We start from the raw sequence: 230,686 nt of genomic DNA, 5'->3' as shown, positions 1-230,686 counted from the left end.
TGGGGTCAGTATCGACATCACCTCAAAACAGGGGATGGAGAGATAAGCAGGTCCTGGGCTCGAGCGGCAGAGCCGACAGTGCTTCCCACGCGCAGCACGCTGCCTGCGAAAATCCTGAATTTCATTGTGTTCACCTCTGTGTTTTGCGATCGGACCGGCGTTTTCGCTTCTTGTCCTTGGGTCGTCTGTTTTAGTGGATCATGCTTGACTGGCCTTGATGAGATCTGCGGCTTTCTCGGCGATCATGATGACGGCGGCATTGATGTTGCCGCAGGGCAGATCGGGCATCACCGAGGCGTCGACAACGCGAAGGCCGGTGATGCCGCGAACCTTGAGTTCGGGGTCGACGACGGACGCCTCGTCCGCGCCCATGCGGCAGGTGCCGGCCGGGTGGTGCACGGTGATCGAGGTCTTGCGGATATGCTCATCGATCTCCTCGTCGCTCTGGCATTTGGCGCCGGGGAAAAACTCGGTTTCGATATAGTTGGCCATCGCCGGCTGGGCGGCGAGCGTGCGCCCGACGTGGAAGCCTGCGCGCAGCGATTTCCAGTCGTTCTCGGCGGCAAGAAAGTTCTGGTGAATGAGCGGTGCCGCGAAGGGATCGGTGGATGCGAGCTTGACCTCGCCCCGGCTTTCGGGCTGCACGGCGACGATGCGGGTGGCAAAGCCATCGCGAAACGGCTGTTTGAACGGTTTGAACCATGGCCATGCCGCCAGCGGCGCGGCGGTGAACAGAAGCTGGATGTCGGGAAGCGGGCGGCTTTCATCGCTCTTGAGGAAGGCCACAACGCCGCCGGGCACGTCGCCGGAAAATCCCTTTCCCGTCAGATAGGTCCTGGCGAAATCGAGCGTGATCCTGTCGGCGCGCATCTTGTGCAGGAAGGGGCCGGGCGTCTTGCGGTGATGCATGATCAGCACCGAGACATGATCCTGAAGGTTCTTGCCGACGGCGGGAAGGTTGACCCTGGTTTCGATCCCCCGCGCCTGAAGCTCGTCGCCCGCGCCAAGGCCCGAGAGCATCATGAGTTGCGGCGTGTTGATGACGCCGCCAGAAAGCAGCACCTCGCGCTTCGCAGCGACGCGGCGCTCGCTGCCCTTGTGGTCGAAGACGAGACCGGTGGCCCGGCTGCCATCGAAGGTAATGTTTTTGGCCATGGCATGGGTTAGAACAGTGAGGTTCTTCCGAGCCATCGCGGGACGCAGATAGGCATTGGCGGTGGACGCGCGCCGGCCATTTCCGATGGTCATTTGCAGACGGCTGAAACCTTCCTGGGTTTCGCCATTGTAATCCTCGGTCTGGGAATAGCCCGCCTCGCGGCTGGCTTCGGCCACCGCATCCGTCAGCGGGTCCTGGTAACGGCAGCGCTGGGTCGAGACCGGGCCGGAGCCGCCGCGAAACGCCGTTTCACCGCCTTCCCAGCTTTCCGTTTTCTTGAAATAGGGCAGGGTTTTTTCATAGGACCATCCGGTAAGCCCGCTTGCCGCCCAGCGATCGTAATCGCCGCGATTGCCGCGGACATAGGCCATGGCATTGGTGGAGGATGATCCGCCGATCACCTTGCCGCGGGCGCATTCCACGGCGCGGCCACCGACATTGTCCTCCGGCTCGCAGAAATACATCCAGTCATGGCGCCGTTCGGTGAGGATCTTGCCCCAGCCCAGCGGAATATGGATCATCGGATCGCGATCCCAGCCGCCGGCCTCCAGCAGCAGCACGGTAACCGAGGGGTCCTCGGTCAGTCGATTGGCCAGCACGCAGCCTGCGGAACCGGCTCCGACGATGACGTAGTCATAGGTTTCAGCGTGCGACATGGCGTTCTTCCTTCAATCGGGGCGATCGGCCCGATCCGTCTTGCGTATGTTGAGGAGCAGGAGGCGCAGGAGCGTCATGCTCTTGATTGCGCCTTCCGCCAGAGTGTCTCAGGCGAGGTCTTCGGCCAGACCGAGGTGGCGGACAGCAGCGGACCAGTGGTCCCAGCCGCGATTGATCTGTGCGCCGACGAGGTTGCCTGCAGCCTCAAGCTCGCCCTCCGTCATGTACTTGATATTCCCGACCTGAAGACCGAGCGTATAGGCCTTGGCTTCCTGTTCCATATAGAAGGCGCGGAAGGTCGTTTGCCGGATCGAGTTGCCGACGTTGACGACGCCATGGCGGGCCATGATAACGGCCGCCGACTGACCGAGACTTTCGGCGATTTCGGCGCAGACTTCGGGACTACCGCCGAACAGGTCGGTGGAATCGCCCTGCTTCTCGCGGATCTCATAGACCGGTACGGATTCTCCGAGGAAGGCGCCCATATGGGTGACCGGCCGCAGCGGCGTGTCGATGAAGCAGAACGGCAGAACGGCGGGCGAATGCGTGTGAAGGACGCACATCACATCCGGCCGGGCCTTGTAGACCTCGCTGTGAATATAGCGCTCCAGATAGGAGGGACGGTTGTCCGTTGTCTCGCCATCGAGCGTCAGGGTCTGGATGTCGGACGGCGTGATCATATTGGGCGCCAGCTTCTGCGGCAGAAGGAACTGGTTTGGGTTTTCCGGGTCGCGGGCGCTGATATGGCCAAAGACATCCATGATGCCCTCGTTCACCAGAATGCGGGTGGCCATCACCAGTTCCTGGATCGCGGTTTCACGCGCTGTTGCTGTATCAGACATTGTTCAGGTCTCCTCTGGATGAGCGGTCTCGGCGTGACCCCGAAAGGAATCACGCCGGGAAAAACATCGGTTAGTTGGAGTAGAGACCGACGATCCGGTTCTGCTCAATGATATTGTCAGCATAGGTGTCGAGAAACTGCTCGCGCGTCGGCGTGCCCTCGACGTTCGTGTCCAGCGCGTAGACCCAGAAGTAATAATGATGGTCGCCATGGCCGGCAGGCGGCTGCGGTCCATAATACTGCATATCCCCGGCGCCGTTGGGGCCAACGCGGAATTTCTCCTGCGCATCCGAAAGATCGGTGGTCTTGGGGTCGATGGCATAGACCGTCCAGTGCGTGAAACCATGCGCCAGGGGGGCGTCCGGATCATGGCAGATCACGGCCAGTTCCTTCGTGCCTTCCGGCACGCCGCTGACCGTCAGTTTCGGCAGGACATTGCCCTTGTCGCCTGCGTGTTTGTCGGCGAGGCGCGTCAGCGGGGCGAAATCGGAAGAGGTGATCTTCAGGTCTTTGATGTTCAGAGGCATTTGATTTCCTTGAATATTCGTTTGCTTCAGACTGTGGCCTTGAAGTCGGCGACGGTTTTTCCGCCCACGCGCTGATGCACGCGACCGCCTGTCGCCACTGCAACACATATCAGGATTTCGTCAGGACGCGGGCCGTCCGGCGCGACGAAGGTGAAGGCGTCATAATGGGAACGGATATAGAGTTCGTCCTTGTGAGCCAGCGGAATATCGATGGCAGTGCCTGCCGAGGCCACCTTGCTGGCGGAAGATATCCATGCGTCTCCGCCGCCGATGGCTTCGCGCAGCGGGTCGCCAAACGTGGTGGTGACACAGGCCACGACATGTTCCTGCTCGCCGGCGACGCCTGCGATGCCACCCTTGCCATAGCTCTCGACCGGGCGGCCGCCCAGCAGGGCAACCGCGCGTTCGCCAAGCGCATAGCCGATGGCGGCCGATGGAGCGGTCAACGCCGAAAGATCTGCCACGAACTTGCCCGCATAGGGGTTTTTGATGATGACGGCTGCTGCGGCCTTGATCAGAGGGGCCGTTGCGCCGCCGCCATCATGCAGCACTTCCTGGGTCGCACCGTACCAGCCGCGGACCTCGTAGTCCTTTTCGACCTGGCTAGAGTAATTCATGAATGTCTCCTGTAGAGATGATGGGATATTGCTTATTGCGGCCACGAATAGACGCGGTTGATCGGGTCGAATCGGGCGGCGGTCAGGGCTTCAGGGGTGAAACCGTTGCCATAGGACATGGTGCGGTTGGCGGCATGATCCCCGGACAGCTTCTGTGTGAGATCGGTAATCGGACGTACCGATTTTTCCCAATCCGCGAGCGCATCGTCGAGCATGTCGTTTTTCTCGACGTCCTGGGCCAGGGTGAATGCGTTCACCATGCCGCAGCCTGCCCCCTGCGCCAGCGCCGGGCACATTGCGTGGGCAGAATCGCCGACGAGGGCGACCTTGCCGCGCGACCAGTTGTTGAGCTTCGTGGTCTGATAGGTGTCGTAACGCGCGTCCTCGATCTTGGCGGCATCGACGAGGCAGGGTTCGAGGAAGGGGAACATTTCCATCCAGACCTCAAGGTCGAGCGGCACGCGCGAGCCGCGCGGATCGGCGGAAGGCGCCATCAGGCCGAGATAGAGTTCCCTGTCGTTGCAGGGAGAGTAGAGAATGCGCTGCACCCGCGGCCAGTGGTTCCACATGTCGATGGTGTTGTCCCATTCGCCATGGCCGAGCTTGTCTTTGTGACGCGGAACGATGAGGCGGATGATGCCGTCGGTCGCGCCCCAGCGCTCCTGCTCGAAGCCGAGAGAATCGCGGACCTTGGAGCCGACCCCGTCAGCGCCGACGATCAGATCGCCTTCAACAACCTCGCCGGAGGCCAGTTTCAGCGTGCCGGAAGCCTCCGCGCCGACCGCCTCGGAATTGGTGCGGATTTCAACGCCGACTTCACGGGCGCGATTGGCCAGAGCATTGTGCAGATGCGCCCGGGTCATGATGCGCCACGGCAGACCGTTGAAAGTCTCTTTGGACACGGTCTTGTTGTGCATCCAGGTTTCGTAAGCCGGGGGCGTAAATGAATCCTCGAGCACTTCATTCAGGCAGCCGAGACCTTCAAGCACGCGCAGGCCATTGTGCCAGAGATAGATGCCCGCGCCGAAGGCGCGCAGTTCAGGACTCTTTTCGTGCAGGACGACGTCCCAGCCATTCTGGCGCAGCGCGATAGCGGCCGTGAGGCCGGAAAAGCCGCCGCCCGCAACCTGCGCAACCCGTGTCTTGTCCGTGGTTTTGTTGATGCTGACCATTTCTCTGTTCCTGTTGGTTTTTTATTGGGGACGCCGGCAGTTCAGCCGTCGATGAAATTGCGGATCGCGCCGATCGTGACGTCGGGATTGGTCTCGTTGACGTAGTGGTCGGCGCCAGTGCACGACGACGATGGGCAGGTCCGGACGCAGATCGTGGGTCTTTTCAAGCGCCGCAGCGGAGACCAGCTTGCTTTCGGCACCGCGCATGATCAGAACCGGGCGGGTCACCTCGCGGTAGGCGGGAGCCAGATCGGCGCGCAGTCCTTCGGCCGTCTGGGCCATGGCGGACGCCGAGGCGAGGGGGCGCAGGCCTTCGTCGGCTGGCCCGTAGCCGCTTTCCGCTCGAATGCGGATCGCCGGCGCCGGAATGTTAGGATAGCGATTGGCGAGATAGGTGACGATGGCATCGGTATCGGCAAAGGCCTGATCGCCCGCATTCACTCTGGCGGAGAGCGAGGCGAAGACCTCGTCCTCGATATAGGGCGTGAAGTCGATGGCGACGACCGAGCGGACAAGTTCGGGATGGCGCGCGGCGGCGGTGACCGAATTCCGCGATCCCAGCGAGTGTCCGACCAGGATCGCAGGGCCCATATCGAGCGTCTTGATGAGCGCGGCAATGTCACCGGCATAGTCGGCTGCATCGTAACCGGTTTCCGGCTTGTCCGAAAGTCCGTGGCCGCGCTGGTCCACGGCCACCGTTGTGAACCGGTCGGAAAAGGCGTCCATGAGCGGGCCGAAAACGGCGGAATTCGCGGTGATCCCGTGGTAGAACAGCATGAGCGGGCCGCTGCCCCCGATGCGCACGTTCAATGTAATGCGGCCGGTATCGATCCGACGTGCTTGATACCGGCTTTGGGTGGGGCTGGCCGCCATTTCGTTGTTCCCTTGACGTTTCTGTCTGCTTTTTATGTTGGCAGGGAACCACGCCCGTTATTAGCTGTCAATAAGATTGTAAGACATTCTTGCGTTAATTATTGCAGACAGCGGAGGGCCTCATGCTATCCTCTGCGCGGCCGTTCGTGTAGAAAAGCCAGGAAAATATAATTTGAAGAGCCTTGAGGAAACGCCATGAATTCTGGTCTGGATCTCCGGATCACGCCGAGAACCGTGCAGCAGCAGACGATCGAGAAGCTGAGACTGGCCATCATTGCCGGCGTGTTCCCGCCGGGCAGCCGGTTGGTTGAAAGCCAGCTTTGCGCCCAGCTCGGGGTCAGTCGCCCGTCCTTGCGCGAGGCGCTGCGTAGCCTGCAGGCGGAGCGGCTGATCGAGATCATCCCCAACCGAGGCCCCTTCGTTCCCAAGCTTTCCTGGGAGGAGGCGACCGAGATCTACGACGTGCGCGAGCTTCTGGAGGTGGCTGCGGTGGGACGTTGCGCCGCGCTGATTGCACCTGAACAGGTCAAGGAGCTTGAAAGGGCGCTGAAGGCTTTCGAACGCGCCCAGAAAAGCGAAGAAAGCCTCGACATGGTGACCACTGCGGCTGAATTCTACGCGATTATTCTGGCTAATTGCGGCAACGCCATTCTCGAGGAAGTCCATCGCGGACTTGTGGCGCGGATCAGTTTTTTCCGCGGCCGATCCATGTCGCTTGAGGGGCGCGCGCAGGACAGTCTTCAGGAGATGCGCGACATCTACGATGCGATTGCTGCGGGCGATGAAGAGCGCGCGCGCGCGGCGGCAAAACGCCACCTGGACAAGGCCAAGGCTGCGGCCAAGCGTGCGATAGAAAATGATGAGATCTGATTTCTGCCTGATGAAGCAGACAGTTGCGCGAAACCGAGTGCTTTGACCGGTTTGAAGGCATATGCCGCTCGGTTTCATATCCTGAAACTGGTTTCGTCCCAATAGAGCGGTGCCGGCCTTCCGCCGCTTGGGTATTCTTGCGTGATGCGTGGAAGGGGGCGACCCCGCTTGGGATCGCCACCGGCGCGGCAGGGGACGCGGCTCACTGATCCTCAAGAACTTTGCGCGCCGCGCGGAAGCACTCGAGCGCCTGAGGCACGCCGCAATAGATCGCGATGACATGGATGATGGCGCGGATTTCTTCCTTCGATACGCCGTTGTTGATTGCCCCCCGGCAGTGCAGTTCCCATTCATGCATCTTGCCAAGAGCCCCGATCATGGCGAGGTTCATCATCGAGCGTGTCTTTGGCGGGATCACATCGTCCCCCCAGCCAAATCCCCAGCACCACGCCGTCATCGCCTCCTGGAATGGCCGCGTGAATTCGTCGGCAGCCGCAAGGTTTTTCTCGACATAGTCCGCGCCAAGTGTGGCTTTGCGCTGTTCGAGGCCCTTTAGGAACAGATCTTCGTCAAAAATGCTCATTTCATGTCCTTTCCTCTGTCAATCGCCAGAGGTTATCGTGCGGGCAAAGGTTTCGGCAATTGCCAGAACAGCGGCGTGAATTGGTCCCGCAGTCAGGCTGGGTATGACGGAAGCGTCCACCACATGAAGATTGTCGAGTGATTTGAGCCGCAGATCCGGATCGACAACGGCATCGTCGTCCTTGCCCATTCTGCAGGTGCCGCAGGGGTGGTGATGGGTGATGACGGCCTTTGCGATGAATTCGTCGATTTCGGCCTTGCTGGCGAGAGGGCCGGGGGCGAGCTCGCGATCGCGCCATTCGGCAAGCCCGTCCGCATGTCCGATCGCGCGCGCGGCCTCCAGCGCCTTGCGGAACATGGCGCGGTCATGCTCGGTTCGCAGATAGGCCGGGTCGATGATCAGCCGGTCGTTAAGGTCCGGCCCGCTGATGCACAGGCTGCCACGGCTTGTTGGGTGGGTGATGCCGAACAGGAACGAGTAGGCTGTGCCGGCGTCGGGCGCCTGAAAGCGCTCGGATACGATTGGCGCCACGCCGCAGCCGACCACGATCTCGGGTTGTCCGGTGGCGGTGAAGTCGCCGGCGCGCATATAGGCCATCGACTCGGAGTGCTGCAGGCGTGATGCCGGCAGGTGCTTGCGGGTCGCATAGAGATTGCCGGCGCCCAGCAGATGGTCTTGCAGATTGCGGCCGATCCCCGGCATGTCGATCAGGCAGTCGACGGATGCAGCCGCAAGCGCGTCCTTTGGACCGATGCCGGAGCGCATCAACAGGGCAGGGCTTTCCAGCGCGCCAGCGGAAAGAACGACCTGATCGGCAGAGATGCTGACCGGACCTTGCGTACCGACGCCGTCGATCCTGTGTACCCGATTGCCATCCGTGACCAGCTGGTGCGCCCGGATTCCGGTGAGAATCCTGAGATTCTTGCGCGCGCGAACCTCCGGCGTCAGCCAGGCCTCGGCGACCGTGACGCGGCGTCCGGCGCGGATGTTGAGGGCATTGGGCGTGACACCGACCATCCGGCCGTCATTGTGGTCGGGAAGGCGCGGCAGGCCGAGCGAGACGCCGGTCTCGATGAATGCGCGGGTGAGAGGGCTCACCTCTTCGTCGGGCATGTAGATGGGCATCGGGCCGCCGCTCTTGCCGTCCGGACGGTCTTCGATCGCGTCGAAAACCGGCAGGAGTGCTTCCCAGCTCCAGCGGGAATCGCCGGTCGCATCGACCCAGGCCTGATAGTCTTCGGGATGTCCGCGCATGTAGCCCATGGCATGCAGGCAACTCGATCCGCCGATCAGCTTGCCGCGCGCCCAATGATGTTCTCTTCCATCGGTTCCCGCCTGCGGTACCGTCAGATAGTCCCAGTCATAGGCGCGACCCTGAAGGGCCGGCCAGGCCGAGGGCGTCCAGATATCGGGGTCGGAAGGCTCCTCGCCGGCCTCGATCAGCAGAACGCGGCGCGCCGGATCCGCGCTCAGCCGGGCGGCCAGCAAACTGCCAGCCGAACCACCACCGATAATGACCACGTCTGCGGTTATCTGTTCCGCCGGATGAGCGCCGGTCATTGCCATGTCTCCATGGCGGGCGAGGGCGTGAGGTTACGGCTCGCGCGCTGTCTGATCTGAAATGTCATGATGATCCCCTTCTTTTTGGGCCGGAGCGATGGCCCTGAGGGCCGGAATAATGCCGGCGGAAACCGGATCATGCTCCTGCTGCCTGTTGTTCCGCGCGTCCGGGCGGAAACCGGTGTCCATTTTTCTTCGATGCGCTTCAGCTCCCGCTGTCCATGGACCTCTTCGTCGCCGCCATCGCCTCCAGGATGTGCTTTCCGGCAGCTTTCCGGGCCGCTTTCTCATCGCCTGCGGCAATGGCGTCGTAAATTTCCTTCATCTCTGCAAGACTGCTGACAGCGCGCCCTTCCAGCGACATCGACCGCGAGCGGAAAAGGCTGATCCTGGCGACCAGACCCCGGTGGATTTCCTCCAGAATCGGATTTCCGCAGTTTGCGAGAATGACGGAATAAAAGTCCGCGGCAGTGGTCACCCGCGCCAGACTGTCCTTGCTTGAGGCGGCCTTTTCGAATGCATGAAGCGCGGTCTCGAGCGCCCGCAATTGCTCCTCGGCAATCCTCTGTGAACAGCGCCCGGCTGCCTCTACTTCCAGCAATTCGCGAACCTCGTAGATGGCGGTGACCTCTTCCCATGTGAGGGTGGGTACCGAAGGGCCACGGTTCGGCACGAGGTCGATGAGACGTTCGGCCGCCAGACTGCGCAATGCTTCGCGCAAAGACGGGCGACTGATGCCGAGCTGCACGCATAGCTGACTTTCGATCAGACGGGTTCCCGGTTCGAAAACCCCGGAAAAGATTGCAAGCCGCAGCTTCTCGACCGTCTCCTGCTGCACCGTGCGCGGCAGTACTCGTAAGTTCAGGTCTGGCGGCATTGTTTGAAACCTCGTGAATTCTGGGGCTGACCAGAAGCGATATGGGGAATTGCAAGCAAATTTGATCGCTTGAATGCCTTCTTGTCAACTCATAAGAATGAAAGAATGACAGACAATCTGCTTGACGTGTGTCTGGTTTATGTCATCCTTCCCTCCAAACAAAGACACCAAGGCAGAGGGCTTGGGAAATGGCGACAATCGTCTCTATCGCAAATATGGATATGCGCCGTGCCGAAGCGGCGCGCATGGTTCCGGGCCTTGGCAAGGCCGCCGTTGGCGCGCTTCAGGGCGCGCGCGGCCTGGGTGAGGCGTTCGGCATTGCCCAGGCCGCCGGCGAAGCTCGCGCCCGGATCATGCCGGAGCGCGAAGCGCTTACTCGGAAAAAATCGAGCCTAGCCGTCCGTGGTAATGCAGCTCAGCCCGGAATCCTCTTCGGTCTTGCAGGAAAAGTGCAGCGCGGCAGCCGTCTCGCCCGTCTTCATCGGCAGGTCGAGGCGCGCGCGGGCGGTATCGCTGGCGCACCAGATGGCCTCGACGGGCATGCGGTCGTCGGTGGCGTTCATCAGGTTGAGAACCCCCGTCTCGCCATCGTGCCACAGCGTCAGCGTCAGCCGGTTACCAGGCTCGATGCGACCCAGTTCATCGGAATACCAGTGGGCAAGAGCCGCGCGGCAATCAAGGGAGAAACCGGTTTCATTGGTCACTGAGACTTCCACGGGCTCGGCGCCATCGGTGCCGTGAACAATGCCCGAATAAGGCACATAAGCTCCGCTTTCGGCCCGGGCCGGAGATGAGGAAACCCCAGCAGACAGGGCAAGAACAACAACAAGTCTGCCAATCGCTTCCGTCTTGTGACGGGAAACTGACAACCAATTAGGGAACAGCATGATGAAAAACCTACTTGCTTCTGTTGCGCTTAGCGTGGTGCTGGGGACTCCGGCGGCATTCGCTGCGGAGGTTGATACCATAGCCATCCTCACTCCGGAACAGGGGAGTGACTATGGCTGGAATCAGCAGGGCGTCGACGCGGCCAAGGCCGCTGCCGAGGCAACCGGCGTCGAAATCATTGTCGCCGAAGGCCTGGGTTATGGCGATGTTCGTGCGCCGATGCGCGAACTGGCGGCCGACGGCGCCGACCTCATGATCGCGCATGCCAGCGGCTACAATACCGCCGGTCCGGAGATCGCCGAGGAAACCGGCGTGCCGGTCGCTATCGTCGATAGCCCCGACGCTCTGGTGAAGGGGCTTGTTGCCGACTACACGCTTTCCGGCCATGAAGGCGCCTATCTTGCCGGCCGTCTGGCCGCCAAGATGACGACCACGGGCACCGTCGGCATCGTCGTTTCGGGTGAACCGCCCTCATGGAACTCGCAGTCTGCTGGTTTCGCCGAAGGCGTTCATGCCGAGAGCCCGGATGTGAAGATCCTCTATTCGGTGATCGGCCCGGCAGCCTATTCCGATGCTGCAGGCGGTAATCGCGTGACGACTTCGGTCATCGCGGCAGGCGCCGACATCATCTTCGGCCAGGGTAATGGTTCAAGCTTCGGCATGATCCAGGCCGTTGAATCCAACAAGGCGGTCGACGGTTCGGATGTGCTCTTCATCGACGTGATCGGCGACAAATCCGAACTGGACAAAGGTCATCTGCTGACCTCGGTTCTGTGGGACATGACCCCGGTCTACACCGCGATGATCGAGGACCTGAGAGCAGACAAGTTTGGCACCCATGGCTACGCGATCAGCCTGGCGGACGATTCCGTCAAGCTCGTCAAGACGCCGCAGGTCGATGAAACAGCCTGGACCGAGGTGATGGCACTGCGCGATCAGATCATCGCCGGCGACATCACGGTCGAGCCGAAGTTCGATGCGGAAGATGTTCGCACTCTGGTCACCGTAACTGAGTGAGCATATCCGTGGCAAATGCACTGGCAACCCCTACAAACCTGCCCCCGGAAACGGGGGCAGGCGTCATTGGCGTACATGGCGTCACCAAGCGCTTTCCCGGCGTGATTGCGGTCAACAACGTTTCGCTCACATTTCATCCCGGCGAGGTCCATGTCCTTCTGGGCGAGAACGGTGCCGGAAAATCGACATTGGTAGGCATTCTTTCCGGTCTTCAGCCGCCGGACGAGGGCTACCTGTCGCTCAATGGCGAGAAAACCCGGCTGGCCAGCCCCTCGGCCAGTCTCGATGCCGGTATCAGCACAGTCTTCCAGCATTCCATGCTTGTGCCGACCCTGACGGTTCTGGAAAACCTGACGCTGGGCGCGCCCTGGTACGAGCGTCCGCCCCGTGCCCGGATCGCCGCGCGAATGGAGGAATTGAAGCGGCAATTCGCGCTTTCCCTCCCGCTTGACGCCATTACCGGCGAGCTTTCGCTCGGCCAGCAGCAGCAGATCGAGATCGCCCGTGCGCTTTTGCGCGACAGCAAGGTGCTGATCCTCGATGAAGCGACATCCATGCTCACGCCCCAGGGTGCGCAGGAGCTTGGCGAGCGGATGCAGCAGCTCGTCAAGAGCGGGCTGGCGGTGATCTTCATCACCCACAAACTCGCCGAGGCCTATCGCTACGGCAACCGCATTTCCGTGCTCAAGCAGGGCGCGCTTGCCGGTGAAATGGGCCCGGAACAGCTCAAATCCATGTCCGAGGACGAGGCGGTGGACGAGATCGTTCGTCTGATGTTCGGTCGCGAGGCCGGCGCCACGTCCACCGAGCACAGGAAAAGCACAGCACGAGATAACGTCGCTCTCAAGGTCGAGGCCCTGTCGACAGAAGGCGATGCCGATGTCATGGGCCTTGAAGACATTTCGCTGAGCCTGCGTGCAGGCGAGATCGTCGGCGTGGCAGGGATCGATGGCAATGGACAGAAGCAGCTGGCCGAGGCCATGGCGGGCCAGCGGCCCCTCAAGTCCGGACGTGTTGAACTGGACGGCGAGGATATTACCCGCGCCTCCATCGCACAGCGCCGCCGGAAGGGGCTGCGTTACCTGACGGATGACCGTTTGTCCGAAGGGTCGGTTGCCGCCTTTCCGGTTTCAGAGAATGCAGTGCTCAAGGATATCGGCCAGCCGCCTTTCTGGGTGAACGGTCTGGAGCGTCCGCACCGCATCGCGGAGCATGCGCGCGATCTCATCGCACGGTTTTCGGTGAGTACGCCCAGCGAGACCACCCCGATCGGGCGGCTTTCGGGCGGCAATATCCAGAAGCTCCTGCTGGGGCGCGAACTCTCCGGTGAGGCGCGCGTCGTGGTGTTCAACAAGCCGACCTACGGGCTGGACCTCCAGAACATCGATACGTCACGCCAGCGGATCGGGCAAATCGCCGAACGTGGCCTTGGGGTGCTGCTCATCTCCACCGACCTCGATGAGTTGATGGCGTTGTCGGACCGCATCGTGGTGATGGAAGGCGGCCGTATCCGCGGGATCGTCGAAAATGACGGCAGCGGCGAGGCCCTGCGCCTTCGCATTGGCCGGATGATGGCCGGCGAGGAAGAAAACAGACAGGCGATGGCATGACCATGCAAGACGAAATCAACGCCGTATCGGCGGATACGCAAACCGACGCCGCCGCGAGCGCGCGACCGGTGAACGAGCGCAGTGCGTTCCAGCGCATCCTGACACTGACCGTTGGGCCGATCATCGCGGCCTTCCTGCTGTCGGCGATCATCCTGATGCTGGTGGGCGTCAATCCGCTGACCTATTACGGCTACATCCTCGAACGCTCGCTGCTTTCTGGATTGGGCCTGCAGCAGACGGCAACCCGCATGGCGCCGCTTCTGTTTCTCTGCGCTGGCCTGATCGTTGCGTTCCGCGCTGGGATCTGGAATCTGGGAACGGACGGGCAGTTTCTGCTCGGCGCTGTCGCCGCCGCGGCGACCGCGCCCCTCCTGGTCGGCATTCTGCCGGGCTGGGCTGTGCTTCTGGCCGGCTTCCTGCTGGCCGCGATCGTCGGCGCTCTGTGGTCGGTCATACCGGCGCTGCTGAAAGCCTATCAGGGCGTCAACGAAATCATCACGACGCTGATGATGTCATTTCTGGGCGTTCTGCTCGCCTCGACGCTGGTCAAGCTGATCTTCAGGGATCCGGCGACCACAGTGCCGCAGACGCGCACTCTCCCGGTAGACGACCGTTTGCCACGGCTGTTCGATACCTCGATTTCCAGCGGGTTGATCTGGGGGCTGATCGCTGTTCTGGCCGTTCATTTGATGATGACCCGAACGTCCTTCGGATTACGGTTGCGGATGGTGGGCGCAAACCCAGTCGCCGCGACCCATGCGGGTCTTTCGGTGCCACTGCTGACCATGGCGACGTTTGCGCTGTCGGCTGGCCTTGCCGGGCTTGCGGGTGCTTCCGAGATCCTCGGTGTTACCGGCAATGTGCCCGCCAATTGGAATCCCGCCTACGGGCTGATGGTCATACCGCTGGTCTTTCTTGCCCGCTTCAACGGCATCGGCGCGATTGTGCTCGTCTTCTTCTACTCGGCGCTGATGATCGGCAGCGAGAGCGCCGCGCGCCGTCTCGGCGTGCCGCAGAACTTCACCCTCGTGCTGGTCGCCAGCCTGCTGATCTGCCTTGGACTCGGCGAATATATCGATCAGCACAAACGCAAGAAGGAGCGTTGAGATGAGCGGATTGCTAACCGAGGCGTTCCTGTCGTCTCTTCTCACAGGCGCGATCATTGCCGCTATCCCGATGCTTCTGGCCGGTCTTGGCGAGCAGATGTCGGAAAAGGCGGGCGTGCTCAATATCGGCATCGAAGGCATGATGCTGATGGGGGCCTATATGGGCTTTCTCGTTGCCTTCAAGACCGAATCCCTGTGGCTGGGTTTTCTCGGCGGCATGCTTGGCGGGGTATTGGTTGCCATCGTCATGGCCGTGCTTTGCGTGCGTCTGGGGCTGAACCAGATCGTGATCGGCATCGGTCTGACGCTCGGGGTGGAGGGGCTGACCGCGCTGCTTCACCATTTCCAGTTCTCGCGAACCTATCCGCGCCTGCCGGCACCCGAGCGGCTGAACATTCCGGGACTGACCGACCTGCCGGTGATCGGGCCGTCGCTGTTCGGGCGTCATCTGATCGTCTATCTGGCGCTTCTGGCGGTCGCGGTGCTGGCGTTTCTCTATCGGCGCACCAATCTCGGCATGACCCTCAGCGCCGCCGGTGAGAGTCCGGCAGCACTCGACGTGGCCGGCGGCAACGTGCTCGGCATCCGCGTTTTCGCGGTTTTGTTCACCGGCGCCATGGCAGGGCTCGGCGGTGCCTATCTCGCCAATATCGGGGCAGGGCTGTTCCTTCCCTTCATGACGGGCGGCGCGGGTTTCATCGGCATTGTGCTGGCCATGCTGGCGCGGGGCCGGCCGCTTTGGGTGCTGATCGGCTCGCTCATATTCGGCGCGGCGCTGTCGCTGACCACGGCCCTGCAGGTGGCTGGATCGAACATTCCCACGGATGTCATCCAGATGCTGCCCTTCGCTGCGGTGATGCTGGTCCTCGTGCTTTTCGGACGCCGAGCGAAGCTGCCTGCGGCACTGGGTGCTGCTTACGAACGCGGCGCCCGCTGAGGGCGTCATCATCACAAAAATCTGGCCCGGGAAGGGCCTGCAAACACATAGGAGACGTGACATGGCAGATACCAAAGTATTCCTCCTCGACGGCGGCTCGCTGGTGCTCGACGGTTTCCATATCTGGTGGAACAAGGGTCCGGGCGGCGAGGTTCGCTTTCCTGTCTATTCCGTGCTTGTCGATCATCCCAAGGGAAAGTTCCTGATCGATACCGGCTATGATTTCGACCACGTGCAGAAGGCATTGCCTTTCGAAAAGCCGCAGCAGAGCGAACAACAGACCATTCCCGGCGCGCTGAAGCTTTTGGGGCTGGAGCCCAAGGACATCGATGTCCTGTTCAACTCGCATTTCCACTTCGACCATGTTGGCGGCAACAAGTTCTTCCCCGACGCGAAGAAAATCTGCCACAAAGATGAACTGCCGCAGGCGGCCAAGTGCCAGCCGTTCGAGGTGTTGGGCTATTCCGACCTTGCCTTCTCCACGGATGTGGCGGAAGCGCGCGGCATGAGCGATCAGCTCGGCGCCGGGCAGACGGCCGGCAATACCAAGTTCGAGCTGATCGAGGGCGATGTCGAACTCGCCCCGGGTGTGACGCTGCTCTACACGCCGGGCCATACCGTTGGGCATTATTCGCTGCTGGTGGAATTCGACACGCGCCGTCCGCTTCTGCTCACGCTTGACGCCGCCTATACCCGCAAGAACTACGACAATGACATCAATGCGGGTTTCCACATCGATCCCGTGGCCGGCGTGAATTCCATGCGCCGCCTGAAGGAGATCGAGAAGGAGAAGAATGCCGAGGTTCTGTTCAGCCACGATCCGGAGAGCTTCAAGGACTACAAAACCGGCGTCAATTTCTACGGTTGAGGAGGAACAGATGAAATATCCTGAAACGAAACCCCCGGTCTTCACCCTGACGGCCGGTCCTGTGGATGCCTACCCGGAAGTGCTGCGCGCGCTCGGCACCACGGTGCTTTACGATTACGATCCGGCCTTCCAGGCATTCTTCGAGGATCTCACCCTCAAGGCGCAGGAAGCGCTTGGCTGCGATCTGCCGCCGCTGATCCTTCAGGGGGAGCCGGTACTCGCACTTGAGGGCGCCGCCGCCTCGCTCATCGCCAGAGACGACGTGGTCCTCAACCTCGCTTCCGGCGTTTATGGCAAGGGCTTCGGCTACTGGGCCGCACGCTATGCCAAAAAAGTCGAGGAAATCGAGGTGCCCTATGACACCGCGATTGATCCCGAGCAGGTCCGCGCCTTCCTCGAAGAACACCCCGAGGTCAAGGTCGTCTGCGTCTGCAATCACGACACGCCGTCGGGCACGCTCAACGATATCGACGCGATCGGCGCGGTTGTCGCCGAAGCCGGCGCGCTTCTGCTGGTCGACGCGGTCTCCTCCTGGGCTGGCATGCCCACAAGCCCAACGTCCAGTCAGGCGGCGGTTTACGTCACCGGCCCGAACAAGTGCCTCGGCTGCCCGCCATCGCTCTCGCTTGTGGCCGTATCCGAAGCCGCTTGGGCCAAGATCGAGGCCAATCCGGATGCGCCGTTTGCCTCCATGCTGAGCTTTACCGACTGGAAGAACGCCTGGAAACGGACCGAACCGTTCCCCTTCACCCCTTCGGTGGCCGAGCTCAACGGTCTGAACGCCGCGCTTGACCGTTATCTCGAAGAGGGACCGGAAGCGGTCTGGAAGCGTCATGCTTTGACTGCCAGGGTTTGCCGGGAAGGCATCAAGGCCATGGGTGTTGAACTTTGGCCGGTTTCCGAAGACATCGCTTCGCCGACTGCGACTGCGGTGAAGATGCCCGATGGCATCGATGCCGGTCCCGTCCTGGTGGAGACCCGTGCCCGTTACGGCATTTCCATGTCGGCAGGTCGGGCAGAAACACGCGGCAAGCTGATCCGCATCGGCCATATGGGCCCGACGGCGCAGCCGGCCTACGCGCTTCTGGCTGTCTCCGCGATGGGCGGGGCACTGAAGGCATTGGGCGCCAAGGTGGATGTAGCGGCCGGACTTGCCGCAGCCCAGGCCGCCTGGGACGCGGCAATCGACGAATAGCCGGGAACGGCGACAAACGAAAGGAATGAGGGAATGAGTACCAGTCTTGAAGGCCGCAAGGCCGTTGTAACCGGTGCCGCACAGGGCATCGGCAAGGCCATCGCCAGGGCTCTGGCCGAAGCGGGCGCACAGGTCGTGATCTCCGATATCAACGGCGAGGGCGCAAAGGCCGCCGCCGCGGAGATCGGTCACGGCGCGGTGGGCGTGACCTGCGATTCCACCAATGTGGAACAGGTCGGAAAGATGCTGGAAGATGCCGCCGAGAACGGCGCCATCGATATTCTCGTCAACAATGCTTCCATCGTTCCCTATATCGCGTGGGACGATGTGGATCTGGCGCACTGGCAGAAGATCATCGACACCAATCTGACGAGCGTGTTCATTGCTTGCCGCAAGGCGACCGACATGATGCGCGCCGCCGATCGCAAGGGAACGGTGCTCAACATCGCCTCGAACGCGTTCTATGCCGGTACACCGAACATGTCAGCCTATGTGGCGGCAAAGGGCGGCGTGGTCGGTTTCACCCGTGCGCTGGCGACGGAAGTGGGCAAATACGGTATTCGCGTCAACGCAGTTACGCCGGGCCTGATCGAATCCGACGGCGTGAAGGGCAGCCCGCACGCCGAGAGCTTCGGCTTCGTCGAGATGCTGCAGGCGATGCCCGGCAAGGGCCAGCCCGAGGATATCGCCAAGGTGGTGGCATTCCTCGTCTCCGACGATGCGGGCTGGATGACCGGCCAGTGCGTCAATGTCGATGCCGGTATGATCCGCCTTTAAGGCTTATTCCGCAAAGGCCGGAACGTTCTGACGGGTCATTCAATACCGGCGGCCGGGCTGCGCGATAAAGCGCGGGTCCCGGCCGATAGCAGGGTGGCGGCGGCCAGAAGCTGAGCACCGGTGGCAATCGCCGACAGAGCCTTGTCTGGCCTCACCGAGCATGGTGTAAAGCCGCGTCGGCACTTCCGCTGGAAACACCACACGCGTGCCATCGCCCGGGTAATCCTGCCTGAGGCGATATGCATTCACGATCTTGGCCGGCTTGACCATAACGGCGAGCCGTCACGGCTGCAGCCGCGCTCATTCTGGCGCGCGTGTTCGGCGATAGTTCTGACGGCACTGTATACTTATCGACCTCGGGTCAAAGGATGGCATGCCGCCAGATCCCGCATCTCGCGAATAATGTGACGGTGTCCGAGGCGCCATGACGCTACAGCGCGCGCTTGCCGGTCAGATGCAGCCGCGCATTTTCGAACGGGTATCCGTCATCATCGATGGAACGACGAGACAGCTCCCGGAAGCCCAGTGCGGCATAGAAAGCCACGGCCTGTCGATTGTCGGTGTAGACCTCAAGCGTCAACTCGCCCTTGAGGCTCAAGCCGTGCGCGATAAGTCGGCGTCCAATACCGGACCCCTGCCGCTCAGGCGAGACGAAAATGCCTCCGACGAACGTGTCGAGCAGGCTGATGAACCCGCAGTGCTTTTCTCCCGCGCATGCCACCCAAGTCTCCGCTCTCGGCAGATATTGGGTTTCGATCAGCGCTTTCTGTTCATTCAAACGCTGCGCGCCGATAAACGGATGGGCCAGCAGCGAGGCTTACTGACCCCAGCAGGGAGAGCGGCTCCAGTGGACGACTTCTTGTCGGTGGCGTTTGCCTCGAGTTCCCTTTAAGCATCGCTGATGCCGAGTTGGCGAAGCTGATGCGCGTCGCGGGGCAGTTCTCATGATCTTTCCGTCGAGTACCTTCAAGATCTATCTCGCCACCGATCCCGTCGACTTCCGCAGCCGCCAAAGCCATTCACCGGATGACATAAACGCAAACAAAGAAAACCCGAAAAGCACAGGCCGGTGAAGCGAACACTTCACCGGTCTTTTTCTCGGCCCGGACCCCAGGCGGCCTGCAGCCCGCCAAGGCTGCAGACGACGGGTCAGTCGCCAAACTTGGTCCCGTCCGGTAAGCTATGAAGCCCTGATGAACGCGGCCTTCTCAAAGAAGAAACCACCTCTAAGAGCTTCGCCGAGGCAGCACATGATTGCTGCCTCGGCGAGACAAGGTCGTTGCTGCGGGAGCGCCCTTCACCGCAACAATCCGGCTGCAGTACTGCAGAAACGTTTCGTGTTCATGAGAGTCTGATCAGAAGACCGGGACGACCGCACCGCCATAGGTGTTTTCTATGAAGCTGCGAATCTCATCGGACTGATAGATTTCGACGAACTGCTTGACCCAGTCGGCGTCCGCATCCTCCGTGCGCGCGACGATCACGTTGGCGTAGGGGCTGTCGGGGCTTTCGATGGCGATCGAGTCCTCGATCGGGTTAAAGCCGGCATCAAGCGCATAATTGGTGTTGATCGCGGCGACCGAAACATCATTGAGAACGCGCGGCAGCTGTGCCGCGTCCAGCTCAAGAATGTCGATGTTCTTGGGGTTTTCAACGATATCCAGCGGCGTAGCCTTCAGCCCGGCGCCATCGGCAAGCTTGATGACGCCCTTGGCCTGCAGCAGGAGAAGCGCACGGCCGCCATTGGTCGGGTCGTTCGGGATCGCGACTCGGCTGTTTTCCGGAATATCATCGACGCTTTCGACCTTTTCAGAGTAAATACCCATCGGCGTGATGATCGTCTTGCCGACGGCCTTCAGGTCGTAGCCGCGATCGGCGACCTGGTTGTCGAGATACGGCCCGTGCTGGAAGCTGTTGAGATCGAGGTCACCGTCATTCAGCGCCTGGTTGGGCACGACGTAATCGCTGAAGGTTGCGATCTCGACATCAAGGCCCTGTTCCTTGGCGAGCTTCTGAACCTCTTCGAGGATTTCCTCATGCGCGCCGGGCGTGACGCCGACGGTGATCTTGTCCTTGGCAAGGGCTGTTCCAGCGGCAAGGCTGGATGCAATGGCAAGTAGGGCAAATGGGGTTGCGAGCTTCATTTCTATTGTCCTTGACGCAGGCGCATCGGTTTCGCCGGTGCGCTGTGTTTCCTGATAATTTATTGATTTATCGAGCAGCCGGATGGTTCTGAAGAAATCCGGTTTCCAAAATTGAGCCGTCGGCGCAATTTCTTGCCAACGCGTAGGTCGAGGAATGCACATCATACGCCACTCCGACGGAAGTCTTACTGGCTCCGATTCTTCTTGTCGAAGCTGCGCGCCAGACGGTCGCCGGCACTCTGGATCGCCTGCACCAGCACGATCAGCACGACGACGACGGCCAGCATGACGCCGGGCATGAAGCGCTGATAGCCATAGCGGATGCCGAGATCGCCAAGACCACCGCCACCGACGGCGCCGACCATGGCGGAATAGCCGATCAGGCTGACGATGGTGAGAGTGAAGGCGAGCGTGATGGCAGGCTTCGATTCCGCCAGCAATACTTTGATGACGATCTGCATCGGCGTCGCGCCCATGGCGCGCGCGGCCTCGATCAGTCCCTTGTCGACCTCTCGGATCGCGCTTTCCACCAGACGCGCGAAGAAGGGGATGGTGGCAACCGTTAGTGGCACGATCGCTGCCTGGGTGCCTATCGACGTGCCGGCTACCAGCCGCGTGAACGGAATGATCGCGACCACCAGGATGATGAAGGGTGTTGAGCGTGTCGCGTTGACGATCAGGCCGACAATGCGGTTGAGCATCGGCGCCTGCAGAAGCTCGCCCTTGCCACTGGTCGCAAGGAAAATGCCGATTGGCAGGCCAAGCGCCGTTCCGATCAGGCCGGAAACGATGACCATCTGCAACGTTTGAAGCGTACCCTTGGTCAGAAGAGAGATGAGCATATCAGGAGACATAGCCGACGACCTCCGCGTTCAGTCCGGTTTGGGCATAGAATTGATCCGCCTTCTGCATTATCGCGGGATCTGCGGAATAGGCGACATAGAGCGTGCCGTAGGGTTCGCCTGCTATCTCGTCTACCGTGCCGGCGATGATATTGACCGGGCTGTCGAGTACCGCCATCAGGCGCGAGACCAATGGCTGGTCAGCAGTCTCGCCAAAGAAGCGCAGGCGGAGAAGCGCATTGCAGCCGGGCTTGGGGTCGGCGATCACCTGGCGGCCGATCCAGTCCGGAAGACTGCCGCCCGGCAGTGCCGCCAGCATCGAACGGGTGGTCTCGTGCTGCGGCGCGGTGAAGACATCGAAGGTCCGTCCGCTTTCGACGATCTGGCCCTTGTCCATCACCGCGACGCGCGAGGTGACAGCTTTGACCACTTCCATTTCATGCGTGATCAGCAGCACGGTCAGGCCGAGATCGCGGTTGATCGTCTTCAGGAGGCCTAGAATCTGTTGCGTTGTTTCCGGGTCAAGCGCCGAAGTCGCCTCATCCGAGAGCAACAGCTTGGGCTCCGAGGCCAGCGCGCGGGCAATACCAACACGCTGCTTCTGGCCGCCTGAAAGCTGGGCCGGGTAGTGGTGCTTGCGCTCCGACAGACCGACGAGATCGATTAGCGGTTCGATCCGCCTTTTAATATCCAGCTTCGCCATGCCAGCAATTTCCAGCGGCATGGCAACATTGTCATAGACCGTGCGCGAGGAAAGAAGGTTGAAGTGCTGGAAGATCATGCCGATGGAGCGGCGCTGGGACCGCAGCGCCACCTCATCAAGCGCCGCGACATCCGTACCATCGACGATCACGCGTCCTTCGCTCGGACGCTCAAGACCGTTGACCAGTCGCACAAGCGTGGACTTGCCTGCACCCGAGCGCCCGATAATGCCGGTGATTGCGCCGCGCGGAACACTATAGCTAATATTGTCGAGTGCCCGGAACGCCTTCCTGCCGGTTTCCCGGCTTTTGAAGGACTTGATCACATTTTCAAAGCCGACCATCGGCGCGCCAGTTTCAGCAACCGGTCGCTCGGCCAAGCCGGAGACATGTTCTGCCATCGGATTCTCTTCTGCTGTGCTGGAAACCGGCGAGAAAACCTGCAGGAAACCGCGTGGAAAAGGTTGGCAATCCGTTAGCACTCCGAACCGGATGTTTTCAAATCTAAAATGCCATATGGCCGACAAAGCGAAGGGTCGAGAGGCGATTTCGGGTCCTTCCAGTTCCCGCGTTTTCATAAAAAGGTGAAACGGATCGCCTGCACAAGGTCGTTGTCGCGCCAACCCGCAATCCGCGCAAGCTGCCCGATGTGCTGAGCGTGGAGGACGCCGCGCGGTTGGTCGAGGCGGCACTCGGCGTCGCCTATGGCGCGGGCTTGCGCGTTTGTGAGGTCGCGCATCTCAAGGCCGATGACATCGACTCGACGCGCATGCTGATCCGCGTTGAACAGGACAAAGGGCGCAAGGACCGCAATGCCCTGCTTTCTCCGCAACTCCTGGAACTGCTGCGACAGTGGTGGCGAGAAGGAAGGCGGCGCGGGGTGATGCTGCCCCAAAACACCTAGGCTCAGGACCTATTAAATCACTTGCGACGTTCTCTTCGTTTTGATTCATTGGACCCGAATGGAGAACCGCAATGAGTGATTTGCCGCTGCTGTCGCAGGCGCAGATGCGCCGGATTGAGCCCTATTTTCCACTGTCTCACGGTGTGCCTCGTGTTGATGACCGGCTGATCGTGAGCGGCATTGTCTTTGTCTTGCGCAACGGTTTGCGATGGCGCGATGCGCCGAAGGAATATGGACCGCACAAGACGATCTATAATCGCTTCATCCGCTGGAGCAGGCTTGGTGTGTTCAACAGGATTTTTGCTGAATTGGCGGCCGAATGCGGAGAGCCGGAACAGTTGATGATCGACGCCACGCATTTGAAAGCACATCGCACCGCAGCCAGTCTGCTAAAAAAGGGGATGTTCCCAGACGTATCGGGCGCACCAAAGGCGGCTTGAACTCCAAGCTGCATGCGGTTTGCGATGGCCATGGCCGGCCACTGATCATGCTGTTGAGCGAAGGGCAGACGAGCGACGACAAAGGTGCTGCCCGAATGATAGAGGCCTTTCCCAAAGCAAAGACGTTACTGGCCGACAAAGGCTACGATGCCGACTGGTTTCGAGAGGCCTTGGCGCAGCGCAAAATCAAGGCCTGCATTCCATCAAGGGCGAACAGAAAGGTCCCAATAGCGCATGACCGCAAGCTCTACCAAAAACGCCATAAAATCGAGAACATGTTTTGCAGGCTCAAGGACTGGCGCCGAATTCACACCCGATACGACCGTTGTGTGCACACTTTCTTCTCAAGCATATGCATCGCTGCTGCCGTTATCTTCTGGTTATGATTTTAACGAGTCCTGAGCCTAACCAGCTCCAGTCATCAATACCAACAACACAAACTTGGCCGTCTTTCGCCGATGTTGGAATTTTACGCTTCAATTGGCGCAGGATCGTATCACCGCTGATCGGCATCCCGAGCCGATGCATCAAGTTTTCCGCCGGGCGTCCACCCATTTTGTGGCCAATCAAATCCACGATCTCTGGCATTCGCGGTGTCTATATTGCCACCGGCTCAAAGCGAGTTCAACTTTCACCACTTGGCTCTGAACAGGCAAGTCCCGGAGAAAGCGGATGCGACAATCATGCCTATGCCGACTTCGCATACCGCAATCCGGGCATATTCCGACAGGTTTTGCCTCAGCGGAAACAATTCAATTTTCTTCACCCTGAAGCGTGACGCCCAGAACTTTACCCCCTGGGCCGGGTGACCATTTCGACTTTGCTTGCCTCCCAAACGATAGCGACTGCCACTCTAACGCTTTGTTAACCACAGACTTTGAGGAAGAGCCCATCAGAATGCCGATTGACAGTCTGGATCAGATATCAGCTGATCTTCTGCGCCGGCGGGATGACCCACGAGCCGTCAATGATAGAGGGGTTAGCCTCTTTCGGCCAGTAAAGCCGCAGCATCAGGATGAACTTGCCCTTGGGCGCCGGCAGCCAGTTGGATTCCTTCTCGGCACCCGGGTTTTCGTTTTGAATGTAAATATCCACAGATCCATCGGCATTGGCCTTGAGGTCTTGCCGCGGGCTGATCGAATAGCGGTTCAACGGATTTTCTACAAAAAAGTACTGATCATCATACATTGTCAGTGACCAGAAGCCGTTGACGGGCGGCAGCTGACCTTTTGCAAAGGTCATCACGTATTTTTCGGAGCCCTTATAGGTGCGTGAAACCAGGCCCGAGCCCGACTTGGTGCTGGTCGGATAGACCGCGTCCTGCGGACGGTTTGCGCCAAGACCGATCGCGGTGATCAAAGCGCGCTGAATATAGTCGGTTCCATAAAGCCCGGTTTTGGTCGTGTAGGCCCACCCGTTGATATCCTCGATATCCCCATCGCTTTTCTTGAAATGCAGCATGATCCTGGCGAATGCGATCTTTGGAATGTGGCTGTGAAGGGCGACATCCAGCTTGCTTGGATCGAAATCCTGGCCCGGAACAATGCCGATTTTCGCCAGCCGCTCAAGAATGGGAGCATCTGCTGGCGCCGGGGGGTTATCTTTCATCAACTCACAGAAAAGTGTGAAAAATGAAACGGCATCCAGAGCATTGACCTGGTCGCGCACTGGCGTCTTCATGTCGATCGACGGGTCTATCTTGCCTGCGGGTGGCGTGTAGCTCTTTCCGTAGGCGCTGAGCGGCACGACGGAAATCTCGTCCTGTATCTTGTGAACTGCGGCATAGTCTTCCGGCGTACCCGTGCAATAAATCCGGCCCAGCAGCCAGAACAGGTTCGTCGGGCATTTGTATTCGGTCATTCCGTCGGGAAGCGTTCCCTTCCAGCCCGGTCCGGTCACGACATAGGTCTGGGCACCGGTTCCCGTTGTCCGTTTGCCCGGAACGGCAAAGACGTTGGTCCAGCCATCCAGCATCGGAAACAGGGCATATCGACCGTTCATGTCGGGAAGCGAGAAGACATAGGGCTCCTTTCCAACATCGAAAAAGCCGTATGTATAAAGTGTATCGGCATTGGGCGCCGTTACATCCCGGAACGAGGCATTCGGGTATTCCCGCAAACGGCCGATCTGGCCCATCGGCGCCTTCGTGCCGACTGGCTTGACGACGTTTGTAAGTGCTCTTCGCGTATATTCCATCGTCACGAGAGGGTATGCGTAGATGTAGGCGTCCAAAGCGGTCCAGAAATCGCTACGCTCCAGAATACCATCGCTGAGCGCTCCCTCCTCGGCAAAGACGGCTTTCGGCATCGAAGCGGCGACAGACAGGCTCAGGGTTCCCGCACCAAATGCTCTGCGTGAAATTCTCATAGCAACACCCTTCCGATCACGGAACTATTTGAAATTCCGTGTAAACATTGACCCAATGATTGTTTAATTACTCCCGGATAGGACTATATTGTATAAGTCTTTTCAGAACTTCGGTTTTGGGGACAAATGATGGAGTTTTCTGTTGCAGAGGCCTGTTACACAAAGAGCCGGTATTTTTTCCGAGCTGCCGGCTCTGCTTGACGAATATGGTTTTGATCCATCGCCTATCTTTTCCGGCAGCGGAATTGATCCGGACACTCTGGATGCCCACGCGCGCATCCCTTTTGCACGGGCATTGGAGGTTCTTGATCGCGCGAGCACACAAACGGGGATCGCGCATATCGGTCTGCTTGTCGGCCTGCGGTTCGACCTCTCCAAGCACCACGGACCTATAGGCCGGCTGATGATGACCGCTTCGACTTTGAGACAGGCACTGCTTGATTACGTTGCCTGGCAACCGGGCTATTCAAGCGGCGCAATTGTCTATCTTCAGGAGTTCGGCGATGAGTGCGCTTTTGGATACGATACCTTTGCCGCTGCAGCACCTGGAAGCCGCATCCTACATGATCTTGTGATTGGCGTCGGCATGCGCATGCTTCAGCTTCTGACTGGTGGACAGGTGAGACCTGTCGAGATTCACTTTTCCAACCGACAGCCGGAAGATCTCACCAGCTACAGGATGCTTTTGCCGTTTGAGAAGAAATTCAGCCAAAACCGAACCTGCTTTTTTTGGGTAACGAGCAACTGTCCCTGCCTCTCAAGGGAGGCAACGAGCAGGAGCAGCGTGAACTTCTTGAAAAAATAGAAAGCGCCATCTGGCCGAGTCCGCCGACACTGACGCAAAGGGTCAACCATTCGCTCAGGCATGTTCTCCACTACAATAAACCGACAATGCCGTTCGTAGCCGCAGAACTCGGCATTCATCCCCGCACGCTCAGAAGGCGTCTCGCAGCTGAAAATACAACCTTCGAGGTACTACGGAAAGAGATGCGGTTCGCATTGACCTGTGAGTTGCTGGAAATGACCGAGCTTTCGGTTGGTGAAATTGCGGAGTTCCTCGCATTCGCATCACCGGGCGTCTTTTCCGAAAGTTTCCGGCGCTGGAGTGGCTCGTCGCCTTCTTCTTGGAGAAAACAATGCCAACAGCGCAGAAGTTGAAGCGATCGCTGTCGTGGTGCCGGCGTTATGCATCCGGCCATGATGCAGGCCTTCTTGCGAAAGAAAATGCCATACCGCCGAAGTGGCATTGCCAAGTTGCTGAAGGGAGATTTTGAAAGTGCGCGAGGGCGATGATTACGGTCTCATTTCGGCAGCATAGTCAGCCCAGAGACAGAATGCATCTGCCCTGGCATGACGATATGATGTGGCGGAGAGGCGGTAACGGCGAGGACGGAAGATATTGTTGATCTGGTCATTTGCAGTGAGGAAGCGCTGCGCTTGCTGTGGCAACTTGAACCGCCCCATCATGATCTTCTCTCGTCGTCGCATTGGCTTGTGGCTGCCCTCGATGCGATTGTTGAGCCCTTTGTGAGCACCGTGATCGACGTCGGTGCTTGATGCAAGATCGGCTTAATGTTGCTGCGCAGTTTGTCTGTGATTGCGAGCCGGGGGTGGCCAAGTTGAGCGCTTTGCGGCCTTGGCATTGCGGCGCCCCTGGACAAGGATGTCGAGCACGTCGCCGTTGGAACCCACAGCGCGCCAGAGCCAATGCTTTACGCCGTTGATCGGTATCACAACCTGATCAAGATGCCACTTGTCATTGGGCTGCGGCCGGTCACGTCGGATGCAGGCGGTAAAATGCGCACCGAAACGATTGACCCAGAGCCGAATTGTTTCCCGGCTGATGATCACGCCACGTTCGGCAAGCAGATCCTCGACATCAGCCGTGCTCAGCGCGAACCTATGGGGAAACCCAGACCGCGTAGGCGATGATCTCACGAGGGTGACGATAGCCCTTCAGGCGCGGCAATGTGGATGGTATCTTCATGCACCGCCTTGTAGCCAAGTCTTTATGGATGAACCACTTGGCGATGCCATTTAGACAATTACCCCTAAACAGGGGATTCAGTTTTTCGGCCAATTGTTTGAGAAGTGTCAGGTTAGCTGACGCGAACTGGTTCGAAACAATCTGTCTGGTCTTATAGCTGCCGAAGAAAGCGCTGCTTGAAGTGGCTCGGTTTGTTTGAACAGGCAGATGGTCGTTCTTAAGTGGTTTTCGGCCTTGTTTATATTGCCTCTGATATCGCGGGCAGCGCGTTGAAGTAAGCCTGATCGGGTGTCTTCCGGTCAAGCGATGAATGCGGACGGCGGCTGTTGTAAAAGGTCAGATATCGTCCGATCCCGGCTCGGGCTTCTGCGACCGTCTTGTAGGCGTGAAGATAAACCTCTTCATATTTGATAGACCGCCAAAGCCGCTCGACGAAGACGTTGTCGCGCCATGCGTCCTTGCCATCCATCGATATCTTGATCTCGGCGTCTTTCAGAACGCCGGTAAAATCAATAGATGTGAACTGCGATCCCTGATCGCTGCTGAATATCTCGGGCTTGCCATATCGGGCGAGCGCTTCCTCGACGGCTTCAATGCAGAACGCGGCTTCCAGCGTGATCGAAAGCTTCCACGACAACACCCGGCGGCTGAACCAGTCGATGACGGCACAGAGATAGACAAAGCCTCGCGCCATCGGCACATACGTGATGTCGAGTGCCCAGGCCTGATTGGGGCGGGTGACCGCAACATTCTTCAGGAGATACGGATAAATCTTGTGGCCCGGCGCCGGTTTCGAGGTGTTCGCACGGCGGTATATGGCCTCAATACCCATCTTCCTCATCAGCGTTCTGACGTGCAGCCGCCCGACGTGATGGCCTTCCGCTGTCAAAAGCCCCTGCAGCATCCGGCTTCCGGCGAAGGGGTAGTCCAGATGCAGCTCGTCAATCCGGCGCATCAGCGCCAGATCTGCCGCCGATGTCGCCCGAGGCAGATAGTAGACACTGCCACGGCTGATGCCGAGAGCCCGGGCCTGACGGGAAATGGGAAGGGTATGGTTCCGGTCGATCATCGTTTTCCGCTCAGCAATCCGGCCTTGCCGAGCGCGCCGGTTATCGCAGCCGAGACCTGTGGCTCGGCGGAGCATCGTTCTCCAACGTCAGTTCGCCGATCTTCGCATGAAGGTTATTGACGTCAACGACAGGCGCGGCGTCTTCCTTGCGCCCATCATCGAAGACGTTCATCGCGCCTTCGAGCAATTGATCTTTCCATTGCTTGATCTGGTTGGCGTGGATGCCGAACTGCTGCGAAAGCTCCACCATCGTCTTTTCGCCCTGGATCGCGGCAAGCGCGACTTTCGCTTGGAAAGCGGGGCTGTGATTGCAGCGGGGCCTTCTTGTCATAAGGGCTCCTGCTGACGGCATGATGCCGGATCGAAGAGCCGAAAACCACTTATACCGCCTGTGCAGATTTCCCGAGCCACTTCAGCTATAGCAAATGCCAGAATGAACGGCTTAGTTCAGGTCAGTCTTAAAATTCAAACTGTCAATTTGATGAGGGGCACCTGATGACTTCGCAAGGCACATTTTTACGATCCCCATGTGTTCGAAAATCAGCTTGTTATTTTCTGTCTGCCTTGCTGGCCTCATCTGCTCTGGCGGTTCCGGCATTGGCTGGTGATGCTCTGCCCACGGGTGGATCTGTCGCTGCAGGCCAGGTTGGCATTTCGAGTGCCAATGGTGCGATGACCGTCAATCAGGGGTCTGATCGTGCCGTGGTCAACTGGCAGGGCTTTAATGTCGGTGAAGGCAACAGCGTCAACTTCGTGCAGCCGGACGTGCATTCCGCAATCCTCAATCGTGTGACCGGGTCCACCGGTTCGACCATTGCCGGATCGCTTTCAGGCAACGGACAGGTGTTTCTCGTCAATCCCAATGGTATCGCTATCACCAAAACCGGCACGGTCAAGGTCGGTGGCGGCTTTGCTGCTTCCACGCTGGATATTGCCGATGATGATTTCCTCAAGGGTAAGTTAAACTTTCACGGTAACGGGTCTTCGGCAACCGTCAGCAATGAGGGTGTCATCTCCATCGGGCGCGGTGGCTATGTGGCGCTGATGGGCGGCAAGGTGAAGAATGATGGCCTCGTGGCTGTGCCTTATGGCAAGGCAGGCTTTGGTGCCGGTGAGGCGATCGCGCTGGATCTGTCCGGCGATGGCTTTATGCAGGTCGCGGTTGCGTCCTCCGGTGAGGATGATGGCGCGGCACTGATTGACAATTCCGGCACGGTGACCGCCGAGGGCGGCGTGATCGTGATGAAGGCGGCAACCGCGCGCAATGCGGCCCGCAATGCCATCAATATGTCTGGCGTGGCAGAAGCCCGCAGTGTGTCTGGCCGCAATGGCAAGATCACGTTTGGCGGTGGTGCCGGTGGCAAGGTCACGGTTTCCGGCAAGGTGTCCACACGGGCGAAAAAGACGGCAGCTGCGCCTGCTCATCAATCGGCCAATATCAAAGGCGGCGTGATTGAAGTGACCGGCCTTCAGGTGGCCCTCAACCATGCCAATATTGATGCATCCGGCTTTGCAGGTGGCGGCACCATCCGCATTGGTGGCGATTATCAGGGTACGGGCACGTTGCAGCGGGCTGAAACGCTGACGGTGAGTGCGGATACCAGGATCTCGGCCGATGCGATCACCACCGGCAATGGCGGTTCGGTGGTTTTGTGGTCTGACAAGCGGACAGATTTTGCCGGAACCATCAGCGCCAGGGGCGCGACCGGTAAAGGTGGCGATGCGGAAGTCTCGGGCAAGGCGGTCTTGGCTTATACCGGCTTTGCCGATCTCACTGGCGCGCAAGGTTTTGGCACGCTGCTGCTCGATCCTTACAATGTCACCGTTTCCGATGGTGCGGATAAAACCTCGAGCGGCTTCACCGCAAGCGACAATGACAGTGTGATCAATGTTACAACACTGACAAATGCGCTTGCCGGTGCCAATGTCACGATCTCAACGGGATCGGGTGGAGCGCAGGACGGGAATATCACGATTGCCAATGCTGTGAACTGGTCGTCCAATTCGGTGCTGACGCTGGACGCCGCCAACGACATTTTCGTTGCTGCCAATGTAACGGCAACCGGTGACAGCGGTGGGCTGGCGTTGACATTTGGTGGCGATTATTGGCTTGCCAATGGCGCTGCTATCACGCTTTCAGGCACCAATGCCACGTTTCAAGTGAATGACACCAACTATACGCTGATCCATTCACTCAGTGATCTGGAAAGCGTTAACAACAGCCTTGGTGGCAACTACGCACTGGCGGTTGATGTTGATGCCTCTGGCAAGAAATATACCACTTCGGTGATTGGCAAAGAATATTCCAGCATTTTCACCGGCACATTTGCAGGTCTTGGCCATGTGATCAGCGACCTGACGATCGAGGCCCCGATGGATTATGTTGGCCTGTTTGGTCATGTGATGGTTGCCTATTCGGGAGGTGGTGGTGTTATCCGCGATATTGGCCTTGAAGACGGCAGCGTAACGGGTTTCTTGACAGTCGGCGGGCTGGTTGGGCATCTGAACTACGGCACGATCATGCAATCCTATGTAACGGGCACTGTCACGGGTAAGGAAAGTGTCGGCGGGCTGGTGGGATGGCAGAGTGGCGGCACGATCTCCGCCTCCTATGCGACGGGCCAATTCGGGGGCCTGCGCTCTTATGTCGGCGGGCTGGTGGGGCGGATGTACGAAGATGGCACGGTCGAGCAATCCTATGCGACGGGTAGGGTCTTAGCCGGGGGTGAGGAGGTCGGCGGGCTGGTGGGATATATGAACCTCGGCACGATCACGCAATCCTATGCGACGGCTACAGTCGCGGGCAAAGGTAAGATCGGCGGGCTGGTGGGGTGGCAGTCCGGCGGCACGATCGAGCAATCCTATGCGACAGGCAAACTCAAGGGCAAAAACAATGTCGGCGGGCTGGTGGGGTTTCATGACGGTGGCAGGATCGAGCAATCCTATTTCGACACATATACGACCGGAAAGAGCAAGAGTACCGGGAATAGATACTACTTCGAAGGGAAAGGCCTGACCACCGCTCAGGCGCACTCCGCCAGCTCATATGCCGGTTGGGATTTTGAAACCGTCTGGGTGCCGCCAGGTGACGGTCATTACCCCGAACTTTACGCATTGTCCGATGTGGTTTTCGTCAAGACAAATGATGCGAACATGATCTATGGCAGTGCACTGCTTGAGACTGGCTCTGCCGGTGATCTGGGCGAACAGGAACAGGGTGTTTTCGGCCAACTCTCGATGCCGGGAAGCAGTGGTACACAGTCGGAATTACCTGCCAGGGATGCTGACATTGTAATCGTTGATGACCTAAAGCTGCGCCGCCATCTCTGCGGTGCAGGCGGGAATGGTGTCTATTCATGCGGCAATTGATTTTGCAGGAACGACAGATGATGGGTATTTTCTCCAAGGCAAACGTCGTTTTTGTTGCCGCAACGGCGCTGTCTACTTCCATGGTGCTGATGGCGTCGAACTCGGCCTATGCCCAGTCTGCCGGGCAGATCGTGCAGCCAACCTATGCGCCACCGGTTGTGCGCTAGCCCGACGGTGGGCTTTCGCTTCCGGCGTCTACCGGCCTGGAAGCACCCGCAGGTGCCGATCAGCTGTTTGTGACGCCATCCGGGCTTGATGTGAGCGGTGGATTGCCCGCCCTTGCCGACGAAACCGCCGCCATCGAAGCGCGTTTCAAGAACAAAAAGGTCAGCGCTGCCGATCTGTTTGCCGCTGCCAATGCGCTGGAGGCGGCCTATGTGCAGGCGGGCTATCCGCTGGTCCGTGTGTCGCTGCCACCGCAGACGATTGAAGATGGTGAGGCACTGGCGCTGGTTGTGACCGACGGCTATGTCGAAAGCGTCAATGCTGACGCGCTGCCGGACAATGTTCAAAAGCGTGTCGATGCGGTGATGGCGCCGCTGGTTGGCCAGGAAAACCCGACAACGACCGAGATCGAACGCCGTCTGCTGCTGGCCGGTGATACGCCCGGCCTTGCCATGAACTCAACACTGGCAGCGGGCTCCAGACCCGGCGCAACGCTGGTGAACATTTCCGGGCGCTATGATCCGGTCACCGGTTATATAGGGGTCGATAACAACCTGTCTGAAGAGCTTGGCACCTATTCGCTGAGCCTTGGCGTCAACTTCAACGATCTGCTGGGGCTGGGCGAAGTCGGCTATCTGCGCCTTGGTGGCTGGCCGGGCTTTGCCGATGACAATGTGTTTGCCGAAGATCCGCGCAACCGCCAGATTGTTGCCGGTTTTACGCTGCCGATGGGTACAGACGGGATGTGGCTGAATGCTGAAGGTGTCGACAGCCGCACACAATCCGATACCAGTCTGCCTTATGATATTCCCGATCACTATCAACGGCTTTCGACCAATTTCGGCTATGACTGGCTGCGTAGCCGTTCGGCCAATGCCTCAACCATTATCAGCTTTGATATCGTTGATGAGAAGCAGACATTTACATCAAACGCACTGGCCACGCCGTTTACGCTGGATCGTCTGCGTGTGCTGCGCCTCACCCAGACGGGCGATGTTTATCTTCCGTCGCAGGCGCGGCTTTCGGGCAGCGCGACTGTGTCATTCGGGCTTGATGCGTTCGGGGCGTATAACCCGACACCGTCATTGCCGATGTCACAGGACGGTGCGACGCCCGACTTCCAGAAGTTTGAAGCCGATGGTGCCTATATTCAGCCGCTTGGTGATCTGTTTGACCTTTCGATCGCTGCAAAGGCACAGACATCTTTCGGTGCGCCACTGCCATCATCAGAACAGATGGGCATTGGCGGTGGTGACTGGGTTTCGGCCTACACAATGAGCGATATCGAAGCCGATACGGGTGCGGCCTTGCGGGCTGAACTTGGCTATCCGATCCGTTTTCAGCCGTTTGAGAGCAATGGCGGCTTTGCTATGGTCGCTTCACCCTATGTGTTTGCCGCAGGCGGTATTGCGCAGCTGGAGCAGCCGAGTGTGTTTGAAAATGCGATCACGCGGGCCGGTGCGTTTGGTGTCGGTGTCCGGCTTGCTGCGGCGGAAAACAACAGTCCTTATTCCGGCAACCTGACACTGGAATATGCGCATGGCGCTCAAAACAACGGCAGCGACGCCGACCGCTTCAACCTGACGTTTCTGACGCAGTTTTAAGCAGGGATTCAAAAGCCATTAATGCGGCAGACGACAGCCACTTCATGAGCCGTCGGGTTTTGTCGCAAACTTTTGGCAGGGCCACAGAAGCAGCTATCCTAGGGGACAGTTATGTGGCGAGTGCCGCGAACTGTTGAAATGCCGATTGGCCGCTGGTGGAAAACTGCTGTTTGCTGATCATATGTGCGGCTTCGATGCCGTCCAGTGTCGCTGATGCGGACTGAAAGGATTTGAAGCTGTTCACGGGCCGGGTCAGCTTCTTGATGAAGTGGTGATCTTGCTCAATCATGTTGTTGAGATGTTTGACTTGCAGAACATCGATCAGCCAGAACCAACCATGGAGCAGCAACAGGATATTCATGTTTTGCAGCCCTGCCAAGTTCGCCCCGTTCTTGTCGACGACAACCTTTTCGGGCCAACCATTATTCTCGATTGTGCGGGCGAAGAAATCGGTGGCGGCGACCTCGTCGCGCTGCACAGACAGCATGAAATCAAGGGTTTTGCCGTAGTTGTCAGCGGCGCGGTAAAAGTACATCCACTGACCTTTGATCTTGATGTAAGTTTCATCCATTTGCCAGGAGCCGCTCGGTTTGGATTTCCGGCGCTTCGCTTGAAGTGCAATCAGCGGCGAGCACTTAACCACCCATCTATTCAGCGTCGCACGGTCGAGATTGACCCCACGTTCGGCCATAATCTCTTCCAGATCGCGGTAGGAAACCGCATATCGGGCATAGAAAAACACGGCGTATAAAATCACTTCTTTCGGGTAGTGACTGCCTTTGAAATCGACCATGACCGCTTAACTCTGCCTGCCAGCTTTTCTTCAGGCCACATCTATCGCATGATTATCAAGCTGGCACACCATCCTGAAATTTTGCGACAAAACCTCGATACATTACCCGGGTAGCGGTATAGGGGGCGGAGGAAAAGTGCCAGCTCTCAGTGACACTCAACAACAGCCCCGAGGTTCGGAAAGGACCCCCGGGGATATTTGCTTCGAAGGGTCACCGCGTCACGATTTCCGGGCCCATCAGCCAGTAGGGCAGGGCGGTAGAAATCGACGGCACGTAGGTGACCAGGATGAGGAACACGAACAGCACCGCCACAAAGGGCGCGGCGGCCTTGACGACCTTGACCAGACTCATTCCCGTTATTCCCGATGTGACGAACAGGTTGAGGCCGATCGGAGGGGTGATCATGCCGATCTCCATGTTCACAACCATGATGATGCCGAGATGGATCGGATCGACGCCGAGCTCCATGGCAATCGGGAACACAACCGGTGCGACGATCAGCAACAGCCCCGAAGGCTCCATGAACTGGCCGCCGATCAGCAGGATGACGTTGACCGCAATCAGGAAGGTGAACCAGTTGAAGCCCGCATCGATCATGACCGACGTGATGGCCTGCGGAATGCGTTCCGCCGTCAGCACATGGGCAAAGAGCAGCGCATTGACGATGATGAACATCAGCATCACCGTGGTCTTTGCTGCACCCACGGTCGTGTGGCGGGTATCCTCATGCGAGAGGCAGAACGGCGTCTTGAGGATATTGGCCTTCAGGTTTCGATACCAGATTGGCACACCGGAAATGAGATAGCCCGGTATCTGGCTCGCCTTCGCATTTTCTCCACGCCAAAGCGTATAGGCAATGACGACTCCGATGGAGAGGACGATACCGGCGATGACCCGTGACGTCAGGCTGGCCCAGGCGGCTTCGATACCATCGGTGGCAAAGAAGGCGAGGATCAGGAACACAAGCAGAAAGGAAACGCCGTAAACCGAGGCGAGAAAGCCCGTCTTCGCGTGCCGGCTGTCGGTATCCTCGACCCAGCGCATGCCCTTGAGCGGCCCCATATCGCGGTAGATGTAGATCGACACCAGAAAGGCGTAGACGGCGGCGACGGCAGCGGCCTCCGTCGGCGTGAAGACGCCGCCGTAAATACCACCGAGGATAATGACGATCAGAAAAAGCCCCCAGCCAGCGTCCTTGCCGGCCTCGACGATTTCAAGAAACCCTTTCCACGGTTCTGCGGGCAGTTTCTTGATCCGTGCCATCGCATAAATGGCCAACATCAACATGAAGCCTGCAATCAAACCCGGGATAATACCGGCCAGAAACATGCGCCCGACGGAAACATCGGTCGCCGCTGCATAAACCACCATAACGATCGATGGCGGGATGAGAATGCCAAGCGTCCCCGCATTGGCGATAATGCCGGCGGCAAACTCCTTGGAGTAACCGACCTGCCGCATGCCGGCGATGGCGATCGTGCCGATGGCGACAACGGTTGCCGGCGACGAGCCGGAAAGGGCCGCAAACAGCATACATGACATGACGGATGCCATGGCAAGGCCGCCGCGAAAATGCCCGACAGAAGCAATGGCAAACCGCACCAGCCTGTGTGCCACCCCCTGTCGACATAAAGGCAGACGCCAGCACGAAGAAGGGAATGGCAAGCAGTGTATAATTCTGTGAGGCGGTGAAAAGCTGCAGCGCCACCGACGACATGGAATCGCGCGAGAAAAACGCGATGAACAGAACCGATGACAGGCCCAACGAGATAGAAACCGGTGCGCCGGCAAACAAAAGGCCGAAGACCAGCAGAAACAGAATGGCGATTTCCATGGGCTTAATCCTTCAGCACGTCTTTGTTTTCAGCCACCAACTCTTCAGCTTCATGGCCGGCGATGACGAGTTCGCGTTGGCCGGCCCAGATCTGGATAAAGGCTTCGGCTGAACGATAGGCGAGAAGGGCAAGCCCCACGGGCAGGATGATATAGGCAACCCAGCGCTGAACGCGCTCCTGCAGGCCGAACCAGTCCTGCACGAAAACTGGATAGCGCAGATCATCGAGGCCGATGCCGGCCTTGAAAAAGCGCTGCCAGTAGAAGACCGCCCCGCCCTTGGAATTGGCGCCGAACAGCTGCAGCCAGTCGGACGACAAAAGAATGACCGCGTAGAGAAGTGCGGTGAGCGCCCCAAACAGCGCAAAAACACGGAAGGCCCGGTGCGGCAGTGTGCGGATCAGCGCATCCACGCCCAGATGCAGGCCCGTTTTCAATCCATAGCTCATGCCGAGCAGGATCATCCAGGCAAACAGGATGCGCGTCAGCTCCAGCGCGCCGCCCCAACCGCTGTTGAAACCGTAACGCATGACGACCTGTGCAAACGAGATCACTGTGATCGCCGCCAGCAGCGTCGCCAGCACGTTTTCCTCCAGCCGGGTCACAAAGGCACGGTGGCGCCGTTCAACCAGATAAAGCAGCACAAGGATCAAAATCAGAGCAAAGTAAGGCCAGTAGGCGGCCATGGCAGGTCCCCTCTCGATATGTCCGTCAGGCAGTCATGGGCGGCACGGTCGATACCATGCCGCCCGCGCACCGCCGCTTAGTTGTTGGATTCAACAGCCGCCTGAATGAGGTCGGCGCCGATGTCATCTTCGAACTCGGCCCAGACCGGCTTCATCACATCGACCCAGGCCTGACGCTGTTCAGGTGTCAGCACCCGCACTTCGCTGCCCGCATCAATGATGTTGGCGCGGTTGGCCTCTTCCTTGGCCGCCACAGATGCGTTTGCTTCTGCTGTCACCTCCTCGACAATCGTGAGGAAACGGTCCCGGAAATCCGGGTCAAGGCCATCGAGCCAATCTGTGGAAGTCACAAGCAGATAGGCCAGAAGCTGATGGTTGGTCTGGGTGATGCCATCCTGAACCTCGAAGAACTTCTGGGTGTAGATGTTCGACCAGGTATTTTCCTGGCCGTCGACAACACCGGTCTGCAGCGCGCCGTAGACTTCCTTGAAGGCGAGCTTCTGGGCGGAACCGCCAAGCGCGTTGATCATCGCCACGGCGACATCCGAGGTCTGGACCCGGAATTTGAGCCCTTCCGCATCTGTCGGCAGGATCAAGGGCTTGTTGGCCGAAAACTGCTTCAGGCCGGAAGACCAGTAGCCGAGGCCCATATAGCCCTTGTCTTCCATCGCCGACAGCATGCCCTTGCCGGCATCACTGGTGGTGAAGCTTTCCACAGCATCAAGGCTGGAGAACAGGAAGGGCAGGTCATAAAGCCGGTATTTCAGCGTATAGGCCTCGAATTTGGCAAGCGACGGGGCCGCAAGCTGGACGTCGCCGAGCAGCAGCGCCTCGAGCACCTTGTCATCATCGAAAAGCGTCGAGTTCGGGAAAACCTCCATGCAGGCCTCGCCGTCGAGCTCCTTGTTGACGCGATCGGCCAGCATCCGGGCGGCGTCGCCCTTGGGGTGGCCCTGATCGGCAACCACATGGCTGAACTTGATGACCATCTCGTCGTCACTGCAGGCCGGATCGGCGGCGGAGACGGCGGAAGCCGCGGCGAAAAGCGCAGCAGTGGAAACGGCGGCAGTCAGAAATGTCTTCATGGTTTACGTCCTCCCGTTAAACCCAAATCGTGTCAGATGGGGCTTTCGCCCGACAAGCCGCTGTCGAATGGCCGACCGCGACATGCTCCTGGTTTCACGGCAGCGGCAATCTCAAGCGCCGGATAGGGTTGATCTGAAAATCCTCCCGCGACGTCACCTCTTCGCCGCTGCCGATATTTTAGTAGCAAGCAGCGTGCCAGTTTTTGAGAAACGTCAATAATTAATTTAAAACAGAGGCTTAACGATTTTCAATTTTGAGAGAAAAGCGCATTGCGGCGGAAATGTGTCATCGGTGACACATTGCCTTAGGCTCAAACGGGTAGGAAACGACACATTGTGATGATCACTCGGCATCATCAATGTAGTCGATCCTAAGCCGTTTCATCTTGTCATAAAGCCCCTTTCGGGAGATTTGCAGAGCCTCGTAGGTGGGCTTGAGAGCCCCGTCATGGCGGGCAAGTTCGCTGGCGATCACCTGCCGCTCGAAAGCCTGCATCTGGTCGGCAAGCGGCAGACCTGCCGCCGGTGCCATGGCGGCTTCGCCCCGGCCTTGATTGTCGAAACCGCGCCAGAGGCCCAGCACGAAACGGTCGGCATAGTTTCTCAGTTCGCGGACATTGCCGGGCCAGTCATGCGCCATCAGATCGGCCTGCAGCAACGGCGATATTTCAGGGATTTCGCGGCGAAACCGCGCTCGCGCATCGCGCGCCAGAAAGAAAAACAGAAGCGGTATATCGTCCCTGCGTTCCCTGAGCGAGGGGATGTCGAGGGTGACGACATTCAGCCGGTAATAAAGATCCGCCCTGAAACGCCCGGCATCGCTTTCCAGCTTGAGGTCCGACTTCGACGCCGCGACGATGCGGATGTTGAGCGCAATCTGCTTGTTCGAGCCGAGCCTTTCGACCGTCCGCGTTTCAATGGCGCGCAGGATCTTGGCCTGAAGGTCGAGCGGCATGGATTCGATTTCGTCCAGAAACACCGTGCCGCCATCGGCATGTTCCAGCTTGCCGATCCGTTGTTTGCTCGCACCGGTGAAAGCGCCCGCCTCATGGCCAAAAAGTTCGGCCTCGATCATATCAGCCGGCACGGCCGCGCAATTGATGGCAACGAAATTGCCTTTCGCTCTTCCGCCGGTATCGTGCAGTGCGCGGGCGACGACTTCCTTGCCGGCGCCGGTTTCGCCGCGCACCAGCACGTCGACATCGGTGTCGGCGAGCATGGCAATCTGCTCGCGAAGCCTGACAATGCCTTCCGTGCGCCCCACCAGCCGGAGCGACAGTGCATCATGACCGTCCAGTTCCGAGCGCAGCGTCCGGTTTTCCAGAACAAGACGCCGTTTTTCAAGCGCGCGGTCGATGACGGTGTAGAGGCGCGAGGCCTGAAACGGCTTTTCGATGAAGTCATAGGCGCCCGCACGCATCGCATCGACCGCCATCTGCACATCGCCATGCCCGGTAATCAGGATCACCGGAAAGGTCGGATCGATCGCCAGCGCCGATTTCAAAAGCGCCATGCCATCCATGCCCGGCATACGGATATCGGTGACGAGCACGGCATAGGCTTCATGGGTAATGCGCTCAAGCGCGGGTGCGGCACTTTCGTGCACAGCGACATTGACGCCCTCAAGCTCCAGCCCCTGCGCCAGCGCGTGGCGAAGATCATCGTCATCATCGACCAGATGAACCAGCGGTGTTGCCGTTTGCATTTCCATGATCTGCCAAGATCTCCCTATTCCGCTTTCGCCGCCTTCAGCCACAATTCGAAGACCGCGCCCCCCTCAGCCTGTAAAAGCGTAATGCTACCACCGAAATCCTGCATGATGTTATAGACGATAGATAGTCCCAGACCGCTTCCCTGTCCGTTGCGGGTGGTGAAAAAGGGCTCGAACACCTCAGCCGCTAGCTCCGGCGCGATCCCCGGCCCATTGTCGCGGACATACAGACAAACTGCGTCGCCCCCGCTTTTCAGTTCCACTGTAATCCGCCCGTCATCCCGCCCTGCAAGTGCATCAATCGCATTGCTGAAGAGATTGACGAAAACCTGTGACAACCGAATGCGACCTGCCTCCACCATCACGCCATCGAGCGCCGGATCGACATCGAACAACACGCCTTCGCGATCCGCCTTTGCCCGGATCAGGATGAGCGCTTCGTCCAAGGCCGCCTTTATCCGCACGGCTTCTGTTCTTGTCCCCGGCTTTCTTGAAAACGCCAGCAAGGTCCCGGAAAGCTCGGAAATACGGGCAACCATGGCGGTGATGCGATTGAGATTGCTGTCCGCGATCTCTTGCCTGCCAAGTGCGAGCGCCCTTTGGGTATTGGCCGCATAGGTTTCGATTGCAGCCAGCGGCTGATTGATCTCATGGGCAAGCGTTGCCGCCATTTGCCCGACACCGGCCAGCTTCGCCGTCTGGATCAGTTCGCGCTGAACGCGCTTCAGTTCCTGTTCGGCCTCGATTCTCTTCTTCGATTTCGTGCGACAGGCTGCGGTTTGCAAGGCTGAGTTCTTTCGTCCGGTCGCGCACGGCCCGTTCAAGACGCAACGCCTGCGCACGCTCCCGCCGCCTGAGCATGAAACTGCTTTCGATACGACCGATCTGATAAAAAGCGATCACACCGACAAGCAGAAAGATCAGTAGTGAAAAGCCGATTGCCGCCGATTGCGCGGAGACGATGCGGCTGCGGTCGCCAAGGACATGAAGCTGCCAGCCCATCAGCGGAAGGTCACGCTTGACATCGATATGCGTGGTTTGACCACCCGGGCCGAACCGGGCGTCGATCTCCGACACAGGCTGCAACAGCCAGTCTTCTCGATTGGAGAGGAACACGATGCCATCACTGTCCGTCACGAAAATCGGATCGGCAGAAAGCGCCCATGTACGCTCCACGGCATCGAAACCGACATAGACGGCGACCACGCCCCGCAACTGCCCGTTCCGGTGGACACCCGCCCCGAAGGCGTAAACGCGGCTTTTCCCCTTGATGAGGGCAATGGTGCGGCCGAGCCGGTTTTCGTTCGCTGCCCTTAAGAGCTCCGCGCGGCCAGCCGGCTCGTCCCCGAAGATATCGCGCGCCGCGGCGATCAGCTTGCCGTCAGCAGCAAAGAACGCCACATCCCGCGCACCGGAAAGGCCAGCGATTTCTTCCGCCAGCGAACGCGCCCTTTTCTGAATGGAGATATCAGAGGCGAGGCTTGCGAACAGCAGCGCGACTTCATCCTGCCGGGCAAGAAGGGGCGGAATGAGCCGGTATTTTTCCAGGACACCATTCAGTACCTCGGCCTGAACCGCGAGCGTTTCAGTGGCCTGGCTCTGAACATAGTCGCGGGTGCGGTCGTTCACCACTTTCCAGGCTGCGAAGGTGCCGGCCGATGTCAGTATCAACAGAACGATGGCTGCTGCAAAGCGCAACCTGTAGAAGCGCCGTCTGACCATTTTCCCTGTGAGCCAGCTATCCATCCCCCTCCCTGAAGCGAAACGTCATGCCGGACCACAATGACAGACATCACTCGCGACCATCATAACCGTATTGGGCTTCGCTATCCAACTGAATTGACAGATCAAAAGCAGTGAAAATGCATCGCCAAGTTGTTAAGCCATACTGACTTGGCTACAAGGCGGTGCATGAAGATACTGTCGCCCGTGCGCTGATTGTCCGTCCGAAACTGATCATCTGCGATGAGCCGGTCTCCGCGCTTGATGTCTCCATTCAGGCGCAGGTCATCAATCTGCTGATGGAGTTGCAGCGCGAGCTCGGTCTTGCGCTGCTGTTCATTGTCCATGAACTTTCGGTTGTGAAGCATATCTCGACCCGCATCATGCTGCTTTATCTGGGGCGGGTGATGGAAGTGGCGCCAAGCGAAGAGCTCTATGCCTTGCCGCAACACCCCTATACCCAGGCACTGCTTTCAGCGGTCCCTATCCCTGATCCGGAAATCGAGCGCAGCAAGAAGGCGCTGCCGCTGGACGGTGATCTGCCGAGCCCGCTCGATCCCCCGTCGGGCTGCGTTTTCCGGACCCTTTGTCCGCGGGCAACTGCCGTCTGTGCCGAAGAGGTGCCGCCGATTCGCCACGATCCGAACATGGGATCGCAACACAGATTCGCCTGCCATCATCCAGGCCCGGCGGAAGAGGCCGTGAACGTATAATTGGGTTGATTGGTTGAAGTGGCTCTGCTTTTTCGGACAGGTTTGCCTGGCTACGATCGGCCGGAACGGCAATTGTGCTGGAAGCCATCGGGATGGCACCGGAAACCTGTCTGCAACTATAGGCAATTCCCCACAAAAACAGATCGCGCCAAAGTGCCTACAGAATTTACAAAATACCATAAAAAGTCTGATGCAAGGCCAGTAATCAAGTGACTATCCAACAATGAGATAGTCTATAAAATAAGCGATATTCTGGCATTCCGCCTGGATTTGCATAATGGCTGGAGGGAACGATGGGTAATTTCGAGGCGAATAGGCGGAAATCGGCTGGACGCATGAAAGCGCGTTCGCGGGTTAAGACGGTCGCCTCTTCCATCCTGTTCCAGTCCACGGCCCTTGCCGGAACGCTCGCTGGGGTGCCCATTCCGTTTTATTCACGTGGTTATACCCGCGTTTATGCGGCCGTGACCTGCAATTCGCCGGTGAAGACGGAGACGGCATCGAATATCGACACAAGTCAGTTTCAGCAAAGAAACGAGGATGTCTCCTCTCAAACGATCAGTTGCACCATCGGTTCAGGAACGCTGACGACCCCGCAATATGCCTATGGCGGCCCCTATATGGCGCTGTACAATGTGGGCGAGGGCGGCGGCAGCGACACCTATCGTGGCCACACCTATGGCATTCATTCCAACTGGGCTTGGTCCGGCTTCGGCGTCAAGGTCACCAACGATGCCACGATCACGGTAACAGAAGCGTCGGACACACAATTGCTGTTTTCGCCGGGGGGAGCATCACGCTCGGCGGCCTGCGCACCTCCGACAAGCAATATAACGCCCTCGGTGTCGTCTCGCTCGGTGCACTGAACTGGAGCGGTACCGACGACAACATGAAAACCGGCGCCGGCAGCGGCGGCGCGGTGACGATCATAAGCTCCGGCGATGTGTCGAGCACGGTCAAAGGCGGCATCTTCGCCCTTTCCCAGGGCGGCACAAACAAGCATGCCGACGACATCGGAAAACAATATTCCGGACAAGGCTCGCCCGTCACCGTCAAATCCTACGGAAAGGTTTCGGGCAATAGTTTCGGGATTGCCGCGCTCAGCATCGGCGGGCCTTCGACTTATAGCAGCGACAGTGATTTTTCCGGTCCGGGCACCGGCGATTACGTCTCGGTCTATGCCGGAGGGTCGGTTTACGCCACCAAGAGCGGACCCGCGATCCTCGCTGCGTCTTATGGCGGCAACACGCCTTACAACGTCAACAGTTTCGGCGATGACGTACAGGGCGGCAATGGCGGCAACAGCTACACCTCGGAGACGGTCGACTGGCAGAAGCGGCCCTATTATAACGCCGTCAAAGTTCAGGTCGGCACCACCGCCAAGCCCATGGCGGGAACGATCAGCACCCAGTCGGCGGGCGCCGTCAATCTCTGGCTCAACAACCACAATGTCCAGTTGACGCGCGAGACCGGCGCCGCGATTGCCGCAATCTCGCGCGGCGGAAACGGTCTTGCCGAAGGCGACAAGCAGGCCATGATGGGCGGTTCCGTCGGTCAGGTTGGCGTCTATCTGTACGGCTCGTCCACGACGACAATCCAGACAAGTGGGACGAACTCGCCCGGCATTCTGGCGATCAGCCAGGGCGGCACATCCTATCAGTCCGACAAGGATGACAATGAAAGGCTTGGCGGGCGGGCCCAGTCGGTGACGGTAACCGTCAACGGCGGCGGGACGATCGCAACGAAGGAAGACAATTCGAGCGGCATCATCGCGCAGTCTCTGGGCGGTGGCGGCACATCAACCTTCAAGCAGACCAAGGGTATTGGCGGCTTCGCTGGCGCAATTACCGTCTCGAACGATTTTTCGATTACCACGACCGGCGATCATGCCCACGGCATCGTCGCGCAATCAGCGTCTGCCGCCGATGGCGACGGGATCTACACCAATACCGGCAATGGCGCGCTGACCTGGGGCGACACGAGCGCAAGCGGTTCGACCAGCGGCGATGTGACGATAACCAATTCCGGCAATATCACGGTATACGGTATCGATCTCGCACGGTATCGTCGCCCAGTCCATAGGTGGTGGCGGCGGCCTTTTGCAGTCCACCGGGGCGATATCGACCACGAACTACAGCACCGGCTCGGCGGTTTCCGACCCGAGCCTCGGCCAGACCATCGGCGGACAGACGTCCGGCTCTTCTCCGGCCACGGTAACAGTTACCAACAAGGGCAATATTTCGACCTATGGCGGCTATGCCGGCGCAAAAACCGCGGCCAGCAGTACCGATCAGACGGAACTTGGCGGCGGTATCGCCATTCTCGCCCAGTCGATCGGCGGCGGCGGCGGCACCAACAGCGGCACGGGCTCGACGGGCGCGATCGGAGCGGGCACAGGCTCGAGTTCGGCAGCCAAGAGCAGCAGTGACAGTGCCACACCCGGCAGCAATGGCGGCACGGTTGATGTCCACAATTATGGCAATCTGAGCACGGCAGGCTCCGAAGCGCACGGCATCGTCGCACAATCGATCGGCGGCGGCGGCGGTCAGGGGCGCAACAAGAAGGGTCTGTTTCACTCGGTCGGCGGCAGCGGCGGGCCGGGCGGCGATGGCGGAAGCGCTCTTGTCATAACCGAGAGCGGCACTTCGATCTCTGTCGCCGGCGACTATGCCATGGGGATGATCGCTCAATCCGTTGGCGGTGGCGGTGGCGCCGGTGGTCAGGCAACAGCCTGGGGTATCGGGTTTTCAAGCGCCACCGGCGGCAGTGGCGGGGCGGGCGGTTATGGCGGCACAGCGCAGGTCACGCAATCCGGCTCGGGAACGAAGGGTGCCAGCGACTACAGCGTTCTTTCGACCAAGGGCGATCACGGAACCGGTATTCTGGTGCAGTCGATCGCTGGCGGTGGCGGCGTTGGCGGCAATGGCAAATCAACCAGCGCCAGCATCGGCATCGGCATCTCGATCGCCCATGGCGGCTCAGGCGCTACCGGCGGCAATGGAGGCGAGGCCAAGGTCTACACCAACGGCGTGGTGTCGACATCCGGAACGGATGCCCAGGGGATCGTCGTCCAATCGATCGGCGGCGGCGGTGGCTCGGGTGGTCAGGCCTCTTCAAAGGCGATCACCGCGGGTGTTCCCTTCGATGAAGAGGGCAACACGGTTTCGCTTTCTGTATCCATAGCGCACGGCGGCAATGGTGGTGCCGGAGGCAGTGGCGGCACGGTAAATGCGCATATCTACAAGACATCCAGAATTATCACCACAGGTGACGGCGCGGCCGGGCTCGTCGTTCAGTCGATCGGCGGCGGCGGCGGCAATGGCGGCGATGCGACCGCCAGTTCTGTCGCCAAATCAATCACGTCATGGCTGGCCGAAGACGAAGAAAAGGTCGATGCGGGCACGGATTTCGCCGTTTCGGTGAATTCCTATGTTGGTGGTCACGGCGCCGGCGCCGGCCTCGGCGGCACGGTCAGCGTTAGCCATTATGGCGCGATCAGCACCAAGGGCGGCTATGCGGACGGCATTCTGGCGCATTCTATCGGCGGCGGTGGCGGCAATGCCGGAACCGGCTCCGGCTCAACCAAGGCATCGAATGGCATCAAGACGGCGGCGCTGAATATCGGGCTGGGAGCCAAGGGAGGAGTCGGCAATTTTGGCGGCAACGTTGATGTTCATATGGACGACAGCGCGGCCTCGATCTACACCGGCGGCCATGTGTCGCGCGGAATATTCGCCCAGTCGATCGGCGGTGGCGGCGGATCGTCGTCCGGTGGCGGCGGCAGCGGCGATGCCGACTGGGCCATCACCATTGGTCTCGGCGCCGAGGGTTCGGGCGGCGGCAGCGGCGGCAACGTGACCATCTCGAGCGAAGGCACGATTGTGACCAAGGGTGACTGGTCAGATGCCATTCTCGCCCAGTCGATCGGCGGCGGCGGCGGTGCAGCCGGCTCCGGCAAGAGTTCTCTTTCGATCAAGGAGGACGAGGATGACGACGACGATGACGGTGGCGACAACGATGGTGATGACGCCGCCGAATCGACGCAACTGTCCATGGCCACGGTTGCGTCGTCGGATGACGATGGCGGCGATGACGACGACAGCGACAGCGACGACAAGTCTCTTACATTCGGCGTAACCGTCGGTTCGACCGGTGGTGCGGGCGGACACGGCGATACCGTGACCATCGGCAAGGACACTTCCGGCACGGTGGTCGGGACCGGAACGATCCACACCTATGGCACGATGTCGTCCGGCATTGTCGCGCAGTCGATCGGCGGCGGTGGCGGTGCGGTGGCGATCTCGTCCGGCAGCGACGATTCCGACGACAGCAGTTCTTCCAGCACGTCGAGCAGTTCCGACAGCAGCAGTTGCGATACCTCGAGCAGCGCCACCAGTTCCGGCGGCGACGATTCCAGCTCGGACGACAAGGATAGCTGCGCCACGCTCACCATCGGCTCGGACGGGGGCAGTGGCGGCGACAGCGGCGATGTCTCGGTTTACGCCAGCAACATCTATACCGGCGGCTTCGCCTCGCACGGTGTCGTTGCCCAGTCGATTGCAGGCGGCGGCGGGATCGGCTTTTCCTCGGGACTTGCCATTTCCAAGGTCAACATCGGCCTCGGCGGCAAGGCGGATGGCAACGCCGGGACGGCGGGCACGGTCACCGTCAAAACCCTCGCCGATACCCAGATCGTAACCAAGGGCGATGGCTCGCAGGGCATCATCGCCCAATCGATCGGCGGCGGCGGCGGTCTTGTCGGCGTGGCGCTCGGCACAGCCAATGCGGTCAATGACGATACCATCTCCAATGTGCTGAGCGTGACCATGGGGTCCGGCAGCAATTCCGGTTCGGCCCATGGCGGCAAGGTTGAGATCACCCATGCCGGCAAGATCACCACCTACGGCACCCGCTCGGCGGGCATCGTCGCCCAGTCGATCAGCGGCGGCGGCGGCTTCCTGACGGCGGCTGCGAACAGTTTCGACAAGGCCGGTTCTCGTCCAGAGTCAGGCGCCGAATAGTGCTCACCCCGTCGATATCTCATTGGAAGACAAGGCCACCATCGTCACCTCGGGCGATGGCGCTTTCGGCATACTGGCGCAGAGCGTTTCCGGCGGCGGCGGCGTTTCGGCCGATCTGGCGCAGAAGCTCAATGCGACCTACGGTTATTACGGCGGCACGTCGAGCGGTTCGAATTACTACTATTCCGACAGCGGCAACGCGGATAGCGCCGGCATCGTCAACGTTACGGTCGACGCCGGCGCATCGGTCAAGACCACCGGCAAATACGCCCACGGCATCGTGGCCCAGGCCATTGGCGGGTCGGGCGGCATCTTCACCCAGAACGGCAAGACCTATGCCGGCACACTCGGTCGTTTCAACAACACGCAAGGTTCTGATGCGGATGGCAATACGTCATCCGGTTCACTCTCCGTGACGATCGGTGGCTCTGTTACGGTCAACGACCCGACGGCGTGGGGCGTCTGGGCCCAGACCACCGGCGATACGATGACGCTGACGCTGGACGAGGGCGGGACGCTGACGGGGTCCAAAGCGGCCGCCGTGGACGGAGAGTTTCAGGGCGGCGCGCTCTATGTTTCGGCGGCCAAGAAGACCAGCGTCACGCCCAGCAATTCCGGCACATTCACCGGCAATATCGTGCAGCACGACTTCGCGACGTCATCGTCTTCCGCGGCGAACGGAATGGTCCAGACGGCGGCTTTGGCCGGTACAACCCTGTTCCTGAACCAGGGGATGGGCACCTTCGTGACCGGTGCGATCGCCGATGTCGACAGTGTTCTCAACGCCGGCAATATCAATCCCGGCGGTGCATGGAACACCAAAGAGACGCAGTTTACCGGCGATTTGTTGGGTGTCGGGACAAAATCCGGTGGCAGTGCCTATAATGTTGCCGATCTCGGCCTTTCGACCACGTTCTCGCCGTTCAGCTATTTCAAGCGCAGCGACAGGATCGACTGGCGGACGGAGACGTCCAGCAAGGGTGGGCTGTTCACCAATGTCGATGTCGACATGGAAAACGGCACAGCCGACAAACTTCTGATCGCGGGGGATTTCGCCGGTACCTGGGGTGTGGATGTCAACGCCAATGCGCTGCTTCCAGATACGCGCACCGATTTTCTGATGGCCGAGGGCACCGATACGTCGACGATCACGGCGCTGTCCTCTCTGGTTTTCGACTTTACCGATGTGACAAAATCCGCCGAGGGCTGGCACGGGTTTTCCGTGGATGATGCCCACTTCAGCGGGAACGGTGTTTCACTGGGCAGGAATGCCGGCGGGGTCTCGAAGGCGATGCAGCAGGCCTGGGACAGGATCGCCGATGGCAGTGCGACTGAGGTGAAGTTCGGCGAAGACGAAATATCCCTTGGCGCGGCTTTCGGTGCATTCCATCAGGCCGAACCGGAGACCTTCTCCGACATGCTGCTGGAGCTGGCCTCACAAACGGCAGCGGCCCCGCTGGCTGATTCGCCGTCTGCCGCCATTGCCGCAGCCAACAGCGTTCTGTCATGTCCCGCCTTTGAAACGACGGGCGTGCTGATGGACGAGGGCTCGTGTGTCTGGAGCCGCGTGCTTGGCGGCGAGACGACGCAAGGCGCGCACGGCGATTCCTCCGGCTATACGCAGTCCGTCGGTGGTTTGCAGTTTGGCGGGCAAACAGAACTTTCCGACGGCTGGTTCCTTGGCTCGGGGCTGACCTACGAGAACAGCTGGTTCCGCAATGACAGCGGCTCGGAGAAGATGGAGCAGCAATCCTTCACCGGTGCCGTTGCGCTGAAGAAGGAAATGGGCCCCTGGCTCTTCGGCCTCGTCGGCGGTGGTGGCTACAACTGGGGCGATTCCAAGCGCTATATCAATCTCGATACGCTTTCAGCGACGGCACGCGGCGAGCCGGATTCGGCGATGTTCTTTGCCCGTGCCCGTGCGTCGTACGAATTTGCCTTCGGCGATGAATACTACATGCGCCCGAAGGTCGATTTCGATATCATCAACATGCACCAGTACGGCTATACCGAAACGGGCGCCGGTGCGATGAACCTGATGGTTGACGGCAATTCCGATACCGCTTTCGGGGTCACGCCAGGCATCGAGTTCGGGGCACGGATCCCGTTCATGGAGGATTGGCCGGCGCGGCTTTACGGCGATCTCGGCGTATCGTTTCTCTCAAGTGACAATTGGGAGACCACCGCGCGCTTTGCCGGGCTTTCATCGATGGACAGTTTTTCGACGTTCACACCGATTGCCGATACGGTGGGCCATGTCACCTTCGGCCTGGATCTGGCAAAGCGGAAGGGCATGGAGCTCAAATTCCAGTATGATGGTGCGTTTGCCAATGACTATCAGGCCCACACCGGTTCGATCCGGTTCGGATACCGGTTTTGAGAGCATGCGCCGGAAGAAACGATATCGCCAAGCGCCGCCGGTGCATCGCCAAGTGGTTCATCCATAAAGACTTGGCTACAAGGCGGTGCATGAAGATACCATCCACATTGCCGCGCCTGAAGGGCTATCGTCACCCTCGTGAGATCATCGCCTACGCGGTCTGGGTTTCCCCATAGGTTCGCGCTGAGCACGGCTGATGTCGAGGATCTGCTTGCCGAACGTGACGTGATCATCAGCCGGGAAACAATTCGGCTCTGGGTCAATCGTTTCGGTGCGCATTTTGCCGCCTGCATCCGACGTGACCGGCCGCAGCCCAATGACAAGTGGCATCTTGATCAGGTTGTGATCCCGATCAACGGCGTAAAGCATTGGCTCTGGCGCGCTGTGGATTCCAACGGCGACGTGCTCGACATCCTTGTCCAGGGGCGCCGCAATGCCAAGGCCGCAAAGCGCTCAACTTGGCCACCCCCGGCTAGCAATCACAGACAAACTGCGCAGCAACATTAAGCCGATCTTGCATCAAGCACCGACGTTGATCACGGTGCTCACAAAGGGCTCAACAATCGCGTCGAGGGCAGCCACAAGCCAATGCGACGACGAGAGAAGATCATGATGGGGCGGTTCAAGTTGCCACAGCAAGCGCAGCGCTTCCTCACTGCACATGACCAGATCAACAATATCTTCCGTCCTCGCCGTTACCGCCTCTCCGCCACATCATATCGTCATGCCAGGGCAGATGCATTCTGTCTCTGGGCTGACTATGCTGCCGAAATGAGACCGTAATCATCGCCCTCGCGCACTTTCAAAATCTCGCTTCAGCAACTTGGCAATGCCCGAACACTCTATATCTCCCCGACTGAAAAGGGGGCAGGGCAATGTGTGTTCAGGGGGCGGTTCTCAGTGAAAATTTGCGAGGCTTCCGGTGCACTCTCGGCCGAAATCAATACCAAGGCTGTGTTTCCGTGTGAGACGAAAACAGCAAGGCTCTGAGAAAGAAGAAGTGGCTCCCCGGGTCGGATTCGAACCGACGACCTATCGATTAACAGTCGAGTGCTCTACCGCTGAGCTACCAGGGAATATCGGCGCCGCTTGGGCGCTGCGGTGTGAGCGGGTTAATACAAACGGTGAGGCGATTTGCCAAGCCCTTTTTGCAAAAAAATATCATCGGCTTGCTGTTTTAGCGCAAAGCCTGGATTACCGCTTTGTTTGTTCCGGTCCAGGGCGGCTGTCCCGAGCGCCAAAAGGAGCGATATATGATCAGGTGCGCAGCGCGGTTCAGTGCCGCTGCCGAACACCATTGTTGGATTCGCGATCGACGCCGCGTTCTGAGCTATGAAGCATGCGCATCTCGTTTTCGATGCGTTTGCGGGCGCTGCGGGAGCGGATCTGATTGGCGGAATAGGTGCGGGGCGAGAGCAGGAGTTCGCCATCCGTGCGGATGATGTCGAAACAGCGTTCGGCGGCGACCGGCCGGTCTTCCGAGGTATAGGTCGCAATGACGGTCAGTTTGACGTCCTCGATATGTTCGAAATCGTCAAAGCCTTTCGGCGACATTTTGCCGATCAGCATCCTGAACGTTCCGAGATCGATGTGTTCGCCCGAATCAAGCGGCCCCTGAAACCAACGTTTGCGGGGATCGCTTGTGTCGTCGTCGTCAAAGTTGAGGTTACTCAGGGAATAACGCAAATCCCGATGCTGTTCATCATCCCGCAAGGTGAAATCGAGCAGCACAGCATCGATATAAATCGGTTTCGCGCTCATATTCGCAACCAGGCAATGACCGTCAAGCGACGGGCCTGCACCGCGGTTGATGAGAATCTTGGCGCGCCGTCCTTCGCGAAAACCGCTGAAAATCAGTTGAAGATAGATCGCCCAGATGGCGATGGTGAAAAGGCTTGCTATTGCGCTTAGCGCACCCGAATTCGCGTTGATCCAGTTCCAGGCCATAACGGCTCCCGTCTGACCCGCCGGGTCCCGGAAGGCAGTCAGTGCTCAGGCATTATCGACAGGATAGGCCTTTTCGTCGGGACCCTTCTGCGGCTCATCCTCACTGTTCCCACCCTCAACGATGTCGACGGTCTTCGGTTCCGGTAATTGATCGCGAGAGAGGTAAACGGTGGAGGACGGGAAGGCGAAACCCGCCCCATTGCCTTCCACGGCTTCACGTATGGACATCAGAAGTTCTTCCTGTACCTCCAGGAAGGCGTTGATATCGGTTGCCGAAATATTGGCATAGATGTCGAACAGGATGGCAAAATCGCCATATTCCACAAGGCGCACGCGCAGAGGGCTTTCCAGAACGCTGTCATGGGCCTCCATGGCGGCGTGAATGGAATCGCGTACCTTATGCAGGGTCGCGGCGTCGGTCTCGTATCTGACGCCCACCTTGTGACGGAACAGGAAGACATCGCGCTGGCTGAAATTGGTGATCCTGTGTTTCACCAGGTCGGCATTGGCGACGATGATCAATGTGCGATCGAGTGCGCGGATGCGGGTCGAGCGAATGCCGATTTCCTCGACCGTTCCAGCGGTATCGGAGAACTGGAAAAAGTCACCGACACGCACAATCCTGTCCGCATAGAGGATCAGACCGCTGATGAAGTTTTCCAGTGTCGGCTGGGCAGCCAGCGCGATGGCCAGACCACCGACACCAAGACCGGCGACAACGCCGTAGATCGGTATGCCGATCCGCGTTGCGCCATAACCGAGAACGACGATGGAGACCATCAAGGAGACAACTCTGAAGCCGGTGCGCAGCAAGCTTGCATCAAGGCTGACATTGTTGACTGTCGGGTTGCGAATGGTCCACAGATAGATGGTCTGCAGTCCCTGATATGTCAGCCAGGCCGAAGTGGTCCAGATGACGACGCTCACAACGGTTGTCAGCAATTGCAACAGTTCGCCGGTGATGTTGATCTGGTCCTTGGAAAGATAGTGGAGCAGGTTTGCGGCGAGGATGATCAGAAGCGGCGGCAGCAGTTTGCGCGACTGGCGCAATGCCGGGTCGAGCGGAACCGCGCGGCGGTTGTTCCAGCGGTTGTAAATTGTCAGGGCAAGGAACAGAAAGATGATCGTGAGCGCAAGCGCGAGCCATTGCCAGTAGGCCTGGCCGCCGGTCGTATTCTTGAGCCAGTCAGGGCCATGCAGAACGAATTCATACCATTGGGGGGCGACAAGGTTCCCGGGTGTGTAGATGTAATATCGATAGAGATCTTCGCCGCTTTCTGTGTTCAGCGGCAATGCTCTGAGCGCTTCATAGTCGTCCGGGATTTCGGCCACTGTGGCAGCGGTGAACAGATATTGACCGGAACGCGGACCGTCCTGCTGGCGTCCGATTGTCAGGCTTGTCCCTGGAATGATCCACCGTTCGGGCAGGGGGTGCCAAGTTGATCGGAGTTTGCGTTTGATCCGGCGGGCAGGCCCGGAATATTGTCGACCGGCGGCAGATAGATGCGGTCGAAAATCTCCTGAAGCTGAAGAACCGTTTCAATACTGGTCCGGTCACGCGAGGCAACGGGAACACCGGAAAGGTCGAGCGTTTGGGCGGCCTTTTCGAGGAGTTCTTCGACCAGCACCAGATCATTCTTTTCTTCCCGCGTCATGAAGAAGTTATCATTGTTGAAAAAGCCGTCACGAACGCCAAGCCACAATTCGTTCGCGGCCTCCATGATAACCAGAAAGCTCTCCAGCGTTGCGCGCGGGCTGCGGGTGTCCGGAGGTGAAATCGGATTGGTCACCAGGCGACGGTAACGCGACTGCAGCCCCTCATTGTCAGCGGCGTCGTTGATGATTCCGTCAACAAGCTCTTCGGCGGTGGCTTGTTGGTCATCATATTTCGGCTGCTGGGCGAATGCCGTATTGACGCCGCCCGTCTGGGAAATGATGGCAAGCAAAGCAAACAGAAAGGCCAGGGCCATCATTGTGGATCGGTTGAACGTCATTCGTTTGCGCCGATTCCAATTTTGGCAGAAATTTCCTGAGTGCATTGCTCTCTCCGCGACAGCCGATAAACATTGGTTTCTGGCTGATCTTTGCAGATTCTGTCCAGATCGCAACCCTCGCCCGATTTTAGACGATTCGTGCCCGATCTTTGTGAAATTATTGTTTCGGATCGGGAAACACATGGCACGCCTCAGGTGCTGGGCCATGGTTCGGGAGCAATTGGTTCGGCGATTTCAGCCGATGCTCAATACGGCTGCTGCCAGCACGAGATAGCGGCAGGTCTTTGCGACCGTCACAAGCACAAGGAATATTGTGAAAGGTTCGCGTAGGGCACCTGCCACAACGGTCAGTGGATCGCCGATAACGGGCGCCCAGCTTAGAAGCAGGGACCATTTTCCGTACTTGCGATACCAGCGCTCGGCCCGCGAAAAGCTCTGCGGACCGACAGGAAACCACCGGCGGTGCCGAAAACGGGCGACGCCACGCCCAAGAAACCAGTTGACGATCGAACCGAGCACATTGCCAATGCTGGCAACCAGGATCAGAAGCCATGCGGGGTAGGTTCCGGCAAGCAACAGGCCGCCGAGTACTGATTCCGACTGCAAGGGCAGGATCGTTGCCGCCACAAGCGCACTTGCAAACAGGCTGGCATAGGCGAGAAAAGCGTTCATCAGGAGCGCTGGGCCTTGTTGCACTTCGAAACGCATGGCACATCAGCGCGCGTCCGGGACACACCTGGACCGACCACTGCGTTTCCGGCTGCCACACCAGTAGATAAATCTAAGTTATTTCAAAAAGATATGGCTATCGGAAGACGTTGTTGGAGGCCTCGGCCGGAATCGAACCGGCGTGCAAGGATTTGCAGTCCTCTGCGTAACCACTCCGCCACGAGGCCCCGCGCCGCTGAAAAGCTAGCGTTGGCAGGCAATTAGCGGTTCTTTCGCGGATTTGCAATAGTGTCATTTTCAACAAACGCCTTTTTTTGTCTGCAACACCTGCTTTGCTGACGACCGCTCTCGAAGGGCGTGCTCCATCCGGCGGTACCTGCAAGCCGGTTGCGTAAAATCCAAAAGCCGTGGGATCGGCGGTGTGTCGCCGGGATGGTTTTGAGACACGACCAATTCCGACATGACCGGAAACTTTTTGGGCAAAAATACGTTCATCTAGTATGCGGCTTGGAGGAGCCGTACGACGAAACCATCGTGAATTGAAACGTGATCCGCACTTATCGGGTGTCTTCGGTTAGCTGTCGGATCGGTGAGGAGGAGACTATGTTTGCATGCACTCGAAATATCAAATTCCGCGCAGGTGTAGCATTTGCCGGCGTCCTTGCATTCTCTGCTGCGACAACCGCAAACGCCCTCGACATTAATGTCGGCGGTGAAAATGGCATCAGTGCCAGTGTCAATACAGATCTCAACACTGATGGCGGCATCGGCGCCGATGTCGGGGCAAATGTTGGTGGAAGCCAGGGTGTCAATGCTGACGCCGGTGCTGCGGTTGGTGGGTCCCAGGCCGCCGATGCCGATGTTGGTGCCAGTGTTGGCGGCAGCAGCGGTGTAAATGCCAGTGCATCGGCAGATGTCGGCGGTGGCTCTGGCATCGGAGCCGGTGCCGGCGCCAGCGTCGGTGGCTCCAGTGGTGTCAATGCCTCGGCCGGTGCCAATGTCGGCGGCGGATCGGGCATCAGTGCCGGTGCCGACGTCGGAATTGGCGGTTCCGGCGACGGAGGCGCGCCTGGCGGCCCCATCGGCGGCGGCGGCAATGGCGGCGGTAGCGGAAGTGGCGGCATGGGCAGCGGTGAATCTGGCACAGCCGGTTCATCCGGCTCTGGCGGCTCAGGCGGCGGCGCTATGCCCAGTGATCGTCGCGATCGCCGCCTTGTGTCAGCCTATGACCAGCTTTCCGGTGATGAAAAGAACGTCGTGCGCCGTCAGTGCAACAGCGTCATGCGGACGCCGGCTAATTACGATGACGGGCTGCAGCGTCTGTGTAACCTCGTCTACGAGTTTCGCATGTAGTCTGACAACCAGGAATCGGCAGACACTCAAGGGCGCGATATTCGCGCCCTTTTGGGGTTGGTCGAACCAGGTCATCGCTCGGGGCGGGCTGGCAAATTGTCAATCCACCGCACTCACACCTTGCCACGGGGCGGCCACGCATTTATGAAAAACCAAAGCTCGGGTTGGCGTGGGCCCATACGTCGCTCTCCGGTCCGGACGGTCCGCGTGATACGCTAGGTGAGGTTGATGGCAATGATGAATTTCGAAACGGCGCGCATGAAGATGGTGGAGGGACAGATCCGTACCACGGATGTGACGGCCCACCCCGTTATCTCAGCGTTTCTGGCGGTCCCGCGCGAGGCGTTTTTGTCGCCCGAACTGAAACCACTTTCCTATATCGATGAAGATATCATGGTTAAGCCGGCAAGCGCGAACGGCCCGGCCCGCTACATGATGGAGCCGTCGCCGCTCGCCAAGCTGATCCAGACCCTCGACGTGTCAAAAAAGGACGTCGTTTTGGTCGTCGGCGCAGGCGAGGGCTATGCTGCGGCTATTCTCTCCCTGCTTGCGCAGTCGGTTGTCGGTGTTGATAGCGACGAGGAACTGGTACAGTCGGCAGGCGAGCGGTTTATTGATCTTGGCTATGATAACGCCGTTGTCGTTGTCGGCGATCTTGAAGCCGGCTATCCTTCCGAGGCCCCCTATGACGCGATTTTTGTGAACGGTGCTGTCGAATTTATTCCCGATGGATTGCTTGAACAACTCCGCGATGGCGGCAGGCTTGTCTGTGTCGAGGGCTCCGGCAATGCCGCGCGCGCCACGACTTATCGCCGCGACGGCGATGTCTTCTCCGCTGTTCTTTCCTTCAATGCCGCCATCAAGTCGCTTCCGGGCTTCACCCGTGAAAAGGCATTCGAGTTTTAGTGCGTGCTCTGGTCTGCCCGTTTTCGTAAAAAAACTGTGTACATCACTGAAAACGTGATGTTTTCGGTCCAGGCGAGGTTGGTATTGGACTATTGTTGGGCCGATTCGGGATATCGCTTGCCTCACTATAGCGCGCAGAAAGGTCTCTCATGGCGCAGCCGAAAATGCAGCAAGAACCGTCAATGGAAGAAATTCTCGCTTCCATCCGCAGGATTATCGACAGCGGTGAAGATGCGGGGCGTTCTCCGGTAAGCCGTGCACAGCCGCGTTCAACCGGCGACGCGCGCGAGACGGCGAACGTGAGCGAGGCGGCCGACTCGCGCCAGAAAACGGATGATGATCGATATCGTTACAGCGAAACCGTCAACGAGCCCGTCATCGTTTCGCGCCGGCATTCGGTAGATGAGAGCGAAAGCAGTGTGCCTCAGGAGCGCTCCCCGGCAGCACCTGAACCTGCTGTTGAACAGCAAGTCTATGGCGCACATGATACGGATGTGCGGCCGGCCGAAGAGACGTCTTCCGAAGAAACATTTGATCAGGGAATGTTTGCCGAAGACAGGGCCGCCGAAGATGAGGATGCTGCCGTGCAGCCGCCCTATCAGGCTGTTTATCCGGGGACGATGGGCGAGGTTGCCCGGCAGGTTCGCGAAGCGACTGGCACGGCCCCGGAAAGCAAAGAAGAAGATAACGACGACGAGGCGCTGCTTTCCGACGTATCTGAAATGCGGATCAGCGCGGCCTTGCGCGAGCTTTCCGTCGCACTTGAGCGCGAGGGCGCCCGCAGTATCGAGGAGATCGTCGCTGAAGAGTTGCGGCCGCTTTTGAGCGACTGGCTTGAGGCCCATATGCCGAACATCGTCGAGAATGTCGTTGCGCGGGAAATGGAACGCATGCGAAACAACAAGCGCTGACAACGCCGCCCGGCCGGGACTGATACCCGTTATGGTCAGGGCAAATGCTGTTTTGTGATGCGTGGGCCGCCTCCCTGTGAGGCGGCTTTGTTGTTGACAGGGTTTACGCCTAGCGCTTAACACCATCTGGCCGCAAGATGTGCCCCTCGGCTCTCTACAGCAGGGTCGTGAGGATTTGATCTGCGGATGGCCGTTACGCATTCGGGCGGCGGCCTTTATGTTTCTTTCAAAGCAGGAATTGGCTCGGAAATGCTTGAAAAGACTTATGACGCCACGAGTGTCGAACCCAAAATTGCACGTCGTTGGGAAGAAGCAGATGCCTTCCGCGCGGGTGCCAATGCAAAGCCGGGGGCGGAGTCTTTCAGCATTGTGATACCGCCGCCGAATGTGACCGGCTCGCTGCATATGGGCCACGCGCTCAACAACACGCTGCAGGATATTCTGATGCGCTTCGAGCGCATGCGCGGCAAGGATACGCTGTGGCAGCCAGGCATGGACCATGCCGGCATTGCTACGCAGATGGTGGTCGAGCGTCAATTGGCTGAAAAGCAGCTGCCCGGGCGTCGTGATCTGGGCCGCGAGACCTTCATCGACAAGGTCTGGGAATGGAAGGACGAATCCGGCGGCCAGATCCTCAACCAGTTGAAGCGCCTCGGTGCTTCCTGCGACTGGTCACGCGAACGTTTCACCATGGATGAGGGGCTTTCCGAAGCCGTTCTCGAAGTCTTTGTCTCACTCTACAAGCACGGTCTGATCTACCGCGGCAAGCGGCTGGTCAACTGGGACCCCCAGTTTGAAACCGCGATTTCTGATCTCGAAGTCGAGAACAAGGAAGTCGACGGCCATATGTGGCACTTCAAGTATCCACTGGCCGGCGGCGAGACCTATACCTATGTCGAGAAGGACGAGGACGGAAACGTCACCTTCGAAGAGCAGCGGGATTACATATCGATTGCCACCACGCGTCCGGAAACCATGCTGGGCGACGGCGCGGTCGCCGTTCACCCTTCGGACGAGCGTTATGCGTCAATCATTGGAAAATTCTGCGAAATTCCGGTTGGACCAAAAGAGCATCGCCGCCTGATCCCGATCATCACCGATGAACACCCGGACCCGGATTTCGGTTCCGGTGCGGTCAAGATCACTGGTGCCCATGATTTCAACGACTACCAGGTTGCCCGCCGCAACCACATCCCGCTTTACCGCCTGATGAACGAAAAGGCAGCGCTGCGCGAGGATGGCGAACCCTATGCGACCTGCGCCAAACAGGCCATGGAAATCGCGAAGTCGGGTGAACTGCCGAGCGAAGCCGACGTCGATGACATCAATCTCGTGCCCGACGAATATCGCGGGCTTGACCGCCATGAGGCGCGCAAGCGCATTGTTGATGCGATCAATGCCGATGGGCTTGCCGTTACCGTCATGGATGAAGAGGGCGTCGAGATCCCCTTCGTCGAGAACAAGAAGATCATGCAGCCCTTCGGCGACCGCTCCGGTGTGGTCATCGAGCCGATGCTGACCGACCAGTGGTTCGCCGATGCCAAGACGCTTGCCGAGCCGGCAATCGCCTCGGTGAAGGAAGGCCGCACCAAGTTCGTGCCGAAGAACTGGGAAAAAACCTATTTCGAGTGGATGGAAAATATCGAGCCCTGGTGCATTTCACGCCAGCTCTGGTGGGGACACCAGATTCCGGCATGGTATGGTCCGGACGGCTCCATCTTTGTCGAAAAGACCGAGGAAGAAGCGCTGGAAGCCGCCATCCAGCACTACATTTCCCACGAAGGCCCGTGGAAAGCCTGGGTCGAGGAGCAGCTCGAGAACTACGAGCCCGGCAATATCCTGACGCGTGACGAGGATGTGCTCGACACCTGGTTCTCCTCCGGCCTCTGGCCATTCTCCACGCTTGGCTGGCCGGAAAAAACCGAGGAACTGGCGCGCTACTATCCGACGAGCGTTCTGGTCACCGGTTTTGACATCATCTTCTTCTGGGTCGCGCGGATGATGATGGATCTCGTTGCACTTCATGAAGGACGAGAACGGCAACCCGATCGAGCCGTTCCACACCGTCTATGTCCACGCGCTGGTGCGGGACAAGAACGGTCAGAAAATGTCGAAGTCGAAGGGCAATGTGATCAACCCGCTCGATCTGATTGACGAGTATGGCGCCGATGCCCTGCGTTTCACCCTCGCCATCATGGCGGCGCAGGGCCGCGACGTGAAGCTCGATACCAGCCGCATCGCCGGTTACCGCAATTTCGGCACCAAGCTGTGGAACGCCACGCGTTTTGCCGAGATGAACGGCATGACGTTCGACAGCGCGTTCCGTCCCGAGCAGGCGACGCAGACGATCAATCGCTGGATCCTGACCGAGCTTTCGAAGACGGCCGAGGAAGCGACGCGGGCGATCGAATCCTACCGTTTCAATGAGGCGGCGGGCGCTCTTTATCACTTCGTATGGCACGAGCTCTGCGACTGGTATCTGGAACTTCTCAAGCCTGTGTTCATGGGCGAGGATGTGGCCGCCAAGGCCGAGGCACAGGCCTGCGTTGCCTATGTCCTTTCCGAAACTTACAAGCTTCTGCACCCGTTCATGCCGTTCATGACCGAGGAACTCTGGACCCATGTCGGTGGTCAGGGGCTGCTCTGCCACGCTGACTGGCATGTGCCGCTTTATCGTGACGAGGAGGCCGCCGACGAAATCAACTGGCTGGTCGACCTTGTTTCCGGCATCCGTTCCGCCCGTTCGGAAATGAACGTGCCACCGTCGGCCAAGGCGCCGCTGATCTTTGTCGGCGCAAATTCGAAGACCCGCGAACGCAGTGGCCGGCACTATCCGGCGATCGAGCGTCTGGCCCGTGTCGATTCTGCTCGATTTCGAGAAGGTCGCGCCAAAGGGTTCCGCCCAGGTGATCATCGGCGAGGCCACCGCCTGTATTCCGCTCGGAAGTCTGATCGACGTTGCCGCCGAAACCGCGCGCCTGGAGAAGGCTATCGGCAAGGTCGACAAGGACATCGAACGTTCGGCCAAGAAGCTCGACAACGAGAAGTTCATCGCCAATGCCGATCCGGAAGTGGTCGAAACCGAACGAGAACGCTTTGCGGAACTGAAGGCCCAGCGCGAACAGCTCGCCGTCGCTCTGACACGGGTTTCGGAAGCTGGGTGATTTGATCCGAATGATGAATTGAAAAAGGCGGAGCGCGAAGCGCTCCGCCTTTCGATTTTCCGGGCGACCCCGTGCTCATCCCTTCTGTGGAACTCGGCGGCTGTTCGGTGTCAATTGGGAACACTGGCGGCAAAGGACGGGGTCACGCGAATGACTCCGTCCTTGGTATTTTCGCCCTACCAGCGCTGATGGACGTGGGGCGCGATACGGTTGCGGTAGATTTCCTCCATCGCCGCCATCACATCGGCGCCGATCACCGGAAGATCGGAGGCGCGGGCATTGCCGTTGGCCTGCTCTGCGTTACGCGCACCCGGAATGGCGACGGTCACTGCCTCGTTCATCAGGATCCAGCGCAGCGCGAAGGCCGCCATGGTTTCGCCGCCCGGCACATGTTTGCGCACCTCCTCTACCGCATCGAGCGCGATCTCGAAGGGGACGCCGGCAAAGGTCTCGCCAACATCGAAGGCTTCTCCCGAACGATTGAAGTTGCGGTGGTCTTCCTTGTCAAACTGGGTATCGCGGGTGATCTTGCCCGAGAGAAGCCCGGAGGCGAGCGGAACACGCACGATGACGGCGATATTCTTCCGCTTCGCCTCGGGCAGGAACAGCGAGGCCGGGCGCTGGCGGAAGATGTTGTAGATGATCTGAACGCTGGCAACGCCCGGATATTCGATCGCCTTCAGCGCTTCCTCGACCTTCTCGACGCTGACGCCGTAATTGGCGATCTTGCCCTTGTCCTTGATCGCATCAAGCGCCTCGAACACTTCTGGCCGGTAGAAGGCTTCGGTCGGCGGGCAGTGGAGCTGCACCAGATCGAGGCATTCCAGCTTCAGGTTCTTCAGGCTGCGGTCGATGAAGCCTTCCAGGTTTTCGCGGTTGTAGCCGTCTGCCGTGTGCGGATTGAGCCGGCGGCCGGCCTTGGTGGCAACGAAAGGCTTTTCGCCGCCGCGGTCTGCGAGCACGTCGGCGATGATCTTTTCCGAGCGGCCATCGCCATAAACGTCAGCTGTGTCGATGAAGTTGATGCCGGCATCAAGCGCCGCGTTGAGGGCTGCACGGCCGTCTTCCTCGCTGACGGATCCCCATGAGCCGCCGATCTGCCAGGCGCCGAAGCCGATATTGGATACTGGTCGTCCGGTGCGTCCGAAATTGTGATAATGCATGCTTTACTCCGGTGAATTTCTGATTCCCGCCCTGATGATGCGGACAGGACAAAGCGCCGGACCGGCGCCTTTGGGCTTGTAATATATGCCTTCACGTCTTTTACCCTTCGAAGGCCGAAGACAAAACAGGGAAACGTGATTTGTGACTTCATTCCGCTTCATTCATGCCGCCGATCTGCATCTGGGAAGTCCGCTTTCCGGCCTGATGCTGAAGGACCGGCAGATGGCGGAACGCTTCGCCGCTGCCGGACGCGCCGCCTTTTCAGCCCTGATCGAATATGCGCTCGTCGAAAAGGTGGATTTTCTGGTGATTGCCGGTGATGTTTATGACGGTGCCTGGAAGGACAATCATATCGGCCTGTTCTTCAACCGCGAAATCGCGCGGCTGTCGCGCGCCGGCATTCCGGTCTATTTCCTGCGTGGCAATCATGATGCCGAGAGCATTGTCACCCGCACCATTGAAATGCCGGAAGGCGTTCATGAGTTCTCCACGCGCAAGCCGGAAACCTTCGTTCTGGACGAGCTGAAGGTGGCGCTCCACGGCCAGGGTTTTGCCGAGCGCGTGGCGGCCGATAATCTGGCGCTTTCCTATCCGCCTGCCGTGCCCGGGCATTTCAACATCGGCGTGCTGCACACCTCTCTGTCCGGTCGCCCGCCGCATGCGGTGTACGCGCCGTGCTCGGTCGCTGATCTGGCCTCGCGCGGCTATGATTACTGGGCGCTTGGCCATGTCCATGCCTTCGAGGCGGTCTCAACCGATCCGCTGACGATCTATCCCGGCAATCTGCAGGGCCGCAATATTCGCGAAACCGGGCCCAAGGGCGCCGTGCTGGTCACCGTCGCGGACGGTTATACGCGCTATGAGCGGGTGATGCTGGACTGCGCCCGGTTCGAGACACTGACAATGACCGTGACACCCGACATGCGCGATGGCGATATCCTTGGCCTGGTTGAACATGCGGCGCGCGATTTTGCGGAAGCGGCCGACCAACGACCCATCGCATTGCGGTTACGCCTTGAGGGCATGCATCAAGCGTCGGCCCATTTCAGCGCGGCGCGCGGTGACTGGCACGACGACCTGCAAGCCGCCCTGCAGCGGGTTCATGCCGAGCTCTGGCTTGAGAAGCTTGTGATCGACCTTCAGCCGCCTGAGGACGCGCGACCGCAAAGTGATGATGAGACTACGCTTGATATCGAGCGCATGATCGACGCCATTGCCGCCGAGAACGAAATGATGCAGGAGCTGGATGCGCTGATCGAGGAAATCAAGAACAAACTGCCTGGCGGCATCGGCGCAAGCGACGAGCCGCTTGGCGAAGCGCCCTCAGCCATTCTCGCTGAAGCCCGCGCCATTCTGGCCGCTCGTCTCGGATCGGGGGGCTGACGCATGCGCTTCCTTTCGCTCGAACTCATCCGCTACGGCCATTTCTCCGATCGTCTCCTTCCTTTCCGGTCTGACGCCGCGCTGCACATCGTCTATGGTCCGAACGAGGCCGGAAAGTCCTCGGCACTTTCCGCCTTTTCTGATCTGCTCTTCGGGTTTCCCAAGAGAAAGATAAGTTATGATTTCATACATCAAGCGCGTGATCTTCGCCTTGGTGCTGAAATCCAGAACGATGCGGGACAAAGGCTGCATTTTCGCCGTAAGCGCGGGGACAAGAATACCCTGCTTGTTCCAACCGAAGATCAATCCCTGAACGACGATGCACTTGCACCTTTTCTCGGCACCATGGAGCAAGCGGTATTCGAACGGGCATTTGGCTTGGACTCGGTGCGCTTGCGTGCCGGTGGTGACGAGATGATTGCAGGGGATGGTGAGATCGGACAGATGTTGTTCTCGGCGGCTTCCGGTTTAACCGGCCTGCGTACCGTAGGTCAGGCACTCTCGAACGATGCCGATCAGATCTATCGCCCCCGCGCAAAAAGTCTGCGTTTCAATCAGGCGATAGAAAGGCACGCCGAGGCCCGAAAGGCCGAGCGCGCGCTGGAACTCAACGCCAGCGACTGGAAGGCGCTGCTGAAGGAAGAACGCGAGATCGATGAGGCGCTCGCGGTCGTTCAGGAGCGCCGCAGCAAGCGGGCCGCCCGCATTGAGGAGTTGGAGCGCCTGCAGCGTCTGCGTGGTCTGTTGCTCGAGATCGATCGCTCGGCCGGGGCATTGGCTGAACTGGAGGACATCGCCGATGTCGCTGCGGAGACCGGCACGGCGCTTGCGGCTTTGGAAATGGAAAGCAAACGCCTGCAGGCGCTGATTGCGGAAAAGGGCGATCGGCACGGGGTGCACCTGCGGGACCTGGAGGCGCTGGAGGTCGACTACGCGCTGCTTGAAAAGCGGGGTGATGTCTCGCGTCTCGGTGTTGAGAGGGGGCTTTACAGGCAGGCTGTCGAGATACTGCCGTCACGTCGGCAGGAGCTGGATGAGGTCACAGCGGAGCTTGCAGCCCAGGCAGAAATGCTCGGTCTGTCATCGGTCGCAGCGCTTGAAAAAAATAGTCCGAACGCGATGTTGCGGGCAGACCTTGAGCAGCTTATCGAAGAAGGTACAGCGCTCGCGCAGGACAAGGCTGCCGCGGAAAAGGCGCTGTCTGAGAGCCGACAGATGCTTGACGCACTGGAGAACGAAGCCGGAGAAGGACATCTTGTCGACCCGGCGCCACTGCGCCGCCGCTATGAGGCGCTGCGACCGGACATTGTTCGCCTTGGGGATATCGAGGCACTTGAAACCGAAATCGCGCAAAAGGAACGGTCTCTTTCCGGTTCCGCTGCCGGACTGCGTCCGGCGATAGCCGATATCTTCACGTTGACCCGGGCGGATTTGCCGACAGCTGTGGAGCTGCGCAGGCACCGCGATCAGGTTACAGCAGCAGTGAAGGCCCATGAGACATGCAAGAATGCGCTGCTTGACCTTGCCGATGAGGAAGCACGGCTCGGCAAATTGCTTGACGCCGATGGTGACAGCGGTCGCGTTCCGACACGCGAGGCCATTTTGGAGGCACGGGCGCATCGCGACAGCTTGTTTCGCTCCTTCGCTGACGCCAAGCTGCCGGCGCAGCCATACGCGGAAGCGGTAGAGGCGGCCGACCTCCTGGCTGACAGCGCGCTCGACGATGCCGAACGCGTTGCCCGCCATGCTGAGGCCGTAAAGCGGCTGGAGGAAACACGGCAGAGCCACGAGACAATGACGCAGCATTGCGGCGAAGCCGCATCCGCGCTTGACCTTGCCCATGCCGAGTACCGCGCCGTTTTCGCGCGGCTCGCAATCGAGCCCGGCGCGCCGGAGGAGATGCTCGAATGGCTGCGCTCCGTGGATGCCCTTCTCCTTGAGCGGGAAGCGCTGTTGTTGCTTAAAGACAAGCATGGCCTCTTGCAGCGCTTGCAGGGCGAACTGCAGCCCGCGGTTTCAGCGCTGGCGCGCGACATGGGTGCCGATGCGGATATGCCCGCCATCGCATTGTCCCGGCAGATCGAGACAGCGCTGAACAGGCTTTCCGAACGATGGTCGGGCGCACGCGAACGGGAAGGTCAACGCTTGGCGGCCCGGCAGGCGATAGAGGCGCGAAAGGCCGAGCTTGCCGGTCTTGAGGCACGAAAAGCAGATTTCGAAGAGCGTTATGCGGCAGTGCTCGTTCGCTTCGGTCTGCCTGAAGGCACCGGTCTGGCTGCGGCACGTGCCGCGCTCGCCGTCTGGGTGCGGGTTCCGCCGCTGTTGGCCACCCGTGAGCGGTTATCGCGCGAAACGGCAAATGACGAGACGCTGATTGCACGTTTCGAAGCCGAAGCCCGCGCGCTTGCCGAGACGGTGGCGCCGGATATTGCGTCGGATGTGCCAAACGAGATCGTTCGTCGTCTGGCAGGACGCGTCGAAACCCATGCGACCCGCGCTGCACGCCGCGAAACGCTGGTGGAGACCGCCGCGGCCCTCGAACGCGAACTTGCCGCGCTTCAGATCGAGCAGGGGGCTTGTGAAGCCCGGACCGGCGAAATCGAGGCGACGCTGCCGGAAGGTGTCGGCATTGAAGGGCTTGCCGAACGGCTCGAGCGTCGGGCGGCTTTGCGTGCGGAGCTGCGGGAGGCGCGGCGACGTTTCGACGAGGGCAGCGCGGGGGCCAACGAGGCCGATACGCGCATGCTTGCCAAGGGGCTCGATGTCACCGCTTGCCGGCAGGAGCTTGAAACGCTCACCTCCGATCAGCTTGAGGATAATGAGGCGCTGGAAGGCCTGCGTGACCGGCGTATCGCTTGCCGCCATCGCAAGGAGGCCATGGCACAGGGTGAGAGCGCTGAAACTGCCGCCTTTGCCCGCGTCGCCGCCGAGGCCGAGGCGCGTACGCTTGCCCGGGAATGGGTTGTTCTGAAGCTCGCCGGCCGCCTGCTGGACGGCGCGCTGGAACGTTATCGCCAAGGGCACGCTGATCCAATCCTCGCCGCTGCCGGCAATCATTTCCGCACACTCACGCGCGGTTCCTTCGAGGGGCTGAAGCAGGCCTATGGAGAGCAGGACACGCTTGTGCTGTCTGCCGTGCGCGCGGAAGGCGAAGACGTGCCGGTCGGCGGTTTGAGCGATGGCACCCGCGACCAGCTCTATTTGGCGCTGCGCCTTGCCTTTCTCGAAGACTATGCCAGCCGTAACGAGCCTTCACCGCTGATTGTCGATGATATCTTTCAAACCTTCGACGACGCGCGCAGCGCAGCCGGTCTGAACGCGCTCGCAGGCCTTGGCGGGGATATCCAGACCATCCTGTTCACCCACGAGAAAAGCCTTGTCGACATTGCCCGAAGTGAGCTGGGCGACAAGGCCGATATCGTGATGTTGGAACAGTCTTTGTAGAGCCAGCTTTCAGAGATATTTGCGGATCTTGTCCGCATTTTCCGCCAGGACTTCAGGATCTTCCATCCCGTCAGAGTGCCTTTTTAAATCAATGCTTTCATGGCGGGGGATGACGTGAAAGTGCAGGTGAAAAACGGTCTGGCCGGCGGCCGGTTCGTTGAATTGGGCAACGAAGACTCCATCGGCGTCAAACGCGGCTTTCACCGCCTGCGCCATCTTCTGGACCACCGCCATGGCCTTGCCGATCACAACAGGATCGGCATCGAGCAGGTTGCGCGACGCTTTTCGCGGAATGACCAGAACATGCCCCGGCGCCTGCGGCATCACGTCCATGATGGCGACGACGTTATCGTCTTCGTAGAGCCCGGTGGCCGGGATTTCGCCGCGCAGGATCTTGGCGAAGATGTTGTCGTCCTCATATTCGGCAATGTGCGTTTCGTCTGCCATTGTTTTTTACTCCCTTGTTGCCGGCGGCCTCATTCACCCTTTTTGTAGGGTGCGTGAGCGCTCAGGATATCATTGAAATGTGCAACGTCTTCCCGTTCTTGAACGAGAAATTCGGCCACGGCGTTACGCAGTCCTTCATGGGTAATGTAGTGCGCGGAATGGGTGGTAACGGGAACATAGCCACGCGCCAGCTTGTGCTCGCCCTGGGCGCCGGCCTCGACGCGTTTGAGATTGTTGGCAATGGCGAAATCGATGGCCTGATGGTAGCAGACCTCGAAATGCAGGAAACGGTGATCCTCGAGGCAGCCCCAGTGGCGGCCGAAAAGCGCATCGGAACCGATGAAGTTGATCGCACCGGCGATATAACGCCCGTCGCGTTTTGCCATCACCAGAAGAATATCGCGCGCCATGCGCTGGCCGATCAGCGTATAGAATTCACGCGTCAGATAGGGCTGGCCCCATTTGCGGCTGCCGGTATCCATGTAGAAGGTGAAGAACTGATCCCAGATGTCCTCGGCCAGCTCATCGCCGGTCAGCCAGTCGATGGTTATACCGGCTTCCAGCGCCACCCGGCGCTCCTTCTTCAGCGCCTTGCGCTTGCGTGACGCGAGTGTCTCAAGGAAGTCGTCGTAGCGGCTATAGCCCTGATTGAGAAAGTGAAACTGCTGGTCGGTGCGGTGCAGGTATCCGGCTTCATCGAAGACCGTCGTCTCATCCTCCGGCACGAAGGTGACATGGGCTGAGGAGACGTCGAGGCGGTTGCTGACAGTGATCAGCGCATCGGCCAGAACCTTTTGCACCGTGGCCCGGTCATAGCCTTCGCGCACCAAGAGATGGGGACCCGTTGCCGGCGTAAACGGCAGCGAGGCCTGAAGCTTCGGATAATACCGTCCGCCGGCACGCTCGAAAGCATCTGCCCAGCCATAGTCGAATACATATTCGCCCTGACTGTGGTTCTTCAGATAGCAGGGTAGGGCGCCGATCAGCCTGCCATCCTCTGTTTCCAGCAGGAGGTGATGGCCGAGCCAGCCGGTTTCGGCGCATGCCGAGCCCGACTGTTCCAGCGACGAAAGATAGGCGTGGGAAAGAAACGGATTATAGCCCGCGCCGTCGAGGCCCGGACGAACGCCGACGAGCCTGTCCCACTCCGTTTGCGGAATGTCAGAGAAGCTGTTTTCGATCCGGATTTGCAGGTTTTCGCTCAACAGAACTCTCGTCGCCGGTCAGTCACGCGGGTGTGAACCCTTCGAACGTCATCTGGTCGGCATATTGGAATGTGATCTGGCGGGCACGTTCATTGCGAGCGGTCCAGGTGATCACCGGCACGCCGGCGTCGCGCAGGCCCGCGACGAAGTCGTTGGGCAGATCATCATAATAATAGGAGACAAAATCAAGGCCGATCGCCATCGTTTCGCGATGGGCGTTGAACGTCTTCGCATCATGGCCTTGTGCCGTCAGCCCGAGCGGGCAGGTGGCGCCAGCGTGCTTGAGCGCGGACAGCAGCGTAACATCAAAGCTCATCAGTGCGAGAGGGCCGGTATAGTCCTTGATTTCGGCGATCACCGCTGCGGCGAACAGGTCCGGGTCCGTCGGGCCGGATTTCAGTTCGATAACCAGCGGAACACGGCCTCTTGTCGCCGCCAGCAATGTGCGGAGCCGCGGGATGGTGGCATCCGCGGTGCCGACGCGCACCGTGTCTATTTCACTGGCTGCAAGTGCTTCGATCGTGTCGCTGCGCCCACAAAGCCTTTGCAGATCGTCATCGTGAAACACGATGACCTCGCCATCGGCAGAAAGACGGATGTCGCATTCAATTGCAAAGTCATTCGCGATGGCCCGCTCAAAGGCAGGCATGGTGTTTTCCCATACCGCACCGTTCATGTCGTGGTAGCCGCGGTGCGCGATCGGCCGGGCCGTCAGCCATTCAAGACGTGACACTACGCGATCTCCACGATCGCATCGATTTCGACTGCGGCGTTGAGCGGTAGTGCGGCCATGCCGACAGCGGCACGGCTGTGCTTGCCCGCCTCGCCGAAGACCTCTGCTATGAGATCGGAAGCGCCGTTGATGACAAGGTGCTGGTCGGTGAAATCCGGTGCGGAGGCAACAAAGCCCGAAAGCTTCAGGATCCGCTTGACCCGTTCAAGATCGCCATCGAGTGCGGCATTGATCTGGGCGATGATATTGATGGCGCAGGCGCGCGCTGCCTTCTGGCCGTCTTCAAGGGAAACGTCCGTACCGAGACGGCCGGTGGCGACCACCTTGCCGTTTTCCGTCGGCAATTGCCCGGAGATGAACAGCAGGTTTTCGGTTTTTGTAAAGGGAAGGTAGTTGGCTGCGGGAGCAGAGGCTGCGGGAAGTGTAATGGAGAGGGCTTTCAGGCGATCTGAAACGGTATCGGACATATCCGGCTCCGGGCTTAGGTAAGGGAATGTAACAACAATTGGCAGAACGGCGACATTTCTATACACTTGATTACCAAAACCAAGGGGAATGTGAATGCGGTCGATAGCAGCGACGAGAATTTTCTGGACCTTTCTGGCGGTAGGCGTGCAGGCCACTGGTTCTTCAGCCGGGCCATTGGCTGCTAACGTATCCCTTGAGCCGCACCGCGCGGTCTACAGGCTTTCGCTTGACTGGGCATCGGCGCAATCAGGCATTGAGGGGCTTCATGGCCGGTTCGTCTATTCGTTCACCGGCAGTGACTGTGCCGGTTATGTGACCGAAATGCGGATGGTGACCGATATCGCCCGCGAAAATGACGCGCTGGTTACCGACCAGGTGTCGTCTTCTTTCGAGGAGGACGGCGCCTTTGCTTTTTCAAACACGCTGTTTTCTGATTTCGCGCTACAGTCTGAAACTGTGGGAGAGGCGCGGCGTACCGACACGCATGCGCTTTCGCTCACGCTTGGCGGCGACGAGGGGCTGTCGCTCGAAATCGAAGACGCCGAGTTTCCAACCGAATATTTGGCCAATGTGATTGCCGCTGCAAAAGATGGTCGGCGTGCCTATGAGGCCATTTCGTTCGACGGCTCAGGCGATGAGGCAATGCGCGCTGTCACGCTGATCGGCGGCCGTGCTGCGGCGGCTGACGACAGGCTGAGCTGGCCGGTCACGACCGCCTATTTTCCCACCGGCGACGTGTCGGGCGACGAGATGCCGGACTACACGATCTCGATGTTGCTTTCCGAGAATGGCGTCAGCCGTGATATCCTGATGGACTTCGGTGATTTCAAGATGGCCGGTGAGTTGACGACGTTGGAGCCGTTGGAGCCCACGTTATGTGGAGCGACATCGGATACGCTCTCTTCGAAGCCGTAACGGCTTAAACCGGGCAGAACAGCACCGGGCTGCCGTTCACTTGAACGCGCGCCTCTTGCAATTTGGTGAAAAACGGGGTATCGCGCCACCATTCCACACGTAGGCCATGGGATGTTCCGGGAGAAATCCGGAATGTTCCGCCGGTGTCAGGCGCTTTTCGCGTCTGGTCTCAGGCTTGCGGAGGTTCAACCGGAAAAGGAGTTAAGGCATGGCATTGCCCGATTTTACGATGCGCCAGCTGCTTGAAGCAGGCGTGCATTTTGGTCACCAGACCCACCGCTGGAACCCGAAGATGAAACCCTACATCTTTGGCGACCGCAACAACATCCACATTATGGATCTAGCGCAGACGGTTCCGATGCTGTCGCGCGCGCTGCAGGTTATTTCCGACACCGTTGCCCGCAACGGCCGCGTTCTGATTGTTGGCACCAAGCGCCAGGCGTCGGAAATTGTCGCCGACAGCGCACAGCGTTCGGCCCAGTACTACGTCAATGCACGCTGGCTCGGCGGTATGCTGACCAACTGGCGCACGATTTCGAACTCGATCCAGCGTTTGCGCAAGCTCGACGAAATCCTCGCCAATGATGCACAGGGCTTCACCAAGAAGGAGCGCCTGAACCTCGACCGCGAACGTGAAAAGCTCGATCGTGCACTCGGCGGTATCCGCGATATGGGCGGCGTTCCTGACCTTATCGTCATCATCGACACCAACAAGGAAAAGATTGCCATTGATGAGGCCAAGCGCCTTGGCATTCCGGTTGTTGCGATCGTCGATTCAAACTGCGATCCGGACGAAGTCGATTACCCGATCCCCGGCAATGACGACGCATCGCGCGCAATTGCCCTTTATTGTGACCTGATTTCGCGTGCTGCCATTGATGGCATCGCCCGCCAGCAGGGTGCGCAGGGCGTCGACCTCGGTGCCGCTTCGGAAGCACCGGCCGAGATCGCGATTGAAGCAGAGGCAGAAGTTCCGGCTGAAAAGCCGGCCGAAGACGCGTCTGCTGAAAAGCCGGCAGAATAGGCCACTAGCGTCAGGGCTGCGGTTCGTCCGCAGCCCGCAGAATGCGGCCCGGTCACCGGTTCAGCGCGCATGGCGCGGTTCCCAAGGGCTGAAGCTTTAGAAGCGCATCGGTGTCCCCGGTGCGTTTCCTGCAAGAATTGAAGACGGCGGACCGCATCGGTCGGTCGCAAGGGTTTGGTTTTCATCACCCTGTCATAGTATGGGTACACTTCGTTGCCCGACAGGCCGCGCTTTGATGCGACAAGCGCCGCCCAGCGAATGGACGAGAGGCAAGTTATGAGCACGATTACGGCTGCAATGGTGAAGGAACTGCGCGAAAAGAGCGGCGCAGGCATGATGGACTGCAAGAAGGCGCTGACCGAAACCGACGGCGATATGGATGCGGCCGTTGACTGGCTGCGCGCCAAGGGCATTTCCAAGGCTGACAAGAAGTCGGGCCGCACGGCTGCCGAAGGTCTGATCGGCGTCGCCCAAGAGGGCACGGAAGCCGTTGTCGTTGAAGTCAACTCCGAAACCGACTTCGTTGCCCGCAACGAAGCCTTCCAGACCATGGTTTCCGGCATTGCCAATGTTGCGCTTTCCACCGATGGTTCGGTCGACGCCATCGGCGCCGCGACCTACCCGGCAACCGGCAAGAGCGTTGCCGACAGCATCACGGATGCCATCGGCACGATTGGCGAGAACATGACGCTGCGCCGCGCCGCCAAGCTTTCGGTCGGCTCGGGTGTTGTCGCCAGCTATGTGCATAATTCCGTAGCCGACGGACTTGGCAAGCTCGGCGTTCTGGTCGCGCTTGAATCGGACGGTGACAAGGCTGTTCTGGCTGCGATTGGCCGCCAGGTTGCTATGCATGTTGCCGCGACCAACCCGCTCGCCGTGCGTGCGGATGAAGTCGACAAGGACGTTGCTGACCGCGAACGTGCAGTGTTCCTGGAGCAGGCCAAGGAATCCGGCAAACCCGCAAACATTGCCGAGAAGATGGTTGAAGGGCGTATGCGCAAGTTCTTCGAGGAAGTGGCTCTTCTCTCGCAGTCCTTCGTCATCAATCCCGACCTGACGGTCGAAGCTGCCGTCAAGGAAGCCGAGAAGGAAGCGGGAGCGCCGATCAAGGTCGCGGCGATTGCTCGTCTCGCGCTCGGTGAAGGCGTCGAAAAGGAAGAGAGCGACTTCGCTGCCGAAGTTGCCGCAACCGCCAAGGGCTGATTGCCTTAACGGCTGGTAATTTGAAGGGCGCCGCGTGACATTGCGGCGCCCTTCGTGTATCCGGATGGCATTGCATTTTAGGAGATTGCGGCTTTGACGAATCCGATTTTCAAACGCGTTTTGCTGAAGGTTTCAGGCGAGGCCCTTATGGGCAATCAGGGTTTCGGCATCGATGTCAATGTTGCCGATCGCATTGCATCCGATATCGCCGAGGTGCGCGCCATGGGCGTCGAAATCGGGATCGTGGTGGGCGGCGGCAATATTTTCCGCGGCGTTGCGGTGGCCTCCAAGGGGGGCGAGCGCGTGACCGGTGATCACATGGGCATGCTCGGCACGGTGATCAACGCACTGGCGCTGGCGACCTCGCTGCGCAAGATGGATGTGGATACGGTCGTGCTGTCGGCGATCGCCATGCCGGAGATCTGCCAGTCGTTTTCCCAGCGAGCCACGCGCACCCACATGGATGCGGGCAAGGTGGTGATCTTCGCCGGCGGCACGGGCAACCCGTTCTTTACGACCGATTCTGCTGCGGCGCTCAGGGCCGCGGAAATTGGCGCCGAGGCGATTTTCAAGGGAACCCAGGTTGACGGTATCTATTCCGCAGATCCCAAGAAAGACCCCGACGCCACACGTTTTGAGGCGCTGACGCATAGTCAGGTGCTGGAACGCGGCCTCCAGGTGATGGATGTCGCCGCCGTTGCCGTAGCGCGTGAGAACAATATTCCGATTATCGTGTTTTCAATTCACGAAAGCGGCGGCTTCGGGCAGATCATGGCAGGCGGCGGCTGCAAGACGATCGTAACAGATGAATAATGACGGCGCCACGGCCCGAGGTCGGGTCAGGCGCAAGACGGGAGAATGATGATGAGCGATGCAACTGACATGAAAGATCTCGAGCGCCGCATGGAAGGCGCCGTTAACGCATTTGTGGGCGATATCACATCGCTTCGGACCGGACGTGCGTCCGCCAATATTCTGGATCCGGTTCAGGTTGAAGCCTACGGCTCGAAAGTTCCGCTCAACCAGGTCTCCAATATCACTGTGCCGGAATCGCGTATGCTTTCGGTCAATGTCTGGGACAAGGGCATGGTCAGCGCGGTCGACCGTGCAATCCGCGAATCGCATCTCGGCCTCAACCCGATCATGGATGGCCAGAACCTGCGCATTCCACTGCCAGAGCTGAACGAGGAGCGCCGCCGTTCGCTGGTCAAGGTTGCCCATGAATATGCCGAAAAGGCCAAGGTTGCGATCCGTCACGTCCGCCGCGACGGCATGGACGCGCTGAAAAAGGCTGAAAAGGACGGCGATATCAGCCAGGATGACAGCCGCTCGCTTTCCGATGAGGTTCAGAAAATGACGGATGGCACAATTTCTCGCATTGACCACTTGCTTGCGGAGAAAGAAAAAGAAATCATGCAGGTCTAATTTTAAACCTGATTTTTTTCAAGAATTTGAGCAGCAACATGACGTCATTCGCAGATCCTGCAAAGCCGGACCACGTTGCCATTATTATGGACGGCAATGGCCGATGGGCCAGCGGTCGCGGGCTGAAGCGTATTTTTGGTCATCGTAAGGGTGTGGAGGCCGTGCGCCGCACGGTCGAAGCTGCACGGTTGTCCGGTATCCGGTATCTGACGCTTTTCGCATTCTCTTCGGAGAACTGGAAACGGCCCAAGGATGAAGTCAGCGACATCATGGAGCTGATCTCGATCTTCATCCATCGTGAGCTGCAGAACTATCACGCGCAAAATATGCGTTTTCAGATGATTGGTGAACGCGAAGGGCTGGGTCCGAAAGTGCTTGGTGCCCTGGAGGCGGCCGAGCATCTGACCCGTGGAAACACAGGACTTCATGTTGTAGTCGCTGTGAATTACGGGTCCAGGGCCGAGATCGCACGTGCGGCAGTGGCGCTTGCGCGCGAGGCGGTTGATGGCCGGATATCCCCCGATGAGATCAATGAGGCGTTGATCTCCGGCCGTCTCGATACCGCCGGTATTCCCGATCCTGACCTTATCATCCGAACAAGCGGCGAGCAGCGGCTCTCGAATTTTCTGATGTGGCAGTCAGCCTATTCCGAACTGGTGTTCCTGCCCTGCCTGTGGCCGGAGTTCTCTCGGGACATGTTTGATGAAGCGCTGCGGGAATATGCACGGCGAACACGCCGGTTTGGCGGTGTCGACGAGCCAGCTTCTGCGATGACGGGTTCTTGATGGGACGCGAACTGAAGCTGCGGCTGATTTCTGGCGTGATTCTCGCGGCTGCCGTCCTGACGGCGACGTGGTTTGGTGGCGCCGCCTTTCTGCTGTTGTCCGTCGGTATCGGACTTCTGGTTTTTTACGAATGGCTGGCCATGAGCCAAGCGCGTTCACCTGCGGCGCGTGGGGAAGCGGTAACGGTCCTGCTGGCGGGCTGGGCGGTCATGATCGCCGCAGCGATTCTGACGTTCCTCGAATTGTTTGCTGCCGCTCTGATGCTGACGGTTGCAGCCTCGGCCGCAGCTTATATCTACGGCCGGAACAAGCCGGTTCCGTTCTGGTTCGGCGGCGCGCTCCTTTATGCCGGCGCAGCCATGGTCGCACTTGCTGCGATCAGGCAGGGTGGCGCAGCCGGACTTTACACCACGCTTTTCATTTTCGCCGTCGTCTGGTCCACGGACATCATGGCTTATTTCGTTGGACGGGCTATTGGCGGGCCGAAGCTCGCGCCCTCGATTTCACCGGGCAAGACGTGGTCCGGTGCTGCTGGCGGCGCCTTTTTCGGCGTTGCTGCCGCGCTTGGCCTCTGCGCTGCTTATGGCGGTCACCCTTCGGTGATTCTGGCGCTGCTTGCGCTGGTCCTCTCGGCCGTCAGTCAGGCCGGAGACCTGTTTGAATCCGCCCTGAAGCGCAGGTGTGGGGCGAAGGATTCCAGCCACCTGATTCCCGGGCATGGCGGTGTGATGGATCGTGTTGACGGACTTGTCGCCGCCGCATTCGCGATGTTTATGATGGCCTATTGCGCCATGCTTTTCGGGGCAGGTGACAGTGTCGGGACCGTGCTTTTCCGGTGGAGCGGTCTGGCCGTTTTGCCGGCAGTTCAAGGAGCTTGAGTTTGGGTATCGGATTTACCAACGCGCCAGGAATGATCGTCGCCTTTCTGGTGGCGATCTCCTTTCTCGTGTTTTTCCACGAGCTTGGGCACTATCTGGTTGCGCGCTGGTGCGGCATTCGCATTTTGGCATTCTCGCTCGGCTTCGGGCCTGAACTTGCGGGGCGGACGGACAAGCACGGCACGCGCTGGAAGGTCTGTGCCATCCCGCTGGGCGGTTATGTCCGCTTCTACGGCGACGAGGATGCGGCCAGCAAGCCGGATTTCGCTGGCGTTGACGCGATGTCGCCGGAAGAACGGGCGAAGACATTTAACGGCGCGGCGCTGTGGAAACGGTCACTGACCGTCGCGGCCGGCCCGATTGCAAACTTCCTGCTCGCGATTGCCATCTTTGCGGTGATTTTCTCCGTTTACGGCCGTGGTGTTTCCGACCCCGTCGTCGGAGAAGTTGTCGCAGACAGCCCCGCAGCGGCAGCCGGTGTTCAGCCTGGCGATATCATGGTTGCGCTGGACGGCCAGAAGGTCGGGAGCTTTGATGCTGTGGTGCGCTATATCAGCGTCCGGCCGGGCGTTCCCGTCGAACTGACTGTCGAACGTGACGGCGCGCCGCTTGCTCTCACTGTGGTGCCGGAGCGCATTGAGGATCAGGACCAGTTCGGAAACGAGATGGAGCTGGGACGGATCGGCGTTGTAGGTACGCGTGATCTCGAGCAATTTCCGGGTCGAGCGCTATCAGCCCCTGGAGGCGGTCGGGCAGGGCGCCCTGCAGAGCTGGCACATTGCGGTCAGCACTTACGACTATATCACCAGTGTTTTTGCTGGCCGTATGAAGGCCGATCAGATTGGCGGACCTGTGCGTGTCGCCACGATGGCGGGGCAGATGGCGTCGCTTGGCATCGTGGCCTTCGCCAATTTTGCTGCGATTCTCTCGGTCTCCGTCGGGCTGTTTAACCTGTTGCCGGTTCCCATGCTCGATGGAGGGCATCTGATGTTCTACGCCATCGAGGCGGTGCGTGGCCGTCCGCTGTCTGAGCGCGTTCAGGAGTTTGCATTCCGTGTCGGCCTGTTCTTTGTTGTGGCGCTGATGGTTTTCGCAACCTGGAATGACACGATTGGTCGTCTGGGCTGAATAGCCCGAATTTAACCCTTTGAGACTGTTCAATTAACGCATTCCGGGGATCATCTTGTCGATGATGCGCGAGTATGCGATTGTGGCCTTGCCTTTGGCGCGGGAGATGATAGGAAACGCTTAGAAGTGAAATGTCTGACTGCCGCAGCCTTCCGTTTACCATAAAACCAAAAGAACGTGGCGATTTGGCCACGCTCGGGGCGGAAGTTGCATTTGTCGGAAGGCTTTCTATTGCGTGGGGGCGTGAAGTCTTTAGAACAAAAGATCACAGTGCCTATAAAAACGCTGATATTGAGCGATCATAAAGGGTAGATACTAGCATGGCCGGTTCAAGATTGTTGAACACAGTTTCAGGTGCGGCGCTTTCGTTGGCAGTCGCCGTTTCCGGGGGCGTGGTTGCCGCCGTTGCTGTCCCCACGAGCGCATACGCCGCCGTTGTGAGCAATATTGTCGTGAAAGGAGCCGGGCAGACCGGCGCCGATGCGATAAAGTCGAAATTGTCGATCAAGCCCGGCAAGAGCTTTACGGATGCTGATATCAATCAGTCTATCCGTAATCTCTATAGCTCCGGCTATTTCTCGGACGTCAAGATGTCGGTCTCCGGCTCCACCCTGGTGGTGGATGTGACTGAAAACCAGATGATCAACCAGGTTGTGTTCAACGGCAACCGCAAGGTCAACGACAAGAAACTTGAGGGTGTCGTTCAGCTGCGTTCTCTTGGTCCGTATAATGAAGCGCAGGCGCAGCTTGATGCTCAGCGTATCAAGGATGCCTATTCTCAGATCGGTCGTGCTGATGTCGATGTTCAGATCGAGACGGCAACGGTGCAGGATAACCGAATCAACGTTGCCTTTGTGATCGATGAAGGTGGCCGTACCAAGACCCGGAAAATCAACTTCGAGGGCAATAACACCTTTGGTGATGCCCGTCTTGCCTCGGTGATCTCGACCAAGCGCTCGACTCCGCTCTCTTTCCTGACGCGCAAGGATATCTACAATCCGGACAAGCTGCGTCACGACGAAGTGCTGCTGCGTGAGTTCTACAACAATCATGGGTTCCCGGACTACCGGCTGATCTCCACCGATGTTGACTATGATGAGGAAGACAATTCCTACTCCGTAAGCTTCACCATTTCCGAAGGGGATCGTTATAGCTTCGGCGATATCGGCGTCTCGACCTCTGTTGAAGGTGTCGATGTTGGACCGTTGCAGCGCGATATAAAAACGAAGACCGGCAAGGTTTACGACGCCGATAACGTTCAGAAGACGGCAGAGTCGATTGCGGCTTCGGTTTCCTCGCAGGGGTATCCCTTTGCGCAGGTCAATCCGCGCGGCGATCGTAACTTCGGTAATGATACGTTCTCGGTGAACTACGAGATCGATCAGGGTGTGAAGGCTTATATCGAACGTATTGATATCGTCGGCAACACCCGTACGCGCGACTATGTGATTCGCCGCGAGTTCGAACTCGCCGAAGGTGATGCGTATAACCGCGAGATGATTGCCGCCACCAAGCGTCGGCTTGAAGCGCTCGGTTATTTCAGCGACGTCAATATCGCGACACAGCCGGGCAGCGCGCCGGATCGTGTGGTTCTTGTTGTTGACGTGACCGATGAGCCGACTGGCTCGTTCTCTGTCGGCGCCGGTTATGACGCCGAAGGCGATTCTCTGGTGATCGAACTTTCTGTGCAGGAGCGCAACTTCCTCGGCCGTGGCCAGTTTGTTCGCGCATCGGCCGGTCTGGGTGATAATGACTCGCAGATTTATAACTTCAGCTTCACCGAGCCCTTCTTCCTCGGCTATCGCGTGGCTGCTGGTTTCGACCTGTATCGTGCCTATTCGGCCTCGCAGGATTACTACACCTATGCCGAAACGGCAGGTGACTTGCGTCTGACGGCCCCGCTGACCGACGATTTGACCTCAACGCTGAAATACGTCTATCAGCAGTTCGAATATGGTGGGACGGGCGACTGGCAGAACCCCAACAATCTCTCGCCGATCTTCCAGAACCTTATCGATGGCAGCCCGTGGACGGTGTCGTCGGTTGAGCAGTCCTTCGATTTTTCGACTGTTGATAACTACCAGCAGCCGCGTGAGGGCGTTCTGGCCAATCTGAGCAACACTGTGGCTGGCCTTGGCGGTGATTCGCACTACTATGCGATAACCGGTAAAGTTCGCTGGTACCAGATGATCTCCGATCAGGCCGACATTATCGGTTCGTTGACTGCGCGGGGTGGTGCCGTTACGCCGTTTGACAGCACTTTGAACGTGTTCGACCAGTTCACGATCGGCGGTCAGGAAATTCGCGGTTTCAAGCAGAACGGTCTGGGGCCGCGCACGGTTCAGCAGGGCGACGCGCTTGGCTCGCAGTATTATTCGACGATCTCGGCTGAAGCCAACTTCCCGCTTCCCGGCCTTCCCGAAGATATCAGCCTGCGTGGCGCGGCCTATGTTGACGCCGGTTCCGCCTGGGGTAACGCTGTTGAACTGGCTGGTACGGCTATTGAGGGAACTGATTTCTCCCTCCGTGCTTCCGGTGGTGTTGGTCTGATCTGGAATTCGCCATTTGGCGATCTGAGGTTCGACTACGCCATTCCGTTCGCGAAGGAAGACTTCGACGAAACCCAGCGTTTCCGGTTCGGAATTGCCAACACGTTCTGATAGTACTTTCCAGAACTATTATCGAAGCTGTTCTGGAGAGAACTCATGGATCAGAACCAGTTTTTCGGTGCACGGCAGCCAATTCGTCTCGACGAATTGGCTGCGCGCATTGAATCCGTCTTGAGCAGGCCCGATGTTGGTGATCGGATGGTTGAGGCGATCGCCCCGATCTATCGGGCTGGGCCCTACGATATTTGTTATATTCTTTCCAAAAACAATATCGAGGCTTTGCAGACTTGTCGGGCTGCAGCGATCATTTGTGCACCTGCACTGAAATCCTATATTCCTTCGGATGTCCCTGCGCTGGTTTCTGAAGCACCTCAGTGGGCTTTTGCGCGTGCCGCCGCACTGCTTTATCCGGCGGCCATGCGCCCGCAGCGGGAGTTGAGCCGGCAGCCGGGGATTTCCCCGCAGGCAGAAATCGATGAAACTGCACTGATAGAGAAGAGCGTCGAGATATCACCGTTCGCTGTCATCGGTGCGCGTGCCGTAATTGGCGCCGGGACACGGATATTGAGTGGCGCGGTGATCGGCGCGGACGTGAAGATCGGTCGGAATTCGACAATCGGGTCGCATGTTTCGGTATCGCACGCTTTGCTTGGAAATAATGTGATCATCCATCCCGGTGTGCGGATCGGCCAGGACGGGTTCGGGTACGCGCCTTCGCCGACGGGTATGGTCAAACTGCCGCAGATCGGCAGGGTTATTATTCAGGACTATGTCGAGATCGGTGCGAATAGCACGATCGACCGCGGTGCGATGGATGATACCGTGATTGGCGAGGGAACCAAGATCGATAATCTTGTCCAGATCGGCCATAATGTTCAGATCGGCCGGCATTGCGGTATCGTCAGTCAGGCCGGCGTCGCTGGTAGCACCAAGATTGGTGATGGTGTGATGATCGGCGGGCAGACCGGGATTAACGGACATATTGAGATTGGTAGCGGCGCGCAAATTGCCGGCAAAAGTGGTGTGATGACGTCAGTGCCAGCTGGGGCCCGAATCGGGGGGAACCCAGCAAGGCCAATCCGGAACTATCTGAGAGACGTGGCGGAGATTACACGGAAGTCAGCGAAATCGGGAGACAAAAAAGGTGAGTGAAAAGACGAAAGAAACGTTGGGGTCGCTGGATCTTCTGGAAATCATGAAGTTTCTGCCTCACCGTTACCCGTTTCTGCTGGTAGACCGCATCATCGAGATTGATGGCGATGACAGCGCGGTCGGGATCAAGAACGTGACGGCCAACGAGCCGCATTTTCAGGGACATTTCCCGGATTTACCGATCATGCCCGGCGTTCTTCTTGTCGAGGGAATGGCGCAGACTGCAGGTGCGATTTGTGCTCACAGGGCCAACGAAATCGACAACCTCGTATACTTCATGACGATCGACAATGCGCGATTCCGCAAGCCTGTGGTGCCCGGAGATCAGGTGCATTATAAGGTCGTCAAACAGAAACAGCGTCGGCGGGTGTGGAAATTCCACTGCGAGGCAACTGTAGACGGCCAGCTCGTTGCCGAAGCCGACATCGGCGCTATGATGGTTCGCAAGGACGAAGAATGACCAGAATTGCCAGCTCCGCGAAGATCGACAGAAACGCGATTGTCGAAGACGGAGCCGTCATTGGTGAGAATGCCGAGATTGGCGCATTTTGCTATGTTGGCGCAAATGTAGAGCTTGGCGACAATGTGAAGCTTCTGCACCATGCCGTCGTTGAAGGTATGACCCGCCTCGGTGCAGGCTGCCAGGTCTTTCCCATGGCCGTTATCGGCGGCGCGCCGCAGAGTGTGCGGCATGATGGCAGCGAGACCCGGCTTTACGTTGGCGATAACTGTGTTTTTCGCGAAGGTGTAACCGTTAATACCGGTTCGTCACACGGCGGTGGTGAGACTATTGTCGGCCATGACAGCTGGTTCCTGGCCAATTCTCATGTCGGCCACGATTGCAGGATCGGCAACAATGTCATCCTGTCCAACAATGTCATGGTTGGCGGCCATGCCATTGTCCATGACCGGGTCATTCTCAGTGGCGGGGCGGCAATCCACCAGTTTGTTCAGATTGGCCGCCAGGCATTTATCGGCGGACTGGCCGGTGTCGTGAATGATGTCATTCCCTACGCCATGGTCGTCGACAACCCGGCCTTTATGGGCGGGCTCAATGTGGTTGGCATGCAGCGCTCCGGCATGAGCCGCAGTGACCTTCATGCTGTCCGCCGGGCCTATCAGTCAATTTTTGCCGAGGGCACTGTTCTGGAAAATGCCCGCGCTCTCCGCGAAGGCGCTGACGGTATCGACGGTGGCGCTCGCGAAATCGTTGATTTCATTTTGGATCGGGACAACGAGCGGGCTTTGACGACGCCGGGATCGCGGCGGCGGGGCAGTCAGGCGTGAGCGCGGCGGCGGTTTCTCCGAAGGAACCGGTCGCGATCATCGCCGGAAGCGGCCGTCTGCCGTTTTGTGTTGCCGAAGCCGCGCGCCAGACCGGTGCGCCGCCATTCATCGTTCAGCTGAAGGGCGAGGGCGGTAATGACTGGTCGGGCTTTGACCATATGGAAGCCCATATCGGCGGATTTCAGCCGGTGGTCTCGGCATTGCAAAAGCGCAAAATCAAAAATGTTGTACTGTCCGGCGGTGTAACGGCACGGCCGGAACTTCTTAGTTTTCGGCCGACCGCGCGTGTTTTTCTGTCCCTTCCGTCGATTTTCAAGAAACTGAAAAGCGGTGGTGATGACAAGGTGCTGCGCATGGTGATCGATCTTTTCGAGCGTCATGGTTTCGCAGTCATCGCCGCGCAGGCGATTGCGGGCGATTTGCTGGCTACGTCGGGTGTGTTAGGGAGAGTGGAACCAGACCGCGCGGGCGAGGCAGACATCCACGCAGCGGCTGAGGCTGCCCGCGTCATTGGCGTCATGGATATTGGTCAGGGCGCCGTCAGTGTTGGCGGGCGCGTTGTTGCGCTTGAGGGTGCCGAGGGGACCGATCAGATGCTGGAACGGGTCCGCACCATGCGGGAAAGCGGGCGGATATCGCGCAAGCGTCGCGGTGTGCTTGTCAAACTGTGCAAGCCACAACAGGATCTTCGTGCCGATCTGCCGTCAATCGGGCCGGAAACGGTGCGTGCCGCGGCGGCGGCAGGCCTCGGCGGTATCGCCGTGGAGGCCGGTCGCGCGCTGGTGCTTGATCGTGCGCAAGCTATAGCGGAAGCCGACAGGGCAGGGGTCTTCCTGTTGGGCCTTGAGCCGGATGGCGAGAGTGTCGCGCCTGCATCCTGAGCAAATGCAGTCATGGGAGTGAAGCCGTGTCGAAAACACTGAAAGTCGGCGTGATCGCAGGTGAGGTCTCCGGCGATTTGCTTGGCGGTGATCTGATCGCCGCGCTGAAGACACTTCATGCAGGCCCGGTTGAGCTTGTCGGTGTTGGCGGTGATGCGCTTGGCGCCGAGGGGCTCGTATCGCTGTTTGATTACTCTGAACTGTCGATCATGGGGTTTACCCAGGTCATTGCCAAGCTTCCCCTGCTGATCCGGCGCATTCGTCAGACAGCCGATGCGCTGATCGCGGCGCGGCCGGATATTCTGGTGATCATCGACAGCCCGGATTTTACCCACAGGGTTGCAAAGCGTGTCAGAAAAGAGCTGCCGGACCTTCCGGTGGTCAATTATGTCTGCCCCAGTGTCTGGGCGTGGAAAGAGCACCGCGCGCGCGACATGCTGGCCTATGTCGATCATGTGCTGGCGGTGCTGCCGTTCGAGCCTGAGGCGATGAAGCGGTTGGGCGGTCCGGAGACCACCTTTGTCGGCCATCGGCTCAGCGAAGTGCCGGGCGTTGTCGCAGCGCGGCAACACACGGCGTTGCCGCCCGAGGGCGAGCCTCCGACCATCCTTCTTCTCCCCGGTTCGCGCGCCGGAGAAATCAACAGCCTGGCGCCGGTGTTTAAAGATGTTGCCCGGATTTATGCTGAGCGCAATGCGATGCCACGTTTTGTGATGCCGACAGTGGGCCGCCGAGAGCAGTTGGTGCGGGCTGCGATTGCCGGTTGGCCTGTGAAGCCTGAAGTCGTCGTCAACGATGATGAAAAGTGGAAGGCCTTCGGCGAGGCGCATGCCGCTGTGGCGGCCTCGGGAACGGTGATTCTGGAGCTGGCGCTTTCCGGCATTCCGGTGATTTCGGCCTATAAGGCAGACTTCATCGGCCGGTTCATGCTGCACAAGATCACCATCTGGTCGGCGGCGCTGCCGAACCTGATTGCCGATCGGCCGTTGGTGCCGGAATATATGAATGACTCGATGCGGGCCGGGGCTCTGTCCCGCTGGATGGAGCTTTTGACCCGCGACACGCCACAGCGCGCGATCATGCTCGAGGGCTTTGATGACGTCTGGCAGAAGATGCGCACGGAGGTTGCGCCCGGTTTGCGGACCGCTCAGGTCACGCTCGATGTGCTGGAGCGTAAAGGCGGGATATAACCGCTTATCCATCAAGCAAAAAGGGCCGCGTTTGCGGCCCTTTTCGTAAACAAAAGCAGCTTTTGAAATCAGCGCTTGGAGAACTGGAACGAGCGGCGGGCTTTCGCACGGCCGTACTTTTTACGTTCAACGACACGGCTGTCACGGGTGAGGAAACCACCCTTCTTCAGCACGCCACGCAGTTCCGGTTCGAAATAGGTCAGCGCCTTGGAGATGCCATGACGAACAGCACCGGCCTGGCCGGAAAGACCGCCGCCGGCAACAGTGGCAACGATATCGAACTGACCGCCACGGGCAGCGGCAACGATCGGCTGCTGCAGGACCATCTGCAGGACCGGACGACCAAAATATTCGGAAAAATCCTTGCCGTTGACAGTGATCTTGCCGGAGCCGGCCTTTACCCATACACGGGCGACAGCGTCCTTACGCTTACCGGTGGCATAAGCGCGGCCGAGATCATCAACCTTACGGACGTGAACGGGGGCTGCGGGGGCTTCGGAGGCCGTGGCGACATCGCCCAGCGTCTTCAGATCGGACAGGTCAGCCATTAAGCGCTCCTTACATTCTTCTTGTTGAGCTTGGCAACGTCGAGAACTTCGGGCTGCTGGGCTTCATGCGGGTGATTGGTGCCGGCGTAAACGCGCAGGTTCTTCATCTGGCGACGACCAAGCGGGCCGCGCGGAACCATGCGTTCGACAGCCTTTTCGATGACGCGCTCGGGGAAGCGGCCTTCGATGATCTGACGCGCATTGCGCTCCTTGATGCCGCCGGGGTAACCGGTGTGCCAGTAGTACATCTTGTCGTTGTACTTCTTGCCGGTCATCGCGACCTTTTCAGCATTGATGACGACGACGTTGTCGCCATCGTCAACATGCGGGGTGAAGGTGGCTTTGTGCTTGCCGCGCAGGCGCATGGCAACGAGCGAAGCGAGACGGCCGAGGACGAGACCTTCGGCATCAATCACGATCCACTTCTTTTCCACCTCTTCAGGCTTCTGGGAGAAGGTAACCATTTTCTGATACTCTCGATTTGATTCCGACCCCGAAGGCCGGACGTTTTTTGTTGCTTTGCTTGGGGTATCCCAAGCGGGACATAGACGACGAGCGCATATGCTGGCGGTTGTATAGAGAGAGGTTTGCGGAAGGTCAAGCGTTAATATATAGCGTATTACAAGAATTATCGTTGTTTTTCAATGATTTGAAAATAAGGTATCCTGGTACCGCATGCCAGGATGCTGGTTTTTGGCGTTTGCCGGGCGTGGGGGCGTCATGGCTGGCCGGATAATGCTGGAAATTGCCGAGATTGTGTGAGAACATATAAAGAACAAAATCCGCTTGAAGGAGACTTTGATGGCGCTTGAACGCAGGATCAGCATGATCACGCTTGGTGTGGATGATCTGGCAGCGGCGACGGGCTTTTATGAGAAACTTGGCTGGAAACGGTCATCGGCATCTCAGGACGGGGTGAGTTTCTTCAGCCTAGACGGCATTGTGCTTGGGCTTTTCGGCCGCAAGGCGCTCGCCGAGGATGCCGGGCTTTCCGGCGTACCGGAAGAAAGGCCGGCATTTTCCGGTGTCGCACTTGCCTACAACGTCTCGTCCGAAGCCGCTGTCGATGAAACGATAGCCTTTGCCGAGCGCTGCGGCGCAACCGTGGTAAAGCCGGGTGAGGCGGTGTTCTGGGGCGGATACAGCGGCTATTTTGCCGATCCCGAGGGGCATTTGTGGGAAATTGCCTATAACCCGTTTTCGCCGCTCGATGAGAACGGCCATATGACATTGCCGGACTGAGACGGGGACTGAAGTCTTTGCCTTTTTCTTGCATTCGCCGGCCCTTGGAGCGATAAGCCGCATCGACTGAATGAATTGAAGAAGGATGCCATGGCAGGCACGAACAGCGAGCTTCCGCTCATCACCGAAGGGCCGGTGATCATTCTGGTAAACCCGCAGCTTGGCGAGAATATCGGCATGGTGGCACGTGCCATGGCGAATTTCGGTCTCGCGGAACTGCGCCTTGTCGATCCGCGTGATGGCTGGCCAAGCGACACAGCCCGCGCGGCTGCCTCCAAGGCTGATCATGTGATCGACGGAGCCACGGTGCACGATACGCTTGCCGATGCGATTGCCGATCTCAACTTCGTCTACGCCACCACGGCGCGCAGCCGCGACGGCTTCAAACCGGTGCGGGGACCGAGTGTGGCGGCCCAAACCCTGCGCACCCGCTATCGCGGCGGCGAACGAACTGGCATATTGTTTGGCCGCGAGCGCTGGGGGCTGAACAATGACGAAGTCGGCATGGCCGATGAGATCGTGACCTTTCCGGTCAACCCGGCCTTTGCCTCTTTGAACATCGCCCAGGCGGTGTTGCTGATGTCCTATGAGTGGATGAAATCCGGTATGGAGGATGAGAGCAAGACACCCTTCCAGCCGGTCGAGCAGACGCCGGCGACCAAGCAGGATCTTTTCGGGTTCTTCGACCATCTGGAAGAGGCGCTGGATGATCGTGGCTATTTCCGCCCCGCGCCCAAGAAACCGCGCATGATCGAAAATCTGCGTTCGGTGTTTACCCGTCGCGCCCTGAGCATGCAGGAAATCCATCTGTTGCGCGGTGTGATTTCCTCGCTCGACCGCTATAGCCGCAAGCACCCGCGCGGCGGTGAGGGCAGTGATGGCTGAGGCGGTCGATGGTCCGGTTCTGATTTTCGATTCAGGGATTGGCGGGCTGACCGTGCTGCGTGAGGCCCGCATGCTGATGCCGGACCGGCGCTTCGTTTATGTTGCCGACAATGCGGCCTTTCCTTATGGCGACTGGCCGGAAGGGGCGCTGCTCGCGCATATGCTGGCGCTGTTCGAGCGCCTGCTGGAGGAAATCCGCCCGGCCTGTGTCATCATTGCTTGCAACACGGCATTCACACTGGCCGGCGCTGCATTGCGGGAGCGCTTCACCGACACCGATTTCGTCGGCACTGTCCCGGCGATCAAACCGGCGGCCGAGCGCACTGCTTCCGGACTGATTTCGGTTCTGGCGACACCGGCCACGGTGAAGCGGGACTATACGCGCGCGCTGATCGACAGTTTTGCCAGCCATTGCCATGCCCGGCTGGTGGGCTCGAAATATCTTGCCGCGCTCGCCGAGACTTATATCAGCGGCGGCGCGGTGTCGGACGCGGCCTTGTGGGCGGAGATCGCGCCGTGCTTTGTTGAGGAAGACGGGCGGCGCACCGATATTGTGGTGCTGGCCTGCACCCATTATCCGTTTCTCGCCAACCGGTTTCGCAAGCTTGCGCCCTGGCCGGTGGATTGGTTGAACCCGGCTGAGGCGATTGCCATGCAGGCCAGACGGGTTCTGGGAGAGCGGCCTTCGACCGCTATCGGTGAGACGAGATCGCGATGTGGCGATTTTCACAGGCCGTACTTTGCGTCCCGAGATCACACGCCTGATGCAGGGTTTCGGCCTTTCCGTGGCCGGCAGCGATGCGCCTTAACCCGGAGCAAGGCCGGGGATTGGCACGCCAAAGGTTTGCAGCAGCAGCACAAGATTGAGCGTCAGAACGGAAAGCGAGCCGAGGATCGCCAGTGTACCGATCAGTCGACCATTGGCATATTCCCCCATGATCGCGCGGCTGCGGGTGAAGATCACCAGCGAAATCATCGGCACGGGCAGCGCAATCGACAGGATGATCTGGCTGACCACAAGCGCTTGCGTCGCATTCACGCCGAGCGCGACGACAACAAAGGCGGGGGCCATGGTGATCAGCCGGCGAAGCCATATCGGGATGCGAAAGCCGACAAAGCCCTGCATGATCATCTGCCCGGCCATGGTGCCGACGACCGAGCTTGAAATGCCCGAGGCAATCAGCGAGATCAGGAAGGCGCCGGCAGCCGCGCCGCCTAAAAGCGGGGTAAGCATGTGATAGGCGCTCTCAATCTCCGCGACCTCGCTGTGGCCCTTGTGAAAGGCGCTTGCCGCCATCATTACCATCGCCATGTTGACCACGCCGGCAACGGCAAGCGCCACCACCACCTCGGTATTGGAGAAGCGCAGTATACGGCGGCGGTCGGCCTCGTTACCGACCTTGACGCGGTGCTGGGTGAGGCCGGAATGCAGGAAAACGGCGTGTGGCATGACAGTGGCACCGATAATGCCGACGGCAATTGCGAGCGCGGCGGCATCGGGGATGTCGGGCCGGACCAGATGGAAAGCAGCGTCCCCCCAGGTAATCGGTGCAATGAATAGCTCGACAATATAGCACAGGCTGATGACGCCGATCAGGCTGCCGATGATCAGCTCCATCGGCCGGAAGCCGCGGCGCTCGAACAACAAGATGGCGTAAGTGACGATGGCCGTGACCCCCATGCCCGCCATCAGCGGCATTTCGAATAGCAATGCCAGGCCAATGGCGCCGCCCAGAAACTCTGCGAGGTCGGTTGCCATTGCCGCGATTTCGCTGACGATCCACATCAGGATCACCACCGGTTTGGAAAATTCATCGCGGCAGACTTCCGCCAGGTTCCGGCCGGTGACGATGCCAAGCTTGGCCGAAAGCGCCTGAAACAGCATGGCGATCAGATTGGCAAACAGAACTACCCACAACAGCGTGTAGCCATAACCGGCGCCAGCCTGAATGTTGGTCGCGTAATTGCCGGGATCAACATAGGCGATTGAGGCGATCACCGCGGGACCGACAAAAAGCAGCGCCGAACGCGGCTTGATGCGGCCGGAAGCCATGGCCTGCTCGATGGCCGTATTGGTGCGATCACTCAGTGAGGGCCGTCTGGGATCGGGGTGTGACATATCTTAAGTGCATCATATTTGATTGAAAAGATGTAGATATAGCCAAGGCTACATTTTTGTCAATTGGCGTTATGTATCGAATGCCTTGCTTGACGTTCGGGTTCCAAGTAATTTGTGTGACACTGTTTAGCGTCGGCTTCAAAATGCAATCGGTTTTATCGGCCCGCGGGTCTCGCTTAATATCCGGTCAAGGCGGATGCCAATCGCATCTAAGGTGAGGGAGGAAAGAAAATGGGTGAAGGGCCGGGCAGCCATGCGGACCGATTCCTGAAGGCTCGTTCTGAGCGCGCCTCGGCCTTGCTTGAGGATTATACTGAGCTGATCGCCGACCTCACAGCAGAACATGGCGAGGCGCGGCTGGTGGATATTGCCAGAGCGATGGGCATAGCGCATCCGACGGCGGCCAAGGCCGTTTCGCGTCTGAAGCGTGAGGGGCTGGCAACTTCGCGGCCCTATCGCGGTGTGTTTTTGACTGAAGCGGGCGAGGCGATGGCCGAAAAGGCCCGCATTCGCCACCAGCTTGTGCTGGACCTTCTGCTTGCCATCGGCGTACCCGCAGAGGCCGCCGACCTCGACGCGGAAGGCATCGAACATCACGTCTCCGACGAAACACTGGCGGCCTTCGAGGCGTTTTTGAAGAGGTCGGGCGGCTAGTCCCAGAATGGACGGTTGGCTTCTTCCCTGACCTGATGCGGCTCAATCCCGATATCCCTCAACCGCTCCTCGGTAAGCTCCAGAAGCTCCAGTCGTTGTCTGCGGCGTTTCGGCCAGTAATTGAAGAAAAGTCCTGCAAGCCGGCGCACCAGGTTCACGGCGCTTGAGGGCAGGGCCTGGTTTTTGGGGATCTCGGTCATGGACTGTTCCTTTGGTTGATGACGACGGAGATAGCCCGGGTGCTGCTGGCAATGTTTCGATCGCGAGCGAAGTGTCAGTCGCTGACGGCGTCGCGTGGCGGTGGTAGATTGAGCACTATGACAAATATGGTTTCGGGAAATACGCTTGCCGCTGTCGCCGCTTTGATCGGCGATGTTTCGCGCGCCAATATTCTGTCCGCCCTGCTTGGTGGCAAAGCGCTGACGGCGGGTGAACTTGCCGAATGCGCTGGTGTCTCGCCGCAGACGGCCAGTAACCACCTTGCCAAGCTCGTGGACGGACAGCTCGTCGCCGTCGAAAAGCAGGGCAGGCATCGCTATTTCCGGCTGGCTTCGGCAGAGGTTGCCGAAACGCTTGAACATCTCAGCCTGCTTTCGGCAATCGGTCCTGTTCGCCATCGCCCCACGGGTCCGAAGGACGAAGCACTGAAGGTCGCGCGTACCTGCTATGATCACATGGCTGGCGCGATTGCGGTCGGTATGGCTGATTCACTGGTGCAGTCCGGCGCACTGGTGTTTGATGGCAATGCCGGGATGGTCACCGACAAAGGTCGGGCTTTCCTCGCAGACTTCGGCGTTTCGCTGGCCGACGGCGTGAAAAGCCGGCGGGCGCTTTGCCGGACCTGTCTCGACTGGAGCGAGCGCCGCCCGCACCTCGGCGGCTGGCTGGGTGCTGCCATGCTTGAACGTTGTTGCGCGCGCCATTGGCTCAGGCCTGCACCCGGCGGGCGGGCGTTGATGCTGACGCGCGCAGGGCAGGCAGGGTTCGCGCAGATGTTCGGCCTGCCGGACGATATACTGCGGATCGTGACCACGGAAACCTGTGGGTAACGCCGCATGCCCTCGGCGCGGCCCCTGCCGACCTGCTACAAACGGGCCGCAACACCAACAGAAGGCAAAGGCAGCAAGTGCAGGTCGATATCGATATGGGAACGACATCGACGGGTGACGTGGCCACACTCGATATCGAGGAGTTGCTGGCAACCCGTCTTCTGGTTCAGGGCAATTCGGGCTCGGGAAAATCCCACCTGCTGCGCCGTCTTCTGGAACAGTCTGCCAAATGGGTGCAGCAGGTTGTGATTGATCCCGAAGGCGATTTTGTCACGCTGTCAGAGGCATTCGGCCATATCGTGGTGGATGCCGAGCGCTCGGAAGGTGAGCTGATCGGCATCGCCAACCGCATCCGCCAGCACCGGGTTTCCTGCGTATTGACGCTGGAAGGGCTTGAGATTGACGACCAGATGCGCGCTGCCGCCGTGTTTCTCAATGCGCTGTTCGATGCTGACCGCGATCACTGGTATCCGGTTTTGACTGTTGTCGACGAGGCGCAGATGTTTGCGCCGTCGGCGGGCGGCGAGGTGAGCGAAGAGGTTCGCCGGCTTTCGCTCGGTGCGATGACAAATCTGATGTGTCGCGGGCGAAAACGCGGGCTTGCCGGTGTCATTGCCACCCAGCGGCTGGCGAAATTGGCCAAGAATGTTGCGGCAGAGGCCTCGAACTTCCTCATGGGTCGCACATTCCTGGATATCGACATGGCGCGCGCCGCCGATCTTCTCGGCATGGATCGCCGGCAGGCCGAACAGTTCCGCGACCTGAAGCGCGGCAATTTCGTCGCCCTCGGCCCGGCGATGTCGCGGCGTCCGCTGAAGGTGACGATCGGGCCGGTGGAAACCTCGGCGCGCCTCGTCCAGCCCGAAGCTGATGCCGCTGCCGGACAAGCCGGAAGATGTCGAAGACCTGATCTTTACGCCGGACCCGGAAGACATGGCGCGTCAGGCGACGACACCGCGCCGCGTGGCGCCGCGTCCGCGCCCGACCGTCGACATTATCGATGCTCTGTCGAAATCCGCAGACGATGCCGAGGCGCCGGAAGCGCCGGTGCGCGGTTCGCGTGCGCCGGCAATGTCGGAGGAGGAAAAGGACGACTGGATCGCGATGACACTGGCGGAAATTGCCAGTGCTTCGGACTCAGCTTTCCGTTCAGATTCAGAGCTTTATCAGGATTTTCTGATGCGCGGTCGGATGAAGCGGATTTCCGGTGCGCCGCTCGCCATGTCAGATTTCCGCCGACGGCTCGCCATTGCCCGCTCCGGTGCGGATGACGCGATGGTGGAAAGCGAATCATGGCAGATGACACTGTCCATGCTCAACCATGTGACCGAAGATCTGCAGGGGGTTTTCCTGATGCTCGCCAAGGCGGCGATTGCCGGCGACGCCTGCCCGTCCGATGCGATGATTGCGCGCGCCTATGGTACGCATTCGGCAAGGCGCGCGCGGCGTTTTCTGGACTGGTTCGAGGAGCAAGGGCTGATCGTGTTGCACACCGATCATTCCGGCATGCGCATCGTCGCATTTCCTGATCTCGACCGGCAGTCGGCTGGCGGCAATCCGGATGCGCCGGCGGACCAGCCCGAGCAGCGGGATGCGGCTGAGTAGGGCGCTTGATCCGCGCGATGATCTAGGTAGTGAGGCGGGCCTTCAGCGCATCAAGCACAAAGAGCCGGACGGCCGATGACAGGTTCACGTCTTGAGACCGGGTGTCGTCGATTTCGCTCAAAAGAGCTGCGAGGCTGACACCGCGTTGATGGGCAAGATCACGGATTTCGTTGAAGAAAGCATCCTCGAGGGAAAAGCTGGTGCGGTGGCCATGCAGGCTGACGGAGCGCTTGCGGATCAATCCTTGTGATCCTCGGCTTCGCCATCGCCGGGCTTGCTGTTGCTGGCAATGCGCTCGATGCGGCCTTGTTCGAAAAGCCGCTCCGATTTGGCGCGTTCAAGTCTGTCGCGCTGTTTTTCGCCCTTGCTGCGTCCGTGGACCGCACGGTTTTCAGCGGCGTTTTCCGCCGCCTTCTGCCGTTCTGCGCGTTTGCGGTTCAATCGCAGATTGACGATCTCAGCGCTCATCGCAGATCAGTGCTTCTTGCGGAAAGCGTCGAGAGAGACGACCGAGGCACCGTCTTCCTCGCTGCCGGATCCGCCAGCATCGCCGTTCTCGGCCTGCGGTTCCGCCGGCTTTTCTTCTTCGAGTTCCAGCGTCGCGACATCGAACTCAAGCTCGAAATTCACCGACGGATCGTAGAAACCGACCACAGCGTTAAAGGGGATGACAAGCCGCTCGGGAACGTCGGAGAACGAAAGACCGATTTCGAAAAGGCTGTCGGTTACCTTCAGGTCCCAGTACTGGTGCTGGATGACGATGGTCATCTGCTGGGCGTACTTATCCTTCAGCGCCTGGGAAATACGAACACCGGGCGCGCCGGTCAGGAATGTAATGAAGAAATGATGTTCACCGGGCAGATGCCCAGTTGCTGCGACCTCTGCGATAACCTTACGTACCATGCCGCGCAGTGCGTCCTGTGCCAGAATGTCGTAGCGAATATGGTCTTGCCCCATCACGTCTTTCCCGCCCTTGGCCATTTGATTGCGAACTGACTGTAGCCAATTAAGTCGCCTGATGCCTGAGTGCAATCATTATAGGGGATTTTGTTTAAATTCAGGTGGAGGCTTCTGTTGCCAGGTGCCTCCGAACCCCGCCTTACGGTGCTAACCGCAAGGACTTAAGTTGGGTTTCTGGAACCGCCATTAGGCAGCTACAGCATAACCCTGAGCTTTGTTGTCATTTGCAACTACTCGTATGACCCGATAACGGTGGTATCATGCCGGGCAAAAGGTCAATCTTTACACTCTTGTCGATCCTGTTTCGCCCCCATCACAAGCAGGCCTTGCCGCCTGTTTGTGGTGGAGGCGCCGGGTACCGCCCCCGGGTCCAATAAGCTTATTACATTGCCGTTTATCACCATAGCCGGAAGAACCGGCACGACTGATATAAGTGTTTCAAATGGTTCTGCAAAGGGGGGTGTCGTTCAAAAGCCGGGGAAAGGCAGCTCTTCGCCCTTTTCCACACGCCTTTCATGGCTATAGAACGAAGAACCGACTGCACGAGGGAGCATCATGCGGCAATATCTCGACCTTCTGGGCCATGTGCTCGAAAACGGTACCGACCGGGCCGACAGGACCGGCACGGGCACGCGCTCCGTGTTCGGCTATCAGATGCGCTATGATCTCAGCGAGGGTTTTCCGGTCCTGACCACCAAGAAATTGCATCTGCGCTCGATCATTCACGAACTGCTGTGGTTCCTGAAAGGCGACACCAATATTGCCTATCTGAAGGAAAACGGGGTTTCGATCTGGGATGAGTGGGCCGACGAGAATGGCGACCTCGGGCCGGTTTACGGCGCGCAATGGCGCTCCTGGCCGACGCCGGATGGCGGCCATATCGATCAGATCGAAAAGCTTGTCGACAGCATCCGCAACAATCCGGATAGCCGCCGCCATATCGTTACCGCCTGGAACCCGGCCGAGGTTGACAATATGGCGCTGCCGCCGTGTCACTGCCTGTTCCAGTTCTATGTTGCCGATGGCAAGCTGTCCTGCCAGCTCTACCAGCGCTCCGCCGACATCTTTCTCGGCGTGCCCTTCAACATCGCCTCCTATGCACTTCTAACGCTGATGGTCGCGCAGGTGACCGGACTGAAGCCGGGTGATTTCGTGCATACGCTGGGCGACGCCCATCTTTATGCCAATCATTTCGAGCAAGCGCGCGAACAGCTTTCCCGCATTCCGGGCCGCTTGCCGGTCATGCAGCTCAACCCGACGGTCGATGACCTGTTTGCGTTCAGGTTTGAGGATTTTTCGCTTGAGGGCTATGAAGCCGCGCCATCAATCAAGGCGCCGATCGCGGTGTGAGGGCTTGTCATGAATGATCCTGAAATCGAGATGATCGCAGCCGTTGCCGAAAACAACGTGATCGGCAGTGAAGGGGCCATGCCATGGAAATTGTCATCCGATCTGAAGCGCTTCAAGGCGATCACCACCGGAAAGCCGGTGATCATGGGCCGCAAGACCTATGAATCGATCGGCCGTCCATTGCCGAACCGCACCAACATCATTGTCACGCGCAATCAACATTTTGTTGCTGATAACTGTATTGTTATCAATGTTTTGCATGAGGCAATTGAGGTGGCGCAAGAGAAGTCTCGGTCCTCGGGTTCTGGAGCGATCTGCATTATCGGCGGTGGTGAAATTTACCGGCAGGCCATGCCCTATGCCGGGAAACTCCACATCACCCATGTGGAGAAAGAGCTGGGCGGTGACACGGTGTTTCCGGATATCGATCCGGATATCTGGCAGATCGAGAGCAATGAAGCAGTGCCGGCGGGTGAGAAAGACGACTATCCGACGCGCTATGTGATCTATGTTCGAAAGATCTGATGAACAGGAATTTACCGCGATTTCGGCACTGAGTTGACTGATCGCGTTGAAAGCGCCCTTCCGCGTCCCTATAACGGGACAAACGATAAAGGCGTAAATGAGTGGCTGCGGTAAGTTTTTCGTGGCCTTGAACAATTTCTTTTGGAAGAGGTGTGAATGCCCTGGAGCAATCAGAATGGCGGCGGTCCCTGGGGAGGGGGCAGTGGCGGCGGCGACAATCAGGGTCCGTGGGGTCAAGGCCCCAAGCGCCCGGGTGGTGGCGGCAACGGCGGGAACGGCAATGGCGGTCCGCCGGATATCGAAGATTTCTTCCGCAAGGGGCAGAACCAGTTCAAGGGCATGTTCCCCGGGGGCCTCAGCATTGGTCTGGTAATGATCGTCATTCTCGTGCTGGCTGCTTTCTGGGTGATGCAGTCCGTTTATACGATCCAGCCGGAAGAGCGGGGCGTTGAGCTTCGCTTTGGTGTTCCAAAGGCCGATGTTTCCGGGCCTGGCCTGCATTTCATGTTCTGGCCGGTGGAAACCGTCGAGAAGGCGAACATCACGGAACAGCAGCTCAATATCGGCTCGCGGAATTCGACACGGACGGGCATCATGCTGACCGGCGACCAGAACATCGTCGATGTTCAGTTTGCGGTGCTCTACAGCGTGACCGACCCGCAGGCCTATCTTTTCAACGTCGAAAATCCGATCCAGACGCTGCAGCAGGTTGCCGAAAGCGCGATGCGCGAAGTCGTGAGCCGCAGGCCGGCTCAGGATGTCTTTCGTGATGACCGTGAGGGCATTTCTGAAGATGTGAAGCAGATCATTCAAACCACGATGGATGAATACGGCGCCGGGCTGACGATTGCCGCTGTTTCTATCGAGGATGCCGCGCCGCCAACGGAAGTGGCCGACGCCTTTGATGAAGTGCAGCGTGCCGAGCAGGATGAGGACCGTTTCCTCGAAGAGGCCAACCAGTATGCCAACAGGGCGCTGGGCCAGGCCCGTGGTGAGGCGGCGCAGATTCGTGAAGCGGCTGCTGCTTACAAGGACCGCGTCGTGATGGAAGCATTGGGTGAAGCGGATCGGTTCAACTCGATCTACGAAACCTATGTGGCCGTGCCTGAGATCACCCGCAAAAGGCTTTATCTCGAGACCATGCAGGAGGTCTTCTCCAGGTCGAATAACGTGATCATGGATGAGGATGGAGAGGGCGTTGTGCCATATCTTCCGCTTGACGCGATCGACCGCAATTCGGCCGCCAGGGCGAATGCTGCCAACACCAATAATGGTGGCTCAACCTCCACAACGTCACAGAGCAGCCAGGGAGCGAACCAATAATGTCTTCAAATCGCATATTTGTTCTGCTCGGCGGTATCGTCGCTCTGGCACTGTTGATCTACGCCTCGATTTTCGTGGTCAATCCGCGTGAACAGGCTTTGGTGATCCGTTTCGGCAAGATCTACACCGTCAAGACAGACCCCGGCATTTATTTCAAACTGCCGTTCTCGTTTGCGGGCGCCGATCAGGTTCAGTTCGTCTCCAATCAGGACCTCCGTTTTGATCTCGACGACATTCGTGTCCAGGTTTCTGGCGGCAAGTTCTACGAAGTCGATGCTTTCGTCGTGTACAGGATCACGGACGCGCAGCGTTTCCGTGAATCTGTCTCCGGTGATCGCATGGCTGCCGTTTCGCGGCTTCGCACCCGTCTTGATTCGGCATTGCGCCGGGTTTATGGCCTGCGCGGTTTCGAGGCTGCGCTTTCGACGGAGCGGACGGCCATGATGCAGGAAGTGGGCGATCAGCTCCGTCCTGCGGCAGAGGCGCTCGGCATCTCGATCGTCGATGTCCGCATCCGGAGAACCGATCTGACGCAGGAAGTTTCTGACGAGACCTATGCGCGGATGCGTTCCGAACGTCTGGCCGAGGCCGAGGCGACACGCGCGCGCGGTCGGGAACGTGCCGAAGTGCGGCGTGCTGCGGCCGACCGTGAGGTGGTTGAAATCGAATCCGCTGCTGACCGTGATGCACAGGTGCTGCGCGGTGAGGGGGATGCCGAGCGGAACCGTGTTCTTGGTGAAGCTTTCGGCAAGGATCCGGAGTTCTTCTACTTCTACCGGTCCATGAACGCCTACAGGGACGTGCTCGGGGACAACTCGACCATGGTTCTGTCGCCGAATTCGGAGTTCTTCGAGTATTTCCGTTCAAGCGGCGCCAGTTCACTGCCGCTTAGCCCGGCACTGCCCGGCGGCGCTTCGGCGGAAGAGGTTCAGCAGCAGGCAAACGATTAATGCTGCTGCAGGATATCCTGATCGGATTTGCGTTTTATCTGATCATCGAGGGGCTGGTCTATGCGCTGGCCCCTTCGCTTCTGGTGGCCATGGCGAAGCTGTTGCCGACGGTTCCGGAAGGGTCATTGCGGATCACGGGCCTGATCGCCGTAGCGCTCGGTGTCGGCCTTGTCTGGCTGTTACGCGGATAGGCGTCACGTCCTCCTTCCGCTATGATGACAATCAACAAGACGGAGGCATGATGACCGCGGTCACGCATATTTACACGGTTCGCCGATTTCTGGCCCGGCGCATTGCCGGTGCGGGTTTTCTTGCCGCGTCAGCCGTCGCCGTTCTGCCGCTTGCAGCTCCTGTCGCTCCCGCTCGAGCCCAGAGCCTCGGTGATGTGTCCGTTGCCGATATGGCCGAGGGGCTGCTTGATTCCGTCGTCAATATCTCGATCTCCCAGGATGGTGGACCGTCCGGCGAAACCCGTCCGCTGCCGGATGTGCCGGAAGGCCAGCCGTTTGAGGATCTGTTCGAGGATTTCTTCGAGGGTGAGGAAGGTCCGCGCAGCCGGCAGTTCTCCTCGCTCGGCTCCGGCTTCATCATCGATCCCGCCGGTATCATCGTCACCAACAACCATGTCATCGACAATGCTGACACCATCGAAGTGACGCTTACCGATGGCACCACGCTTGACGCGACCCTGCTTGGCGTCGATGACAAGACGGACCTTGCCGTTCTCAAGGTCGAGCCTGATGCGCCGCTGCCGGCGGTGCGGTTCGGCGATCTCGCGGCAGGTAAGGATCGGCGAATGGGTGCTGGCGATCGGCAATCCCTTTGGGCTTGGCGGTTCTGTCACGCTCGGCATCGTTTCGGCGCGCGGGCGCGAACTCGACGGCCCCTATGACAATTTCATCCAGACGGATGCGGCGATCAACAAGGGCAATTCCGGCGGTCCGTTGTTCAACATGGATGGCGAGGTGATCGGCATCAACACGGCCATCCTGTCGCCGTCCGGCGGCTCGATCGGCATCGGCTTTTCCGTGCCGAGCGAGCTCGCCGAAAATGTCATCGACCAACTCATCGAGTTTGGTCAGACCCGCAGAGGCTGGATCGGCATACGCGTGCTTGAGGTCAGCGGCGCATTGGCTGAATCACTCGGCGCGGATGACCCCGCAGGCGTCGCTGTGGGATCGATCATCGAGGGCGGCCCCTCCGATGGCGGTCCTCTGCAGGAAGGCGATATTATTCTGAGTTTCGACGGGCAGGCAATCGACACGCCCCGCGATCTGCCACGCTTTGTTGCCGAAGGCCGGATCGGCGAACCCGTGGCTGTCGAGATCATCCGCGATGGCGAACGGATGACGGTGCAGGTGACACCGGAACTGCTGGAAGATCCCGAGGGGGCGGAGCAGGCACTGGCCGCAACGGATGAGCCGGAAGCAGATGGCGACGTCGTCACCCCCGGTCTGCCGGTGACCCTCTATGGCATGACACTGGCCGAACTCGATGACAATGGCCGCGCGCTTTACCAGATCGACGGCGGAGTCGAGGGCGTGCTGATCACCGAGGTGGAAGGGGAAGCGCGGCCGCCGGCGAGGGCGTTGAGCCCGGAATGGTAATCGCCGAGGTGGGACAGGATGCCGTGACCACGCCGCAGGAGGTGCGTTCGCGCATCGTTGAGCTGATCTCCGAGGGACGCCGCAGCGTGTCGGTGATGGTCGCCGAACCCGACGGAGCGCTCAGCATCATCAGTCTCGTGCTCGAATAGATGTCTATTCTGCCGATATACGCCAGTCGGCCCGATGCAGTCTGTAAAGCACGTGATGCTTCAACTGAGGATGGCTGTCGGGAACAGAAGGGTGGTCGAAATCGCCTTCTGGATCGCGGCGCATACCCAGGCGCTTCATGACAGCGATGGACCGACTGTTTCCGGCAACCGCGAAGGCGACAATCTGATCATGCCGATGCGCGCCGAAAGCGAGATCGATCATCGCGCGCGCTGCTTCGCTGGCATAGCCCTTGCCCCAATATCGCACGGCCATCCGCCATCCGATTTCGGGTGTTCCCTCCGGCATGATATTCGCACTGTAGTCGTCGTTCAGTCCGGCAAAGCCGATGACCTCTCCGGTCTCCCTCAGTTCCACAGCGGGGAACCCATAGCCGGTCTGCGCGATCCTTTCGCGGACCATGTCGAAGATCGCGTCGGAACCCGCGCGGCTCTGTCGATGGGGAAAATATTCCATGACCTGATCGTCTGAATTAATTTCGTGAAAAAGGTCGCGGTCGCGCTCTTCCCAGTTTCGTACGATCAGGCGTTCGGTTTCGGCGATGATCATGATGCACCTGCCGATGTGACAAATTCGCTGCTGTGATAGCCCTGAATGTAAAGCAGTGCCGTCAGGTCGCCGTGATCGATGCGGATATCGGCCTTTGCCGCGACTGTCGGCTTGGCGTGAAGCGCGACACCGGCGCCTGCCAGCTCCAGCATGCCGAGGTCGTTGGCGCCGTCGCCGACGGCCATGATTTCGGTCTCGGCAATGCCGCGTTTGCGGGCGACATCGTGAAGCGCTTCGATCTTGGCCTGCCGGCCAAGGATCGGGTTGGCGACATGACCTGTCAGCTTGCCGTCCTTTTCGATGAGCTTGTTGGCGCGGTTTTCATCAAACCCGATCATTGCGCCGATGCGGCTGGTGAAGACTGTGAAGCCGCCGGAAACCAGCGCGGTATAGCCGCCATTGGCCTTCATCGTTGCAATCAGCTCTTTGCCGCCGGGCGTCAGCGTGATGCGCTTTTCGATGATTTCGTCAACAATGCCGATATCGAGACCTTCAAGCAGGGCAACGCGTTCGCGAACCGCTGGCTCGAATTCGATCTCGCCGTTCATGGCGCGCGCGGTGATGGCTGCGACCTTGTCCTTCAGCCCGACTTCGGCAGCCAGCTCATCGATGCATTCCTGGCCGATCATGGTGGAATCCATATCCGCCAGAAGTGCCTTCTTGCGGCGGCCGAGAAGCGGCTGGATCACGAGATCGATCGGCAGGTCCGCGACGGCTTCACGGATGGCGGTTTCGGCCGACTGTTTGTTGATGTGGTGCCCAAGAAGGAGGTTGAGGGCGACACCCGGGTTCAGCCATTCCGCCTTTTCGACGGCGACGATGCCGGAAAGCCGGGAAACAAGTTCTTCAGTCACAACAGGGTTTGACGGATTGGCGACAAGCGTGGCAACGAGAACCATGGTGAATTCCTTGGATAAAAAACTGCGTGCGGTTTTGATAACGGGGCCGACGGCGGGCGGCAAGTCCGCTTATGCGCTGCAGCGCGCGAGTGAGACCGGCGGCGTCGTCATCAATGCCGACAGTATGCAGGTCTACGACACGTTGCGGGTGCTGACGGCGCGTCCCTCGACAGATGATATGGTGGGCATCGGCCATTATCTCTATGGGCATGTGACGGCAGGTGCGGATTATTCCACCGGTGCCTGGCTTCGCGATGCTGCAGCACTTATCGAGCGGCTCGAAGGCGAGGGACGGATGCCCGTCTTCGTCGGCGGCACGGGCCTCTATTTCAAGGCGCTGACCGAAGGGCTGGCGCAGATGCCCGATGTGCCGCCCGAGGTTCGAGGGCGCTGGCGGCAGGCATTGACAGATGAAGGCCCTGCGCCGCTTCATGCGATGCTTGCCGAGCGTGATCCTGTGATGGCGGCACGGCTGGAGCCGGCAGACGGACAGCGGATCGTGCGGGCGCTGGAAGTGTTTGAGGCCAGCGGTCGTTCAATTGCGGAATTTCAGGCTGAAACACCGCCACCGCTGATCCGTCCCGAGGATGCGGAAAAGACTGTGATCCTGCCGGAGCGCCCGATGCTGCACGAACGCATCAACACCCGCTTTGCGGCCATGCTGGAGGCGGGCGCGGTGGAGGAGGTTCGTGCGCTTCTGGAATTGGACCTTCCATCCGAAGCGCCGGTGATGCGGGCAATCGGGGTACGGGAAATTGCTGCGATGCTTGCCGGCGAGATGGGTCGCGAAACGGTGATCGAACGCGCCAGTGCCGCCACCCGGCAATATGCCAAGAGGCAGATGACCTGGTTTCGAAACCAGATGGGCGATGACTGGCAAAGGCTTGACCCGGCGACACTTCAGCGGCGGTGACACTGTCGCGTCTGCCTAATTTAATTTCACACGAGCGCCGGTTTGGCTATTTTTCTTGCAGTCGCGCGTTGACTGATGCGGCAAGACCGGCTAATCACCGAAGCATGATTATGAAAGAACTTCTTATTGTGGTGGGATCGCGTATGGGCAGGATGGTGTAACCATCCGGCAGTAGCCACCCATGCGCGACAACAGGCTCCTTGAAGGGGCCTTTTTTTATGCCCGATAACAACGTAATTCCTTGAGACCATCGAAACGGAAAAATGACGATGACCGCGACGGACAACTTGATGACAGGCGCCGAGATCGTTTTGCAGGCGCTGAAAGAAAACGGGGTTGAACATATCTTCGGATACCCGGGCGGCGCAGTGCTGCCGATCTATGACGAGATCTTTCAGCAGGACGACATCGCTCACGTACTTGTGCGTCACGAGCAGGGCGCAGGTCACGCCGCTGAAGGTTATGCCCGCTCCACCGGCAAGGTCGGCGTCATGCTGGTTACCTCCGGTCCCGGCGCGACCAACGCCGTTACGCCGCTGCAGGATGCGCTGATGGATCTCGATTCCGCTGGTCTGCATTTCCGGCCAGGTTCCGACCGCGCTGATCGGTTCCGACGCTTTCCAGGAATGCGACACCGTCGGCATTACCCGCCCGTGCACCAAGTATAACTGGCTGGTCAAGGACGTGAACGATCTCGCCAACGTCATTCACGAGGCCTTCCGCATCGCCCAGAGCGGCCGTCCGGGGCCGGTTGTCGTCGATGTTCCCAAGGACGTTCAGTTCGCCAAGGGCCGTTACACGCCGCTGAAAGGCCATCCGATCCGCGAGAGCTATCGTCCGGCCGTTCAGGGCAATGCCGACGCCATTGAGGCTGCCGTTCAACTGATGGCGAACGCCCGCCGGCCGATCCTCTATACCGGCGGCGGTGTCATCAATTCCGGCGATGAGGCCACGCGGCTGCTGCGTGAGCTGGTCGGGCTGACCAACTTCCCGATTACCTCGACGCTGATGGGGCTGGGCTGTTATCCGGCGTCTGGCAAGAACTGGCTGGGCATGCTGGGCATGCACGGATCCTACGAAGCCAATATGGCGATGCACGATTGCGACGTCATGGTCTGTATCGGCGCGCGCTTCGACGACCGGATTACCGGCCGCGTCGATGCGTTCTCGCCGAACTCGACCAAGATCCACATCGATATCGACCCGTCCTCGATCAACAAGACCATCCATGTCGATGTGCCGATCCTCGGCGATGTCGCTCATGTTCTGGAAGAAATGGTCCGGGCATGGCGGGCGCTGCCGGCCGAAAAACCGTCGCTCGACGAATGGTGGAGCAATATTGATCGCTGGCGCGGTCGCGACTGCTTCGCCTATACGCCCAACAAGGACGTGATTATGCCGCAATATGCGCTGGAGCGGCTGAACGCGGCGGTAAAAGGACGCGATTTCTACATCACCACCGAGGTTGGTCAGCACCAAATGTGGGCGGCGCAGTTCTTCGAATTCGAAGAGCCGAAGCGATGGATGACGTCGGGCGGTCTCGGCACCATGGGTTACGGTCTGCCGGCCGCTCTCGGCGTCCAGATCGCGCACCCGGAAGCGCTGGTTATCGACGTCGCAGGCGATGCCTCGATCCAGATGTGCATTCAGGAGATGGCGGCGGCGATCCAGCACAATGCGCCGGTCAAGATCTTCATCATGAACAATCAGTATATGGGCATGGTCCGCCAGTGGCAGCAACTGCTCCACGGTAACCGGCTGTCGCATTCCTACACCGAGGCGATGCCCGATTTCGTCAAGCTGGCGGAAGCTTATGGCGCGGAAGGCATCTACTGTGATGACCCTGCCGATCTCGATGATGCGATCCAGCGGATGATCGACAGCCCGAAACCGGTGATCTTCGATTGCCGTGTCGCCAATCTCGCCAATTGCTTCCCGATGATCCCGTCGGGCAGGGCGCATAATGACATGCTGCTGCCGGATGAAGCCAATGACGAAGCCGTCGCAACCGCCATCGATGCCAAGGGCCGTCAGCTCGTCTGAGCTGGGAAAGGGTTTAATACAATGAACGCCAAACTACAGCCGACCGGTTCAGCCTATTTCATTTCAAGCCCGACGGCGCCGCCGGAGCGCCACACGCTTTCCGTGGTTGTTGCCAACGAGCCGGGCGTGCTTGCCCGTGTCGTCGGCCTTTTTTCCGGCCGCGGCTACAATATTGAAAGCCTCACCGTTTCGGAAACCGAGCACGAGGCGCATCTTTCGCGGATCACCATCGTCACCAAGGGCACGCCTGACGTGTTGGAGCAGATCAAGGCGCAGCTCGACCGGCAGGTGCCGGTTCACCGGGTGGTCGATCTTTCCGTGCGCGCCCGCGAGCTTGGCCAGGCGCCGCCGGTCGAACGCGAGGTCGCGCTGGTCAAGGTCGTCGGCAATGGCGACCAGCGCCAGGAAGCGCTTCGCCTCGCCGATGCCTTTGACGCCAAGGTGGTGGATGCTTCGATCGAGCACTTCCTGTTCGAGTTGACCGGCAAGGTCTCCAAGGTCGATCAGTTCATCGCGATCATGCGCCCGCTCGGGCTTGTCGAAATCTGCCGCACTGGACCGGCATCGATGAACCGCGGCCCGCAGGGCATGTAGCGGTCATTTTGCTTTCGGCCGCGCCGGTCAGGGTAATCCGTTCCGGCGTGGCCCACCTGCAGGAGGGGCAGGCAGATGACCAACGAGACATTGCTGGCTTTGGTCGGGTTCGCGCTTGCGGCCTCGATCACGCCCGGTCCCAACAATATGATGGTGTTCGCCGCCACGGTGAACTTCGGCTTTTTTCGAACCTTGCCGCATATATCGGGCGTGGTCGCGGGGTTTGCGCTGCTGATGGCCGGTGTTGGTGCCGGGCTGGGTGCGGTTATTACCGCCTTTCCACCGATCCTGATTGTCGCGAAGATTGCCGGGTCCGCCTATCTCCTCTGGATTGCCTGGAAGATCGGGTCCACCCGAAAACTTTCCTCCGGTGAGACGACCAGTGGAAAGCCGCTGACCTTCTTTCAGGCGGTCGCCTTCCAGTGGGTCAATCCCAAGGCCTGGATTATGGCGCTGACGGCGATGTCCGTTTACACCGATCCCGAGCACTACCCGCTTTCCGTGGCGTTGGTTGCGTGCATCTTCGGTCTGATCACCATTCCCAGCATTTCCTTGTGGGCCGGCTTCGGCTCCGGTCTCAGGCACTGGCTTTCCAGAGGCAACCGGCTCAAATGGTTCAATATCGGCATGGCTCTGGTGCTGGTGGCGAGCCTCTGGCCGATGTTGCGCTGAGTTTTCGCCTCTCAGATGGTCAGCCCGACGGTGCCGGGCGCGCGAAAGTCTGGACATGACCGTGCCGACCGGGATGCCCAGTTTTTCTGCGATGTCTTCATAGCTCAGGCCTTCCAGCTCATGCAGAACCACGACGACGCGGAACGCCGAAGGTAGTTGATCGAGCGCCTCGGTCAGTTCCAGCCGTTCCAGTTCAATGGTTTCACTCGCGGTTTTGTCCGCAATTTCCTCCGCAAACTCGAGTTCGACAAAGGCAAGCGTGTTGCGATGTCGGCAGCGATTGGCGTTGATGTGCGCCATGATGGCATAGAGCCAGCCACCGAGATTGTCGCCGCGCCATTGCGCCTTGTGGCAAAGCGCGCGCTCGAACGTGTCCTGAACGAGATCGCCACCGTCATCGACTGATCCTGTCATCGCTTGCGCGATGGGTTTCATTTGCGGAAGCAGGCGCAACAGTTCAGCTTCAAAAACATCATCGGGCACGGCGGCGTGGCGCCGCCGTGCCGGGGCGACGTCAGGCCGGTCGCGCAACCTTCCAGAGATTGCTGACGCCTGCGCCGGTAACGTCGCCGGGTTTATTGTCGTTTGCCCGGAAGTAGAGAGGTTCGCCATTCACAGCCCACTGTCTTTGCCCGTCCTTGCGCACCACAAACGAGTATTTCGAGAACGGTTGCGCGGATGGGCCGGCAAGATATGGTGGCCACGCGTCCGCACAGCTACCGTAGCAGGTGGAAATGTCCCGTGCGTCCTTGTCATAGCTGTAGAGTGTTTGGCCGTTCTGGCCAGCCAGCACCTGGCCGTCATAGGTATCAACGGTACGGAAGGTGTTTGTTCCGGCAGAGGCGGCGCCAGCAAAGGCCACAAGGGCGGCGGCGGCGAGGATCGAGATCTTCATCATGTCAGTCACTCCGTTTGGTTGTTCTGCGCCGTGGTTTTCATGACGCATTCAACGGATAGACACGCAGGCGCTTCGTTTTATTCCCGGCTTCACCGGATTTTTTGTTGCCCCGGCACGGCGAATCCTGCCAAGTCACGCCCATGGATTTCTCACCGCAACAGGATGAAGCGCTGAAGGCGGTTTCGCGCTGGCTGAAGGAAGGGCGTTCGCCGGTGTTCCGGCTGTTCGGCTTTGCCGGAACCGGCAAGACCACGCTTGCGCGCTATTTTGCCGAACATGTCGATGGCGAGGTGCTGTTTGCCGCGTTCACCGGCAAGGCCGCCCAGGTGCTTCGCTCGCGCGGTGCCACCAATGCCCGCACCATTCACTCGCTGATCTATCGCCCGAAAGGCGAGGAGATGATCGAGAACGAAGAGACCGGCAAGACCTCGGTTTCGCCGATGTTTACGATCAACCGGCAAAGCCCGCTCGCCAAGGCGGCGCTGATCATCATCGATGAATGCTCGATGGTGGACGAGAAGCTCGGGCAGGATCTTGTCAGTTTCGGTACGCCGGTGCTGGTGCTCGGCGATCCCGGTCAGCTGCCGCCGGTCTCTGGTGGCGGCTATTTCACCAATCAGGAGCCGGATTTCCTGCTGACCGAAATCCACCGCCAGGCGCGCGACAACCCGATCATCGATCTGGCCATGCGGGTTCGCGAGGGCGATGTAATCCCGAACGGCGATTATGGCGAGGCCAAGGTGATCTCGCGCCGCGAGGTGACGCAGGACCTGGTGCTCGATGCCGATCAGGTTCTGGTTGGCACCAACAAGACACGGCGGCGCTACAATCAGCGCCTGCGCGAACTCAAGGGGTTCTCGCAGATCTACCCGCAGGCCGGCGATAAGCTGGTCTGTTTGCGCAATGACCCTGCCAAGGGCCTGCTCAACGGCTCTTTGTGGAAGGTGATGTCAGCCTCGAAGGAAACCGTGAAGCCGGGCATCAATCTTCTGGTGAACCCGGAAGAGGACGATCCCGATCGTGGTGCCTCACGAGATCAAGCTGCTGAAGGCGGCCTTCGAAGACAGCCAAGCCGAAATTCCCTGGTCCACCAAGAAGCGCTATGATGATTTCGACTACGGCTATGCGCTGACTGTCCATAAGGCGCAAGGCTCACAGTGGAACAATGTCGTGCTGTTCGATGAGAGCTGGGCGTTCAGGGATACGCGGGAACGCTGGCTCTACACCGCTATTACACGGGCGGCGGAACGATTGACCATTGTGGTGTGACGCGATATTAAAGCCAACAATAACAGATGTTTCGTAGTTTTTAATTTAGTTATCTATGAAGTTTGAATGAAGCGCTGGGGGAGGCTGCACATGGTTGCTCGACTATCTGTCAACTTGAATGCGATCGCGCAGCTTCGCAACCGCCGTGATCTGCCATGGCCAAGTGTTCGTCGTCTGGGCAGGATCGCGCTTGCTGCCGGGGCATACGGCCTGACGGTCCATCCGCGTCCGGACCAGCGCCATATCCGGTTTTCGGATCTTGCGGTCATCCGCGCACTGATCGATGACGAGTTTCCCGAAGCGGAGTTCAATATCGAGGGGTTTCCGAGCGATCATTTCATGGGCTTGTGCCTGGAAAGCGAACCCGAACAGGTGACGTTGGTGCCCGATGACCCAGCCCAGTCGACCTCCGATCATGGCTGGGATTTTATCGCCAATGTTGATCTTCTGAAGCGTTCCGTCGGCCGTCTGAAGAAAAAGGGGATACGGGTTTCTCTCTTTGCCGATGGTGATGCAAGTCAGGCCCAGCTTGAAGCCGCGCGCGAAAGCGGGGCGGACCGGGTCGAGCTCTACACCGGGCCATATGGCGGTGCTTTTGATGAACCGGAGCGCCAGAAGGTGATTGCGACGCAGCTTGGCGAGACCGCCGCACTGGCCCTTGAGGCTGGTCTCGGGGTCAATGCCGGTCATGATCTGACGGTGGGGAACCTGCCGCTGCTTGCCGGCAGGATTCCCCATCTGGCGGAAGTATCCATCGGTCATGGTCTGACGGCCGATGCCCTGGAATATGGCATGGCCGAGAGTGTGCGACGTTTCCGCAGGGCCTGCGGCGAGAGCGCCTGAGCGGGGCTCGGGCAACCGATCATCCGCCCGGCTTTTGTCCAGCGCCTTAGAACGCGGCCCTGTTTGCCTCAAAGAAGGAACGAAGCGTCTGTGGCTTCTGTCCTGTCAGGGTCTCGAAATCATCATTGATGATATCGAAGCCCCCGGTTCGAACATTTTCATCGGCACTCACCGAAAGATCGACAACGAAGGGCGGCAGTCCCGCGTCGGTAAGGCCTGCGCGCAGTGCGTCTTCGCTGATGTGGCTGACCTCCAGCGGTTTGCCGACAATGGCGCTGGCCATCGCAGCAATCTCCTCCACGGTGTGGCTTTCGCCATCATTGAGGGTGTAGATTGCATTTTCAGTGCTGTTGGAAAGCAGCGCTGCCGCCAGCGCCCGGGCACAGTCCTCATGCGCAATGAAGCTCTGTCTGCCGTTGCCCGCTGATGTGGCCCAGACGCCTTGGGCGAAGGCCTGTGGCAGGCTCATCAACAGGTTTTCCTGATACCAGCTGTTGCGCAGGATCGTATAGCTGAGGCCACTGCCAATTACCGCTTTTTCCGAGCCGAGATGATCGGGTGCGAAACTGATCCTGGAGCCTTCCGGATCGGGCAAAGAGGTGTAGATCAGGTGGCTGGCGCCCGCCAGTTTGGCAGCCTCCGCCGCTGCTGCGTGCTGCTTAACGCGGTCGCTGCCGGGATCGATGGCATCGGTCGAGATGATGGCGATCCTGTCGGCGCCGGCAAAGGCCTCGCTGAGTGTTTCGGGAGCGTTGAAGTCCGCCTGGCGCACGATTACGCCCTTTGCGGCGTAGTCGGCGAGGTTCGAGACATTGCGTGTTGTGGCGATGATTTCATGCGCGGGCTTTCCGGATGAAAGCAGGATGTCGAGCGTTTCTCGCCCAAGTTTCCCGGAGGCGCCGGTCAGGAGTATTTTGGTGCCGGTCATAACATTTCCTTCTGATGCCGCTGTTGTTTTCGAGATATGGTCTCAAAATGAGACTGATATTGATGTAAGTGAGGCGCAGGATTTGTAAAGAAGGCACTATTTTGTGGTGCGGTTACATCTGTGTGCCCGGAGGCTGTGACGATGGATCGAAAAATAGAAGAGTTGCTGGGGCAGGGGGATATTGAAACCTGTCCTGTGCGCGATGTTTTGAGTCGGGTTTCAGGAAAGTGGAGTACGCTGCTTCTGTTGGCTCTGCTTGACGGGCCGCTGCGGTTTTCCGAGCTGAAACGCTGCGCGCCGGATATTTCGCAGCGCATGCTGACGAAGTCGCTGACTGAGCTCAGGCGCGATGGCTATATCACCCGCACGGTGTATCCGACCCAACCGCCACAGGTGGAATATGCGCTTACGGCGGCGGGTACGTCGTTCCTGCAGGCATGGCAGAATGTGGTGGTGTGGGCAAAAGAAAACCAGGCTCATGTTCATGCTTCGCGTAGTCGCTTCGACTGCGAGGAAAAAACGGCTGATTGATATGATGACGGGCACCCCGGCTGCAGGGATTAGCCGGGGTGCCCGTTGGAGGTCATTTTTGAGATATAGCGCCCTAACGCGGTGAATGTCTCAGTTGTTCCGCAATATGGTTAATTGGCGGCAGATTAGGCTCCAGCACAGGAGGCGCAATGCGTACGCAAGTATGGAGAATAGCCGCTTTTGCGGCGAAAACAGGGCACTTCAAACAAAACACCCCGGCGCAGGGAATGGCCGGGGTGTTTCTGGAGGTCATCGCGAACGTTGATCGCTGATAGGGTAGAGACGTACCATAAAAGCTTCATCACGATGAATATCGACGAGTACTTGTCACCCGTTGCGTCAAATTTAGCGCTCACCAATGTGATAGTCAATCGTTTGATTAAAATTTATTTTCCGTATGAGTGGACCCTCGCTAGCAACTTGCAGGTGGCGTTTATGGCCTCGGTCTTGGCCACCTTTAAAGTTCATGTTGGTTCGCCGGTTCGCGCCTGCAATGCCAAGGAGTTCACATTTCCGCGATTGCTGGTTCATGGCTCGTGAGGGAGGCCATTTTGGGTCGCTGCGGTCAGAAATCTCGGTGGCACGACCAAAGGTGCTTGACCGTGCGCTGAAACTACGGCAATAGGTACCGTACCGTACCGTACATAAACGAGAGCAGTATTTTGATCGACGACGTCGAAAACGAACTTCATTTCACGCCCCGCCAGCAGGTGGTTCTCGAACAAGCGCTGCGGTTGCTTGTCGAAGGCGGTGAGAAGTCTGTTACGACGGCGAGAATCGCGCGCGCGGCGAGCTGTTCAAAGGAAAGCCTCTACAAATGGTTCGGTGATCGTGACGGCCTGCTTTCCGCCATGATCGCCTATCAGGCAAGCAAGGTGCGCACATTCGAGAGTGCCGGTCACCGGCTTGATGCCGATGAGTTGAGGCAGCATCTGAGCGCTTTTGCGCAGGATCTGCTCGACGTTCTGGCCGGCGATGTCTCGCTGGCGCTAAACCGGCTCGCCATTGGCCGCGTCACCAAGGACGGGCAGAAGCTTGGACGTATGCTGCTGGAGCGTGGCCGGGCCCAGATCGACCAGCGGGCGAGGGCGCTTTTGGAAGATGGCAGGCGTTCCGGCCTGCTGGTTTTTGATAATGGCGACGAGGCTTATCGTGTGTTTTACGGGCTTATCGTCGGTGACAGTCATGTTCGCCTGCTGCTTGGAGAGGCCGCCGACCGCGGTCTGTTCCAACGGCGCGCGAAACTGGCTGTGGAAAGGTTCTGGACGCTTTATGCGGCCAATTGAATTGCCTGTCGCTACAGCGCGGTAGGGCGAAGTTTTGTCAAGGGAAGGAAAGACAATGCGAGTTTATTACGATCAGGATGCGGATATCAATCTCATCAACAGCCGTAACGTTGCCATTATTGGTTATGGTTCGCAGGGCCGAGCCCATGCGCTGAACCTGAAGGAAAGCGGCGCGAAGAACATCGCTATCGCTTTGCGCGCCGGTTCCGCGACCGCCAAGAAGGCCGAGGCCGACGGCTTCGAGGTCAAGACCGTTGCCGAGGCGGCTGGATGGGCTGATCTGATGATGATGGCCACGCCTGACGAGCTACAGGCCGGCATCTACAGCAGCGAAATCGCACCGAACATCCGTGACGGTGCAGCGATTGCCTTCGCGCATGGTCTGAATGTGCACTTTGGCCTGATCGAGCCGAAGAAGACCGTCGACGTCATCATGATTGCGCCGAAGGGCCCCGGCCACACCGTTCGCGGCGAATATCAGCGTGGCGGCGGCGTTCCCTGCCTTGTTGCTGTCGAGCAGGATGCCTCCGGCAACGCACTTGATGTTGCGCTTTCCTATGCTTCGGGCGTTGGCGGCGGTCGTGCCGGCATCATCGAAACAACCTTCCAGGAAGAATGCGAGACCGACCTGTTCGGTGAGCAGGCTGTTCTCTGCGGTGGTCTGGTCCAGCTCATCCGCGCCGGTTTCGAAACCCTGGTCGAAGGCGGCTATGCACCGGAGATGGCTTATTTCGAATGCCTGCACGAAGTGAAGCTGATCGTCGACCTGATCTATGAAGGTGGTATCGCCAATATGAACTACTCGATCTCGAACACGGCCGAATGGGGTGAATATGTCACCGGGCCGCGTATCGTCACCGAGGAAACGAAGGCCGAGATGAAGCGCGTTCTCACGGACATCCAGTCCGGCAAGTTCACCGCCGAATGGATGCAGGAATGGCATTCAGGTGCTTCTCGTTTCAAGGCCACCCGCCGCATCAATGACCGTCACCAAATCGAGGAAGTCGGCGAAAAGCTGCGCGGCATGATGCCCTGGATCAAGAAGGGCGCACTGGTCGACAAAGAGCGCAACTAAGCTCTATCGGTTCTTTTGATGCGATTTTTCGAACCGGGTGGTCAGGCCGCCCGGTTCTTTTTTTCACGGTCAATGCCAGCGAAGCATTCTCGGTAGCGGACACAGCGGAGACCGGTTCCCAGAGGGTGATCTTCGCCTGAAATGCCACAAAATTACCACGCTTGCCGAATTGTCGACCGAATATTACCCTATTGGGTCTGAAACAGCGGTTTTGTTGCTGAAAAATAGGTCAGCATTGTTGACTTAAATTGTTTGCTGTGGTCATCTGGGCCCACCAAAAAAAGACTTCGAGGAAACCCCCATGCTTGACTGGGAAAAAATCTATGCGACACGCGCCAAACGCATGGGCGCGTCCGAAATCCGGGAACTTCTGAAACTTCTCGAACAGCCCGACATCATTTCATTTGCCGGTGGCATTCCGGATCCGGCGCTGTTTCCGACGGAAGATTTTCAGGCGGCTTACAATGACATCCTGTCCGGCCCTGAAGCCGGACAGGCTCTGCAATATTCGGTGAGCGAGGGGTATCCGCGGCTTCGCGAGTGGATCGTGAAACGCATGCGCGCGCGCGGGATCGATGCCGATCTCGAGAATATCTTCATCACCTCGGGGTCTCAGCAGGCGCTCGATTATCTCGGCAAGCTGATGCTTTCGCCGGGCGATACCGCGCTTGTGGGCTGGCCAACCTATCTCGGTGCGTTGCAGGCGTTCAACGCCTATGAGCCGCGTTACGACCAGTTGGACCTTTCGCGCAATGTTGAGCCAGAGGCTTATGCGACTGCGGCCGAACAGGCCGGCAGCCGTGTGAAGTTCGCCTATCTTTCCGCGGACTTTGCAAACCCGACGGGTGAATCGCTGACGCCGATGGAGCGCGAAAAGCTGCTGGATATTGCCGATATGCTCGAGATTGCAGTGATCGAGGATGCGGCCTATCGGGCTTTGCGCTATGGGGGCGAACGTCAGAAAACCCTGCTGGCAATGGATTGCGAACGTTCCGGCGGCATTGAGAACACGCGCACGCTCTACTGTGGCAGCTTCTCCAAGACGCTGTCGCCGGGCCTCCGGGTCGGCTGGGTCTGCGCCGCCACGCCGATCATCAAACGGCTGGTTCTGGCCAAGCAGGCTGCCGACCTTCATTCGCCCACCATCAACCAGATGGCGATTGCGCGCGTGGCAGAGGCCAGTTTCGAGGCGCAGGCTGCCAAGGTCAATGCGGTTTATAGTGAGCGCCGCGATGCGATGCTGAAAGCGCTTTCCGATAATATGCCGGCAGGGGTGGAATGGACCCGACCGGAAGGCGGCATGTTCATCTGGCTGACCTTGCCCGAAAGCATGGATGCCTCAACCCTCTTGCCGCAATCGCTGAAAACGGCCAAGGTTGCATTCGTGCCGGGCGCTGCGTTCTACGCTGACGGAAGCGGGCGTAATCATCTGCGCCTTTCCTTCTCCTGCAGCACGCCTGCCGCCATCGAGGAAGGCATCCGCCGCCTCGGCGCGGTTTTAATCGAGGAACTGGCCGCTGCGGCCTGATCTCGCATATCCAGCGCGAAACCAGAAAGGCCCGTCATCTCCATGGCGGGTCTTTTGTTTACGCGGGTCGTATTGTAGCGTGCAAAGCATTGATGAAAGGCTTGCACAGGATACCCGATGCCCGTTTCGCTTCTTGATACCCCTGAGGACTGGCCCCCGGAAAACCAGGCTTTTCCAGTTCGCGAGCTTGATATCCGGGTCAGCGACGATGATCCTGTCTCACTGACCCGGTTTGACGCGCAGGTGGAGGCGAACTGGGTTCAGGAAAAAGCGGCCAATCCACATCTTTTCAACGGTCGGCTGGTGACGCTCAATAGGGTTTCCCTTTGCGATGGTGCGGTGCGCGCCACCGGGCAGATCGTGCCCTATGCCTATCATCTGTGGTGGCGCCGACAGAAGGCAAAGCCGCCGACCTTTCACAGTTTCTGCATGCCGGTGATCCAGTCTGCCGATGATGCCGTCATTGCCATCCGCATGAGCAACATTACCGCCAATGCCGGCAAGGTCTATTGTGCGTCCGGGTCTCTGGAAGAGGACGATATCGTCGACGGGCGCATTGATCTCGATGCCAATATGGCACGTGAGGTGGCGGAGGAAACGGGCCTTACGCTGGGCGACATGGAGGCCGGCCCGGATTATTACTGTGCCCGCTACGACCAGATCGTGATGTTCTATCGCTTTTTCCGGTCCGAACTTGACGCTGACGCGCTTATGGCAAAAGTTCATCAGCACATCAGTCAGGACACGGAGAAAGAAATCGACGCCGTTCTGGCAATCACAGGCGACAACAGGGACGATTTCGACTACGCCCATTCGATGCCGCCTGTTCTGGATCTTGTTTTCGGCAGGCGTGGTTAAGGAAAATCTCTCGGGCGAGATGGCAGAGGAGCTTTTGCTGAGATGCGTGAATATGCAATCTATGATGTGTTTACGGCGGAGCGCTATCGCGGCAATCCCCTGGCCGTCGTCTTTGAGGCTGACGGGCTGAGCGATGACGAAATGCAGGTGATTGCCTGTGAGTTCAATCTGTCGGAAACGATCTTCCTGTTTGCCCCGCGACATGTTTCCCAGTCGGCCTCGGCACGCATTTTTACGCCGGGCGGTGAGTTACCTTTTGCCGGGCACCCGACGGTCGGCGCTTCGATCGCACTTGCCGAGCGTCAGCACGGTGCTGAGGCCACGATCGATATGGTCTCTGTCCTCGGTGAGAACATCGGTCCTGTACGCTGTGCGGTCAAACTCAGACAGGATGAGGCGGGGTTTGCCGAGTTCGACCTGCCGAAACTCTCGCGCCGTTGCAACGAGGTGATCCCGCGCGAAAAACTTGCCGAGGTGCTCGGGATTACCGCAGATGAGATCGGTTTTGAAAACCACGTGCCGACGATGTGGTCGGCGGGTGTGCCGTTTGCACTTGTCCCGCTGCGCAATCTTGGTGTGGCCGAGAAAATCGATTTCGATCCGCGTAACTGGTTGTCTTTCGCCCCGCTGGTCGACGGGCTTCCGGTCTGGGCCTATGTCTATACCCGAGGCGGGGTGCGCCATGACGTCCATTTCCATACCCGCATGTTCACTGCCGAAGTGATTGTTGAAGACCCTGCAACGGGGTCTGCGGCGGCTGCTTTTTCCGGCGCTGTCCAGTATTTCGATGCACCGGGCGAGGGCTCTCATACATTCGTTATCGAGCAGGGCGTTGAGATGGGACGGCCGTCCTATATCCGGCTTAACCTTGAAACCGGTTCGAACGGCGAGATCAGCGCTGCCCGCATCGGTGGTCAGGCCGTTTGCGTCGCGCGCGGCACTTTACTGTAGCGAGGTTGACGGCGGATTTTCCGGCTTTGAAGAGAAAAAGAAATATCGGCCAAAAAAGACAACAGGGGTTCTGGACAATCCCCCGAATCCCCGTTATATGCCCCTCACACGACGCAAATGCGCTGTGTCTCGTGGGTGATTAGCTCAGTTGGTAGAGCAGCTGACTCTTAATCAGCGGGTCGTAGGTTCGAAACCTACATCACCCACCATTTTTCTTTTTGATTTTCTTGGTGAATTTTAGTGTCATGCACTGGCTGACCTTGGTTCTGGTTTTCACTAAATTGGAAACTGTTTCCAATTCACGTTCTGTTCTTGTTCCTGAAAGCGGCCGGTTCAATATCGACCCAACGACTTTCCATGAGTTCCATCGCATCGCGAGCCAGGGATCTCAGTGAGACCTCCCTACCATACCATAGTGCTGTACCATTTGCGGGGACATATTGCAGATAGCTCCAACCTAGTTTTCTGTGCAGCCGACTTCTAGCAGATTGATAACGGCGTTTTTACGTAGACCGTGGAAGACGATCCGCTCCTTTCTAAAGCGCGCGAATTCATCTCTGCGCATGAGCTTTTTCCATTCGGTGCGGAAACCATCGGCCGACCTGAAGGGAAGTCCACGGGCACCAACGTGCAGCTGTACTGAGCTGGCCGGCGCTCGTTCAATCCATTTTCGGTATTCGCTGTGCAAAGGAATCCAAACCGTTCGCTTCGTCTTTTGAGCTCTGACTTCTATCGTCTTCTCGCCTTCGAGCGGTCTCTTCATTCGCAGGATATCCCCTTGGCGCTGCCCGGTGAAAAAGGCAGACACTGCGATCATTTGCAGGTTCAATGGTGCATTGTTGAATAGCGTTTCAAAGGCCCAGTCTGGCCATGGTGTCCACGGTTCTCCGCCGGGAATCTTCTCGGTGTGGCTTACTGGGTTCAGCAGGCAGAAGCCGCGTGGGATACCCCATGCCATCAACCTGGATAGATAAGCTCTAAACTGGTTTGCCGCTGCCGGGGTTTCTGACATCGAGTCTATAGCCTCTTGCGCATCGACAGTAGTAAGGTCAGTCGGCATGTCGCTACCCCAAATCTCGACAATCAGTTTGCCGTAGGTGGAGTAGCCGCGCCGGGTCGAACGCGACAATGAGCGCCAGACGGGGTTTGCCTCGCTTTCGAACGCTTCTACTAGCGCACGAAAATCACGTATTCCTTCACGGTTTCGACGTATGAGGGCCGTAAATGCCCTCTCAGCTTCTGGCCAGAAGTCAGCTGCCTTGCAGTCAGGCAGACGTTTGCCACCGAGAAGGAAGCCTTTCGCGTCGAGGGCAAGCTCACGGTAATCCTCCCCTTTTAACGGGGCTTTTTGGTAGAATTCACGCAGCCATTTTCAGTTTCTGTGCGGGTGTCATTCCGCCGATGCCCATATTGGGTCGCTCGTTGTTATAGCTCCATAACCATTGTGTGGCGAACGCCTGCGCCTCTTCGATACTCTCGATGATGTATTGGTCAAGCCATTCGTGTCGTACTGTCCGGTTGTAGCGTTCGACATAAGCGTTCTGCTGCGGCTTTCCAGGCTGGATGTAATTCAGCGCAATGCCCTGATTTTCAGCCCAGTCCATAAGCCTTCCACTGACATATTCCGGGCCATTGTCAACACGTATTGCCAGCGGTTTGCCGCGCCACTCAATGATCTGGTTCAGGCTACGGATGACACGCTCCGCAGGTAGAGAGAAATCGACCTCAATGCCAAGCCCCTCACGGTTAAAGTCATCCAGAACATTCAAAAGCCGAAACTGCCGGCCATCGGCCAGCCGATCCGCCATAAAGTCCATGGACCAGACCGCGTTCGGCGTTGTCGGGACATTGAGTGTATCCGGTTTTTCCCGTTTCAGCCGCCGGCGTGGCTTGATCCTGAGGTTCAGCTCAAGCGCGCGGTAGATGCGATAAACACGCTTATGATTCCAGCGCCGTCCCTGTACGTTCCGCAGATAGAGAAAACAAAGGCCAAAGCCCCAGTTCTTCTTTGCCTGCGTCAAGCCGGTCAGAAGATCGGCGATCTGTTCATTCTCATCATTGCGTTTGCCTTTGTATCGGTAGCAAGTTTCGCTGACACCGAACGTTCGGCAGGCAAGTGCTATGCTCACCCCACGTATCGCCACGGCTTGCGCGGCCACCTCCCGGCGTAGAGATGGCCGCGTCATTTTTTTCCAAAGCCTCTTTCAGCAGTTCGGTTTGCATGCTCATCTCCGCATACATCTTTTTCAGACGGCGGTTCTCGTCTTCCAGCGCTTTCATCTGGCTGATCATCGACGCATCCATGCCGCCATATTTGGCCCGCCATTTATAAAAACTCGCTGAACTCACCCCGTGCTCCCGGCAAAGTTCAGGCACAGGAACGCCACCTTCTGCCTGACGCAGAATGCCAATAATCTGTGCTTCGCTAAATCTCGTCTTTTTCATCAAAATCTCCTCAGTCATAAAACCCGAGAAAATTCTACTTTTGAAGCCCATTATTTTTCGGGGGGATTACCGATTGTCGGCCGGGCAGGAGACCGGAAGCGAGCAGATGACCTCCGGTTCGTCCGAGCCCGTCACTTCCAGATGCAAACCGGCAGTATCGGCCAGAACATGGTCCAGCGGTGCTGCGCTGGCTATGAGCGCACGGTAGCCGTCGAGGCCTTCCCGGGCAGGCCGACGGCTAGCCGTGGAGCGGCGTATCTGGGAACTCTGCGGTGATGGACCAGCATAGGTGCTCATACGTCACCGCCTTTGCGGTCATCAAGACTGACAACGATCCGTGAAACCATGCCGTGTTTACCAAGCGTGTCATCGAAGGGGCGCCAGCGAAGGCTGTCCGGATCGAACAATGCGTCGAAGGTTCGCTCGGATGGATCTAGATCAGCGGGCAAGAATCCACCGTTCGGAAGAGGCGGCGCATCTCCGTAGTGGGTCTCGTCTGATTTTGCCGGCTCAATTCCTGTTGGTGAGAACAGTCCACCAAGTTTGAGCTTTGCATATTCGAAGAACTCAGGCTGTTCGATCTCGTCGACGACATCCCAGATCTGATCGAGATTGCCCCAGACGATGCCGTGCAGCTTCTTGGTTTCTGCTGCCCTTACCTGTCAACGGCGGTGTAAAAACCGGCCACGGGGCGGAGCAAAAGTCGGCCACCTCGGGCGCAGGTATGAGGCCCGCGGGAGGGCGTAGCCCGAGCGGGGGCCTCATACCTGCGTAGCGATTTTGAAGGGTTTCAGCTGGCCTTTCGGGCACGGCTTTGGGCGAGACGATAGCTGTCGCCATTCATTTCGAGAATGTTGACATGGTGCGTGACGCGGTCGAGCAGAGCGCCGGTCAGTCGCTCCGAACCCAGAGTTTCCGTCCATTCGTCAAAGGGCAAATTGCTGGTGATCAGGGTGGCGCCCCGCTCATAACGTTGCGAGATCAACTCGAACGGCAGTTCCGCGCCAGTCTTGGAGAGCGGCACGAAGCCGAGTTCGTCGATGATCAGCAGCTTGTACCCTGCCATCTGCTTTTGGAAACGCAAGAGACGCCGCTCGTCACGGGCTTCCATCATCTCACTGACCATGGCTGCGGCTGTGGTGAAGCCAACAGACAGGCCCTTCTGGCAGGCTGAAAGGCCGAGGGCGAGCGCTATGTGCGTCTTCCCGGTTCCGCTGGGGCCGAGAGCGATGACGTTCTCGCGACGCTCGATCCATTCGCAGCGGGCCAGCTCCAGCACCTGCATCTTGTTGAGCTTCGGGATGGCGGCAAAGTCGAAACTGTCGAGGCTTTTGACGACCGGGAATTTGGCTGCCTTGATACGCCGCTCGACCTTGCGACGATCCCGTTCGACCATTTCCCGCTCGGCAAGCCGGCTGAGGTACCCGATGTGGTCGACGCCCTCGGTGGCGCAAAGCCGGGCCAGTTTCTGATACTCCCGCTGGAAGGTCGGCAGCTTCAGGCTCTTGAGGTCGTGGGCAAGCAGGATCTCGGGTGCTTCGGTGCTCATGCCGCTTCTCCCTTCCCCGATGACAGGAGGCCCATATACGCCTTCGCCGATGTCGTCTCGACGGTTGCTCTCGGCAGGTAGGGATAAATCGACAGATCCAGTCGCGGCGGCCGGCGCTCTATCCGGCAAAGAATCAGATGTTTGACGGCGTCGAAGCCAATCGCCCCGAGTTGCAGGGCTTGCTTGATCGCCGCATGCAGGTCAGCCATATCGAAGCTTTCCAGCAGACGAAGAACCTGTACGTATTCTCGCCGGCCATGCTTTGCCATGCGGCCTTCCATCAGCCGGCACAGTGTCGCAAACTCCTCCGGCAGAGCCCAGCCCTGCAGAGGGGCCGCCTGATCCAGCGCATTGATCTTCTGTTCGATCAGCGGCAGGTAATGAACAGGGTCGAAGATGACATCTTCCCGATCCCAGCTCCTGGGATGGCGGGCGATGATCTCGCCGCGGCAACCAATCACCACCTTGTCGACATAGCCTCGAACCCAAACGTCCTGATGACCGTAGGCGACAGGCACGGAATAGTCACCGGATCGCCGTGCGCTCTTCGCGCACGCGACGATCCGGCACTTTGAATATGCGCATCGTTCCGAACGGAAATCGTTCCCGATCTCCTGGCCGATGCGCGGGTTTTGTAGCGAACGAGAGACTGGGCCGTGACCCTGGCGCTGGCCTGATCGCAGGCATCGAAGGGCGACGCCGGCAAGGGGCGCATAGCCGCCAGATCGCGCTGCAGCCGTTCACCGATCGTCTCGCTCTCACCGCGCAGCCTGTCACATTGGCGCTTCCGGCACTGTTCTTCCAGAAAGGCATTGAACGCATCCCAGGTCGCAAACTGCGGGATGGGGACCATGAAGTTACGCCGGGCATAACCGACAAGGCCCTCGACGTTACCCTTGTCATTGCCCTTGCCGGGGCGGCCATAGCGATCCCGGATCAGGTAGTGGGACAGGAACCCGCTGAACAGTGTTGCCCGCTTACGCGTGCCGTCAGGCAGGATCCTCGCCACAAGGCAGCGATCATTGTCATAGACGATCGATTGCGGCACGGCCCCGAAGAAGGCGAACGCATGGACGTGGCCATCAATCCAGGCCTCGGCCACCGCCGCCGGATAAGCCCGCACGTAGCAGCCGTCGCTATGCGGAAGGTCGAGCACAAAGAACCGGGCTTTCTGCTCGACACCGCCGATCACCACCGTCGCCTCACCGAAATCCGCCTGCGCATGGCCGGGCGGATGAGAAAGCGGCACGAACACTTCCTGACGGCGCTGTTCCCGCTCCCGGATATAGTCCTTGATAATCGTATAGCCGCCGGTGAACCCGCACTCATCACAAAGCCGGTCGAAAACACGCTTGGCCGTATGGCGCTGTTTGCGCGGCACGTGTCTGTCTTCATCCAACCAGTGGTCGATCGTCGAAACGAACGCGTCCAGCTTCGGCCGCCGGACTGGTGATTGTCGCTGATAGCCAGGTGGCGTCGAATACGACAGCATCTTCGCTACGCTGTCGCGGGATATGTTGAAGTGTTTGGCTGCCTGACGCCGGCTCATCCCTTCCGAGACGGCCAGACGAACCTTCAGATAAAGATCCACGGTGTAAATCCTCTGTCCCTCCTGCGCTCATTGCAGAAGGAAGATAGGTGGCCGGATTTTACTCCGCCCGCGGACGAATTATTCCGCCGCTTTCGTGGCCGACTTTTGCACCGCCGTTCTCATATGATGCGGGCAAGAAGATCAAGGGCCGCAAGCGGCACATTCTGGTCGACACGCTGGGCATGCTTCTCAAGGCGGAGGTCCACTCGGCGGGTATACAGGATAGGGACGGCGCAGCGCTCGTTTTCGACAAACTCGCAAACCGCTTTCCCTTTATCGAGACAATATGCAGTGACGGCGGCTATCAGGGTCCCAGGGTCGAAAAGGCAAGCCCGCGACCGATAGAGATCGTCAAGCGCGATCAGGCCGGGTTTGAGGTTTTGCCGAAGCGCTGGATTGTCGAACGAACGTTGGCATGGCTTGGCATAAACCGCCGCCTTGCAAAGGATTTCGAGCGGTTCTCAGCAACAAGACCCGCCTTTATCCAGACGGCTATGATCAAGCTCATGACAAGGAGGCTCGCACGCTATCCGCTTTCTTGAACAGACTCTAACAAAACCAACAGACGATCGTGCTCAGCATGTCGTGCAAACCCAATTTATCGAGAGGCGAAGAAGCAAAGGCTCGGCAACTCCTCCACCAACGCCACGGACCGCCCGTGCAGACGACCGCAAAGGCATTGCCATGTAGCAACTATGGAACCAGGTGGCTGCTTTCCGGGTGCCACAGGTGTGAACCTAATCATGCTCGCACGGCCTCTGTCTCTGGCCCGGGGTGGTGGCAGGCGAAGCTGTGTTGAGGCCCCTTGTCCGGATCAGCGCGGAGAGCCGGAACCTCCTCGGTACAGATTTCCGTCGCCCGGGGGCAGCGCGTGCGGAACACGCAGCCGGATGGCGGATTGAGGGGGCTCGGCAGGTCGCCTTCAATGGGAAGCGCCTTCTTGTTGCGCTCGATCTCGGGATCGGGAATCGGCACGGCCGAAAGCAGGGTCTGCGTATAGGGATGTTGCGGTGCGGCATAAAGCTCGTCACTCGGAGCCACTTCCATCACGCGCCCGAGATAGAGCACCATGACCCGCGTCGAGATGTGCTTGACCACCGACAGGTCGTGGGCAATGAACATCAGCGCGAGGCCCAGCTCCCGTTGCAACTCCATCAGTAGATTGATGACCTGTGCCTGGATCGACACATCAAGCGCGGAGACCGGCTCATCGCAGATGATCAGTTTCGGACGGACAATCAGCGCACGGGCGATGCCGATGCGTTGGCACTGGCCGCCCGAAAACTCATGCGGATAACGATTGATCTGGTTGGGCAGAAGACCGACACGGCTCATCATCTCCTGAACCCGTTCGCGCACCTCACTCTTCGATACGCCCTTCTGGTGGGTGATCAGCGGTTCGGCAATAATATCGCCGACCTGCATACGGGGGTTGAGGCTGGCCAGCGGATCCTGAAAGATCATCTGAATATCACTGCGATAGCGCATCATCTCACGCGGAGACAGTTTCAACAGATCCGCTTCATCGTTCCAGCGCGCCGATCCGGTCGCAGGCACCATGCGTATGATGGCGCGCGCCAGTGTCGACTTGCCGCACCCCGATTCCCCGACAATGCCCAGGGTTTCTCCGGCGCGAAGTTCGAAGCTGACGCCATTGACGGCGTGCAAAGCCAGCGGTTTTTCCCAGGGCATGCCACCCGAGCGATAAATCTCGAAAGTGACGCGGATATCTTCAGCCTTCAATAGAGCATCACCGGTCATTGCACATCTCCTCCGGCTTCGACGCCGGCGCCCGCCACATCGGCAACTGAGCGGTTGCAGGCGCGCAGCCGTCCCGGTGCGAATTCCGTCAATGGGTCGAGGTGATCAAGACAGTCCTCACCGGCAAAATCGCAGCGCGGCGCAAACGGACAGCCCTTCTGCATATGCGCCATATTAGGCGGGTTGCCGGGAATGGAACTGAGCGAGATCGTCATTGCGATCAACACGCGGAATGGAGCTGATGAGGCCGCGCGTATAAGGATGCGTTGCATCCTTGAAAAGGGCATCAACAGGGCCCTTTTCCATAATCTGCCCGCCATACATCACTATAGCCTTTTCGGCGGAGCCAGCGACCACACCGAGATCATGCGTGATCAAGATAAGCGCCATGCCGAAATCACGCCGCAAGTCGGCGAGAAGCTGCATGATCTGGGCCTGAACCGTCACATCGAGCGCCGTGGTCGGTTCATCGGCAATCAGCACTTCGGGATGACAAAGAAGCGCCATGGCAATCATGACGCGCTGACGCATACCACCGGAAAACTCATGCGGATAAAGGTTGATCCGCGACTTCGCGTCGGGAATACGGACGGCGTCAAGCATGCGCACGCATTCCGCAATCGCGGACCGTTTCGACAAGCCCCTGTGAAGCTGCAACACTTCCGCCATCTGCTCGGAGACCCGCATATAGGGGTTGAGCGAGGTCATCGGGTCCTGAAAGATAATGGCCATGCGGTCGGCACGGATGGGATTGATGACCTGCGGCGGTGCATTGAGAATTTCGGTTCCGTCAAATTTAACCGAACCGGATGCCACGCCATTGGCAGCCAGAAGCCCCATCATCGCAAAAACCGTCTGGCTCTTGCCCGAACCGCTTTCACCGACGATGGCAAGCGTCTCACCGCGCTCAAGACTGAGATCGACACCACGCACCGCGAAAACCGGCCCGGAATTGGTGGAGAACTGGATATTCAGATTGGAGACATCGAGAAGCGCCATGTCAACGGTCCTTCGGATCTAGTGCATCGCGCAAACCGTCGCCCAGAAAAAAGAACGAAAACAATGTGACGATGAAGAAGAAAAGCGGAAAGATGAGCTGCCACAGCGTGCCGTAATTCATGGTTGCAGCCCCTTCCGATATCAGCGCTCCGAGACTGGTCAAAGGCTCCTGAACCCCGAGACCAAGGAATGAAATGAAGCTTTCGGAAAGGATCATGCCGGGCACCAGCAGCGTCGCATAGACAATAACGACACCCAGAAGATTGGGGACGATATGACGTCGGATAATGGTGCTGGACGCAACGCCCGTCGCCCGCGCCGCCTCGACATATTCGCGGCCCTTGAGCGAAAGGGTCTGTCCACGCACGATGCGGCTCATATCAAGCCACGACAAAAGTCCGATACCGACGAACAGGAGCACCACGGAGCGGCCGAACATGACCAACAGCAGAATCAGCACGAACATGTAGGGGATGGCGAGCAGAATATCGACCGTTCTCATCATCACATTGTCGACCCGTCCGCCCAGAAAGCCCGAGACTGCACCATAAATAGTGCCGACGATCACGGCGATGGCAGCCCCTATGAGACCGACGGCAAGCGATATCTGCGTTCCGAGAACCGTACGAGCAAAGAGATCGCGGCCCAGATCGTCGGTGCCGAAATAGTGGCCATTGGCCAGTGATGGCGCGCCGTCACGAACGATATCGCCCATCACCATGAAATCGATCTCATCAATCGGCCAGCGGGCTATCAGCGGACCGAAACCTGCAAAGGCCAAAACAAAGATCAAAAGACAGAGCCCGATGACAGCCTGCCTGTTTCTGAAAAACCTAACCCTGGCATCAGCCCAGGGCGAGCGGCCCTTCTCCACCCTGTCGGCCAGGGCTTCAGAAAGACTTTCCATTTTCTGTCTCTCGATCAGCATGGCTCAATACCTGATTTTCGGGTCGATCCAGGCGTAGAGGATATCGACAAAAAGGTTGAAGGCGATGGTCAGCGCACCGAGCAGGATGGTAATGCCCATCATCACCGCATAGTCGCGGTTAAGCGCCGACTCGACGAAGAATTTGCCGATACCACCGGTCGAGAAATACATGTCGATCACAACCGAACCGGTGATCATGCCGACAAAGGCTGGTCCGAGATAGGAAATCACCGGCAGAAGCGACGGTTTCAACGCATGGCGCATCACCACCCGCCGCATCGGCAGGCCCTTGGCTTTTGCAGTGCGGATATGGTTTGAGTTCAGCACTTCCAGCATGGAAGAGCGGGTAATGCGGGCAATTGACGCCATGTATGAAGTCGACAGCGCAATGACGGGCATCACCATATAGGCCGGATGACCGAGCCCTTCCCAGCCGCCACCGGGCAGCCAGCGCAGCCACAACGTGAACACCAGCACAAGGATCGGGGCCATGACGAAATTGGGCAAGACCTGTGCGCCCACCGAAATGCCCACCGCCAGGCTGTCAATCCAGCTATTATGCCTGACAGCAGCAACCACACCCAGCGTAACCCCGATAAGCACGGCAACAATGGCGGACAGCAAACCATAGGTCAGTGTGACGGGAAAACCCTGCGCGATGATCGAGTTCACTGTCTGGTCGGGGTAGACGAAAGACGGCCCGAAATCGAACCGCGACACGATGCCCCAGACATAATCGAGAAGTTGCTTCCACAACGCCTGATCGAGGCCGTACTTCGCGTTGATATTCGCGAGAACCTGCGGCGGCAAGGCGCGCTCAGACGAGAATGGGCCCCCTGGCGCGGCATGCATAAGAAAGAAAGAAAAGACGATCAGAAGCAGGATCGTCGGAACTGCCAGAAACAGGCGCTTGATAACATAACCGGTCATGATGCGGGCAGGCTCTGCCTTATAATCCGGCCCGCCGCACTGCCATGCTGGCGACGACTGAGCGGGTTTCGAACGAAACGGATGATGCGCTTCAGCAGATGCGGCAGTCAATGCCGCATCTGCCAAGCCGGTTTCAGACCTTAATCGGCCACGCGATAGATGTCTTTCGCATACCAGTTCTGCAGCACGTTATCGACCGGTAGCCCCTTCACATCGGCAGGAACCATGACCGGCGTCGAATAAAAGTAGATCGGCGCCAATGGCATTTCCTCGGCCAGGATTTGCTCGGCCTTGTCGTAATCGGCCGACGGATCTTCCGCCGTCAGCGATGCCTTCATCACAGCATCATAATCGGGGTCGTCAAAACCGCCATAATTCATGCCGCCGGAGCGGAAATAATCAAGATAGGTGGACGCTTCGTCATAGTCGCCGCACCAGGCGTAGCGGCCGATATCAAAATTGTAGTTCTTGAGGTTGTCGAGATAAACCTTCCATTCCGTATTGTTGAGCGTGACATTGACGCCAATCGCCTTCCAGAACTGCTGCGCCGCAATCGCGATTTTCTTGTGGTCATCGGAGGTATTGTAGGAAAGCGTCAGTTCCAGCGGATTGCTCTTGTCGTACCCGGCTTCCTTGAGAAGCTCGACTGCTTTCTCATTGCGCTCTTCTTGCGACCATTGCGAATAGTCGGTGACCGGCGGCTGGAAATCGGCGGTGGCGTAATAGGTCCAGCTATAGGCAGGTTTCTGGCCGCCGCGGGTAATGTTGTCGACGATGATATCGCGGTTCAGCGCATAGGAAAGCGCCTTGCGCACACGCACATCCTTCAGCGCTTCCGGGCCCTTTTCGGAAACGTTGAACAGATAAGCATAGGTGCAGGATCTCGGCACAGCATGGGTCTGATCCGGATATTCTTCCTTCAAACGCGGGAACTGGCCGGAAGGCAGCTCAATACGGTCCAGTTCACCGGCAAGATAACGCGTCAGCGCTGCGTTCTTGTCGTTGATCGCCTGGAAATGGATGGTTTCGATGACGGTGTTGTCGTTGTCCCAGTAGTTCTCGTTGCGCTCGAGGGTCAGATCCTGGCCAAGTTTGTCTTCAACAAGCTTGTAAGCGCCGTTGCCAACCATGTTTTCCGGCAGCGTCCACTGATCGCCAAACTCCTCAACCACGGCCCTATTGACCGGAAAGGTTGATGTGTGTGTCGTCATCTTGATGAAATAGGGGATCGGGCTCCCAAGCGTGACCTCGAATGTGTGATCATCAACAGCCTTGACACCGAGCTCTGAAGGATCCACTTCGCCAGCGACGATCGCGGAGGCATTTTTCACATTCATCAGCTCTTCATACCAGGCATAGGTCGAACCGGTTGCCGGATCAGCAAGGCGCTGCCATGCAAACACAAAATCCTCAGCCGTTACCGGCTCGCCGTTCGACCATTTGGCCTCGGGACGCAGGTGGAAAGTATAGACGGTCTGATCTTCGGAAACCTCGTAATCGGTAGCAACGCCCGGCACAAGCTCACCGGCATAATTCTGGTTATAGAGGCCCTCAAAGAGCTGCCGTGCCACATCTGAGCCTTCGACCGCACTGTTGAGTTGCGGATCTTTGGTCTTGATGGCATCGAGCAGCCAATAGTTAAGGTTCTGGTTATCGGCCAGCTTTTCGTCCGGCTGCGGGTTTGCCGCAAAGGCAGGCGCGGCTATGACGAGCGCGAGGCAGGCGGAAAGCAGAAGTTTCTTTTTCATACGGGTCGTCTCCCTGTTTGTGGAACTTGCGGAGCAGTGCGTTTGGTGAAGAACAGTATCTGTTTTGGTTGTAATTTGAACAGGAAATCCACGAAACAATAGGCTGCCCGTACCGCGCCATGCAAGAGAGAGCGAGCTTTGTTCAGAGTTTCATGATTCCTTGGTTATTGAGGCCTTTGAGAACACCCAAATATAAAGCCGTACCCGCAAAAAGTGAACAGCGCTCGATCTTCGCTGAAAACCTGTCCTGCCGAAATATCGGGCATGCGTTTTATAATAGGTCAGCTTTCAAGCAACCAATGGTGGAGCTTCAATGACTGAAATGGGGGCGCGCTCCGGACCGGCAGAAAAGGGGCCGAATCCAGCCTGCCGTCTTGTCAATCGCCGCCAAGAAAACCGGGCGCGATGTTGGGTTTCACTTCACGTGCGAAATCAGCTCTTCGCGGTTGGCTCCGCAAGGCGCAGCGACGGATCGCCGGGCCTGGAAAGGCGATGTATGCGGCGATCACGATGATCGGCCCAGCCGGGCTTCGCATTCTCTTTTACAACATCGTCGCACCCTATGCCGGACGCTTGGAATGAAACCTTTCGCGGAAGCGTCCGTTTACTTAATCGTTGAACTCACTCATAAGACCAAAGAGGCCGTCTCCCGGAGCCGACAGTGTCGGGAAACGACGCCATGTTACCAATCCATCTGTGGCGAAGGTGAGGGCGGTGGGCGGCGCCATCGGCGCGTCGAGATGATGCAGACTGCCAGCAAACTGCCCCTTGGACACAGCATCACCCGGCCTTGCGCTCGGCTCGAACAGACCTGCATGTGGCGCGTAAATTGTCATTTTCGGACCGAGAGAACACATGAGCTGCATCGGTTCCGGCTGAGGAAGATCAAAGCTGTCGGCGATGCTGTAGTCAACGAGAACCCGCCGGAGACCAGTCTCGGCGATCGCCAGCCCTTTTGCGGACAAGGTTACCCCGCTGCCGAGCTCGGTGGTCAGCGCGGGAATGCCGCTGGCCTCCGCTGCGGCATAAAGCGTTGAACCGCCGCCGCCGCCAACACCTGACGTCACCAGGCCGATCGGGGCGGCAAAACTTCTGAGGAGTTTGCGGATTTCGGCCGTTTCAACATCTGTCCGTCCTGGACGTGCCAGTGCCAAGGGCAAATGATCGAGGGAGAAACCACCCGAATGAACGTCGATGACCAGATCAGCCAGGGGAAAGAGTTCACTCGTAATATAATGGGCGATCATCGATGTCGGACCGCCATTGCTGTCACCGGGGAAACACCGGTTGAGATTGCCGCCGTCCAGTGGTGAGTTTCTCTTTCCGGCCATAACTGCAGGCCGGTTCAATGCCGGAAGGATGATGACCCTGCCGTAAATCTCCATGTCTGCCAGTTCGCGGGCAAGCTTCAAAAGCGCAATCTGTCCCTCATATTCGTCGCCATGGGTGCCGGCTGTGAACAGCGCCGTGGGGCCATCTCCGCCGCGAATGCAGATCATGGGCACGGGGATCATTCCGTAGGCGGAATGATCCGGGGAATAAGGGACATAGGCGTTATCCGTCTGAACGCCTTCGGCATCGAAATCAATATGGGTCCACACCCGGCTCTTGCTCATCACAGCCTCACAGGATCTTTTCGAGAAAAGCCCGTGTTCGCGGACTTTCCGGTTCTTTGAAGAATTTCTCAGGGGAGGCCGTCTCAACGATATTTCCGCCGTCCATAAAGATGACCCGGTCTGCAACTCTACGGGCGAAGCCCATTTCATGGGTGACGCAGATCATCGTCATGCCGTCAGCTGCAAGGTTCGCCATCACATCGAGTACTTCCTTGATCATCTCGGGGTCGAGCGCCGATGTGGGTTCATCGAACAGCATCGCTTTCGGCGCCATGCAGAGCGACCGCGCGATCGCCACGCGTTGCTGCTGGCCGCCGGAAAGCTGGGCCGGATATTTCATCGCCTGTTCGCGGATATGCACGCGCTCAAGCAGTGACAAGGCAAGCTCCTCGGATTCGCCCTTTGCCATGCCGCGCGCCTGTGTAAGCGCGAGTGTGCAGTTGCCCAGTACCGTCAGATGCGGAAACAGGTTGAATTGCTGAAACACCATGCCGACATTTCGTCGAAGTTTTGGCAGGCTGGTTGCCTCATCAACACCCTCCAACCGGATCGTGCCCTTCTGGTATTCTTCAAGCCGGTTTATACAGCGGATCAAAGTCGATTTGCCCGAGCCTGATGGACCACAGACAACCACCTGCTCACCGCGCCCAACCTCGAGGTTGATATCCTTCAGAACATGGAAATGGCCATACCACTTATTGAGGTTGCGAATGGAGATGACGGGGGATTCCATCTTGCGCTCCTAACGTTTTGTCGATTGCAGAAGACGCGTCTCGAGATGGCGGACGAACAGGGCCATCAGCGAGGCAAGCGCGAAAAAGACGATACCGAGAATAACCATTGGCTCGGCGTAGCGGAATGTTTGGGACGCTATTTCGAGTGTCGTGCCCATCATCTCCGCAACACCGATGACCGCGAGATATGGTGTCGATTTCAGGATAGAGATGAAGTAGTTGCCCATCGGCGCGGCGATATTGCGCAGCATCTGCGGGGCTATAACCCTGAACGTGACGGTAAGCGGAGTCAGACCAAGTGCCAGCGCAGCCTCAGACTGACCGATCGGTACGGTATCGATGCCGGCCTTGAAAACCTCGGCAAGATATCCTGAATAGTAGATGCTGAGCGCCAGGCCTCCGATGACAATACCAGGCAGTACGACGCTGTAATATGGCAGCACATAATAGAGGAAATAAATCTGCACCAGCACTGGCGTGGACCGAATGAAGTCGATGAGGAAACGCATCACATACCCGAGGAACCGGTTTGAGCGACGCATTATTTCGAAGGTGAAGCCCAGTAGCGATGAGCCGACGCAGGCGACCAGGGCGATCGCGAGCGTTAGCGGCATGGCCTTGGCGATTGTTGCGAGAACCTTGAGAAGAAAGGGAATGTCAAACGTCACCGGCGCGGCCCTCCGTCGTCCGGCCGGTCCGGCGGCCGACAGTTCGTTCAAGCCAGCGTCCGAAGATCGTCGTTGGGTAAAGAAGCATGAAATAGGCAAGCAGAAGAGCCGAATAAATGGCCGGAGGATCGAAGGTGATCTGGCTGATCTCCTTGGCGCGATGGGTCATGTCGTTCATTGTGATAAGCGCGACGAGCGCGGTTCCCTTAACAAGCTGAATGAACTGATTGACGAAGGTTGGCAGCATCGCTGCTACCATCTGTGGTAGTTCGATCTTCCAAAGAACCACGGGCCGGGTGAGACCGAGCGCAAGGCCTGCCTCCACCTGTCCGCGGTCGAGCGCCTGCAGTGCGGCGCGCACTGACTGGCTGCCATATGCGCCGATGTGCAGGCCAAGTGTCATCGCTGCAACAGTGGTGGCTGAAAAATAGATGCCGGCCACAGGCAGCGAATAGTAAAACATGAACATCAGAACCAGAACGGGTGTCGACCGCCAGAACTCGATGATGAAGGTGACAATTGCCCTCGGCCATCCACTGAGGAATTGCTGCAGAACGCCGGCAATGAGCGCGAAGGGGATGGCAAAGCAGAGGCCGAAGAGCGTGACCGTCAAGGTCACGCCCATACCCTCAAGAATGCCGAGGAAGATTTCGGGAAAACTCACGCCCTAACCCTCATTCACCGGCGCACATTGAAGCCGTGGTCCGTTCCGGTGCAGTGTCATCCTCCGAGAAACCGTAGCGCGTCATGATTTCGGCTACCGTCCCGTCGGTCTTCATTTCGGCGAGACGGGCGTTGTAGGCGTCGCGAAGTTCCTCGTCGCCGGGCCGGAATGCAATTGCGGTCGCCATTGCGTCGGGCGTTCCATCGGCGCGCATGACGCCAGTGAACGGGGCAGCGCGTTCGAGGTCTGCAAGCTTCGGATCCTTGAGCATCATCATCGCCGTGGGCGCAGACATCACGCTGCCATCGGCCCGGCCGGCAAGAACGGCCGAAATTGTTTCGCTGCCGCTGGGAAACAGCATCATCTGGTCTTCTGGCACGCCGCCGGAAAGCGCGTGGGATGTATTGAGCGTACCGCGACCACCGGCAAGCGTGAAATCGCCTTCGGCTATATCTGCGAACGAGTGAATGTTCTTCGGGTTGCCTTTCTTGACGATAACGGCGTCAACGACAGAGAGATCGGGTTCGGAAAAAATGACCTGTTTGCAGCGCTCTGACGTAATTGCAATGCCCGACGCGATCATGTCGAAGCGATGGGCTTGCAGGCCGGGGATCAAAGCCCCGAATTCGGTGACCACGAAATCGATGTCGGTGATGCCCAGTGGTTCCAATGCCTCTCTCACGAGGTCGGGATGAAAGCCGGCAACGTCACCGCTTTCGGTGCGGAAGCCCCATGGCGCGCGATTGTGAATGCCGATCGTAACGGTGCCGTCGTCAATGCGATCCTGAAGCGTATCAGCGGCAATGGTGGCGGGCGCCTGAAGCATGAGGGCAGCGACAACCGCCGCCATGATTTTCTTTGTGTTGAACATTGGTTCGAACCTCTCTGGTTGGTTGCGGACGTAAGTCCGTTAAGCCGCGTTTGTTTTCGTCGCAGTCTTATTCTCTTGCTGCCCGCAAAGTGCAGACAGAAATGCCTGGATATCTGCTTCGAGCTCTTCGATGTCTTCAAGTCCGACGCTGAAGCGGATGATAAGGTCTTCCCGATCCCAGGGAACGGCTTTGCGCAGTGCTTTGATTGACATCGGAGCGACGAGGCTGCGTGTTCCGCCCCATGAGGCGCCGATGACGAACGTCTCGAGCGCGTTCAGCGCTGAATCGAGGTTGGCTGAAAAACCCTTGGCCAGAAGTACGCTGAAGACGCCCGACGCTCCGAGAAAGTCGCGTTTCCATAAGGCATGACCGGGGCTTTCCGGAAGCGGTGGCCAAAGAACGGCTTCAACGACCGCACTTTTCGTCAGGCATTCAGTCAACCGTTTCGCTCCCTTAGAAACGTGATCGATCCGCAGTGCCATCGTCTCCATACCACGCAAAGCGAGTGTTGCATCATCGGGGGAGACGCCGATGCCCATGCGTCCCATGTAGGCACGCACTTCATTGGCGACGCCTTCGTCCGAGAAGGTCATCGCGCCCATCAGCAGGTCAGAGTGACCGCCGGCATATTTGGTCAAAGCTTCGGTTACGATATCCACCCCCAGGGCATGCGCTTTCAGGAGAAGCGCAGTCGCCCAGGTATTGTCGCAGCCGACCAGTGCGCCGGCGGCATGGGCGATTTCGGCGATGGCGGGGAGGTCCTGCACCTCCATGGTGCTGGATCCGGGCGATCTCGCACCATACCAGGCGGGTATTGTGCTTCATGCGAGCCTTGAGGTCTTCCAGCGACATCGGGTCATAGTATTCGACGGCGACGCCTGATCGGGTCATGTCGACATCGGCTAGTGAACGCATGGCCGGATAGGCGCTGTCGCTGATCAGCACATGGTCACCGGCCCTGATGACCGCCATCGCCGCAATTGCGTTGGCTCCCTGACCGGAGGGGGCAAGAAGGGCGCGTCGCGCGCCTGCAAGATCGGCGAGCTTGTCGGCAAGCATACGTGTAGTGGGAGTTCCGTAGAGCCCGTAGGCGTAGCCATCGATACCGCGCTCGGCCCGGGTCGCATACGCGTTGGCATCTGAAAACACGATCGTCGAGGCCCGATAGGTGGCAGGCGCAAGCGAACGAAATCCCTGCATTTCAGGCTCGGGTGTCACAACGCATTTCGTCGTGTCTTTCATAGCGTATGTCTCCATTCCACCGAAGCCTTGTCGAACTTCTCCGAACGGCTCCTTCTTTTTGAAAAGCCCAATGGCAGCGTCCGAAACGGCGATCGCACGATGAAGACTTGATAGACAATCGATGCTTATTCTGACAAATACATATTTTCCGGAAGTTTATATCTTTAGGTTATATAACAGTGAAAACCCCTTTGAATTTAAGGCAGGTCGAGATATTTCGGGCAGTCATGCTGAACGGCACGACGCAGCGCGCCGCCGAGATTCTTCACATTTCACAGCCCGGCGTTTCGAAAGCCCTGCAGGATCTTGAAAGAGAACTTGGGTTTGCTTTGTTTCATCGGACACGCAAGCGTTTGCTGCCGACCGCTGAAGCGCAGCTCTATCTGCGAGAGGTCGAGGATTCGTTTGCTGCGCTCTCAAGACTGCGTAGCGCGGCTTCTCGCATTCGTGACTTCGGATCTGGGCAGATCCGAATTGCAACTCTTTCCGCTCTTTCGACCAACATTGTACCACGCGCATTGGCGCGGTTCAGAATGATCTATCCGGATGTTTCGATCACACTTCAGGCCCGGATGTCTTCGACGGTAAAAGACCTTGTGCAGTCAGGACGCTTTGACCTCGGTCTTGCTGCTGATGAAATCGATGTAACGGGCGTTGAATCCCGGCTTTTCGCAGCCTTTCCCGGTGCTCTTGCGATACCGGAAGGTCATCCGCTGACGAAACGAAGTGAGATCGAGCAAGAAGATCTCCACGACCTGCCCTTCATCGCGCTTTCTCCCGAGGATACAACGCGGCAACACCTCGATGAGATGCTGTCTGAACGCGGAATACGGCCACGCATTGTGCTTGAGACGCCCTTCGCCAACACGATATGCGCGATGGTTCAGGCCGGCCTTGGTTGTGGCGTTGTAAATCCAGTATCGGCTGAGCTTTTCCTAGGTAAAGGTTTGATTTTGCGACCATTCAATCCCAAGGTCTGGTTTCGGACATTGCTGATAAGGCCCAGCGACCTTACCCCCTCCCGTGTCGTGCAGTCCTGTATAGCTTCTCTTCAGCAAGAGGCGGACCTGGCTTCTGGGTCAACAAAGCAAGACAGCTAAACGGTGGGTGTAGGAGCGTGATTTTGGCTTGACCTTCGGCTTCACGGGAGGCGGGGGAGGGGCATTTTTGCGGATGCGCAAGTCAAATTGTAACCGAGACGCCTACCCAAAGTGTTCTGACTTATGTTTCCAATTCACGTTCTGTTCTTGTTCCTAAAAGCGGCCATGTGGATTTCTCCCCAGAACTGAGCCGGTTTTCCGCCGAGAAGTGAGCCACCTTTGAGTATTGTTTGCTGATCGGGTTTTGATCAAGCGGTAGGCTTTTCTCCTCTCGGCGGCGGAGCAGGCTTTGAGCCGGAAGCTGTCGTTTCCAGTCTCTAGGTCACGATACAGACATAAGATAATAGCCGTTTGCTGCACCTTCACTGCTTCTGTCGCGATATATGATCTCGTATTTTCGTTCGCCGAAGGTCAGTGAGCCGGTGAAGGCATTCGACGGCGAACCCGCAGGTGCCTCAATGAGCAGAAGGCCATCGGTTGTTGAACGAGGTTCGCCTTCAGCGTTGATGACCAGCCTGGTATTCCCAGCGACTTTGCCATTGAATCTGATCGTGTCGTGCGTACCGTCAGCCATGTTTACGTCCAGTTTAATCGTGCCTCCAATACCGGTATACGCCGCCATTTCTGAACCTGTCTCGATTGACAGGCTGCTTTCCGTGCCGTTGCCGCGCAAGTCTATCAAGCCGTTGTTGACAATGTGACCCTGGATAGTTGTGCGGGCATCTCCTGTTTCAAAACTGCTCTCTGAATCCGTAATATGCAGGTTGCCGGACAGAGTGAAGTCACCCTGTGAAGCCTTCACGATTGCCTTGCTGTTTTCAGAAATCACCAGGTCGCCGTAAGCCGGATTAAACAAATTGCCGCTATCTTCAGGCTGGTATCCCTCAATAGCGAGACCGGTTCCGACGAGCGTGGCGCTTGATTGTCCGTTAATGGTGATTTCTTCCCAGTTACTTGCATAGATAATCGGATTGGTGCTGCTTTCAGCGTATGAAGGGCTGGTGATGATGACCGCTGATGAATCCGTGGCCACAAAAACATCATAGTCAGGGCCGCCATCGAAAATCGATAGCTGTTTGCCAAGCTTGTCTGGGGATACGCCTTTGAGCGTGGCGCTGTCTTCTCCGCCCTGCCCATAGAAGTCTCCGGCAAACGTACCGCCACTCCAACTGAACTGGTCCGGCCCCGGGTTGGAGATATCGGACGAGAACTCCATGTAATTCGTCGTAATCCCCAGAAATGGACCCTTTGAAACTGCCGCCTGTAAGCGAAATTGATGACGATCCACCCCCAGGGTCGCATTTCCGACTACGCTACCGGCGCTGGTAATGGTAATCGAGGAATCGGACCAGTCCAGATTGCTTTGAAAGACGTTATTGCCTCTTGGAGAACTCACCACAACGTCTTCGCCAATGGTGAGTGTGGCCTGAACCTCTGATGCGTCTTCAGAGTTCTTGATCAATACAGCAGGGCCGTCTTTGAGACCGATCTTTCCGCCGCTTAGATCGATGTTGTATTTGTCCCTGTATCTTGAATCGAAAACGAGGCCCGAGGCACCCAAACCATCACCGCTGATGTCCCCACCGGTCATGGTGAAGTCCAGTTTTCGGGCCGTGCCGCGTTCTCCAAGAAGGAGAGCGGAAGCAAGCTGGCCTGGGAGCGTAATAGCACCGGCGCTCATAAGGACCGTGGCGTGAATATTGCTTGCTCCCTCATCGATCACGCCGCTGTTGATAAATACACCTGGCGCACCTGTCCCGCCGACATCCAGGGACGCTCCCGATAAGATTATCGTGTTCGAAACAGTTGTTCTCGTCCAGCGTGAACGCAAGGCGCGCGCCGTCTACCGGAGCTTCCGAAAAAGTGCCTCCGGAAAAAACCGCCGACAGCGACTGTCTTACGTCCGCTTCAATCGAAGCGATGTTTCCTCCGTCTACGATAATATCGATGTTTTCGCCGATCATATCAAACGCCCCGTCAATATATACGGTATCAGTCGTCTCGTTAATGTTAACCATCACTTGAGAGTTCTTTGAAGCGTCTGCGCCAAAACCGCCTATGAGTTGAACGGCCTCGTGCGCTCCGACAATTGTGCCGCCCGTCATTGTGAATATCATTTTCGAATTTGCGGCTGAACCTCTTTCATTGGCCGCGAGGTAAACGGTAGCTTCTGATGTCGCGTCGGATAGGATTTCCCCGCCGTTCATTTGGAACTGAACGCTTCCTGTTTGAGAAATCGCCTGAATGGCCGCATCGAGAGACACGATGACGACAGGTTTCAGTTTTTGACCGTTTCGGTACTGGCTGACGATCACATCGAGTGGGACGTCGTCTGAAGATAGAGAGATTGCCTTCTCGCCGCTATCACGAGCGTCAACCGATGCGCCGACAATTGCGACAACGGCGCTTTTTTCGCCGAGTGAAAATGGACCCTCGGAAGATGCAGATACTGATCCCTCCACCTTTCCGCTATAGAGAAGAACATCTGAATGGCCGGAATGTGCGGTGGCCTTGATGTTTCCCTGGATTGTCGAGAACGACTGAGCATTCAGTTGCGCAGGTAGCGTGGCACGGCTGCCGCCGACCGTAATGTCTCCTTCGACATGCATGCTTGTGTTTTCGAGAAAAATGGTGCCGCCGTCCCCATATGTAATGCCGGGATAAAATGCGTCCCGACATGTCGCTCTCGGTTGGTCCGGCGAAACCGGCCCGCACTCTTCGTCAGCGCGCGCGTCGGCCACGTTGAAAACGCTCGCCAGAAGAGAAAGTGCCAAAAACGATACCGAGGATTTGGCCAGCACTTGCCGCGACGGCTTTTGGTCCGCGTTGTGCAAAGGTCTTGATTTGTAGTCCGTCATTTCCCGTTTCCCTCCTTTGAGGTTCGCAAACAGGGTCAGCGATCTTGCCGGTTTTCCAGACCTGTCCGCGAATACAAAATACCGGAGCGTCTTCGTGAACCCTCAGGGGAACGCGCCGCTCGGTTGGCATGGAACATGATGCCTGAGCGGTGAATGGATACAATCTTACATATATATATTAGCTATATACTCTTATAGAGAGAGACCGATTCCAAAGATTTCTGGACAAACCCTCAGGGCCCTGTATTCGAGACGAAACGCCTTGTGCTGATAAGAGCCTGTTTTGAAAGTGTTTCGGCGATATCAAAGTGTTTTGGGTCAACACGTCTGCCAAGAATGTGAAGGATCGGGTGCCCTGGAACGAAATCAGCCGTAAGCAACATAGTCGCGGTCAGCTTCGTTATTCAACCGGCTTATGGCTGGGGAGTGGGCTTTGATCGTACGGGCAATATCGCCGGCCTGAAGTGGCTCGGAGAACGTAACGTCCCGGCGGGAGTTTGAACGGCAGACCGCGACAGACCCGGTGACGCTAACGCACCTTGGACGTTCCGCCCCAGATCACTGCCAAGGCGACTTTCGCTGCGAAGGCGGAGCTCAAGATTGCGGCGGGGCCTTATTGTCATCGTGGCTCCTGTGAATGGCATAATGACGAATTGAGAAGCCGAAAGCCACTTATCTCGTCTGTTCTGCTTTCCTGATCTTCTTCATTCCCGCAGATTCCCTTTTGTGGGGAGCTGGGCTCAAACTGCTGCCACGAGGCAGTTCCGGCCGTTCTGCTTTGCCTGATACAATGCCGCGTCGGCGGATTTCACGAGTTGCATATAGTCTGGATGGCCTTTGAATTCGGCGACGCCGATTGAGGCTGTGATGTTGATGTTTTCGCCATCAGAAACTTCGATGCTGGTTCGGGCGATCTCGATGCGGATGCGTTCTGCCAAAGTCATGGCTTCTTCCTTGCCGGTTTCGACGAGCGCGATCAGGAATTCTTCTCCGCCATAGCGGAAGGCGAAGTCGCCGATGCGGATCATGTCGAGCACGAGCTTTGCGCACTTCTGAAGAACGGTATCGCCGCCAGCGTGACCGAAGCGATCGTTGACCTGCTTGAAGTGGTCAAGGTCGATCATCATGACGGTCAGCTTCCTGCGCATCTTTCTGGAGTATCCGATTTCGCGTGAAAGCACGGTATCCATGAAGCGCCTGTTCAGCATGCGCGTCTGCGGGTCGTGACCGCCTTCGATCCGGGTGGCGCTATTGAAGCACTCGCCGAGCAGTGACTTGATCTCGTTGACCTTGGCCTGCAAAAGGGCCAGTCCGCCAGCAATACCCTGGCCGGGCTTGAGAGAGGGCAGAATGCGGCTGTCGATTTCGGAGATTGCATTTTTTACCTGTTCGAGTTCGGCCATCCCGTCAAAGATGATTCCGCCGCGATGTGTCACCCACAGTCCGAACTCGGAATCCGAGAGAGGCGTGCGGTTGTCGGTGCCGTAATCGGCGGCTATGGAGAATAGAATCGTCTGGGTCCATTCAGCGATTGCGGCGCGCTGCGCTTCCCGTTCCTGTGTCAGGTTCTGTCCCAGAGAGAACAGGCGGTACGCCTCTTCGCTGCGCGCCGAACGGGTCGTTTCCCGCGCGTAGCCGGCTGTCATGACTTCGAACGCTATGTTGAGTGTGGATGCGGAGACCCGCAGCATAACTCGCAGGTTTTCCGGCGGCGGCGCCGCATTCAGGATGCGTATCTGAAGATCTTCAGCCAGCATGCGCCAAGCCCTGTTAACATGCTGAACAGGCAGATTTATGCGGGCATGGACTGCCCCGACGCGGAGCTGCTTTTCGATCATGTCGAGAAAGTCTGGAGACCGATTTTCCGGAAACAGATCAAGAAGCCACTGTTTCAGCGTGTGGACCAGCCGGTTTCTGACGACCGCGTCCGGCAGCATCGCAGACAAATCCTGATCGTCCTGCAATATCGAGTAAAAGCGCTTTACCAAATAAGGCGCTTCGGCTCGCACAATTATTGCCAGTTGTTTGCGGAGTGAGCCAGAAAGACTGCTCTGCAGTGCATCCCACTCAGTCTCCAGCCCGATATTGTCGCGTTGGTGAAGAAAATTGTCAGGCAAGAAAGCCGCTCCCGAAACGTTTTAGTTCGACGCAAGAGATGAGGAGAAAAGAGAGAATCGAGGTGCCCAGGATCCAACAGGTTCACTAAATGACGTGTGGCGGATGTCAAATTGTTGCTATCGTCACTTTCACGGTGCGGCAATTTTCGGCTCAGCCTGTTGAAATCGCGCATGGCGAGGGCCCAAAGGCTGTCGACGTAATCGGCGAGGTCGTTGATATAGAGACCTTTCGTGGCTTTCTGTGATGCCTCGACAGGGGGCAACGGAATGTCGATATCGCCGAGGGCGACTTTTGGCAGGCACTTTGAAGGGCCAGATGGGAGAAGTAATCCCGGCAGATTTCTTCGACCGGAATCAGCGGTGTTTCGTAAGCGTTGCAATTGACCCCCCTGAGAATTGGACTATCGAAGCCAAATCGCCAGATGGTAATTTCTCCCTGCCTTTGAAATCAGGAGGGAAGAATAGCGTCAGTGGACATTTGGGGCTTCAAGGTCGGGCTCTCTACCGATGGCAGAAAGATCTGGCCGAAGTCGATAAAGCGTGAAGCCGTGCGCCGGGTTCGGGACGAAGGTTGCCCGGTCAAATTGATCGCAGATGAACTCGGCACGCGAGATTTCCTTGTGCGCAAATGGGTCAAGCTGGCGGAAGCGCGTGCTACCCATGACGGGCGTGAAAAGCCCAAGCCTTTTGCCGAGGTCAAACTGGCTGAAGAAACTTCCCGCCTGGCTGAACTCAGCCACAACAGCGGAGCCATTGGCCAACTTCTTGTCGGCGGCGTTTGCCTGGAATTCCCGCTGAACATTGCTGATGCCGAGCTGGCGAAGCTGATCCGCGTCGCGGGGCAGTTCTCATGATCTTTCCGTCGAGCACCTTCAATATCTACCTCGCCACCGATCCCGTCGGCTTCCGCAAGGGCATGGATGGGCTGGCTGCTCATGTCATGCGCAGTTTCGATCTCGATCCGTTTTGCGGCGCTTTCTTTGTTTTCCGCTCCAAGGGGAGTGACAAGACCAAGGTGTTGATGTGGGACGGAACGGGCCTCGTGCTGATCTACAAGCGTATCGAGGGCCGCGGTTTCGTCTGGCCGAAAACGCAGGGCGGCACGGTCGCGCTGACCAAGGCGCAGTTCGAGGCTCTGTTTGAAGGCCTCGATTGGGGCCGGGTCGCAACAGCCCATTACACCCATCCGAAGATCGCCTGATCAGGCGGTTTTCTCCCTTCTTTTTCTGTATCCGGACATTGTAGTATGACGCGTATCCCCTTTGTCGAGGCAAAGCTGTTCCCGGTCGGCGACAGCGAAACCGATCTTGAATACCGATTTGAAAACCACCTGCGCAAGCTGCGCGAGGACAAGCATTCTGTCGAAGAAATCTCCGAAGAGGACGACTGGCATCGCTCAAAAGACTTGGTGACAAGTCGCGACCGGGCACGGATCAGGCGATGGGCAGTACGGATCATCAAGGGGCGGGAAAAGGTGTCCGGCATCATGCATCTGCGGGCCGAGGACCGCAAGGCGATCGAAATGCTGAATACCGGCGTGCAAGTGGCCGAAATCGAGAGCGAGGCGCGCGCTGATGAGATTGCTGCAGCACTTCATGCGGAAATGCCATGGATGGCACAGGCGACAGAGCTGTTCTGGCAGGCGATTCGACAGTCCGTTCGCTCGGGCATGGCTGGCTTCCGCCTTCCGCCTCTGCTTTTGAACGGGCCGCCTGGGATCGGCAAGTCGGTCTGGGCCCGCAAGGTGAGCGAAGTGCTTCAGGTTCCGCTCCGGACAATCGATGCGGCTGGCGAACAGGCTTCTTTCGCTGTCGCGGGCTCCCAGCGCGGTTGGGGGTCGGCGCATCCGGGCAAGCCGATCCAGACGGTGATCCAGCACAAGGTTGCCAACCCGATCATCGTGATCGATGAGATCGAGAAGGCGGGGATTGCGGTCTCGACAAACGGGGCGCGATGCAGCCTGCCGGACGCATTGCTTTCATTGCTGGAACCGGCAACGGCAGCGCGGTGGGAGTGCCCCTTTTATCAGCTCAGATTCGACATGTCGTGGATCGGCTGGATCCTGACATCGAACAGTCTTGCTGGCATTCCAGAACCGCTGCAAACCCGGCTGAACATCGTGAACCTTTCCATCGTAAGGCCACATGACATGATCAGCTTTGCTCTAAGAGAGGGCAGAAAGCGCGGGCTTTCGGAATTATCCGTCGATGTAATCGCCGAGGTTATCGAGCGGCACCACGCACGGCGCCAGCCCCTGAACCTGCGCTCGGTCAACCGCATGCTGGCACGCGCGGAGGTGCTGGAAAGGCAGCCGGTGCTGCAATGATCGGCGAGCAGTCGAATATCCGGCCCGCTCAAGCATCGTCATAATTCAGCTTGCCGAGCGTGTTCGACGGCCCGTCGGGGCCGGCGCAGTTCATCTCGTAGACGCAATTGTCCTGCAGAACCTGATGGCCCTCGACCAGAAAGCTCGACTTGTTGGATTGCGGCCGGCACCAGCCGAGATTGACGCCGGACGACACCCCGCCGCCGGTGCCCGGCTCATTTCCGGTCACTTTTTCGGTGCGGCTGGCCATGGTGAAAGCCTGATCGCCGCCGAAGCCGGTCTTGGAAATCGTCTTCGTGCTCCATTCCAGTTTCGAGACGATCATATAGGGCACCGGCACCATTTTCGGCCCGCGCGGCGTCAGGCACACGCAGGGCGAAAGGCAGACGATGTTGTTGAATTTCGATGTGTTGCGGGCTGCACTGCGGCTCATGATGGCTCCTTTCTGAGGGCGTGCGGCAGAACCTCGATCGCCGTCACATCATCGGGGTTTTCAATCGCCATCCGCCAGACCAGCGTCATTTGATGTTTTTCCGGGTCCGGATCGGCGATATCGCAATGGACGGTATCGAGCCGCAGAACGAGGGTCTGGTCGTCGGCATTGGCATAGCGCACAACGGCCTTCAGCCCGCCTTCCGGCAGGAAAAACCGATAGGGCTCCGGGTCGTGACGCATGCCGTGGACGGTGATCTGTTCCATGCCGGTGAAGAACGGCTTGAACTGCAAGGCTTGCGGCGCGGCATTCCAGAAACCGTAATCATAATCTTCCGGCATGCGCGGATGGCGTTCGCGCTGCCAGGCATCGTCAAAGGTGCCGGCAAGCGCCAGCCGCGGCTGCCAGGATTTCGTCAGCGGGCCGATCCCGCAGACGGTCATCTCCTCGCCCGGAGCCCAGGCGGCGAATTCGCCCGCAAGGCCGATCTGCGGCGCGGGCAGTGCCTCGCCCGCCTCCAGAAGATAATCGCTGACCAAGCCGCGCCCGACCGGATTGAACACATGCGCGTCTTCGCTCTCCTCATCGATCCTCACCGTGCCGCCATAGGCCCGTTCGTAGACGAGCGGCACTTGCGTAACCGGCATTGCGTCAGAAAGCTGCCAGCGCTTGCCGCCTTTTGCCGTCTCCGGCTCCATCAATCGTTCGCCGAACACATGAAAGCCATGGCTGCCGATGATCTCCGGCGTTTCGCCGTCCTCCCCCGGCCGGGCGATATCCACCCGCACCGGCCAGCTTTCCAACTGCTTTTCCTCCGGCGTACGGGCGACGGCAGAAAATGTTAGATCGGTTTTCGGCTTGAACGGCGCGATCTCGCTTTCGGCTTTCAGCGACGAGACATTCGCCGCGCCGTAAAACACATCCGAAAGCGCCATCTCCGGCTGCGCCTTCGGCAGCGCCGCGCGTCGGCCTTCGTGGATTTCAAACACCGCCCGCACCACCAGCACCCCCATCTCACTGCCATCCAGATACCAGTGGCGGAAGAACAGGCACGGGAACGGAAGCGAGATTTTCGGGATCATGACGACAGCTCCCTATTGTTTCGGCGGATCAAGCAGGAAGGTGAAGGCGCAGGGTGGCCACGTGTGATAGCAACCCGAGGCGACCAGAAGCCGGCCCAGTTCCAGCCAGTCGAGAAGCCATGCTGGCCTCGACGCATCGCGATCATAGGGGACATGACGCCGATGGCCGGCCATATCGATGTCCGGGTCCGGCTTGTTCATGGCGTCCTTCATCAGCGCCTTGCGGGTGGTCGGCAACAGATAATCGAGCAGCAGACCGCCGATCCCCTCCATATCCTCAAGGCTCGCGCCTTTGACGGATTTTGCCAGAAGATCGAGCACGCCCTTTAAGAACGTCTCGATGTCGGGGCTGTGCTCGGCCAGATCCAGAACCGGTTTGACATAGCGGAATTGCGCGCCGGGTATGAGTTGCTGATCCTCGAGCGGATAGAGTTTAGGCAAAGCGCCCCACATCGGCGCATAGTCGAGCGACTGTCCGCCAAGGTTGAAGGGTCCGGGACTGACACCCTCGTAACCGAACGGCATGGCGACCGCTTCCGGCATTTGATGGCCGCTCCAGCGCAACAGGCTGGACATGAACGGCACAAGCGGCGAGCGCGATTGCAGCGAGGACAGGATTTCCGACTGCACATAACGGGCGCGCACCGGAATGGAGCAGGCATCGGTGAGTTTGGCACCAGCTGCTTTCGCGGTCTTTTTGTGCAGACCCGCTGCGTTATAGGTCCAGCAAGAGATTTTCAGATCGGGATTGGCTTTCTGCGCCGCCAGTGCTGCGGCACTCGCCAGTCCGCCGCCCAGAGAATGACCGACAATGGAAAGCCGGTTATTCCAGTTCGCCGCAGCTTCTTCAGCGGCCTTCTTACCAAAATGGATCGCATCCTTGTATTGCTGCGGAACGTAACCCAGCCCCTGCGAAAAATTGGTTGGCCAGTCGCCCTTATCGCCGCAATAAAGTGTGGCGGTAAAGACGATGGTCAGGGTCAGTTTGGTGTCGATCGGAACCCGCATCAGCGGCGGCGTCCAGGTGAAGGACAGGGACCGGCTGACGGTCACATTGGAAAACAGCGGCGAACTGTAGGAAAGTCCGGAAAGCTCCCGTTCCGGCTTTCCGTTATAGCCAGGTGACGGCGAGAGCGAGGTATCGAATGTCTGGCTCGCGGGCGGAATGAGATTCCCCGGCTGCGCGGGCGTGTTGCTCCCGGTCAGGGTGAAACGACCCTTGATGTTCAGCGCTAGCTCGGCAAAATCCTCCGGTTCGCTGTCGCTGCCACGAAACGCCAGAACCGGCGGGCAGCATTGCGGCGCTTTCGTTCCGCCAGCATTCTTCGGAGTGTAAAGGGCACATTGAAACCCGTCATTCTTTTTTATGTCGAAATTCGGGTCGGAATCCCAGTGTTCCATATTGGCGTCATACCAGAGTTTCATGGGGTCGGGCAGTTCCGCGCGTGTCTTCTCATAGACCCGCGTGATCAGCATCGAACTGGCTCTCTCACAGAGCTTGGTGATGGAGTCGCCGGAGATGACACAGGTATCCTTACCCATCCCACTTCTCCGTGCCATGATCGTCGCCAGTCATCTGTGGCGTGCCGGGCGGGGACCAGAGCTGGCCAGGGGCAAGATAGAACCCGCCAATATCGTCCGGAACATCCATCGCCAGTAGTTCGGCGATGAACCTTGTCGGCGCGCGGTTGTTGCCTTTGAGGATCAGGTTCAGAACCTCTTGCAGGCCCCATGTTGACTCCAGATCGCTTGGACCGGAGGAGCCAACATATTGTTTGGCGATACCTTGATATTGCGCTATCAATCCGTCGAGCTTATCAGGAGGTGCATTGTCGTAGTAGCCCTTTCTTGCCACGCGAAAGGCGATTTCAAGGTCTACGTCATAGGCATTGGCAATCGTGACGAAGAAGCTGTCGTAACGGTATTCTGAGCCTTCATCCGGCACCTGAAACCAAGGGTCAGCATGATGCGCCAGCAGGATCAGAACCGCCTGAAGATTGTGATTCCCATCGGCATAGTTTAAAAGACAGTTGTTTATATCATACTCATAAGCATTCGGGTCGCCGCCGTTTTCGAGATAAAGCGTCAAAAACTGGTTACCGAACGCGTAATCTGGAAACGGCACGATCCCAGCGTTATCTTCCATACCAAAGGCCGTCTTCGTCTTCATCGCCTTGAACGCAAACTCATCCTCATTATACCGCACATCCGCGCCATGCTTCACCAGCGCTTGTGCCGCCTCGAAATTGCGCAACAGCAGCGCCTCGCGCAGCAGATTGTCGGTATAGCCCTTGTCGATCCCCCATTCGCCTTCGGTCAGCGGATACGTCTTGTTGATTTCTTCCTTGCTGAACTTTGCCAGGTCGGCATCGGACGGCGTTCGCCCCATGACGATGGCGGTCAAGAGCGCCTTGATGTCCATCGGCGCATCGGTAAACGAGGTCTGTGCCCGCCTGAGATTCCTCTCCCGCCATTGTTGCACAAACGCTTCCTGGTCCTTTTGTGCCTGTTCGGCCTCGGCCTGTTTCATGCTTTCCTCCACGGTCATGGGCGGTTGTTGCGGTTCAGGTTCTTGCGGTGGTGCACGCAGGAACCAGCCGAAGCTGGCTAGCAGCGCCAATACAAAGATACCGGCAAAGACATGGTTCCATTTCATGGGTAGCTCCCGGCGAAAGCGTCCGCGCGCGTCTTCTCATAAACCCGCGTGATCAACATCGAACTGGCTCTCTCACAGAGCTTGGTGATGGAATCGCCGGAGATGATGCAACTGTCCTTACCCATCCCACTTCTCCGTGCCTTCCTGCTGTTCGGTCAGCGGAAGGGCGTCCGGCGGCGACCAGAGTTGACCGGGCGCGAGGAAGAAGCCACCGATATCGTCAGGCACCTTCATTTCCAGTAGTTCGGCAATCGCACCGGACGGAGCGCGGTTGTTGCCTTTGAGGATCAGGTTCAGAACCTTTTGCAAGCCCCACGTTGACTCCAGATCACTTGGCCCGGTTGAGCCAACATATTGTTTGGCGATGCTTTGGTATTGCTCGATCAGTCCACCGAGTTTGTCGGGTGGAGAATTATCGTAGTAACCCGCTTTGGCGACCCGAAATGCTATCTCAAGCGACCATTGTGACGCATTGGCAATCTGGTCAAAGAAGGCAGGAGTTAAGAATCCGCCAGCCGACGCTGCCATTCTCGCCTGAAACCACGGGTCGGCATTATGTTCCAAAAGGATCAGAGTGGCCTGCAGGTTTTTAATGGCGTCGGCATAGACCAGAAGGCAGAATGTCCCATGATATTGAAATGCATTCGGATCCCCGCCGTTTTCGAGATAAAGCGTCAAAAACTGGTTACCGAACGCGTAATCTGGAAACGGCACGATCCGCCCGTCGTCCTCCATACCAAAGGCCGTCTTCGTCTTCATCGCCTTGAACGCAAACTCATCCTCATTATACCGCACATCTGCCCCATGCCTCACCAGAGCTTGCGCCGCCGGGAAATTGCGCGACAGCAGCGCTTCGCGCAGCAGATTGTCGGTATAACCCTTGTCGATGCCCCACTCCCCTTCGGTCAGCGGGTAGGTCTCGTTGATCTCTTCCCTGCTGAACTTCGCCAGGTCGGCATCGGACGGCGTTCGCCCCATGACGATGGCGGTCAAGAGCGCCTTGATATCCATCGGTGCCTCGGCAAAGGATGTCTGCGCCCGTTTGAGATTCTTCTCCCGCCATTGTTCCACAAACGCTTCCTGGTCCTTTTGTGCCTGTTCGGCCTCGGCCTGTTTCATGCTTTCCTCCACGGTCATGGGCGGTTGTTGCGGTTCAGGTTCTTGCGGTGGTGCACGCAGGAACCAGCCGAAGCCGGCTAGCAGCGCCAATACAAAGATACCGGCAAAGACATGGTTCCATTTCATGGGTAGCTCCCGGCGAAAGCGTCCGCGTGTGTCTTCTCATAAACCCGCGTGATCAGCATGGAACTGACGCGTGCGCAGAGCTTGGTGATGGAATCGCCAGAGATGATGCAGGTATCTTTACCCATCCCATTTCTCCGTGCCTTCCTGCTGTTTGGTAAGCGGTAGGGCATCCGGCGGTGACCAGAGCTGGTCCGGGGCGAGGAAGAAGCCGCCAGCGCTTGCCGCCCTTCGCCGTCTCCGGCTCCATCAATCGTTCGCCGAACACATGGAAGCCATGGCTGCCAATGATCTCCGGCGTTTCGCCGTCCTCCCCCGGCCGGGCGATATCCACCCGCACCGGCCAGCTTTCCAACTGCTTTTCCTCCGGCGTACGGGCGACGGCAGAAAATGTCAGATCGGTTTTCGGCTTGAACGGCGCGATCTCGCTTTCGGCTTTCAGCGACGAGACATTCGCCTCGCCGCAAAACACATCCGAAAGCACCATCTCCGGCTGCGCTTCCGGCAGTACGGCCCGTCTCCCCGCGCGGATTTCGAACGCCGCCCGCACCACCAGCACCCCCATCTCACTTCCGTCCAGATACCAGTGGCGGAAGAACAGGCACGGAAAGGGAGAGAAATTTGGGGGATCATGGCGTGTCACTTTTGCTTCTTTGGAGGAAAAAAGAAGGTGAATCCAACTGTCGGCACGAGATGATACTCGCCTGAGGCCACAAGAACCTGTGCGAAATAATAGAGATCGGCGAGCAATGCATCGACGAGCGGTTCGACAATGTTCTGAATATAGTCGTCACCGGTCAGGTTGGCTTTTGGCGGCGTGTTTCCCTGCAGAATGTCATCCTTGACTTTTTCCTTTTCGGCATCGCCCATATTTGCGAATTCCGGCGTTCTTGCTGAAATCGCCTCTTGGATGGCGTCTGTTTCGCCCTTGGTCAGGGTTTTGCCTTCGGCAAGCTTGCCAACGAAATAGTCGATCAGCTTCTCAGCGAATTGGGACAGGGTCCGGCTGGACAATGCCAGGCCCTCGATGTCGTTGAGAACGGTGTATTGGTGCTGGCTGAGCGTCTGCCTCTCCAGCGGATAAAGCGTCGGCAGGGCCTCCCACATCGGGGCATAGGTCTTGTGTGAAAAGCTCATCTCGCCGGGGCTGATCCCCTGATAGCCATGCGGGTTCGAGACGGCCTGCGGCATTTTGTGGCCGCTCCAGCGCAGAAAATTCGAGACGATCGGCACCAGCGGCGTCGGCGCTTGCAGCGAGTTGAGAATTTCGCCGAACACATAATAGGCCCGCACCGGAATAAGCGCAGCGGTGTTCAGGCTGCCGCCTGCCTGTTTGGCGGTGTATGCAGTGATGCCTGCGGCGTTATAGGTCTTGCAATAGATTTGAAGGTCTGGCTCTGACACCTGCGCCGCAATCGCCGCCGCCGAGGTCAACCCGCCGCCGAGCGAGTGACCGGTGATGATCAACCGGTTATTCCAGTTATTTGCAGCGATACCAGCAATCTTCTCTGCTGCCTTGACTCCGTCGCTGTATTGCTTGGGATAAAAACCGAGCCCTTGGGCAAAGTTTGTCGGCCAGTCGCCATTTTCACCCATGTAAAGCGTTGCTGTAAACTGCAGCTTCACCGTCACCTTGGCGGTGATCAGGTGGTATGCTACCACCGGAATTGTCTTCTCGATGGCCACATCGGTAAACAGGGGCTCGGTCATCAGCCCCTGCTGGTTCATCTCCACCTGCTTCAGCGCTGCATAAGTGTCGTTGTGCGAGAAGGTGCGGTCGAATGTTCCGCTTTTCGTTTCGGTTCCAAAGATGGATTTTTTGATCTCATAGCTCCACGATCCCTTTATATTCAGGGCCAGTTCGGCAAAGTCGCTTGGTTCGGAATCGCTGCCGCGAAACACCAGAACCGGCGGGCAATCGCCGGTCTCGCCTTTCTTTTTTGGTTCGTAAAATCCCCATTCCAGCCCAGATGCTTCCGAATCACCATCTGTTTTTGTCCAGTATTTTTCATTCAGATCCAGAAATGGCTGCATCGGCTTTGGCAGATCAGCCTTTGTCTTGCCGTAGATATCTAGGATCAGCATCGAGGCGTAACGCAGACAGACCTCGATATCGGCATTCCGGTGAACATCCGTGGTATTATTGCCCATCCCAGCGCTCTGTTCCTTCCGGGCCATCGGGCATCTTGTTCAGCGGCAGGGAATCGGGCGGCGACCAGAGCTGACCCGGAGCGAGGATAAAGCCGCCAATATCGTCCGGCACTTTCATCGCCATCAGCTCGGCAATCGCGCCGGTCGGCTCGACATGATTGCCTTTGAGGATAAGTTCCAGGACGCGCTGCAATTGCCATACAGAAAAGAGATTGGAAGGACCTGTGACGCCGATATATTGCGCGGCAATTGTCTGGTACCGCTTCAGCAGCTGATCGAGCTTTGCCGGTGGGGCATTGTCATAATAGCCCTGAAGCGCCACCCGAAACGCCATTTCACAAGACCACGGTCCAGCATTGGCATTCGACACAAAGAAACTCGAATAGAAGTAACCTTTACCATCCGGCACCTCAAACCAGGGATCGGCCTTGTTTGCCAACAGAATCAGCACACCCTGAAGATTGTTCTCTCCATTCGCAGCACTTACCAGATTGTTCATCCCATCGTACTTATACGCATTGGGATCGCCGCTATTTTCCAGATAGAGCGTCAGAAACTGGTTGCCGAACTGGAAATCGGGATAGGGGATATAGCTGATGACATTGGTGAAGTTCGTCTTCATGCCAACGGCGGTAAAGGCCATTTCGCCGCCATTATAGTTGACATCGGCGCCATGGCGCACCAGCGCTTCTGCCGCCTGGTAATTGCGCGACAGCACCGCCTCGCGCAGCAGAGTGTCGGTAAAGCCGTGCTTGTAGCCGTATTCCTCCGGCGTTTCCGGGTAACCCCGGTTGATTTCCTGCTTGCCGAGCACCGCAAGGCGGGCATCCGTCACGGGTTGCCCCATGACAATGTCATGCACCACCGCCTTCACCAGAGGAGGCGCATCGGCAAAGGAGGCCTGCGAGCGCTTCAGGTTCTTTTCCTGCCAGTGATTGAAATAGGCCTCGAAGGCGATCCTGTTACTTTCTGCCACGTCTGCCTCCTGCTGTTTTTCCCATTGCGCATCCTCGTAGGCGATCCGGCGATCGTCTATCTCCTGCGCGGCCACATAGACGATGACGAGCGCCGCCAGCACGCCTGCGGCGATTTTCAGACCGCGCTTCATCAGTTCACCTTCACGACATCCGAAAACATTTTGATGTTCTCGTCGCCGGTCGTGATGATGTTCTTGGCCGAGATCGTAACCGTTCCGTCCTCCGTCATGACGATCCTTGATTGACCACAGTTGAGAATGATCCGGTCGCCGGCATTGATTTCTATCGTGCGTTTCACGGTCACGTTGTAGTCCCTGCCGACCGTTGTGTTCTTGTTGACCCTGACATCCTCGTCATGGTTCGCACCGATCGATTGGTTCTTGTTTTGCTCGACAGCAATCGACAGATTTCCATTGCCCTTCTCGCTCGTTTCGGGCCGACCGAGCGCCTCGGCTGTTGTGCCGATGCCTTGTGTTTCCCGGGAGGCTGAAGACGGTGTAAGAGTGCCGGTATTGCCCGGCCCGACGCGTAGCTCCATATTGCCGTCGATGATCTCGGTCAGGTTATTGCCGACCTCGATGCCCTTGTTGTGGCCGACGGACTGGACCCAGTTGTTGTTGATGCGTTCGGAGTGGTGGTTGTTGGTCTTTTCGTTGCGGTCTTTCTGGGCGTAGACATAGACCTCCTGCCGGTCGTTCTCGTCCTCGAAGCGGAGTTCGTTGTAGCCCTTGCCCTTGTGGGTCTGGGATCGCCAGACGGTTCTGGTCTTGTGTTCGGGGAGCTTGTAGGGCGGCAGGTTGAGGGCGTTGTAGGAGCGTCCGGTGATGATCGGCTGGTCGGGGTCGCCGCCCATGTAACTGACGAGCACTTCCTGTTTGACCCGTGGCAGGATCACCTCGCCGAAAGTGCCGCCCGCCGAACTCGACGTCACCCGCGTCCAGACCGAGGAGTGCTCATTGTCTTTCGAGCGTCTGTCCCACGGATAGGAAAGTTTCACGCGGCCCCAGTCATCGCAGTAGATTTCCTCACCCTCCGGGCCGCTGACGGTTGCGATCTCCGGACCGTCGGCTTTCGGCTTCGGCTGTTTCGGCGGGGCGTAATTGAGGTCCGCCGGCATCGCCAGGAAGCGATTGGCATAGGTGGTGGCGCCCGCTCCGGCTTCTTCCTTCAGCGCCTGCGGCTGTTCGCCCACATGGGTGACGGTGAGAAGATGCCAGAAGACGTTGCAGTCCTCATTCGGATGCTCGGTGAGCCGGACCTTGCGGCCCGGCGTCAGCGCCGGCGCATTGGTGCGGCCTTCGCCGGTGGTGGCCTCGACGCGCACCGCCTCGATCTGTGTTTTGGTAAACGGCTTGCCGGCATTGTCGTATTTGTAGCCGCCCGGATAGTTGTAGAGATCGTAATCGCCTTTGGTGCCGTTATCGGCCTGGCGGTCGGCGCGATGCTCTTGGCTGTACCCCGGATTCGTGAAGAGACGCTCGCGCTGGGTGAAGCTCGTCGCCCGCAGGCGCTCGCGGAAGGTGAAGCTGCGGCAGAAGACGCCCTTCGCCACGCCGCCGGGATTGGCATTGTATTCGAGTTCCGGCATCTCCTTCAGCTTCGGCACGATCATCGGTGTATCGATGAAAGTCACCTGGTTCTGGCCGTTCTCGCCGGATGTGAAGAAGAACCAGATGCCTTCCTCGGCGGCGATGCGCCGGACGAAATCGAGATGGGTCTCGTTGTACTGGACGCAATATTCCCGCGCCACATGGGTGCCTTCGAGCACGAAGCGCATATCCTCGACGCGGCTTTCCTTCAGCACCTCGGCGATGATCTCGGGCACGCTCTTCTGCTGGAAGATGCGGCTGTCGGAGCCATGGGCGAGCCGGCCGAGCGCAGGCATGAGGACGACCGTGTAGAAGGTGCGGTGAAGCCCCTCGTCGCGGCGGGCCATGTCGGCGATGATGCCGGAGAAATGCCGGATGCCGGCATATTTGTGATGGATGGTCAGCGTCGCCGGTGTGTCGAGCAGGGCGTTGATATCGATTTTGGGATCGTCGGAAACGAGTTCGATCACCACCTCGGAAAGTTCGAACAGCTTTTCTTGCGCCGTAAACCCGTGAACAAGAAGTCCGGCATCCTTCAACGCCGGGGCCTCGAAGGTGAAGGCGATGTCCTGATCCTGAAAGAGGACCGGCATGTCGATGATCGCGTTCATGGTGATGTCCCATTGCCGTATGCAGCCTCATCCAAAAAGGGCGCATAATTATGATATTCAATCCATGATTGTGGCATTCCGCGCACCTCCGAAGCTATTCCGCTCCAGAGGTGCCAATGTCTCGTCCTCAGGTGGCCGGCGTGCGCCAGTCATCCGAGCCGGATGTGCCGGATGCCGTGTGCTCCCAGGTGATCTTGCGGTAGGAAAGCTCGACCTTCACCAGCTGGGTGAAATCGGCATTCTTCGGGTCCTGACAATGCGGCAGGGTGCAGTCCATGTCGGTCACCAGCGCATCTTCCAGCGTGGTGGTAAAGAAATGCTCCTGCTTGCCGGCGGAGTTGGTGCGGTACCATTTGACATCGCATTTGGTCAGCATCTCGCCGGTGCAAAGGGCGTTATAGAGCAGCGGCACGGCCTTGTTCAGCGTGCAGGTGAACTTGAACGGCGTGTGCACGCGCTGGCCGGCCGGCTGGCCGGACTGCGGGTCGCGGGGAATGACGACGGTGTGGTCGATGGCCTGGACCATGACCTCGTCCTCATGGCCTTCCTGCCAGACATTGCCGACCGAATCCTCGGTAAAGGCGCCTTGCGTGATCGGGCCCTGCGTTGCGCCCTCGATCGTGATATAAGCGGGTGTGGGCATGGGTTACTCCTGCCTGTTATCGAGACGTCTGCCGGAGTTTTGCCTCGCGCAATGGCCGGACGGAAAACCGGTTTCCACTTTTCCTGTCCATTGCGCCTGTCGCCAAACATGCAAGATCCGGCAGACGTCCTTCGTTTCATCGTTATCATTGCCGCGGCACCATGCCGTCGGCGGGTTCAGGCCCGTCAGCATCAAACCGCGGCGGGCAAGCAATGCATCGCATAAACCGTGCCAGAGACGACCTTTCCGGATGGAAAAATTCTAGGCATCTGATTTTTAAAGTGTATTTTTATCGCCGTGAGCAACAGCGCGCCCATATGAGCGATTATTTATGTAAGTGAACCCAAGAAACTCCGGCCAAAAATGGCCGGGACAAGTGCGGACATAACGGTAAAATTCGCCGTAACCAATTGATGCAAAACAGTGAATCCGCCTCGGCCAAAAATGGCCAAGCTTGGCCATTTTTGGCCAGCACCGTCGAGTACTAAAATATTCATTTCAAATCAGTGGCTTGATACCTGATTTGAGTTGTTTGTGACTTACATAATCCCGAATTCTTCGGTTCAGAGACCCTGAAAAGTCCGCACTATCTCCTGCGATGTTCCGACTTCTCGACCGTCTGATGTTGCCGACGCGGCTTTTCAGCGCGCGTTTGGGATGGTCGGTCTTGCCGCTATCATGGTGCGTCACTCCCCTCCGCTTTCCCGAGGAGAAGCCGGCAGTCAGCGCTGCATGAGAAGAAACCACGGCTGCCGGACGTTTTTTTCTGGCACGGCAGTGCTTCCGCGAGAAATGCGAAAAATGAAACGCGGCTTCACTGGCACATGCGAAAATCAGCAAAGGCCTGCCGTTCTACCAATGCGAAAATCTATCCGTCTGGAACGGAATCCAGCAAGACGAATACGACACTGTCAGCCCGGATCGCCTGTCAATTCGGCCTTTTGCCCGATTGCGGACGGAATATCATATTGGGCGCGTGCTGAAATCGGGAATGCGAAAACCCGGAAAGCAAATGCTAAAATTAAAAATAAAAACGCGTGTATAGAATGCGAAAAGAGAATGTATAATTCCATAATTTTAAATTCTTTTAGATAATAAGAAAAATGAACTGTAAAAATATTAATCGCATATCTTGTCGAGACGAATCACAGGCGATAGAAAGACTGCGAATCAGTCGTCAAACCTCTGCTCTCGTCCATCGGTATTGATGGCGGAGGGTCATGAGAAATACGGGAGTTGAAATGCGCTGACTTGAGCATCAGGGCTGAAAAAGACTGAGGCCCGGAGGATTGCCGTCCTCCAGACCCAAATAAATCGTGTGCCACGATTGGTCTTCTCATCCCACGCATCACGGAAGAAGTCAAGTTACACGCCACCATTGGGTGCGCGTGAACGAATGGACCTTGTCTGAACGCCGCGATCGGACGTGCTCTTTGTCGTGCATGGCGCCATGCTCGATATGATCGAAAACATAAAGCAGGATATTCTGGATGCTGCCATTGCCGACGGGGCTTTGATCGCTCACCGGCTCGACGAGCTTTGGCGCACCGTGATCTCCGACAATGACGATCTGCAGGCCGAAAACCAGAAACTGACGGCGATAATACGTGTGCTCGAGGCTGAGATTAAAAGTCTTGGCGGGCAGATTGCCAAGCTCAACAAGATGAAATTCGGCCCGAGCGCCGATACCAATCCCCAGAAAGGCAAAGATAGAGGCAAGTCCGGCGCGGGTTCCTATGGTCAGCCAGAGACTGGAGAGGGCAAACCTGCCGAAGGCACCGATGGGTTCGCCGGGCAGACCGCGCAGGCCGAAGGAACAACAACCTCGGAGAAAAAGCCGCGAAACCGGTCCGGGCGCGGCGCGCGCGCATGGCCGCCCCATCTCGAGCGGCGTGAATTCTACATGGGTACCAAGGACGGTCTCTGTCCCTGCGGTTGTGGCGGAACGATCCGTGATTATGACATCAAGGAGACGCCGGAGGTAATTCCCGCGAAATACTATATCGCTGTTCGCAAATACCCGAAATATCGTTGCCTTCAGGGGAAGATGGTCGGCACGCCCTTTGAACCGGCGCTGATCAGGGGGACCACCTTCAGCAATGGCTTCCTGGCGCATTCGATCGCCATGCGGTTTGATTGGTATCTCCCCTGGTACAGGCAGGAGCGGCTTTTCGAGGCTTGTGGTATAAATTCTCCGCGTTCCACGCTGATGCGCTGGGCAACGGCGGTGGCACTCGGCGCTCTCCTTCCCATGTGGCAACGGATCGAGCGTGAAGCACGGTCCGAAAGCTGGCGGCTGTTCATGGACGAAAGCCCCCTGAAGGAGCTCGATCCGGGTCGGGGCAGAGCACGCCAGGTTTACCTGTACGCCCTTCATCATGACGATCGCTCTTTCGGCGGCAACCGAACGCCGCTGGTCATCTACTATGTCGGCCCGACGCGATCGATGAAACGCATCCATGAAATTCTTTCAGGCATGACCGCCATCGTACAGACGGATGCCTATTCCGGCTATGGACGGCTCGGAACGCCGGGCACCTGTGTTGCGGGCATCAAGTCACCGAAATGCTGGAGCCATGCGCGGCGCAAGTTCACCGACGAGTTTGATGCCAACAAAACGCCGGATGCTGATGACATCATCCAGATCATCGCCGAACTTTACGCCGTCGAGGGTGACATCAATGGCAAACCGCCCGATCATCGACGATCGGTGAGACGAAAACTGTCACAACCGATACTCGACCGGCTGCGATGCAGGCTCATCGAGCTCGCTGAAATCCATGTCGTCAACAACGGCATGCGCAAGGCCATCCTCTATGTCCTCAGTCATTGGGCAGGCCTGACCATGTTCGTTGATAACGGGCGTATCGATCTCGATACGAACGCTGTCGAACGCCTGTTCAAACCGACGAAGCTGCTCGCAAAGAATGCCCTCTTCGTCGGCAGCGATGAAGGGTTCGAGGCATGGGCAATCCTGTCCTCGATCGTCGAGACCTGCAAGCTGAACAGGGTCAGGGTCGAACCCTATCTGAAGTGGCTATTCGACGAGATCAACCGCAATAGCGGGACTGTCGACTACGAAAAGCTTCTCCCCTGGAATGCGCCGCTGGAGCTGCGTCAGGCATAATCGCCGAAGGGCGAGCGCATGGTCCATCGCGATCGTCTACCGACCCGGGTGATGAGGTAATCCCCCCGAAAAATAATGGGCTTCAAAAGTAGAATTTTCTCGGGTTTTATGACTGAGGAGATTTTGATGAAAAAGACGAGATTTAGCGAAGCACAGATTATTGGCATTCTGCGTCAGGCAGAAGGTGGCGTTCCTGTGCCTGAACTTTGCCGGGAGCACGGGATGAGTTCAGCGAGTTTTTATAAATGGCGGGCCAAATATGGCGGCATGGATGCGTCGATGATCAGCCAGATGAAAGCGCTGGAAGACGAGAACCGCCGTCTGAAAAAGATGTATGCGGAGATGAGCATGCAAACCGAACTGCTGAAAGAGGCTTTGGGAAAAAATGACGCGGCCATCTCTACGCCGGGAGGTGGCCGCGCAAGCCGTGGCGATACGTGGGGTGAGCATAGCACTTGCCTGCCGAACGTTCGGTGTCAGCGAAACTTGCTACCGATACAAAGGCAAACGCAATGATGAGAATGAACAGATCGCCGATCTTCTGACCGGCTTGACGCAGGCAAAGAAGAACTGGGGCTTTGGCCTTTGTTTTCTCTATCTGCGGAACGTACAGGGACGGCGCTGGAATCATAAGCGTGTTTATCGCATCTACCGCGCGCTTGAGCTGAACCTCAGGATCAAGCCACGCCGGCGGCTGAAACGGGAAAAACCGGATACACTCAATGTCCCGACAACGCCGAACGCGGTCTGGTCCATGGACTTTATGGCGGATCGGCTGGCCGATGGCCGGCAGTTTCGGCTTTTGAATGTTCTGGATGACTTTAACCGTGAGGGGCTTGGCATTGAGGTCGATTTCTCTCTACCTGCGGAGCGTGTCATCCGTAGCCTGAACCAGATCATTGAGTGGCGCGGCAAACCGCTGGCAATACGTGTTGACAATGGCCCGGAATATGTCAGTGGAAGGCTTATGGACTGGGCTGAAAATCAGGGCATTGCGCTGAATTACATCCAGCCTGGAAAGCCGCAGCAGAACGCTTATGTCGAACGCTACAACCGGACAGTACGACACGAATGGCTTGACCAATACATCATCGAGAGTATCGAAGAGGCGCAGGCGTTCGCCACACAATGGTTATGGAGCTATAACAACGAGCGACCCAATATGGGCATCGGCGGAATGACACCCGCACAGAAACTGAAAATGGCTGCGTGAATTCTACCAAAAAGCCCCGTTAAAAAGGGGAGGATTACCGCACCACCTCGAATGATTCCAGCCTGTGAACCCGGGACGGTCGGCAGTCGGCCTGGGCAAATAGTGAAAGGACATCGGCACTGGGCGCGGGGACATTCAGTAACAGAGAGGTTCTATCGGCGATGTCGCCCACGGTCACGCTCTTCCGCACCGCCAGTGGGTCGTTTGCTGCCAAGACCGCGAATGGCGGCGTTGCAATCAGCGGTCCAATCTCGAATTCGTCGACCAGACTTTGGACCTGTCGCTGTTGGCAAGTGGATACCTCGAAATACCTATCCAACTGTCCCGAGCGCGGCTTGTAAGCTTTCCTCTAACCTCGGTAAAATCAACTCATTTCCCCAGCCACTTAAATGGTCTTGGTCACTAAAAAGCGGATTTCCAGCATCATCAAAAATATAACAAGACTCGCCCGGGCATAATACATCCAGAACGTCGAATACAATGACGCCCTCCACGCCTTCTTCGATTTTCTCTATTGAGAATTGCGTAGGTCGTAGGCGATCCAATAAGTCTGTACGCGCTACAAAAGTGGGGTTCGAGCAGATAGGGTTGTGGCGATTGTACCAATCAGCACACCTGAATGGAATGTACCGAAATAGGGGTTCAGGTCCTCTAATAATAACACCCACTCCGGCCTTTCTAAGGTCTCTTACCAATGCACTTAGCTGTTCGCGTGCATTCTCTATTAGCTTGATGTTCTCGTCCGAATCCAACTGTGGTTCAGGAAAAGAGGCGCCATCCTGATTGACATACCTCGGAACATTGAGGGCGGAAAACAGAACCACATCACCATTTGTGACAGTTTTAAGAAAAGCGCAGTCATCTGGATTGGGGACAGGCGTGAGCAAAGTGAAAGCACAGTCGTTGTAGGTTACAAACTCCATATTTTCAGCATCGGCGGCCACCATCGCCGCCCCGGAAATTGCGTCGGCATGGCTGTCTCCTACTACAACAAGCTTTCGTCTACCAGTTGTAAGGCCGCCATCATGTTGTGAACCCAGTGTCGGTAGATCTCTCGGCGACCACCCAAACTCTGTGCTGACGACTGATAGACTAGGAATAGAGCGTCGGAAATCTCTGGGAGCTCCTGCCGCAAAGACAACTGCCAAATAACATATGGCTGCAACAGACAGGGGAACGAAAACGACCTTGCGCACTCGATCAATCCGTGAGCCGAAGCGCTGAGTGGGAAGCTCAATCAGATGATAGGAAGCTATTGCCAACGCGAAAGAGAGTAAGAAAGCTAAAACGAGAGGTAATATGCCATCGAAGCCAATTGTCCAGCGAAGAAGCACAACAACTGGCCAGTGCCAAAGATATAGTGAGTAAGATATTCGGCCTACGTAAGTGATCCATGACAACGATAGAAGCCGTGTGAACACCAAATCTGGATTTTTTGTATGGGTTTGTGACCATGCGAATACGGCCGTCGAAAATACCGCAAGAGGTGCAGCTGGAATTGGTGAAGCGAAACTCAGCGGCTGAATAAGCGATATCAAAATGAGTATGAAGGATATGAGGCCTATAACTTTACGGTATCTAGGGCCTATGGCTGCGTCTAGGCGAATTGACTTCGATGCTGAAAAGGCAATGGCGCCAGCTGCCAGCTCCCAGAAGCGAGAAAAAAGCGAGTAGAATGCGGTGGAAGGGCTGGTGAAACTCCACCAAATGGCACATGCAATGGAAACTAAGCTCAGAGCAGTCAAAACCAGATTGAATGTTGATCTGCTTTTTGCATAGCGAAAGATGCCCCAGACCAAAACTGGAAATATCAAATAGAATTGCTCTTCAACGCCGAGCGACCAAGTGTGCAGGAAAGGATTGTATGCTGCGAGTTGATCGAAATAATTTGTGTTCTGCCCTAACATGAGGACGATGTTGGCTACGCCTCCAACTGCGGCAGCTCCAGTAAATAAAATTGATGAACTTAAGTAGGCGGGAGGGATCAGAAGAGCTGTAAGTAGTAGTGTGACTAAAAGCATAACAAGCAGTGCGGGCATTATTCGCCAAACGCGACGCTTGTAAAATTGAGAAATATACCCGTAAAAATCGCCGTCAGCTCTATCGAAAGAAGAAAAAAGAGACTTAGAAACTACAAATCCACTAATGACGAAAAATATATCGACACCAAGTAGGCCTTGACTGATGAAATAGAATTCAAAATGATATAAAATAACAGAAATAACCGCGATAGCTCTGAGGCCATCTATGTAGGCTAGTCTTTGCTTTATGTGTGATTCGTTCATCTTTATAAAAACCAAATTTATTAGAAGTATTAATAGGTGTATTTATGATTAAGAATTTTGTATGGTTATATATCAAGCGATAAAATTAGTGAAGTGGCTCTGGAAAACTGAACAGACGAGGTAGTTAATTTCTGGCTCTTCAATTCGGTATACCCTGATCTCGCAAGATGGACGAAAACAGCTTCAGACATGATGAAACCTACGACCGGCTGAACCATGTCGAGCACCAGAAAGAACGTCTGCTCGAGCAGAACCGGGCGCGCTCCTTAACGTCTCGGCGAAACCGAAGAGTTCGTCGCCGAATACCAGAATGGACCTATCACGGTTTCGTACCGGCCCAATCGCTCGTTTAAGCCACTTTCCGTTCGAAAGCGACGGGGCTTTTCCAGCCCAGTGCAGAGTGGCGTCGCCGTGGATCGTAGAAGCCGTTGATGTATTCGAAGATTACCATTTCAAACTGCCTTCGCGTTGCCCATGGCCGCCACCAGATCAGTTCTGCCTTGATCGTTTTGAAGAATGTCTCGACAGCGGCATTATTACAGCAATTTCCTTTGCCGCTCATGGAAAACAACCTTGCCTTCGTGCCTACCGATTCAAGAGATTTATCAGAATCTGCTGACTTCTTTAAATAGCCATTTATAAGCAAATGCTTGTGCTTGCTCGGGCTCAGCTTTGCCTAGAGATCTAGAAATTGGCCTGTTCAGCCGCGAAATGGAGCTTCGTCCTTTCCGGCTTCCATGAATCTTCTTCTTAATAGGTGCGGCATCTACGAACGCCAGCTTCGCGCGCACCCCAAGCCGGTCGTTCGATCAGCCGCGCGTGGCTGCCGAAAGCAGTCATTCAGGCGGCGCAGGATCGAAACGCTCCGATCATGCAGGGCGCTTCGGTTTGCGGCTCTTGTGTTTCGACGTTTTGCCGCGATCGGTCGACGGGGCCTGGTGTTTGCGGGTCGGCTTGCCGTCCTGCTTGAATTTCGGTTTTGCCTGTCTCGGCTTTTCGCGCATCTTGCCAGCCGGCGCGATGATGATGCCTTTCTCGAGGCTGCCGGGCTGCTTGATCTGTTGCGCATAACTTTCGGCCTTGTCGGCGGAGATTTCGAAACGTGTTTCGGTGTCATCGATCCTGATCGCGCCGACATCGCGTTTTTTCACGCCGCCGGCGTTGCAGATCATCGGCAAAAGGAATTTCGGATCGGCGCGCTGCTTACGCCCGAGCGAGATGGTGAACCATACACCGTCCTTAATGTCCGGGCCTCGCGGCTCGCGAACCGACGCGTGTTTGTCTGCGGACCGGCGGTCCCGAACGGCCCTCTTGTTCTCGAGCGTCTCAGCGGAAACCGGCAACAGTTCCTCGGGGACGGGGTGGGCGGCCAGTTGCTGGCGAAGGAACGCCGCTGCAATGCGCTCAGGCCCCACCCGGTCCAGCAATTCGGTCACGAATGCCGATTCTGCTCCGTCCGGCTCAGCGGCAGAGGCGGCGGCATCGATGATGCGCCGGCGGTAGCGCGCCTCGATATCGGCAATGCCGGGCGCCGCACGAACGGTCGCCGTCAGCTTCGCCAATGTCAGCACGCGCTGAGCAGCACCTCGCCTGTGTTCCGGAACGATAAGTACGCAGACGCCTTTTCGACCGGCGCGACCGGTCCGGCCAGAGCGATGCAGCAGGGTCTCCGGGTTGCTCGGAACGTCAGCATGGACCACAAGGTCGAGGTTTGGAAGGTCGATACCGCGCGCCGCGACATCGGTGGCCACGCAGACACTCGCGCGTCCGTCGCGCATGGATTGCAGCGCATTCGACCGCTCCGATTGCGCCATCTCACCCGAAAGCGAAACCACTTTGAAACCGCGATTTGCCAGCCGCGCCGTGAGATGGCGAACCGCTTCACGTGTGTGGCAGAACACCAGGGCGCTTGAGCTGTCGGAATCGAGCAGCGTATTGATGATGGCGTGTTCGCGCTCATCGCGTCGCACCAGCATCAACTGGTATTCGATGTCGGCATGTTGCTCGGTAGACGCGGTCGTTTCGATGCGCACCGCGTTGTTCTGCACGGTCCTGGCCAGCTCGGCGATGCCGCGCCGCACGGTCGCCGAAAACAGCAGCGTGCGGCGCTCCTGCGGCGCGGCGCCGAGGATGAATTCCAGGTCGTCGCGAAAACCGAGATCCAGCATCTCGTCGGCTTCGTCGAGAACAACGGCGCGAACGGCGCTGAGGTCCAGCGCTCCCCGCATGATGTGATCGCGCAGGCGTCCAGGCGTGCCGACGACGAGATGGGCGCCGCGGCCGAGCGCACGGCGTTCGTTGCGCATGTCCATGCCGCCCACGCAGGTCGCGATCCTGACCTCAGCAGCCGCGAAAAGCCAATCGAGTTCCCTTTCGACCTGAATGGCAAGTTCGCGCGTTGGCGCGATGACCAGACCGAGCGGCGCGGCGGCGGCGTCAAAACGCTCGTCGCTTCCAAGCAATGTCTGCGCGATTGCGATGCCGAAGGCGACCGTCTTTCCCGAGCCCGTCTGCGCCGAAACCAGCAGATCGGCGTCACCGTGATTTTCGTTCGTCATCGCCATTTGAACCGGCGTCAGCGCGCTGTAGCCTTTCGCCGCGAGGGCGGAGCCAAGGGCCGGATGTATGGCGGCGATCGGGGATGTTGCGTTGGAATCGGTATTGGGCGTCATGGTCACCACCTTTGTGACTTGCCGAATATCATCATGTACGCTCTCTGGGTAGAGGTAGTTTGCCGGGATCTCCGCCCCTTGGAAAGCTGAGCTGATGACGACACCCAGCGGAATTAACCGGAGGGCCGAGCCGGGACGGTAATCCTCCCCTTTTAACGGGGCTTTTTGGTAGAATTCACGCAGCCATTTTCAGTTTCTGTGCGGGTGTCATTCCGCCGATGCCCATATTGGGTCGCTCGTTGTTATAGCTCCATAACCATTGTGTGGCGAACGCCTGCGCCTCTTCGATACTCTCGATGATGTATTGGTCAAGCCATTCGTGTCGTACTGTCCGGTTGTAGCGTTCGACATAAGCGTTCTGCTGCGGCTTTCCAGGCTGGATGTAATTCAGCGCAATGCCCTGATTTTCAGCCCAGTCCATAAGCCTTCCACTGACATATTCCGGGCCATTGTCAACACGTATTGCCAGCGGTTTGCCGCGCCACTCAATGATCTGGTTCAGGCTACGGATGACACGCTCCGCAGGTAGAGAGAAATCGACCTCAATGCCAAGCCCCTCACGGTTAAAGTCATCCAGAACATTCAAAAGCCGAAACTGCCGGCCATCGGCCAGCCGATCCGCCATAAAGTCCATGGACCAGACCGCGTTCGGCGTTGTCGGGACATTGAGTGTATCCGGTTTTTCCCGTTTCAGCCGCCGGCGTGGCTTGATCCTGAGGTTCAGCTCAAGCGCGCGGTAGATGCGATAAACACGCTTATGATTCCAGCGCCGTCCCTGTACGTTCCGCAGATAGAGAAAACAAAGGCCAAAGCCCCAGTTCTTCTTTGCCTGCGTCAAGCCGGTCAGAAGATCGGCGATCTGTTCATTCTCATCATTGCGTTTGCCTTTGTATCGGTAGCAAGTTTCGCTGACACCGAACGTTCGGCAGGCAAGTGCTATGCTCACCCCACGTATCGCCACGGCTTGCGCGGCCACCTCCCGGCGTAGAGATGGCCGCGTCATTTTTTTCCAAAGCCTCTTTCAGCAGTTCGGTTTGCATGCTCATCTCCGCATACATCTTTTTCAGACGGCGGTTCTCGTCTTCCAGCGCTTTCATCTGGCTGATCATCGACGCATCCATGCCGCCATATTTGGCCCGCCATTTATAAAAACTCGCTGAACTCATCCCGTGCTCCCGGCAAAGTTCAGGCACAGGAACGCCACCTTCTGCCTGACGCAGAATGCCAATAATCTGTGCTTCGCTAAATCTCGTCTTTTTCATCAAAATCTCCTCAGTCATAAAACCCGAGAAAATTCTACTTTTGAAGCCCATTATTTTTCGGGGGGATTACCGGACGATGCCCAGGCGCCGGTCGGGAAACCAGCTGACAAAGTGTTGAGCAGTTGATCTGAAAGTTAGTCACCCGTCCGCTATCCCGGGCAGTTGCCCGGAAGCCGGCCTGTCCGCCACTGCCCGGAAGCTGCCGTCCCGCTATACCTGCCCCGCTTCAGAGCCCGATTTAAAAGTTGTTGAGTGATATCAGAAGGATGTGATTCAACCACCTCTGCCAAGAACGTGGAGGATCGCATGCCCTGGAATGATATCACCCGCCTGCAGCATAACCGGGATCGCCTTCGCTATCCAACCGATTTGACGGACCGTGAGTGGGCTGTAATTGCTCCACTGATACCGCTGGCCAAGCCCGGCGGGCGGCCACGGAAAACGAATATGAGGGAAGTGGTGAACGCGATCCTTTATATTGCGGGCAGCGGCAGTCAATGGCGGGCTCTGCCGAAGGACTTCCCTCCGGTCTCCACGGTGCGAGGCTATTTCTATGGCTGGCGCGACATCGGCCTTTGGCAGACCATCAATCATCTGCTCGTCTGCGCTACGCGCGAACTGGAGGGGCGCGAGGCCTCGCCCACAGCCGGTGTCATCGACAGCCAGAGTGTCAAGACCACCGAAAGCGGCGGGGTTTCGGGCTACGACGCCGGCAAGAAGATCAAGGGCCGCAAGCGCCACATCATCACCGATACGATCGGGCTGATGCTGTTCGTGCTTGTCCATGCTGCCGATATCCAGGACCGCGACGGTGCGCCCGATGTCCTGAAAGCCATCCGCTACCGTTTCCCCTGGTTGCGCCATGTCTTCGCAGATGGCGGCTATGCCGGGCAGAAGTTGCGAAAAGCGCTGCGCGGATGCGGCCAATGGAACCTTGAGATCATCAAGCGCTCCGACATAGCGAAAGGCTTTGAGGTTCTGCCCCGCCGATGGGTGGTGGAGCGCACCTTCGGCTGGTTCGGACGATGCCGTCGGTTGGCCAAAGATTGGGAAAAGTCCATCGCAAGCGCCACAGCATGGGTCAACATCGCCAGCATCAGGGTGATGACCAGACGCCTCGCACGATATTGTTTCCCATCATGAACTTTTGAATCCGGCTCTCAGACATTGGTCACATCAATGCAGTATCGACTGGCTTTCGAGCATTTTCGCTCGATCAGCCGCAGCAGCATGCGTTCGCTGTCGATATCGCGCACCTTGAGATGCGCGACTTCAGATACGAGCAACCCCGCGCCATAGGCATAGTGGTTCTTTTGTCGCACGAAGGGGCGTCAATTGATTAAGACAGTTGTGTTTCCAGACGGTTCCGCGCGTGAATGGACCGTAGCTCCTCCACGGGCAGTGGGCCGGATCGCTTTTCCAAAGAGGGAGCAACCTGATGATCAATTGGGGGCTTCTTGGGGCTGGCCAACAGCTTCCACTGTCAAGCGGCATGCCCGTTTATCGCGCGTGGTCCAGTCGATTGAGTGCCCGGTCTTTAGGCCGATTAACGCTGTACCGATTGGAGTCAGAACGGAAATTCTGCCCTCGGCGATATCGGCCTTTCCGGGGTAAACTAGCGTAACCTGTCTGTCTTCTCCCAGGTCAGTGGTAAAATGGACAGACGAGCCCATACGCACAACATCAACGGCGATGCGTTTGTCTTCGACGATCCGGGCGCGCTCAAGCTCTGCGAAAAGGAAATCGGCCAAATCGGGAGTCTGATCGGCGAATCGATCCGCAAGAAGTGAAAGCCGCTTGTGATCGGTTTTCGTCAGGACAATTGCAGGTTTTCGTAATTTCTTCTGGTTGGAAGGCACAGTTCATCTCCTTGCTGATATCATCAGCAAAATGAACGCCGCTAGAGAAGGCGTTATTTCTGTTTTCGGGATCCTGTGTCGCTTGAATGGCGCCGTTTCGAACGCCAGATGGCAAACTGCCTATGCCCCTCGACCGGGGCGCGACGCAACCTGGCCGGGGGCTATTTGCCTACGATGAGGCAAACCCGTTGAGAGCGGAGATTGAAGCGCTTGTTGTTCATAGGCACAGATGTGTCCCTGAACCAAGCTTGAGTCAAGCCTGCTTGTTTGCGGGAAGGTGCGTCCAAGTGTCTGATGTTGAATTTGCAGTGGTGCCGTCAGTATCCAGTTTCGCAGCAAAGAGCCGGTTTTATCGTTTCCTTTGGACTGGTACCTCAGGCGATATAACCGCAAAAACGACCTCGGAAGAGGGCGGTTTCGAGCGGTCGTTCTGCATCCACGCAAGACGAGGCTCTTTTTTAAGCCTTTGTCATATATTTCAAATTGAGTATGGAAATCGCAGCGGCCACGCTGGCCTGAACAGGGTCGACGACCGGAAGACCGATCTCGCGCTGCAGAAACGGCCTCTGTCGACCCATGCCGGCGCAGCTAAGGATAATGGCATCGGCTCCATCCTTTTCAGCCAGTAGGCGCCCGGGTTCCATGACCTTTGAGCGCGCAAGCCCTTCATCGCCTGATTCTTCGACGCTGAGTGAGGCAGAGCGGTCGCCCGCCAGGCGCGCAGTCAGGCCGAGTTCTTCAATCCGCCTTGTGTGCCGGGCAATCGAGGCCGGGCCGAGAGAAACGACGCCGAAGCGGCGGCCGAGCTGAAGGGCTGCATAATATCCGGCCTCAGCAATGCCGATCGCCGGGATGTGTCGGCTAAGCGGTTCAGACTTGTCGTCGTGCCTTGATTGAGCGCCTCCTTGGTGACCCCAAGAGATGATTTTCTGGATTGGTCGCGTTGCGCGTTGACAGGACGGAACTTTTGAAACTCCAAAGAAACATTGGGGATCGCGAGGTCGCATGTTCATGCTTGTTCTTGAGCGTGTGATTGCGATCACATAAGGTGTTGAGAACAAATAGTAATATTGGAATACCGATTCCGGGATATGGTTCGGCGCGCGCTCTTGTGCCTGATTGGCATTGAGGGAAGGGCGCTTGTTTGCAGCCCGGGCTGAAGAGGAGGAGAGCCGCTTCGTGTCACAGAACAGTTCAGAGGTTAAAAATGCCAGGCCGGGCGTCTGGCTAAAGGGGGACTGGCATCTTCATTCCCGTCACAGCACTGATTCAACCAACAACCCTGTCGAAAAAATCATCGGTTTTGCAGAGCGGCTTGGGTTCGACTATCTGACCATCACGGATCACGATGTTCATGTCGCCGGCGATGTCGCCGGCCATACCTGGTCGGATCCGGCATATCGCTCCGACAGCCTGCTTCTTTTTTATGGAGCAGAGCTTACCGCTCCGCGCGGTCACGTCAATTTGCTGAGCTGCACGCCATATGATCACCAGCGCATTTTCGATCACCGCAACGATCGGGACTGGGATCTGCAGATGCTGAAGCGGTCGGTCGGGGTCCATTGGTCGGCCAACCATCCGGTGACCAGCAATCACTACGGCTTTTCGTTTGACCTCGCGGATTCCATCGAAGTCTGGAACGGTCCGATGTGGCCCAAAAATGCCGCCAATGTTCGTGTCTGGGACAATATGCTGCTTTCGGGCCGCATGCTCGGTGCGCGTGGAGGGTCGGATGCCCATCACGGTGTTCCTGACAGGCCGGAGCTTGCCACCCGATGGACGCCGGAGTCGACGATGAATTACGTCGGTACGCCGACCACCTGGATTTACGCCCGCAAGCGCTCAAAAACCGCGTTGCTTGAGGCGCTGGTGGCGGGCCGCGCCTGCATTTGTGCCAATCCGTTCAACCCGCGTGTTGAACTCCTTGCCGATGCTGATGGCGACGGCAATGCGGAAATGATGATGGGAGACAACGCGGTGGCGGAAGGAAGACCGGTTTCGTTCGAAATCCGTCTGTCCGAAGGCAGAATGGAGGGGGCTTCCTATTCGGTGAGGATCATCAAGAACCGCGAGATTTTCACGACACTTCCCGTCGACCCCGCAACCGGAACCGCATGGTTCACCGACACCCCTGCCGCCGGTGAACGCAGTTATTATCGTGCGGAACTGGACGGGCCGCAGGCGCCTTATCCGGACGTGCCCGATTCCATGGCGCTTTCCGCTGACAAGGTGGCACTCTCCAATCCACTCTATTTCAACTATGACCCGACATTCTGATTGTTAGCACCTGCTGTTGCGGGGGACTTCAGCTGACAATCACCGGTTCTGTGTTGAATCCCTCCGGCAGCGGTTCCGGCCGCTCGATATCGATGTTCTCAAGGTGAAGTCCTTTGATGTTGTACGCAAAGAGGGCTGGCATGCCGCCGGTGTAGTCGACAAGCCCTATGACCCGGCCATCGGCGCCCTTCCGCCATGCGTTGATCCGTCCTTCTGCTTCGGGTGAGGCCTCGAGGTCCGCGGGCGTGGGGCGCAGATCATAACTGAACGCGGTGCGGTAAGGCCCTGGCCTCTGGCTGAGCGCGACATTGCGTATCACGATGTTCTCGATGCCGCCGATGCGTTCGGCGAAGAGGTTGATGGCCCCCTCCATCGATCCGGATATGTTTTCGACCACGACGCCTCTGATGTTTCCGGCCGCTTTTTTGTCCGGCCGGCGGTCGACAAGATTGATCGTGAGTGCTTCCCCTGAGCCCCAGAAGCCGTGAGGCGTCTCGTGGCAATCGAGCCGGATATCGCAAAACCGGACATTTTCAATCGCGCCGCCGTCGCGCGAGAATATGCCGAGACCGCGATTGGAGGACGACACTTCGCAGTTCTCGAAGGTGATATCGCGAAACATTCCGAAAGACTCGGTCCCGATCTTGAGTGCGCACGACTGAGACCGGACACGACTGCCCGAGATTTCGATCCGCTCGCATTTCCCGACGATTCCACCGTCCGGACGCTGTGAAGTTTTCAGGACGATGCCGTCATCCGCGGTGGAAATATCGCAGCCTGAAACAGTGACATCGCGGCAGCCGTCAATCACGATTCCATCCGTATTCGGCATGCGCAGGTCATTCTCGACACGAATGTTATGGATCGAAAGTCGGCTGCAATTCACCAGGTGAAGCGTCCACATCGGCGATTCGATCACGGTGAAACCAGAGAGCCGGACGTTCTCACAACTGTCCAGAACGAGCAGGCGCGGGCGGCGTGTGGCAGGAATGCGCGTTCCCATCTCGGCATCCTCGCCCAGAGAAAAGTGCGTCCCGCCGCAGATGAAGCGCCCCTTGCCGCTGATCGCGATATTGCTGGCATCCTCGGCTGAAATCATCGCCCGGTCACTCTCTTCTGCAATGACGCGGACAGGCGTGGCGGCATAAGCCTCATAGTCCGGGACGAAATGAAGTTCGGCCCCTTCTTCAAGCCTCAAATCGACATCAGAAACCAGTTTCAGCCCGCCACTCAAATGGGCTCCGGCTTCAAGGATGACGGTTACGGGCGTTTCAGCAGCCGTATCGATGGCGCGCTGGATGCGGCCTGTGGCGTCGCCTCCGGTGGCGGCTATACGGATCTCGCGCAATTCTCACTCCCAAAAAATATTTTCATGATTTCAGGTTCTTTTGTCTAGGGCCTAGACTGGACTTTAACGGATTTGTTTGCGATTTTCGCCACATATCCAACAAATAAACAAATTGAAAGCAAATTCAGTGTAAAAAATTTCACTGTATGGGCGGCGATGGAGGATAAGCTGACTGATTTCTCAAAGATATTTCACCTCGTGGAATTGCTCTCGAAGCACATATTCACGCCGACCGATATCACCGTCGATTTCCGATTCCAGGAAGCGCCGGCTGCCGCCCGGGCAAAAATGCTGGAAGGTCCACATCCCGATTGGGCTCAGGTAACGCCGGATACCGTGTGGGGCGCGCCGCAGAGCTATTTCTGGTTTGCGGGCTCGGTGCAAATTCCCGAGGCCCTTGAAGGCCAACGCATCTGCCTCGGCATCGAAGCGATGTTCGGCCGGGTAATGGGGCGCTCGGATCCCCAGTGCCTGGTGCGGGTCAACGGCGAGATCGTCCAGGGGGCTGATTATAACCATCGCGAAGTCTTGCTGACCAAGCGCGCGCGCGGTGGCGAGCACTTCACGATTATGATTGAGGCCGGGACGATTGAAGATCGTCGACAGCTCGGTTTCGGCGGGCGTCTTCTGGTTCATGACCTTGAAGCCGAAGCGCTCTATTATGATCTGAGGGCACCGCTCGATGTTGCCAAGCATCTAGACGTCAACGATCATCGCCGGGATTTCATCCTTAAAACCGTCTATCAGGCGATCAGTGTTGTGGACTTCAGACCCGGCAATCCGCGGCGTTTTGCAGACAGTTTGGCAGCAGCAAGCGCGGTCGCCGCCCGGATTTATGAGGCGGCAGACACCGAGATCGCCCCGCACATCACGGTCACCGGACACACGCATATTGATGTCGCCTGGCTCTGGCGCATTCGTGAGACCCGGCAGAAGATGGCCCGTTCGATGGCTACGGCGCTGCATTTGATGGCGGAATATCCCGAATACCATTTCATGTATAATCAGGGCCTGCTTCTGGATTATCTGGAGGAAGATTATCCCATCCTCTTTGAGGGGATCAGGCAGCAGCAACAGGCAGGCAATTTCGAGATCGAAGGCGCGCTCTGGCTGGAGCCCGATGCCAACATCACCAGCGGTGAGTCTCTCGTGCGTCATGTTCTGCGCGGCGTGCGCTATCACCTCGAAAAGTTCGGTGTGCGGCCACGTGTACTGTGGTTGCCGGATACCTTCGGTTACAGCGCCGCTATTCCGCAGATCATGAAACTGGCGGGCCTGAGCGTGTTCGTTACCCACAAGATGTCATGGAGCGACACCAACCGCATGCCGAATGAGGTGTTTTTCTGGCAGGGCATCGATGGCACGCAGGCTCCGACCTATTTCCTTACCACCCAGCCGGCAGACAGTACGTCGATCGGCACCACCTATTGTCCGGATCTCAAGGCCAGCCATGTGATGGGCACCTGGCGTCGCTATGCCCAGAAAGAGACAAATGACGAGTTGTTTCTCGTCTATGGTTTCGGGGATGGCGGCGGCGGACCAACGCGCGAGATGCTGGAACACATCCGCCGGATGGAGCGCGGCATTCCGGGTTGCCCGCGCGTGTCGCAGGGCTTCATGGGGCCGGCGCTTGACCGGATCGTCAAGCGGATGCACGAAACTCCGGGAGATTATCCCGTATGGGTCGGTGAGCTTTATCTCGAGTTTCATCGCGGAACTTTCACCTCGGTCGCCAAGGTGAAGCGCAACAACCGGCGGGCCGAGGCCATGCTCCGCGAGCTGGAAATGCTGGCAAGCCTTGCGTGGTTTTCGGCTGATGTGGACTATCCTGCGGCCGAGCTCGCGGCACTCTGGGATATCGCGCTGCTCAATCAGTTCCATGACATTCTGCCTGGTTCCTCGATCGGGCTCGTCTATGACGACAGCGATAACGACTATGCGGGTTTCTTTGGCCGTGCAGAGGCGCTGCGGCGCAGCCTTGCGACTCATCTTGCTGGCGAAGGTGAGGCGCTGATCGTCAATCCGTTCGCTCAGGCGGTGGCCGGACTGGTCGAGGTCTGCTCGGATAAACCACTCTCGCTCGCCGGGCGCGGTTCACAGGCGGTGATTTCCGCGGATGGCACGCGTTCTCAGATCGTGCCGGTCGAACCTGTTCCGGGCCTCGGTGCCGCGCAGATCGAGATCGGCACTGCGGCGGAACAGGCCGTGGGCTTTGGCGGTCTCTCCGTGGCGTCGGATAGTCTGGAGAATGAGTATCTTCGCGCAGGCTTTGATGCATGTGGGCGCCTTGTGGTGCTGATCGACAAGGAGACCGGGCGTGAATGCCTTTCAGGCGTTGCGAACCGGCTGCAGGCCTTCCGCGATCTGCCGGAGCAGTTCGATGCCTGGGACATCGATCGCACATTCGAGGATCAGGTCTTCGAGATCGATGGGCTTGTCAGCGTCGAAATTGCTGAAACCGGTCCCTATCGGGCAGCGCTGCGCTTCGAATGGACCTATGAAACTTCACGCATCGTTCAGGTGGTATCGCTTGCGGCGGGAAGCCGGGTACTGGAATTCGATACCTTTATCGACTGGCACGAGAAGAATACGCTGGTGAAGGCTGCGTTTCCTCTTGCTATGCGCACCACGCAAAGCGATGCTGAGATCCAGTTCGGGCATGTCTCACGGCCGACACATGCGAATACGAGCTGGGATCAGGCGCGATTCGAAAGTCCGATGCATCGCTGGGCATCCCTTGCCGAGCCCGGCTTTGGCGTCGCCTTTCTCAATGATTGCAAATATGGCTACGACGCGCGCGACACGACGCTCCGGCTGACCCTTTTGCGCTCGCCGACCTATCCCTGGCCGGAAGCGGATCAGGGGGAACACCGGTTCCGCTATGGGATCATGCCGCATCGCGGTCTCGAAAGTTCTGCTGTTTCGGTGGCGGCTGAAGCATTCAACCATCCCTTGACTTTGATACCAGGTGAAGGTGCCCCCCACGATGGGGTGCTGAGCCTGCCATTGTCCGTTGATAATGCCGCTATCGGCGTAGAAGCGGTCAAGCGTTCAGAGGATGGCGAAGGGCTGGTGGTGCGTCTTTGGGAGCGCCACGGCGCTGGCCAGAAGGTGCGGCTCGCTTTTGGGAATGTGATCGCACAGGTTTGCGAAGTCGACCTTCTGGAAGAGCCGATTGCCGTCCAGACCGTTGAGGGCGGGGTTCTGGATCTCGCCTTCACGCCCTTCGAAATAAGGACGCTGAAATTGAAACGGCGCGATAAGGGTGAAGGCAAGGCCGGGCAAAGCCTCTTTCTGGCAGCCAATGAACCTGCCAGAAAGGGCTAGTCCGGGCGAGAATGTCAGGCTGGCTGTTATGATGGCCCGATTCTCGTTCTTCAGGCTAACTGATAGAGAGGAACTGATATGGCCAAGGGCGCAAAGGTTGGCATGCGCGAGGTTTCCGAGCGCGCTGGCGTGGCAATCTCGACAGTGTCGCATGTTCTGAATGGCACAGCGCCGATCTCAGAGGAGGTGCGAGTGCGTGTACTCGACGCTGCACGGGATATCGGCTATCTGGCCCGGCGTTCGGCCCGGGCCTCCGTCAATGCAGTCAACAGGGTGCTTCTGGCCGTGCCGGAGGATGCGCTGCCCGACAGCGACGTCAATCTGGTGTCCTGGACTGTACTGAATGCGCTGACCCGCGAATGCGAGGATCGCGGTGTGCGCCTTGTTCCCTACACGCTCGGACGGGGCGACCCGGTTGCGGCGGTGGATGCGGCGGCGCGGGAAGCCAAAGCCGACGGCATCATTGTCATCAATGATGACCGCAGCGCGCTCCTTGATGCAATCGGGCGTTCCGGTATTCCCGCCGTTCTGATCAATGGCGAAGACCCCAACATGCATATCGACAGTGTGACCCCGGGGAACCGCTTTGCCGCTCAGAAGGCGACCAGGCTGATTATGGACAAGGGACACCGCCGAATCATCCACCTGACCTGGACAGGGCGGAAAACCGTGGAGCGCCGGCTCGATGGGTTTCTGGATGCCTTTCGTGACAGTGGCCTTCCGCTCGCTGACGCGGTCATTCTGTCGGCGGAAGGGTTCGAGCCTCAGCATGGGGATAGGGCCCTGACTGTGTGGCTGGAAGACCATCCCGACCTCGACGGCGCAACGGCGCTGTTCTGCGCGGCCGACAACCTCGCATTCGGGGCCATTCGTGCGCTGAAGCGGGCAGGGCATAGGGTGCCGCAGGATATGTCCGTCATGGGGTTTGACGGTGTGGCCCTCGGCGAGCTTCACAACCCGCCGCTAACCACCGTTTCGGTGCCGCTCGAACAATTCGGCTCGGCCGCGCTCGATCTTCTTGAGGCACGAGCCAAGAGCGGGCTTGCCCCGCGTGCCGCTCACCGTCTCGAACTTGGTTGCAATCTTGTTCTGCGCGAAAGCATTGCCACAGTCGAACGCTAGTAAGGCAACCACCTCAGATAATTGAATAAAAAAAATTTCATGAATTGAAATGGAATACGTTTCATGTGCATGGAATTTTTTTATTGCCAAAATTGATATATGGCTGTTAAAAAAAGGAACCGAAATTGATACTAGGCCAGCAAAGCGGGAGTTTGCTGCGCAATTCGATCTTCGACTGGAGGAAGTTAATGAAAAAAATTTTACAGCCGGGTGCGCTTACGCTTGCCCTTCTCGCCAGCGCCGCCATTCCGCATGCGGCCTATGCATTCCAGGAATCTCCGATGCTGAAGGCAAAGGTCGACGCCGGCGAGCTGCCGCCCGTCGACGAGCGTCTTCCGGCCAATCCGTCAGTCGTCGACGCAGCAACGGTCGGCCAGTATGGCGGGGTCTGGCATCGCGCCTATCGTGGCCCGGGCGACCGCTGGGGACCGACCAAGCTTATTGAGGAGCGAGCACTGAAATACGTGCCCGATGCCGAGGGTAACATCACGCTGATGCCGGCCTATATTGAAACCTATGCGGTCAATGAAGATTCCACCGAGTTCACTTTCACGCTGCTTGAGGGGCTGAAATGGTCCGACGGCGAGCCGGTCACGACAGAAGATGTCGCGTTCTGGTACAATGACGTCTTCATGAACAAGGCGCTGACACCGACCATCGATCCGACCTTTTCGCCGGGTGGTGAGCCGATGCAGCTCGAGGTCAAGGACGATCGCACCTTCACCGTCAAGTTTGCGAAGCCCTATGTCTATTTCCTCAACATTTTGGCCAAGGATTCGACTGGCGAGCCGAGCCTCGACCGCCCGTCATTCCTGTTTCCGAAACATTATCTGAGCCAGTTCAACGACCATTACGCAAGCGCAGACGAACTCACCAAGGCGGCGTCTGATTTTGGTGTTCAGCGCTGGAGCGATCTCTGGGGCTCCAAGGGGCCGGTCACTTCATGGTGGCAGAACACAGATCTTCCGGTGATCACAGCATGGAAGATCGAGACGCCGGCGCCGGGCAATGTCGTCACCATGGTGCGTAACCCCTATTATTGGGCTGTCGATCAGGAGGGTAACCAGCTTCCCTATATCGACCGGATCGAGCATCGCCTGTTCGAGGCCATTGATTCCTTCAATCTGATGATCGTTCAGGGCCAGATCGACATGCAGATGCGCTACGTAAACTCCAGCGACTTCACCTTCTACAAGGAGAATGAAGACAAGGGGGATTATCGCGTCGGCACCTGGAAATCCGCCACGGTCTGGTCATTCGTGCCCAACCTTAACGTTGAGGACGAGGAGCTGAACAAGCTCTTTTCCAACAAGGATTTCCGTCACGCGCTTTCCGTCGGCATCGACCGCGAGACGATCAACGAGCTTGGCTTCTCGGGTCTGGGTGAAGCCCGTTCGGTATCTCCGATTTCGGGGTCGCCTTATTTCAACGCCGACTGGGAGACCCACTGGACGGAATTTGACCCCGACCTTGCCAACGAACTGCTGGACGGAATTGGTTTGACCGAGCGTGACGGCGACGATTTCCGTCTGCGTCCGGACGGCAAGCGTCTGCAGGTCGTGGTTGAGGCCTATCACGATACCGCTGCGCCCATTCTTGAGATTGCGGCCGACTATTACCGTGATATCGGCATCGAACTCCTGCCGCGCATTATCGACCGCACTCAGTGGGATGATAACCGCGACAACAACAACTTCCAGATCCAGTACACGCCTGTGGACCGCCTGTCGGTCGTTTCCGCCGATCCGCGCAATTTTATGGGCAATGACAGTTATGCCCAGCAATATTACGCCTGGTACGAGACGGACGGTAAAGCCGGGATCGAGCCACCGGAAGGTGCAGAGATCCGCAACATCTGGGCGGACTGGGAGAAGGCTTCGGTCGCCGGTTCCATGGAAGAGGCGGACGCCGCGCTTAACGACCTGATCGGAACCTTCGTGAATGAAGGCTATGTCATCGGTCTTGTCGGTGAGGTCTCTATCCCGGTCATCGTGAAAAACGACTTCAAGAACGTCCGTGACGGCCTGGTCGAAGACGATGTCACGCGTGGCGTAGGTTTCGGGCAGACCCAGCAGTTCTGGATCGACCAGAGCCAGCGATAAACCGACAGGCAAAGCTCCCTCCCGAGCAAGGGTTCCGCGAAGATGCGGAGCTGGCCGGCCGCCCGTTTGGTTACGGGCGGCCGGTGGGGAGCAGTGCGGAGAGTAGACGATGGCAAATTTCCTCTGGCGACGACTTTTGTGGGCAATCCCGACCCTCATCGTCGTGTCCTTCATATCCTTCATCATCATTCAGCTTCCGCCGGGAGACTATGTCACCGCTTATGCCGCCGAATTGCGCAACAGCGGCGAATACATCACTGCAGCACAGGAAGACGCGATCCGCACGCAGCTGGGGCTGAACGATCCAGTCCTCGTGCAATATGTGCGCTGGATCGGCAATATCGTTTTGCATGGAGATTTCGGCCAGTCCTTTCACTGGAACGCCCCGGTCTCCGACCTGATCTGGGGACGGTTGGCGCTGACCTTGCTTCTGTCATCGCTGTCGCTGGTTTTTACCTGGATCATTGCGATCCCGATCGGCGTCTATTCGGCGCAACGGCAGTATTCGCTTCTCGATTATGTGTTCACCGTCTTCGGCTTTCTCGGTAAGGGGATCCCGGATTTCCTGCTGGCGTTGATCCTGATGTGGATCGGCTTCGCCTGGCTCAACATCGATGTCGGCGGGCTGATTTCTCCTCGTTTCGAGGGCGAGCCGCTCAGCCTTGCGAAAATCGGCAATGTTTTGAGCCATGTCTGGATTCCGATTGTCGTGCTGGCCACAGGCGGCGCGGCCGGCCTCATCCGAGTGATGCGCGCAAACATGCTCGATGAGCTCGGAAAACCCTATGTGGAAACGGCCTATGCGCAGGGGCTTTCCGAACGGCAGGTGGTTTGGGGCTATCCCGTGCGGGTTGCTCTCAATCCCTTTATCTCAACTGTCGGCTGGGCACTGCCGGCGCTGTTTTCCGGTGACGTTATCACCGCTGTCGTGCTCAACCTGCCGACCACGGGACCGCTGATGCTGCAGGCACTCAAGATGCAGGACATGTATCTTGCCGGGGCCTTCATTCTGATCCTCAGCGTGTTCACCGTCATCGGTACGCTGCTGTCCGACATTCTTCTCGCGTGGTCCGACCCGCGCATCCGTTACGCGTGAGGCCGTTATGACCTTTGAAACTTCAGTCTACGCAGAAGAAAACGCGCTGGCGGCGGCAGAGCAGAGCATCTACACCGCCAATTCATGGAAGTTGATGTGGTGGCGCTTCCGTCAGCACCGGCTTGCCCTGATCTCGCTGATCTTCCTTGTACTGGCCTATATCACGGCGATCTTCGCTGAGATCGTCGCACCTTATGCGCCCGATTCCATCGAGCGGCTGGAAACCTTCGTGCCGCCACAAATGGTGCGCGTCATCCATGACGGATCTCTGACACGCCCCTTCGTTTATGAACTGAAGCGCACACGTGATCCGGAAACCGCGCGTATTACCTATGTGCAGGACAAGACCAAGCCGTTGCCGATCCGGTTCTTCGTGCATGGCGAAAAATATAAGTTCTGGGGCTTCTGGAAGGCCGATCTTCATCTCTTCGGCATCGATGCCCGCCGCCAGAAGGTTAATCTTCTGGGTACAGACTCGCTCGGCCGCGATCTGTTCTCCCGTCTGGTGTATGGTGCGCGCGTCACCCTTTCGGCCGGTCTGGTCGGTGTGTTCTTCGCCTTTGTACTCGGGCTCTTCTTCGGTTCGATTTCCGGCTACTACGGCGGTTTTGTCGATACGGCGATCCAGAGAATGATGGAGTTCATCCGCTCGGTTCCGACGATTCCACTCTGGATGGGGCTTGCCGCAGCTCTGCCGATCGCCTGGGATCCGCTGTTTGTCTATGTCTTGATCACCCTCATTCTGGCACTGATCGGCTGGACCCATCTCGCCCGCGTGGTGCGTGGCCGCTTCCTGTCGCTGAAATCGGAAGACTATGTGATGGCGGCGCGCCTTGCTGGAGCCTCGGAATATCGCGTGATCACCAAGCACATGCTGCCGGCGATGACCTCCTATATCATCGCGGCGATGACGCTTGCCGTGCCGGAGATGATCCTCGGCGAGACGGCGCTTTCCTTCCTCGGTCTCGGTCTGCGCCCGCCGGTCGTCTCATGGGGCGTTTTGCTGCAGGACGCGCAGAACCTCCGCTCGATCTCGCTCGCCCCCTGGCTGCTTGCACCGGGTCTGGCCGTGGTCGCGGTCGTGCTGGCCTTCAATTTCCTCGGTGACGGTCTCAGGGATGCGGCCGACCCCTACGGACAATAGGTTTTTGCCATGCTGGACAAGACGAACAAAAAAATGCCACCCGAACGGCTTCTGCAACTCGACGATGTCGAGGTTGCCTTCAAAACCCGCGACGGGCTGGTAACGGCCGTCAACGGCGTAAATTATCACGTCAATCGCGGCGAGGTTCTTGGCATTGTCGGCGAGAGCGGCTCGGGCAAGTCAGTGACGGTCCGGGCGATCATGCGGCTTCTGGCCAGAAACGCGCAGGAGGGCAGCGGCGAAATACGTTTTAACCCGGATGGCGACAAAGAATACCGGCTCGACGGGCTTTCACGCGACAGCCGGCTGATGCGCAAGCTGAGGGGCGACAGAATCGGCATGGTGTTCCAGGAGCCGATGACCGCGCTTTCTCCGGTTCACTCGATCGGCAGCCAGATTATGCGCACCGTCATGTTGCATCGCCGCGCAAGCAAGGAGGAGGCGCGGGAGCGTGCCCGCGATCTTCTGGCCCGGGTGCAGCTTCCCCAGCCCGAACGGCTTCTCGACAGCTACCCCCACCAGCTTTCCGGCGGCATGCGCCAGCGCGCGATGATTGCCCTGGCGCTGGCCTGCGACCCGGCGCTGCTGATCGCTGACGAGCCGACCACCGCACTTGATGTCACCACCGAAGCGCAGATACTCGAACTGCTGAAATCGCTTCAGCAGGAACTCGGCATGGCGATCGTGTTCATTACCCATAATTTCGGTGTGGTTGCCGATATCGCCGACCGGGTCGCGGTGATGTATCTCGGCCGGGTCGTGGAGACCGGGCTGGTCGATGACATTTTCTACAATCCCCAGCACCCTTATACGCGGGCGCTACTGGGGTCGATCCCGCGCCTTGGCCAGAAGAAACAGCGCCGCCTGAGCGTCATTAAGGGCTCGGTGCCGGATCCCTACAACATTCCCTCCGGCTGCGTGTTCCACACGCGATGCGACTATGCCGATCCGTCGGTTTGTGCTGCGAAGACGCCGCCGCGCGTGCCCTTTGATCACGGCCAGGAGGCGCTCTGTCATTTTGCCGGAAAACTGCCGGAGGCCGGAGCATGAGCGACTATAATATCATCAAAGGTTCCATGCCCGACGATGTGCTGATCTCCGTTCGCGGTCTGAAGAAGCATTTTACCGTGAAGGGCGGGCACAAGGGGCGTGAACTGAAGGTGCTGCGCGCCGTTGACGATGTCTCCTTCGACATCCGCAAGGGCGAGACCTTCGGGCTTGTCGGCGAAAGCGGTTCGGGTAAATCGACCGTGGCCCGGCTGATCCTGCGCGCCTACACCCTGACCGGCGGCCAAATCCTGTTTCGCGAGAACGACGGTCAGGTGATCGATATCTCGGCGATGAGCGACAAGGAACTGCGCCCGGTGCGTCGCGAAATGCAGATGATCTTCCAGGATCCCTATTCCTCGCTCAATCCGCGCATGACGCTGCTGGATCTCATCGGCGAGCCGATGGTGGTGCATGGTTATTCCAAGGACGAGATCGCCAAACGCGTGGGCGAGTTGCTGTCTTTCGTCGGTCTCAGGCCCGAATATGCCACGCGCTACCCCCACGCCTTTTCCGGTGGTCAGCGCCAGAGGATCGGCATCGCGCGCGCGCTTGCTCTATCGCCTGCCTTTATCGCGGCCGATGAGGCGGTTTCCGCGCTCGACGTTTCGGTTGCCGCCCAGAACATCAACCTGCTGCAGGACCTGCAGGAGAAGTTTGACCTGACCTATCTGTTCATCACCCATGATCTCGGCATGGTGGAGCATATCTCCGACCGGATCGCGGTGATGTATCTCGGGCAGATCGTGGAGCTTGGCGAGACGGACCGGCTGTTCTCCCGCCCGCGTCATCCCTATACGGAAGCGCTGCTGGGCGCCGTGCCGCAGCCTGATCCGCGCAAGCGTTCGTCTGAAAAACGCGGCGTGCTGAAGGGCGAGGTGCCTGATGCCTCCGATCCGCCATCGGGCTGTGCCTTTCATCCCCGTTGCGCCTACGCCACCGAGCGCTGCGCCAGCGAAAAACCGGCACTGAGAACCGTCGATGGCCGCGATGTACGCTGTCACCACGCCGAAGCGCTTACACTTGAAGGCGTTGGTGAGGATGCGGGGCAGGGGGTCGGCGCATGAGCCTCTGTTCTCTGGCCGAACCGGCCCCACCCGAAGGCGTGCCTGACGATGATTTTGCGATGGCCGAAACGCACCGGCCGGTGCTGATGATCGACTGCGCCGAACCCGCGCCGCCAATCGCACTCGGCTATAGCGTGATCCGCCATACTGCCCGGTCGCCATCATCGAAGTTCGATATTACGCCGCCGCAAGGCGGATCGGTGATCGAATACGCGATCTGGCACGACTGGGATATCCAGCATCTCTACGACCTCGAACATGTGTGGGTGCACGTCGATGCCGAAGGCGCCGTCGTTCGCGTTGAAGGCTCGATGCATGGCATGCGGGTTTCGGTCGATGACGGCAGCGGATTGCCTGAAATGAGGGGCACACGACCAGTGCTTTACGTGGAGCCGGGCAAACACGCGCTTTGGGGCGTTTCGCGCATCATGTGCTCCATGGTCGGGGCGAAGATTGCCGAAATGTGCGGGCGTGATGCGGGTGCGGGCGGTATTCATCTCGGCAATGCCTTTGCCGAAAGCGGTGCCTGGTCGGCAACACCGGAACAACATCGCCTGGCCCGGCTCGCCATGAAACGGGCGGCCTTCGTGCCGCGCTTCGATTTCATCGCCGCAGCGCAAGAGCCGGCGCTCGTGCCATGGACGGCGCTCGAACAGTGGATCCCGAAGCGGATGCAGGCGCTGATCGCCGCGCTCCCGGAGAGCGTGCCGCATCTTGAGGCGGTGTTTCTCGATTGCGGCGATACGCTGATCGACGAGGCGACCGAGGTGAAAAAGCCCGGCAGCGAAGTGGTGATCGAAGCCGAGGAAATCCCCTTCGCCATGGATGCCGTCCGCACGCTTCACGCACTCGGCTACAGGCTGGCACTGGTCGCCGACGGCCCGCGCGAAACCTTCGAGAACATGCTGAAGCCGCGCGGTATCTGGGAGCTGATGGAGAGCCATTCGATCTCGGGCGATATCGGCGAGAGCAAGCCGTCGCCGATGATGTTTGCAGCCGCACTTCGCGATCTCGGCCTTGGCGCGGCTGACAGATCACGCATCGTCATGGCCGGCAACAATCTCGCCCGCGATATCCGTGGTGCGAATGAGTTTGGCCTCATCAGCCTGTTCGTCGCCTGGTCGAAACGGCGCACACATCTGCCCGCAGACTCTTCGGAGAAACCGCATTTCCATATCGACAGCCTCGATCAACTGGTGGCGATGATTGAAACCATCGAATTATCCTTGCCCGACCGGGAGACCGCCCATGGATAATGTCGCGCGCTTTGTCAGCCAGACGGGCGAGACGGTAACGGCCTTCGCGCTTGGTCCGCTTGAGGCGCAATACTATCCCGGCGCGGTGACGCGCGGGACAGACAATGTCGACTACAAGTTCATCAACGGCTTTGTCGATGTTGGCGAACTGCCGTGCCGGACGGCAGTGCGCGCGGAGATTGCGGGCCGCAACGTTGCGCTGAAGGATGACTTCCAGATCGTCTCGACCAATCTGCCGGGGTTCAACCGCAGGCTTGATTTCTCCGGTTTCTGGCATCGTCCGACGCGGCTGTCGCGCTGGGTACGCACCCGGCTCGTTCCGCCGAAATCGGGCAGCTTTCCCTTCCGCCTCGCGACATGCGGTGGTGCGCACGTCTTTGTTGATGGCAAAGAGATTGCCGCGTTCGAGCCCTATACCCGCAACGAGGCACAGGAAATGGAACTGGTCCTGCCGCTTGCAGACGGCGGCTCCGATCTGGTGATGCTGGTGGAGGAAATTGCCGAGCGTGACACCAATTACTTCGTCGAACTGACCTGGCTCGGCGAGGGCGCGCTTGAAGCCGAGGTGCCGGGGAATTCTGACGGCAACACGCTCGAAATGTTGATGGAACTTGCCCGTGCCATCCGCCCGGATCGGGTCGTTTTCAAAAAAGGCGCTGATCTGCGTCTCATTATCGACCGGCCGTCAGAGGCCCCTGTGATGGTCGAGGCGAAGGTGCAGCAGAGTGTCCACATGCATCATCTGCCGCCGCTGTTTGAAGCAATATCCACACTGAGGGCTGGCGAACAACAGCTGGAATTCGCGTTGCCCGATGAACTTCCCGACGGGTATCATGAACTTGATATCGGGTTCCGCATTGGCGACAGCCGCATCGAACGCAAGATCGCCTTTGCGCTGTTGCGTGAGGACGGGCCAAGCCGCCTTGAAGGCAGCCTCGCGGCACGCAAGAAAGCGGGCCTCGCTTACCTTGCGGCAAACGGTGAACTCAGGGTCGGGCGCGTGCTTGCGCGCCTCACGCTCGGTCTAGCCCTCGATGACGGCGATCGGGCGGCGCTTGCCGACACGCTGGATGCCATTGATACGCGGCGGGACTGCTCCGACTTCGTGATCGTGCCGCTGCTTTGGATCTACGCTATCCACCGGGACGCCCTTCCGGAAGCGCTTCGCGCCCAAATCGAAACCGCCATCCTCGGCTACCGCTACTGGATGACTGAGCCCGGCAATGACACGATGTGGTTCTGGAGCGAAAACCATGTGCTCTGCTTCCATGTTGCCGAACTGATCGCCGGTGAGCTTTTTGCCGATGCCGTGTTCACCAACTCCGGCATCAGCGGGAGCGAGCATGCGGCTCTTGCAGAAACGCGCCTTGAACGCTGGTTCGATGCCGTTGAGGATCACGGCCTCGCCGAGTGGAATTCGGCGGCCTATTACCCGATTGATTTTATCGGCCTTCTCGCTTTGCAGCGTTTTGCCGGTGAGGCCATCAGGGCGCGGGCCGAAAAGGTTCTCGACCGGCTGTTTTCCATGATCGCGTTACACACGATCAACGGGGTCTCGGCCGGAACCATGGGGCGTGCCTATGACAAGGAGCTGCGGGCCGGGCCGCTCAGTGAACTCGCACCGTTCGCCACAATTGCGTTCGCAACCGGCTGGCTTAATCGCGGCGTTGCGGCGTTGCCGATGTTTTGCGCTGGCGATTATAGCCCGCCTGACGGCCTTGGTGACTGCGCCGCCCCGCCCGAGGGCCGGGCGGTTTGTGCTCATTATGTGCAGGGCTATGGTCGTGCGGCGCAGCTTGCTCTGTACAAGACGGCGGGTGTGCAGCTTTCGGCCAGCATCGATGCCACGCCCGGCGCGAAGGGACATCAGCAGCATCTGGCCGATGTGCAGGCCGCGGGACATCCGATGGCGCGGGTCTGGGTCAACCATCCGGGCGCGGACGATCCCTGGGGGGCGGACAGGCCGTCCTTCTGGGCGGGCAACGGCATCATGCCGCGCGTCGGCCAGTTCCGCAATTGCTGCCTGTTTCTGAGCGATCTCGGCGAAAATCCGCGTCTCGCCTTCACCCATGCCTATGCCCCGCTCGCAGCCTTCGACGAACATATTGCCGGGCCGGATTTTCTGGTACTGCGCTCTGCGGGCAGTTTCATCATGCTGAAGGCGACGGGGCCGATCACAGCCATACAGCAAGGGCCGGGCGCGGGCATCGAGCATCGTGTCGAGGGCAAGCGCACCGGCTGGGCGATTACGGTCGGCGAACTTGCAGGCGCCGGCCTCGCCGATGTTGCCGCCCTTGCCGGTCGGACGCGGCTTGTCCTCGACGAGGCGCCGCTGAGCCTCGCATTCGAAGGTCCGTTTTCGCCTGCGCTCCGCCTCGACTATCGCGACGGCCTGTTCGTTGAAGGCCGCCACACACACTTTCCGACCTTCTCACAAACGCCTGAAATCATCTGGCAACCGGCTTTTGCCGTGCCGGCTCCGAACTGAAAAGACTGAAAAGCCATGCATCACGAAAGACAGGAACTTCTCGGCCACCTTGCCAATGTTGCCACCGGCCTATCACGGATCCGCGGCATCAATGAAACCGCCCCCATTGCTGAAGGAACCTTCTCGATCCAGTTCGACGAATGGGACTGGGAGATCGGTGTCGGTGTCTACGGGCTTTACCGCCATGCCTGCCAGACCGGTGATCTGGATCTGATCAACGCGCTGGCCGACTGGTATGAATGGCAGATTTCGCGCGGGCTGCCGCCGCGCCAGGTCAATTCCACCGCGCCGATGCTGGCGCTTTCGTTCCTGATCGACGATGTCGAACGGCCCGAATGGGAAGCGCTCGTCAAAGACTGGGCCGAATGGCTGATGACAGGCTTGGCCCGCACCGAAGACGGCGGCTTTCAGCATGTGGTTAAGGAGCGGATGAATGACGGCGAGTTATGGGACGACACGCTGTTCATGACCTGCCTGTTTCTGGCGCGTGCGGGCAAGCGCTTCGATCGTCCCGACTGGGTTGAGGAGGCTGTGCATCAGTTCCTGATACACACACGTTATCTCGGCGACCCGAAGACCGGCCTCTGGTATCATGGCTGGACTTTCAACGGGCGCCACAATTTCGCCGGTGCGCTCTGGGCACGCGGCAATTCCTGGATCACCATCGCTATCCCCGAACTGTTTTCCATCGTAGAGACCCTGCCACCGGCGACTCATCTCTATCTCACCAATGTTCTTGTGGCTCAGGCAACGGCGCTCAAGAAACGGCAGAATGCCGAGGGCTTTTTTCACACGCTTCTTGACGATCCGACGGCGCCGATAGAGGCATCGGCAACCGCCGGTATTGCCTACGGCATATCCAGAGGGATTTCGCTTGGAATCCTGCCGCAGTCCTTCCAGCCGGTTGCCGAAAAGGCGTTTCAGGCCGTCCTTGGTTGTATTGGCGATGACGGGATTGTAACCCATGTTTCCGATGGCACTCCGATGGGCCATACGCTCGATTTCTATCGACAGATTCCCGATATCCCCGCGCCATATGGCCAAGCGCTGACAATGCTGATGCTGGTCGATGCGATAGCACGGTCCTCAGCAACTCAATAACGGCTAAACCCCTGACCGTATTGGTTCTGTTGTCGCGAAATGCATTGGGTTTCAAACGGCAAACAGGTTTCCCTGTTGCAAACACCGATGTCCGGCAATTGCCGTTCGATGCGATGCCTCCTCCGCTCCGCGGGCGCAAGGCTGTTGTTGCGACGGGACGTAAATTATAAAAAAAGGCGCAGGAGCGGCAGGCGGTCACCGCGTTGCTTCTTGGCTATGGTTCTTCGGAAGAGGATCTCTCGCGTGGCTATGTGTTTGATCCCAGGGTTTGTTGGTGCATAGTTTTCCCAGGCTCAGAGGCCCGCGCTGCGGGACAGATTTTACACGGCAGCGCATGCACGGTTGAGCAAATGGCGCGAGTTGCAGAGTATTTCCTAGGAACCATGGCAAGGCTCGCCTTGATGAGCGCATGCCTTTGCTGTGCGCTCCAATCGAATAGGACTATCTCGCGCTTGTGGTGATCTGGTCGGTGGTGCCCGGCGTCGATCTGCGTCATAGTCGGTACAAAATGATTTGTGCATTGGGCGGGAGCAGGCAGGGTTTGAAGCACATAAAGACACGATCTACAGACTATCGCTTGAATGTTCCTTCAAAAAGATTGAGAGGGTTTGTCCTCACCGTCTGGATCATCTTTGCCGCAGGCTTTCTTTCTGTAGCTATGGCCGCAACAGATAGTTGGACCGGCGCCTGGGATTCGCGCTGGTTTGACGGCGGCGCGCGCGTATACCTGCAGCAGAACGGCGACCATGTTACCGGTCGCTATCCGGCCTATAGCGGCCGTCTTGAGGGCGATGTCCAGGGCAACCGGCTTTCAGGCACGTGGAATACGCCAAAGAGTAGCGGTTCGTTTGAGTTTATCCTGTCGGAGGATGGGGCGAGTTTTGTTGGCCGTTTTGGCAACAAGCAATGGTGGACGGGGGCGCGGATTCCTTCCGATCACGACCAGAATTTGCGCGCCTTACAGTCATCGCCGTCTGAAACCCTGCGCACCTTCCTGATTGCTGCCGAGGCGGTGGAAAGCGGTCGGCTGGAATATCAGGATGACCTTCTGTCGATGCTGATCTTTCCGGAAGGTGGGCGCGAAAATCACGCCCGGGAGCTCGCGCCGCTGGTGCTTCTACTCGATCAGTTCACCGTCGATCCCGATGTTTTCGAAAGCAGCGCGCCGGAAGGCGAGTCGGCTGAACTGGTGCTTACGCGCTATGATGGCCGTACACTGCCGCTGCAGTTTCGTCGCGTTGGGGAGGACTGGTTCATGGTTGCGCCGCCCGCCGATGTTGTCAAACGCCTGTTCTCCGAGATTGCGAAGGAGGCGGAGGCTGGCGTGCACAAAGGGGGAGGGCGCTTTGACGGTGCGACCCCGCGCGCGGCCATGGAAAGCTTTGTGGATGCGATGCGGGCCGGGCCGGCCATGCAGGAAACCGCGATAGCGGCGCTCGATCTTTCGGAAATGCCGTCCGTGGTGCGTGACCGGCAGTCCATTCTGGTTACCGAGTATCTCAACGAGGTGATCGCCCGCATTGGCGAGGTTGTGTTTCAGGAAATCCCCAACGACCCCGGCTCACTCGAACCCTTCGTCTATTTCACTCATCCCGCAGGCGATATCGTCCTCGCACCAACAGAAACCGATGACGGTGTGCAATGGAAGTTCACGCCCGAGACGGTGCGCACCGTGCGTGCGCTCTACGCTGCCACAGAAAACCTGCCGAAAGCGGTCCGGGTTCTGCCCTATGACGCACACTCAAAAGCGCCCTATTTCAAGATACGTGCGCTCGTCGCCGGATGGGCGCCGGCGGGCTTGCAACCCTTAGGCCCGCTTGAAACCTGGCAGTGGGCGGGGCTTGTCGCCATCTTTCTTGTCGCGGTCTGCACCGCCTTCGTCGTCGGTCTCATACTTTCACTCATCACCCTGATCGGGAGTGCCACTGAGAACGCAGCACACCGCCCCGGGCCTGCAATCTGGGGTTTCCGGTTGTTTGCCTTCGGCGTCATAAACTATTTGGGTTTCACCATCCTGGGTTTGCCGTCCGAGTTCAGCAGCGCCATCAAATCGATGGCGATCCTGATGATGATCGCGGGCGCCATTCCGATCGAGTTCTGGGTCGTTGACCGGCTGCATCAAGGGATCGAGAGGGCGGGCCTGATCAACCCGCGCGGTGAAATCCTTGCATCGCTCATGGTTGGTGTCGCCAAGGTTCTTCTGCTCTGCTCCAATATCCTGCTCTTTGCCGAGGCACTGCGAATTCCCTATGGCGCGGCTGTCGCCGGTCTTGGCATCAGCGGGATCGCGATTGCCTTCGCCGCGCGTTCAACGCTTGAAAATGTGATCTCTGCCTTCATCCTGTTCGTTGACCGACCTGTCGACGTCAATGATTTTGGCCGATTTGACGGACGGATCGGAGCGGTCGAGCATATCGGGCTAAGGGCCACGGTCATCCGCACACTGGAGCGGACACTGCTGACCATACCGAATTCAGATTTTATCTCCTCCAACATCGAGAACTTCAGCCGCCGCGACAACATCTTGATGCGCCGCACTTTTGCGCTCAGGCCCGAAACCAGCCTGGACCAGTTGCGCTATCTGCTGGCGGAGATCCGGCGCATGCTGGTTGCCCATCCGAAGGTTCTGCCCGACCCGGCGCGGGTGCGGCTTCTGGGAGTTGCAGAGAATCGGATCGAATACGAGATTTTCGCCTATATCCGCACCGTCGATTATTCGGAGTTTCTCGCGATACAGGAAGACGTGATCTTGCGGATGATGATGCTCGTTGATGAATCAGGGACAGATTTTGCCTATCCGGCCCAAACCCTCTACTTTGCGCGCGATCGCGGCATCGATCCCGAAAAGGGTGGTGAAGCCGAGCAAACGGTCGCCGAATGGCGCAGCAGCGGCAATCTTCCCTATCCTAACCTTACGACCGAAGAAGTCTCAAAACTTCAGGATACGCTCGACTATCCACCGGAAGGCGCGCCGCCGGAATCCGAGCAATTCATGCCCATCGGTCCTGAACGTCCGCGCCAGCAGGGGCGTCGTTTCTGGTTCTTCCGTTTTGGAAAAAGGTGAAGGCGGGGAGACTTTTGGATGCCTTTATCGGGGAAGCCTGCTGCAAGGTGGCTGAACCGACTCAGTGGGTTTCCCGCCCCGTGGGCGGGAAACTGTTTTACCCTGAAGCTTTCAGGACGCCGTTTGGGCCACCCGCGGCATCGCCGTCATTTCAAGGCGATCTCCGGTTTTGGCGTCGAAGAAGTGAATCTTGTCCGCATCTGCCGTGAAGTGCAGAACCTGACCCGGTTGGAGAGACAAATCCGGCGCCAGCCGCGCGGTGATCTCCGTCTTGTCGAGCAGGCAGATCGCATGGGTATCCGATCCAAGCGGCTCCAGCACATCGATACGGGCCGAAAACAAGGCCTCGTCCCGAGCGCAGGGTATCAGATGTTCCGGCCGGATACCGATCTCGATTGCTTTGCCATTTTCGTGGACTGACCCGGCGACGGGAAGGGCAAAGTCACCGAAATGCAGCTCAGAAACGCCGTTTTCCGTGGTAAGCCGGGAGTCAAAGATATTCATTTTCGGCGATCCGATGAATTCGCCGACAAAACGGCTGATGGGCCGTTCGTAGACAGTGACCGGCTTGCCTTGCTGCATGATTACGCCATCCTTGAGGATAACGATGTGATCGGCAAGTGTCATGGCCTCCACCTGGTCGTGGGTCACGTAGATCGTTGTTGTCTTCAGCAATGTGTGAAGTCGCTTGATCTGGGTGCGCATGTCGACGCGCAGTTTGGCATCGAGATTGGAAAGCGGTTCGTCAAAAAGATAAACCTGTGGTCGTCGCACGATGGCGCGGCCCATGGCGACGCGCTGGCGCTGGCCACCCGAAAGCTGGCCGGGCTTGCGCCCGAGCAACTGAGTGATCTGCAGAATGCTTGCGGCTTCGTTCACCTGCCTTTCGATATCCGCTTTGGGAATGCCCCGCATTTTCAGACCGAATCCGATATTCTCGGCAATCGACATATGCGGGTAGAGCGCATAGTCCTGAAACACCATGGCAATGTCGCGCTCGCGGGGTTCAAGGTCATTGACGACCTTGCTGTCGATTCTCAGTGTGCCGCCGGAGATTTCCTCCAGGCCCGCAACCATGCGCAAAAGCGTTGACTTGCCACAGCCGGATGGGCCGACAAAGGTGACAAAAGACCCATCTTCAATAAATAGGTCTATACCTTTTATGGCGCGAAATGCACCGTAGTCCTTGACGATTTTCTCGAGTTTAATGCTTGCCATCAGTACCTCCCGGATGACCGGGCCTTATGCTGTTTACCCGGAATTTCCCATAATTTCATACAGTTTTGCGGTCGCTACCGGTCATCAGGCTTGCGGTGGCTGGTGGCGGACCCGACGAAAAATTCGTCTTGCCAAGCTCCGTTGGTATCGCTATATTATCGATAACGTTATCGATATGCAAGCAATGGATTGAATTATGGCGATCGAAAATTTCGGAAAACCGCAGGGGTCTTCTGCGTCGGGATCTTCTTCAGCTACCGCCCGGCGGGCCGGTCGCCGCAGTCTCACTGTTTATGAGGATCTGCAGCGTGACATCATGCTCGGCGATATTCCGCCGATGTCGGCTATTCTTGAGCTGGATATTGCCGAGCGTTTCGGCTGCAGCCAGAGTACTGCACGCGAAGCATTGATCGCACTTGATCATGATGGTCTGGTCGACCGCCTGCCGCATCGTGGCACCATGGTTGCCGATTCACGGGCCGATGATGCACGCGAACTCATTCTGATCCGGCGCGAGATCGAATGCCGCGGCGTGCCGCGCATCATGCAGCGCTACGGTTCGCTGCTGCGCAACGGTTTGCTTGAAGTCATCGGCGCGATGATGCGCGCGGCGCGTGCCGGTGACGCCTATCGGCTCTCCCAGCTTGATCGCGAATTTCATCTGAAGCTTTACGAAGCAGCCAACCTGCCGTCCGTTCAGCCGATTCTGAGGCGCTGCCTTATCCACAACCATCGTTTCAAAATCCTGAACTCAAAGGATCAGCGCGACCTTGTCGAGACTGCTGAACGGCATGAGGGTATCATTGAAGCGCTGAGCAGCGGCGATACCAGCACCGCAGTCGCGACGCTCTCTCATCATATCACTACCATCGTCGAGTTCGGCCCAAGTATTCTGCCGGAAGACGGACCACAGGGGAGATGAGGCGATGACGGGAGGACATACTGAGGACGCCATCGGCACGAACCGCTTCGAGGCGGGGGCTCGGGATCGGGTTTTATTGCCGGAGATGGAGGCCATTCTGATGCGCCTGCAGGAGGAGGATGGCGAACTCGGTGATCCGACACAGATGGCGCCCGGCGAGGGAAGGGCCCAGGCTGAGGCCGTTAATGCCCGCTGGAACCAGAATATGCCGCCGCTTGTTTCTGCGGTCAATTTCGAGGTTGACGGGGCGGCAGGGAATGCCATTGCCTGTCGCCTGATAACCCCGTCGAAGGATGCGCACGGTCTGATCGTCTTCGTTCATGGCGGGGGCTGGGCATTCTGCAGCAGGGGCACTCACGAGCATGCCGCACGTGTGCTGGCGGTTGCTGCAAACGCCCACATTCTCACCTTCGACTACCGGCTGGCGCCTGAACATCCTTATCCTGCGGGCCTGGATGACTGTGCCGCCGTCTGGAACGCGGTGCTAGTCGGCGAAGGGCCGCTCAGAGAGCTTGAAGGGCCGCGCGCCATTGCCGGAGACAGCGCCGGCGCCAATCTCGCGCTTGCGCTCATGCTGCGTTTGATTGAAGCCGGTGCAACTCTGCCGGATGCAGGCCTTCTGTTCTACGGCGTCTATGACGATAATTTTCAGTCGCGTTCTTATGTCGACTGTGCTGATGGTCCCGGCCTGACGCGCGCCAAGATGATGCGTTACTGGGATCTCTATACCCCTGACAAGTCAGATCGTGAAAGCCCGTTTGTCTCGCCGCTCAAGGCTGAAGACGCAGCGCTTTTGAAGCTGCCGCCGCTCTATCTGAACGCGGCGGCGATCGATCCCTTGCGCTCAGACACTGCCAATTTCGTCCACCGGCTTTCTGTGCTCGGTCGTCATGACAGATACAGACTGTTTCCCGGTGTTGTGCATGGATTCATGCAGATGAACTCCGTTCTCGCCGAAGCCCGGACGGCGGCCAGGGAGGCGGCCAACGCCTTTTTGGAATTTGCGGGCAAATAGAAAGCCACTTGAACCGCGTAAAGCGGCGATAAGCGGAGGAGCAAAATGAGGAAACTACTCACAATTGCGGCGCTGTCAGCGTCCGTCATCGCGTATAGTGCAGCGGCGAATGCCGATGATACCGTGCGTTTCTGGTACCATTTCGACAATGCGGATAACCCGATGTCCGATCTGGTTGCCAAATTCGAGGAGCAAAACCCCGGCATCACGATCGAGGCCGAAAACGTTCCCTGGAACAGTTACTACGACAACCTGTACACTTCGATCATTGCGGGCAACGCGCCTGATGCTGCCATGGTCAAGCTCTATGCGCAGCCACGCCTTGTCGAAATGGGCGCGCTTGTGCCGATTGATGACTATCTTGCCGGTTGGGATGGAGAGAGCGACCTTCAGGACAATCTTCTGGATCTGACCAAGGGGCCGGACGGCAATCAGTACTACCTGCCGATCCAGTATGTGGTTCTCTATCTCTATTATCGCGCGGACATGCTGGCGGCCCTGGGGATGGAGCCGCCAAAGACCTGCGCGGAATTCCGCGAAGCCGCAAAAGCTCTGACTCAGGACAGCAACGGTGACGGTAATCCCGATATTTACGGATTTGGATTCCGCGGTGCCAAGGGCGGCCAGGAGCATTGGGGTTCTCTCGTGCTTTCGCGCGACGGCGTCAGTCTCGATGAAAAGGGTGGCCTGACCAATGCGACGGCTATCGAAGGTACGCAGTGGGTTGTCGACCTCTTCGAGAAAGATCACGTTTTCCCACCGTCAGCCCCGAATGACGGCTTCAAGGAAGTCACCGGTGCGCTGAAAGCCGGTAAGACGGCGATGACCATCCACCATATCGGCTCCGCCAATGATATGGCGGCAGCACTGGGTGACAAAATTTCAGCAACGACCGTTCCGGAGTGCGGCGGTGGTCACTGGACGACGTTTGGCGATGAATCGACCGCCATCTTCTCCAGCGCCGAAAACAAGGATGCCGCGTGGAAGTGGATTTCCTTCCTGTCGACGACCGGCAACAACAAGGAGTTCAACGAGGCAACCGGCCAGCTTCCGGTTACCAAGTCCGACTCGGTCAATTGGACACTACATCCCAAGCGCTTCGTCGATGCCACCATCGCTTCGCTTCCCTTTGCGGTGACGCTGCCGAATACGCCGGAGACTTCGGATTTCGTCAACACGGTCTGGCCCGTCAACATGCAGCGTGCGTTGACCGGTGAAATCACAGCCGAGAAGATGAACCAGAATATCGAGGATCTCTTCAATCCGTGAGAGACGTGTGAAACCGTCCGGCCCTGAAAACGGGCCGGGCTCTTCCCATCCGTATCACCTTCGCGACTGTCCCTTTTTGCCGGCCCCTAGGTGTTGGAGCGATAAGGACGCCGGATCAAACGGCGACAACCTAACATGACCATGACTGCCCCCGAACCTTCGGCGGGGCGCGTGGCGCTAGCCAAGCGTGTCTTGCCCTATGCCTTGTTGTCACCGGCCGTTCTGGTGACGCTGGCGATCGTTTTCTTCCCGATGATCCAGGCAGCCTGGATGAGCCTGCACGATTACGTGCTGTGGAAACCACATGCGATCACCTTTGTCGGACTGAAGAATTTCATCACCGCTTTTCAGGATGAAGTTTTCTGGATTTCCCTCAAACATACGGTGATCTGGATCGGTATTACCATTCCGGCTCAAATGCTTCTGGGATTGGCGACCGCCATGCTGTTGAACCAGGAATTTCCCTGGCGTCCCCTTGCGCGCGCGCTCGTCATCATCCCGTGGGCGCTGCCGAGCGTTGTCATCGGCCTGATGTGGGTCTGGATCTACGACAGCAATTACGGTGTCCTGAACGACTTCCTGCTCAGGATCGATGTCATCAAGCAATCGATCCCGTGGCTGGCTGATCCGGATACAGCGCTTTATGCAATTATCCTGACGCTGACATGGCAGGGCTTCCCGTTCTTCGCGGTGATGATCCTTGCGGCGCTTCAGTCGATCCCTCAGAGCTATTATGAGGCCGCGTCCATCGATGGTGCCAGCAAGTTCCGTCAGTTCTGGCACATTACTTTGCCCGGTATTTCGGGCGTGTTGGTCACGGCGGTGTTGTTGAGAACCATCTGGGTCGCCAATTCGATTGACGTCATCTACGTCATGACTGGCGGCGGGCCCGGATACTCCACCTACACGCTGCCGCTGTACGCCTTCATCAAGGCTCGGACCAATCTCGATTTCGGCTACGGTTCCGCACTCGCCGTGCTCTTCACGATCATGCTTCTGGGTGTTGTCATTGTCTATCTGCGCAAGGTTGGGAGGGACGACAAATGATCGCCGGAAAGAAATCCAGAACCAGACGTATCCTGTTCGTCGAATTGCCGATGGTGTTGATCCTGCTGTTCACGCTGGGCCCGTATCTGTGGATGCTGCTGACCTCGCTGACGGCCGAAGACAGGCTTTTCACCTTCGGGCCGAGCCTGATCGGGGCAACGTTTGAAAACTATATCCGGTTGTTCAAGACCGTCGGCTTCCTGAACAATATGATCGCATCGCTGATCGTCGCCGTTGGTACTGTGATTGTCGGCCTTACGCTCAGCGTGACGGCAGCCTATGCGTTCTCGCGGTTTTCCTTCCGCGGCAAGCGCTATCTGCTGATCCAGTTCCTGATCATCAACATGTTCCCGATCGTTCTTCTGATCCTGCCGCTCTTCGTCCTGATGCGTGTGCTGGGTCTTCTGGATACGCATCTGGCGCTGATTATCGCGAACTCGACGGTCGCCATTCCGTTCTCCACATGGATGATGACGAGCTATATCAACGGTATCCCGAAATCGCTCGACGAAGCGGCGATGACGGATGGCTGCACAAGGCTCGGCGCTCTGCGGCGTGTGGTCCTGCCGTTGTGCACACCCGGCATTGTTGCGACCGGCATTTATATCTTCATCACCTCGTGGAACGAATATCTCTACGCGCTGACACTCGGCGGGCAGAATGTGCGTACCATCACTGTCGCCATCCAGACGTTGATTGGCGAGTACGAGGTGCAGTGGGGCCTGTTGACGGCAGGCGGTATTGTCGGCGCACTACCGGCGACAATTCTGTTCCTGATCGTTCAAAAACGCCTCATCAGCGGCATGACCCAGGGCGCGGTCAAGGGCTGATCATCTTCAACCAACTCAAGGACAGAGAAAGAAAGTATAACGTGACAAACCCGATCGGTATCATATCGATGCAGTTTACCCGGCCCTTTGGCCGGGAACACATGCACCTCTTCCGGCATATGCGGACACTTGGCTTCGACCTTGTCGAATTGCTTGTGCCCGAGCCTGAAGATGGTCTTGACCTTAAGGCGCTTAAGGGAGCGCTGGATGAGGCCGGACTTGGCGTTGCGCTTGCCGCACGCGTCAATCTGCAGCGCTCGATTTCGGATGCCGACAAGGGAATACGCGAAGGGGGCATGGGCTATCTCAGATATTGCCTTGAGGTAGCCCACGCGCTCGGCGCATCAACGCTTGGCGGTCCGCTTTACGGAGCGCCCATGGTCTTTGCCGGCCGTGCGCCGGCGCCGGTTGCGGAACACGAGATGAAAGCCCGTGGCGAGCGTGTGATCGACGGGCTTGGCGTTCTGGCGCCGGAAGCGCAATCTGCCGGTTGCCGGCTCGCGCTGGAACCGCTCAACCGCTACGAGACCGATGTAATTTCGCTGGTATCGCAGGCGATATCCGTCATTGATGCCGTGGATCATCCGGCCCTCGGCCTGTTGTTCGATACGTTCCATGCCAATATCGAGGAGCGTTCCATTCCCGATGCCATCCGCATGGCGGGTGAGCGCATCATCTATTTCCAGGCCAACGAGAATAATCGTGGCTATCCGGGAACCGGCCATGTCGACTGGACGGGAACCATGCGGGCGCTGGCCGATGTCGGCTATCAGGGTCCGGTCACGCTGGAGCCCTTCCGCCGGGACGACGATGAGCGTATCGGCCTGCCGATAGCCCAATGGCGGGCGCCGCAACAAGACGAGAGCGAAAAGCTGACGGCCGCTATCGCTTTCATACGTGACTTGATCGCAAAGTCGGGAGGGCGCTCATGACCCTCAATATCGGCTGGATCGGCTGTGGTCGCCACGCAACGCATATGCTGATGCCGCAGCTTGGCCGCAACGACATGCGCATTGCCGCTGTCTGCGATCTGAACCGCGATGCCGCAGCATCTGCCGCCTGGCAATATGGCGCCGAGGCCGTCTACAGCGACTATTCCGAGATCATTGGCCACAAGGGGCTTGATGCGGTTTGCATGGCGGTTGGCCCGGATCTGCATCGTGTTGCGGCCGTGGCAGCTCTTGAAAAAGGCCTGCCGGTGTTTCTTGAGAAACCACCGGCGAGAGATTGTGCCGGTGCCCTTGAAATTGCCGCAGCTGCCAAAAAGGCAAAAAAGCCGGTCGTTGTCGGTTTCATGAAACGCTACTCCACCGGTAACCGGATTGCCGGCAACATTCTGCGCGGTGACGGCTTCGGACAGGTATCCGGTCTGACCGGCTCGTATATGTCCGGCCCTGCCTACTTCGCGGGTGTTGCCGACTATTCCAGCTTCTATCTGCACCACTGCGTCCACTACATGGACCTGATCCCCTGGTTTGCCGGTGCTCCCTTCAGGGAGATGGCTGTCCGCACCATAGAGACCGCTCCCGGACGTCTGTTGCTGCACCTCAATTTCGACTGTGAAAACGGTGCGATCGGCACCATTGTCATGGGCACGATCCAGTCACGCGGCACGCCGACCGAAGACATCACGATCATGGGTGACCATCGTCGCATCGAGATCGAGAACGTCATCAATGTCCGCTATTTCCGCGATCCAGCTTTTAAGGTGGAAGACCCGGCGGCCACGCTTGCCGATGGCGCCGATACGCTGAACTGGACGCCGAATTTCACCGCCGCAGCCAATGAGGACCACAAGGGCTATGCAGCCCTGATGGCCGATGCGGCGAAAGCATTCAGGGGCGAGGAAAACAACGCCCCCGATATCACCGATGGAGTGTCAGCCATGGCGTCGCTCGAACGCATGACCGCCCTTATCGACGATGATCTCAGGAGACGCCGGAAATGACGGACTGAGGAGAAACCATGCCGGCAGAAGGACTTACGCTCGAAAGTTCGAGCCCTTTAGCCGGAAAACGAAAACGGGGCTTGCCGCGCCCTTCCACAAGCATTGCGGCAAGCCCCTCACAAGGAAAGAAAACACCGTGACAAACAGATATCTTCCAACCCCTGTTCTGCACCGTGTCGTCGAAAAAGACGGATTGGTCTTTGTCGGTGGCACCGCATGCGACGACACAAGCCTCGATATTGCCGGGCAGACCCGCCAGACCATCGCCAAGCTCGAAACCTATCTTGAGGCTGCGGGATCCGACAAGTCCAAATTGCTTTTCGCAACGATCTATCTCTCCGATCTCGGTCTGAAAGCGGACATGAGCACGGTCTGGGCTGAATGGATTCCGGCCGAGAGCCTGCCCGCTCGCGCCACCATCTGCCCCGGTGATCTTGGCCCCGGCGTGCTGATCGAAGTTACTCTGATCGCTCACAAGTAATTATTCGGGAAAGTTCTCAGGTGCGCGTCAAGAAACGCCCGCCCTGCGTCTTGCCCCAGCCTTTCGAGGTTTGAAAATGTTGAACAATAATCCCGCCACCGCTCTCGTCCACCGAGCTTGCCAACACCATCCGCGTCCTGTCGATGGATGCCGTGCAGAAGGCTGTCTCAGGCCATCCCGGCATGCCCATGGGTATGGCCGAAATTGGTGTCGCGCTGTGGACCCGCCACCTGAAACACAACCCCAAAAACCCGGGCTGGTACGACCGCGACCGCTTTGTATTGTCGAACGGCCATGGTTCCATGCTGCTTTACAGTCTGCTGCATCTGACCGGCTACGACCTGTCAATGGAGGATATCCGCAACTTCCGACAGTTGCACTCCAAGACACCCGGCCACCCCGAACATGACGTGACACCTGGTGTCGAAACCACCACCGGTCCGCTGGGGCAGGGGATTGCCAATGCTGTCGGCATGGCCATTGCTGAAAAAATGCTGGCCGCGTCCTTTAATAAGCCTGGCCATACCATCGTTGACCATCACACCTTCACCTTTCTCGGTGATGGCTGCCTGATGGAAGGCGTTTCGCACGAGGTCTGCTCGCTGGCCGGCACACTTGGCCTAGGAAAGCTGATCGCGCTTTACGATGACAACGGCATCTCCATCGACGGCCATGTCAGCGGCTGGTTTACCGATGATACGCCAAAACGCTTCGAAGCCTATGGCTGGCAGGTTATCCGCAATGTGGATGGCCATGATGTCGATGCCGTCGACGCCGCCATCGCCGAAGCCAAAAAGAACACGAAGCAGCCGACGCTGATTTGCTGCAAGACCACGATCGGCAAGGGGTCGCCATCTTATGCCGGCGACGCGCATTGCCATGGCAATGTTCTGGGTGACGAAGAGATTGCCCGTGTGCGCGAAGCGCTGGGCTGGACTCTGCCGCCCTTTGAAGTGCCGGCCAATGTCTATGACACCTTCAATGCCGAAGCCACCGGCAAGGCCATTGAAAGCGCCTGGGATGAAGCCTTTGCTGCCTATGAGAAGGCTTATCCAGCTGAGGCGATTGAGTTCAGGCGGCGCATGTCTGGTAAACAACCGGCCGATTTCGACGCCGAAATGGCCGCATTCATCGCTTCGGCCGAAACGTTGACGGACACGATCCCGATGCGCAAGGCCAGCCAGAATGTGCTGCAGATGCTGGGTAATGAACTGCCCGAACTGGTCGGACTTTCCGCAGACCTTGCGGGGTCGTGCCTGTCCATCTGGGACGATATCGAACCGGTAACGGCGGAAAGCGGCGGCAATTACATTTATTGCGGCGTGCGCGAATTTGGTCTCGGCGCGATCATGAACGGTCTCTTCCTGCATGGCGGTTTCCGGCCGTTCGGCGGTGGCTATGTCGTGTTCTCCGACTATCAGCGCAACGCAATTCGCATGGCCGCACTGATGAAACTTGGCGTGGTCTATGCGCTTTCGCATGACTCGATTGCAGTTGGCGAGGATGGCCCGACGCATCAACCCATCGAGCATCTGGGTTCGCTCAGGCTGATGCCGAACCTCGATGTCTGGCGTCCGGCCGATGCCGTCGAAGCGGCCATTGCCTGGGAAACTGCGCTCAAACACACCGGTACGCCAACGCTGATGTCGCTCAGCCGTCAGGTGCTGCCACCGCTTACCCGCACTGCTTCTCAGGCAGAGGCCATCCGTCGTGGCGGCTACGTGCTTTCGGAAGCAGAAGGCAAACCTGCTGCCGTCATCATCGCCACGGGTGCTGAAACCCGCCAGGCGCTTGATGCCCAGACCGCGCTTGCCAAAGATGGCATTCAGGTGCGGGTGGTGTCCATGCCCTCCACCTTTGTGTTCGATCAACAGGATAAGGCCTACAAGGGCGACGTTCTGCCGGTAGGTGTGCCGCGCGTCTCTGTCGAAGCAGCCGGGACAGACTACTGGCGCAAGTATGTCGGCCTTGAAGGCGGTTGCGTCGGTATCGATACCTTTGGCGAATCCGCGCCGCCGCCAGTTCTGTTCGAACTCTTCGGTATCACGGCGGACGGCGTCGCGAAGACCGTGAAATCGGTGATTGGCTAGTCGCGAGGGCCAATCATCACGAGCGCTGCCCTTGCCGTTTGAGCAGGGGCGGCGCTTACCCAAACCGGACACCGGATGAGCTAAACGAACCGGAAATGCCCGGTTTGCTGAGCAACATGGAAGCGGGACAGCTTCGCGTTTATTGAAACAATATTGACGCATCTGTCTGCGATCCTAGGGAGGATAAAGCCTTGACGGGCCAGAACATTGAACATGCCGTTATTGGAGAAATCGACGGGCGGGCGGTCGACGTCTATCGCCTGAAGGGCGGTGACACGGAAATCGAGGTGATGACCTACGGTGCGATATTGCGCCGGGTGATGCGGCCTGACCGGGATGGCAAGGTCGGGGATATCGCCATCGGTTATGACAATCCGGCTGACTATGTTGAAAAGCCCGGCAATGCCGGTGCGATCTGCGGCAGGCTTTCCAACCGTCTGGCCTTCGGCAAATTCAGCCTCGACAGCGTCGATTATCAGCTTCCGACGAATTCAGGGCCGCATCATCTTCATGGCGGGCTTCCGGGCTTTGGCAAACGCTTCTGGGAAGCGGAGCCTGATCCGGTCAAAAACGCGGTGACGTTCCGGATGCCGAGCCCGGAGGGCGATCAGGGGTATCCCGGCAAGCTTGATGCCAGCGTCACTTACCGGGTCGGCGATGACGGAGCGCTGGAACTGACCATGGAGGCGGTGACCGACCGCGCCACCATCGTCAACATCATCTATCACGGCTACTGGAACCTGGCCGGTCACGACAGCGGCAGCGTCGAAGGCCAGCTTCTGAGGCTTCTCTGCGACCGATATACAGCGGTAACGGAAGACAAGATCCCGACCGGCGAGATCATTGAAGTCGCCGGCACGCCCTATGACTTTACCCAGATGCATCCAATCGGCGACAGGATTTCCGAGACATGGCCGGGCATTGGCTATGACCACAACCTCTGTGTTGCTGGTTTTGACGGAGCGATGCGGCTGGTGGCTGAAGCCCAAGACCCTAAGAGCGGTCGTGGTTTTCAGCTTCGCACCAATCAGCCCGGCGTGCAGTTTTATACGGCAGGCCACTACCAAGCCCAGCCGACAGCGGGCAAGGGCGGAGCGCTTTACCGCGAATTTTCCGGTTTCGCGCTTGAAACACAGGCCTTTCCTGACAGTCCGAACCACCCGAACTTTCCCTCTGTCGTGCTGCGCCCCGGTGAAACATACCGTCACATGATGCGGTTCGATTTCACGACCGTGTCCAGATAGAACACGAACGTGGTGCCCGCTCCGCGGGCTGCTTTTCAGACCTCGCGCTCGGCGCGGGGTTGCTTTCGCGCGTGTAAACATATTCGCAACGACTCGCGAACGCCTCGACACGGGCCGATAGCTGCTGAGCCCTGCTCAGGACTTCTTTTCCACCTGGCGCACGGAGTGACCATAGGCCTTCTGGAAGGCCTTGCTGAGGGCCGAAGCACCTGAATAGCCGGAGCGGATTGCGACTTCGCGCAGGCCGAGCGCAGTGTTTTCTGCCATCTCTCGGGCGTAAACCAGTCTGATGTTCTGATAATACTGCCCGGGCGCCATGCCAAGTTCCGCTTTGAACAGCCGGTTGAGCGTACGCGTTGACATATGGGCCCGCTCAGCAAGCGCCGTAAGCGAAAGCGGGGTTTCGCGCGTCTCCACCATGATGTTGATGATGGCATCCATCCGGCTGCGGCCGGGCACGGAAAGCGCTGTCGGCATACGTACGCCGTCCCGGTTCAGGCTCGCGTCATGCATGAACATCGACGAAGTCATGAAGGCTTTTGCCGCACTAAACTGCTCGGTGATGAATGCCAGTATCAGTTCCAGCGCTGTCGAGGCCCCGCCACAGGTCCACAACCGCCCCTCTCTGACATAGGGGGCCTGGCTGATACTCACCTGCGGAAAGGTTTCGGCGAATTCGTTCAGCACGGACCAGTGAAGAGTGGCTGTCAGCTCGTCGAGTAACCCGGTTGAGGCGAGTATCCACGCGGCGGCGTCCGCTCCGATGACATATCGGCTCTGGCGGGCAAGAGCCATGACAAGACGCTGGTTCTCCGGTGTCGGGTGCTGGCGATAGCCATTACTGGAAATGATGACCAGCAGATCCGAGGTGTCGATGTCCTCAATTTTTGCATTGGGCGTGAACAGCAGCTGCGACGAGCTTTCGACAGGGGCGTTGTCCGGGCTTACGACATGCCATCGAATATCCTCCTGATAGAGGTCGTGAACCATCCTGAGCGGTTCCAGCAGGCAGGACAATACGAGATTGGAAAAGCCATCGAAGAGCAGAAATGTAACGTTCATGTGGCCCTTTTGGCATTATTGGAAAATATTTTGGCATTTTAGGATAAAACTTGTGCCGCTGGCTACCCTATTCTTCTCTCCATCAAAACCGTCATGTTCCTGCGGCACGCGCCTTCCGGCCCGTTGCGGAAACGATCGGACGATCCGGCGACGAAGTCTCCCCTGACGGGGACGTGCCACCCCAAGAGGCATGCGACTGTTTTCCGCTCGATCAAACTCGTTGGCTTTGTACCATGGGTCAGGACGTTTAGCGTCCGATGTCCGGTTCTATAGATTAGCACGATGAAACGCTGCGCAGGGCGTCGAACTGCGAGAAAAACTGAGTTTGCACAGAGCGGCCAATAGCATTGGCAGGCTGGTGCATGGGTTAGAATGCGCTGTCGGCGAGCGATGGCGATGTAATAGGAGTTTTCATGCCTTTGACGATGAACAGGGACGTTTTCATTACCTGCGCTGTAACCGGTTCGGGAAACACACAGGATCGTTCTCCTCACGTTCCCCGTTCTCCTGAAGCGATTGCAGCAAGCGCGATTGATGCAGCCAAAGCAGGCGCCGCCATTGTTCATTGCCATGTTCGTGATCCCGAAACCGGCAACCCCGTGCGCCTTCCCGCGCTCTATCGCGAAGTAACCGAGCGCATCCGTGCGTCCGAGGTTGATGTGGTCTTGAACCTCACCTCGGGTATGGGCGGCGACATCACCTTCGGGCCAACCGAAGCGCCATTGCCGGTCAATGCAGCCGGAACCGATATGGTCGGGGCGGCAGAACGTGTCGAACACATCGCCGAATGCCTGCCGGAACTTTGCACGCTCGATTGCGGCACGATGAATTTCGCCGAAGCCGACTACGTGATGACCAATACGCCCGGCATGCTGCGTGCCATGGGGCAGATGATGACCGATCTCGGCGTAAAGCCGGAAATCGAGGCCTTCGATACCGGCCATTTGTGGCTTGCCAAGCAGCTGGTCAAGGAAGGCATTTTAAGCTCTCCGGCAATGGTTCAGTTGTGCATGGGCGTTCCGTGGGGCGCGCCGAATGATCTCAACACCTTTATGGCCATGGTCAACAATGTGCCGGAAGACTGGCATTGGTCGGCGTTTTCGCTGGGCCGCGACCAGATGCCCTATGCGGCAGCGGCCATTCTGGCCGGCGGCAATATCCGCGTGGGCCTGGAAGACAATATCTATCTGGAGAAGGGCGTGCTCGCGACAAATGCGCAGTTGGTCGAAAAGGCCGTAACTATTGCCGAAAACATGGGAAGCCGGGTCATCGGGCCGCAGGCTGTTCGCGAAAAACTCGGTCTCGTGAAGCGTGCCCCGAAGGGTGCTGAATGATGAACGGCGATGGCAGTCGGAAGGTCGCCATCGTCGGCGGCGGCGTGATTGGCGGCGGCTGGGCCGCGCGGTTCCTTCTGAACGGCTTTGGTGTTGCTGTGTTCGATCCCGACCCGGAAGCTGCACGCAAGGTCGGCGAAGTGATCGGCAATGCCCGCCGGGCGCTGCCGGGGCTCTACGACAAACCACTTCCGGCAGAGGGCGAGCTTGTCTTTTGCAACACACTGGAACAGGCGGTGACCGGAGCGTCATATGTGCAGGAAAGCGTTCCGGAGCGCCTTGCGCTGAAACATGATGTTCATGCCGCCATTGCTGCTGCGATACCGGAAAATGCAATCGTCGGCTCATCGACATCGGGCTTCAAACCCTCGGAGTTGAACGAAAAGGGCGCGCAAGTCATCGTCGCCCATCCCTTCAACCCGGTTTATCTGCTGCCGCTTGTTGAACTCGTCGGTGACAAGGCGCTGTGCGAAACGGCGTCCGGTATTCTGCGCTCGATCGGCATGTATCCGCTGACAGTGAAGAAGGAGATCGACGCTCATATTGCCGATCGCCTTCTGGAGGCCATCTGGCGGGAAAGCCTGTGGCTCGTCAAAGACGGCGTTGCCACGACGGAAGATATCGACGAAGCCATTCGCATGGGCTTTGGCCTGCGTTTCGCCCAGATGGGCCTGTTTGAGGCCTACCGCATTGCCGGTGGCGAAGTGGGGATGACCCATTTTATGGCACAGTTCGGCCCGGCCCTTTCATGGCCATGGACGAAGCTGATGGATGTGCCGGAATTCAACGATGAGTTGGTGGATCTGATTGCCGGTCAATCGGATGCCCAGTCCGGCGATAAGTCGATCCGCGAACTGGAGCGTGAGCGCGACGACAATCTTGTCGGCATCCTCAGGGCGCTGAAGGTCAGTGATAGTGGTGCGGGCAGGGTGGTTTCAACCCATGAGGCTGGTCTTGCCGTTATCGGTGAGCGCGACGGCCTTCCCGTGACTCTGCGCCATCAGGTGCCGTCATCGTGGACCGATTATAATGGCCATATGAACGAAACCTTTTATCTGGAGGCGGGATCCAAGGCGACCGATGGGTTCATGGATTTGATCGGTGCCGACAGCGCCTATATCGCCAAAGGTCTGAGTTACTTTACGGTCGAAAGTCACGTACGTTATCTGAATGAGGTTCATGAAGGTGATACGTTGACGATGACCAGTCAGCTTCTGTCCGGGAAGGGCAAGAAGATGCACCTCTTCCACCGCCTTTTCCGCAGTGATGGCGAACTGTCAGCGACGGTTGAGACGCTGCTGCTGCACACTGATCTCAACGCCCGCCGCACCTGCCTGCCGGAGGCGAGCGTGGCCGAAAAACTGGCTGAATTCGAACGCATCCATGCCGAACTTCCGGCGGAAGGTGCTGGTCGCTTTGTCGGAGAACGCCCCGGCAGCCGTTAGCGACCCTGACCCAGAGAACAATCAACCGGCTCGTTCGATTGTAACTTATTCCGCCCTACTGAGAGGCTAGCGAGCCGCCTCGTTTGCGGACCAACCAAACCAAGACGGAACAGCGATGAACTCCTATCTCAAATTTCTGGCAATCAGTACTCTGAAAGGTGGCATGTCCCGCCGCGAATTCATGGGCCGCGCCTCGGCGCTGGGTATCGGCGCGGTTGCCGCCAACTCGATGCTTGGCCGTGTGGCGCAGGCGGCTGAACCCGTCAAGGGCGGTACGCTGCGCATGGGCCTTGGCGGCGGTTCGTCAACCACGTCGCTCGACCCGGCGCTGATTGCAAGCCAGGTACCGTTTCATGTGGTCCGCGCTTACGGCGAACAGCTTCTGGAAGTGAACGCCGATGGGTCTTTGAACCCGCGTCTGGCAGAATCCTATGATGCTTCGGATGATGCCAAGACCTGGTCCTTCAAAATCCGTAAGGGTGTTGAATTCCACAACGGCCAGACGATGACGCCGGAAGATGTGCGCCAGACCATGCTGCGCCATTCCGATGAAGACTCCAAATCCGGTGCGCTTGGCATCATGCGCGGCATCTCCGATATCCGCGTCGACGGCGACAATCTGATTATCGAGGTCGATACGCCGACGGCCGATCTGCCCTATCTTCTGTCCGACTTCCATCTGGCGATCCAGCCGGGCGGTGGCCGCGAGGACCCGACGGCCGGTGTCGGTACCGGCGCCTACAAGATTGTCGAGGCCGAGCCGGGCGTTCGCTACACCTTCGAGAAATTCGGCAATTACTGGGATGATAGCCGCGGTCATTTCTCCACCGTCGAGATGACCGTCATCAACGATGCGACCGCGCGCAACGCCGCGCTTCAGTCCGGACAGGTTGATGTCGTCAACCAGGTCGCCCCGCGTGTTGCCGGCCTTCTCAATCGCGCGCCGGGCGTTCGTGTCGACCATGTCGCCGGTCGTGGCCACTATGTGTTCATCATGCAGTGTGACCAGCCGCCGTTTGACACCAAGGAACTGCGCAACGCCTTGAAATACGCGATCAATCGCGAAGAGATGGTCGACAAGATCCTGCGCGGCTATGGTTCGGTCGGCAATGATTTCCCGATCAATGAATCCTACCCGTTGTTTGACGACACCATTGAGCAGCGGACATACGACCCGGAAAAGGCAGCAGCCCTTTACAAGGCATCCGGTCATGATGGCAGCCCGATCGTGCTGCGTGTGGCCGAAACTGCTTTCCCGGGGGCCGTCGATGCTGCGCAGCTGTTCCAGCAGAGCGCCCAGGCAGCCGGTATTCCGCTGGAAATCAAGCGCGAACCCGATGATGGTTACTGGTCGGATGTCTGGAACAACACGCCCTTCTGCGCTTCCTATTGGGATGGCCGTCCGGTGCAGGACCAGATGTACACCACCGCCTACCTTTCAAGCGCTGACTGGAACGACACGCATTTCGACAATGAGCAGTTCGACGAACTGCTGATCGAAGCCAAGGGTGAGCTGGACCAGGCCACGCGCAAGCAGCAATACAGCCAAATGGCCAGTATCCTGCGCGATGAAGGCGGCCTGATCTGCCCGATGTTCAATGAGTTCGTGCAGGCCTACAACGAAGATGTTCAGGGCTGGGAAGAAAACGGTGTTTTCGAACTCATGAACGGTCTTGCCCCTCTCAAATGCTGGAAGAGCTGAGGCGCCCATGAACGCCTCCCTCCTTAATCTTGTGGCCCAGCGATTAGCGCTGGGCCTCATGCTGATATTTTTCGTATCGATCCTGATCTTCGCCGGCACGCAGATGCTGCCCGGCGATGTCGCCCAGGCCATCCTTGGTCAGTCGGCCACGCCTGAAGCGTTGGCAAACCTGCGCGCTGAACTCGGTTTGAACGCGCCGGTCTATCAACGCTACCTAACGTGGCTTGTCGGGTTGCTTCACGGCGATCTCGGCACCTCGCTGACCAACGGTCAGAATATAGCCTCGGCTATTGGAACACGGCTTTCGAACACCCTGTTCCTGGCCGGTTGCGCAGCTGTGATTTCAGTACCGCTCGCGATCATCCTGGGACTGGTTTCGGTGCTCTATCGCAACCGCTGGCCCGACAAGCTGATCTCGACCATCACGCTGGCGTCGATTTCCGTACCGGAATTCATGCTGAGCTATATTCTGATTTTCTACATCGGCGTGCAGCTTGGATGGGCGCCTTCGGTGGCGATGATCAACCAGAACATGTCGCTCTTCGAAAGGCTTCATGCCATTGCGCTCCCGGTCACGGTTCTGGTGATGGTGGTGCTTGCGCACATGATGCGTATGACCCGCGCAGCCCTGTTGAACGTCATGCAGTCAGCCTACATCGAAACGGCGGAACTCAACGGCCTTTCTCGTTTCAAGGTGATCTGGCGGCATGCGTTTCCAAACGCCATTGCGCCGATCGTCAACGTTGTGATGCTGAACATGGCCTATCTTGTCGTCGGTGTTGTCGTGGTGGAAGTGGTCTTCGTCTATCCCGGAATGGGGCAGTATCTGGTGGACCACGTTGCCAAGCGCGATGTGCCAGTCGTACAGGCCTGCGGCATCATCTTTGCCGCCGTCTACATCACGCTCAACATGCTGGCGGATATCATGTCCATTCTCGCCAATCCGCGGCTCCGGCACCCGCGATGAGGAGCAGAACATGATAAAGCGAATCCCTTATCCCGCCCTTTTCGGACTGATTGTCACGATATCCTTCTTCCTCGCTGCCGTTTTTGCGCCATGGCTCGCTCCCTATGGCATGAGCCAGGTTGTCGGCGATGTCTGGGAACCGGCTTCGGCCGCACACTGGCTCGGCACAGACAATATCGGCCGCGATCTTCTGTCGCGTCTGATTTATGGCGGGCAGACCACGATTTTTGTGGCGATTGCGGCGACCATGGTGGCCTTTGTCGTTGGCACGGCGCTCGGGCTCTTTGCCGCCGTCATCGGCGGTTGGGTGGATCAGGCGCTGTCGCGTCTCGTCGACCTGATCATGGCCATACCCTCTCTCATTTTTGCACTTGTGGTGCTGTCGGTGATGCCGGTAACCGTGCCGGTTCTCGTCATTGTTGTCGGCTTGCTGGAAGCGACCCGCATGTTTCGGTTGTCGCGCGCAGTTGCAGCCGATCTTGCCGTCATGGACTTTGTCGAAGCGGCCCGGCTTCGCGGAGAAGGCCGTAGCTGGGTGATCTTTCGCGAGATCCTGCCGAACGTGATTTCGCCGCTGATTGCCGAACTTGGCATGCGTTTCATCTTCGTCGTCTTGTTTGTCTCGACGCTTTCCTTCCTCGGCCTCGGCATCCAGCCGCCGCATGCTGATTGGGGTGGTATTGTGAAGGAAAACAAGGACGGTATCGTCTATGGCATTCCCGCGGCCCTGCTGCCGGCAGTTGCCATTGCCGCGCTGGCGATCTCCGTCAATCTGGTGGCCGACTGGATATTGGAACGCACGACCTCACTCAAAGGAGGCCGCAATGGCTGAGCCCCTTCTTGTAATCGAAGACCTGAAGATCGAAGCGACAAGCTATCCGCCGGGCGAAAAGCCACAGAAGATCACCATTGTGAACGGTGTTTCGCTGACGCTCGAAAAAGGCAAGGTTCTTGGGCTTATCGGTGAATCCGGGGCGGGTAAATCCACCATCGGGCTGTCCGCCATGGGCTACGGTCGCGGCGGTGTGCGGCTCACCGGCGGCTCCATCCGCCTCAACGGCCGGGAAATGCGGCGGGCACCGGGCAAGGTGCTGCGTTCCACGCGTGGGGCGGAAGTGACCTATGTGGCCCAGTCTGCCGCTGCCGCTTTCAATCCGGCGCGCAAGCTGATGGATCAGGTGGTCGAATCCACCCTCAAGCACAAGCGCATGACCCGCGCGGAAGCCAAAGCCCGTGCAATCGAGCTTTTCACCCGGCTTGGCCTGCCGGACCCCGAGACTTTCGGAGACCGCTTTCCGCATCAGGTCTCCGGCGGACAGCTTCAGCGCGCCATGACGGCTATGGCGCTCTGTCCGAAACCGGACCTTGTTGTCTTCGACGAGCCGACGACGGCGCTCGACGTCACCACCCAGCTTGGCGTTCTGGCCGCCATCAAGAAGGCGATCCGCGACTTTGACGTGGCCGCTCTATACATCACCCATGATCTGGCCGTCGTCGCCCAGATTGCCGATAATATCATGGTGCTGCGGGGCGGTGAGACGGTCGAATACGGCACCTGCGACCAGATCATCAACAATCCGCAGGAAGAGTATACCCAGGACCTGGTTGCCGCCATCAATGTTGAGCGCCGCGAGCGCGATCCGGATGAAAAGCCGGTGCTGACGCTGAGAGGGATCTCGGCGCGCTATCGCGGACTCGATTTCGACGTGCTCAAAAACATCAACATGGACGTCCAGCCGGGCACGACGCTTGCCATCGTCGGCGAGAGCGGCTCGGGCAAATCGACACTCGCTCGCGTTCTGACCGGGCTGCTGCCACCGCATACCGGCGCGGTGGAATTTGACGGCGCGGTGCTGTCATCCGCACTCAAGGGGCGGTCCAAGCAGGAACTGCAGGAACTGCAGATGATCTATCAGATGGCCGACGTGGCGATGAACCCGCGCCAGACCGTGGGAACCATCATCGGTCGTCCGCTTGAGTTCTATTTCGGCCTGAAGAGCAAAGAAAAGCGCGAGCGCGTGATTAAACTTCTCGACCGTATCGAGCTGGGCGAGGAGTTTATCGATCGCTATCCGGCCGAGTTATCCGGAGGCCAGAAACAGCGGGTCTGCATTGCAAGGGCGCTGGCGGCGGAACCGAAGTTGATCATTTGTGACGAGGTGACGAGCGCGCTCGATCCGCTGGTGGCAAAGGGCATTTTGAAGCTTCTGCGTGACCTGCAGCTCAAGGAGGGCGTGACATACCTCTTCATCACTCACGATATTGCTGCCGTGCGTGAAGTCGCCGACACGATCGCGGTGATGTATCGAGGCGAAGTGGTGCGTTACGGCGGCAAGCAGGAAGTGCTGTCGCCGCCATTTGACGACTACACCGAACTTCTGATGCGATCCGTGCCCGAAATGCGACTCGGGTGGCTGGAAGATACGCTGACGCTGCTGGAAGAGCACCTGCCGGCATCTGCGGTTCCCGAAGGAGCCTGATCGGCGTCATCTCGGCGTGACGATGAAAACTGAATACAACAAGGATCCGACATTGCCCGAAACGGTAAATGACAACACACGCCCTTCAGCGCTCGTTACGGGCGCCGGGTCGGGGATAGGCAAGGCCATCGCGCGGCATTTGAACGATGCGGGTTTTCGCATCTTCATCTGCGATGCCGACCCGAAGGCGCTTGAGGCCTTTCGTGCGGAGATGCCCGAGGCTTCAGCGCTGGTTTGCGATGTGGCGGATGAGGCGGCAGTTGCTGCCGTGATGGCGGATATTCTGGCTCAAACCGGTGGCCGGCTTGACGTGCTCGTTAACAATGCTGGCATTTCCGGCATGAACGCAGCGGTCGAGAACACTGATCCCGAAGACTTTCGCCGTACCATGGATGTCAATGTCAATGGCGCATTCTATTTTCTGACGAAAGCCGTCCCGGTGATGAAGTCGAGGGGCAGGGGCTCGATCATCAACATCGCCTCGACAGCGGCTCTTTTTGGCTATCCGAACCGTACATCCTATGCTGCCTCGAAATGGGCGATTGTCGGACTGACAAAGACGCTGGCCATGGAGCTTGGTCCCTTTGGTATCCGCGTCAATGCGATCTGCCCTGGCTCGGTTGAAGGTCCGCGCATCGATGGCGTGATCGAGCGCGATGCCATGAACCGGGGCATGGAGGCAGCGGATGTGCGCCGCCTTTACGAGGCACAGGTTTCGATGCGAAAATTCGTCAGTGCCGATGACATTGCCCGCATGTGTGTCTTCCTTTCGACAGATGACGCCGGCATGGTTTCGGGTCAGGTGATTGCCGTCGACGGTCACACTGAAAGTCTGTCCATCCCCGTTTAGGAGACGTCCGATGTATGCAGTACGGTTTGATAAATTCGGCCCTGCCGCCGATGTTCTGATTTACGAGACAGTCGAAAAACCCGTTGCCGGTCCCGATGAGGTGCTGGTTAAGCTTCATACCAGCGCGGTGAATCCCTCCGATACAAAGAAGCGCTTGGGTTCATTTCCAGACCTCCTTGATGGTGGCTATGTGGTTCCCCACAGTGACGGCGCGGGCGTGATTGAAGCCGTTGGCGAGAACATATCCGACACGCGTATCGGCGAGCGCGTCTTTGTATTCAACGCGCAATACGGCCGCCGTTTCGGTACGGCTGCGAACTATGTAGCGCTGCCATCGGCGCACGCGCCGTGCCTGCCCGAAGCTGCAAGTTTCGAGGTCGGAGCCTGTCTCGGCATTCCCGTCATGACTGCGCATCGCTGCGTCTTTGCCGATGGCTCAGTCAAAGGCCAGAGGGTTCTGGTCACCGGCGGTGCGGGGCGCGTCGGCTTTTATGCGATTCAGTGGGCGGCGCTTGCGGGCGCACGGGTTATTGCGACGGCCAGCAATGACGCCGATGCCGATGCCTGCCGCAATGCGGGCGCCGAAATCGTCGTTAATCATCGCGACCACAACTGGCCGGAAGCGCTTCTTCGAGCTACCAGCGGTGAGAAGATCAATCGTGTCATTGACGTCGAGTTTGGTGCCAATCTGGAAAATGTGCTGAAGGTGATCGCAGCAAACGGTGTCATCGCGACCTATTCCTCGACGGTCGAGAAGGAGCCGCAGCTGCCGTTCCTGAAGATGATGTATCTCGATCTCACCATCCGTATGGTGATCGTTTACGCCATGCCGGAGGAGGCCAAGGCGCATGCGATTTCCGATATTCAGGATGCTCTCGAAATGGGACGCCTGCAGCACCGAATAGCCCGTCTGATGCCGTTGTCTGACTGCGCGGTTGCTCATCGCGAGATCGAAGACGGCAAGGTCCGTGGCTCGGTTGTTCTGGCAGTCGACACCCACTGACAAAACGCATCCGGTGAGGAACTGTCAGCACTTCGTCGCAATGACAACGCGCACCAATGCTTCAGCCCGCGAAATGACAGCGTTTCAGGGATGATCTGTTGTCTGCCACGCAGGACATCATCCACGCCGGCTCCATGGACAAACAACTTCGGGGACATCTTCCGTCCAGCCAGGACACTGGTGAAGCTTGCAAGGCGCTATCAGAACGGCGGAAAATTTGGCGACGAAACCGTGAAAATATGGATAGCGTGACCCGAAGGGGCAATGCGATCAAGTTTTTCTGCCGGTAGGCCCTGCAAAACACCCGTCGATGTTGGCGTGGAACCAGATAGGCAGGCGAGGGCATGCATCAATTGTTCACTCGGGGCGGATCCGGAGACCGGCGGCAAGATGCCGCTGGTGTTCCGGGTCGCTTCGAGTGAACAGTCAGTGGAACGGGCGATGGCTTCCTTGCACAGGCAGGAATTGGTCATCGCTGTTCTCGATGGGGTATTCAGGCTGAGCGCGCCTGCTGCGCAATCCGGGCCCATTCCGGGATCCAGTCATGATGCGCAATCAGCAGATCATCAACGAGCGACCATATCTGGTCTAGGTCGAGCTCGGCGGCTGTGTGCGGGTCCATCATTGCGGCATGATAGAGGTGCTCACGGTTCTCATTGACAAGCGCTGCAACGGTCAGCTCCTGAACGTTGACATTGGTGCGGATGAGCGCGGTCAACTGCGGAGGCAGGTCGCCGATAAACGTTGGCTGAATGCCCGAGGCATCGACCAGGCATGGCACTTCCGCCGCGCAATTGTCGGGTAGCGATGTGATGCAGCCATTGTTGCGGACATTGCCGTAGATGACGGAAGGCTCTCCGGTCCAGACCGAATTCATGATCGAGGAGGCATATTCCTTGCTCTGCTCAACCCTGATTTCATCGGCGTTCTTGTACAACTCTGCCTGGCTCTTCCATTTGGCGATCTGTTCGACGCAGCGAACCGGGTATTCGTCCAGCGGGATTCCGAATTTCTCGATCAGATCTTCACGGCCTTCCTTGATGAAATAGGGCGTGTATTCGGCAAAATGCTCAGAGCTTTCGGTGACGAAATAGCCGAGCCGGGTCAGCATTTCATAGCGCACCTTGTTGGGGCAGCGCGGGTTCCAGTCAGACGGTTTGGGAAAGCTGCCCTCTCTGTAACCGCGCACAAGCTCCGGGTAGAGGTTACGGTAGCTACCATCTGCCTGTCGGTGCTCGAACTTCAGGAAGAACGCCATGTGATTGATGCCGGCAGAGCGGTAGCGGATTTCTGCGTAGGGAATATCCAGATCGCGGGCCAGTTCGCCGGCCGTTCCCTGTACCGAGTGACACAACCCGACCTGCTTGATCTTCGGATATTTCTCGGCAATGGCCCAGGTGTTGATCGCCATCGGGTTCACATATTGCAGCATGATGGCCTCAGGGCAGACCTCCATCATGTCTGCGCAGATCGACCAGAGATGCGGGACGGTGCGAAGCCCGCGCATGATGCCGCCAACACCGAGCGTGTCGGCAATGGTCTGGCGCAGGCCGTATTTCTTCGGCACTTCGAAATCGGTGACAGTGCAGGGCTCATAACCGCCGATCTGGAAGGCGACGACGACAAAATCCGCGCCATCCAGCGCTTCTCGCTGGTTTGTATGGGTGGATATCCGCGCCTTGGAGCCAAGCGTCTTGGCAAGTTTGCTGGCGACGATCTCGCTTTCTGCCAGGCGCTCGTGATTAAGATCCATCAGGGCGATGGACGCATCTTTCAGTGCCGGGCGCTGCAATGCATCGCCAATGATGTTTTTCATGAAGACCGTGGAGCCGGCGCCAATGAAGGTGATTTTGGGTTGTCTGGTCATATGTTAATTCCTGGATTATGCGGCAACTTCGAAGGCGGCCTTGACGAGCCGCTTCGTGTATTCTGTTTGCGGGTTTTCCAGCACATCGCGCACTGGCCCTTGTTCGACGATCGTGCCGTGCTGCATGACGCAGACACGGTGGCAAAGTGCCCGAACGACCTTCAGATCATGTGAGATAAACAGATAGCTCAAGCCCCGTTCACGCTGCAGTGTGCGCAACAGTTCGATGATTTGAGCCTGAACCGAAAGATCGAGCGCGGACGTCGGCTCGTCGAGAAGAATGAATTCCGGTTCTAGCGCCACGGCCCGGGCAATGGCGATGCGCTGGCGCTGACCGCCGGAAAACTCGTGCGGAAACCGATGGGTGATGGACCCCGGCAAACCGGAACTCACCAGTGCATCGCGCACCCGCCCGTCGCGGTCCTTGCCGGATGATCCGATGCCGTTGACGATCAGCCCTTCCTCAATAATCTGGCCAATCGTCATGCGTGGATTGAGAGACGAAAACGGGTCCTGGAACACTACCTGCATACGCGAACGCAATGGCCTGATCTGCTCGCGGGTCAACCCCTCGATATGCTTGTCGTCGAAAAGCACGGTCCCGCCATCGGCATGGATCAGCCGCATCAGCGCCTGGCCGAATGTGGTCTTACCCGAACCGCTCTCGCCGACAAGCCCGAGGGTTTCCTGCTTCTTCAGCGTTATCGACAGGTCGTTCACCGCTACAAGCTGGCTGTAGCTCGAATTGAAGAATGTGCCGGTCTTGAGCGTGAATGCCACCCGCACATCACGGCCCTCGAGAATAGTCTCGCCCCCTTCCGGCAACGGGTTGGCTTCGCCACTCGGTTCGGAGGCGAGAAGTTTTCTGGTATAGGTGTGTTGCGGGTCTGCGAAGAGTGGCTGCGTTTTGTTGTGCTCACGCACCACGCCTTCGCTCATCACGTAAACATAGTCTGAGAAATGGCGCACCACGGTCAAATCGTGGGTGATCAGGATGACTGCCATGCCAAGGTCGAGCTGCAGCTTCCGGATCAACCCGAGGATCTGCGCCTGAACGGTAACATCCAGAGCTGTCGTCGGCTCGTCTGCGATCAGCACATCTGGCTTGTTGGCCAGCGCCATGGCGATCATCACACGTTGGCGCTGGCCACCGGAGAGCTGGTGCGGATATTGTTTAAGGCGCGCTTCGGGTTCTGGAATCTGAACCTGCCTGAGAAGCTCCAGCGTCTCCTGTTCCGCCTGTTTTTTGCTGACCCGGCGATGGGTCTGGATAGCTTCGATGATCTGCGAACCAATAGTGTAGATCGGGTTCAGCGAGCTCATCGGCTCCTGAAAGATCATCGAAATCCGCGAACCGCGCATCAGCCGCCGCCGCTTGTCGGAGAATTTGAGAACATCCTCGCCGTCATAGGTGATTGTTGCGCCCTTGCCAACGGTCGCGCGTTTGGGCAGCAGGCCCATGACCGTGCGGGCTGTGACGGATTTTCCGGAACCGGATTCTCCGACAATGGCGATTGTCTCACCGCGATAAAGCTGGAAGGAAACGTTGCGCACCGCGTTCACCGTGCCGTCTTCGACAGCGATATCGACGGCAACATTGCGGGCGTCAATGATCGGTTGACCCTTGTTTTCCTGCCAGTCGCGCCTTTCGGAAGGCGCAGTGTCATGTCTGAGTTCGTCAGTCATTGAAAGCGTCTCCTGATCAATAGGGGTCGATGGCATCGCGCAGACCGTCGCCAAAGGCATTGAAGGCAAAAACGGTCAGAAGCACGAAGGCGACGGGTGATAGCAGCCACGGATAGGCACCGATCACCGCATAATTGGAGGTGTCGCGCAGCATCAGGCCCCACGAAATCATCGGCGGCTTGACCGCAAAACCGAGGAACCCGAGGAAGGCTTCGAGCAGCACGACCGTTGGAATGGCGAGCGTCACCGCAACGATCACGTGGCTCATCACATTCGGCAGGATGTGGCGAAAGATGATGCGCTTGTCGGTCGCGCCGACGGCAATGGCCGCGCGTACATAATCCATCCGCACCAGTCCCAGGGTCTTGCCACGCACTTCGCGCGACATCTGCGCCCAGCCAAGCGCCGACATCACGGCGATGACGAACCCCAGAAAGATCTTGGTTGGCGCGGTCACCGGAATGAGCGATGCAAGCGCCAGATAGAAGGGCAGTTGCGGAAAGGCGAGAACCAGTTCGACAAAGCGTTGTATCCAGGCATCCACCGGGCCGCCAAAATAACCGGAGGTCATGCCGACGGAGGTTCCAACCACAGTAACCACCGAGACCACGGTGAGAGCGATCAGAAGCGAAATCCGTGAACCGTAGAGGATGCGTGACAGCACATCGCGGCCAAGCTTGTCTGTGCCAAGGAAGTGAATGACGGTGCCATTGGTTGCTCCGATGAGATGCCGGTTGGCGGGAATGAAGCCTAAAAGCTTGTACGGCGCGCCCTTAACGAACAAACCGACGATCTGCGGATTGGCGTAATCCTTGCCGACCAGAGGCTGGAAGGTGATCGGGTCGAGCTCGCCGGTGTCACCGAGGGGGTAGGCGCGCGGCGGAAATACGAACTCGCCATCCTTGCCGAACACCGTTACCGTTTGCGGCGGCTGATAGGCTTGCCCGGTTACGCGCGGGTCTGCCGGTGACAGAAAATCAGCGAACACGGCGGTGAGCAGCAAAAAGCAAACCAGCACCAGTCCCATCATGCCGGAAAATGATCGTTTCAGACGACGCCAGACCAAAGCAAGGTAGGTCTCGTTCTTGTTCGCGTCCGGCTCTTTGACGGCATCTACGGTTTGGAGAATATTATCGGTCATACCGTCGCTCTCCCGGTCTGTCTGATACGCGGATCCAGCGCTACAAGCAGCAGGTCGGCGATGATGTTGCCAATCAGCAGCATGGCGGAAAGCAGCAGCATGAAGGTTGCCGTGACATAGACATCACCGACCTGCATGGAGCCGACAATCGCCGGGCCAACGGTTGGCAGCGCGAAAATGATCGCGACTTCGATTTCACCGGTCAGCATGTAGGGCAGGACCACGCCCTGATACGCCACGAGCGGGTGCAGTGCATTCGGCACGGCATGGCGCATGATTACCTTGCGCTCGGAAAGCCCTTTGGCGCGCGCTGTCTCCACATACTGCATATTGAGTGTATCGAGCAGATTGCCGCGCATAACCCGCATATTGTAGGCGAGCCCGCCGAATGTGGCGATGGCGACGACCGGCCAAACATGCTGCAGGAGGTTGACGAGCTTGCCCCATGACCAGGGCGCACCGCCATATTGCGGCGAGAAGAAACTGCCCACCTCGCTGACGTCGAAATGGAAGACGAGGATATAGACGATGATCAGCGCCATCAGGAAGCGTGGCACCGTCATGCCGAGAAAGGCGACCCCGGACAGCGCCGTATCGATCCAGCTATATTGTCGTGTCGCCGCTACAATGCCGAAACCGATGCCGAGGATGGATGCGAGTATGTGGCAGGTCAGCGCCAGCGCCAGCGTGCGCGGCAGCCGTTCGGCAACGACGTCGGAAACGGGTTTGTTGTAGTAAAGGCTCTGGCCGAAATCCCCATGGAAGACGATGCCCGTCACCCAGTTCAGATATTGCACGGGAAGCGGGTCGTTGAGGCCATGTGTTTCGCGATAGGCCTGAGCCTGCTGGTCGGCCTGTTCAAAGGACGCGCCGCCCTGATTGATCGCTTGGGAGCGAATATAGTCGCTGTAGTCTCCGGGCGGAGCCTGAATGATGACGAAAGTCACAATGCTGAGCACGAAGAGCAGCATCAGCCCCGACATGATCCGGTTAAAGAGAAATCGTGCCATTGGTCCCTGCATCCCATTTATGCATCTTCGCGGAGGTCCGGTTTCCGGCGATGCACTCTGTTCGATTTATAGAGCGGTTTTGCGGGTCAATGTGCACACAGCGCTCTATGGCGGGGCCGGCGCGCCCCATGAGAATGGCGGGTGCCGGCCCCAGGTTTTGGCGGCGGCCCTGATGGGCCGCCATGCCGTCAGCCGCTGACCGGGCCGTCGGCACCCGGTTCACCGGGCAGGGTTTCCGGGAACAGCTGAAGGTCCTGCTGATCAGCAGTTGGCACAAACATGCGTTCGCGAATGATGGCATCTTCAGCCCAGTTAAACATGAAGATCGGCGCACCGGCGGCGACATTGTCGAGGCGTTTGTTGACGATCAGTGCCCCGGGGAATTCAGTCAGGCCAATCGTATCGACATTCTGTGTCGCCACTTCCTGATACCGGTTCATCAGTTCTGCACGCTCCGCATCGTCGTCGGTGTCTATGAACTGGTTGACGATGCCGACGAGCTGTTCTTCATATGGCATCAGGTCAACCGTTCCGTCGGGGCCAGCGCGATGATGATGGCTGGTGCGTGGGCCGACAGGTGCCAGCGAGGTGGTGCCCTGAACAACAGATGCCAGCTCGGGCGGGTTACGCATGATGAACCAGTCGAAATCACCGCCATAACGGACAGATTCATACTGGTTGTTCTCGATCGAGTTCTGCACGACGCGCAGGCCCACTTGCTGAAGCTGACCGATGACACCTTCGGCAAGGTTGACGTCGGTGTTGTAGGACGAGCTCAAGAGCAGGACGATATCGACATCCTGACCGTCGAGTTTGTCTTCCGGCCAGTTTACGAAGCCGTTGCCGTCGGTGTCTTTCAGCCCGAGAGACGCCAGGATCTCTTTTGCGCCGTCCGGGTCATAGGGATAGTAGTAGGTAGAATCCCGGTCATAGAAGCTTGTCCCCGAATTCAGCCCACCTGGATAGATCGCGGTGAACGGACCGCGTACCAGAGAATCGCCGAGCGCCTGCCGGTCAATCGCCATGGTCACGGCCTTGCGGAACTCGGGATTGCGATTGAGCTCGCGCACGGCTTCGCCCCGTTCATCAGGCTCACCCCAGCCATTGCCGGACAGGTTCATGCGCATGTTGTAGCCGATCAGGCGCGGACCGAAGGCGAGCCTTGCAGGGGCCGTTTCTTCTGCTGCGCGACGCAGTGCGACAACAAAGTTTTCAGGCTGCTCGAGGTTGGAGAGATCGGCGGAGCCAGCGATCGTCTGGATGTCACGATCTGCCCATGTCGAGAGCTTGTAATGCAGTTCGTCGATATAGGGCAGTTGGTGACCTTCCTCGTCGACCTTCCAGTAATAGGGGTTACGGCGCAGTACGATGATATCGTCCGAGCGGTACTCCACCGGAGCCCAGGCGCCCATGACCGGCCAGTTCAGGAATTCCGGCGGGAAGCCATTGCGATACTCATCATAGGTCGTATCGGCATAGGCGGGATGCTTTGTTTTCAGCATATGCGCAGGGCCGGGGCAGAAGTCGCCATAGGCCATGTTGAAGAGATATTGTCGCGGAAACTCTTCTTCGAAGGTCCATTCGACGGTGTAGTCGTCAATCGCCGTCAGTGTTGTGTTTGAGCCGAACCGTTCGCGGGTGGCGCCATTGAGCGGCGAGACGTTGGGGTCGACGATATTGTCCTCCCACATGAAGATCACATCTTCAGAGGTGAACGGAACGCCATCGGACCATTTGGCACCTTCAATCAGCTGCATGGTCAGCGTGTGACCATCTTCCGACCATTCCCAGCTTTTGGCCAGGTTCGGCAGAGGCTCCATGTCGCTGGCTTCCACCTGATAAAGCGGAGCCGTGCGGGTCAGGCATTCGAACATGCCGATGTCGATGCCACCCCAGCCAGTGCTCTGACCGGCCTGATAGTTCCAGCCCTCCGGCCGGCCGCCGATGACATGACGCAGTGTGCCGCCGTAAACGCCGATGCCATCCGGCATGTTACCTGTTTTGAAAACAAGCGGTTCAGCGGGAAGGCGTTCGTCAACCGGTGGCAGCTTGCGGGCGTCGACGAATTTCTCCGTTACCCATTGCGGTTCGGAATATGACGGCAGCGAGCGAAACTCCGCAATCGCGTCACGCGGCACATAGGTAATCTTGGTTTGCGCCGGGAATTCCGGTTGCTCCGGCACGACCGTCATCTCCGAAGCGAATGCGCCTGAAGATAGTGCAAGGGTTGATATCCCGGCGGCCAGAAAGCTGGCTATACGCCGGGAAGCAAGGTGAGATGTCATCGTGTCGTCCTCCCTTGTTGACACTGAAAGCGAAGGCCAAACGCCTTTCGCCGATTGTCCCGCCAGCGAGGCTCCTACCCACAAGCCACCGGAACACGATAGCCCGGTCCGACGCGAAGCCGAACCGGTATGCTGAGATCAATTCAGGCGTTGGCCGCTGCGCGCTCGGCCTCCTTTTCCTCACGCATTTCGTCGACCGAGCGGATCTGACGCCGTGCGGCACCATCCCAATCGCGCGTCTTGACGGTTGCCTTGGCAAGTCGCGCCTTCGCGTCTTCTATTGCATGAGCATATTGCGGCAGCCATTCGGCCTGAGCGACGACCATCTCGTCCACCATCTGCCAGACCTCCTCCGGTGTGCAGACGGCGCCGACCAGCGGGTCGTGCAGGACTGCGAGCTTGAGCAGATCGAGGTCGCCTGTCACAGCCGCATGGACTGACATACGCTGCACGTTCACAGACGCCATACACGTCGCAGCGCAGGCTTCTGGCAGGGTAATGCCCGCCGCCATGTTGAGGCCGAAGCGATCCACAAATCCGGGTGATTCAATGATGCAGTCATCCGGCAGATTGGTGATTACGCCATTGTTCTTGCGGTTAAAGTGGCCGCGATAGATCCGTCCCGTCTCCAACCCTTCAAGAATATAGCTGGCATGCTCACTGGAGCGCTTCTTCGGATCGATCGGTTGGGCTGCATCCTCAAGAAACCCGTCATACTCCGTTTCAAACCAGTTACGATTTTCGGCTGTAAAGCGAAGATACCCACCGGTCTCACCATGGATCCATTCCGACATGTCGATCCAGCGGGTGATTTCTTCCGGGCGTTTGCGGTACCAGGGCAGATATTCGGAGAGGTGACCGTTGCTTTCGGTCGAATAGACGCCGAAGCGTTTCAGCACATCAATGCGAACCTTCTCCTGCTTTGAAAAGACCGGATGCGCTTCAAAGGCAGCGATCAGTTCGTCTTTTTCAATCTTCCGGCCATTGATACGCAGATCGGTGAACCATGTCTGGTGATTGATGCCGGTGCAGACATAATCGAGCTCGCCTGGCTCGGCGCCGAGAACCTCCGTGATCTGCTCGGCACCGTGCTGAACACCGTGGCACAGACCGATCGTATCGACCTTGCCATACTCAGTGGCCGCCCATGTGTTCATCGCCATCGGGTTGGCATAATTGAGGAAGCGGGCGCCCGGCTCGGCAACCTCGCGGATATCCTTGCAGAAATCCAGGATGACCGGAATGTTGCGCTGACCATAGAGAATTCCGCCGGCGCAGATGGTGTCACCGACGCACTGGTCGACGCCGTATTTCAGCGGTATGCGGATATCCTCCGCATAGGCCTCAAGTCCGCCGACACGCACGCAGGAAATCACATATCGTGCGCCTTCGATTGCCTTGCGGCGATCAGTGGTTGCGGTGATGGTTGTCGGCAGATTGTTTGCCGCGACGATTTTTTCCAGGATGGTCTTGACCATCGTCAGATTTTTTTCGCTGACATCGGTCAAAGCAACTTCGATATCGGCAAACTCGGGAACGCACAGGATATCCTTGAAAAGCGTTTTGGTGAATCCGACGCTGCCAGCGCCGATAATGGCTATTTTGAACGCGCTCATAGCCGCCTCCCTGAAACAAGAACCAACAAACAGGGTAAAATCCAATGCAACAGGCAGGACTAGCTGAACCACCGCAAACCGACGGAGAGCGTCGATCCTGACAGATGTTCTTTGCCTGTAGCGCTTGTGTTTCAAACTCCCGATACGCATTATGCAGCAGTCCTGAGGACATCACAGAGAGGGATTGTGCTTTCATGGGTAATTTTGTGCTGCAGGAATTACGAAAAAGAGCACCGATCGGGCGGTTGATTTCACTGCCACGTGGCCATCAGGATCTGCATGCGATGCCAGTCAGCGCCGGCTATGAAATTCGCACCCGACCGGATTATCAGTGGGACGGCCGGCGGCGGGGCCAAAGCCCGTTTTCTGTGATCCAGTACACGATCGCAGGCGCGGGAAATCTGCGTTTTGAAAACCAGACGCTTCGGATCAGGCCGGGGAAACCATGCTCACCCTCATTCCGCACAATCACCGTTACTGGCTGGAAGAGGGGGGCAACTGGGAATTTTTCTGGATTTCACTCAATGGCGAGGAAGCGATGCGCATTCAAAAGGCCGTGCTGGCAACAGCCGGCCCGGTGCTGAAGCTTAAGGAGAAGACCGTCGACCAGCTCGCCGATTGCCTCGGTCGGCTGCTTTCATCGGAAACCGACACGCCGGCGCGGGCCTCGGCCGTTGCCTACGAAGTCACCATGCTGCTTTATGATGACGTCTTTGGCGCCCACACCATCCCGCCGGTGGAGAGTCGGGCGATGCAGCGCGTTACCCATCATATAGACGCCAATCTGGCAAAGCCGTTGCCGGTGGACAGGCTGGCGGAAGTCTCGGGTTTCAGCCGCTCGCATTTTTCGCGGTTGTTTGCGCAATCGGAAGGCATGCCGCCAGCCGAATATGTGCTTCTGCGCCGGCTTAAACAGGCGACACGGCTTCTGGCCAGCGGCGACCATACCGTCAAGGAAGTGGCAGGTATGGCTGGATTTACCGACCCGAATTATTTCGCGAAAGTGTTCCGCCGTTATTTCCGGGTCACCCCAACCGAATTCAGGAAAATCGGTCTCGCCGCCAGCATCATGACGATGAATACGGAAACGGCTGAAGCGCCTGTGCCGGCGCTGCAGAAAGAGCCGGTCACCTATCCGGAGGTTGATACGACGAAGGCTTGAGGCCTTGGACTTTTTGGTACGGCCTTGTCCGGATCACGCGGGCACCCAGGTTCCGTGAAGCCCCTGCGGAACACGTTGCGGCAGCCGGATGCGAACCACAGGTTCCTCGGAAACGTGTGCGGCATCGAGCAGCACAAACTCGCTTGTCTCGGTTTCCGGTTTGAAGAGATATGTGGCCAACCAACCCTCGCTTTCGTCATCGCCATGCGGAATGAAGACGGCTTCGCCGGCGATCTTATTGCCGAAGTCATGGGTCGCGATATCACCTGTCTCAGTATCGATCCTGAGGAGGCAGTTGAATGTTGCAGATGCACCGTTTCCCCCGGTCAGCGTTTCGGTCAGAGTCGGCGCATAGACATAGCGGGTCGAGAGCGCGGTCCGGCGCTCATCGATGCGGGGAAACTCGGCCACCTTGTCAAACCATGCGTGCTGGTGCGTCCGTCCCGTTGTGGTGTCAAGGACCAGCCGCTGTAGTTTCGGGGGCTCGCTATTGGGTTTGCCGTAGCCGAAATAGAGCTTCTGGTGTTTCACATAATCGATGACGATGTCGCTGCCGCGTTCGAAGCCATTGGCGAAGTGAAACACGAAAAAAGGCTCTGCCTCAAACCATCGTACATTGCCGCCATCAAGCGGTATCACTGCGATGCGGGTGCCAAGATCCTCCCGCCATTGAAGCAATGCTCCCCCGTTCATCATTGCGTTCATGTCGAAGACCGCCGGTCCGATCAGCAGAACCAGGTACCGCTCGGTGAGTACAAAGTCATGGATCATGCTCGACGCGGCGAGCGTGACATTGAAGCTATGCCGGAGGCGGCCGTCGCGACCGATATGGTGAACGGTCACGATGGGGGAAGCGATGTCGTAATTGAGGGCGAACATGTCTCCGGTAACCGGATGGACGCGATTATGCGCACCGAGAATTATCGGAGTGTCCGTACCGGCGGTCCATGGCCCGCGTGTCTCAAACCCCGGTCCGATCTCCCATGCCGGCTCGCACTCGCCGAGCGCCAGCAGGTGGTCGCCATGCTGCATCACCCCAATGAAGGCGGAGGCCTTGAACGGGTTTTCAGGGTCGTCATCGGCGCCGAGTAAGCCGGGATCGACCGGCTGCGGCGTCATCAGCCCGCCATAGACGGCGTGACCTGCCATATCCTCGATCTCGAAGGAACGTGTGCGGACATATCTGTTACAGTAACTTGCCTTGCCGCCTTCAAAGCGGATCGCGTGGAGCATGCCATCGCCCTCGAGCGGGTAGTTATAAGAACTTGGCTCGTAACGCGGATTTGGCCCGTTGCGGATGTAGGTACCGGCAAGTGTTTTCGGAATATGGCCCTCGACGACTTCTAACGGACCGCCATCAATCTCGTTCCCGACCGGCCTGAAATTGCCTGTCAGGTGCGGGTTGTCCGAATGCCAGGTGATGGTTTCTGTAATGCGATCATGGGTCATGCGCTGTTCCTCTGCCATCAGGCAAACCAAGGTCTGAACCGTTCCGGTCTGGCCACATGTGAAGCTGAAGGGCGATGTGTACCTCTTCCGGCCCGCACTTCGCGGCGACGTCCAAGCCAGAACATGAAGCCGACCGGTGTGCCCGCTATGTCGTAACAAATTCGAGTTCTTTGCCAGCGTGACTGAGAAATATCTCACATCCGACAGAATCTGTCTCCCATGATTTGTCAGATAGTGTTGAGGCGGAAATCGGCAGGCTGACTGTTCGAGATCACTAGGCGCATATTTGGCAGGTCATTTTCCTCCAATTTGTGGACCCGTTGTTCAGGCGTGTAATGCGCCCATCGCGCCGACAGCCTCTCTCGAAGCACGTTTTCGGGGACGTCGATGAAAACGGTCTGGTCGAACATCGCCGCAACCGGCTTCCAGCGCGGTTCATCGAGAATCAGGTAGTTGCCCTCGGCGATGATCAGGCGTGCCTCAGGGCCTATGATGCGAGCACCGGCCCTGGCTATTTCAATGGACCGGTCAAACACCGGAACAGCGACCTCTTCACCATCATCGGCCCGGATGCGTTTCAGAACCGAGAGCAGACCACCAGTGTCAAATGTATGTGGCGCGCCCTTGCGTGGCAGGGTGCCGCGCGCTTGCAGCACCATGTCATCGTAATGAAAACCGTCCATCGGCAGAATCTGGGTTTTCCCCGGCAGTAGCTCGTTCAGCCTGGAAAAAAGCAGGTCGGCAACATGGCTCTTGCCCGCCCCCGGAGGGCCGGCGAGGGCCACGAGCTGGCGGTTGCTCGCAGAGGCGAGGGGGCGCAGATGAACTACGAGTTCATCCACTTCAACTGTTTTGCTCATAAGCATTCTCCCGATTAAAACGGCATCCGTCACGAATTATGGTTATCGGTTTTCCGACGCGAGGCGGTCAATGAAGGGCAGGGCCGGCACCATGGCGGTATCTCGCACTCGTGGTTGAGCGAGCGATCACAAAGGCCGATCCGCACTGTTTTTTCAAAAGCACAATATGGCCCAACTGCGCCGATGTGTCTGCTATAAAGTCCGCTCAATAGCGCGCCAAGGTTGCAGAATTGTGGATATACTATCGTACCTTCATGAGGTCTATTTGGTTTCAAAGCTTGAACGTATCGACAATGACATTGTTTAATGATAATTTCAGGCTCATAAACAAAAAAATCGCAATACTGGGTCTGGTTGTGGATAATTACGTTGTACAACTTACGCGGTACTTGCGGTCAGCTGGAGCAGGTCAATAGATACCTGAATCCGTGCTTTTTTCTAAAATTATCAGGCGGGTTACATTGCAACGCAGTCGAAACCGATTGGTTGCGGCAGTCATCTATTTGGCTCCGCGCCCTTCCGATAAAATTGGGATATAACAATGATGTATATTCGTTCTTGTGCGGGTCTGCCGAGGGAGACGACACATGTCAGCTAGTCTCATCAATCTAGGTCAGGACGAGCCCGTCAGCCTGATTTCCGAAAATCCGGACTATTTGTTTGAACTGATCGAGGCTGCGATGTCCCTTGCCACGCGGCTGGGCTACAGCGACGCAGCTGTCATGCTTTATGGCGCATGTGAAAGCATTCAGGCAGAAAACAGTCGCATGAAGAAGCCTCGCTCCAAGGCTCGAATGTCTTAGTTGAGGGGTTTGCTTAGCCGGACGGGAGCGGCTCCCAGCCTGGCCCATAGGGCCAGGTTCCGGCGGCACCTCAATTCAGCGTGTTGACGGTCCATTGAGCGGGCCGGCATGGTCTGCTCTGGTTTCACGAACGCTGAAAATCGCCAAAATAACGCTGGCGGAGGCTGCATACGCAGTACCTTGAAACGGCACCCGTACCACGCAAATACTCAAAATGTCCGGGCTTTCATTGCCGCGCAGCCATCCGCTTTGTTTTTCTAGCGCCAGAACCTTACCGCTTGGTTAGCATCCGCGAATAATGTCGATTTGGCACCGCTTTTCTGGAGGGGGCGTCGCCCTACGCGTTGATGGTTTCGCCGGCGCGGAACGATTGAACAGCTTCAAATCGCAGCGGAAACGCTCTAGTCTGGCCTTGAGAGGGAGCTCGCAGCCTCAAACACACCACAATGTATGTGTGTAAGTGCTCACGAGGGCCGGAACGGAATTCGCAGAGAGGGCATAAACAAAGTCATGAAAGCGCATGCTGCAACAGCGATTGTCTTTTCGAGTGCCTTGGCGCTTACGGCCGACTTTGCCCGGGCCGGGGAGGACTGCGGTGATGTTTCGATCGCCGAGCTGAACTGGGCTTCAGCGGGCCTTGCTGCTTGGGTAGACCGGTTGATTCTGGAAACCGGATTTGGTTGCGCGGTGAGCCTGATCGAGGGCGACAACGAAAGCACAGTGGAAACCATAATCGAATCCGGGCAGCCGGATGTTATCCCCGAGTTCTGGTTCGAAAGCGCCACACCGGCTTTTGATGAGGCGGTCGCCGACAAGCGCGTGGCTTTCGCCGCGCCGCTGCTCAGCGAGGGCGGTGTTCAGGGCTGGTGGATCCCGAAATTCCTGGCAGACGCGCATCCTTCCATCGTAACGGTCCAGGAGGCGCTGAAACACCCGGAATTGTTCGCGCCCGAAGAGGCTGGCGGGGTCCCCGCAGTCTTCAACTGTCCGGAAGGTTGGGCCTGTCGGGTCTCGACCGAAAACCTGTTTCGCGCTCTCGACGGTTCGGCGAACGGCTTTGAGCTGGTTGAAGCCGCATCCGGCGAAGCGCTCGATGCTTCCATAGCGCGGGCCTTCGAGGAGACGCAGGGCTGGCTCGGTTACTATTGGGCGCCGACCGCATTGCTTGGCGAATATGACATGGTGAAGCTGAGTTTCGGTGTCGAATTCAGCAAGCAGGAATGGGATCGCTGCACCATTATTCCCGAATGTGCTGATCCGAAGCTGAATGCTTATCCCGTTTCAGCTGTCTACACCCTGGTGTCGGGAGCCTTCGTCGAAAGCTATCCTGAGCTGATGACCTATTTCAACAACCGGTCCTGGGGCAACGGGACGGTGAGTGAAGTTCTGGCCTGGATGAGCACGAACAATGCCGGCAACGAGGCTGGTGCGCGCCATTTTCTGGAAAACTATCCCGATGTCTGGAAAGCCTGGCTCTCAGAGGATGTCGCGGTCAGGGTTGAGCAGGCCATCTGAGCAGCGGATGCGCGCACCCCAATCATTGCGGAACTCCCGGCGGGACGCTATAATGCCGGTGCGCCGGAATAGCGGTTGGCACAGATTCGGGGATGGTCTCTGGACACTGGCCCCTGAAGTGATCAGCAGCGCGGACGCCTCTTTTTCTACGAATCGTCCGCTTTCATTTCAAAACGGCTTTCCGGCGCGCGGTATCCCGTTTGTTTCCACCATAAGAAACGCCCACGGCTTTGGATCGCCGCTATCAGATATTTGTCTGCAGAAAAGATCGAGGCAGAATGTGCGACCTCAGGTGCCCGCGAATCCCGTTTACCTGATATTGGGCGGCGCGCGTTCGGGAAAATCAGGTCACGCCGAAATGCTAGCCAGAGCTGAAGGCAACGACCTCCATTACGTGGCGACGGCGCAGGCGCTTGACCCTGAAATGGAAACCCGGATTGCGCATCATCGCGCCGCGCGGGGCCCCGATTGGCAGACCCATGAAGCCCCGATCGCGCTGGTCGAGTGTCTCGGGCAGCTCTCATCGCGCCCACGTCCTGTCGTTGTTGTCGACTGCCTGACGCTGTGGGTCACCAATCTCCTTCTCGCAGATCACGATATCGAAGCTGCGGGCGCACAGCTGGCCGATTTCACGGCCAAATGCCGCTTCCCGCTGTTTGTCGTTGCCAATGAGGTCGGTCTCGGCATTGTGCCCGACAATGCGCTGGCCCGCCGGTTTCGCGATGAGGCCGGACGATTGAACCAGCAGCTTGCCGCAGCCGCCAGTTCGGTGATTTTTATGACTGCGGGCTTACCAATTCAGGTGAAGTCTACATCATAATTAATTGATATAGCGGGTTTTTCTCATCGAAGAATACCTTCGCCGCCATGGCGAGGCTTGAGATCGCAAGTAGCGGTCGAATGATCTTCGCGCCGCGCCGCATGGCAAGCCTGGAACCGGTCTGTGCGCCGATAAACTGGCCGACGCCCATGATCAGACCGATTTTCCAGAGTATCGCTCCACCTGCCACAAAGACCACGAAGGCTCCGAGATTGGAGGACAGGTTCAACAGCTTTGTCCGGGCCGTCGCTTTCAGCATGCCCAGCCCGCCAAGCGTGACAAAGGCGATCATGAAGAAGGAACCGGTTCCGGGGCCAAACAACCCGTCATAAAATCCGATTGCCGGAACAATGACAGCCGTGAAGAACGGGACGGAAAGACGCTGGAGGCGGTCGGTGTCGTCAAGTCCACTGCGCAGCGCGAAGTAAAGGCCGATACCAACCAGCAGGACGGGCAGGGCGGCGAGCAGGATATCGCCGGAAATGATCGTTGCGAGAACTGCGCCCGCAGCGCCGCCGGCAAAGGCAAGGAGCGCCATAGGCCACTGGGTCCGCGGGGCCACCCGGCCGCCGCGCGCATAGGATATCGTCGCCGAAGCGGCGCCGAATATCCCCTGCAGCTTGTTGGTGCCAAGCGTCTGCAATGGCGGGATGCCGGCGATCAGCATGACAGGAATGGTGATAAGCCCAGCGCCACCGGCGATTGAGTCGACAAAACCGGCGACAAAGGCCGCCGCGAACAGAATCAGCAGCAGATCAGGACTGGCTTCGAACACGGCCGATCGAACTCCGGCAAAGTCATGGAAGCAGCGCATGGCGCCGCGCGGCGTTTTCTTTTTCGCCCGGATCGTGTAGGCCGTTTCACGGGCCGCGCACATGCCGGTTAACGTTTTTCACAAAGCAGGATTCGTTTTCATGCACAAGGTTATTTTCGACACGGACCCGGGTATCGATGATGCCATGGCGCTGCTCTTTCTCGAGCGTCACCCCGATATCGATCTTCTGGGCATCACGTCGGTCTTCGGTAACGCCTCTGCCGACACGACCACCCGCAATGCGCTGTTTCTGAAGCGGGAGTTCGGTATTTCTGCCCCTGTCGCGCGCGGTGCGGATGTGACCTATGACCCGGCGCGGCCGATGGCCCCGTGGCCCGTCGTTGTGCATGGCGTGAATGGCCTCGGCGACATCGAAGTGCCGGAGACCGTTGACGATGTACCGCTCGATCCGCGGCCGGCCTGGCAGTTCATCATCGACACCGTGCGCGCCAATCCGGGCGAGGTCGAAATCGTGGCCGTGGGGCGCATGACCAATCTGGCCGTGGCGCTTGCGCGTGATCCGGAAATTGCCGGACTTGTGAAGCAGGTTGTTGTCATGGGCGGCGCGTTTGAGCGCAACGGCAATGTAACGCCGGCGGCCGAGGCCAATATTCACGGCGATCCGGAAGCTGCCGACGCCATTTTCACCGCGCCCTGGAAGGTCGTCATCGTCGGTCTCGACGTTACGATCCAGACCGTTATGACGCGGACGACGATGAAGGACCTTGCGTTGCGTGGCGGACCGGCTGTGGAGCTGCTGGCCAGGATTTCCGATCCCTACATCGATTTCTACAGTCAGCAGGTGGATGACGGCATGGTCGTTCACGACAGCTGCGCCTGCGTCTATGTAGTGGCGCCGGAGCTTTTCGGCCTGCGCGCGGGAACAGTACGGGTTGTCTGCGGCGGTATCGCCGACGGACAGACCATCCAGAAGCCCTCCGGCCAGTTTTTCCCGCCGAGCCCGTTCGATGACAAGCCCGAACAACAGGTTGCGATGTCAATCAAGGCTGAAGACGTCGTGGATCTGGTGGCGGCAACACTAGCGCCGTGAGCAGAACGGCGGCACTATCCGCCGTGAGTTGTTTACCTTATTGTTAATGATGCATTGATTGAGACCTTCGTTGCTCATAACCTCGACTTCAGGGGTTATGTGTATTCGGGGGTCTCATGCGTATTTTGATTTTTGTATTTATGGTTTTGCTGGCCAACGCATCTGTCGCCAACGCGGCACGCAAGTCCGGAGATGCCATTTTCGATTCGGGCAAGGTCGTCGCTGCGGTCAGCCTCAGAAGCCAGACGATGAAGGTTATCGTCGGCGGTCATGAGCGCTATGAGTGGCCGGTTTCGACAGGCGCCGGCGGCTATTCCACGCCTGAGGGCATATACGGTGCGGAGTGGCTTTCCAGAAACCACCGCTCGCGCAAGTACAATAATGCGCCGATGCCTTATGCTATCTTCTTTCATCACGGTTACGCCGTTCATGGCACCGATCAGCTCTCGCGGCTGGGGGCGCCCGCCTCGCATGGCTGCATCCGCCTGCATCCAGAAAACGCCGCGCTGCTGTTCGGGCTTGCGGAGGCGATGGGGCTCGAAAACGTCACCGTGGTTGTCGGCGACTAGACATTTAGTCCCGGCATTTGATGGATCGGATTAAGTTTGAACCGTTTGGGTTCAGAAGTCCAGATTTTGCAGATGTATTCGTATGGCGTTAGCTCACGCAGCGATTTTCAATCGGCGCCCGAAATTGTAGGCGTTGATGAAGTCCTGGAGATGGGCTTCGAACTGGGCATGATCATCATAGTGGAAGCGTTTTACCGTTGCCTCCTTGATGGTGCGGTTCATGCGCTCAACCTGACCGTTCGTCCAGGGATGTTTTACCTTGGTCAAGCGATGCTCGATGCCGTTTTCTTGGCAGACCCGCGTAAAGATGTGACCGAAATCGTGAATGTCGCGGGTGCGGTTGGTGAACTGAATACCATAGCACGTTGGGAAGAAGTGCTGTCGATAGGTTATGACCACCCGCGGAGCCCCAAATAGCGTAGTGGGTGGCCATAACCGGTCCCAGGTCTCAACAGTGGTTTTGCTGAACCACACCGCTGAGGAGACAGGCTATGACCATTCACCATACTACCCCCGCGACCTTGCTGGTCGCCATCGACATTTCCAAGAAACGCCACGAGGTTCTGATCGGAATTCCGGGCAAGAAGCGCCGCCGGCGCATGACGGTCACCAATACGCTCGAGGACTTCAGAAGACTGTCTGCGGCCCTAGCCAGCTACGATCTCCCGGTGCGGATCGGGTTCGAGGCGACCGGTAACTATCACCGGCCACTGGCGCACCATCTCGGCCAGTATGGGTTTGAGCTGAAGCTCGTCTCTTCTGTCGGCCTCGCCTGGACGCGGGAGGCCCTGCACAACAGCTGGGACAAGAATGACCCGAAGGATGCTCAGGTTATCCTGCACATGCTGAGACTGTCTAAAATTTTGTGCCCTGGCGTTGTTTCAGGACATAGGGAAACGTTCTTCGAACATGATTGCGAGCTGGCTTTTGACGGCGTGCCATTCTCGCACTGAACGCTTCCACTCGGTTGAGGTAGCATTGAGGGTCAGATAGATCAACTTGGCCGCAGCCTCATCGCTCGGGAAGTGTCCGCGCGTTCTGACGGCGCGCCGGATTTTCGAGTTGAGCGCCTCAATGGAATTCGTGGTGTAGATCAGCCGGCGGACCTCGGGCGGATAGTCGAGAAACGGGGTGACCTCGTTCCAGGCCCTTCGCCAACTCGGCACGATCGCCGGATAGCGCTTGGCGAGATCGCTGTCCTCGAACGTCGCCAAGGCTTCTTCCGCCGCCTCGACATTCACGGCGGTGTAAATCGACTTGAGCGCCTTGGCGACGGCCTTGCGGTCCTTGTAGCTTGCGAAGTTCATGGAATGGCGCAGGAGATGGACGATGCAGGTTTGAACCTGTGTCCTCGGGAAGGCGGCCTCGATGGCCTGCGGAAAGCCCTTGAGACCGTCGACGACGGCGATCAGGATGTCCTGGACACCGCGATTGCGCAGGTCGCCCAGCACGCTGGCCCAGAATTTGGCGCCTTCATTGGCCTGGAACCACAGGCCCAGCACGTCGCGCGTGCCGTCCGGAAGGATCGCCAGCGCCACGAACACCGCCTTGTTGGAGACCGCGCCGTCGCTGCGGATATTGACCCGGATCGCGTCCATGAAGACGATCGGATAGCAGGGCTCCAGAGGCCGGTTCTGCCATGCCGTGACCTCATCCATCACGCTATCGGTGATGGCGGAAATCAGGCCGGGGGACGCCTCCACGCCGTAGATTTCCTCGATATGCCCCTGGATCTCCCGGGTCGTCATGCCCCGGGCATACATCGAGATGATCTTGCGGTCGAAATCGGGAAAGCGGCGCTGGTATTTGGCGATCAGCACCGGATCGAAGGTGCCGTTGCGGTCGCGTGGGATGTCGAGGACCACCTTGCCGCTGTCGGTGGTCACCGTCTTGCTGCTGCTGCCATTGCGGCGGTTTGCCGGCTCGTTATGGCCTTCGGGCACAGCCTCAGCCCGCTCTTCGTCGAGATGGACGTCAATCTCGGTGC

Annotated in this window: 195 protein-coding genes, 3 tRNA genes, 1 other RNA gene and 20 pseudogenes (1 of these 219 running past the window's edge); 116 read left to right on the top strand and 103 right to left on the bottom strand. The window is 58.3% G+C overall.

Going from position 1 to position 230,686, the window contains the following annotated elements; genetic code table 11:
- Nucleotides 1-198: 198 nt before the first annotated feature.
- The 6 genes from AC0L7L_RS09280 to AC0L7L_RS09255 all read right to left on the bottom strand — a co-directional run bounded on the left by AC0L7L_RS09280 (nucleotide 199) and on the right by AC0L7L_RS09255 (nucleotide 5,843).
- Nucleotides 199-1,812: a GMC family oxidoreductase gene (locus tag AC0L7L_RS09280; protein WP_473513524.1), complete on the bottom strand. Its 1,614-nt coding sequence runs from the start codon at nucleotides 1,810-1,812 to the stop codon at nucleotides 199-201.
- Between the two features lie 108 nt (nucleotides 1,813-1,920).
- Nucleotides 1,921-2,655, bottom strand: a complete 735-nt coding sequence (locus AC0L7L_RS09275) for a class II aldolase/adducin family protein (protein ID WP_272211572.1) — start codon at nucleotides 2,653-2,655, stop codon at nucleotides 1,921-1,923.
- A gap of 70 nt (nucleotides 2,656-2,725) precedes the next feature.
- Nucleotides 2,726-3,181 carry a YbhB/YbcL family Raf kinase inhibitor-like protein gene (locus AC0L7L_RS09270; RefSeq protein ID WP_473513522.1) on the bottom strand — a complete coding sequence of 152 codons (456 nt, stop codon included), beginning with the start codon at nucleotides 3,179-3,181 and terminating at the stop codon, nucleotides 2,726-2,728.
- A 26-nt stretch (nucleotides 3,182-3,207) separates the two neighbouring features.
- Nucleotides 3,208-3,798, bottom strand: a complete 591-nt coding sequence (locus AC0L7L_RS09265; RefSeq protein ID WP_473513520.1) for an amino acid synthesis family protein — start codon at nucleotides 3,796-3,798, stop codon at nucleotides 3,208-3,210.
- Between the two features lie 32 nt (nucleotides 3,799-3,830).
- Nucleotides 3,831-4,970 carry an FAD-dependent oxidoreductase gene (locus AC0L7L_RS09260; RefSeq protein ID WP_473513518.1) on the bottom strand — a complete coding sequence of 380 codons (1,140 nt, stop codon included), beginning with the start codon at nucleotides 4,968-4,970 and terminating at the stop codon, nucleotides 3,831-3,833.
- 21 nt (nucleotides 4,971-4,991) lie between these two features.
- Nucleotides 4,992-5,843 carry an alpha/beta fold hydrolase gene (locus AC0L7L_RS09255; RefSeq protein WP_473513516.1) on the bottom strand — a complete coding sequence of 284 codons (852 nt, stop codon included), beginning with the start codon at nucleotides 5,841-5,843 and terminating at the stop codon, nucleotides 4,992-4,994.
- A gap of 195 nt (nucleotides 5,844-6,038) precedes the next feature.
- On the opposite strand from AC0L7L_RS09255, the gene AC0L7L_RS09250 reads away from it, so the two are divergent.
- Nucleotides 6,039-6,713: a GntR family transcriptional regulator gene (locus AC0L7L_RS09250; protein ID WP_473513514.1), complete on the top strand. Its 675-nt coding sequence runs from the start codon at nucleotides 6,039-6,041 to the stop codon at nucleotides 6,711-6,713.
- A gap of 202 nt (nucleotides 6,714-6,915) precedes the next feature.
- On the opposite strand, the gene AC0L7L_RS09245 is transcribed toward AC0L7L_RS09250, so the two are convergent.
- The 4 genes from AC0L7L_RS09245 to AC0L7L_RS09230 form a co-directional block, all read right to left on the bottom strand.
- The gene (locus AC0L7L_RS09245; protein WP_473513512.1) at nucleotides 6,916-7,296 is read right to left on the bottom strand and encodes a carboxymuconolactone decarboxylase family protein; all 381 of its coding nucleotides are present in this window, start codon (nucleotides 7,294-7,296) and stop codon (nucleotides 6,916-6,918) included.
- 18 nt (nucleotides 7,297-7,314) lie between these two features.
- Nucleotides 7,315-8,856 (bottom strand): GMC family oxidoreductase, encoded by a 1,542-nt coding sequence (locus AC0L7L_RS09240; RefSeq protein ID WP_272211563.1) that lies wholly within the window; start codon nucleotides 8,854-8,856, stop codon nucleotides 7,315-7,317.
- Between the two features lie 205 nt (nucleotides 8,857-9,061).
- Nucleotides 9,062-9,733 (bottom strand): GntR family transcriptional regulator, encoded by a 672-nt coding sequence (locus AC0L7L_RS09235; protein WP_272211562.1) that lies wholly within the window; start codon nucleotides 9,731-9,733, stop codon nucleotides 9,062-9,064.
- Nucleotides 9,734-10,125: 392 nt separating this feature from the next.
- Complete coding sequence (locus tag AC0L7L_RS09230) at nucleotides 10,126-10,437, bottom strand: hypothetical protein (RefSeq protein WP_473513510.1); 312 nt, start codon at nucleotides 10,435-10,437, stop codon at nucleotides 10,126-10,128.
- Between the two features lie 184 nt (nucleotides 10,438-10,621).
- On the opposite strand from AC0L7L_RS09230, the gene AC0L7L_RS09225 reads away from it, so the two are divergent.
- The 7 genes from AC0L7L_RS09225 to pldH all read left to right on the top strand — a co-directional run bounded on the left by AC0L7L_RS09225 (nucleotide 10,622) and on the right by pldH (nucleotide 18,131).
- Nucleotides 10,622-11,638, top strand: coding sequence for a putative B6 ABC transporter substrate-binding protein (locus AC0L7L_RS09225; protein ID WP_272211557.1), 1,017 nt, complete (start codon nucleotides 10,622-10,624; stop codon nucleotides 11,636-11,638).
- A gap of 8 nt (nucleotides 11,639-11,646) precedes the next feature.
- Nucleotides 11,647-13,248, top strand: a complete 1,602-nt coding sequence (locus tag AC0L7L_RS09220) for a putative B6 ABC transporter ATP-binding protein (protein WP_473513508.1) — start codon at nucleotides 11,647-11,649, stop codon at nucleotides 13,246-13,248.
- Entirely contained in the window at nucleotides 13,245-14,354 is a 1,110-nt protein-coding gene (locus AC0L7L_RS09215; protein WP_272211553.1) for a putative B6 ABC transporter permease subunit 2, read from the top strand. The genes AC0L7L_RS09220 and AC0L7L_RS09215 overlap by 4 nt, the downstream gene beginning before the upstream one ends.
- Before the next feature lies 1 nt (nucleotide 14,355).
- Nucleotides 14,356-15,291, top strand: coding sequence for a putative B6 ABC transporter permease subunit 1 (locus AC0L7L_RS09210; protein ID WP_272211552.1), 936 nt, complete (start codon nucleotides 14,356-14,358; stop codon nucleotides 15,289-15,291).
- Between the two features lie 61 nt (nucleotides 15,292-15,352).
- Nucleotides 15,353-16,159 (top strand): 4-pyridoxolactonase, encoded by an 807-nt coding sequence (pldA, locus tag AC0L7L_RS09205; RefSeq protein ID WP_272211551.1) that lies wholly within the window; start codon nucleotides 15,353-15,355, stop codon nucleotides 16,157-16,159.
- Nucleotides 16,160-16,169: 10 nt separating this feature from the next.
- Nucleotides 16,170-17,354: a pyridoxamine--pyruvate transaminase gene (gene ppaT / locus AC0L7L_RS09200; RefSeq protein ID WP_473513505.1), complete on the top strand. Its 1,185-nt coding sequence runs from the start codon at nucleotides 16,170-16,172 to the stop codon at nucleotides 17,352-17,354.
- Nucleotides 17,355-17,387: 33 nt separating this feature from the next.
- On the top strand, nucleotides 17,388-18,131 hold the full coding sequence (gene pldH / locus AC0L7L_RS09195) for a pyridoxal 4-dehydrogenase, SDR-type (RefSeq protein ID WP_272211548.1): 744 nt from the start codon (nucleotides 17,388-17,390) through the stop codon (nucleotides 18,129-18,131).
- Nucleotides 18,132-18,170: 39 nt separating this feature from the next.
- Here the strand turns inward: pldH and AC0L7L_RS09190 are convergent, their stop codons facing one another.
- From AC0L7L_RS09190 to AC0L7L_RS09170, 5 genes are all read right to left on the bottom strand, one after another.
- Nucleotides 18,171-18,380: a hypothetical protein gene (locus AC0L7L_RS09190; protein ID WP_473513503.1), complete on the bottom strand. Its 210-nt coding sequence runs from the start codon at nucleotides 18,378-18,380 to the stop codon at nucleotides 18,171-18,173.
- Nucleotides 18,381-18,561: 181 nt separating this feature from the next.
- Nucleotides 18,562-18,909, bottom strand: a complete 348-nt coding sequence (locus AC0L7L_RS09185) for a GNAT family N-acetyltransferase (protein ID WP_272211546.1) — start codon at nucleotides 18,907-18,909, stop codon at nucleotides 18,562-18,564.
- Nucleotides 18,910-19,486: 577 nt separating this feature from the next.
- Entirely contained in the window at nucleotides 19,487-20,275 is a 789-nt protein-coding gene (locus AC0L7L_RS09180; protein ID WP_473513501.1) for a MetQ/NlpA family ABC transporter substrate-binding protein, read from the bottom strand.
- 185 nt (nucleotides 20,276-20,460) lie between these two features.
- Nucleotides 20,461-21,129: a methionine ABC transporter permease gene (locus tag AC0L7L_RS09175; protein WP_272211544.1), complete on the bottom strand. Its 669-nt coding sequence runs from the start codon at nucleotides 21,127-21,129 to the stop codon at nucleotides 20,461-20,463.
- On the bottom strand, nucleotides 21,119-22,162 hold the full coding sequence (locus AC0L7L_RS09170; protein WP_473513847.1) for a methionine ABC transporter ATP-binding protein: 1,044 nt from the start codon (nucleotides 22,160-22,162) through the stop codon (nucleotides 21,119-21,121). The genes AC0L7L_RS09175 and AC0L7L_RS09170 overlap by 11 nt, the downstream gene beginning before the upstream one ends.
- A gap of 278 nt (nucleotides 22,163-22,440) precedes the next feature.
- Here AC0L7L_RS09170 and AC0L7L_RS09165 point away from each other — a divergent pair.
- Both AC0L7L_RS09165 and AC0L7L_RS09160 read left to right on the top strand, forming a co-directional pair.
- A pseudogene (locus AC0L7L_RS09165) lies at nucleotides 22,441-22,710 on the top strand (tyrosine-type recombinase/integrase); the annotation flags it as partial.
- An 83-nt stretch (nucleotides 22,711-22,793) separates the two neighbouring features.
- A protein-coding gene (locus AC0L7L_RS09160) for an IS5 family transposase (RefSeq protein WP_473513498.1) occupies nucleotides 22,794-23,548 on the top strand; the annotation gives its coding sequence in 2 pieces (ribosomal slippage) (nucleotides 22,794-23,127 and nucleotides 23,127-23,548; 756 coding nt in all).
- Here AC0L7L_RS09160 and AC0L7L_RS09155 read toward each other — a convergent pair.
- Complete coding sequence (locus tag AC0L7L_RS09155) at nucleotides 23,532-23,750, bottom strand: hypothetical protein (protein WP_272211540.1); 219 nt, start codon at nucleotides 23,748-23,750, stop codon at nucleotides 23,532-23,534. The two genes, AC0L7L_RS09160 and AC0L7L_RS09155, sit on opposite strands and share 17 nt — an antisense overlap.
- 336 nt (nucleotides 23,751-24,086) lie before the next feature.
- Nucleotides 24,087-25,529: a DUF1254 domain-containing protein gene (locus AC0L7L_RS09150; RefSeq protein ID WP_473513496.1), complete on the bottom strand. Its 1,443-nt coding sequence runs from the start codon at nucleotides 25,527-25,529 to the stop codon at nucleotides 24,087-24,089.
- A 142-nt stretch (nucleotides 25,530-25,671) separates the two neighbouring features.
- Between AC0L7L_RS09150 and AC0L7L_RS09145 the strand changes: the two genes are divergently transcribed.
- Together AC0L7L_RS09145 and AC0L7L_RS09140 are read left to right on the top strand one after the other, a co-directional pair.
- Nucleotides 25,672-26,334 (top strand): AraC family transcriptional regulator ligand-binding domain-containing protein, encoded by a 663-nt coding sequence (locus tag AC0L7L_RS09145; protein WP_473513494.1) that lies wholly within the window; start codon nucleotides 25,672-25,674, stop codon nucleotides 26,332-26,334.
- Between the two features lie 86 nt (nucleotides 26,335-26,420).
- Nucleotides 26,421-26,687 carry a helix-turn-helix transcriptional regulator gene (locus AC0L7L_RS09140; RefSeq protein WP_473513492.1) on the top strand — a complete coding sequence of 89 codons (267 nt, stop codon included), beginning with the start codon at nucleotides 26,421-26,423 and terminating at the stop codon, nucleotides 26,685-26,687.
- Between the two features lie 135 nt (nucleotides 26,688-26,822).
- On the opposite strand, the pseudogene AC0L7L_RS09135 reads toward AC0L7L_RS09140, so the two are convergent.
- Both AC0L7L_RS09135 and AC0L7L_RS09130 read right to left on the bottom strand, forming a co-directional pair.
- Nucleotides 26,823-27,516, bottom strand: a pseudogene (locus tag AC0L7L_RS09135) (IS6 family transposase).
- 238 nt (nucleotides 27,517-27,754) lie between these two features.
- Nucleotides 27,755-28,916, bottom strand: a protein-coding gene (locus tag AC0L7L_RS09130) for an IS3 family transposase (RefSeq protein WP_272211536.1) whose coding sequence is annotated in 2 segments (ribosomal slippage) — nucleotides 27,755-28,658 and nucleotides 28,657-28,916 — 1,164 coding nt in all. Because the reading frame shifts where the segments join, the coding sequence is not laid out codon by codon here.
- 266 nt (nucleotides 28,917-29,182) lie between these two features.
- Here AC0L7L_RS09130 and AC0L7L_RS09125 point away from each other — a divergent pair.
- From AC0L7L_RS09125 to AC0L7L_RS09115, 3 genes are all read left to right on the top strand, one after another.
- Nucleotides 29,183-31,954, top strand: a complete 2,772-nt coding sequence (locus tag AC0L7L_RS09125; protein WP_473513490.1) for a two-partner secretion domain-containing protein — start codon at nucleotides 29,183-29,185, stop codon at nucleotides 31,952-31,954.
- Nucleotides 31,955-31,971: 17 nt separating this feature from the next.
- Nucleotides 31,972-32,121 carry a hypothetical protein gene (locus AC0L7L_RS09120; protein ID WP_272211534.1) on the top strand — a complete coding sequence of 50 codons (150 nt, stop codon included), beginning with the start codon at nucleotides 31,972-31,974 and terminating at the stop codon, nucleotides 32,119-32,121.
- 90 nt (nucleotides 32,122-32,211) lie between these two features.
- Nucleotides 32,212-33,723, top strand: coding sequence for a ShlB/FhaC/HecB family hemolysin secretion/activation protein (locus AC0L7L_RS09115; RefSeq protein ID WP_272211533.1), 1,512 nt, complete (start codon nucleotides 32,212-32,214; stop codon nucleotides 33,721-33,723).
- Between the two features lie 109 nt (nucleotides 33,724-33,832).
- Here the strand turns inward: AC0L7L_RS09115 and AC0L7L_RS09110 are convergent, their stop codons facing one another.
- The 7 genes and pseudogenes from AC0L7L_RS09110 to AC0L7L_RS09080 all read right to left on the bottom strand — a co-directional run bounded on the left by AC0L7L_RS09110 (nucleotide 33,833) and on the right by AC0L7L_RS09080 (nucleotide 41,578).
- Nucleotides 33,833-34,516 carry an IS6 family transposase gene (locus AC0L7L_RS09110; RefSeq protein WP_473513487.1) on the bottom strand — a complete coding sequence of 228 codons (684 nt, stop codon included), beginning with the start codon at nucleotides 34,514-34,516 and terminating at the stop codon, nucleotides 33,833-33,835.
- 211 nt (nucleotides 34,517-34,727) lie between these two features.
- Nucleotides 34,728-36,351 (bottom strand): annotated as a pseudogene (locus tag AC0L7L_RS09105) (TRAP transporter large permease).
- Between the two features lie 4 nt (nucleotides 36,352-36,355).
- On the bottom strand, nucleotides 36,356-37,036 hold the full coding sequence (locus AC0L7L_RS09100) for a TRAP transporter small permease (RefSeq protein ID WP_272211532.1): 681 nt from the start codon (nucleotides 37,034-37,036) through the stop codon (nucleotides 36,356-36,358).
- A 77-nt stretch (nucleotides 37,037-37,113) separates the two neighbouring features.
- Nucleotides 37,114-38,121, bottom strand: a complete 1,008-nt coding sequence (locus tag AC0L7L_RS09095; protein WP_272211531.1) for a DctP family TRAP transporter solute-binding subunit — start codon at nucleotides 38,119-38,121, stop codon at nucleotides 37,114-37,116.
- A gap of 343 nt (nucleotides 38,122-38,464) precedes the next feature.
- On the bottom strand, nucleotides 38,465-39,832 hold the full coding sequence (locus tag AC0L7L_RS09090; protein WP_473513484.1) for a sigma-54-dependent transcriptional regulator: 1,368 nt from the start codon (nucleotides 39,830-39,832) through the stop codon (nucleotides 38,465-38,467).
- Nucleotides 39,833-39,849: 17 nt separating this feature from the next.
- Nucleotides 39,850-40,503 carry a sensor histidine kinase gene (locus AC0L7L_RS09085; protein ID WP_473513482.1) on the bottom strand — a complete coding sequence of 218 codons (654 nt, stop codon included), beginning with the start codon at nucleotides 40,501-40,503 and terminating at the stop codon, nucleotides 39,850-39,852.
- Entirely contained in the window at nucleotides 40,481-41,578 is a 1,098-nt protein-coding gene (locus tag AC0L7L_RS09080) for a hypothetical protein (RefSeq protein WP_473513480.1), read from the bottom strand. The genes AC0L7L_RS09085 and AC0L7L_RS09080 overlap by 23 nt, the downstream gene beginning before the upstream one ends.
- Before the next feature lie 161 nt (nucleotides 41,579-41,739).
- On the opposite strand from AC0L7L_RS09080, the gene AC0L7L_RS09075 reads away from it, so the two are divergent.
- From AC0L7L_RS09075 to AC0L7L_RS09055, 5 genes and pseudogenes are all read left to right on the top strand, one after another.
- On the top strand, nucleotides 41,740-42,267 hold the full coding sequence (locus AC0L7L_RS09075) for an oligopeptide/dipeptide ABC transporter ATP-binding protein (RefSeq protein ID WP_334312918.1): 528 nt from the start codon (nucleotides 41,740-41,742) through the stop codon (nucleotides 42,265-42,267).
- Between the two features lie 335 nt (nucleotides 42,268-42,602).
- The gene (locus AC0L7L_RS09070) at nucleotides 42,603-43,133 is read left to right on the top strand and encodes a hypothetical protein (protein WP_473513477.1); all 531 of its coding nucleotides are present in this window, start codon (nucleotides 42,603-42,605) and stop codon (nucleotides 43,131-43,133) included.
- A 1,233-nt stretch (nucleotides 43,134-44,366) separates the two neighbouring features.
- Nucleotides 44,367-47,288, top strand: coding sequence for a hypothetical protein (locus AC0L7L_RS09065; RefSeq protein WP_473513475.1), 2,922 nt, complete (start codon nucleotides 44,367-44,369; stop codon nucleotides 47,286-47,288).
- A 22-nt stretch (nucleotides 47,289-47,310) separates the two neighbouring features.
- Complete coding sequence (locus AC0L7L_RS09060) at nucleotides 47,311-49,668, top strand: autotransporter outer membrane beta-barrel domain-containing protein (RefSeq protein ID WP_473513473.1); 2,358 nt, start codon at nucleotides 47,311-47,313, stop codon at nucleotides 49,666-49,668.
- 138 nt (nucleotides 49,669-49,806) lie between these two features.
- Nucleotides 49,807-50,451 (top strand): annotated as a pseudogene (locus tag AC0L7L_RS09055) (IS6 family transposase).
- Between the two features lie 218 nt (nucleotides 50,452-50,669).
- Here AC0L7L_RS09055 and AC0L7L_RS09050 read toward each other — a convergent pair.
- The 6 genes from AC0L7L_RS09050 to AC0L7L_RS09025 form a co-directional block, all read right to left on the bottom strand.
- Nucleotides 50,670-50,744 (bottom strand) — tRNA-Asn (locus tag AC0L7L_RS09050).
- Nucleotides 50,745-50,943: 199 nt separating this feature from the next.
- Nucleotides 50,944-51,615: a hypothetical protein gene (locus tag AC0L7L_RS09045; RefSeq protein WP_473513471.1), complete on the bottom strand. Its 672-nt coding sequence runs from the start codon at nucleotides 51,613-51,615 to the stop codon at nucleotides 50,944-50,946.
- A gap of 45 nt (nucleotides 51,616-51,660) precedes the next feature.
- On the bottom strand, nucleotides 51,661-52,947 hold the full coding sequence (locus tag AC0L7L_RS09040; protein WP_473513469.1) for a mechanosensitive ion channel family protein: 1,287 nt from the start codon (nucleotides 52,945-52,947) through the stop codon (nucleotides 51,661-51,663).
- Between the two features lie 59 nt (nucleotides 52,948-53,006).
- A complete protein-coding gene (locus AC0L7L_RS09035; RefSeq protein ID WP_473513467.1) occupies nucleotides 53,007-53,609 on the bottom strand; it encodes a hypothetical protein in 603 nt (200 codons plus the stop codon).
- A 234-nt stretch (nucleotides 53,610-53,843) separates the two neighbouring features.
- Nucleotides 53,844-54,281, bottom strand: a complete 438-nt coding sequence (locus tag AC0L7L_RS09030; RefSeq protein WP_272211518.1) for a YqaA family protein — start codon at nucleotides 54,279-54,281, stop codon at nucleotides 53,844-53,846.
- Nucleotides 54,282-54,431: 150 nt separating this feature from the next.
- Nucleotides 54,432-54,505: transfer RNA gene (locus AC0L7L_RS09025), tRNA-Cys, on the bottom strand.
- A gap of 376 nt (nucleotides 54,506-54,881) precedes the next feature.
- Between AC0L7L_RS09025 and AC0L7L_RS09020 the strand changes: the two genes are divergently transcribed.
- The 4 genes and pseudogenes from AC0L7L_RS09020 to AC0L7L_RS09005 all read left to right on the top strand — a co-directional run bounded on the left by AC0L7L_RS09020 (nucleotide 54,882) and on the right by AC0L7L_RS09005 (nucleotide 60,612).
- Nucleotides 54,882-55,631, top strand: a complete 750-nt coding sequence (locus AC0L7L_RS09020) for a hypothetical protein (protein ID WP_272211517.1) — start codon at nucleotides 54,882-54,884, stop codon at nucleotides 55,629-55,631.
- A 237-nt stretch (nucleotides 55,632-55,868) separates the two neighbouring features.
- On the top strand, nucleotides 55,869-56,537 hold the full coding sequence (locus AC0L7L_RS09015; protein WP_473513845.1) for a protein-L-isoaspartate O-methyltransferase family protein: 669 nt from the start codon (nucleotides 55,869-55,871) through the stop codon (nucleotides 56,535-56,537).
- Nucleotides 56,538-56,686: 149 nt separating this feature from the next.
- On the top strand, nucleotides 56,687-57,448 hold the full coding sequence (locus AC0L7L_RS09010) for a PopZ family protein (RefSeq protein WP_473513465.1): 762 nt from the start codon (nucleotides 56,687-56,689) through the stop codon (nucleotides 57,446-57,448).
- 249 nt (nucleotides 57,449-57,697) lie between these two features.
- Nucleotides 57,698-60,612, top strand: a pseudogene (locus AC0L7L_RS09005) (valine--tRNA ligase).
- Between the two features lie 176 nt (nucleotides 60,613-60,788).
- On the opposite strand, the gene AC0L7L_RS09000 reads toward AC0L7L_RS09005, so the two are convergent.
- Nucleotides 60,789-61,775, bottom strand: a complete 987-nt coding sequence (locus AC0L7L_RS09000; RefSeq protein WP_272211513.1) for an aldo/keto reductase — start codon at nucleotides 61,773-61,775, stop codon at nucleotides 60,789-60,791.
- Between the two features lie 142 nt (nucleotides 61,776-61,917).
- On the opposite strand from AC0L7L_RS09000, the gene AC0L7L_RS08995 reads away from it, so the two are divergent.
- A complete protein-coding gene (locus tag AC0L7L_RS08995; protein WP_473513463.1) occupies nucleotides 61,918-63,159 on the top strand; it encodes a metallophosphoesterase family protein in 1,242 nt (413 codons plus the stop codon).
- Between the two features lie 3 nt (nucleotides 63,160-63,162).
- The gene (locus AC0L7L_RS08990; protein ID WP_473513461.1) at nucleotides 63,163-66,603 is read left to right on the top strand and encodes an ATP-binding protein; all 3,441 of its coding nucleotides are present in this window, start codon (nucleotides 63,163-63,165) and stop codon (nucleotides 66,601-66,603) included.
- A 9-nt stretch (nucleotides 66,604-66,612) separates the two neighbouring features.
- Here the strand turns inward: AC0L7L_RS08990 and AC0L7L_RS08985 are convergent, their stop codons facing one another.
- From AC0L7L_RS08985 to AC0L7L_RS08970, 4 genes are read right to left on the bottom strand one after another with little or no spacing between them, the layout of a single operon-like run.
- On the bottom strand, nucleotides 66,613-67,050 hold the full coding sequence (locus AC0L7L_RS08985) for an HIT family protein (RefSeq protein WP_473513459.1): 438 nt from the start codon (nucleotides 67,048-67,050) through the stop codon (nucleotides 66,613-66,615).
- Between the two features lie 29 nt (nucleotides 67,051-67,079).
- Nucleotides 67,080-68,255 carry a GNAT family N-acetyltransferase gene (locus AC0L7L_RS08980; protein ID WP_473513457.1) on the bottom strand — a complete coding sequence of 392 codons (1,176 nt, stop codon included), beginning with the start codon at nucleotides 68,253-68,255 and terminating at the stop codon, nucleotides 67,080-67,082.
- A gap of 22 nt (nucleotides 68,256-68,277) precedes the next feature.
- A complete protein-coding gene (locus AC0L7L_RS08975) occupies nucleotides 68,278-68,988 on the bottom strand; it encodes a glycerophosphodiester phosphodiesterase family protein (RefSeq protein WP_272211507.1) in 711 nt (236 codons plus the stop codon).
- Nucleotides 68,988-69,455, bottom strand: a complete 468-nt coding sequence (locus AC0L7L_RS08970) for a RidA family protein (RefSeq protein WP_272211506.1) — start codon at nucleotides 69,453-69,455, stop codon at nucleotides 68,988-68,990. Before AC0L7L_RS08970 ends, AC0L7L_RS08975 begins: the two co-directional genes overlap by 1 nt.
- 94 nt (nucleotides 69,456-69,549) lie before the next feature.
- On the opposite strand from AC0L7L_RS08970, the gene AC0L7L_RS08965 reads away from it, so the two are divergent.
- From AC0L7L_RS08965 to lpxB, 14 genes and pseudogenes are all read left to right on the top strand, one after another.
- On the top strand, nucleotides 69,550-70,371 hold the full coding sequence (locus tag AC0L7L_RS08965; RefSeq protein ID WP_473513454.1) for an EipB family protein: 822 nt from the start codon (nucleotides 69,550-69,552) through the stop codon (nucleotides 70,369-70,371).
- Nucleotides 70,372-70,579: 208 nt separating this feature from the next.
- The gene (gene rpsB, locus AC0L7L_RS08960) at nucleotides 70,580-71,395 is read left to right on the top strand and encodes a 30S ribosomal protein S2 (protein WP_334312916.1); all 816 of its coding nucleotides are present in this window, start codon (nucleotides 70,580-70,582) and stop codon (nucleotides 71,393-71,395) included.
- Between the two features lie 276 nt (nucleotides 71,396-71,671).
- Nucleotides 71,672-72,598 carry a translation elongation factor Ts gene (gene tsf, locus AC0L7L_RS08955; RefSeq protein WP_473513452.1) on the top strand — a complete coding sequence of 309 codons (927 nt, stop codon included), beginning with the start codon at nucleotides 71,672-71,674 and terminating at the stop codon, nucleotides 72,596-72,598.
- A gap of 93 nt (nucleotides 72,599-72,691) precedes the next feature.
- A complete protein-coding gene (pyrH, locus tag AC0L7L_RS08950) occupies nucleotides 72,692-73,411 on the top strand; it encodes a UMP kinase (protein ID WP_473513450.1) in 720 nt (239 codons plus the stop codon).
- A gap of 51 nt (nucleotides 73,412-73,462) precedes the next feature.
- On the top strand, nucleotides 73,463-74,023 hold the full coding sequence (gene frr / locus AC0L7L_RS08945) for a ribosome recycling factor (RefSeq protein ID WP_473513448.1): 561 nt from the start codon (nucleotides 73,463-73,465) through the stop codon (nucleotides 74,021-74,023).
- Between the two features lie 38 nt (nucleotides 74,024-74,061).
- Nucleotides 74,062-74,808 carry an isoprenyl transferase gene (locus tag AC0L7L_RS08940; RefSeq protein WP_272211499.1) on the top strand — a complete coding sequence of 249 codons (747 nt, stop codon included), beginning with the start codon at nucleotides 74,062-74,064 and terminating at the stop codon, nucleotides 74,806-74,808.
- A complete protein-coding gene (locus AC0L7L_RS08935) occupies nucleotides 74,808-75,686 on the top strand; it encodes a phosphatidate cytidylyltransferase (protein WP_473513446.1) in 879 nt (292 codons plus the stop codon). The genes AC0L7L_RS08940 and AC0L7L_RS08935 overlap by 1 nt, the downstream gene beginning before the upstream one ends.
- Before the next feature lie 32 nt (nucleotides 75,687-75,718).
- A pseudogene (gene rseP, locus AC0L7L_RS08930) lies at nucleotides 75,719-76,814 on the top strand (RIP metalloprotease RseP).
- 320 nt (nucleotides 76,815-77,134) lie between these two features.
- Nucleotides 77,135-79,474, top strand: coding sequence for an outer membrane protein assembly factor BamA (gene bamA, locus AC0L7L_RS08925; RefSeq protein ID WP_473513444.1), 2,340 nt, complete (start codon nucleotides 77,135-77,137; stop codon nucleotides 79,472-79,474).
- A gap of 45 nt (nucleotides 79,475-79,519) precedes the next feature.
- Entirely contained in the window at nucleotides 79,520-80,575 is a 1,056-nt protein-coding gene (gene lpxD / locus AC0L7L_RS08920; RefSeq protein ID WP_473513442.1) for a UDP-3-O-(3-hydroxymyristoyl)glucosamine N-acyltransferase, read from the top strand.
- Nucleotides 80,568-81,035, top strand: a complete 468-nt coding sequence (gene fabZ, locus AC0L7L_RS08915) for a 3-hydroxyacyl-ACP dehydratase FabZ (RefSeq protein ID WP_272211493.1) — start codon at nucleotides 80,568-80,570, stop codon at nucleotides 81,033-81,035. The genes lpxD and fabZ overlap by 8 nt, the downstream gene beginning before the upstream one ends.
- A complete protein-coding gene (gene lpxA, locus AC0L7L_RS08910; RefSeq protein WP_473513440.1) occupies nucleotides 81,032-81,862 on the top strand; it encodes an acyl-ACP--UDP-N-acetylglucosamine O-acyltransferase in 831 nt (276 codons plus the stop codon). Before fabZ ends, lpxA begins: the two co-directional genes overlap by 4 nt.
- Complete coding sequence (locus tag AC0L7L_RS08905; protein WP_272211490.1) at nucleotides 81,859-82,743, top strand: LpxI family protein; 885 nt, start codon at nucleotides 81,859-81,861, stop codon at nucleotides 82,741-82,743. The genes lpxA and AC0L7L_RS08905 overlap by 4 nt, the downstream gene beginning before the upstream one ends.
- 26 nt (nucleotides 82,744-82,769) lie before the next feature.
- Nucleotides 82,770-83,933, top strand: a complete 1,164-nt coding sequence (lpxB, locus tag AC0L7L_RS08900) for a lipid-A-disaccharide synthase (protein WP_473513438.1) — start codon at nucleotides 82,770-82,772, stop codon at nucleotides 83,931-83,933.
- 68 nt (nucleotides 83,934-84,001) lie between these two features.
- On the opposite strand, the gene rpsI is transcribed toward lpxB, so the two are convergent.
- Entirely contained in the window at nucleotides 84,002-84,481 is a 480-nt protein-coding gene (gene rpsI, locus AC0L7L_RS08895; protein ID WP_473513436.1) for a 30S ribosomal protein S9, read from the bottom strand.
- The gene (gene rplM, locus AC0L7L_RS08890; RefSeq protein WP_272211488.1) at nucleotides 84,481-84,945 is read right to left on the bottom strand and encodes a 50S ribosomal protein L13; all 465 of its coding nucleotides are present in this window, start codon (nucleotides 84,943-84,945) and stop codon (nucleotides 84,481-84,483) included. The genes rpsI and rplM overlap by 1 nt, the downstream gene beginning before the upstream one ends.
- Before the next feature lie 337 nt (nucleotides 84,946-85,282).
- Here rplM and AC0L7L_RS08885 point away from each other — a divergent pair, with 337 nt between their 5' ends.
- The 3 genes and pseudogenes from AC0L7L_RS08885 (at nucleotide 85,283) to murI (ending at nucleotide 87,417) form a co-directional block, all read left to right on the top strand.
- The gene (locus tag AC0L7L_RS08885; protein WP_272211487.1) at nucleotides 85,283-85,723 is read left to right on the top strand and encodes a VOC family protein; all 441 of its coding nucleotides are present in this window, start codon (nucleotides 85,283-85,285) and stop codon (nucleotides 85,721-85,723) included.
- A 90-nt stretch (nucleotides 85,724-85,813) separates the two neighbouring features.
- Nucleotides 85,814-86,608: an RNA methyltransferase gene (locus AC0L7L_RS08880; RefSeq protein WP_272211486.1), complete on the top strand. Its 795-nt coding sequence runs from the start codon at nucleotides 85,814-85,816 to the stop codon at nucleotides 86,606-86,608.
- Nucleotides 86,601-87,417: pseudogene (murI, locus tag AC0L7L_RS08875) on the top strand (glutamate racemase). The gene AC0L7L_RS08880 and the pseudogene murI overlap by 8 nt, the downstream one beginning before the upstream one ends.
- Here the strand turns inward: murI and AC0L7L_RS08870 are convergent.
- Nucleotides 87,414-88,727: an Nramp family divalent metal transporter gene (locus AC0L7L_RS08870; RefSeq protein WP_473513433.1), complete on the bottom strand. Its 1,314-nt coding sequence runs from the start codon at nucleotides 88,725-88,727 to the stop codon at nucleotides 87,414-87,416. The pseudogene murI and the gene AC0L7L_RS08870 overlap by 4 nt on opposite strands.
- Before the next feature lie 231 nt (nucleotides 88,728-88,958).
- Here AC0L7L_RS08870 and mntR point away from each other — a divergent pair, with 231 nt between their 5' ends.
- Nucleotides 88,959-89,381, top strand: coding sequence for a manganese-binding transcriptional regulator MntR (gene mntR, locus AC0L7L_RS08865; protein WP_272211484.1), 423 nt, complete (start codon nucleotides 88,959-88,961; stop codon nucleotides 89,379-89,381).
- Here the strand turns inward: mntR and AC0L7L_RS08860 are convergent.
- The gene (locus tag AC0L7L_RS08860) at nucleotides 89,378-89,581 is read right to left on the bottom strand and encodes a YjiS-like domain-containing protein (RefSeq protein ID WP_272211483.1); all 204 of its coding nucleotides are present in this window, start codon (nucleotides 89,579-89,581) and stop codon (nucleotides 89,378-89,380) included. The genes mntR and AC0L7L_RS08860 overlap by 4 nt on opposite strands.
- 117 nt (nucleotides 89,582-89,698) lie before the next feature.
- Here AC0L7L_RS08860 and AC0L7L_RS08855 point away from each other — a divergent pair, with 117 nt between their 5' ends.
- Complete coding sequence (locus tag AC0L7L_RS08855; RefSeq protein WP_272214174.1) at nucleotides 89,699-90,430, top strand: ArsR/SmtB family transcription factor; 732 nt, start codon at nucleotides 89,699-89,701, stop codon at nucleotides 90,428-90,430.
- 77 nt (nucleotides 90,431-90,507) lie between these two features.
- A pseudogene (locus AC0L7L_RS08850) lies at nucleotides 90,508-92,035 on the top strand (helicase HerA domain-containing protein).
- A gap of 22 nt (nucleotides 92,036-92,057) precedes the next feature.
- On the opposite strand, the gene AC0L7L_RS08845 reads toward AC0L7L_RS08850, so the two are convergent.
- The 4 genes from AC0L7L_RS08845 to ssrA all read right to left on the bottom strand — a co-directional run bounded on the left by AC0L7L_RS08845 (nucleotide 92,058) and on the right by ssrA (nucleotide 93,454).
- Nucleotides 92,058-92,276 (bottom strand): ribbon-helix-helix domain-containing protein, encoded by a 219-nt coding sequence (locus AC0L7L_RS08845; protein WP_272211480.1) that lies wholly within the window; start codon nucleotides 92,274-92,276, stop codon nucleotides 92,058-92,060.
- Nucleotides 92,273-92,503: a DUF4169 family protein gene (locus AC0L7L_RS08840; RefSeq protein ID WP_272211479.1), complete on the bottom strand. Its 231-nt coding sequence runs from the start codon at nucleotides 92,501-92,503 to the stop codon at nucleotides 92,273-92,275. Before AC0L7L_RS08840 ends, AC0L7L_RS08845 begins: the two co-directional genes overlap by 4 nt.
- Nucleotides 92,504-92,509: 6 nt before the next feature.
- Entirely contained in the window at nucleotides 92,510-92,992 is a 483-nt protein-coding gene (locus AC0L7L_RS08835; protein WP_272211478.1) for an SspB family protein, read from the bottom strand.
- A gap of 103 nt (nucleotides 92,993-93,095) precedes the next feature.
- Nucleotides 93,096-93,454: a transfer-messenger RNA gene (gene ssrA, locus AC0L7L_RS08830) on the bottom strand.
- 96 nt (nucleotides 93,455-93,550) lie between these two features.
- On the opposite strand from ssrA, the gene AC0L7L_RS08825 reads away from it, so the two are divergent.
- The 8 genes and pseudogenes from AC0L7L_RS08825 (at nucleotide 93,551) to AC0L7L_RS08790 (ending at nucleotide 98,899) form a co-directional block, all read left to right on the top strand.
- Nucleotides 93,551-94,345 (top strand): thymidylate synthase, encoded by a 795-nt coding sequence (locus AC0L7L_RS08825; RefSeq protein ID WP_272211477.1) that lies wholly within the window; start codon nucleotides 93,551-93,553, stop codon nucleotides 94,343-94,345.
- Between the two features lie 9 nt (nucleotides 94,346-94,354).
- Nucleotides 94,355-94,870, top strand: a complete 516-nt coding sequence (locus AC0L7L_RS08820) for a dihydrofolate reductase (protein WP_272211476.1) — start codon at nucleotides 94,355-94,357, stop codon at nucleotides 94,868-94,870.
- 156 nt (nucleotides 94,871-95,026) lie between these two features.
- Nucleotides 95,027-96,193, top strand: coding sequence for an FtsH protease activity modulator HflK (gene hflK / locus AC0L7L_RS08815; RefSeq protein ID WP_473513429.1), 1,167 nt, complete (start codon nucleotides 95,027-95,029; stop codon nucleotides 96,191-96,193).
- The gene (gene hflC / locus AC0L7L_RS08810) at nucleotides 96,193-97,143 is read left to right on the top strand and encodes a protease modulator HflC (RefSeq protein WP_272211473.1); all 951 of its coding nucleotides are present in this window, start codon (nucleotides 96,193-96,195) and stop codon (nucleotides 97,141-97,143) included. Before hflK ends, hflC begins: the two co-directional genes overlap by 1 nt.
- A gap of 5 nt (nucleotides 97,144-97,148) precedes the next feature.
- Nucleotides 97,149-97,334: a DUF2065 domain-containing protein gene (locus AC0L7L_RS08805; protein ID WP_473513842.1), complete on the top strand. Its 186-nt coding sequence runs from the start codon at nucleotides 97,149-97,151 to the stop codon at nucleotides 97,332-97,334.
- Nucleotides 97,335-97,381: 47 nt separating this feature from the next.
- A pseudogene (locus tag AC0L7L_RS08800) lies at nucleotides 97,382-98,120 on the top strand (trypsin-like peptidase domain-containing protein); the annotation flags it as partial.
- Nucleotides 98,097-98,750: a PDZ domain-containing protein gene (locus AC0L7L_RS08795; RefSeq protein WP_473513840.1), complete on the top strand. Its 654-nt coding sequence runs from the start codon at nucleotides 98,097-98,099 to the stop codon at nucleotides 98,748-98,750. The pseudogene AC0L7L_RS08800 and the gene AC0L7L_RS08795, both read left to right, overlap by 24 nt.
- Nucleotides 98,744-98,899 (top strand): hypothetical protein, encoded by a 156-nt coding sequence (locus AC0L7L_RS08790; RefSeq protein WP_473513427.1) that lies wholly within the window; start codon nucleotides 98,744-98,746, stop codon nucleotides 98,897-98,899. Before AC0L7L_RS08795 ends, AC0L7L_RS08790 begins: the two co-directional genes overlap by 7 nt.
- A gap of 4 nt (nucleotides 98,900-98,903) precedes the next feature.
- Here AC0L7L_RS08790 and AC0L7L_RS08785 read toward each other — a convergent pair whose 3' ends face one another.
- A complete protein-coding gene (locus AC0L7L_RS08785) occupies nucleotides 98,904-99,467 on the bottom strand; it encodes a GNAT family N-acetyltransferase (RefSeq protein ID WP_272211469.1) in 564 nt (187 codons plus the stop codon).
- Nucleotides 99,464-100,366, bottom strand: a complete 903-nt coding sequence (gene serB / locus AC0L7L_RS08780) for a phosphoserine phosphatase SerB (RefSeq protein ID WP_272211468.1) — start codon at nucleotides 100,364-100,366, stop codon at nucleotides 99,464-99,466. Before serB ends, AC0L7L_RS08785 begins: the two co-directional genes overlap by 4 nt.
- Between serB and miaA the strand changes: the two genes are divergently transcribed.
- The 4 genes and pseudogenes from miaA (at nucleotide 100,365) to AC0L7L_RS08760 (ending at nucleotide 104,588) form a co-directional block, all read left to right on the top strand.
- Complete coding sequence (gene miaA, locus AC0L7L_RS08775; protein WP_473513424.1) at nucleotides 100,365-101,279, top strand: tRNA (adenosine(37)-N6)-dimethylallyltransferase MiaA; 915 nt, start codon at nucleotides 100,365-100,367, stop codon at nucleotides 101,277-101,279. The genes serB and miaA overlap by 2 nt on opposite strands.
- A 269-nt stretch (nucleotides 101,280-101,548) precedes the next feature.
- Nucleotides 101,549-103,322: pseudogene (locus AC0L7L_RS08770) on the top strand (acetolactate synthase 3 large subunit).
- A gap of 21 nt (nucleotides 103,323-103,343) precedes the next feature.
- Nucleotides 103,344-103,916: an acetolactate synthase small subunit gene (gene ilvN / locus AC0L7L_RS08765; RefSeq protein ID WP_473513422.1), complete on the top strand. Its 573-nt coding sequence runs from the start codon at nucleotides 103,344-103,346 to the stop codon at nucleotides 103,914-103,916.
- A gap of 75 nt (nucleotides 103,917-103,991) precedes the next feature.
- Entirely contained in the window at nucleotides 103,992-104,588 is a 597-nt protein-coding gene (locus tag AC0L7L_RS08760) for a LysE family translocator (RefSeq protein WP_473513420.1), read from the top strand.
- 69 nt (nucleotides 104,589-104,657) lie between these two features.
- Here AC0L7L_RS08760 and AC0L7L_RS08755 read toward each other — a convergent pair.
- Both AC0L7L_RS08755 and AC0L7L_RS08750 read right to left on the bottom strand, forming a co-directional pair.
- Nucleotides 104,658-105,002: pseudogene (locus AC0L7L_RS08755) on the bottom strand (RNA polymerase sigma factor); the annotation flags it as partial.
- A gap of 100 nt (nucleotides 105,003-105,102) precedes the next feature.
- Nucleotides 105,103-105,486, bottom strand: a complete 384-nt coding sequence (locus tag AC0L7L_RS08750; protein WP_272211464.1) for a COG4315 family predicted lipoprotein — start codon at nucleotides 105,484-105,486, stop codon at nucleotides 105,103-105,105.
- Nucleotides 105,487-105,626: 140 nt separating this feature from the next.
- On the opposite strand from AC0L7L_RS08750, the pseudogene AC0L7L_RS08745 reads away from it, so the two are divergent.
- Both AC0L7L_RS08745 and AC0L7L_RS08740 read left to right on the top strand, forming a co-directional pair.
- A pseudogene (locus AC0L7L_RS08745) lies at nucleotides 105,627-106,755 on the top strand (ATP-dependent DNA helicase).
- A gap of 90 nt (nucleotides 106,756-106,845) precedes the next feature.
- Entirely contained in the window at nucleotides 106,846-107,598 is a 753-nt protein-coding gene (locus AC0L7L_RS08740; protein ID WP_473513417.1) for a pyridoxine 5'-phosphate synthase, read from the top strand.
- 46 nt (nucleotides 107,599-107,644) lie between these two features.
- On the opposite strand, the gene AC0L7L_RS08735 is transcribed toward AC0L7L_RS08740, so the two are convergent.
- Nucleotides 107,645-108,526 (bottom strand): NAD(P)H-binding protein, encoded by an 882-nt coding sequence (locus AC0L7L_RS08735; RefSeq protein WP_272211461.1) that lies wholly within the window; start codon nucleotides 108,524-108,526, stop codon nucleotides 107,645-107,647.
- A 141-nt stretch (nucleotides 108,527-108,667) separates the two neighbouring features.
- Between AC0L7L_RS08735 and AC0L7L_RS08730 the strand changes: the two genes are divergently transcribed.
- The 9 genes from AC0L7L_RS08730 (at nucleotide 108,668) to AC0L7L_RS08690 (ending at nucleotide 114,964) form a co-directional block, all read left to right on the top strand.
- Entirely contained in the window at nucleotides 108,668-109,057 is a 390-nt protein-coding gene (locus AC0L7L_RS08730) for a winged helix-turn-helix transcriptional regulator (protein WP_473513414.1), read from the top strand.
- A 149-nt stretch (nucleotides 109,058-109,206) separates the two neighbouring features.
- A complete protein-coding gene (locus tag AC0L7L_RS08725; RefSeq protein WP_473513412.1) occupies nucleotides 109,207-109,329 on the top strand; it encodes a hypothetical protein in 123 nt (40 codons plus the stop codon).
- Nucleotides 109,330-109,363: 34 nt separating this feature from the next.
- A complete protein-coding gene (locus AC0L7L_RS08720; RefSeq protein ID WP_272211459.1) occupies nucleotides 109,364-109,597 on the top strand; it encodes a hypothetical protein in 234 nt (77 codons plus the stop codon).
- Nucleotides 109,598-109,716: 119 nt separating this feature from the next.
- Nucleotides 109,717-110,343 carry a TetR/AcrR family transcriptional regulator gene (locus tag AC0L7L_RS08715; protein ID WP_473513838.1) on the top strand — a complete coding sequence of 209 codons (627 nt, stop codon included), beginning with the start codon at nucleotides 109,717-109,719 and terminating at the stop codon, nucleotides 110,341-110,343.
- A gap of 55 nt (nucleotides 110,344-110,398) precedes the next feature.
- A complete protein-coding gene (gene ilvC / locus AC0L7L_RS08710) occupies nucleotides 110,399-111,418 on the top strand; it encodes a ketol-acid reductoisomerase (RefSeq protein WP_272211456.1) in 1,020 nt (339 codons plus the stop codon).
- Between the two features lie 301 nt (nucleotides 111,419-111,719).
- Nucleotides 111,720-112,946, top strand: coding sequence for an aminotransferase-like domain-containing protein (locus AC0L7L_RS08705; protein ID WP_473513409.1), 1,227 nt, complete (start codon nucleotides 111,720-111,722; stop codon nucleotides 112,944-112,946).
- 117 nt (nucleotides 112,947-113,063) lie between these two features.
- Nucleotides 113,064-113,804 carry a hypothetical protein gene (locus AC0L7L_RS08700; protein WP_272211454.1) on the top strand — a complete coding sequence of 247 codons (741 nt, stop codon included), beginning with the start codon at nucleotides 113,064-113,066 and terminating at the stop codon, nucleotides 113,802-113,804.
- 42 nt (nucleotides 113,805-113,846) lie between these two features.
- On the top strand, nucleotides 113,847-114,755 hold the full coding sequence (locus AC0L7L_RS08695; RefSeq protein WP_272211453.1) for a PhzF family phenazine biosynthesis protein: 909 nt from the start codon (nucleotides 113,847-113,849) through the stop codon (nucleotides 114,753-114,755).
- Between the two features lie 133 nt (nucleotides 114,756-114,888).
- Nucleotides 114,889-114,964, top strand: a tRNA-Lys gene (locus AC0L7L_RS08690).
- 248 nt (nucleotides 114,965-115,212) lie between these two features.
- Here the strand turns inward: AC0L7L_RS08690 and AC0L7L_RS08685 are convergent.
- From AC0L7L_RS08685 to istA, 6 genes and pseudogenes are all read right to left on the bottom strand, one after another.
- Nucleotides 115,213-115,815 carry a site-specific integrase gene (locus AC0L7L_RS08685; RefSeq protein ID WP_473513407.1) on the bottom strand — a complete coding sequence of 201 codons (603 nt, stop codon included), beginning with the start codon at nucleotides 115,813-115,815 and terminating at the stop codon, nucleotides 115,213-115,215.
- A 298-nt stretch (nucleotides 115,816-116,113) separates the two neighbouring features.
- Nucleotides 116,114-117,200 (bottom strand): IS3 family transposase gene (locus AC0L7L_RS08680; protein ID WP_473513405.1). Its coding sequence is split into 2 segments (ribosomal slippage): nucleotides 116,114-116,948 and nucleotides 116,947-117,200, totalling 1,089 coding nucleotides; the frame shifts between segments, so codons are not numbered across the junction.
- 66 nt (nucleotides 117,201-117,266) lie between these two features.
- Nucleotides 117,267-117,497: a hypothetical protein gene (locus AC0L7L_RS08675; protein WP_272211450.1), complete on the bottom strand. Its 231-nt coding sequence runs from the start codon at nucleotides 117,495-117,497 to the stop codon at nucleotides 117,267-117,269.
- Nucleotides 117,494-117,649 carry a hypothetical protein gene (locus tag AC0L7L_RS08670; RefSeq protein ID WP_272211449.1) on the bottom strand — a complete coding sequence of 52 codons (156 nt, stop codon included), beginning with the start codon at nucleotides 117,647-117,649 and terminating at the stop codon, nucleotides 117,494-117,496. Before AC0L7L_RS08670 ends, AC0L7L_RS08675 begins: the two co-directional genes overlap by 4 nt.
- 341 nt (nucleotides 117,650-117,990) lie before the next feature.
- Nucleotides 117,991-118,749 carry an IS21-like element helper ATPase IstB gene (gene istB / locus AC0L7L_RS08665; protein WP_272210590.1) on the bottom strand — a complete coding sequence of 253 codons (759 nt, stop codon included), beginning with the start codon at nucleotides 118,747-118,749 and terminating at the stop codon, nucleotides 117,991-117,993.
- Nucleotides 118,746-120,340: pseudogene (gene istA / locus AC0L7L_RS08660) on the bottom strand (IS21 family transposase). The gene istB and the pseudogene istA overlap by 4 nt, the downstream one beginning before the upstream one ends.
- A gap of 131 nt (nucleotides 120,341-120,471) precedes the next feature.
- On the opposite strand from istA, the pseudogene AC0L7L_RS08655 reads away from it, so the two are divergent.
- A pseudogene (locus AC0L7L_RS08655) lies at nucleotides 120,472-120,882 on the top strand (transposase); the annotation flags it as partial.
- Between the two features lie 199 nt (nucleotides 120,883-121,081).
- Here AC0L7L_RS08655 and AC0L7L_RS08650 read toward each other — a convergent pair.
- From AC0L7L_RS08650 to AC0L7L_RS08630, 5 genes and pseudogenes are all read right to left on the bottom strand, one after another.
- On the bottom strand, nucleotides 121,082-122,101 hold the full coding sequence (locus AC0L7L_RS08650) for an ABC transporter ATP-binding protein (protein WP_473513403.1): 1,020 nt from the start codon (nucleotides 122,099-122,101) through the stop codon (nucleotides 121,082-121,084).
- A pseudogene (locus AC0L7L_RS08645) lies at nucleotides 122,098-123,100 on the bottom strand (oligopeptide/dipeptide ABC transporter ATP-binding protein). Before AC0L7L_RS08645 ends, AC0L7L_RS08650 begins: the two are co-directional and overlap by 4 nt.
- A 1-nt stretch (nucleotide 123,101) precedes the next feature.
- Nucleotides 123,102-124,028 (bottom strand): ABC transporter permease subunit, encoded by a 927-nt coding sequence (locus AC0L7L_RS08640; protein ID WP_473513401.1) that lies wholly within the window; start codon nucleotides 124,026-124,028, stop codon nucleotides 123,102-123,104.
- Nucleotides 124,029-124,031: 3 nt separating this feature from the next.
- Complete coding sequence (gene oppB / locus AC0L7L_RS08635) at nucleotides 124,032-124,958, bottom strand: oligopeptide ABC transporter permease OppB (protein ID WP_473513399.1); 927 nt, start codon at nucleotides 124,956-124,958, stop codon at nucleotides 124,032-124,034.
- A gap of 140 nt (nucleotides 124,959-125,098) precedes the next feature.
- Nucleotides 125,099-126,706, bottom strand: coding sequence for a peptide ABC transporter substrate-binding protein (locus AC0L7L_RS08630; RefSeq protein ID WP_473513397.1), 1,608 nt, complete (start codon nucleotides 126,704-126,706; stop codon nucleotides 125,099-125,101).
- A 405-nt stretch (nucleotides 126,707-127,111) separates the two neighbouring features.
- On the opposite strand from AC0L7L_RS08630, the gene AC0L7L_RS08625 reads away from it, so the two are divergent.
- The gene (locus AC0L7L_RS08625; protein WP_272211445.1) at nucleotides 127,112-127,288 is read left to right on the top strand and encodes a hypothetical protein; all 177 of its coding nucleotides are present in this window, start codon (nucleotides 127,112-127,114) and stop codon (nucleotides 127,286-127,288) included.
- A gap of 26 nt (nucleotides 127,289-127,314) precedes the next feature.
- On the opposite strand, the gene AC0L7L_RS08620 is transcribed toward AC0L7L_RS08625, so the two are convergent.
- The 7 genes and pseudogenes from AC0L7L_RS08620 to AC0L7L_RS08590 all read right to left on the bottom strand — a co-directional run.
- Nucleotides 127,315-128,322, bottom strand: a complete 1,008-nt coding sequence (locus tag AC0L7L_RS08620; protein WP_473513395.1) for a succinylglutamate desuccinylase/aspartoacylase family protein — start codon at nucleotides 128,320-128,322, stop codon at nucleotides 127,315-127,317.
- A 7-nt stretch (nucleotides 128,323-128,329) separates the two neighbouring features.
- A complete protein-coding gene (locus AC0L7L_RS08615) occupies nucleotides 128,330-129,055 on the bottom strand; it encodes an amino acid ABC transporter ATP-binding protein (protein WP_473513393.1) in 726 nt (241 codons plus the stop codon).
- 9 nt (nucleotides 129,056-129,064) lie between these two features.
- On the bottom strand, nucleotides 129,065-129,724 hold the full coding sequence (locus AC0L7L_RS08610) for an amino acid ABC transporter permease (RefSeq protein WP_272211444.1): 660 nt from the start codon (nucleotides 129,722-129,724) through the stop codon (nucleotides 129,065-129,067).
- Nucleotides 129,714-130,388, bottom strand: a complete 675-nt coding sequence (locus tag AC0L7L_RS08605; protein WP_272211443.1) for an amino acid ABC transporter permease — start codon at nucleotides 130,386-130,388, stop codon at nucleotides 129,714-129,716. Before AC0L7L_RS08605 ends, AC0L7L_RS08610 begins: the two co-directional genes overlap by 11 nt.
- Nucleotides 130,389-130,398: 10 nt before the next feature.
- Complete coding sequence (gene ehuB, locus AC0L7L_RS08600; protein ID WP_473513390.1) at nucleotides 130,399-131,259, bottom strand: ectoine/hydroxyectoine ABC transporter substrate-binding protein EhuB; 861 nt, start codon at nucleotides 131,257-131,259, stop codon at nucleotides 130,399-130,401.
- A 39-nt stretch (nucleotides 131,260-131,298) separates the two neighbouring features.
- Nucleotides 131,299-132,033, bottom strand: coding sequence for a trans-sulfuration enzyme family protein (locus tag AC0L7L_RS08595; RefSeq protein ID WP_473513388.1), 735 nt, complete (start codon nucleotides 132,031-132,033; stop codon nucleotides 131,299-131,301).
- 79 nt (nucleotides 132,034-132,112) lie between these two features.
- Nucleotides 132,113-132,460, bottom strand: a pseudogene (locus AC0L7L_RS08590) (PLP-dependent transferase); the annotation flags it as partial.
- 221 nt (nucleotides 132,461-132,681) lie between these two features.
- Here AC0L7L_RS08590 and AC0L7L_RS08585 point away from each other — a divergent pair.
- A complete protein-coding gene (locus AC0L7L_RS08585) occupies nucleotides 132,682-133,602 on the top strand; it encodes a LysR substrate-binding domain-containing protein (RefSeq protein ID WP_473513386.1) in 921 nt (306 codons plus the stop codon).
- A gap of 322 nt (nucleotides 133,603-133,924) precedes the next feature.
- Here the strand turns inward: AC0L7L_RS08585 and AC0L7L_RS08580 are convergent, their stop codons facing one another.
- From AC0L7L_RS08580 to AC0L7L_RS08570, 3 genes are all read right to left on the bottom strand, one after another.
- Complete coding sequence (locus tag AC0L7L_RS08580) at nucleotides 133,925-135,325, bottom strand: autotransporter outer membrane beta-barrel domain-containing protein (RefSeq protein ID WP_473513384.1); 1,401 nt, start codon at nucleotides 135,323-135,325, stop codon at nucleotides 133,925-133,927.
- A complete protein-coding gene (locus tag AC0L7L_RS08575; RefSeq protein ID WP_473513382.1) occupies nucleotides 135,315-136,460 on the bottom strand; it encodes a hypothetical protein in 1,146 nt (381 codons plus the stop codon). The genes AC0L7L_RS08580 and AC0L7L_RS08575 overlap by 11 nt, the downstream gene beginning before the upstream one ends.
- A gap of 740 nt (nucleotides 136,461-137,200) precedes the next feature.
- Nucleotides 137,201-138,577, bottom strand: a complete 1,377-nt coding sequence (locus AC0L7L_RS08570) for a GGDEF domain-containing protein (RefSeq protein WP_473513380.1) — start codon at nucleotides 138,575-138,577, stop codon at nucleotides 137,201-137,203.
- A gap of 316 nt (nucleotides 138,578-138,893) precedes the next feature.
- On the opposite strand from AC0L7L_RS08570, the gene AC0L7L_RS08565 reads away from it, so the two are divergent.
- Genes AC0L7L_RS08565 through AC0L7L_RS08550 form a run of 4 tightly spaced genes read left to right on the top strand, consistent with a single transcriptional unit; the run spans nucleotide 138,894 to nucleotide 140,903 of the window.
- Nucleotides 138,894-139,121 (top strand): hypothetical protein, encoded by a 228-nt coding sequence (locus tag AC0L7L_RS08565; RefSeq protein ID WP_473514042.1) that lies wholly within the window; start codon nucleotides 138,894-138,896, stop codon nucleotides 139,119-139,121.
- Nucleotides 139,048-139,431 (top strand): transposase, encoded by a 384-nt coding sequence (locus tag AC0L7L_RS08560; RefSeq protein WP_272211434.1) that lies wholly within the window; start codon nucleotides 139,048-139,050, stop codon nucleotides 139,429-139,431. Before AC0L7L_RS08565 ends, AC0L7L_RS08560 begins: the two co-directional genes overlap by 74 nt.
- The gene (tnpB, locus tag AC0L7L_RS08555) at nucleotides 139,428-139,778 is read left to right on the top strand and encodes an IS66 family insertion sequence element accessory protein TnpB (protein ID WP_272211433.1); all 351 of its coding nucleotides are present in this window, start codon (nucleotides 139,428-139,430) and stop codon (nucleotides 139,776-139,778) included. Before AC0L7L_RS08560 ends, tnpB begins: the two co-directional genes overlap by 4 nt.
- Nucleotides 139,779-139,823: 45 nt before the next feature.
- The gene (locus AC0L7L_RS08550) at nucleotides 139,824-140,903 is read left to right on the top strand and encodes an AAA family ATPase (protein WP_473513377.1); all 1,080 of its coding nucleotides are present in this window, start codon (nucleotides 139,824-139,826) and stop codon (nucleotides 140,901-140,903) included.
- Between the two features lie 28 nt (nucleotides 140,904-140,931).
- Here the strand turns inward: AC0L7L_RS08550 and AC0L7L_RS08545 are convergent, their stop codons facing one another.
- The 11 genes from AC0L7L_RS08545 to AC0L7L_RS08495 all read right to left on the bottom strand — a co-directional run bounded on the left by AC0L7L_RS08545 (nucleotide 140,932) and on the right by AC0L7L_RS08495 (nucleotide 152,287).
- Nucleotides 140,932-141,336, bottom strand: coding sequence for a PAAR-like domain-containing protein (locus tag AC0L7L_RS08545; protein WP_272211430.1), 405 nt, complete (start codon nucleotides 141,334-141,336; stop codon nucleotides 140,932-140,934).
- Nucleotides 141,333-142,418, bottom strand: a complete 1,086-nt coding sequence (locus AC0L7L_RS08540; RefSeq protein WP_473513375.1) for a DUF2169 family type VI secretion system accessory protein — start codon at nucleotides 142,416-142,418, stop codon at nucleotides 141,333-141,335. The genes AC0L7L_RS08545 and AC0L7L_RS08540 overlap by 4 nt, the downstream gene beginning before the upstream one ends.
- A gap of 12 nt (nucleotides 142,419-142,430) precedes the next feature.
- Complete coding sequence (locus AC0L7L_RS08535; protein ID WP_473513373.1) at nucleotides 142,431-143,960, bottom strand: Tle-like phospholipase domain-containing protein; 1,530 nt, start codon at nucleotides 143,958-143,960, stop codon at nucleotides 142,431-142,433.
- Nucleotides 143,953-145,038, bottom strand: a complete 1,086-nt coding sequence (locus tag AC0L7L_RS08530; protein ID WP_473513371.1) for a hypothetical protein — start codon at nucleotides 145,036-145,038, stop codon at nucleotides 143,953-143,955. Before AC0L7L_RS08530 ends, AC0L7L_RS08535 begins: the two co-directional genes overlap by 8 nt.
- Nucleotides 145,039-145,070: 32 nt before the next feature.
- Nucleotides 145,071-145,199: a hypothetical protein gene (locus AC0L7L_RS08525; protein ID WP_272211424.1), complete on the bottom strand. Its 129-nt coding sequence runs from the start codon at nucleotides 145,197-145,199 to the stop codon at nucleotides 145,071-145,073.
- On the bottom strand, nucleotides 145,192-146,319 hold the full coding sequence (locus AC0L7L_RS08520) for a hypothetical protein (protein ID WP_272211423.1): 1,128 nt from the start codon (nucleotides 146,317-146,319) through the stop codon (nucleotides 145,192-145,194). Before AC0L7L_RS08520 ends, AC0L7L_RS08525 begins: the two co-directional genes overlap by 8 nt.
- Nucleotides 146,320-146,371: 52 nt before the next feature.
- Nucleotides 146,372-146,881, bottom strand: a complete 510-nt coding sequence (locus tag AC0L7L_RS08515) for a DUF2169 domain-containing protein (protein WP_473513368.1) — start codon at nucleotides 146,879-146,881, stop codon at nucleotides 146,372-146,374.
- Nucleotides 146,882-146,955: 74 nt separating this feature from the next.
- Nucleotides 146,956-148,467: a Tle-like phospholipase domain-containing protein gene (locus tag AC0L7L_RS08510; protein WP_473513366.1), complete on the bottom strand. Its 1,512-nt coding sequence runs from the start codon at nucleotides 148,465-148,467 to the stop codon at nucleotides 146,956-146,958.
- Nucleotides 148,457-149,575, bottom strand: coding sequence for a hypothetical protein (locus AC0L7L_RS08505; protein WP_272211417.1), 1,119 nt, complete (start codon nucleotides 149,573-149,575; stop codon nucleotides 148,457-148,459). The genes AC0L7L_RS08510 and AC0L7L_RS08505 overlap by 11 nt, the downstream gene beginning before the upstream one ends.
- Nucleotides 149,575-151,644: a type VI secretion system Vgr family protein gene (locus AC0L7L_RS08500; RefSeq protein WP_272211416.1), complete on the bottom strand. Its 2,070-nt coding sequence runs from the start codon at nucleotides 151,642-151,644 to the stop codon at nucleotides 149,575-149,577. The genes AC0L7L_RS08505 and AC0L7L_RS08500 overlap by 1 nt, the downstream gene beginning before the upstream one ends.
- 127 nt (nucleotides 151,645-151,771) lie before the next feature.
- Nucleotides 151,772-152,287, bottom strand: a complete 516-nt coding sequence (locus AC0L7L_RS08495) for an Hcp family type VI secretion system effector (RefSeq protein WP_272211415.1) — start codon at nucleotides 152,285-152,287, stop codon at nucleotides 151,772-151,774.
- Nucleotides 152,288-153,713: 1,426 nt separating this feature from the next.
- On the opposite strand from AC0L7L_RS08495, the gene tnpC reads away from it, so the two are divergent.
- Nucleotides 153,714-155,414: an IS66 family transposase gene (gene tnpC, locus AC0L7L_RS08490; protein WP_473513363.1), complete on the top strand. Its 1,701-nt coding sequence runs from the start codon at nucleotides 153,714-153,716 to the stop codon at nucleotides 155,412-155,414.
- A 126-nt stretch (nucleotides 155,415-155,540) separates the two neighbouring features.
- Nucleotides 155,541-156,627, top strand: a protein-coding gene (locus tag AC0L7L_RS08485) for an IS3 family transposase (RefSeq protein ID WP_272209663.1) whose coding sequence is annotated in 2 segments (ribosomal slippage) — nucleotides 155,541-155,797 and nucleotides 155,796-156,627 — 1,089 coding nt in all. Because the reading frame shifts where the segments join, the coding sequence is not laid out codon by codon here.
- A 311-nt stretch (nucleotides 156,628-156,938) separates the two neighbouring features.
- Here AC0L7L_RS08485 and AC0L7L_RS08480 read toward each other — a convergent pair.
- From AC0L7L_RS08480 to AC0L7L_RS08465, 4 genes and pseudogenes are all read right to left on the bottom strand, one after another.
- A complete protein-coding gene (locus AC0L7L_RS08480) occupies nucleotides 156,939-158,912 on the bottom strand; it encodes an acyltransferase family protein (RefSeq protein ID WP_473513361.1) in 1,974 nt (657 codons plus the stop codon).
- Nucleotides 158,913-159,261: 349 nt separating this feature from the next.
- Nucleotides 159,262-159,477 (bottom strand): annotated as a pseudogene (locus tag AC0L7L_RS08475) (IS3 family transposase); the annotation flags it as partial.
- Between the two features lie 304 nt (nucleotides 159,478-159,781).
- On the bottom strand, nucleotides 159,782-161,584 hold the full coding sequence (locus AC0L7L_RS08470; protein ID WP_473513359.1) for a DEAD/DEAH box helicase: 1,803 nt from the start codon (nucleotides 161,582-161,584) through the stop codon (nucleotides 159,782-159,784).
- A 175-nt stretch (nucleotides 161,585-161,759) separates the two neighbouring features.
- Nucleotides 161,760-162,846, bottom strand: a protein-coding gene (locus AC0L7L_RS08465) for an IS3 family transposase (protein WP_473513291.1) whose coding sequence is annotated in 2 segments (ribosomal slippage) — nucleotides 161,760-162,594 and nucleotides 162,593-162,846 — 1,089 coding nt in all. Because the reading frame shifts where the segments join, the coding sequence is not laid out codon by codon here.
- 306 nt (nucleotides 162,847-163,152) lie between these two features.
- On the opposite strand from AC0L7L_RS08465, the gene AC0L7L_RS08460 reads away from it, so the two are divergent.
- Nucleotides 163,153-163,989, top strand: a complete 837-nt coding sequence (locus tag AC0L7L_RS08460; RefSeq protein WP_272210312.1) for an IS5 family transposase — start codon at nucleotides 163,153-163,155, stop codon at nucleotides 163,987-163,989.
- Between the two features lie 17 nt (nucleotides 163,990-164,006).
- Here the strand turns inward: AC0L7L_RS08460 and AC0L7L_RS08455 are convergent, their stop codons facing one another.
- From AC0L7L_RS08455 to AC0L7L_RS08445, 3 genes are all read right to left on the bottom strand, one after another.
- The gene (locus AC0L7L_RS08455; RefSeq protein WP_272211407.1) at nucleotides 164,007-164,168 is read right to left on the bottom strand and encodes a hypothetical protein; all 162 of its coding nucleotides are present in this window, start codon (nucleotides 164,166-164,168) and stop codon (nucleotides 164,007-164,009) included.
- Nucleotides 164,169-164,288: 120 nt separating this feature from the next.
- Complete coding sequence (rnk, locus tag AC0L7L_RS08450) at nucleotides 164,289-164,705, bottom strand: nucleoside diphosphate kinase regulator (protein WP_272211406.1); 417 nt, start codon at nucleotides 164,703-164,705, stop codon at nucleotides 164,289-164,291.
- A gap of 458 nt (nucleotides 164,706-165,163) precedes the next feature.
- Nucleotides 165,164-165,712 (bottom strand): aspartate/glutamate racemase family protein, encoded by a 549-nt coding sequence (locus tag AC0L7L_RS08445; RefSeq protein WP_473513836.1) that lies wholly within the window; start codon nucleotides 165,710-165,712, stop codon nucleotides 165,164-165,166.
- 172 nt (nucleotides 165,713-165,884) lie between these two features.
- On the opposite strand from AC0L7L_RS08445, the gene AC0L7L_RS08440 reads away from it, so the two are divergent.
- Nucleotides 165,885-166,982, top strand: coding sequence for a CehA/McbA family metallohydrolase (locus AC0L7L_RS08440; RefSeq protein WP_473513357.1), 1,098 nt, complete (start codon nucleotides 165,885-165,887; stop codon nucleotides 166,980-166,982).
- 28 nt (nucleotides 166,983-167,010) lie between these two features.
- On the opposite strand, the gene pglB is transcribed toward AC0L7L_RS08440, so the two are convergent.
- Nucleotides 167,011-168,330: a polygalacturonase PglB gene (gene pglB, locus AC0L7L_RS08435; RefSeq protein ID WP_473513355.1), complete on the bottom strand. Its 1,320-nt coding sequence runs from the start codon at nucleotides 168,328-168,330 to the stop codon at nucleotides 167,011-167,013.
- A gap of 198 nt (nucleotides 168,331-168,528) precedes the next feature.
- Here pglB and AC0L7L_RS08430 point away from each other — a divergent pair, with 198 nt between their 5' ends.
- The 11 genes from AC0L7L_RS08430 (at nucleotide 168,529) to AC0L7L_RS08380 (ending at nucleotide 187,144) form a co-directional block, all read left to right on the top strand.
- Nucleotides 168,529-171,657: an alpha-mannosidase gene (locus tag AC0L7L_RS08430; RefSeq protein WP_473513353.1), complete on the top strand. Its 3,129-nt coding sequence runs from the start codon at nucleotides 168,529-168,531 to the stop codon at nucleotides 171,655-171,657.
- A 78-nt stretch (nucleotides 171,658-171,735) separates the two neighbouring features.
- Complete coding sequence (locus tag AC0L7L_RS08425; RefSeq protein WP_272211395.1) at nucleotides 171,736-172,779, top strand: LacI family DNA-binding transcriptional regulator; 1,044 nt, start codon at nucleotides 171,736-171,738, stop codon at nucleotides 172,777-172,779.
- A gap of 188 nt (nucleotides 172,780-172,967) precedes the next feature.
- Nucleotides 172,968-174,881 carry an ABC transporter substrate-binding protein gene (locus AC0L7L_RS08420; protein ID WP_473513351.1) on the top strand — a complete coding sequence of 638 codons (1,914 nt, stop codon included), beginning with the start codon at nucleotides 172,968-172,970 and terminating at the stop codon, nucleotides 174,879-174,881.
- A 109-nt stretch (nucleotides 174,882-174,990) separates the two neighbouring features.
- Nucleotides 174,991-175,977: an ABC transporter permease gene (locus AC0L7L_RS08415; RefSeq protein WP_272211392.1), complete on the top strand. Its 987-nt coding sequence runs from the start codon at nucleotides 174,991-174,993 to the stop codon at nucleotides 175,975-175,977.
- A 7-nt stretch (nucleotides 175,978-175,984) separates the two neighbouring features.
- Nucleotides 175,985-177,121: an ABC transporter permease gene (locus tag AC0L7L_RS08410; protein ID WP_473513348.1), complete on the top strand. Its 1,137-nt coding sequence runs from the start codon at nucleotides 175,985-175,987 to the stop codon at nucleotides 177,119-177,121.
- Between the two features lie 9 nt (nucleotides 177,122-177,130).
- Nucleotides 177,131-178,171, top strand: coding sequence for an ABC transporter ATP-binding protein (locus tag AC0L7L_RS08405; RefSeq protein ID WP_473513346.1), 1,041 nt, complete (start codon nucleotides 177,131-177,133; stop codon nucleotides 178,169-178,171).
- The gene (locus tag AC0L7L_RS08400) at nucleotides 178,168-179,235 is read left to right on the top strand and encodes an ABC transporter ATP-binding protein (protein WP_473513344.1); all 1,068 of its coding nucleotides are present in this window, start codon (nucleotides 178,168-178,170) and stop codon (nucleotides 179,233-179,235) included. The genes AC0L7L_RS08405 and AC0L7L_RS08400 overlap by 4 nt, the downstream gene beginning before the upstream one ends.
- A complete protein-coding gene (locus tag AC0L7L_RS08395) occupies nucleotides 179,232-180,491 on the top strand; it encodes an HAD family hydrolase (RefSeq protein ID WP_272211384.1) in 1,260 nt (419 codons plus the stop codon). The genes AC0L7L_RS08400 and AC0L7L_RS08395 overlap by 4 nt, the downstream gene beginning before the upstream one ends.
- Entirely contained in the window at nucleotides 180,484-182,979 is a 2,496-nt protein-coding gene (locus AC0L7L_RS08390) for a hypothetical protein (protein WP_473513342.1), read from the top strand. Before AC0L7L_RS08395 ends, AC0L7L_RS08390 begins: the two co-directional genes overlap by 8 nt.
- Before the next feature lie 15 nt (nucleotides 182,980-182,994).
- A complete protein-coding gene (gene bglB, locus AC0L7L_RS08385) occupies nucleotides 182,995-184,080 on the top strand; it encodes a beta-galactosidase BglB (protein WP_473513340.1) in 1,086 nt (361 codons plus the stop codon).
- A gap of 658 nt (nucleotides 184,081-184,738) precedes the next feature.
- Complete coding sequence (locus AC0L7L_RS08380; RefSeq protein WP_473513339.1) at nucleotides 184,739-187,144, top strand: mechanosensitive ion channel family protein; 2,406 nt, start codon at nucleotides 184,739-184,741, stop codon at nucleotides 187,142-187,144.
- A gap of 111 nt (nucleotides 187,145-187,255) precedes the next feature.
- On the opposite strand, the gene AC0L7L_RS08375 is transcribed toward AC0L7L_RS08380, so the two are convergent.
- Complete coding sequence (locus AC0L7L_RS08375; RefSeq protein WP_473513337.1) at nucleotides 187,256-188,362, bottom strand: ABC transporter ATP-binding protein; 1,107 nt, start codon at nucleotides 188,360-188,362, stop codon at nucleotides 187,256-187,258.
- Between the two features lie 196 nt (nucleotides 188,363-188,558).
- On the opposite strand from AC0L7L_RS08375, the gene AC0L7L_RS08370 reads away from it, so the two are divergent.
- The 10 genes from AC0L7L_RS08370 (at nucleotide 188,559) to AC0L7L_RS08325 (ending at nucleotide 199,208) form a co-directional block, all read left to right on the top strand.
- Nucleotides 188,559-189,284: a GntR family transcriptional regulator gene (locus AC0L7L_RS08370; RefSeq protein WP_272211373.1), complete on the top strand. Its 726-nt coding sequence runs from the start codon at nucleotides 188,559-188,561 to the stop codon at nucleotides 189,282-189,284.
- A 4-nt stretch (nucleotides 189,285-189,288) separates the two neighbouring features.
- The gene (locus tag AC0L7L_RS08365; RefSeq protein ID WP_473513335.1) at nucleotides 189,289-190,299 is read left to right on the top strand and encodes an alpha/beta hydrolase; all 1,011 of its coding nucleotides are present in this window, start codon (nucleotides 189,289-189,291) and stop codon (nucleotides 190,297-190,299) included.
- 45 nt (nucleotides 190,300-190,344) lie between these two features.
- Entirely contained in the window at nucleotides 190,345-191,568 is a 1,224-nt protein-coding gene (locus AC0L7L_RS08360) for an ABC transporter substrate-binding protein (protein WP_272211371.1), read from the top strand.
- 135 nt (nucleotides 191,569-191,703) lie between these two features.
- On the top strand, nucleotides 191,704-192,615 hold the full coding sequence (locus tag AC0L7L_RS08355; RefSeq protein WP_473513333.1) for a carbohydrate ABC transporter permease: 912 nt from the start codon (nucleotides 191,704-191,706) through the stop codon (nucleotides 192,613-192,615).
- Complete coding sequence (locus AC0L7L_RS08350) at nucleotides 192,612-193,445, top strand: carbohydrate ABC transporter permease (protein ID WP_272211369.1); 834 nt, start codon at nucleotides 192,612-192,614, stop codon at nucleotides 193,443-193,445. Before AC0L7L_RS08355 ends, AC0L7L_RS08350 begins: the two co-directional genes overlap by 4 nt.
- Nucleotides 193,446-193,486: 41 nt before the next feature.
- A complete protein-coding gene (locus AC0L7L_RS08345; protein ID WP_272211368.1) occupies nucleotides 193,487-194,377 on the top strand; it encodes a sugar phosphate isomerase/epimerase family protein in 891 nt (296 codons plus the stop codon).
- Complete coding sequence (locus AC0L7L_RS08340) at nucleotides 194,374-195,393, top strand: Gfo/Idh/MocA family protein (protein WP_473513330.1); 1,020 nt, start codon at nucleotides 194,374-194,376, stop codon at nucleotides 195,391-195,393. Before AC0L7L_RS08345 ends, AC0L7L_RS08340 begins: the two co-directional genes overlap by 4 nt.
- A gap of 136 nt (nucleotides 195,394-195,529) precedes the next feature.
- Entirely contained in the window at nucleotides 195,530-195,874 is a 345-nt protein-coding gene (locus tag AC0L7L_RS08335; RefSeq protein WP_272211365.1) for a RidA family protein, read from the top strand.
- An 89-nt stretch (nucleotides 195,875-195,963) separates the two neighbouring features.
- Nucleotides 195,964-197,964, top strand: a complete 2,001-nt coding sequence (gene tkt / locus AC0L7L_RS08330) for a transketolase (protein WP_473513834.1) — start codon at nucleotides 195,964-195,966, stop codon at nucleotides 197,962-197,964.
- A 191-nt stretch (nucleotides 197,965-198,155) separates the two neighbouring features.
- Nucleotides 198,156-199,208, top strand: coding sequence for an aldose epimerase family protein (locus AC0L7L_RS08325; protein ID WP_272211364.1), 1,053 nt, complete (start codon nucleotides 198,156-198,158; stop codon nucleotides 199,206-199,208).
- Between the two features lie 135 nt (nucleotides 199,209-199,343).
- Here the strand turns inward: AC0L7L_RS08325 and AC0L7L_RS08320 are convergent, their stop codons facing one another.
- Nucleotides 199,344-200,270 carry a GlxA family transcriptional regulator gene (locus tag AC0L7L_RS08320; protein WP_473513327.1) on the bottom strand — a complete coding sequence of 309 codons (927 nt, stop codon included), beginning with the start codon at nucleotides 200,268-200,270 and terminating at the stop codon, nucleotides 199,344-199,346.
- A 413-nt stretch (nucleotides 200,271-200,683) separates the two neighbouring features.
- Between AC0L7L_RS08320 and bcoG the strand changes: the two genes are divergently transcribed.
- The 8 genes from bcoG (at nucleotide 200,684) to AC0L7L_RS08280 (ending at nucleotide 210,051) form a co-directional block, all read left to right on the top strand.
- Nucleotides 200,684-201,604, top strand: coding sequence for a 3-dehydrocarnitine:acetyl-CoA trimethylamine transferase BcoG (gene bcoG, locus AC0L7L_RS08315; protein WP_272211361.1), 921 nt, complete (start codon nucleotides 200,684-200,686; stop codon nucleotides 201,602-201,604).
- Nucleotides 201,604-203,049, top strand: coding sequence for a carnitine 3-dehydrogenase (locus AC0L7L_RS08310; RefSeq protein ID WP_473513832.1), 1,446 nt, complete (start codon nucleotides 201,604-201,606; stop codon nucleotides 203,047-203,049). Before bcoG ends, AC0L7L_RS08310 begins: the two co-directional genes overlap by 1 nt.
- 115 nt (nucleotides 203,050-203,164) lie before the next feature.
- A complete protein-coding gene (locus AC0L7L_RS08305) occupies nucleotides 203,165-204,751 on the top strand; it encodes an ABC transporter substrate-binding protein (RefSeq protein ID WP_473513325.1) in 1,587 nt (528 codons plus the stop codon).
- A gap of 7 nt (nucleotides 204,752-204,758) precedes the next feature.
- Nucleotides 204,759-205,718, top strand: coding sequence for an ABC transporter permease (locus AC0L7L_RS08300; protein WP_473513322.1), 960 nt, complete (start codon nucleotides 204,759-204,761; stop codon nucleotides 205,716-205,718).
- Between the two features lie 10 nt (nucleotides 205,719-205,728).
- Nucleotides 205,729-206,550 carry an ABC transporter permease gene (locus AC0L7L_RS08295; RefSeq protein WP_272211354.1) on the top strand — a complete coding sequence of 274 codons (822 nt, stop codon included), beginning with the start codon at nucleotides 205,729-205,731 and terminating at the stop codon, nucleotides 206,548-206,550.
- Nucleotides 206,543-208,198, top strand: a complete 1,656-nt coding sequence (locus AC0L7L_RS08290; RefSeq protein ID WP_272211353.1) for an ABC transporter ATP-binding protein — start codon at nucleotides 206,543-206,545, stop codon at nucleotides 208,196-208,198. Before AC0L7L_RS08295 ends, AC0L7L_RS08290 begins: the two co-directional genes overlap by 8 nt.
- 22 nt (nucleotides 208,199-208,220) lie before the next feature.
- Entirely contained in the window at nucleotides 208,221-209,048 is an 828-nt protein-coding gene (locus AC0L7L_RS08285; protein ID WP_473513830.1) for an SDR family oxidoreductase, read from the top strand.
- Between the two features lie 10 nt (nucleotides 209,049-209,058).
- Nucleotides 209,059-210,051, top strand: coding sequence for an NADPH:quinone reductase (locus tag AC0L7L_RS08280; protein ID WP_272211352.1), 993 nt, complete (start codon nucleotides 209,059-209,061; stop codon nucleotides 210,049-210,051).
- A gap of 493 nt (nucleotides 210,052-210,544) precedes the next feature.
- Here AC0L7L_RS08280 and melA (AC0L7L_RS08275) read toward each other — a convergent pair whose 3' ends face one another.
- From melA (AC0L7L_RS08275) to melA (AC0L7L_RS08250), 6 genes are all read right to left on the bottom strand, one after another.
- A complete protein-coding gene (melA, locus tag AC0L7L_RS08275) occupies nucleotides 210,545-211,918 on the bottom strand; it encodes an alpha-galactosidase (RefSeq protein ID WP_473513320.1) in 1,374 nt (457 codons plus the stop codon).
- A gap of 15 nt (nucleotides 211,919-211,933) precedes the next feature.
- The gene (locus tag AC0L7L_RS08270; RefSeq protein WP_473513318.1) at nucleotides 211,934-213,604 is read right to left on the bottom strand and encodes an ABC transporter ATP-binding protein; all 1,671 of its coding nucleotides are present in this window, start codon (nucleotides 213,602-213,604) and stop codon (nucleotides 211,934-211,936) included.
- A 16-nt stretch (nucleotides 213,605-213,620) separates the two neighbouring features.
- Nucleotides 213,621-214,745, bottom strand: a complete 1,125-nt coding sequence (locus AC0L7L_RS08265; protein ID WP_473513316.1) for an ABC transporter permease — start codon at nucleotides 214,743-214,745, stop codon at nucleotides 213,621-213,623.
- Nucleotides 214,742-215,755 (bottom strand): ABC transporter permease, encoded by a 1,014-nt coding sequence (locus tag AC0L7L_RS08260; RefSeq protein ID WP_272211347.1) that lies wholly within the window; start codon nucleotides 215,753-215,755, stop codon nucleotides 214,742-214,744. The genes AC0L7L_RS08265 and AC0L7L_RS08260 overlap by 4 nt, the downstream gene beginning before the upstream one ends.
- Nucleotides 215,756-215,943: 188 nt before the next feature.
- Entirely contained in the window at nucleotides 215,944-218,040 is a 2,097-nt protein-coding gene (locus AC0L7L_RS08255; RefSeq protein WP_473513314.1) for an ABC transporter substrate-binding protein, read from the bottom strand.
- Between the two features lie 143 nt (nucleotides 218,041-218,183).
- Nucleotides 218,184-219,656, bottom strand: a complete 1,473-nt coding sequence (melA, locus tag AC0L7L_RS08250) for an alpha-galactosidase (RefSeq protein ID WP_473513312.1) — start codon at nucleotides 219,654-219,656, stop codon at nucleotides 218,184-218,186.
- Nucleotides 219,657-219,850: 194 nt separating this feature from the next.
- Between melA (AC0L7L_RS08250) and AC0L7L_RS08245 the strand changes: the two are divergent.
- Nucleotides 219,851-220,818: pseudogene (locus AC0L7L_RS08245) on the top strand (AraC family ligand binding domain-containing protein).
- Nucleotides 220,819-220,851: 33 nt separating this feature from the next.
- Here AC0L7L_RS08245 and AC0L7L_RS08240 read toward each other — a convergent pair.
- Both AC0L7L_RS08240 and AC0L7L_RS08235 read right to left on the bottom strand, forming a co-directional pair.
- Nucleotides 220,852-222,267, bottom strand: a complete 1,416-nt coding sequence (locus tag AC0L7L_RS08240) for a carotenoid oxygenase family protein (protein WP_473513310.1) — start codon at nucleotides 222,265-222,267, stop codon at nucleotides 220,852-220,854.
- Nucleotides 222,268-222,494: 227 nt separating this feature from the next.
- Nucleotides 222,495-223,160 carry a nucleoside/nucleotide kinase family protein gene (locus AC0L7L_RS08235; RefSeq protein WP_473513308.1) on the bottom strand — a complete coding sequence of 222 codons (666 nt, stop codon included), beginning with the start codon at nucleotides 223,158-223,160 and terminating at the stop codon, nucleotides 222,495-222,497.
- Between the two features lie 554 nt (nucleotides 223,161-223,714).
- Here AC0L7L_RS08235 and AC0L7L_RS08230 point away from each other — a divergent pair.
- The 3 genes from AC0L7L_RS08230 (at nucleotide 223,715) to cobU (ending at nucleotide 226,265) form a co-directional block, all read left to right on the top strand.
- Complete coding sequence (locus AC0L7L_RS08230; RefSeq protein ID WP_473513306.1) at nucleotides 223,715-223,930, top strand: hypothetical protein; 216 nt, start codon at nucleotides 223,715-223,717, stop codon at nucleotides 223,928-223,930.
- A 510-nt stretch (nucleotides 223,931-224,440) separates the two neighbouring features.
- Nucleotides 224,441-225,445: a glycine betaine ABC transporter substrate-binding protein gene (locus AC0L7L_RS08225; RefSeq protein WP_473513304.1), complete on the top strand. Its 1,005-nt coding sequence runs from the start codon at nucleotides 224,441-224,443 to the stop codon at nucleotides 225,443-225,445.
- Nucleotides 225,446-225,737: 292 nt separating this feature from the next.
- On the top strand, nucleotides 225,738-226,265 hold the full coding sequence (gene cobU / locus AC0L7L_RS08220) for a bifunctional adenosylcobinamide kinase/adenosylcobinamide-phosphate guanylyltransferase (protein ID WP_272211337.1): 528 nt from the start codon (nucleotides 225,738-225,740) through the stop codon (nucleotides 226,263-226,265).
- On the opposite strand, the gene AC0L7L_RS08215 is transcribed toward cobU, so the two are convergent.
- Entirely contained in the window at nucleotides 226,255-227,079 is an 825-nt protein-coding gene (locus tag AC0L7L_RS08215) for a TSUP family transporter (RefSeq protein ID WP_473513828.1), read from the bottom strand. The genes cobU and AC0L7L_RS08215 overlap by 11 nt on opposite strands.
- Nucleotides 227,080-227,179: 100 nt before the next feature.
- Here AC0L7L_RS08215 and AC0L7L_RS08210 point away from each other — a divergent pair, with 100 nt between their 5' ends.
- Complete coding sequence (locus AC0L7L_RS08210) at nucleotides 227,180-228,130, top strand: nucleoside hydrolase (RefSeq protein WP_272211335.1); 951 nt, start codon at nucleotides 227,180-227,182, stop codon at nucleotides 228,128-228,130.
- Nucleotides 228,131-228,270: 140 nt separating this feature from the next.
- Complete coding sequence (locus AC0L7L_RS08205; RefSeq protein WP_272211334.1) at nucleotides 228,271-228,699, top strand: L,D-transpeptidase; 429 nt, start codon at nucleotides 228,271-228,273, stop codon at nucleotides 228,697-228,699.
- On the opposite strand, the pseudogene AC0L7L_RS08200 reads toward AC0L7L_RS08205, so the two are convergent.
- Nucleotides 228,696-229,065 (bottom strand): annotated as a pseudogene (locus AC0L7L_RS08200) (integrase core domain-containing protein); the annotation flags it as partial. The gene AC0L7L_RS08205 and the pseudogene AC0L7L_RS08200 overlap by 4 nt on opposite strands.
- A 125-nt stretch (nucleotides 229,066-229,190) precedes the next feature.
- Here AC0L7L_RS08200 and AC0L7L_RS08195 point away from each other — a divergent pair.
- Nucleotides 229,191-229,553, top strand: a pseudogene (locus AC0L7L_RS08195) (IS110 family transposase); the annotation flags it as partial.
- A gap of 27 nt (nucleotides 229,554-229,580) precedes the next feature.
- Here the strand turns inward: AC0L7L_RS08195 and AC0L7L_RS08190 are convergent.
- Nucleotides 229,581-230,686: the 3' portion of an IS256 family transposase gene (locus AC0L7L_RS08190; RefSeq protein ID WP_473513301.1), read on the bottom strand. It continues 118 nt past the right edge of the window; 1,106 of the gene's 1,224 nt are visible here — the last part of the coding sequence; its start codon lies off the right edge, out of view; it ends in the stop codon at nucleotides 229,581-229,583.

Source organism: Martelella sp. K41-7 (genome assembly GCF_055808365.1).
The sequence above is the reverse complement of the archived record's forward strand: the minus strand, read 5'-3'. Positions and strand labels throughout refer to the sequence as shown.

Excerpts from the sequence above, each read along its gene's own strand:
- AC0L7L_RS09110 (WP_473513487.1), bottom strand. The coding sequence starts at position 34,516 with ATGGTCGATTTCAAAGGCAGTCACTACCCGAAAGAAGTGATTTTATAC.
- AC0L7L_RS09070 (WP_473513477.1), top strand. The coding sequence starts at position 42,603 with ATGAAAGCGCGTTCGCGGGTTAAGACGGTCGCCTCTTCCATCCTGTTC.
- AC0L7L_RS09280 (WP_473513524.1), bottom strand. The coding sequence starts at position 1,812 with ATGTCGCACGCTGAAACCTATGACTACGTCATCGTCGGAGCCGGTTCC.
- AC0L7L_RS09255 (WP_473513516.1), bottom strand. The coding sequence starts at position 5,843 with ATGGCGGCCAGCCCCACCCAAAGCCGGTATCAAGCACGTCGGATCGAT.
- hflK (WP_473513429.1), top strand. The coding sequence starts at position 95,027 with ATGCCCTGGAGCAATCAGAATGGCGGCGGTCCCTGGGGAGGGGGCAGT.
- AC0L7L_RS08730 (WP_473513414.1), top strand. The coding sequence starts at position 108,668 with ATGGATCGAAAAATAGAAGAGTTGCTGGGGCAGGGGGATATTGAAACC.
- AC0L7L_RS08225 (WP_473513304.1), top strand. The coding sequence starts at position 224,441 with ATGAAAGCGCATGCTGCAACAGCGATTGTCTTTTCGAGTGCCTTGGCG.
- AC0L7L_RS08685 (WP_473513407.1), bottom strand. The coding sequence starts at position 115,815 with ATGCCGACTGACCTTACTACTGTCGATGCGCAAGAGGCTATAGACTCG.
- AC0L7L_RS08740 (WP_473513417.1), top strand. The coding sequence starts at position 106,846 with ATGGTTGCTCGACTATCTGTCAACTTGAATGCGATCGCGCAGCTTCGC.
- AC0L7L_RS09265 (WP_473513520.1), bottom strand. The coding sequence starts at position 3,798 with ATGAATTACTCTAGCCAGGTCGAAAAGGACTACGAGGTCCGCGGCTGG.
- AC0L7L_RS08290 (WP_272211353.1), top strand. The coding sequence starts at position 206,543 with ATGGCTGAGCCCCTTCTTGTAATCGAAGACCTGAAGATCGAAGCGACA.
- AC0L7L_RS08210 (WP_272211335.1), top strand. The coding sequence starts at position 227,180 with ATGCACAAGGTTATTTTCGACACGGACCCGGGTATCGATGATGCCATG.
- AC0L7L_RS08470 (WP_473513359.1), bottom strand. The coding sequence starts at position 161,584 with ATGACGCCCAATACCGATTCCAACGCAACATCCCCGATCGCCGCCATA.
- AC0L7L_RS08630 (WP_473513397.1), bottom strand. The coding sequence starts at position 126,706 with ATGAAAAAGAAACTTCTGCTTTCCGCCTGCCTCGCGCTCGTCATAGCC.
- ilvN (WP_473513422.1), top strand. The coding sequence starts at position 103,344 with ATGAACGCCAAACTACAGCCGACCGGTTCAGCCTATTTCATTTCAAGC.
- AC0L7L_RS08675 (WP_272211450.1), bottom strand. The coding sequence starts at position 117,497 with ATGAGCACCTATGCTGGTCCATCACCGCAGAGTTCCCAGATACGCCGC.
- AC0L7L_RS08375 (WP_473513337.1), bottom strand. The coding sequence starts at position 188,362 with ATGGCAAGCATTAAACTCGAGAAAATCGTCAAGGACTACGGTGCATTT.
- AC0L7L_RS08535 (WP_473513373.1), bottom strand. The coding sequence starts at position 143,960 with ATGGGTAAGGATACCTGTGTCATCTCCGGCGACTCCATCACCAAGCTC.
- rplM (WP_272211488.1), bottom strand. The coding sequence starts at position 84,945 with ATGGTTACCTTCTCCCAGAAGCCTGAAGAGGTGGAAAAGAAGTGGATC.
- AC0L7L_RS08260 (WP_272211347.1), bottom strand. The coding sequence starts at position 215,755 with ATGGCACGATTTCTCTTTAACCGGATCATGTCGGGGCTGATGCTGCTC.
- AC0L7L_RS08320 (WP_473513327.1), bottom strand. The coding sequence starts at position 200,270 with ATGAACGTTACATTTCTGCTCTTCGATGGCTTTTCCAATCTCGTATTG.
- frr (WP_473513448.1), top strand. The coding sequence starts at position 73,463 with ATGAGCGATGCAACTGACATGAAAGATCTCGAGCGCCGCATGGAAGGC.
- AC0L7L_RS09210 (WP_272211552.1), top strand. The coding sequence starts at position 14,356 with ATGAGCGGATTGCTAACCGAGGCGTTCCTGTCGTCTCTTCTCACAGGC.
- AC0L7L_RS08500 (WP_272211416.1), bottom strand. The coding sequence starts at position 151,644 with ATGAACGCGATCATCGACATGCCGGTCCTCTTTCAGGATCAGGACATC.
- AC0L7L_RS09015 (WP_473513845.1), top strand. The coding sequence starts at position 55,869 with ATGAATTTCGAAACGGCGCGCATGAAGATGGTGGAGGGACAGATCCGT.
- ilvC (WP_272211456.1), top strand. The coding sequence starts at position 110,399 with ATGCGAGTTTATTACGATCAGGATGCGGATATCAATCTCATCAACAGC.
- ehuB (WP_473513390.1), bottom strand. The coding sequence starts at position 131,259 with ATGTTCAACACAAAGAAAATCATGGCGGCGGTTGTCGCTGCCCTCATG.
- AC0L7L_RS08515 (WP_473513368.1), bottom strand. The coding sequence starts at position 146,881 with ATGGGGGTGCTGGTGGTGCGGGCGGCGTTCGAAATCCGCGCGGGGAGA.
- bamA (WP_473513444.1), top strand. The coding sequence starts at position 77,135 with ATGGCCGGTTCAAGATTGTTGAACACAGTTTCAGGTGCGGCGCTTTCG.
- AC0L7L_RS09100 (WP_272211532.1), bottom strand. The coding sequence starts at position 37,036 with ATGGCCGCCTACTGGCCTTACTTTGCTCTGATTTTGATCCTTGTGCTG.
- AC0L7L_RS08255 (WP_473513314.1), bottom strand. The coding sequence starts at position 218,040 with ATGACATCTCACCTTGCTTCCCGGCGTATAGCCAGCTTTCTGGCCGCC.
- ppaT (WP_473513505.1), top strand. The coding sequence starts at position 16,170 with ATGAAATATCCTGAAACGAAACCCCCGGTCTTCACCCTGACGGCCGGT.
- AC0L7L_RS08540 (WP_473513375.1), bottom strand. The coding sequence starts at position 142,418 with ATGATCCCGAAAATCTCGCTTCCGTTCCCGTGCCTGTTCTTCCGCCAC.
- tsf (WP_473513452.1), top strand. The coding sequence starts at position 71,672 with ATGAGCACGATTACGGCTGCAATGGTGAAGGAACTGCGCGAAAAGAGC.
- AC0L7L_RS09150 (WP_473513496.1), bottom strand. The coding sequence starts at position 25,529 with ATGAGAATTTCACGCAGAGCATTTGGTGCGGGAACCCTGAGCCTGTCT.
- AC0L7L_RS08620 (WP_473513395.1), bottom strand. The coding sequence starts at position 128,322 with ATGAGCAAGAGCCGGGTGTGGACCCATATTGATTTCGATGCCGAAGGC.
- istB (WP_272210590.1), bottom strand. The coding sequence starts at position 118,749 with ATGAGCACCGAAGCACCCGAGATCCTGCTTGCCCACGACCTCAAGAGC.
- AC0L7L_RS08565 (WP_473514042.1), top strand. The coding sequence starts at position 138,894 with ATGGGAGAAGTAATCCCGGCAGATTTCTTCGACCGGAATCAGCGGTGT.
- AC0L7L_RS08885 (WP_272211487.1), top strand. The coding sequence starts at position 85,283 with ATGGCGCTTGAACGCAGGATCAGCATGATCACGCTTGGTGTGGATGAT.
- AC0L7L_RS08840 (WP_272211479.1), bottom strand. The coding sequence starts at position 92,503 with ATGAGCGCTGAGATCGTCAATCTGCGATTGAACCGCAAACGCGCAGAA.
- AC0L7L_RS08855 (WP_272214174.1), top strand. The coding sequence starts at position 89,699 with ATGACAAATATGGTTTCGGGAAATACGCTTGCCGCTGTCGCCGCTTTG.
- mntR (WP_272211484.1), top strand. The coding sequence starts at position 88,959 with ATGGGTGAAGGGCCGGGCAGCCATGCGGACCGATTCCTGAAGGCTCGT.
- AC0L7L_RS09275 (WP_272211572.1), bottom strand. The coding sequence starts at position 2,655 with ATGTCTGATACAGCAACAGCGCGTGAAACCGCGATCCAGGAACTGGTG.
- AC0L7L_RS08970 (WP_272211506.1), bottom strand. The coding sequence starts at position 69,455 with ATGTCCGATACCGTTTCAGATCGCCTGAAAGCCCTCTCCATTACACTT.
- AC0L7L_RS08700 (WP_272211454.1), top strand. The coding sequence starts at position 113,064 with ATGCCCGTTTCGCTTCTTGATACCCCTGAGGACTGGCCCCCGGAAAAC.
- bcoG (WP_272211361.1), top strand. The coding sequence starts at position 200,684 with ATGCCTTTGACGATGAACAGGGACGTTTTCATTACCTGCGCTGTAACC.
- AC0L7L_RS08825 (WP_272211477.1), top strand. The coding sequence starts at position 93,551 with ATGCGGCAATATCTCGACCTTCTGGGCCATGTGCTCGAAAACGGTACC.
- AC0L7L_RS09120 (WP_272211534.1), top strand. The coding sequence starts at position 31,972 with ATGATGGGTATTTTCTCCAAGGCAAACGTCGTTTTTGTTGCCGCAACG.
- AC0L7L_RS09245 (WP_473513512.1), bottom strand. The coding sequence starts at position 7,296 with ATGAGCATTTTTGACGAAGATCTGTTCCTAAAGGGCCTCGAACAGCGC.
- AC0L7L_RS09260 (WP_473513518.1), bottom strand. The coding sequence starts at position 4,970 with ATGGTCAGCATCAACAAAACCACGGACAAGACACGGGTTGCGCAGGTT.
- AC0L7L_RS08785 (WP_272211469.1), bottom strand. The coding sequence starts at position 99,467 with ATGATCATCGCCGAAACCGAACGCCTGATCGTACGAAACTGGGAAGAG.
- AC0L7L_RS09085 (WP_473513482.1), bottom strand. The coding sequence starts at position 40,503 with ATGGCGGCAACGCTTGCCCATGAGATCAATCAGCCGCTGGCTGCAATC.
- AC0L7L_RS09175 (WP_272211544.1), bottom strand. The coding sequence starts at position 21,129 with ATGTCTCCTGATATGCTCATCTCTCTTCTGACCAAGGGTACGCTTCAA.
- AC0L7L_RS09010 (WP_473513465.1), top strand. The coding sequence starts at position 56,687 with ATGGCGCAGCCGAAAATGCAGCAAGAACCGTCAATGGAAGAAATTCTC.
- AC0L7L_RS09140 (WP_473513492.1), top strand. The coding sequence starts at position 26,421 with ATGCCGTTCGTAGCCGCAGAACTCGGCATTCATCCCCGCACGCTCAGA.
- AC0L7L_RS08935 (WP_473513446.1), top strand. The coding sequence starts at position 74,808 with ATGGGACGCGAACTGAAGCTGCGGCTGATTTCTGGCGTGATTCTCGCG.
- AC0L7L_RS08510 (WP_473513366.1), bottom strand. The coding sequence starts at position 148,467 with ATGGGCAATAATACCACGGATGTTCACCGGAATGCCGATATCGAGGTC.
- AC0L7L_RS09225 (WP_272211557.1), top strand. The coding sequence starts at position 10,622 with ATGAAAAACCTACTTGCTTCTGTTGCGCTTAGCGTGGTGCTGGGGACT.
- AC0L7L_RS08410 (WP_473513348.1), top strand. The coding sequence starts at position 175,985 with ATGACCTTTGAAACTTCAGTCTACGCAGAAGAAAACGCGCTGGCGGCG.
- AC0L7L_RS08705 (WP_473513409.1), top strand. The coding sequence starts at position 111,720 with ATGCTTGACTGGGAAAAAATCTATGCGACACGCGCCAAACGCATGGGC.
- AC0L7L_RS08650 (WP_473513403.1), bottom strand. The coding sequence starts at position 122,101 with ATGACCGGTGATGCTCTATTGAAGGCTGAAGATATCCGCGTCACTTTC.
- AC0L7L_RS08550 (WP_473513377.1), top strand. The coding sequence starts at position 139,824 with ATGACGCGTATCCCCTTTGTCGAGGCAAAGCTGTTCCCGGTCGGCGAC.
- oppB (WP_473513399.1), bottom strand. The coding sequence starts at position 124,958 with ATGACCGGTTATGTTATCAAGCGCCTGTTTCTGGCAGTTCCGACGATC.
- AC0L7L_RS08395 (WP_272211384.1), top strand. The coding sequence starts at position 179,232 with ATGAGCCTCTGTTCTCTGGCCGAACCGGCCCCACCCGAAGGCGTGCCT.
- AC0L7L_RS08575 (WP_473513382.1), bottom strand. The coding sequence starts at position 136,460 with ATGACGGACTACAAATCAAGACCTTTGCACAACGCGGACCAAAAGCCG.
- AC0L7L_RS08870 (WP_473513433.1), bottom strand. The coding sequence starts at position 88,727 with ATGTCACACCCCGATCCCAGACGGCCCTCACTGAGTGATCGCACCAAT.
- serB (WP_272211468.1), bottom strand. The coding sequence starts at position 100,366 with ATGGTTCTCGTTGCCACGCTTGTCGCCAATCCGTCAAACCCTGTTGTG.
- AC0L7L_RS08795 (WP_473513840.1), top strand. The coding sequence starts at position 98,097 with ATGGATGGCGAGGTGATCGGCATCAACACGGCCATCCTGTCGCCGTCC.
- lpxA (WP_473513440.1), top strand. The coding sequence starts at position 81,032 with ATGACCAGAATTGCCAGCTCCGCGAAGATCGACAGAAACGCGATTGTC.
- hflC (WP_272211473.1), top strand. The coding sequence starts at position 96,193 with ATGTCTTCAAATCGCATATTTGTTCTGCTCGGCGGTATCGTCGCTCTG.
- pldH (WP_272211548.1), top strand. The coding sequence starts at position 17,388 with ATGAGTACCAGTCTTGAAGGCCGCAAGGCCGTTGTAACCGGTGCCGCA.
- AC0L7L_RS09270 (WP_473513522.1), bottom strand. The coding sequence starts at position 3,181 with ATGCCTCTGAACATCAAAGACCTGAAGATCACCTCTTCCGATTTCGCC.
- AC0L7L_RS08270 (WP_473513318.1), bottom strand. The coding sequence starts at position 213,604 with ATGACTGACGAACTCAGACATGACACTGCGCCTTCCGAAAGGCGCGAC.
- AC0L7L_RS08880 (WP_272211486.1), top strand. The coding sequence starts at position 85,814 with ATGGCAGGCACGAACAGCGAGCTTCCGCTCATCACCGAAGGGCCGGTG.
- AC0L7L_RS08390 (WP_473513342.1), top strand. The coding sequence starts at position 180,484 with ATGGATAATGTCGCGCGCTTTGTCAGCCAGACGGGCGAGACGGTAACG.
- AC0L7L_RS08860 (WP_272211483.1), bottom strand. The coding sequence starts at position 89,581 with ATGACCGAGATCCCCAAAAACCAGGCCCTGCCCTCAAGCGCCGTGAAC.
- AC0L7L_RS08405 (WP_473513346.1), top strand. The coding sequence starts at position 177,131 with ATGCTGGACAAGACGAACAAAAAAATGCCACCCGAACGGCTTCTGCAA.
- AC0L7L_RS08695 (WP_272211453.1), top strand. The coding sequence starts at position 113,847 with ATGCGTGAATATGCAATCTATGATGTGTTTACGGCGGAGCGCTATCGC.
- AC0L7L_RS09000 (WP_272211513.1), bottom strand. The coding sequence starts at position 61,775 with ATGCATTATCACAATTTCGGACGCACCGGACGACCAGTATCCAATATC.
- pldA (WP_272211551.1), top strand. The coding sequence starts at position 15,353 with ATGGCAGATACCAAAGTATTCCTCCTCGACGGCGGCTCGCTGGTGCTC.
- AC0L7L_RS09235 (WP_272211562.1), bottom strand. The coding sequence starts at position 9,733 with ATGCCGCCAGACCTGAACTTACGAGTACTGCCGCGCACGGTGCAGCAG.
- AC0L7L_RS08965 (WP_473513454.1), top strand. The coding sequence starts at position 69,550 with ATGCGGTCGATAGCAGCGACGAGAATTTTCTGGACCTTTCTGGCGGTA.
- AC0L7L_RS08520 (WP_272211423.1), bottom strand. The coding sequence starts at position 146,319 with ATGAAATGGAACCATGTCTTTGCCGGTATCTTTGTATTGGCGCTGCTA.
- AC0L7L_RS08525 (WP_272211424.1), bottom strand. The coding sequence starts at position 145,199 with ATGGGTAAGGACAGTTGCATCATCTCCGGCGATTCCATCACCAAGCTC.
- AC0L7L_RS08460 (WP_272210312.1), top strand. The coding sequence starts at position 163,153 with ATGCCCTGGAATGATATCACCCGCCTGCAGCATAACCGGGATCGCCTT.
- AC0L7L_RS08940 (WP_272211499.1), top strand. The coding sequence starts at position 74,062 with ATGACGTCATTCGCAGATCCTGCAAAGCCGGACCACGTTGCCATTATT.
- AC0L7L_RS08480 (WP_473513361.1), bottom strand. The coding sequence starts at position 158,912 with ATGAACGAATCACACATAAAGCAAAGACTAGCCTACATAGATGGCCTC.
- AC0L7L_RS08425 (WP_272211395.1), top strand. The coding sequence starts at position 171,736 with ATGGCCAAGGGCGCAAAGGTTGGCATGCGCGAGGTTTCCGAGCGCGCT.
- AC0L7L_RS08295 (WP_272211354.1), top strand. The coding sequence starts at position 205,729 with ATGATAAAGCGAATCCCTTATCCCGCCCTTTTCGGACTGATTGTCACG.
- AC0L7L_RS09090 (WP_473513484.1), bottom strand. The coding sequence starts at position 39,832 with ATGGAAATGCAAACGGCAACACCGCTGGTTCATCTGGTCGATGATGAC.
- AC0L7L_RS08985 (WP_473513459.1), bottom strand. The coding sequence starts at position 67,050 with ATGGCAGACGAAACGCACATTGCCGAATATGAGGACGACAACATCTTC.
- AC0L7L_RS09080 (WP_473513480.1), bottom strand. The coding sequence starts at position 41,578 with ATGGATAGCTGGCTCACAGGGAAAATGGTCAGACGGCGCTTCTACAGG.
- rpsI (WP_473513436.1), bottom strand. The coding sequence starts at position 84,481 with ATGGCTGACCTGTCCGATCTGAAGACGCTGGGCGATGTCGCCACGGCC.
- AC0L7L_RS08760 (WP_473513420.1), top strand. The coding sequence starts at position 103,992 with ATGACCAACGAGACATTGCTGGCTTTGGTCGGGTTCGCGCTTGCGGCC.
- AC0L7L_RS08340 (WP_473513330.1), top strand. The coding sequence starts at position 194,374 with ATGACCCTCAATATCGGCTGGATCGGCTGTGGTCGCCACGCAACGCAT.
- AC0L7L_RS08415 (WP_272211392.1), top strand. The coding sequence starts at position 174,991 with ATGGCAAATTTCCTCTGGCGACGACTTTTGTGGGCAATCCCGACCCTC.
- AC0L7L_RS08380 (WP_473513339.1), top strand. The coding sequence starts at position 184,739 with ATGGCCGCAACAGATAGTTGGACCGGCGCCTGGGATTCGCGCTGGTTT.
- AC0L7L_RS08595 (WP_473513388.1), bottom strand. The coding sequence starts at position 132,033 with ATGGAGGTGCAGGACCTCCCCGCCATCGCCGAAATCGCCCATGCCGCC.
- AC0L7L_RS08400 (WP_473513344.1), top strand. The coding sequence starts at position 178,168 with ATGAGCGACTATAATATCATCAAAGGTTCCATGCCCGACGATGTGCTG.
- AC0L7L_RS08365 (WP_473513335.1), top strand. The coding sequence starts at position 189,289 with ATGACGGGAGGACATACTGAGGACGCCATCGGCACGAACCGCTTCGAG.
- AC0L7L_RS09180 (WP_473513501.1), bottom strand. The coding sequence starts at position 20,275 with ATGAAGCTCGCAACCCCATTTGCCCTACTTGCCATTGCATCCAGCCTT.
- AC0L7L_RS08240 (WP_473513310.1), bottom strand. The coding sequence starts at position 222,267 with ATGACCCATGATCGCATTACAGAAACCATCACCTGGCATTCGGACAAC.
- AC0L7L_RS09170 (WP_473513847.1), bottom strand. The coding sequence starts at position 22,162 with ATGGTCGGCTTTGAAAATGTGATCAAGTCCTTCAAAAGCCGGGAAACC.
- AC0L7L_RS09250 (WP_473513514.1), top strand. The coding sequence starts at position 6,039 with ATGAATTCTGGTCTGGATCTCCGGATCACGCCGAGAACCGTGCAGCAG.
- AC0L7L_RS08545 (WP_272211430.1), bottom strand. The coding sequence starts at position 141,336 with ATGAGCCGCAGTGCAGCCCGCAACACATCGAAATTCAACAACATCGTC.
- AC0L7L_RS09155 (WP_272211540.1), bottom strand. The coding sequence starts at position 23,750 with ATGCCAGAGATCGTGGATTTGATTGGCCACAAAATGGGTGGACGCCCG.
- tnpB (WP_272211433.1), top strand. The coding sequence starts at position 139,428 with ATGATCTTTCCGTCGAGCACCTTCAATATCTACCTCGCCACCGATCCC.
- AC0L7L_RS09030 (WP_272211518.1), bottom strand. The coding sequence starts at position 54,281 with ATGAACGCTTTTCTCGCCTATGCCAGCCTGTTTGCAAGTGCGCTTGTG.
- AC0L7L_RS08495 (WP_272211415.1), bottom strand. The coding sequence starts at position 152,287 with ATGCCCACACCCGCTTATATCACGATCGAGGGCGCAACGCAGGGCCCG.
- AC0L7L_RS08205 (WP_272211334.1), top strand. The coding sequence starts at position 228,271 with ATGGTTTTGCTGGCCAACGCATCTGTCGCCAACGCGGCACGCAAGTCC.
- AC0L7L_RS08640 (WP_473513401.1), bottom strand. The coding sequence starts at position 124,028 with ATGCTGATCGAGAGACAGAAAATGGAAAGTCTTTCTGAAGCCCTGGCC.
- AC0L7L_RS09045 (WP_473513471.1), bottom strand. The coding sequence starts at position 51,615 with ATGGCCTGGAACTGGATCAACGCGAATTCGGGTGCGCTAAGCGCAATA.
- AC0L7L_RS08350 (WP_272211369.1), top strand. The coding sequence starts at position 192,612 with ATGATCGCCGGAAAGAAATCCAGAACCAGACGTATCCTGTTCGTCGAA.
- bglB (WP_473513340.1), top strand. The coding sequence starts at position 182,995 with ATGCATCACGAAAGACAGGAACTTCTCGGCCACCTTGCCAATGTTGCC.
- AC0L7L_RS08790 (WP_473513427.1), top strand. The coding sequence starts at position 98,744 with ATGGTAATCGCCGAGGTGGGACAGGATGCCGTGACCACGCCGCAGGAG.
- AC0L7L_RS09095 (WP_272211531.1), bottom strand. The coding sequence starts at position 38,121 with ATGAAGACATTTCTGACTGCCGCCGTTTCCACTGCTGCGCTTTTCGCC.
- AC0L7L_RS08360 (WP_272211371.1), top strand. The coding sequence starts at position 190,345 with ATGAGGAAACTACTCACAATTGCGGCGCTGTCAGCGTCCGTCATCGCG.
- AC0L7L_RS08625 (WP_272211445.1), top strand. The coding sequence starts at position 127,112 with ATGTTGGGTTTCACTTCACGTGCGAAATCAGCTCTTCGCGGTTGGCTC.
- AC0L7L_RS08370 (WP_272211373.1), top strand. The coding sequence starts at position 188,559 with ATGGCGATCGAAAATTTCGGAAAACCGCAGGGGTCTTCTGCGTCGGGA.
- AC0L7L_RS08305 (WP_473513325.1), top strand. The coding sequence starts at position 203,165 with ATGAACTCCTATCTCAAATTTCTGGCAATCAGTACTCTGAAAGGTGGC.
- AC0L7L_RS09215 (WP_272211553.1), top strand. The coding sequence starts at position 13,245 with ATGACCATGCAAGACGAAATCAACGCCGTATCGGCGGATACGCAAACC.
- AC0L7L_RS08720 (WP_272211459.1), top strand. The coding sequence starts at position 109,364 with ATGAATATCGACGAGTACTTGTCACCCGTTGCGTCAAATTTAGCGCTC.
- AC0L7L_RS08285 (WP_473513830.1), top strand. The coding sequence starts at position 208,221 with ATGAAAACTGAATACAACAAGGATCCGACATTGCCCGAAACGGTAAAT.
- AC0L7L_RS08835 (WP_272211478.1), bottom strand. The coding sequence starts at position 92,992 with ATGGGGCAAGACCATATTCGCTACGACATTCTGGCACAGGACGCACTG.
- AC0L7L_RS08300 (WP_473513322.1), top strand. The coding sequence starts at position 204,759 with ATGAACGCCTCCCTCCTTAATCTTGTGGCCCAGCGATTAGCGCTGGGC.
- melA (WP_473513312.1), bottom strand. The coding sequence starts at position 219,656 with ATGAGCGCGTTCAAAATAGCCATTATCGGCGCTGGCAGCGTCGGATTC.
- AC0L7L_RS08505 (WP_272211417.1), bottom strand. The coding sequence starts at position 149,575 with ATGAAGCGCGGTCTGAAAATCGCCGCAGGCGTGCTGGCGGCGCTCGTC.
- AC0L7L_RS08820 (WP_272211476.1), top strand. The coding sequence starts at position 94,355 with ATGAATGATCCTGAAATCGAGATGATCGCAGCCGTTGCCGAAAACAAC.
- AC0L7L_RS09240 (WP_272211563.1), bottom strand. The coding sequence starts at position 8,856 with ATGACCGGCGCTCATCCGGCGGAACAGATAACCGCAGACGTGGTCATT.
- AC0L7L_RS08265 (WP_473513316.1), bottom strand. The coding sequence starts at position 214,745 with ATGACCGATAATATTCTCCAAACCGTAGATGCCGTCAAAGAGCCGGAC.
- AC0L7L_RS08990 (WP_473513461.1), top strand. The coding sequence starts at position 63,163 with ATGCGCTTCCTTTCGCTCGAACTCATCCGCTACGGCCATTTCTCCGAT.
- AC0L7L_RS08420 (WP_473513351.1), top strand. The coding sequence starts at position 172,968 with ATGAAAAAAATTTTACAGCCGGGTGCGCTTACGCTTGCCCTTCTCGCC.
- AC0L7L_RS08230 (WP_473513306.1), top strand. The coding sequence starts at position 223,715 with ATGTCAGCTAGTCTCATCAATCTAGGTCAGGACGAGCCCGTCAGCCTG.
- AC0L7L_RS08750 (WP_272211464.1), bottom strand. The coding sequence starts at position 105,486 with ATGATGAAGATCTCGATCCTCGCCGCCGCCGCCCTTGTGGCCTTTGCT.
- AC0L7L_RS08615 (WP_473513393.1), bottom strand. The coding sequence starts at position 129,055 with ATGGAATCCCCCGTCATCTCCATTCGCAACCTCAATAAGTGGTATGGC.
- AC0L7L_RS08215 (WP_473513828.1), bottom strand. The coding sequence starts at position 227,079 with ATGCGCTGCTTCCATGACTTTGCCGGAGTTCGATCGGCCGTGTTCGAA.
- AC0L7L_RS08280 (WP_272211352.1), top strand. The coding sequence starts at position 209,059 with ATGTATGCAGTACGGTTTGATAAATTCGGCCCTGCCGCCGATGTTCTG.
- AC0L7L_RS08725 (WP_473513412.1), top strand. The coding sequence starts at position 109,207 with ATGCGTACGCAAGTATGGAGAATAGCCGCTTTTGCGGCGAAAACAGGG.
- lpxD (WP_473513442.1), top strand. The coding sequence starts at position 79,520 with ATGGATCAGAACCAGTTTTTCGGTGCACGGCAGCCAATTCGTCTCGAC.
- AC0L7L_RS08310 (WP_473513832.1), top strand. The coding sequence starts at position 201,604 with ATGAACGGCGATGGCAGTCGGAAGGTCGCCATCGTCGGCGGCGGCGTG.
- miaA (WP_473513424.1), top strand. The coding sequence starts at position 100,365 with ATGGTGAATTCCTTGGATAAAAAACTGCGTGCGGTTTTGATAACGGGG.
- AC0L7L_RS08445 (WP_473513836.1), bottom strand. The coding sequence starts at position 165,712 with ATGCGACCTCGCGATCCCCAATGTTTCTTTGGAGTTTCAAAAGTTCCG.
- AC0L7L_RS09020 (WP_272211517.1), top strand. The coding sequence starts at position 54,882 with ATGTTTGCATGCACTCGAAATATCAAATTCCGCGCAGGTGTAGCATTT.
- rpsB (WP_334312916.1), top strand. The coding sequence starts at position 70,580 with ATGGCATTGCCCGATTTTACGATGCGCCAGCTGCTTGAAGCAGGCGTG.
- AC0L7L_RS08355 (WP_473513333.1), top strand. The coding sequence starts at position 191,704 with ATGACCATGACTGCCCCCGAACCTTCGGCGGGGCGCGTGGCGCTAGCC.
- melA (WP_473513320.1), bottom strand. The coding sequence starts at position 211,918 with ATGACCAGACAACCCAAAATCACCTTCATTGGCGCCGGCTCCACGGTC.
- AC0L7L_RS09035 (WP_473513467.1), bottom strand. The coding sequence starts at position 53,609 with ATGACGTTCAACCGATCCACAATGATGGCCCTGGCCTTTCTGTTTGCT.
- AC0L7L_RS08735 (WP_272211461.1), bottom strand. The coding sequence starts at position 108,526 with ATGACCGGCACCAAAATACTCCTGACCGGCGCCTCCGGGAAACTTGGG.